The following is a 230,686-nucleotide window of genomic DNA, read 5'->3' as shown; positions in this document are numbered from 1 at the left end:
CATCCTTGACCTGGAGGATATCGAGGATCAGCGATGCCGTCAGATAGGTGCCGCTATCCTTGACGCCGACCGCGACTTTTTTGCCGGCCAGATCCCTGATATCGGCAATCCCGGTTTTCGCCAGAATGTGCACCTCCTCGTTATAGAGGGGAAACATGATCCGCACGCCGCGAACTGCATCCTGGACCTCTGCATCGTTGGCCTCAAAGGTTTTCAGATATTCCAGCACATCGCTTTGTACGATCCCGAACTGGGTATTGCGTCGGTTGCGCACGCCGACGAAATTTTCCAGCGAACCTGCGGTTTCCACGACGTTGAGTGTCAGCCCGCATTCGGCACCAAGCGATGCGATATCGCGGCCAATGCGGATATAGGTCCCGGTCGGACCGCCCGTCATGATATTGCGCTCGAATTCGGCAGCCTGACTTTGGGCGGCCAACGGCATCACAGCGCAAAGCCCAACGGCAAGGCCACAGAGTATTTTGGCGATCGGTTTCACGGGGCTATCTCCTCTCGTCAGCAACCGCTCTTCAGCGTGCTGATCAGATCTCGCAAGGCAACGACGGGAACCCGGTCGAAAACGGCTCCAAGCGATGTTGTCACACATTCTCCGGCAACGAGCCGGTCGGTTAATTCTCGGCGCTCCGGACCGGAGAGCGTTCGTAAACTGGAGGATGCGCCAATGGCCACTTCCACAGCACTGCGGCTTCGCGGGGTGAGCGCATCCGGTTGTGGTGGCGGCGGCGTTTCCGACAATTCGATTAAAGCATCCGGCTGAACGTCTTCGACCGCACCGTCCTTCGCCGCCAGAGCATCCTTCGCCTTTGTCAGGGATTGCTGGGCCTCATCAAGCTGGCTCTCAAGACGCATGACCTGATCGGAGGTCTCGGCATTCTCGCTCGTCAACGCCTCTACCTTGCGGCCCATGTCGTCGCGTTCGGTCTCCAACACCTTGATGCGCTGCTCGAGGCTTTCGCGGGCCTGCATCAATTCCGGCACGACCGTGTCGTTCAGGTGAGCAAGCTCACCGGTCAGCCGCTCGACTTCGGCATTGGCTTCAGAAATGCTGCTTTGTTGCCGGTCGGTATCGGCAGTTCTATCGGCTTTCAGTGCCTCGATCTGTTGTTCCAGCGCGCTGCGCTCTTCGCTAAGCGCCGCAAGATTATCCGTCATGCGGTCCAGATCTTCTGCTTGCCGCGTCAATTGCGCATTAAGCCTGTCGACGGCGGGACTGGTGCTATCGGCGGGCACTGTCGCGCCCGGCTGCGGCTTGCCGGCATCATCCAGCTGGCTTTGCAGCACGTCTCGCTGCTGCTTGATCCCTTCGAGTTCCGTTCGGGCAGCCGCAAGCTCGGCCGCGCGATCAGGCTGCGTCAGGCGAAATGTGGCATAACCGCCGAGGAAACCGAGAATAGCAAAAATCAGGCAGGCCAGGATCACAACAGGCGCGCGCGCACCGCCTCTCGATGGTCCGATAGTCTCCCTGCCCCACTGGCTAGCCAATACCCTGCGTCTCCATGTTCTCGTCAGTCACTTGCGAAGAAATCGCGACCCGCGCTGAATCTCGTTTTCGGACAAAGGGATAACGTGAAAAGACAGCCCTTACAAGAAATCCCGGGACGAGTGATAATTGTGACATAGGCGGCATGCGCACTGTTCAGAGCGGTCAACGGCGTCTACCATAATGCTTTCGATTCCGCTCTGCCATCCGGTACGCTGCGTCTTTAATCTGGTCGTTTTATCATGGGTCCGCAAGGCAACGAAAAGCCGAGGCTGTTCGATTGGGTGCTGTTTATTCTGGCGCCGGTATTCTTCTCCACCAATCTCATATTTGGCCGTGGCATCACGGGTGACATTGCGCCCTTTACCACGGCCTTTATCCGTTGGTTCGGTTCGGCGCTGATCATGTGTCCTTTCGTCTATGCCGACCGTCGCGCCTGCATAGCTTTCGTCAAATCCCATACCGGCCTCTGGCTCTGGCTTGGATTTCTGGGAATGGGCATTTGCGGTGGCTTCGTCTACTGGGCGCTCACCATGACCACCGCCTCCAACGGCACACTGATCTACACCACCTCCTCGCTCTATATCATCCTGTTGCAGTGGCTGCTGCAGGGCCGCCGGATCAGCCTGCGCGAACTGTCCGGCATGGCGATTGCCTTTGCAGGCGTCGGGGCGATTGTTTTCAAGGGCTCATGGGAAACGCTGATCGCGATACGGTTCAATATCGGCGATCTGGGCATTCTGGTGGCAGCCGTCTCCTTTGCGCTTTATTCGCTGACCCTCAGACGACCGGCCATTGCCGCGATGAAATCGCTGCCATTGTTCGGTATGCTTGCCCTTGCCGGAGCCGTCGTCCTGTTTCCTGCAGCCCTCTATGAGCTCCTGTCGGGCGGGCTCATGCCCGACAGCGTTTCCGACTGGACCAAACTGGCCGGAATCATTCTGTTTGCCTCGCTGGCAGCCTTTTTATGTTTCCAGCATTCGGTGCGCATATTCGGCCCCGCCATGGCCGGAACCACCCTCTATCTGATGCCGCCGATCTCGATACTGATGGCGGTCCTGTTCCTGGGCGAACAATTCCATCGCTATCACGCGGTCGGTATCGTGCTTGTCACAGGCGGCCTCGTCCTTGCATCCTGGCCAGCGCGGCGCACTGCAACGGTGTAGTTGCCAACGCATAACCGTTTTCGCATGCCCCCTTGATGTCTGTGCCCTGCTACCCCAAATTATTGTGGGAAAAGGAGTTCAATCATGAAAATGCGCAAAGCAAAATTTGGTATCGGGGACATCGTCCGGCACAAGATCTTGCCGTTCCGCGGTGTCGTTTTCGATGTTGATCCGGAATTCGCCAATAGCGAGGAGTGGTGGAACGCGATCCCTCTGGAGATCCGTCCAAGCAAGGACCAGCCTTTCTACCACCTTCTGGCAGAGAACGAAGAAACCGAATATGTCGCCTATGTTTCGGAGCAAAATCTGGAAGAAGACGACAGCGACACGCCGCTTCGCAACCCGCAGATCAACCAGATCTTCGTGGTCGAGAGTGGTGGTCATTATAAACCCAGGATGAACTTCGCCCATTAAGGGCGACTGACAAAAGACGCTCCCAAAAAGAAAGGCCCGGTTTCCCGGGCCTTTTTTCTGTCTTCAATCGACGATGGCTTACTGGCCTTCTTTGGCCGCCTTCTGAGCGTCTTCCAATGCCTTGCGGCTTTCTTCGGTCTTCTTCTGCATGGCTTCCTGCAGCAGGCGCTGGCGATCTTCAGCCTGCGACTGGGTCATGGCCGGACCTTCCAAGGCGCCGGTAAAGCCGCTCAACGAGATCTTGATCGGGTTCGGAGCATGGCGGAAGTTGATCGAGGTGAACACCACTTCGCCGCCCTTCTTCAGGCTGTCCACCATCGCATCCGTCAGCGGAAACTCGGCGGTGCAGCGATCGGGCAGGCACACCGCGTAATCGAGCTTCTGGCCTTTGCCGCCATCGATCTGCATCTGCACGCCCGGAGGGATCAGACGTGCGGACGGAACGGTGACCTGAAGGATCTTGCGGTTGACCTTGCCTTCAACCGTGATGACGCCCACAGCCGTGATCAGCTGACCATTCTGCGCGACGATCTGGTTCTGCACGATGCAGATGTCGGAATCTTCCTGCTTGGTGCAGGTCTTGAACCAACCCTGCGGCGGCTGACCGGCTGCGGCCTGTTGCGCGGAGGAAATGGCTGGGGCCGAAACCGCGCCGATTGTGAGGGCGACGGCGGAAAGCGCCAGACGCGTCGATTTTGTTGCTTTGAACATCATAACGAAATCCGTCTCCTGAAATCCGGGGCTGGATCGACATCGTGCGAACTGCACTGATTTGTCGTTGGCCAGTCCCTCCATCTCAAATAAGGCAAATACATGACCTGCCTCTTCCGGGAACACCTGTTACATTGCACGCAGGCGAATATCCAGTCCTACTTTTCGGATATGTCCGCCAAACCGGGCGATTGGCACGCGATTGCCTTGGTATTGACCGCTTTCGTGGTAGTTTGGCGAGAATTGATTCAAACATGAAACTTTGGAAAGGTCTTCGTTTGCACCGCCTTGCCACCAGTCTATTCTTCATCCTCATTTCAAGCGCTGCTGTCGCACAACCGCTGCATGGGATCGCCATGCATGGCGAACCGGCCCTGCCCCCGGACTACACGCACTTCAGCTATGTGAACCCCGACGTGAAGAAGGGCGGCAAGATCGCCTATGGTGTAGTCGGCACCTATGACAGCTTCAATCCCTTCGTGTTGAAGGGAATGCGCACCACTGCGCGCGGTGTCTGGGATCCGCAATTTGGCAATCTGATTTACGAACCGCTGATGACGCGGTCTTATGACGAGGCCTTTTCCGTTTATCCGCTCATCGCCGAAAGCGTGGAATGGGATGACGACAGGACCTTCGTTCAGTTCAACCTCAATCCAAAGGCCCATTGGAGCGACGGTGAGCCGATCACACCGGATGATGTGATTTTCACATTCAACCTGCTCGCAGAAAAGGGCCGTCCGCCCTATAGCTCACGTCTGGCAACTGTGGAGAAGATGGAAAAGGTTGGGGAGCACAGCGTTCGCTTCACTTTCAACGACAGGGCCAATCGCGAGACGCCCCTGATCCTGGCCTATGCAACGCCTATCCTGCCGAAACACGCGATCGATCCGGATACATTCGATCAGAGCTCGCTGCAGATCCCTGTCGGCTCCGGTCCTTACAAGGTCAAGTCGATCCAGCCGGGCGAGAAGATCGTCTATGAGCGCGACCCGGATTATTGGGGCAAGGACATCCCATCCAAGGTGGGCTTTGACAATTACGACGAGATTTCTGTCACCTATTTCCTGCAGCAGTCGACGCTGTTCGAAGCCTTCAAGAAGGGCAATGTCGACGTCTATCCCGAGGGCGACGCAATCAGCGGCAGTGCCGATGCCGGCCATTGGGGCAAGGCCTATGACTTTCCAGCCGCCGAACGCGGCGACATCGTCAAGGAAGTATTCGAGCCGCAGCTTCCCTCCGGCATGTTCGGTTTCGTCTTCAATACGCGTCGGCCAATTTTTGCCGATGAAAAAGTCCGAGAAGCACTGTCCATCGCTTTCGATTTCAACTGGGTGAACAAGAACCTGTTCGGCGATGCCTTCACCCGCACGGAAAGCTTCTGGCAGAACTCCGCGCTCGGAGCCTATGGCAACGCCGCCGATGCGCGTGAACTGGCGCTTCTCGGACCGGCCAAGGACAAGATCCCGGCCGACCTGCTGGCGGGCACCTACACGATGCCGATCACGGATGGAACGGGCACGGATCGCAAGGTTTTGCGCCAGGCCGTCACACTGCTGGCTAAGGCAGGTTACAAGATATCTGGCGGCAAGATGGTCGATGCGTCCGGCAATCAGCTGGCCTTCGAGGTGATGACCCAGAACCCGGCGCAGGAGAGAATGGCCATTGCCTATCAGCGCACGCTGGCTCTGATCGGTATCGCCATGCAGGTTCGCACCGTGGACGATGCGCAATACCAGTCGCGCACCTCCTCTTTCGACTACGATATGATCGTCAAGGCCTATCCTTCGTCCCTGTCGCCGGGCACCGAGCAGCGCTTCCGCTGGGAATCGACATCGCGCGATGCACCGGGCAGCTATAATTATGCCGGCGTGGCAGATCCCGACATCGACCGGATGATTGAAGCTGTCACCCAGGCGCGGAGCATGGAAGATTTTCAGGCCGCTGTCCGTGCGCTGGACCGCCTGCTGGTGGCCGGTCATTATGTCGTGCCGCTCTATCACATCGGCTCGCAATGGATTGCCCGCTGGAAGCATATTGAACATCCGGAGGGATCGCCCCTTTATGGCTATCAACTTCCGGTCTGGTACGATGCGCGTGCCCAATAGGCGCGCGCATCTTTGACGCAAATGGTTGAAGGCGCCTGACCGGGCCCCTATCTGCCCCTCATCCGAACTCCAATTCCAAGGTCAGGTTATACCCCGTGAACCGCATTACCGTTGATATCGTCTCCGACATCGTTTGCCCCTGGTGCTACCTCGGCAAGACCCGTTTCGAACTTGCCATTGCCGAAGTGCAGGACGAACTCGGCGTCGACATCAACTGGCGTCCGTATCAACTCGACCCGGATGCGACTGCTGAAGGTGCAGACTACCGCGAACATCTGGTGGCCAAATTTGGGAGCGCAGAACGACTGGATGAGATGCAGGGTCAGCTTGTGGAGCTCGGCCGCGAAATCGGCCTCGACTACCACTTCGACAAGATCAAGGTTCGCTCCAATACCATGGATGCCCACCGCGTGATCCACTGGGCGCAAGCCGAAGGTCGCGAGAAGCAGAACGCCGTGGTTGACCGGCTGTTTGTGGCGCATTTCGTCGAGGGGCAAAACATTGCCGACAAACAGGTACTGACCACGATTGCCGGCGAGGCAGGCCTTGACCCACAGGTAATCGAACGTCTTCTCGACGGTGATGTCGACTGCGACACCATACGCTCGGAAATCGGTGCTGCGCAGAATATGGGTGTCTCGGGCGTCCCCTTCTTCATCTTCGATCAGCAATATGCCGTAAGTGGCGCGCAATCCGTCGAGGTCTTCGCCGGTGCGCTGCGTGACATTGTGCGTGCCAAGGCAGAGGCCCAGCAAAAACTGAATTGACGGGGTGCAGTATCGATCCTAAGCAGTCGAAAACCTCCTCCTCTCACGGATTGCCGCTTTGCGCACTGACCCGCTTTTTCGAGGCATCGCTCTCGCCTTTATCGCCTTTGCCTCCTATGCGGTGAGCGATGCCTGCGTGAAATTGATCGAAGGGCGCATCAGCCCCTTTGAATCCGGTTTCTTTGGTGCCGTGTTCGGTATTGCCGCCATTCCTTTTCTGATGAAGAAAGGCGACCGCTGGGCGGACCTGTTCCAGACCACCAACCGTCCGCTGTGGTTGCTGCGCTTTGTCTCTGCCGGCGCCGGCATCATAGGATCGGTCACGGCCTTTACCCATCTGTCGATGGCCGAGGCCTTCTGTCTGATCTTCCTTCTTCCCTCTTTCGTCACCATCATGTCGGTTGTTTTCCTGAAGGAACAGGTCGGCGTGAAGCGCTGGAGCGCAGTGCTGATCGGCTTTATCGGCGTGCTGATCGTACTGAGACCCGGATTCCGCGAGCTTTCCATTGGCCATGTCGGTGCAATCTTCGCCGGTCTCGGCGGGGCAGTCTCGATTGTCATTTTCCGCGCCATCGGCCCCTCGGAGAAGAACATCTCGCTTTACGGGGCCGGAATGCTCGGTGGCTTCATCATCTGCGGCATTGCCATGTCGAGCAATTTCGTCATGCCAAGCGGAACCGACTGGCTGCTTTTGGCCGGCTACGGTATTCTCGGGGCGCTGGGCAACATCCTGTTGATGTTTGCCGCGCGCTACGTACCGGCAACGGTCGTTGGCCCGATCCAATACAGTCAGATGATCTGGGCCATCATCTTTGGCTATCTGATTTTTGGCGACAAGATCGACCTGCCCATCATCGTCGGAATCGCCCTCATCATCGGGTCAGGCCTGCTGACCCTGTCGCGCGAGCGCACCCGTGGCGTTCAACTGCCGCCAGCGGTGGCCGCCGACGATGGAAGCGCGGCGCTGGCCGTGAAGCCGGAAGAGGTGGACGAGCCGAAGGCATAAGAAGCGTTCCGACGTGCCGCTGATTGGCAACAAGTGGAGATTGGCATGGAGATCCGACAGTGTCAGCCGGGTGACGTCGACAAGCTTTTGACGCTGTACCGCGAACTTCAGCCCGATGATCCCGAACTGCCGGTTTCAGACGCGGTAGCGCGTCTCGAGCAACTCCACCGATTGCCAGCAAGCGGCATTTTCCTCGGCTGGATCGGAGCGGAACCCGTAACCACCTGCATGCTCGTTGTAATCCCGAACCTGACACGAGGTGGCGCCCCTTATGCCCTCATCGAAAATGTGGTCACCGACAATGCCTATCGCAGACGCGGCTATGGCAAGTTGATCCTCCAGTCTGCAATCGAAGCGGCCTGGCAGGCTGGTTGCTACAAGGTCATGCTGCTGACGGGGTCAACACGACCGGAAACCGTGGCCTTCTATGAGGCGGCGGGTTTTGAGCAGAGCAAGACAGGTTTCCAGATCCGACGTGTCGCCAGACGCGCGCAATAAAGGGTGCTGTGTCAGCATCCCTTATTCTGCCCACAAGAATGGAAGGTTCAGCCCTTCGCCAGCTCCGCAAATTGCGTCATCACCACAGCCGCCCCCTGCAGTCGCTTCTCCGGTGTCGGCAGGTCGCGGGTGAGGAAGACGCTCTGGTCCGGCCGGATCTTGGCCATGGTGCCCTGTTTGGCGATATAGCCGACCAGCGCTGCCGGGTTGGGGAATTCCTTGTTGCGGAATTGCACAACGACGCCCTTCGGTCCCGCTTCCAGCTTCTCGACATTGGCCTTGCGGCAAAGCGCCTTGATATAGACGATCTTCAACAGATGCTGGACCTCGATCGGCAGCGGCCCGAAACGGTCGATCATCTCGGCACCGAAGCCGTCGATATCGTTGAGTTCGGTCAGTTCGCCGAGACGGCGATAAAGACCAAGGCGCAGATGCAGATCCGGTACATAATCGTCCGGGATCATCACCGGCGTGCCGACCGAAATCTGCGGTGACCAGCCCGTATCGGCGATCTCGTCCACGCCCTTCACTTCGGCCACAGCCTCTTCCAGCATCTGCTGGTAAAGCTCGAAACCGACTTCCTTGATATGGCCGGACTGTTCTTCGCCCAGAAGATTGCCCGCACCGCGGATATCGAGGTCGTGGCTGGCGAGCTGGAAGCCGGCACCCAGCGTGTCGAGCGATTGCAGCACCTTCAGGCGGCGCTCGGCGGTACCCGTCAGCTTCTTGTTGACCGGAAGGGTCAAAAGCGCAAAGGCACGAACCTTGGAGCGACCGACACGTCCGCGCAGCTGATAGAGCTGCGCCAGCCCAAACATATCCGCACGGTGAACGATCATGGTGTTGGCGGTTGGTACATCGAGGCCCGATTCGACAATCGTCGTGGACAACAGCACGTCGTAGCGTCCGTCATAGAAGGCATTCATGATGTCTTCCAGCTCGCTTGCCGCCATCTGCCCATGGGCAACCGCAACCTTCAGTTCCGGCACATCGGAGGCCAGGAACGACTGGATTTCCGGCAGGTCTGCCAGGCGCGGGCAGACATAGAAGCTCTGCCCGCCGCGATAATGCTCGCGCATCAGCGTCTCGCGGATCACCAGCGGATCGAACGGCGAGACGAAAGTGCGCACCGCCATACGGTCGACCGGCGGCGTGGTGATCAGCGACAATTCGCGCACGCCCGTCATCGACAGCTGCAGCGTGCGCGGGATTGGCGTGGCCGACAAGGTCAGCACATGGATATCGGATTTGAGATCCTTCAGTCGTTCCTTGTGCTTCACCCCGAAATGCTGTTCTTCGTCGATGATCAGCAGGCCGAGATTGGCAAAATTGATACCGGTGCCGAGCAGTGCATGGGTGCCCACCACGATATCGGTCTTGCCCTCGGCAAGTTCCTTCTTCACCAGGTTGAGTTCCTTGGTGCCGACCAGGCGCGACGCCTGCTGGAGGCGAATGGGAAGGCCCCGGAAACGCTCGGTGAAGGTCTTGAAATGCTGGCGGGCCAGCAGCGTAGTCGGCACGACCACGGCCACCTGGACGCCGTTCATGGCAGCAATAAAGGCCGCGCGCAGCGCCACTTCCGTCTTGCCGAAGCCGACATCGCCGCAGATGAGGCGGTCTGCCGGACGACCGGCGGCGAGATCTCCGCGCACCGACTCAATCGCGCTCATCTGGTCTTCGGTCTCGTCATAGGGGAAGCGCGCGGCAAATTCGTCGTAGAGCCCTTCTTGAGTGGTGAGCACCGGTGCTGTGCGTGTCAGGCGCTCGGCCGCGACCTTGATCAGGCCCCCGGCCATATCGAGAAGGCGCTTCTTGAGCTTCGCCTTGCGCATCTGCCAGGCGCCACCGCCCAGCTTGTCCAGTTGCACTTCGGTGCCCTCGCCGCCATAGCGCGACAAAAGGTCGATGTTTTCGACCGGCAAGAAGAGCTTGGCATCGTCCGCATAGCGCAGCTCGAGGCATGCATGGGGCGCGCCTACGGCCTCAATGGTGCGAAGACCGACGAACCGGCCGATCCCGTGCTCGGCATGGACAACGATCGAACCTTCATCGAGGCCGGAGACTTCCGAAATGAAATCGGCACCGCGCTTGCGGCGCTTGGAGCGGCGCACCATGCGGTCGCCCAGAATATCCTGCTCACCGACAACGACGAAATCGCCGGATTCGAAGCCGGCTTCCAGCGAGAGTACGGCCGCTGCCGCCTCGCCCTGTTTCAGCGTGTCGAGATCTTTCAGCGCCGTAATCGGCTTTAGCCGTTCCAGCCCGTGCTCGTTCATCACCTGCAACAACCGGTCGAGCGAACCCTCAGACCAGCCGGAGATCACGACCTTGGAACCACCTGCCCGTTTGTCGGCGATATATTTGACGGCCTGGTCGAACACATTGACACGCTGGTCGCCACCCGCCTCAACGGCGGCCTTGGCCCAGCGTGGATTGGGCCGCGCCGTCAGTTCGACCACAGCGCGGGCGCTGCTGTCCACCTCGGCAAAGGGGGTGAGCCGCACAGGTTCCAGCGCATCGAGCGTCCTGGAGAATTCCGGTGCTTCGAGATAGAGCTGTCCCGGAGGCACCGGCTTGTACGGCGTGCCTTGCGACAGATGTCCCTTGCCGCTCGAACGCTGTTCGTGGCGCGCTTCATAATAATCGCGAATGAGCTTGGCGCGCTCTTCAGCCGCTTCCTTCACCGTGTGATCGGTGACGATCCGGAAACCGTGCAGATAGTCGAAAACCGTCTCGGTGTTTTCGTAGAACAGTGGCAGCCAATGTTCCATACCCGCATAGCGCCGACCTTCCGAGACAGCGGTATAAAGCGCGTCATCGCGGGTCGCTGCGCCAAACAGCGAAAGATAATTCTTGCGAAACCGGCTGATCGTCTCCGGTGTCAGCGTCACCTCGCTCATGGGGTTCAGATCGAGCGACCGGATCTGGCCGATCGTGCGCTGGCTTGCCGGATCGAAGGAGCGAATGCTTTCCAGCGTATCACCGAAGAAATCGAGCCGCACCGGCTCTTCGGTGCCGGGCACGAACACATCGAGAATGCCGCCGCGCACCGCATACTCGCCGACCTCGCGCACCGTGGCTACGCGTTCGAAACCGTTACGCTCCAGGCGCGCAACGACATCGTTCATGTTGACCTGATTGCCCGGCTTTGCCGAAAAGCCGAGACTTCCGATGACATCTGCGGGCGCCAGCCGCTGCAACAGGGCATTGACGGTGACCAGCACGATGGCCGCATGCGGTTTGCGTTGATGGGCAATGAGACCGGAGAGTGCCGCCAGACGACGGGCCGACACGTCGGCACTCGGCGACACACGGTCATAGGGAAGGCAGTCCCAGGCCGGCAGGGTCAAGACAGGGATGTCTGGTGCCGCAAAGCCGAGCATCTGCTCAAGGTCCTGCAGCCTTTGACCATCGGACAGCACATAGGCAACGGGCTGGCCCTCACGGGCGAGTTCCGCCAGCAAGAACGCATCCATGCCGTCAGGCACATGGGCAATCGTCAGCGGGCCCTTGGCGCGCGCCGTGGTCTTGGTATCGAGAAAGCGGATCATTTCAGTTTGCCGGAAAGCTCCATGGTGACCGGATCGAAGTCCGGACGAAGGGCAGCGATGCGTCGAAACATGGGCGTATCCATGCGCTCGGGCCAGACCTCTGCACCGGTGATCCACTTCACCAGATCATTGTCTTCTTCCTTCATCACCAGTTCCAGCGCGTCGAGATCGGCATCGCTCATATCGGCGATTTCCTGCTCGGCGAACTGGCCGAGCATCAAATCCATCTCGCGGATGCCGCGATGCCAGCAGCGAAACAAAATCCGCCGGCGCCGGGGGTCCAGATCGGCGCTGGAGCGCTTGAGCCCTGTCATGTCGAGATCACCTTCCTGTTGATGCGCCTCTATAGCGCTGTCAGTCGCACTTGTCAGCCTTGCCAACCGCTTAATCACATCGCATCTTCCGCCGATGAGACCTGCATTGCTTGATCCCCTGTTCGCACCTGTATCCTCGCTTGTCGGCGTGGGGCCAAAAATTGCCAAGCTGATGGCAAACCTGCTCGACCGCGAGGACGAGGAGGATACCCGCGTTATCGACCTCCTGTTTCTGGCTCCGCACAGATTGATCGACCGCCGCTTTCAGCCGCAGATCGCCTTTGCACCTGAAGGTCAGGTGGTCACGATCACCGCGAGGGTCGACCGCCATCAGGCCCCGCCCAAGGGGAGAAGCAACCTGCCCTACCGGGTCTTTCTGCAAGACGGCAGCGGCGAACTGGCGCTGACTTTCTTTCATGCCAAGGGCAACTGGCTGGAAAAGTCGCTGCCTCTCGACGAAGATGTCATGGTGTCGGGCAAGGTCGAGTGGTTCAATGGCCGGCCCTCCATGGTCCATCCCGACTATATGGCGCGGGTGTCTGAAGGGGAAACTCTGCCGCTCACCGAGCCTGTGTACCCCCTGACGGCCGGTCTTTCGCCCAAGACGCTGCGCAAGGCCATTGAAAGCGCGCTTGAGCGGCTTCCGGACATGCCTGAATGGATCGATCCGCCCTTGGTTCTGCGCGAGAGCTTTCTATCGGCGAAACAGGCCTTCGACGCGCTTCACGCTCCGCGCGACGAAAGCGATATCGATCCGCAGGCGCCGGCAAGACGCAGACTGGCCTATGACGAATTCCTGGCCGGCCAGGTATCACTGGCGCTGGTGCGGCAGAAACTGCGCCGCGTTGCAGGCATTCCGGTGCGGGCAACTGGGGAGATATCCGAGAAGATCCTCGCCGCCTTGCCCTTCAAACCGACCAACAGCCAGACTGCAGCGATTGCCGACATCCTGAAGGACATGTCCAGCGACCAGCGCATGCTGAGATTGCTGCAGGGCGATGTCGGGGCCGGAAAGACGCTGGTGGCACTGCTGGCCATGGCGGCGGCCGTGGAATCCGGGGGGCAGACAGTGCTGATGGCACCAACCGAAATTCTGGCCCGCCAGCATTTTGCCACCATCGCACCGCTTGCAGCTGCCGCAGGCCTGACTGTCGAGGTTCTGACGGGACGGACCAAGGGCAAGGAACGCGAGGCCATCACCGCGCGCATCGCATCCGGCGAAGCACAGATCGTGATCGGCACGCACGCGCTTTTCCAGGACAGCGTCACTTACAAGAACCTGCTGCTGGCTGTGGTCGACGAACAGCACCGCTTCGGCGTTCACCAACGCCTGCGCCTGACCGCCAAGGGTATATCGCCCCATATGCTGGTCATGACCGCCACCCCCATTCCCCGCACACTGGTCCTCGCGGCATTCGGCGATATGGACGTCTCGCGTCTGACCGAAAAGCCGGCAGGCCGCAAACCGATCCAGACGGTGACCGTGCCCATCGAGCGCGTCGGCGATATTGCCGAAAGGTTGAAGGCCGCCATTGCCGACGGCAAAAAGGCCTATTGGATCTGCCCGCTGGTGGAGGAATCGGAAGTGTCCGACCTCATGTCGGCGGAAGAGCGCCATGCCGTCCTGCAACAGGTGCTCGGCCCCAATATTGGCCTCGTCCATGGTCGCATGAACGGCGCGGAAAAAGACGCAGCCATGTTGGCCTTCAAGAACGGCGAAACACGCTTGCTGGTCGCAACCACCGTGGTCGAGGTCGGGGTCGACGTACCCGATGCGACGATCATGGTGATCGAACATGCAGAACGCTTCGGCCTTGCCCAGCTCCACCAGCTGCGCGGTCGTGTTGGCCGTGGCGCGGAAGCCTCCAGCTGTATCCTGCTCTATAAGGGCCCTTTAAGCGAAACCGGCCATGCCCGCCTGACGATTTTGCGTGACAGCGAAGACGGCTTTCTGATCGCCGAAGAGGATCTGCGCCTGCGCGGCGAAGGCGAATTGCTCGGCACCCGTCAGTCCGGCACGCCAGGCTTCCGGATCGCAAGCCTTGAGGCCCATGCCGATCTGCTCGAGATCGCGCGCAACGACGCCCACTACATTCTCGACAAGGATCCTGATCTGGTGAGTGAGCGCGGCGAGGCCTTGCGCACACTGCTCTATCTGCATCGACGAGACGAGGCGATCCGGTTCTTGCGGGCCGGGTGACCAGACACTCCTGTTTGCAACAGATCTAGGCCGCCGACTTCGGGGCCTCGGGTATGCCGTCTTTCGGGCCGCGCCATTCCGGCGTCACCAGCCCGGCGGAAATCAGCAGTTTCACGCCCTCTTCCGGCGACATGTCGAGTTCCTTGATCTTGGCGCGTGGCACAAACATCAGGAAGCCGGCGGTTGGAACCGGGGTCGGGGGCAGAAAGACAGCGACCATCTCATCGTCGTCTTCGTTGAGGCGGGCTGCGATTTCACCCTTGGCATCGGTGGAGATGAAGACCAGCGCCCACATGCCGGGGCTTGGAAACTCGATCAGACCGCACTTGCGAAAGGAATTGGACTGCTCCTTCAGCACGGTCTCGAAAATCTGCTTGGTGCTTTTGTAGATTGTGCGCACCAGTGGCATGCGGTTGAGCACCGATTCGCCATAGCCGACGATTGATCGGCCGATCAGGTTTCGGCCCATGAAACCGATCATGGTGATCACCACGATGGCGATCAGCAAACCGAGGCCGGGGATGGCGAATTTGACATATTCTTCAGGGTTGTAGGCGTCGGGAATATAGGGTTTTACCCAGCTGTCGGCCCAATGGATGAACGACCAGGTCAGATAGATCGTGATGGCCAGCGGCGCGCAGATAATCAGCCCGGTCAGGAAGGAGTTCCTGAGGCGGGTAGCAAAGGAAATTCGCTCTGGACTGTCCGTCATCGCCAGTGGCCGTCCCTCATGCTGCAGCGCCAAAAAATGCGGGATGAAAGGCCACCATGCCGGAGGGGATTTCATCCCGCAAGGGCAGAACGAGGAAATATTCAGCCGGAGCGGCGTCAGTTGCAAGCATGTCGGTATGGCTGAAATCGAAGCGCCGGTAGTAGTCTGCGCTCCCTGTCAGCACGATCCCGGAGGCCCCGGCAAGCCGCATGCGCTCGATGCCGGCGCGGACGAGCGATGAACCGATCCCTGCCCTCTGCCGCTCAGGCATAACCGCGACCGGCCCAAGCGCGAACCAGCCGCCGTCCCCCCCTGACAGCGTGACGGGCGAAAAGCCCACATGACCGATGATCGCGCCATCCTCCACAGCTACCAGCGATAGCGCCAGAGCACCGGCTGCGCGCAGGCGCTCGATAACCTGCGGTTCGCTCTGGTCGCTATAGGGCTTTCCGGCAAAGGCGTCTGCCGTCACCCTTGCGATCGCGGCTTCGTCGCCAGTACTTTCGTCGCGAACAATCACTCCACCGTCACCGATTTCGCCAGATTGCGCGGCTGATCGACATCGGTGCCCATGAACACGGCTGTATGGTAGGCGAGCAACTGGATCGGCAATGAGAAGACCATCGGCGCAATCAGTTCCGGCACGTTGGGTAGGACGATGGTCGCCATGGTCTCCAGCTTGCTGGCAGATGCACCCTTCTCGTCGGTGATGAAGATGATACGGCCGCCACGGGCCGCCACCTCCTGCATATTGGAGACAGTTTTCTCGAAGAAGCGATCATGCGGCGCAATAACGATCACCGGCATGTTCTCGTCGATCAACGCGATCGGTCCATGCTTCAACTCGCCGGCGGCATAGCCTTCGGCGTGGATATAGGAGATCTCCTTGAGCTTTAGCGCCCCTTCCATGGCCAGCGGGTAGCTGGTGCCACGACCGAGATAGAGCACGTCCTTGAACTTGGAGAGATCGCGCGACAGCGTCTCGAGCTGCGGCTGGATACTGTGCAGCACCTGGCTCATGATGCGCGGCATTTCGATCAGGCTCTGAACCAGTTTCTTTTCTTCCGCGGCATTGATCGTACCGCGCGCTTTGCCAGCGCTGATCGCAAGCGACGCCATGACCGCGAGTTGGCAGGTGAACGCCTTGGTCGAGGCAACGCCGATTTCCGGGCCAGCCAGAATCGGGAATACCGCATCGGCCTCGCGTGCGATGGTCGATTCGCTGACATTGACGATTGCGCCGATCTTCAGTCCCGCGTCCTTGCAGTAGCGCAGCGAGGCCAGAGTATCGGCCGTCTCGCCGGACTGCGAGATGAAGAGAGCCGCCTGATCCTTCGACAGTGGCATTTCTCGGTAGCGGAATTCGGATGCGACATCGATTTCGACCGGCAAACGTGCATAGCGTTCGAACCAGTATTTGCCCACCAGGCCTGCCAGATAGGCCGTTCCGCAGGCAGAGATTGCCAGGCCGCGGAGCGCCTTGAAATCGATAGCGCTATCCACCGGCTTTACGGTGTTGGTGGCAAAATCGACATAATGAGCAAGCGCGTGACTGATCACCTCCGGCTGTTCATAGATTTCCTTTTCCATGAAGTGGCGGTGATTGCCCTTGTCCACCATGAAGGCGGTCGCTTGCGAGATCTGGTGCTTGCGCACAACCGGTATTCCGGAAAAATCGACGATTTCTGCACCGCGGTGATCAACGATCGCGCAATCGCCATCTTCGAGATAGGCGATTTCATTGGTGAAGGGGGACAGCGCGATGGCGTCGGACCCCAGGAACATCTCGCCCTTGCCGAAACCGACGGCGAGCGGCGGTCCGAAGCGGGCGGCCATGATCGTGTCGGGATCATCCTTGAACATCACCACCAGCGCAAACGCGCCGGTCACCCGGTTGAGCATGGCCAGCATGGCAGCGCGATTGTCCAGGCCTTGACGGCGGTATTTGGCAATGAGCTGGGCCACGACTTCCGTGTCGGTCTGCGTCGTGAAGCAGGCCCCCTCGGCGATCAGATCATCCTTGATCTCGGAGAAATTCTCGATGATGCCGTTATGGACAACGGCAATACCATCGACGAAATGCGGATGGGCATTGGTCTCATTGGGAACCCCATGGGTGGCCCAGCGCGTATGGGCAATCCCGATCTGGCCAGGCAGCGGTTCGTCGGAGAGCTTCTTTTCCAGATTGAAGAGCTTGCCTTCGGCACGGCGGCGATCCATCGCGCCGTCATGGATGGTGGCGACGCCGGCGGAATCATAGCCACGATATTCGAGTCGTTTCAACGCATCGACAAGACGTTCCGCAACCGGTGTGTTACCGACGATCCCGACAATGCCACACATACAAATCTCCAAAAGCCGTTATAGCGTTGTGCAAACTCCTAAAGAATTTCACGTGCCGTGCAATGCCATTGCTGGTCACATTCGGTTTCTGCTCGTAACGCAGTGCAGCAAGCCTCAGATTTTCGCTTTCTTTGCCGCCTTGATCGCGAGCGCGCGCTCCCGGATCAGCTTGGCGCGACCGGGTTTCGTATCCTGCCGTGCACGGCCGAGCGCCAGTGCATCAGCCGGCACATCAGCGGTGATCACGCTGCCAGAGGCGATATAGGCACCGTCGCCCACCGAAACCGGCGCGACCAGCGAGGAGTTGGAGCCGATAAATGCGCCCTCGCCGATGATCGTCTTGTGCTTGTTGACACCGTCATAGTTGCAGGTGATCGTGCCGGCACCGATATTGCTCCCCGCGCCAACGGTGGCATCGCCGATATAGGTCAGATGATTGACCTTCGCGCCCTTGCCAACATCGGCATTCTTCACTTCGCAGAAATTGCCGACTTTCGATCCTTCGGCGAGATCCGCACCGGGTCGCAGCCGTGCAAAGGGGCCAACTGTTGCATCAGCCGACACATGCGCCCCTTCGATATGGCTGAAGGCATGAATGACAGCGCCGCTATCGATCCGGGCACCCGGCCCGAAGACGACATTGGGTTCTATGACAGCATCCTGCCCAATTTCGGTATCGAAGGCCAGAAACACGGTTTCCGGAGCAATCATGGTCACGCCGGAAATCATCAGCTCCTCACGGCGACGGTCCTGCCAAAGCCGCTCGATGACGGCCAGTTCCGCGCGGTTGTTGCAACCTGTCAGTTCAGCTTCCGGCGCATCCACCGCAGTCACCGTGTCGCCGGCAGCGCGGGCGATCTCCACCAGATCGGTGAGATAGTATTCGCCCTTGGCATTGGCATTGCCAATTTTTGTCAGGTAGTCGATGGCCTTTGCACCGTTGATCGCCATCAGCCCGCTATTGCACCAGGTAACGGCGCGTTCGGCTTCAGTGGCATCCTTTTCCTCACGGATCGCCACCAGTTCGCCATCCTTGACGATCAGGCGACCGTAGCCGGCGGGCTTGTCAGTGTGAAAGCCAATCACGACCACGTCGCTGCCGGCCGCAAGCGCCTCGCGGGCGGCCTGAAAAGGCGTGGCTGTGATGAGGGGAACATCGGCATAGGCGACGATCACATCGTCATAGCCCCGCTCGATGGCCTCGCGTGCGGCCAACACAGCATGCCCGGTGCCCCGCCGCTCGGTCTGCAAAAATGGCGTCACGCGCAAATCGGCAATGCTGGCAGCCTTCGCCACAGCATCGGCGTCGCGGCCAACCACCAGAGCGATATCGGATATGCCGGTCGACGCGACCGAGTGCGCCACATGCGCAATCATCGGGCGCCCGGCCACCGGATGCAGAACCTTGGACATTGACGATTTCATCCGGGTGCTATCGCCAGCGGCAAGGATTACGGCAAGGCAGCTACGGTTCATCTAAGGCTCCGATACAACGTTCATATGTCGGCGTCTCGGCCGGTTAAGGCAGACATAACAGTGCCTTCGACAAATAAAAAGGGGCGCCGTAAAGCGCCCCCTTTCACAAACCATAACCGTCGAAATTATTGCGGAAGCTTGTCGTCCACGCCTTCGACGTAGAAGTTCATGCCGAGCAGCGTACCGTCATCGGCCTTTTCGCCGTCCTTCAGCCACGGCGTACCGTCCTGCTTGTTGATCGGGCCGGTGAAGGGGTGAATTTCACCCGACTTGATCTTGGCTTCGGTATCCTCGGCCATGGCCTTCACGTCGTCCGGCATGTTGGTGTAGGGCGCCATCGTCAAAATACCGTCCTTCAGGCCATCCCAGCTTTGTTCAGCCTTCCACGTGCCGTCGAGCAGTTCCTGCGTACGCTTGATGTAATAGGCGCCCCAGGTATCGACGATGGCGGTCAGCTGTGCGGTCGGGCCGGCAGCGATCATATCGGATGCCTGACCGAAGGCCTTGATGCCACGCTCTTCGGCCACCTGCATCGGGGCGGTCGTATCGGTGTGCTGGGTCAGGATATCGACGCCCTGATCGATAAAGGCCTTGGCAGCATCGGCTTCCTTGCCCGGGTCGAACCAGGTGTTGACCCAGATCACCTTCATCTTGAAGTCTGGATCGATCGACTTCGCGCCCAGTTCAAACGCGTTGATGCCCATCACCACTTCCGGAATCGGGAAGGATGCGATGTAGCCTGCCGAATGGGTTTTCGACGTCTTGGCGGCGATCTGACCGAGGATATAGCGGCCCTCATAGAAGCGCGAATTGTAGGTCGCAACATTGTCGGCGCTCTTGAAGCCGGTGGCGTGCTCGAACTTCACATCCGGAAACTTCTCGGCAACCTTGATGGTCGGGTCCATGAAACCGAAGGACGTCGTGAAGATCAGCGAGCAACCCGAACGCGCCATGCGCTCAATCGCACGCTCGGCATCCGGGCCTTCCGGAACGTTTTCCAGGAACGGCGTTTCAATCTTATCGCCAAAATGCGTTTGCAGCTCCTGACGGCCAATGTCGTGCGCCTGGGTCCAGCCACCATCGGTCTTGGACCCGACATAGATGAAGCAGACCTTGGTTGGATCCTCGGCGCGGGCCGTCGATGCAACGCTGAGGATGGATGCAGCGGCTGCCGCCAATGCGAGCGTGAGTTTCTTCATTTGGACCTCTCCTTGAGTTGAATCTTAACCCTAGCCTCGTCTTACCGGTCGGGAACGAACGGCTTGCCGAGACATGCGGGCGTATTGATCAGTGTTGTGCGACGATTGTGCGATATCAGGATGAGAACGACAACTGTCGCGACATAAGGCAGGGCCGAGAGCACCTGCGATGGAATATCGATGCCGAGCGCCTGCACGTGGAGCTGCAGGATCGTAACGGCGCCGAACAGATATCCGCCCGCCAGCAGCCGCCATGGCCGCCAGGAGGCGAAGACGACAAGCGCAAGCGCGATCCAGCCGCGACCGGCAGACATGTTTTCCACCCATTGCGGGGTGTAAACCAGTGAAAGCTGAGCGCCGGCCAGACCCGCACATGCGCCACCGAACATGACGGCCAGATAGCGGGAGCGGATAACCCCGATCCCGAGCGCATGGGCAGAACCGTGATTGTCGCCGATGGCCCTGAGTTTCAAACCAAGCCTGCTTTTAAACAGGAACCAGTTCACTCCGGCCACAAGGGCGATCGACAGGTAGAAGATGATGTCCTGCCGGAACAGCAGCGGCCCAATGACGGGAATGTCCGACAGCAGCGGAATGGCAATCGGTTGCAGCTTGATGCCCGGTAGTCCGACATAGTTTTCGCCGATCATCCCGGATACACCAAGCCCCAGAATGGTGAGCGCCAAACCAGTCGCCACCTGGTTCGCAACCAGTGTCAGCGTCAGGAAACCGAACAAGAGAGAATAGAGGGCGCCGGACACAATTCCGGCCAGCACGCCGATATAGGGCGACCCGGTGGCCTGCGTCGCGGCAAAGGCGCAGACAGCGCCGATGATCATCATGCCCTCGACACCGAGATTCAAGACACCGGAACGTTCCGTTACCAGTTCGCCCATGGCGGCGATGACCAATGGCGTCGATGCTGTAATGATGGTGAGAAGAATGGCTTCAGCAATCATTCTGCGGCCTCCCGAACAGGCACGCGCAGCCGCGACGACACGATGCGGATCTTGTAGAGGATAAGCGTATCGCAGGAGAGCACGAAGAACAGCAACAGGCCCTGGAACACCCGCGTGACCTTGTCCGAGACACCGATGGAAAGCTGTGCCGCCTCACCGCCCAGATAAGTGAGCGCCAGCACAAATCCCGATGCAATGATGCCGAGCGGATTGAGGCGACCGAGGAAGGCAACGATGATGGCTGTAAAGCCATAGCCGGGCGAAATCGTCGGCTGCACATGACCGATGGAACCGGAGACTTCGGAAATGCCGGCCAACCCGGCCAGCGCACCTGAAAAAAGCATCGAGAACCACACCATGCCGCGCGGGGAAAAACCGGCAAAGCGCCCTGCCCGTTCGGATTGACCGAGCACCGTGACTTCAAAACCCTTGAGCGTGAACCGGTTCATGAACCAGACGAGAACGGCGGCGACAATCGCAAAGATGATGGCCCAATGTGCCCGCCCGGATGACAGGATTTCCGGAAGCACCGCTTCACTGACAAAGCTCTTGGTCTGCGGAAAATTATAACCCTGCGGATCGCGCCACATACCGCGCACCAGCCAATCGAGAAACAGCTGCGCGATATAGACCAGCATCAGGCTGGTAAGGATTTCGTTGGTATTCAGTCGCGTCTTGAGAAAGGCTGGAATGGCAGCATAGGCAGCGCCTCCCAGCATCCCCATCACTAGCATCAGCGGCAGGATCATGGGCGAGTGCCATTCGGGATAAAGCACCGGCAGGATCGATCCGGTGATGGCACCGATCGTAAATTGTCCCTCTGCCCCGATATTCCAGTTGTTGGAGCGATAGCAGATGGAAAGCCCGACCGCGATCAGGATCAGCGGCGCAGCCTTGATCGCCAGTTCATGCAGCGACCATACCTCGAGCAGCGGTTCGATGAAGAAGCTGTAGAGCGCCTCTATCGGGTTCTTGCCCAACAGCAGGAACATGATCGCACCGATAATCAGCGTTAGCGCCAATGCCAACAGCGGCGACAAGGCAGAATAGAGCCTGGAGGCTTGGGGGCGTTTTTCCAGTTCAATGCGCATGAGCAGCCTCCGTTGTGCGTTTCTGCTCGTGCTGCCCACCCATCAAAAGCCCGATCTTTTCTCGCGTCAGTTCACCCGCTGGATAGCTCTCGGAAAGATGGCCTTCGGAAATGACGGCAATTTCGCTGGCGATCTCGAAGATCTCATCCAGGTCCTGGCTGATAACGACAATGGCTGATCCCTTGCGCGCCAGATCGATAATCGCCTGTCGAATACGGCTAGCTGCACCCGCATCCACGCCCCAGGTTGGCTGATTGACAACCAGCAAGGACGGTTGCCGGTCAAGCTCACGACCGATGATGAATTTCTGCAGATTGCCACCGGACAATGCGCCGGCCTGCGGATCCTCTCCGCTCTTGCGCACATCCATCTCTTCGCAAATACGCTTCGTGCCCTTTTTCACAACGGCCTGACGGATGCCCTGCAATATGCCGCCGAACAGGAACGCCTTTGCATCCGAGCGCCAGCGTGCAAGCAGCAGGTTGTCAGAAAGGTTCAATCCGGTCACCGCCGCGTGGCCATGGCGTTCTTCGGGAACAAACCCCGCGCCCATCAATCGACGCCCGGTAATGCCCGTGCGCCCCACGGGCTTGCCTCTGATCTGGATCGTGTCGGCGCTGTTGGCCAGCATCTCGCCGGAAAGCGCATCGAACAACTCGCCCTGCCCGTTACCGGCCACGCCAGCAATCGCTAAAACTTCGCCGGCCTTCACCTGCAGGGAGACCCTCTTCAACGACATCGCAAATGGTGTGCGGGGATCGAGCGACAGCGACTTGATATCCAGCACCACATCCCCGCGCTCGCACGTCGCATCGCGTTCGATGGCGGCCACGTCGGACCCCACCATCATTCGCGCCAGCGACGCCGTTGTTTCCTGACGGGGATCGCATGCGCCCGTGACTTTGCCATGACGCAGAACCGTGGCGCGGTCGCAGATGCGCTGCACCTCTTCCAGCCGATGGCTGATATAGAGAACGGAGCGTCCTTCTGCCTTCAGCTTGTCCAGAGTTTCAAAAAGACGATCGGCTTCCTGCGGCGTCAGCACCGAGGTTGGCTCGTCGAGAATGATCAGTTTGGGATTTTGTAGAAGCGCGCGGACGATCTCGATGCGCTGACGCTCGCCAACAGACAGATCGGCCACATGGGCATCCGGATCGAGCGGCAAACCATAGGCTTTGGACAGCTCGGCCGCCTTCTGCGAGATGGTCCCGATCGATTCTCCATCATCCATGGAGAGCGCGATATTTTCAGCCACAGTGAGGGATTCAAACAGCGAAAAATGCTGGAACACCATGCCGATGCCGAGTTTTCGCGCTTCGGCCGGTGAACCGATGCTGACGGCATTCCCCTGCCAGACAATCTGCCCCGCTGAAGGCGCAAGCACCCCGAACAACATTTTCACGAGCGTGGATTTGCCCGCGCCGTTCTCGCCCAAAAGAGCGTGAATTTCACCAGGCCTGATCGATAGATCAATGCCGTCATTCGCTGCAAAGCTGCCAAACAGCTTCGTCAGCCCCTGCACGGACAATAGTGCTGCCGGTCCCGGCGGCTCAGAACGCGTCACGTAAGCCCCACCCTGTCATATCCGCCGGCATTTCCCGTGCAGACACGATCTAGTTCCCTTTTATTCTTTTGCCCGACCTTTGAAAGCCACAGCGAAGACTTTGAAAAGATCAGTTTTCTATTGATACCCAGATTGCTGCTCCGCACAACTGCACAGCCTAAAATTATTGGTAACCGTGCGGCAATTCCTTAATCGGCTAAGGATCGGTTCTTGCCACCGAGAGACGGAAAGGCTTGCATGATGCCGCCGATGACGAACAGATAAATGCCGGATGCAATGAAGGGATAGATCGCCCAGTTTGGTGTGTCGAAATGCAACAGAAGCGCGTAGCCGCCCAGAATGCACCAGATGGCGAAGATCGTCAGATTGAGTGGACGCAGCCGTTTGACCCGCACAGGATGCAGAAAATTGATGGGCAGGAATGTCAGCACCACGGCGACGAAGACGACCACCATCGATGCGGTTGCCGAGGCATCGATCACGAAGAGCGAAAACACCACCATGTTCCAGACCACGGGAAAACCGGAGAAGAAATTCTCATCCGTCTTCATGCCCGTGTCGGCATAATAGATTGCGGCCGAAACGACCATCAGCCCGGCAGCAACAAAGGACCAGGGCTCGCCAATCATCCCACTTTGATAAAGCGCGAAGGCCGGCAGCAACACATAGGTCACATAATCGATGATGTTGTCGAGCATCACCCCGGACCAGTTGGGCAGAACTTCCTTGACCTTCAGCTTGCGTGCAATCGGTCCATCGATGCCATCGACGGCAAGCGCCAGTCCAAGCCACCAGAACATATCGACAAACCGCAGTTCTGCGGCGGCAACGACCCCCAGAAAGGCAAGAAACGAACCTGAGGCGGTCAGGATATGAACCGAGAACGCCCGCATCTCTGCATAAGGTACGCGCCTGTAATTGAAGATTTTCATGCCGTGATCGTGTCTCCGCTGTCCCGCCCCCGGATATTCCCCGAATCCCCTCGATTTGCAACCGGCGCTCGGAGTGTTTGACAAAATTCATTGCCGGAAATCGTCAATCTGTCACTTGGCTGCGCCAATTGGGCCCATGGCCTTGGACCGCAAAAACGCGTATTCAGATGCAAACATTTGGGATATTCGCCATGAGCCAGTTTGAAATCGTCGTCATCGGTGCCGGCCTTGCCGGCTCCATCGCAGCCATTGCCCTTGCCCGCGGCGGGCGAAAGGTCGCGATCGTCGCACCGAAGCGCAAGGCCAGCGATCAGCGCACGACAGCATTGATGGACCAGTCGATCCGTTTCCTCGATCGCCTTGGCTTGTGGGACGATATCAAGCCATCGGCGTCGCGGCTTTCGACCATGCAGATCATCGACGGCACGAAGCGCCTGTTTCGCGCTCCCCCGGTGGCTTTCCGCTCAAGCGAAATCGGTCTCGACGCCTTTGGCTACAACATTCCCAATGAGCCCCTGTTGGCTGCGCTGGAAAAAGCGATTGCGGCGGAAGCCAATATCACCGTCATTGGCGATGCCGCTGACGATATCCATATCGACGCCGACAACGTCACCGTGACATTCTCCGGAGGCAAGACACTGGAAGCCAGTTTCGTCATTGGCGCGGACGGCAAAAATTCCGTGACACGAAAGAGCGCCGGTATCGACGTCAAGACCTGGTCCTATCCCCAGACGGCACTGGTCATGAACTTCACCCATTCACGTCCGCACCAAAACACCTCGACCGAATTTCACACCGATTCCGGCCCCTTTACCCAGGTTCCTCTGTCGGGCGATCGTTCCAGCCTCGTCTGGGTCTGCAGACCTCGGGACGCAGAAACAATGACGGCGCTGCCATTGGAAGAATTGAGCAGGCTGGTCGAGCAACGTTCGGAGTCGATCCTCGGCAAGGTCGAGGTGGAAGACAGTGTCCAGGCCTGGCCGCTATCCGGCATGACCGCAACGCGCTATGGTGCGGGGCGCTGTGCGCTGATTGGCGAGGCGGCCCACGCCTTCCCGCCCATCGGTGCCCAGGGTTTGAACCTGTCATTGCGCGATGTCGCGGCGCTGGAAGACCTGCTTTGCCGCAATACCGGGCAGCCGATTGATCCGCGCGCAGGAGACAGTTTCGATCGCCGCCGCAAGGTGGATGTGTTGAGCCGGACCGCAAGTGTCGATCTTCTCAACCGCTCGCTTTTGAGCGGCCTGTTGCCCGTGCAGATGATGCGCGCTGCAGGTCTGCACCTGTTGTCAGGCATTGCACCACTACGCCAGATGATGATGCGCGAAGGTGTCGCCCCCGGCATGGCACTGCGTGAATTTCCGTCAGTTCTGAAGGAAAAGGTCCGCCGGCAATAGACCCGACGTGATCAGATAAAGAAGGCCTGATACCGTCAATACCGACAGGACTGTGGTGATCAGGATCGTTGCCGAGGCACGCTCCTGCCACACACCGTATTGCTGTCCGATCACGAATACATTGGTGGCCGTCGGCAGCGACGCCAACAACACGGCGGTATAGACCCATAGCGGCTCGAAATCGCCGACAAGGCTCAACACCACATAGACCAGCACGGGATGCAGGATCAGCTTGATCGGCACGATATAACCGAGTTCGACCGGAACGCGCTTCAACGGCCTGAGCGCCAGTGTCACGCCCATGGCAAACAGCGCACAAGGCGCTGCTGCCTGCGCCAGATAATCGATCAGGCGCTGGAGCGGCAATGGCGGCTGAAACTGGAATGCGGCAGCGAGGAAGCCGACGGCTGTCGCCACGATGAAGGGATGATAGGCGATCTTCTTCACCACATCGAGCGCCACCTTCGAGCGTGGACGTTCATCGCCGCCGGCTGCCGCCATCATGGCCGGCGCCACCATGAAATGCAGGGCATTCTCGAAACAGAAGATCAGCGCCACCGGAACGGCCGCCGCCTCCCCGAACGCTAAAAGAGCAAGCCCCGGCCCCATATAGCCGATATTGCCATAGGCTCCCGCCAAGGCCTGTACCGTACAGTCTTTCAGGCTGCTTTGCCTGATATAGCGGCCGATCAGGAAGACCAGGAGGAAAATGCCATAGGTCGCCGCCAGATCCGCCGCGATGAAATCGACGCGGGTCAGTTCATGCATCGGTGTGCGTGACACAAGCTTGAAGAACAGCGCCGGTAGCGAAATGTAGACAATGAAGAAATTGAGCCAGCCAAGCGCCTCTGCCGGCTGGTGGGCAAGCTTGCAGGCGACATAGCCGATCAGGATCAAGCCGAAGAACGGCAGAACCAGTCCGATGATATCCGCCATGTTCCCTCCTGCGACCGCTTGCGCGCAGCGAACAGCTATGCCGCGCTTTCGATTACAGCAATGAAGCGGTTTCAAAGGTCAGGCAAGGTCGCCTTGCGCTAAAATGGTTCGCCGAGTTTTCGGCACTCAGCCGATCTGGCTGAGCACAGGAAAGGTCTGCTGAAACCAGATCGCAAGCGAACTCACATAGCCGAAAATGAAGGCAAGACCTGTGAGCACCAGGAAAGCGCCCATGGCCTTTTCCACGAGACCCAGGTGGCGACGGAAGCGACCGAGGAACCGCATGAAGGCGCCAGAGAAGGCAGCGGCGATCCAGAACGGAACGGCAAGGCCCAGCGAATAGATCGCAAGCAGCATGGCGCCGTCGCCGACCGTGTCACGCGATGCGGCGATACCGAGGATTGCGCCGAGCACCGGACCGATACAAGGTGTCCATCCGAAGGCAAAGGCAAGGCCCATGATATAGGCGCCGGAAAGGGTTGCCGGCTTGCCGCCGCCCTGGAAACGCATTTCGCTCGACAGCATTCCGATGCGGAAAACGCCGAGGAAGTTCAGACCCATGACAATGATGATCAACCCGCCGATCTTGGCCAGAAGATCGATATGCTGGCGCAGCATCACGCCGATGGTGGAGGCCCCCGCCCCAAGTCCCACGAAAACCGTGGAAAAACCGAGCGTGAAGGCAAGCGCTGCCAGCATCACCGCACGGCGCGCATCCGGCGATGCCTTGACCTCACCGTCACGGAACTGATCGACGGAAATGCCGGCCATATAACAAAGATAAGGCGGCACCAGAGGCAGCACGCAAGGCGACAGGAATGAGATCGTTCCGGCGAGCAAGGCGCTCAAAAGGGATATTTCTGCAATCGACAAGGCTTTGACCACTTCAGCTTTTCGAAGCTCTCATAACGGCCTGGCGTGTCACTTGCCAATCACCTTTGCGAATGCCGCGGCAATCGGTCCCAATTTCATGCAAATAGCTGAATTTTCTGGGTTGACCCGACGGGGTCGCCTGCATATGTTCCGCCCACTTCCTGACCGGCCCCGCCGGCACCGTGGGAGAGCGTAGCTCAGCCGGTAGAGCAACTGACTTTTAATCAGTAGGTCCAGGGTTCGAACCCCTGCGCTCTCACCACCTTCAAGATAACCGTCCTTCAGCACATTCAGTAAACCGGCCCGCTGGGACAAGCCCAACGACCGCGTTGCAGACACGATTCGTCTCATCCACCCGATGCGAGCGGATTGAGGCGACCATTTGCGATGCTGTAGGGGACGAGCCGGCGCGAGGTGCTGCCGTCTCCGTTGAACTGGAAGCGTCCGGTCAGACCCTTGAAGCCCGACTTCGACAGGAGCGTCTTCATCTCCACCCCCTTTTCGCCCTTGGCTCTGATCAGCCCAGACGCAAGAGCAACAATGTCGTATCCATAGGCTGCCTGATCCGAAACGGGACGCTTGTAGTGCCGGCTATAGCGGTCGGCAATCAGCGCCAGATCTTCCTTGTCATAGGTCACGACGAGAACACCCTTGGCCGCAGGTGCCGAATAGCTCGTCTCCGGCCAGCCGCTGGTACCGACAAAGGCCATGGCCTTGGTGGCGTCCTCCGCCTTCAACGCCGATACCACATTGACGGTTGCCATGGTGTTGCCGGCAATCAGGGCGACGCCTGCCTGGCCGAGCTTGTCCTTCATCGCTTTGACTTGTTCCAGCACGCCTGCGCCATTGGTATTGAAGCGTGTCGTGCCGACGATCTTGCCGCCAACCTTGCCCACCGCTGCCGAGACCTGGCTCTCAAAGTCGGCGGGATAATTTTTTTGTACAAAGAGCAGGAAGTTGGTCGTGCCCCCCGCGATGGCGACGCTTGCGCCCTGGACAATGCTGTCGGTCTCGTCGACCTCAAAATTGAAGATGCCGCCACCGCCGGTGGATACTGCCGGACCAAGATTGATCAACAATGGCCTCTTGGACGGCACTACAGCCGTGATGCCCTTGGTGATGGCAGGAGCAGCGTAACTGACCAACAGGGCAGACTTGCGCTCCGATGCACCGGCCACAGCAGCGCTGAGATTGCTGGCGTCGGCATCGATCGGCACCACTTTGACATGCACCTGATCTCCACCAAGTTCCCCGAGCGCGAGTTCTGCCCCATCGCGAACGTCACGCGCGGCACCCTCGAAATAGCCTTCCCCGCCCTTTTCCAGAAGCAGTGTGATCTCCGTTCCCTTGCTGCCGAACTGTTCCTCAACGGCAGTGGAACTTGGTGGGGCAACGTCATTGGTCACTCCGGAATTCTCGAGTCCGGACTGGCAAGAAGCAAGGAGGAGAGACAAAGCGACGAGACCGAAAGAGGATCGCGCGCGGTAAATATTGGTCGGCATTGGCTGACGCAAGCGTGTCAACAGCTGCCCCCGCACGATGCGAATTGGTTCTTTTGCCAATGTGCCGACCGCAATCTGGTCGATGAAAGAATTGAAAAACTTGGTCTGGCGCATTTTGCAATACATCTCTTCACAACTGGTCGACGTTCGCTCACTGCGTGCAATTGATAAACCATTAAAAATTTCTTTCAATCCCCTTTTCCATTTTAGCAATTGTCTTAAAGAGAATTTACCCAAGTTAAAAAACCTTAAGTTATCGAATTGCCGATAGATTGCTCCCAAGGCTGGAGTAAATATCGCCATGAAGAAAAGTATTAAACAGGTATCGACCGCACTTTTGTGTGTATTTGCTTTAGGATTGCCGACACGGTCGGCGAATGCGATGCAGGTAAACGGATACACTGCATTTTATTCAATTGTTAGTTCGGCAATGTCGCCCGTACTTCTAAGCTCTTTCTCGGCTCAATCGCTGATGACGCGCAGCAGCGAAGCCTTTGACGGCGCTGTCTCCTTCCTGCGCGAGAAAGCCTCCGCCGTTGCGGTATCGGCAATGGCGCCACAGACCGACCTTTCAACCGTCGACCTGGCTTATATCCCGACACCGATTTCGAAGCCGACAGCACCGGCGCTGCGCAAGTCATCCCCGATGCAACGCCGTGAGGCCGTATTCGGCAGCGTCGCCTTTTCGTTGAAACGCCTGGCGGCGTCGCAAAGCCTCGCGCCATCCCTGGCCGAGATCGAGACCGGCGGCTTCCTCGATTGCAAGACGAACTGCACGGCCGCCCAAAAGCGCCTGTCCGCCACCATTGCAGAGACCGCTCAGGCGTCGGTACGCGACAAGCTGAACCGCATCAACCGCGTCATCAACAACAGCATTGGCTATACGCGCGATATCGATCTTTACAATGTGACCGACCGTTGGGCCAAGCCTAGCGAAACGCTCAGCCGCCAGCGTGGCGATTGCGAGGACTATGCGATCCTCAAGATGGCTGCCCTCAATGCTGCAGGCCTGTCCATGAAAGATATGGGCGTGGTCGTGCTCTTTGACCAGCGTCGCCGGGTCTATCATGCCGTCCTGTCTGTCGCTGTTGCTGACAACTACTTCATTCTCGACAATGTTCGCGATGCAGTCCTTGTCGACAAGAAATTGCCCGATTACATGCCGCTGTTTTCCATGGTGGATGGAAAGGCCTTCTTCCACGGCACGCGTGTGGGTGCCAAGAGCAAGCTGACAGCCAAGCTGCTGCCCCTTGAAAAAGTCGCGCCAGGCGAAGGTCCCGAAGGTCTGTGAGATTTCACGGGCTGCAGCCCAATCGCTAGAATTCCGCCACATATCCGATCAGCCGGGACTTCAGCCGATCAGGGGCCGGCGCGACATGGATCTTGCCGCGCATGACCTTCAAATTGATCGCGATCGAAAATCCGGTCTTGATGATCCCGCCCCTGCCCGCGTTCAATTTCTCCAGCACTTCATCGAGATGAGCATCGATCTGGAAGCGCAGATTGCGGCCAAGATCGGCTGGGTGCTCCAACGAAAAACGATTGCGCAGCATCCCGATAAAAGGATCGTTGAACAGCAGGATCTTCTTTTCCCGCGACATGATGACTGTCGGAACCGGGGAGGCATGAACGATGGCACTCAGGCTTTGCAGCGAGGCGCTCTCCTCCAGAGCTTCGCTGCGCTGGAGCAGCCATTTGAGAGACAGAACGCGCAGCAGTGAGGCAAGATTGCCGGCATCCGGATAGCGCGCCGCAGCCGTATCCACGAGATCCACCATGGATAGCCCGGAATCCTTGGACATATGCGCAAGCGCATCCCAATACACCCGTTCGAGCCTTATGCCGCGCCGCTCTCGCGATCCTCCACCGACCGCACGAAAGTGCGGTTCGAAATCATGGCTATCGATGAGGGGAAGCACATCCGTCGCAACATCGCTGTGTCGGGGACTAGAATCCTGCAGAAGAGAAGGCTTTCGCTGTGCCATCTCAACGCTCCGTCAGCGCTTCGGATCGGGCCTTGTTGATGGGCTTGAGCAGGTAACTCATGACCGTTTTCTGGCCGGTCATGATCTCGACAGTGGCGACCATGCCGGGAATGATAGAATAGAGCTTGCCGTTTTTCTCCAGGTCGGAACGATCGGTTTTCACCTGAACCAGGTAGTAGGTCTCGCCCTTTTCCTTCTCGACCAGGCTGTCGGCAGAAATATTGACCACCTCACCCTCAAGACCGCCGAAAATGGAGAAATCATAGGCGGTCACCTTGACCAGCGCGGGCTGGCCAGGACGCACAAAAGCAACATCGCGCGGCGAGATCTTCGCCTCGATCAACAACGTATCGGCGGTCGGCACGACCCCGGCCACGACCGCACCCGGCTCGACATAACCGCCGATCGTATTCACCTCGAGCGTATTGACGATACCATCGACGGGCGAACGGATGTCTGTGCGCTTGACGCGGTCCGATGCGCCACGGATCGTCTCGTCGACCACCGAAAGTTCCGCCAGTGCCTGGGCCTTGTCGGCCAAGGCCTGCTGCTGCAATTGCAGCGCTGCTTCCTTCGACAGCAGCTTGGCTTCGGCGATCGCGCCCTCAAGCCGCGCAATACTTTCGTGATAGACCTTGAGTTCGCCTTCGATATCGGTTTTTTCACGCTGATATCTGAGGATCTCGCTTTCCGCGATCAGCTTCTTTTTGGCAAGCGGCTCGTAGAGCTTGATCTGCTTCTTGGCCCCTTCGAGATTGGCACTGAGCCGCTCGATATTGGCGCGCGCCTCGGCAAGCTCCGTTTCGCGCTGCTTCACGCGTTCCGCAAGAACATTGATCTTGTTGTGATAGGCCGCACGATCGGCTTCCATCAACCGCGATTCATTGGCGCAAACCTGTTCCGCCACCTGCAGAATGTCCGCCGGACAGACGAATTCCGCCTCGTAGTTCCCGGTTTCTTCAAGCGACAGGCGCGCAACCTTGGCGCCGAGCGCCCGCGCCCGCGCCACGGCTTCACCCAGCGACGATTCTGTCGTGGTATTGCCGATCTGGACAAGCAGGTCGCCCTTGCGAACCACCTGGCCGAGCTTGACGGCAATCTGCTGCACCACGCCCGGTTCGGACGTCTGGATGATCTGGGTCTTGGACACCGGGATGACCTTGCCCTCACCGCGCGCAATCTCTTCGATTTCCGTCGCCGAGGCCCAGCCGATAAATGTCAGGATGAACAGTGCCACGATGATCAGAATGGCGCGTGCAAAGAACGGAGGGCTGTCATTGTCGCTTGCCCTCATGGCTGCGCTCCCTTGCCACTGCGCTGCATCGCCTCGATCACGGTCGCCTTGGGGCCATCAGCCACAATGCGTCCCTTGTCGATGACCACAAGCCTGTCGACCAGATCCAGCATGCTGTGGCGGTGCGTCGCAATCACCAGCGTCGTGCCATCGCTGAAGGCTGTTCTGAGCCTTGCGATCAGATGCCGCTCGCTGGCCAGATCCATCGCGCCCGACGGTTCGTCGAGAAAGACGATCTTCGGTTTGGAGAGCAGCAGTCGCGCGATGGTCAAGGACTGCTTCTGCCCGGTCGAAAGATTGCTGCCGCGCTCTCCGACCGGCATATCGAATCCGCGCGGGTGGTTTGCCACGAACTGATCGGCCCCCGTCATCCGGCAAACCTCCAGCAATTCCTCATCGGTTGCGTCGGCGCGCCCGAGAAGAAGATTTTCCTTCACAGTGCCGGAAAACAGATCGGAGGACTGACCTGCAATAGCCACAGCTGCTCGAATTTCCGCCATATGATATTGGCGGATATCGACCCCATCGACCAGCAAGCGGCCCTCATTGGCAATATACAGCCCATCCAGGAGACGACCGAGGGTCGTCTTTCCCGAACCGATCCGGCCGATGATGCCGACCTTTTCGCCGGGCGACACAGACAGAGACAGTTTGTCGAGCACGGCATAGTCGGAACCGGGATAGCAGAAACTCACATTCTCGAAGCTGAAACGCCCCTCTCGGACCTCGCGATTGACGAAACCGACGCTTGAGGGACGGTCCTCTTCCTGCTCCATGATATTATTGAGGATGCGCAGCGACAATGTTGCCTGACGGAATCGTGCCAGGGTCATCGCGATCTGGCCAAGGGGCGCCCCTGCCCGGCTGGACAACATCACGGTCGCAATGATCGCACCCATGGCGATATGGCCCTCGGAGAACGAATAGGCGCCTCCGATCACCACGCAGACGGACACCATCTGCTGGATAAAGGCCGTGATATGCGAGGCATTGGCTGAAATATGCTTGATCTTCTCGCTGGTCCGGCTGGAGTTTTTGGTCAACTCGTGCCAGCGACGCTGCATCGTGGCTTCCGCACGCAGGCCCTTCAGCGTCTCGATCGTGGAAATCGTCTCCACCAGCAGCGATTGACGGCGTGACGCCTCATTGGCCGCAGTCGCCATGCTCTTGCCGATCTTGTGCTGCGCATAAAGCCCAACGCAGACGGTGATCACGAATGCCACAGCGGGGAAAACCACCAGCCATCCGCTGATGATGAAGATGACGAACAGAAAAATGAAGACAAAAGCACTGTCGATCAGAACGCCAATAGTATTGGACGTGAAGAATTCACGCACAAATTCGTATTGGGTAACGCGGCTTGCATATTCGCCAGTCGACATGGGCCGAGATGCAAGATTGGTATTGAGAACTTTGTCGAAGATCAGCTGCGAGATGCGAAGATCCGCTTTGCGCCCAGCATAATCGATCAGTTCGGCGCGGGCGGTTTTCAAAAGAAAATCGAAAACATAGGCAAGGCCAACGCCGATGGCCAGCACCCAAAGCGTCGGGATCGCCTTGTTGGGCAAAACCCGATCGTAAACATTCATGGTGAAAAGCGGCGATGCCAGCGCAATCACATTGATGAACAAGGCCGCCGCAACAACGCGCAGATAGGTCCGCCAATAGGGAATAAGGGCCGTGGTGAGCCAGTGACGCTTTTCGATCTCGCCTGCAGTACCAACCAGCGCTTCTTCGCTGTCATTGGCGTAATACATGGAGAAGGCGAAACCCATAACCGGCTTCAGCCTCTGGAACTGCTCACGGCTGATCTGCCGCTGCTGATTGCTCGGCTCGAAAAGGTCCACCGTATAGTTGCTGCCGTCCCAGCCATAGACGATGATGCATCGTCCGGTCTCCGTGACCAGAACCGCCGGGCAATCGAAGTTTCCGCGCCGGCAATCGCCTTCGCTCTTCTTGTCGACCTGAAGCCCGATGCGTTCGGACATGCGTTCGACGTCATTCTCTTCCATGGAATCGATGACATCGTCAGGAAAGCCTGAAAACAGCACCGTCTCGGATGTCGGACGTCCGAAATAGGCGGCAATCGCTTTGAATGCCGCCCTGAACGATCCCGTCGTGCCAATCCGAGACTTGTCGACTACCTCCCCGTCCATACCCCCTGTCCTGTCTGGTTCTACTGCCTGATCGGTGCCAGGAGATCGAAGGGCATGTCAGCGCTTTGATGCGACTCGACTTCAACATAGTTTGGATTGGCAGGCGTGGCCGGTACCGCAAATTCCTTGCGGGCATAGGCATTTGCCTGGGTAACCGCAGCGCCGCCGAATGTGGAGGTCAACTGCCCGGTGGCGGCAAGGATCTTGTATTCGGCAAACATCGCCACGAACTTGGCCGTCTGCGCCAGTACACTTGTGTTGAAGCGTGTGTTCTGGGCGTCCAGCACATCCAGAAGCGAGCGCTCGCCGACAGTGAATTGCTGGCGATAGGACGACACCAGCTCGGCATTGGTTCCCGACTGACGGCCGAGCGTAGCGGCCAATGCGCTGCGGTTGACCCGTTCATTCCAGGCAGAACGCACCGACTCTTCGACTTCGCGATGCGAGTCGTAAAGGGCCATGCGCATTTCACTGGCGCGACGGATCTGCTCCTGTTCGCGCGCTGTATCGATACCGCCGCGATAAAGGTTCCAGCGCGCCACCACACGGGCCTGGAAATCGTTGGTATTGCCGGAATCGCCGCCATAATCATTTCCGGTCAGGGCGCTGACTTCCAGATTGACCTTTGGCAGATACGCCGCGCGTGCACCACGGACCTGCGCGTCGGCTGCATCGATGTCGGAGGTTGCTGCGGAAATCCGCGGATTGCCGTTCTTGGCGATGAAAATCGCGTCATCGAGCGTGCGCGGCAGATATTTGGCGATGGACTGCGGCGCGGTCGCCTTGCCGATCGGCTCGCCCACAACACGCAGGAAGCGGATCTTGGTCAGCTCCAGTTCTTCCAAAGCCTCCTGTAAACGGGCCTTGGAGGCTTCCAGACGTTCCCGTCCCTGCAACCGGTCGGCATCGGTGAGCGTGCCGCCCTTGATGCTGGTATCGATGTCGCCCAGGATCTGCTGGTGGAACCCGCTATTCTGCTTTGCGGCACCGACAATCTGCGCTTGCAGAAGATATTCGAGATAGGCTTGCGCTGCTTCCAGCGCCAGCGCTTCGGAGCGCTCCTGAACCCGGAAGGACGCACCATCGACACGCGATGCCTGACGCTCGACTTCAGAACGGCGCTCGCCGCCATCAAACAGCGTCTGCGTAATGGTCAAGCTGACATCCGATGGCGAGAGATAGTCGCGATCCGATGTCAGGCTGCCGGAGCTCGGACTGGCCAACCGGCGGCGGCCGATGCCGCTTTCAAGGTCGATCGATGGCATGTAAAGGCCGCGGGCCTGGCGAAGTTCGAATTCGATCGCCTCGCGGTTCTTCGCTGCCTGCTGAATTTGTGGGTTGGTATCCAGTGTTTTCTGGATTGCCTCTTGAAGAGACATACTGTTGGCATCCACCACCATGGACAAACACATGGCCGTCGATGCGGTCAAGGTTGCGAAAATCTTGGCTTTAATACCCACTGTATCCCCCGAGTGAAATCTATCGAATGCGCCAAAAATTATGTTTCATAATATTTTGTCGCACGAAGTCGAATTATTTTATACGCACACCAACTAAATCTTGGATTGTAAATTCCTTGTCTTATGGGTGCGTATCGCCCCACGCACCTATCAACAACGAAGGCAAACAATCAAGAATAAAGTCTGCTCGACGAATGAATAACGTGAGCAAGGTTACCACGTTAGACTTTTTTAGGCCAAAACGACTTGTTCCGGCGATGTCATATTGAAATGTGGCGCGTTTGCCACAGATTCGCCCCGGAATTGTCTCCGGGGCGAACTGGCGTCAAATACTAGCTATGGTTGACGTCGATGCTGTTGTGATCCTCATCGAAGAGCACGCGGACCAGTTCCGTATGATTCTCCAGAACCGCCACATCATGCCAGTTGCCATCGCCGCCGACGCTGACAACGGTATCCGCGCCGTCAACCGTGGTCTTGACGCTGGCAGCCGCTTGCTCCGCGCTGACATCCGGACCGAGGATGTTTTCCAGCAGGCTGGAGACATCCAGGGTATCGCCCTCATCCGCCGAGTAGTCGGTGATGACATCCGCCAGATCGACATTGGACAGGGCATCCAGATCGAGCACGAAGGTATCGGCACCGGCACCGCCGGTCAGGGTGTCGAAGCCCGAACCGCCGAACAGGATGTCGTTGCCAAGACCGCCGCTGAGATAGTCGTCGCCCCCCATCCCGGAAAGGATGTCATCGCCATCGCCAGCGATCAGGATTTCATCCGAAGCCGTACCCGTAATGGTGCTTCCAGCAACTGCATGGATCGAGACACCAGCCGTATCGGAAATATTTCCATCGTTTACAGTATAGTCGAACGAACCATCCGCGATAACGGCAGCACCGGTAATCAAAACATTGTCGAATTCTGCCGTAGCATATTCGTCGCTGTTTCTTGAGCCTGTATCAAATTCATTGATATAGGCACCCAGCACGATCTGATGTGTCCCGGCATCGAGATCCAACGTAATCTCGAAGCGACCATCCGTGCTGAGGGCTCCACCTTGATCAGCCCCATCAAGTTGCGCCAGATAGTTGATTGAGCCGGTTCCGTGCTTTACCCCATCGATCGTGAACAGGGCCTGTGCAAACTCTCCGGTATCGGTCCCTTCGCTGATGAATAACTTGTAATCGAAGGCGATCGTAACAGTGGTGGCCGCTGCCAATGTGAAGCTTCTGGCCCAGCCACCATCGCGGTCTTCGAACATGTTGCTGCCGCTAGAGTTCGAATAGTCCCCGACGTTCACCTGCAGTTTAGTCCCCGAAACGCTACCTGCGGCGAAATCCGTAGGATTGCGTCCACCAAATCGGCCATCCTCATAAGCAAAGCCGTTCGCGTTATTTCCGTTGAAATTGGCATCCAGAATTGTTGTGACCGGATTGGTGGGATCGAACACCACAGTGCCTGATACCGTCCCGTTGACCGCGTTACCGCTGGAGGTAATGTTCAGGTCGTCATTGTCGACATCCCGATCATTCATCAGAAGCGCAGCTTCCGGGATGTAGATCGGCGAACCATCAACAATATTTGTCAATACGATATCGTCTGCCGCAACAGGTGCGTCATTCGCTCCGTTCACTGAGATGTCAACGGTATGGGTCGTCCCATCCACTGAAGTCACAGTGAAGCTGTCCGTTTCCATTTGTCCTGCGGCAAGAGCCTGCGTGGCCGAACGGCCGTTGTCGAGCACATAGGTCCACGTGCCGTCCGCATCGATGCTGAAATGCCCATAAGTACCATCGACATTGTCTTGGACAATGAAGGCAGCCTCTCCTGCATCAGGATCATCGATCGTCAACTGCCCCGTTGCCTGCAGAGCCGGCGGCTCGTTTCCGTGCACGACGATGTTGTCGATGCCGAAATCTTCGTCCGTGTAGCTCTGGTCCAAGTTGTTACCGAAACCAAGCTTTACCTGTTCACCAATACCGGAGGCGGTAATCTGCATGTGGTAAACGCGGTCACCCCAGACGCCACCGCCCAGTTGGCTGTCAGATCCACTGGACGTGACAACATACGTAGCGACTATACCGCCAATCGTAAACGACCCTGCCGCACCATCCAACCCGTCATTCCCGTAATTCTCGGGCGTGAATGCAAACGCGAGTTGATCGTTCAGGTAAACCGTCAAATGCTCACCCTGATCCCAGCTATCGATCTTGAAGAAGTCAAAATCAATGACAGTCTCAGTTGCAGCGGCAGACAGGGTCAAAGTCTTCGATATTGATTGCTGACCATCAAAATCCACGTAATTGTTTTCGGAAACAAATTCGTTGGAACCACCGTTGAAGCCGCCACCATGGAAACCGTTCGTCCATCCGTTGACGCTGGACCCCGTTTCGAAATTCTCCGAATAGGTGACCTGGCTGAAGCCGACAGCATCTTCGGTAACAGAACCAGTGTCAACACCGCTTATGATTGCGGACGTGTTCTCGATGACGTCGCCCACAGCAACCGTGAACGTCTTGTCGAGATAGGCACCATGAGGATCGCTGACACGAATGATGACATCGTGGAACTCGTCAGTCTCGAAGTCAAGAAGCGTCCCGTCCTCTACCGTGATCTCACCCGTAGAAGAATCGATTGCGAAACGTCCATCTTCGGAGACAGAAGATGGGTTGTTGTTGACGACAAACGAATAGGTCAGGTCATCATCGTCGATATCGCTACCGACGACAGTTCCAATGACTGTGCCATTTGCAGAATTTTCGTCGACAGAGAGCCCCGCCGTCGTCAAGGCCTCAGGCGCATCGTTGACCGGATTGACGGTGATGGCGAAGTTGCCCGACTGGCTCAGCGCCCCGCCGCCGGCACCGTCGCTCAGCGTGTAGCTCAGCTGTGCGTCGCCATTCCAGTTGGCATCCGGCGTGAAGGCGATGCCGTTCTTGTTGGTGACGGCATTGAAGTTATCGCCCCGCAACAGCGAGTTGAGGATTTCGATTGCGTCGCGTCCGGTCGTCGCATTGTCGGCTGTGGTGGTGATCGTCAATGTCTTGCCGTCGGCCGAAACATCGACGGTGAAGCCGCCGCTGAGGCCGTCACGGGAAGCCGAGAGTACACCCTCGCCGTCATCGATCTTCACGACGAGAACGGCGGTTGCGATGTTGTTGGTACCGGGCTGGTCGACATCCGAGGCAACCCAGATCTGCGACTGGCGGATATAGAGCGTCGTGTCCTCGTCGACACTCATATTGGACACGGAGCTCAGCACAGGTGCGTCATTGGCGCCGGTCACTGTCACCGTCAATGCGCCATCGTCGGTCAGCCCGGCAAAATCGCGCATCGTGTAGGTGAAGACGTCGGTGGCGGTCTCACCGGCGTCAAGCGCCTGCGTGTCGTCGTCGGCGTCGTTGAGCAGATAGCTGTAGGTGCCATCGGCCTGGATCGTCAGCGTACCGTATGCGCCGACGATCTGCACCGGCGTGTTGCCGACAGGCAGCGGGATGGTCGTGTTGCCGAAGGTGACCGAGACCACGCCCTCGGTGTCGAGGCTGTTGGCGTCGTTGTCATTGGCAAGCACATTGCCCGTCGCAGTCGGGTTTCCGGCAGTCGCGTTCGCCGTGCCGCCTGCTTCAGTCACTGCGGCTGCGTCGTCGCCGGCAACCGGCGCGACATTGACCACTTCACCGACCGGCACCGGACCGCTCGTATCCCCGGCGAAGTCGAACTGCTCGACATTCGTCGTCTGAACGATGACTGCGCCGTCGGAGTTGCGGGTCACTGTATAGGTGTCGCCCATCTGGGTAACGGTGTAGTCGGTCCAGCGCCCGGCGAGCTTAATCGTATCCGTGTCGCCACCTGATACCGGATCGCTGTCATTGATCACCACGCTTGAGCCGGCAAAACCGGTCAGGTCAAAGGTGTCATTGCCGGCACCGCCGTTAATGACGACCGTAGTCGCGGCAATCGCGGAGCCGGTCACGTCGTTCAGGGTCACGGTGTCGCCGCCGGAACCGAGATTGAAGGTTACGCGTTCGATTTCATCGGCGCGAACCGATCCGGCATTGGCACCGTCATAGGTCACCAGAATGTCGGAACTGTCGGTCGCCGGCGTGATCTCGGTTCCACCCGTCGCCAGTCCCAGCGTGAAGTGGCGCGCAACCGCGTCGCCATTGATCGCCAGGACATCATAATCCGGATTGGACGTCCCGGTTTCCGTTCCGCCGTCAACCGTGTCGTTGCCGTCGCCAACAGTGTGGATGATCGTGTCGTTGCCGTCGCCGCCGCTGACAACATCGTCACCGGCATTGCCGTAGAGCGTGTCGTTGTCGGCTCCGCCCTCGATTGTGTCGGAACCGGCACCACCCCAGATCTCGTCATCGCCGGCGCCGCCCTCAAGACGGTCCTCCCCACCGAGACCTGAAATCAAATCATCGTTGTCACCACCGTAAATGGTGTCCGAGCCTGCGCCGCCGCCAAGCACGTCGTTGCCCGCGCCGCCAGAAATGACGATACCGCCACCCACGGCATCGCTGACATAGGCATCGTCGACGAGGATCACGTCCCCGCCCGCCGTGCCGTCGATCGCCTCGACCCCGGTCATATAGCCCGGTGCCGAGTAGGTGTCGTGGACATAGCCGGCAGCCGCGCCCTTTTCGAGCACGATGCGATCAGCACCCGTGCCGCCCATGACGATATCCTGCGTGCCAGCCAGGCCAGCGATGGATACCGCCCGCAATGAGCCGTCACCGAGTTCGATGTTACGTGTCCCGGAAGCCACGACATCACTCGCCAGCCGGAAGGCGTCATCACCGGCCCCACCCTTGAGGAGATCGCCACCGCCCTGGCCAAAAAGCAGGTCGTCGCTGTCATCGCCTGTAAAGGTCTCGTTGCCCGATGTCCCCTGGATTGCGATGTCGTTGTAGGGGGCGAGATAGTTGTTTGCCACGGTCAGCGGTACACTCGACAGGTCCACAGTTCCACCGACATTGTCGATGTTGAGACCGTGCCAATTGGCGGTGACGTTCACGTCGAGACCGCCGTTGACGATCTGAAGACCGTCAACATTGGTATAGTTGTAGATCGCAACGCCAACCTTGGAATAAGTGCCGGTGACGTCGACATTGTCGAATACGACAGTACCCATCGGCCCAAAGGGAGCATCGACACCACGCAGCTGGATACCATTTTCCGCCGCCGCACCTGGATTGCCGACCTGCACGTCCTTGAACGTGACGTCTCCGTTGTAGAGATAGATCGCGACCGGGCCTTCGCCAGAACCGCCGGATTCCACGGTCGCATTGCCGGAGAAGGCGACCTTCTCGACCACGATGGCTTCGACATTCGAGGCGCTGTCAACAAACAGGCCGTGGTAGTCGCCACCCGTCACGTCCGCGTTCTTCAAGCTCACAGTGTCATAATCGGCCGTCTTGTCGACGAACATGACAGATGAAGACGAACCCTGCAGATCGATACCGTCAATCACGAGCGATTGTCCGGTTCCGCCACCGTTGACAGTGATAGCTGGACCGGCTTCGCCGCCGTCTATCTCGACATTGCCCACGCCCTTCAGAGTGATGCCTTCACCGATCACCACCGCCTCGTTGTAGACGCCCTCATGCACCTCGACCGTGAAACCAGCATCGGCGAAGTCGACGCCAGCCTGGATCGTCGAGAACGTCCCCACGAGTTGGTTTGCCGCATTGAACACCAGAACGTTGGCCGTCAGGTCAAGTTCAACGGAGTCACCGCCGTTAAAGTTGATGTGTTCGATACCGTACAGCACATCCGTTTCGCCGGCGCTGGAGATCGTCCAGGAACCATCGCTGTTGCGGGTCACGGCATAATCATTCTGATTTCCATAGACGACGACCTCGTCGCTTTCGCCGAGCGTCGCCAGGCGGTTGCTGTCTAGAGAAAGATCGGTCGCATTGCCGTAAACAGTGTCGCTGCCGCCGCCAATGAAGAACTGATCATTGTCGCCGCCACCGATCAGCGTGTCCGCACCGCCGTCGCCAGTGATGCGATCGGCCCCGGCACCGCCGTCGATGAAGTCATCTCCGGCGCCACCGCGCAGAACGTCTGCGCCGTCGTTGCCGTAAAGCTTGTCGGCACCGTCGCCACCTTCGATGACATCTTGACCGGCGCCGCCCCAGATTTCGTCAGAGCCCTCGCCACCGAACAGTTCGTCATCGCCTCCGAGTCCGGAGATCAGGTCGTCACCGTCACCACCGGTGATCTTGTCACCCTGGATGTCAGAACCCTGCAGGATGTCGTTGCCCTTGCCGCCATCGATTTCGATCAGGACCGTATCAGATGTCGTGTAGGTCTTCGGCAGAAGAATGACGTCGTTCTCGTCAGTTCCGATGAACTTTTCGATACTGTCGAGCTGCAGTCCGGTACCGGTCTTGGCACGGTCGAAAACGAAACCATCGGCATTGGCGCCCAGTTCGAAGCGCAGGGTATCGACACCCTGGCCGCCATAAACGTCGTCGCTTTCACCCGACAGGCCGCCGATATTCACCTGGCGCGTGTTTCCGTCGCCCAAAGTGACGGTGCGCGTGCTGCCATTCCCCACAAGGACGTCTTCGGCGAGATAAAGCGTATCGTCGTCATCGCCGCCATAGAGATCGTCGGCGCCGCGACCGGCATACAGTGTATCGTTACCGCCATTGCCGATCAGGACGTCGTTGCCGTCATTGCCCTTGAGCACATTGGCCTCGGAGCCGCCCACGAGGATGTCGGAAGCCGTGCTGCCATAGGCATCGTTGATGCCAGCCATGCCGTCGATGCCGACGACGTGAGCGCCAGTGCGGTCGGTCGCAGTATCGGCGCCAACCGTCTGGCCGCCCACGGTATGGGCTGCGTCGTCGAGATTGACGAACACACCGGTATTCAGCGCCCCGTAGTTGATCGACCCGATCTCGCCAGCCGCATCGACGCGAACAGAGAAGCTTCCATTTGCCGGATCGCCATCGGCATCCGTTGCGGTGACCACAAAATTCAGGTCGAGATACTGATTGGTACCAGTCGGCGACGTGTGATCCAGTGGCTGCAGAAGGGCGAATGAATACTCGCCCGTATCGGCATTGGTCGATACCGTGAAGACGACGTTGGACGCGTCGGCAGCAGCCGGCAGATCACCGGTATACCCGACCAGAACCGCGCCGATCAGAACAAACTTCACCTGTTCTCCTGCAGAGTGCAGTGAGACAGTTGCGTCGTTCTGATCTTTGACGGTCACCGAGGAGCTGACCGCCAGGGTCTTGTTGGAGCCAGAATCGGCTCCCCATGCAAGGCCTGTTAGCCCCTGTGTCACCGACGTAGACCCGTCTTCAGCCACGTCAGAACGGGCGTTGGCAGTGACCGTCGGCATGTCGTCATCGACATTGATGACGAGCTTACCCTCGACACTGTCGTTGTCGCCGTCTGTAACCTTGTAGGTCAGCGTGAAGATCTGGTTATTCTCGTTGTCGCCATCCTCATGCATCAGCGGGGCAAGCTGGGTCACATGGTATTCACCCGTGTGTGCATCGAGCGTCACCGTCATGATCGTAGTGCCGCCCTGCTTGATCAGCAGTGTGCCGTTCGTATCCTTTTCGTAGCTAAAGCCGCTTGCACCGCCCACTGATGTCGTCGAGCCGACCAACCATTCAATCGAACCGCCATCGGCACCGAAATCGTGCGAAAGGAATCCATTGACGTTTTTCGGCGCGGCATCGTCACCGGTGCCACCTTCAATGCCGTTCGGCAGATCGTCATCTTCGACATGAACGGTCTTATTCCAGCCCGCACTCGGACCATCGTCATCGAACGCGATCTTGCTACCGATCGAGACCGTGTTGACTACCGTATCCTGGTCATAATCGGTGACCGTCAGAACCGCCGAGATCTTGCCAGCGAGATTGACGCTGTCATCATCATCGTTGCCCGTCGCCGAATGCTGCAGCGACAGATACTGCGCAACCGTCACCTGGCCATTGCTGTCGATATGGATCGCAAAGGCCGCCGTACCACCTGCGGTGCGGCCGACCACAAGGTCGCCTTCCTTCGCAAGCGTAATCGCCTGGCCGTCCGTCGTGAACAGGCCGGAATTCGCGTCATCGATCTTCAGAGTCAGCGAGCCGTTGACCGACCCATTCCAGAAGCCCGTTTCGTCCGCACCTCCGTCGACGGAAAAGTCGACGACATCGTCCTTGGCATACCGGGCCGACATGTCCGGATCCGAACCCTTGGAGTCTACGGAGGAGAACAACTGCGACGCCTGATAACGCGAATTACCGGTCAGGTTGTCGTCATCATTGCCGACCGTCTCGTCCACGCGAACCGTTTTGTCGGTCCAGATCGATGTCTCCGGCATATCGTCGACTACCGAGACGATTACCTTGCCGTCAAGACCGATCGTGTCGCCATCGCCATCCGTCGCTTCGATGACGGCACCGAAGTCGATGCCTGTGACCGAGCCGCCAGCAGCCTTCAGTGCCGTGTTCTCGTTGCCGCCGTCGACGTGATCGAGCTGATCGTACTGGCGATAAACGAACTCACCCGTTGCCTTGTCCAGCGTCAGCGTGAACACAACACGGTCGCCCAGGCCAAAGCCTGTATGGCCGTCCGTGTTGGCATAAGCCAACAGCGCACCATTGACAAAGGTGTAGGACAGCCCGACGCCCTTGGACGAGAGGCCGACATTGGTCATCGTCGATAACGTATCAGACGCGAACGAGAATCCGCCGCCAGCCTTGGCGCCATCCGCGCCGAACGAAACCGCCTCGGCAGCCGAACCCCGCGTGACAACTGCACCCAGTGGCCAATCCGTCCCGGAACCGTCGCCGAAACCGTCGTAAGGATGATTACCCTCAGACAGCACGCTATCGATGTCGTCTTCATCGGCGATCGCCGTCACGACCTTCTCGCCCACTTCCGGCGAATCGTCATGAATGGTGATCGTGAACTTTTCAGCCAATGTGATGCTGTCGCCGTCAAAATCCGTCGCCTGGACGATCTGGCCGAGGTTGATCGGCAGATCAACGCTCGTCGACCCGGTGTGGTCGAGCTGGTCGTACTGTCTAAACTCGTAAGTGCCGTCGGCATTGACCTTCAGCGTGAAGACAACACGGTCGCCATTTTCGGGGTTATAGATGCTGCCCGGCTGGCCGGCATTCTCGAAGGCGTAGAGCACGCCGTCCTTGATGTCGTAACTCAGAACCGCACCTTCGGACTTCAGTCCGAGCTGCGTCAGCAGGCCGCGCGCCACGTCTTCGTTGATGAACGAGAACTTGACCGCGTCGTCCGCGCCGCCCTTTACCAGCCCGGCAAGTGTACCCTCAATGTACGCGGGTCCCGTACCATGCTGTCCGGAGCTACCGGTCCAAGAACCATCGCCATCGTAATCAGCCGGGTGGTTGCCCGTTGCCTGATCAGTCAGAATATCGTCTTCATCGACCGTGCGTGCTTCAACCGTGCCGCTCAGTTCCGGCGCGTCGTCGTGGATCGTGATGGTGAACTTGTCACCCAACGTCACGCTGTCGCCGTCAAAGTCCGTCGCTTGGACGACCTGACCAAGCTGGAGCGGCAGATCCACGCTCGTCGAACCGGTATGGTCGAGCTGGTCGTACTGCTTGAACTCGTAAGTGCCGTCGGCATTGACCTTCAGCGTGAAGACAACACGGTCGCCATTTTCAGGATTGTAGATGGTGCCCGGCTGGCCGACATTCTCGAACGCGTAGAGCACGCCATCCTTGATCTGGTAGCTCAATACCGCGCCTTCGGACTTCAGGCCAAGCTGCGTCAGCAGGCCGCGCGCCGTGTCTTCGTTGATGAACGAGAACTTCACAGCGTCGTCCGCGCCGCCCTTCACCAGGCCGGAAAGCGAGCCATTGATATAGGCCGGTCCTGTACCGTTCTGCCCCTGACCGCCTGTATAGGAACCATCGCCATTGCCATCCTTCGGATGGTTGCCGAGCGAACCCGTCGTGTCGATATCGTCTTCGTCAACCGTACGCGATTCAACCGTGCCGCTCAGTTCCGGCGCGTCGTCATGGATGGTGATCGTGAAGTTGTTGCCCAGCGTGATGCTGTCGCCATCAAAATCCGTCGCCTGCACGATCTGGCCGAACTGGATCGGCAGATCAACGCTCGTCGAACCAAGATGGTCCAGCTGGTCGTGCTGCTCGAACTCGTAAGTGCCGTCCGCATTCACCTTCAGCGTGAAGACAACACGGTCGCCATTCTCAGGATCATAGCTGACACCCGGCTGGCCGGCATTCTCGAAGGCGTAGAGCACGCCGTCCTTGATGTCGTAGCTCAGCACCTTGCCTTCGGACGTCAGTCCGAGGCCCTTCAGGTATGTGCGGGCTGCATCCTCATCGATAAACGAGAACTTCACAGCGTCGTCCGCGCCACCCTTCACAAGGTCAGCAAGAGAACCCGTGATCGAGGCCGGACCGCCGTTGTTGACGCCCGGTGTGCCCGTGAACGAGCCATCATCCTCATCGCCATCATTCGGGAAGTTGCCCTGAGAACCCGTCGTATCGATATCGTCTTCGTCGACAGTACGGTCTTCCGTCTCACCGCTCAGTTCCGGCGCATCGTCATGGATGGTGATCGTGAAGTTGTTGCCCAGCGTGATGCTGTCGCCATCAAAATCCGTCGCCTGCACGATCTGGCCGAACTGGATCGGCAGATCAACGCTCGTCGAACCAAGATGGTCCAGCTGGTCGTGCTGCTCGAACTCGTAAGTGCCGTCCGCATTCACCTTCAGCGTGAAGACAACACGGTCGCCATTCTCAGGATCATAGCTGACACCCGGCTGGCCGGCATTCTCGAAGGCGTAGAGCACGCCGTCCTTGATGTCGTAGCTCAGCACCTTGCCTTCGGACGTCAGTCCGAGGCCCTTCAGGTATGTGCGGGCTGCATCCTCATCGATAAACGAGAACTTCACAGCGTCGTCCGCGCCACCCTTCACAAGGTCAGCAAGAGAACCCGTGATCGAGGCCGGACCGCCGTTGTTGACGCCCGGTGTGCCCGTGAACGAGCCATCATCCTCATCGCCATCATTCGGGAAGTTGCCCTGAGAACCCGTCGTATCGATATCGTCTTCGTCGACAGTACGGTCTTCCGTCTCACCGCTCAGTTCCGGCGCATCGTCATGGATGGTGATCGTGAAGTTGTTGCCCAGCGTGATGCTGTCGCCATCAAAATCCGTCGCCTGCACGATCTGGCCGAACTGGATCGGCAGATCAACGCTCGTCGAACCAAGATGGTCCAGCTGGTCGTGCTGCTCGAACTCGTAAGTGCCGTCCGCATTCACCTTCAGCGTGAAGACAACACGGTCGCCATTCTCAGGATCATAGCTGACACCCGGCTGGCCGGCATTCTCGAAGGCGTAGAGCACGCCGTCCTTGATGTCGTAGCTCAGCACCTTGCCTTCGGACGTCAGTCCGAGGCCCTTCAGGTATGTGCGGGCTGCATCCTCATCGATAAACGAGAACTTCACAGCGTCGTCCGCGCCACCCTTCACAAGGTCAGCAAGAGAACCCGTGATCGAGGCCGGACCGCCGTTGTTGACGCCCGGTGTGCCCGTGAACGAGCCATCATCCTCATCGCCATCATTCGGGAAGTTGCCCTGAGAACCCGTCGTATCGATATCGTCTTCGTCGACAGTCCGGTTTTCCGTGTCACCGCTCAGTTCCGGCGCGTCGTCATGGATGGTGATCGTGAACTTGTTGCCCAGCGTGATGCTGTCGCCATCAAAATCCGTCGCCTGCACGATCTGGCCGAACTGGATCGGCAGATCAATGCTCGTCGAACCAAGATGGTCCAGCTGGTCGTGCTGCTCGAACTCGTAAGAGCCGTCCGCATTCACCTTCAGCGTGAAGACAACACGGTCGCCATTCTCAGGATCATAGCTGACACCCGGCGCGCCGGCATTCTCGAAGGCGTAGAGCACGCCGTCCTTGATGTCGTAGCTCAGCACCTTGCCTTCGGACGTCAGTCCGAGGCCCTTCAGGTATGTGCGGGCTGCATCCTCATCGATAAACGAGAACTTCACAGCGTCGTCCGCGCCACCCTTCACGAGGTCAGAAAGAGAACCCGTGATCGAGGCCGGACCACCGTTGTTGACGCCCGGTGTGCCCGTGAACGAGCCATCATCCTCATCGCCATCATTCGGGAAGTTGCCCTGAGAACCCGTCGTATCGATATCGTCTTCGTCGACAGTACGGTCTTCCGTCTCACCGCTCAGTTCCGGCACATCGTCGACAACATTCACGACAAAGCTGCCGGTTGCGGTGTCGCCATCCGAATCGCTCGCGGTAAAATTGAAGGTGAGCGAAAGCGTATTTTCGCCGTCGACTTCCGCATGATCGAGCGGCTTGACCAGCGTAAAGCTGTATTCACCGTCGTTGGCGTCGGACAATTCGGCATGGAACACGACACCAGCGCCATCGATCGCTGCAGGCACCTCCGCGCCGATGTAGCCGACCAATGTACCATCGGCGAGAACGACCGTATGGACTGCATTGCCACCCGAGGTGAGTTCCGCGCCATAGGCGCCTTCAACTGCAACAGCTGCATCGGTGAATGCGACAGAACGGTCATTGCTGCCGCCGGCATTCGCGTTATCGGCACCCCAATCGATATTGAGGGAGACGCCGCTGACCGACTTTGCAAAACCGTCAGCCTCGTCATTTCCGCCAATCAGGCCCTCATCTTCAACCGTCGCGCTTTCGCTCGTTCCGACAACCGGTGCATCGTCACCGATGTCGATGGATGCGGTACCGACGACAGCATCGCCGTCGAGATCGGTGACCGTATAGGTGAAATTCAGGCGCAGGATGTCTTCAGCGCTCGTTTCACCGAGGTCTGGGTGATCGACCGCCGCAAGCTGAGTGAAGGTGAAAGCGCCAGTTGTGACATCCGTGATCTCAAGGGTGAAGACCACAACGCCGCCAGCTGTCCCCGTCAGCGTCAATCCATCCACAGACGATGTGACAATCACGTCGACGCCACCGGAGGTCAGCCCGGTCGCTGTTCCCGTATCGCTCGGCTCGTCCATATCGAACGCGCCGGCGAAGCCGATTGCTGTAATCACACCGCCATCGGCACCGCCGTTAAAGCCGAAGAAACCCTTGATAACCCCAGTTTCAAAGAGATTGCCATCCGCATCTTCTTCAAGGAAGAATGGTCCGCTCGCGATGATGGTCGGCGTATCGTCGAAATCTTCCTCATTGTTCCCATCGGCACCGAAGGCCAGCTCCGTATTGCCCAGAAGATCCAGCAAGGATGGCGGCGCGTTGTCCACATTCGGAAGACCATCGTCGAAATCGCCGCCCGAGCCATCAGCACCGGCTGTGACGACGGCCAGATTGCCTTCAGGACCGGCGGCGACATTGATGCCGCTCTGCTCGAGAACCGCGACCACAACCTGCTGCGGAACTTCGACGTCACCGATCAGGAACGTCGGAATGTTGTCGGCGCCGCCGAGAATGACGATCTCGCGGCCATCGGCCTGGACGAGAATGAGGTCATCGCCCTCAACCCGGATCTCGTCGACCGTCGCATTTTCCGGCAGGACAACGACATTATTCTCGTTTGCTGCAAGTTCGGTCGGGAATGCCTGTCCTTCAGGAACGCGATCGGTGCGCTGCGCTGATTGAGTTTCCGCCTGTGCGATTTGAACTTCGCCAACACGGTCGCTGGTGTCGTTCAAAGAAATGAAATATTCGAGCGCTGAAGCACTTTCGCTCAGGCCCACAACATTTTCTTCACCACTGCCAATGCGATCTTCAATAGACATAACAAACCCCCAGAATTTAAACATTGGGGGCAAAAGAAGACATCGGCTTTCTTCGTGCAACCGTTTATTAAAGCTTCGGCATAGTATGTTATGCAAGTCCAAATAAATAATTCACGATTGGTTAACCGTGATGCTTTTCAGGCACAAAATAAAGCCAAACACTTTATAAAGCATAATATTTAAAATGCTTTAGGTTCACGCAAAAGCTGTCGGGCCGGTCCCGATTTGGCACGCTTTTGCGCCCGTGTCAGGTTCCTCACCCGATGCGGTATTCGTTGAACGTGCCCGCCCACCGATCTCCGGGACGCGCATCGCTTTGCAATCGCAGGTTGGCAAAATGTCGTCGCGACGATAGTCGCTGTGACAGACGCCGACCGGCCGCTCATGGCAGTCACTCGATCCGCAACCAAACCGCTATGACACATAGCGAGCGGATAGCGGCGATTGCAGGGAGAGAATTAAGGTCACGAAATCAGTATTTTAAAGCAAAGAACGATTGTTCTTACGGCCGCCATTTTCCCAATTGACAGCGAAATCACGGAGGTAGTTAATTCCGCCATTGAATGACCATCCAAAATCACCAAGGGGAATATGATGCGTCGCACCAGTTTTATTGACAGCCTTGCCACCGGTCGCATCTCGCGCCGCGACGCACTCAAGGCAGCAGCCGCTTTCGGCGTTGGCATGGCGATCAAGCCTCCGGGAGCGCAGGCCGCAGAGGTACTCACCTGCATGGAATGGGCAGGCTTCGACGATCCCGCCTATTTTTCGCCGTTTGAATCGAAGCATGGCACGCCGAACTTCTCCACCTTTTCCGGCGAGGAAGAAGCGCTTGCCAAGGTCCGTGCCGGCTTCAACGCCGACATGATGCACCCTTGCAACTATTCCGTGGGACGCTTCGTCGAGGCGGGCCTCACCGTCCCGGTCGATACCGCCAAGCTCTCCAACTGGAAGGATGTCTTTCCGGAACTGCAGACGGCCAACGGCGTCGTCGTCGACGGCAACGTCGTCATGGTGCCGGCAGATTGGGGCTCGTCTTCGATCATCTACCGTCCAGATCTGATCGGCGACGCCTTCAAGGATGGCGAGAGCTGGTCGATCTTCTTCGACGATGCCTTCGAGGGTAAAGTCGCCCTGCTCGACGATCCGCTGGTCATTGCACTCGGGGCCATGGTCAAGGGCATGCCCTACAAGCAGGCCAATCTTTTGACCGGCACGGAGCTTCAGGCATCGCTCGATTTTGCCGCAAAGGCCGTGCGCAACAGCCGCTTCCTCGGCGGCGATCAGACTGAAGTGCAGCAGGCGCTTGCCTCAGGCGAGATTGTTGCGGCCTATGCCTGGAACGACGCAGTCAAGAACCTCAAGGGCGAAGGCATCAATATTGCCTATGCCAGGCCAAAGGAAGGCTATTTCACATGGTTCTGCGGTCTGACCATTCTCAATAGCGGCAAGGCCGATCCGGCGCTTGCCTATGACTTCATCGATGCATGGCTGTCGCCGGAGACTGGCAAATTGCTGATTGAAGGCTCCGGCTATGGCCATTCCAACATGAAGTCGTTCGAAGCTGCAGATCCCAAACAGGTGGAAGCCATGGGCATCACCGATCCGGTCGAATTCATGAAAAGCGCGACCCTGTTCGAGCCGCAGCCCAGCGCTGTTGTCAACGAACAGACGGAGGCCTGGGAGCAGATCAAGGCGCTCAAACTTTAAGGGTGTCATGACTTTATATCGCAAGACTGCATCTGCCGGACCGGCGTTAGCGGCACGTTCCGCTATTGCTGCCGGCATATTCCTCCTGCTTGCCGCTCCGCTTATCATTCTTCTGGTGATGAGCTTCTGGCGCCAGCAGGGGTTCGACATCCTGCCGGCATTCACCTTCGACAATTATTGGAAGCTGATTGAGCCGAGCGACCGGGCAACGGTGTGGATGGGCATCCCCTTCCCGCTTCAATATCCGGTTCCGGCTGTCCTTCTGGTCAAATCGCTGATCATGTCGCTTGCGGCCACGACCTCGGTCATTTTGATGGCCTACCCAATGGCCTATTTCCTCGCCTTCAGGGTGACAAAGCACAAGGTCGTATGGCTTATCCTGATCAGCATTCCATTCTGGACCAGCTATCTGCTGCGCATATTCGCCTGGAAGATTGTGCTGGGCTATAACGGGGCCATCAACAGCGGCCTGATGAGCCTCGGTATCATCAGGGAACCACTCTCGTTCCTGCTTTATAACCCGGCGGCCGTGGTGCTCACACTCGCCCATGCCTGGGTCACATTTGCCATTTTGCCAATCTATGTCTCGCTGGAAAAGCTCGATCGCTCGCTACTTGAGGCCGCGACCGATCTTGGCGATAGCAAATGGCGGCGCTTTCGCCGCATCACCCTGCCGCTCTCTCTGCCCGGCGTCGTGTCGGCATCTCTGCTGGTCTTCATTCCAACCGTCGGCGATTACGTGACACCGACCTTGGTGGGCGGTCCCGGCGGCAGCATGATCGGCAACGTCATTCAGGCGCTGTTCTTCAAGCAGGACAATGCGCCGCTCGGTGCTGCCGTCTCTGTCGCGATGCTGGTATTCACCATCGGCGTCAGTGGACTTTTCCTCTGGGCGGTCGGCTACAAGAAAATGCGCGAACGGAGCGCCTGAGAACATGAAGAAATCTTTCGATGGCTTTACCGCCTATGCGCTCGTCTTCACGGTCTTTCTCTATGCACCCGTCGTGCTGTTGCCGCTCTTTTCGTTCAATGACAACACCTTCGCCATCTTCCCGCTAAAGGGCTTTACCCTGAAGCACTATGTGGCGATGGCCGACAACAGGTCCATGCTGGATGCGCTCGGCAACAGCCTGATGGTGGGCGTCATTGCATCGGTAACAGCGACGGCGCTGGGGCTGGTTGCCGCCATCACATTGTCGCGAAAGAAACTGCCGGCCAGCAATTTTCTTCTGGGCACCATCATGCTGCCGCTGATCGTTCCCTCGATCATTTTCGCGGTCGCATTCCTGGTATTGATGGTCAAGGTTCTGGGCATCAACCTGTCGCTCTGGACCATCATGATTGCCCATATCTTCCTCTGCCTGCCCTTCTCCGTGATGGTCCTGATGGCACGGCTAGAAGGGCTCGATCGCAGCCTGGAGGAAGCCTCCTATGATCTGGGCGAAGGAAGCTGGGGCACGTTTCGCAGGGTCACGCTGCCGCTTGTGATGCCAGCCGTCATCTCCAGCCTGCTGATGTGCTTTGTCACCTCCTTTGATGAATTCGTGATGGCATTCTTCCTGTCGGGGACCCAGCCGACACTTCCGGTCTTTCTCTATGGCCAGCTGCGCTTTCCCAATAAACTCCCCTCTGTGCTGGCACTCGGTTCGCTGATTCTGATTGCCTCCACCATTTTGGCGGTTGCCGCCGAACTGTTGCGACGGCGGGGCGGAGCGCAGCTATCTGCTACCGACGTTTAGGATCCGACAACCCGAGCGAAACGACCGGTCTTTAAGGCCGGTCCGCACCCTGCATGCCCACTGAAAGGCAAACGTCCATGACGGCACCTGATCTGATCGTTACCAATGGCGATATCGTCACCATGGATCCGTTGACGCCGCGTGTCGCGGCACTCGCCATATCGGCCGGCCGCATCGCAGCACTGGGATCAGCAGAAGAAATCGCCTCATTGGCCGGACCCGACACCAAAGTGATAGATGCCGGCGGTCAGCTCGTCCTGCCCGGATTTCAGGACACTCACCTTCATCTTCAGGATAGCGGCTTCGAATATGGAAAAAACGCCAATCTCGATGGCTGCGAAACCGTGGAAGCGTTGCAAGCCGTTTTGCGCGAGTGGGCAGCTGGCACCGATGCCGAATGGGTCAATGGCGTCGGCTGGTATTCCGGCATCTTTACCGAACACAACCTGACGCGTCAGGTGCTGGACGAAGCCGTCGCAGACCGACCGTGCTATATCCTGGCCTCAGATGGGCACAATGCCTGCATGAACACAAAGGCCTGCGAGTTGCTCGGCATTGCAAAAGGCATCACCGATCCTCCCGGCGGCCATTTCGTTCTGGATGCCGATGGCGTTCCAACCGGGCTTCTCTATGAAGACGCAATCGACTGGGCCAAGGAGCGGATGCCGGCACCCAGCGACGAGGATTTCGCCGACGGTGTTCGCTTTGCCCAGGCCCACGCCAACAGCCATGGCATTACCGGCGTGCTGGACGCCTCGGTCAATGAGCGCCACGCACGCGTCTACCGGTCATTGGAGGCCGCGGGTGAACTGAGTGTCCGCATCTGCGCTACCGCCAAGGTATTGCCGGAAGAAGATACGGCAAAAGCCCTTGCCCGCGTCGAGGCCTTGCGTCGCGAAAACGATACAGAGATGTATCGGATCCACTCGGCGAAATTCTTCCTCGATGGCGTGTTTGAAAACCGCACGGCCGTGATGATCGATGACTATAGCGATGAGGCCGGAGGAAATTACCCGCTGATGTTCGAGTATGAACAGGTCAAGGAACTCTTCACGGCATTCGATGCCGCCCGTTTCCAGATCCATGTCCACGCGATCGGTGACGGCGCCGTGCGCGCAGCGCTCGACGGCATGGAGACGGCGCGCAAAGCCAATGGCGCCTGGCCAAGCCTGCATCAGATCGCCCACATACAGGCCATCCATCCAGACGATATTCCGCGCTTCCATGAACTGGGCGTCGTTGCCAATATCCAGACCCTTTGGGCGCGCAACGAGCCTTCTGTGACGGATTGTGCTGCGCCGATGATGGGGCCGGAGCGGACGAAATACATGTATGCCTTCCGCTCGTTGATCGATGCCGGTGCGCCCTATGCGCTATCGAGCGACTGGGGCGTTTCCACGCTCAATCCGTTCAAGATCATGGAAACGGCCATTACCCGCCAGCCGCGCAAGCGCAAAAGCAATGTCGAGCCATTCCTGCCCGAACAACGCCTGACACGAGAGCAATGCGTGAAGGGCTACACAACGCATGCTGCCGAAGCAGCCTGGCGTGCCCGCGATACGGGTTCGCTGTCGGTGGGAAAATACGCCGATGTGATCATCCTCGATCGCGATATTTTCCACTGCGATGTCTACGAGATCGGCGATACGCAAGTGCTTCTGACCCTGCTTGGCGGCAAGGAAGTTCACCGGGCGGAGAATTTTTCATAAAACCATACACACGTGATTGGAGACGCGTGCTCCAGCCTCTGATACGCACAAAAAAGAGCCCGGCAATGCCGGGCCCCAAATCCCCTCTCCGGGATAAACTGTCAGTCTGTGACGATGGCTTCAGATCGCCAGATATTCATTGCGAAGCTCTTCATTGTCGAGAACTTCCCTGGCGGAACCGGCAAAGACCACGGTGCCTGTATCCATGATCACAGCCTTGTCGGACAGCCGAAGGGCCGCCACTGCGTTTTGCTCGACGATGATCGTCGTAATGCCGAGATCGCGGATCTGCCGGACGATCTTTTCGATCTCCTGCACGATAACCGGCGCCAGTCCCTCATAGGGCTCGTCCAGGAACAGGATCTTGATATCGCGCGCCAATGCACGGGCAACCGACAGCATCTGCTGCTCGCCGCCGGACATGGTCGTGGCCTCCTGCATGCGCCGCTCGGCAAGGCGCGGGAAGTGATCGTAGATCTTCTCCAGCGTCCATCCAATTTGCCCTGAGACCTGTGCGAGGACAAGATTTTCCTCCACCGTCAACCCACCAATGATACGCCGGTCCTCGGGCACAAGCTGCACGCCCGCCTGGGCTGCCTGAAAGGCCTTCATATTGTGCAAAGGCTCTCCGTCGAGCCAGATCTCGCCACTCTTGAGTGCCGGACTGTCGGCACGCGCCAATGTGCGCAGGGTCGACGTCTTGCCTGCGCCGTTGCGGCCGAGCAATGACAGGATCTCACCTTTGTTGATATCGAAGGAGACGCCCTGAACGATATAGGATTCGCCATACCAGGAATGGATATCTCTAACGCTGAAAAACGGTTTGTCGTCGGCAGCCTGCACGGTTTTCACCTCTCCCGTCGTCATGGTGTTATGAGCCACAACATTCATTCATGCGCCTCCCCCAGATAGGCTTCTTTGACCTTGGGATTGCCGCGCACCTCCTCCGGTAAACCTTCGGCGATAATGCGTCCCTGCGCAAGAACACTGATCTTGTCGGCCAGCGAGAACACCACATGCATGTCGTGCTCGATGATGACCTTGGTCATGCCGCGCGCCTTGATGCGCTTCAAAAGCTCGATGGTCATATTGGTATCGTGCCGCGCCATGCCGGCCGTCGGCTCGTCCAGCAGCAGAAGCTTGGGCTTCTGGATCAGGCACATGGCCAGCTCCAGTCGCCGCTTGTCGCCACGCGAGAGCGAGCCCGCCTCGTCAAAGCGACGCTCGAACAATCCGATATCCTGAAGCGTGAACTCCGCCTCTTCGCGGATATCTTTCTCTCCGGACAAACCTCTCATGGCATTGAACCGAAACGCACCGTCCCGCTTGGCGAAGGCCGGGATCATGACATTGTCGAGCAGGGACAGATCCGGAAAGATCTCCGGCGTCTGAAACACACGGCTCACGCCGAGCTGGTTGATCTCATGCGGCGCATGGCGATCCAGCGTATTGCCATTGAAGACCACATGTCCCCTGTCCGGCTTGATACGCCCGATGCAGACATTGAGCAGTGTCGACTTTCCGGCGCCGTTCGGCCCGATGATGGCATGGACCTTTCCCTCCTCGACCTGAAGGTCGACATCGGAAAGCGCTCTCAGACCGCCGAAGCTCTTGTGGACGTCCGCGACATGCAGGACGATATTCTTGTCGGATGTCGTCATTGTCTCACTCCGCCGGCTGCGCATGGCCGCTTATGGCCTTCTTGTCACCGTCTCCGCCCTTGCCAAACAGGTTGGCGAGACGGCGCACGCCTTCCATGATGCCACCCGGCAGGAAGATGACGATCAGCATGAACACCACACCCAGCGTCAGGCTCCACCCTTCCCCAACGAACAACGACAGGATGCCGACCACCGGTTTTTCGATGAATTCCGGCAGAAAGCTGAACGCCGAATGCAGGGTGGCATCGTTGAACGACGAGAAGATGTTTTCGAAATACTTGATCACAACGCCACCGACCACCGGGCCGATCAACGTCCCAACACCGCCCAGAATGGTCATCAGGACCACTTCACCGGACGCCGTCCACTGCAGACGTTCGGCACCGGCCAGCGGATCGGTTGCCGCCATCAGCGAACCTGCAACCCCTGCATAGATGCCGGAAATGATGAAGGCCGTCAGCAGATAGGGCCGCGTGTTGAAGCCAGTATAGCGCATGCGGGTCTGGTTGGACTTGATCGCTCTGAGCATCATTCCGAAAGGCGAACGGAAAATGCGCATGGCGATGAAGAAGCCGACGATCAGGATAACAGCGGTAAAGTAAAATCCGCCCAGACCGCCGCCTGAAATATCCATGCCAAACAAATTGGTGCGCGGCAGTCCAGCTCCTGGCGTGATGAACATCGCATCGATCACCCGCGGATCGCGAAGGGACAATTGCAGTCCCGTTTCTCCGTTGGTGAGCGGCGTCAGCACCGAATAGGCCAGATTATAGCACATCTGCGCAAAGGCCAGCGTGAGGATCGAGAAGTAGATACCCGACCGCCTGAGGCTGACAAAGCCGATCACGGCTGCAAAGATGGCGGCAAACACCACCGACATCAGGATCGACGGGATCACATTCATCGTAAACAGCTTGAACGACCAGACTGCCGCATAGGACCCGACGCCCAGAAAGGCAGCGTGACCGAACGAAAGGTAGCCGGTGAGGCCGAACAGAATATTGAAGCCGATCGCGAAAATCCCGAAGATACAGAATTTCTGCAACAGCGCCGGATAGGCAGCACCCAGCGGCTTGAAGAGAATGGGAGCGGCCAGAACCACGGCGGAAAACACCAGGAACATGATCCAGTCACGACGCGAGAGATTTGCAAACATTTGGATCAGTCCTCCATCACGCCTTTACGGCCCAAGAGCCCACGCGGCATGGTCAAAAGGATCACCACGGCAACCAGATAGATGATGATCTGGTCGATGCCCGGGAAGATGCTTTTGACTTCATTCATCGATGCGAAAGATTGCAGAATGCCGAGCAGGAAACCGGCGGCAACGGCACCCGGCAGCGAGCCCATGCCCCCGACGACCACCACAACGAAGGACAGAACCAGAAAGTCCATGCCCATGTGATAGTCCGGCGGCAGGATCGGCGTGTACATGACACCCGCAACACCTGCCACCACAGCGGCAATGCCGAAGACGACGGTAAAGCGGCGCTCGATATCGATCCCCAGCAGGCCGACCGTTTCGCGGTCACGCATGCCGGCACGCACGACCATTCCGTAGGTTGTGAACTGCAGGAAGGCAAAGACCGCACCGATGACGCCGAGCGAGAAGAACAGGTAGACCAGACGCCACCACGGATAGGGGATCGCATCGCCCAGCCCCATCAGCATGCCCACCTGGGCGGTGCCGGAAAATGCATCCGGCGCGCCCTGTGGAATGGGATTTGCACCAAAGAAATGCTTGATGATTTCCTGAATGACGATGGCAAGGCCGAATGTCACCAGAATCTGATCCGCATGTGGCCGATTGTAGAAATAGCGGATGAGCCCGCGCTCCATGGCAATGCCGATCAGCAGCATCACCGGGATGGCGACGATAATGGAGACAGGAACCGAGTAGTTCAACAGAAACTGCCCGAAGTCGCCCATATAGGCTTCGATATAGGGCGTGCGGATTTCCATCGGCGTGCCCCAGGCCGTGGTCTGGCTTGGATCGACAACGACCTTTTCCAGCGTCAGCAACTTGTTGAAGGTCACCGCGCAAAAGGCACCGAGCATGAACAGGGCGCCATGCGCAAAATTGACCACGCCCAGCGTGCCGAAAACCAGAGTGAGCCCCAATGCGATCAACGCATAGGCCCCTCCCTTGTCGAGTCCGTTCAGAATTTGAAGAATAATTGCGTCCATGGGGCCGCCACAACCTCAGCAAGGATAAATACACAAGGCCAAACGGCCGCCATACACCGGCGGCCGAAATGGAATGCTCATCAGATCAGCACTGCTTTGCGTCGTAGGGACCGAGGTCACCACCGAAGATCGCTGGATCGTAGGTCACGTCCTTGGCCGACACGATCTTTTCAACCTGCAACAGGTCGTACTTGTCCTTCGGATTGTCCTTGCCCTTCACGACGAGAACATCCTTGAAGCACTGGTGGTCGCTGTCGCGGTAAAGCGTCGGACCATTACCAAGACCGTCGAACTCGAAACCTTCGAGCGCCTTGATGACTTCCGGCGCAAAGAAGGTCCCGGCACGCTCACAGGCATCCGCATAAAGGATGGTCTGCGCGTAGGCGGTCTGTGCGGCCTGCGATGGCGGGGTGCTGTATTCCTTGCCGAACGACTGAACGAAAGCCTTCGTGCCGTCGTTGTCGAGCTTCCAGTCCCAGTTGGCCGTGCCGAGAATGCCCTTGATGGCATCGCCGGCACCCTGTGCCATCAGTTCGGAAAACAGCGGAACAACGATCTCGAAGTTCTTGCCGTTGACCTGCTTCTCACGCATGCCGAACTGTACGGCCTGCGTCAGCGAGTTCACCATGTCCTTGCCGTAGTGGTTCAGGATCAGGACGTCGGCACCCGAGCTGAGAACCGGTGTCAGATACTGCGAGAAGTCGCCTGCACCCAGCGGGGTGCGAACGGCATTGACCGTTTCCCAGCCCAGAGCCTCGGTTGCGTTCTTGATCGACTCTTCCTGCGTCCAGCCCCAGGTATAGTCGGCTGTCAGGTGGTAAGCGCGACGATCCTTGCCGTAATATTCGGCGAGAACCGGCCCAAGCGCCACACCGGACATATAGGCATTGAAGAAGTGACGGAAACCGTAGCGCTTCTTGTCCTTGCCGGTGGTGTCGTTGGAGTGTGTAAGGCACGACATGAACATGACGCCCATATCCTGGCAAAGGCTTTGAACGGCAACCGCCACACCGGACGACGAACCGCCGGTGATCATGATGGCGCCTTCCTTCTCGATCATGCGCTTGGCGCTGTCTCGAGCGGCATCGGATTTTGTCTGCGTGTCACCGGTGACGAAAGCCACCTTCTTGCCCAGAACGCCATTACCCTTCAGCGCCTTGGATGAGAAGGTCGTCAGCGCACCGCCGTCTCCCTCACCATTCAGATGCTTGACGGCCAGCTGATAGGCACGCAATTCGTCCGCGCCTTCGTCAGCGTAAGGTCCCGACTGCGGAACGTTGAAACCAAAGGTAACGGTGTCGCCGGTCGGCATGTTGCAAGACATGTCTTCGGCATAGGCGCCGCGCACGAAATGCAGCGGGGTCGCGAGCGCAACACCGGAGGCGGCGCCCACCTTGATCAGACCGCGCCGATTCATAAGAAATTTCGACATTAGACTCCTCCCAAGTCGTCTATTCATGCGCTCTACTCCTCAGAGGCGCAAATGGGAGGCTAACAACCGCGCGTAATGCCGCAATTGACAAAAAGTTATAAGACTAAAGTCTGGCTTGCTGGGAAATTCTGAAAAGAAGCGCTTCGACGCCGATTTATGCCCGGAAAGCCGCTCTGCGGCACGTCGAACACGTACTTATGTTAGCCACAGTTCTGCTGCACTGCAAAACATTAAATTTATTTCACTGATGTTTTTGTCAATTCTGTGAAATTTTACGCCAACTTCCTACCTGAACAGCGATGATCATGGTCCGCATTATCCCGGAAAACGCGACCAGTTTGACGCCAGCCAGGTCTGACTGGTCGCGACTCGCTTGAAAATGGCGGTCGGAATTGAATTTTGGAAAGCATGTATGAGCACTGAAGACACCCCAACTCCCGCCGGCAAATCGACAAAGACAGATCTTGCAGCCGTACTTGCAGCAGAGGGTAAGAAAAAGGGGCGTTCCCGCTGGCTCTGGCGTTCTATCTTCACGCTCGCAATCCTTGCGGGGGCAGCAGGCTATTTCTATCTGAGCGCCGATGGCCCGGTCTACACATACAAGACAACAGACGCCGCCAAGGGCAATATCACGGTTCTGGTGACGGCGACCGGCACGCTGGAGCCGACTGTACAGATCAATGTCTCGAGCGAACAGTCCGGCACGGTTCGGGAAGTCATGGTCGACTACAACAGCCAGGTGAAGAAGGGCGAGGTCATGGCCAAGCTCGACACGACGTCGCTGGAGGCTGCCCTGAAAAGCGCCGAAGCGAGCCTGCTGGGCTACAAGGCCTCCGTGGCGAAAGCGGAAGCGGACATGAAGTCCGCAAAGGCCTCACTCGACCGCTTGACCTCACTCGTCAGCAGCCGCGTCTCTACCCAGCAGGATCTCGACGCAGCGCGCTATAATTACGAGGCCGCCACGGCCACGCGCGACAGCGCCAAGGCCAATGTCATGCTCGGCGAGGCTGCCGTGGACACCGCCCGCACAAACCTTGCCAAGGCCACCATCGTTGCACCGACAAACGGCATCGTTCTGTCGCGCGATGTCGATCCGGGTGCCACGGTTGCGGCCTCCCTGGAAGCGCCAACACTCTTCACCATCGCCGGAGATCTGAAGAAGATGCAGCTCGAAGTCGCCATCGACGAGGCTGATGTGGGCGAAGTCGAGGTCGGGCAGCAAGCGACATTCACCGTAGACGCCTTCCCCAACCAGCACTTTCCCGCTGAAATCACCTCGGTCCGTTATGCGTCGACGACCACCAATGACGTGGTCACCTATACCGGCATCCTGTCGGTCGACAATGCCGAGATGAAATTGCGCCAGGGCATGACCGCGACGGCAGATATCATCGTCAAGCAGGTGACGGATGCACTCGTCGTGCCGAATTCCGCCTTGCGCTACAGCCCCAGCGCCGTGGCCAGCCAGTCTGCCTCGGACAGCGAACCCGGCATGTTCAGCATGTTCCGTCCGCCCCGCATGGGCCCCATTACCGCGCCTGAACCGACAGGCGACCAGCGCACGGTCTGGCTGCTGAAGGATGGCGTGCCGAAGGCGGTCAACATCACCATTGGCGCCACGGACGGCCAGAACACGGTGGTGGTAGAGGGCGACATCGCCATTGGCGACAAGGTCATCACCGACGACAGCGCGAGCCGCGGCTAATGGTGGATCAGATCCCTCCTCCGCTGGTCGAATTTCGCAAGGTCTCCAAGGTCTATGGTCGCGGCGAAGCGACCATTCGCGCGCTCGACAATGTCGACCTGCGCATCGATACCGGTGAGTTCGTCGCCATCATGGGACCGTCGGGCTCCGGTAAGTCGACCTCGATGAATATTCTGGGATGCCTCGATGTGCCCAGTTCCGGCGAATATCTGTTTCAGGGCATGTCCATCAATGGACTGGACCGGGCGCAGCGCACGATCCTCAGACGGCACATGCTGGGCTTTATTTTCCAGGGTTTCAATCTCCTGGCACGGACGTCAGCGATGGAGAATGTCGAACTGCCGCTGATCTATCGGGGCATGGAGACGAGACAGCGACGGGAGATGGCGCGAAAGGCCCTGACGCAGGTCGGCCTTGCCGGTCGCGAGCACCACAAGACACAGGAACTCTCCGGCGGACAACAACAGCGCGTGGCCATTGCCCGCGCCATCGTCTCGACGCCCGAGGTCCTGTTGGCGGATGAACCGACAGGCAATCTCGACAGCAGAACCAGCAATGAAATCATGGATCTGATTGTGGCCCTGAACCGCGACCACGGCATTACCGTCATCATGGTAACCCACGAAGACGATATCGCAGCCTATGCCAAACGGGTGGTCCGTTTCGTCGATGGTCACATACAATCCGACGAACGCAACCTTGAGGGCCAGCATGTTTCTTGAGACGGTCAAGCTCGCGCTACGCGCCATCACCCGGAACCTTTTGCGTTCCTTTCTGACCGTGCTGGGCGTGGTGATCGGCGTCGCCGCTGTTATCGCCATGGTGACCATCGGCAATGGAACGACAGCCCAGGTGACCGAGCAGATCTCCAAACTCGGAACCAACCTTTTGTTTGTGCGTCCCGGTCAGTTCGGGCCTGGTCGTGCCAGTGCCGATGCGAAGAAGTTCACCGAGCGCGATGTTGAGGCGATCCGCGATCAGATCTCCGGATTGCAGGCCGTCGCCGGCGTCAATCAGTCGAGTGCGACGGCCATCTTTTCCGGCCAGAGCCACAGCACCACGGTCACCGGCACTGTCAGCGACTACCTGATCGCCCAAAACTGGACGATCGGTGAAGGTCGCGGTTTCTCCTCGTCTGAGGATAAAAGCGGCCAGGCAGTCTGTATTATCGGCGCGACATTACAACAGGAGCTTTTCGGCTCCACCCCGCCCCTGGGCAAATCGGTCCGCGTGGGCTCTGTCGCCTGCTCCGTGATCGGCCTTCTCGACAAGAAAGGGCAGAGCGGCATGGGCAATGACCAGGACGATGTGATCTTCATGCCGCTCAAGGTGTTCAACCGGCGCATCGGCGGCTCGAACATGATCTCCTCCATCGTCATCTCGGCCCGCGATGGCGTATCGACGCAGAAGGTTCAGGCAGATGTCGAGCGCCTCTTGCGCGAGCGCCGCAAGATCATCGCTGGACGAAAGGATGATTTCTCCGTGAACGACATGACGCAGATGGCCTCGACACTGACCGGAACAACGACACTGATGACCGGTCTCTTGAGCGCCGTGGCCGCCGTCAGTCTGCTGGTTGGAGGGATAGGCATCATGAACATCATGCTGGTCTCTGTGACCGAGCGGACGCGCGAAATCGGAACGCGACTGGCCATCGGCGCGCTGGAGGGCCAGGTGCTGATGCAGTTTCTGGTCGAGGCCGTGACCTTGTCCGTATTTGGTGGCGCTGTCGGTATCCTGTTCGGCCTCGGCCTTGCTTACGGCGCGACCTCCTTTATGGCACTGCCCTTTGTCACCAGCCCCTCCATCATCATGATTGCGTTTCTCTTCTCCGCAGCAATCGGCATGGTCTTCGGCTACTTTCCCGCGCGAAGTGCGGCAAGACTGAACCCGATCGATGCCCTTCGCCATGAATAGGCGCATTCGCAACGCATTGTTTATTATTGACTAACACCCCCAATAGGCGACTGACGCAAAATCATTCCAGCCATAGGAATTTTTTCCGAAAACACGGAATCTCGCCTCGACAGGTGATCTGCGGAGCAATGCGCAGCAAACGGGCGGAAGCCGGGCTTGCGACGACAAAACGGCCGTTAAGCCTTAGGTAAGGATAATTCGAGATCATTTTCATGTACTCGTCTGCGTCGCGCATGTGAGTTGGGCAATCGGGCTCGACCGAACCGAAAACAGGGCGTCAGGCGACCTTTGGAAGTTCACTCGACCCTGAGTGGGCTCACGCAACAGGATAATGCCATGCCCCGCTCGATCCCATTGCTTTGCCTGACCGTCACTTCTGCCCTTTTTACCATCGCCGCAAGCGCGCCCGCTTACGCCTATACAGTGCCGCAGGACTTGTCGGCCCTGCTCGATCCGCCGCGATCCTCCGCCCCCCTCAACTACTCAAGGCGCCTCGTCCCCTGCGTAGACGGGAGGGACACGAAAATCTCGATCAATGGGTATATCGCCTACGGCCGCTGTTATGCGAAGTCCCTGGAATATTACCCCTCTTAAGCGTACAGCAAAAAGGCGCCAACCAAATCGGTCAGCGCCTTAGCAGTAACGATGATGGCTCAGCGAGCCTTAGCCCACGAAAGCCCGTTCGATCACAAATTCAGATGGCTTGTTGTTGGCGCCTTCGTGAAGGCCTGCCTTTTCCAGTAGCGCCTTGGTATCCTTCAGCATGGCCGTAGAGCCGCAGATCATCCCACGGTCCACAGCCGGATCGAGCGGTGGCACGCCAAGATCGGCAAACAGTTTACCGCTTTCCATCAGGTCGGTAATGCGACCCTTGAACGGATAATCTTCGCGCGTCACCGTGGAATAGAGCTTCAGCTTGTCGCCGACGATGTCCGGCAGGAATTCGTGATTCTTGATTTCCTCGATCAGGTCGAAGCCGTATTTCAGTTCCGCGACATCGCGGCACGTATGGGTGAGGATCACTTCCTCGAACTTCTCATAGGTTTCCGGATCGCGGATCAAGCTGGCAAAGGGTGCAATCCCGGTGCCGGTCGAAAACATATAAAGACGTTTCCCCGGTGTGAGCGCATCGAGGACGAGCGTGCCTGTGGGCTTCTTGCGCATCAGCACCTTGTCGCCCGGCTTGATCGCCTGCAGATGCGATGTCAGCGGACCATCGGGCACCTTGATGGAGAAGAACTCCAGTTCCTCATCCCAGGCGGGGCTTGCAATAGAATAGGCGCGATAGATCGGCTTTTCACCGACCATCAACCCGATCATGGCGAATTCGCCCGAACGAAAACGGAAGCCGTCCGGACGCGTCATGCGAAAGCGGAACAGGCGGTCCGTATAGTGGGTCACACTCAATACCGTCTCGGCATAAACGCCGTCGGGAACGGCAACGGCCGGGGTCTCGATCTTTGCAGGAGCGTTCATTCGCTATCTCGTCCTATTCGTCTCGTTCTGTCGGTCGGCGGTGCGTGCTGGCATTGCCAGCGGTGAGGCCTGAAACCAGCACTAAATCTCGCGCCAGCCACGACCTACTTAAAAATCTTGCACCGGTTTATCCAGATTTCCTTGATCCGCGTCAATCCATTTGGATTACTTTGCGGGCCCTGCATGACGCTTATCCCAATCGCCGCCAGCTATAGCGACCAGTCTCGGCCGACGTTCTCGCTGCCGGCTGATAATGCTCGTCGATCCCTGGTAAACGCCCTTCTTCGAGCCGTCTCAGCGCCACCTCATTGGTGACAACAAAGCTGTCGATACCGGTCCGCAACATCAGAGGGATCTGGTCGATGAGAACATCGCCAGTGGCACGAATCTCGTTCTTGTAGTCCAGCCGGTCACGCAAAAGCGACGCCTGGCTGAAGCCGCGACCGTCGCTGAACGCCTTGAAGGTGAGCGCCACCACTTCCAGACGGTACAGATAGGGCTCAAGCGCCATCACGTCATCAGCAGGCCCCAGCAGCACACCCATTCCGACATCGTTGCTCTCATCGGCCGCCTTGATGAAATCCTCAAGCGGCAGAAGCGCGCGCTCCCCCTCGCCGGCCTTTACCTCTTCGGTTTCCACTACCCAGGCGTCATTGTCGATAAAGCCGGTTTCTTTCCAGATGCGGGTCATATTTGTCACGTCCCTCAGGCAGCTTCGGCCACGCCATAAAGCGCGTCCTTGAAGGGTTGCGGTCCAACGCGGCGATAAGCGTCGAGGAAGGTCTCGTCAGGGCTATGACGCAGGCCGATATAGGTGTCGACAATGGTCTCAACTGCATCCGTCACCTTTTCAGGCTCGAACCCGCGACCGACGATCTCACCGATCGAGGTGTTCTCGTCACCCGACCCGCCGAGCGTGATCTGGTAGAGTTCTGCACCCTTCTTTTCCACACCCAGAAGACCGATATGGCCGACATGGTGGTGACCACAGGCATTGATGCAGCCGGAAATCTTGATCTTCAAATCGCCAATCTCGGCCTGACGGGCCGCAGACCCGAACCGAACGGACAATTCCTGCGCAACCGGAATGGAGCGTGCATTGGCAAGCGCGCAATAGTCGAGCCCGGGACAGACGATCATGTCGGTAATCAGGCCGGCATTGGCAGTCGCCAAACCATCCTCCAGCAGCGCATCGTAAAGCGCCTTCAGGTCGGCACGCGCCACATGCGGGAATATCAGGTTCTGTTCATGGGAAACCCTGATCTCGTCAAACGCATAGCGCTCGGCCAGATCGGCGACATGGTCCATCTGGTCGTCCGTCGCATCGCCCGGAATGCCACCGATTGGCTTCAGCGAAATCGTCACCGTTGCGTAGTCAGGATGCTTGTGGGCACCGACATTGCGGCGAACCCAGTCGGAAAAACCGGAATCGGCCTTCTGCGCCTTTGCCATCGCCTCCCAACCCTCGGCACGCTCCGGCAGTTCCGGCGGTGCGAAATAAGTCTCGATCGAGCGAATGTCCTGATCGGGCAGTTTCAGCTCGCCGTCGCGAAGATGTGCGAACTCTGCGTCGATCTGGCTCGTCAGTTCCTCAACGCCGGTCTCATGGACCAGGATCTTGATCCGGGCCTTGTATTTGTTGTCGCGCCGACCGTGCAGATTGTAGACGCGCACGATGGCAGTCACATAGGTGAGCAGATCTTCTTCCGGCAGGAAGTCTCGGATCTTCTTGGCAATCATCGGGGTACGCCCCTGCCCGCCACCGACATAAACCGCAAAGCCGAGCTTGCCGTCTTCATCCTTCTTCAGCTGCAGACCAATGTCATGCACCTGGATGGCAGCCCGGTCGGCCTCCGCACCGGTCACTGCGATCTTGAACTTGCGCGGCAGGTAGGAAAACTCCGGGTGAACCGACGACCACTGCCGCAGAATTTCCGCATAGGGACGTGGATCGGCCACTTCGTCAGCGGCGGCACCGGCAAAGTGATCGGCGGTGACATTGCGAATGCAATTGCCCGAAGTCTGGATCGCGTGCATTTCGACGCTTGCGAGCTTCTCCAGGATTTCCGGAATGTCCGACAGCTTCGGCCAGTTGAACTGGATGTTCTGCCGCGTGGTGAAATGGCCGTAGCCGCGGTCATATTCGCGAGCGATATGCCCGAGCATACGCATCTGTTTGGAATTGAGCGTCCCATAGGGAACGGCCACCCGCAGCATGTAGGCGTGCAGCTGCAGATAGACACCATTCATAAGCCTGAGCGGCTTGAAGGCATCTTCGGTGATCTCCCCGGACAGGCGCCGCTCCACCTGATCGCGAAACTGCGATACACGGGCTGATACGAAGGCGTGGTCGAATTCATCGTAACGATACATAACAGTCCTCAGGCGGCAATGAAATTTGGATCGGCAAAGCCGTGATCCTTGGCATAGGCCATGGTGGGGCCAGCAGCGCGGATACGCTCGCGCAAACGGGTGGGCCAGATCTTGCCGTCGGTTTCCTCGACGTCGATCACGTTGACATCGACCACAAGATTGTCTGCCAGAGCCCGCTTGCCGGTTTCTTCCAGTGCCTGCACAGCTTCCGCATGGCGGGCAATGAAGGCAACCTGCAGGTCTTCGACCCAGTCTCCCGAAGCATCCAGCCAGACAGCGATGCCGTCGGTCAGCCGGTTGGCGGTCAATACCTTGTCAGCCATGTCAGTTCCTCGTCAGTTCGAAAGAAGCCGGCGCCTTGGCAAGCGACAGGGCTTCGGAATGGTCAAAATTGGCACCAGCCACTGCATCGCCGATGATCACCATCACAGGCCCATCCAGTCCCTCCACCTGCTCAAGGCGAGGCAGCTCCGACAATGTGCCATGCAGCAGGCGCCTGGATGTGCGACCGGCATTTTCCACCACCGCGACAGTAGTATCTTCGGCAAGCCCGGCATCGATCAGCCGCTTGGCAACTGACGCCGCATTGCTGCGGCCCATATAGACGGCGACAGAGGCACCGGAGAGTGCCAGCTTGGCCCAGTCCGGCAGGCTCTTGCCGTTGAGATCGTGTCCGGTTGTGAACACCAGCGAAGACGACACACCACGCAGTGTCAACGGCAATTCGAAATCGGCAGCAGCTGCCAGTGCCGAGGTGATGCCAGGCACGATTTCATAGGCAACGCCTGCCGCGCGAAGCGCCGCCATTTCCTCACCGGCACGACCGAATACAAGCGGATCGCCGGCTTTCAACCGGACGACGCGCTTGCCCTCGCGGCCAAGTTGGACAAGCAGATCGTTGATTTCGTTTTGCGACTTGGAGTGACAGCCTTTACGCTTGCCAACCGAAATTCGCTCGGCGTCACGACGGCCCATATCCACCACGGCCTGCGGAACCAAGGCATCGAACAGGATCACATCGGCTTCCATCAGGATGCGATGCGCTCTGAGCGTCAAAAGATCTTCCGCACCCGGACCCGCACCAATCAGGTAGACACGGCCTTCCGGGGCATGCGCGCGAGATTGTTTCAATAGCCGTGTCGCCAGACGACGCGCCTGACTTGTATCGCCCGCTTCAATCGCATCAGCCACATCGCCCTTGAAGAAGGAGCGCCAGAACAGACGGCGCGCGACACCGCGCGACAACAGACTGTCCACCGCCGAGCGATAGCTGCTGGCAAGAGATGCAAGCCTGCCGAGCGACTTTGGCAACATGCGGTCGACGTCGGCGCGGATCATCTGCGCCAGAACAGGCCCTGCCCCCTCCGAGCCAATGGCCACCGCAATCGGAGCGCGGTTCACGAGAGCCGGCGTGAAGAAGTCGCACCAGTCAGGCTGATCGACGGCATTGGCTGGGATTTTTTTCGCCCGCGCGGCAGTGACGATCGCACGGTCGACAGCGCCATCGCCCGTCGCAGCAAACACCAGTTTGGCATCGTCCAGCTGGGACGCGTCGAACGTCGCCACATGATGCTCAATGCCCGAGCGCTGCAGATATGAAGCATAATCCGTTTCAAACGCCTCGGCAAAAGCGATAACGCGCGCCTTGGTATTGGCAATCAGCCGCGCCTTCGCAGACGCCTCATCGCCGCCACCGCAAATGACGACCACTTCATCCGCTACACGGAAGAAGGCGGGAAAGACGCCCAATCTGTTGTCATCTGCTTGCATTGGTCGGTCCTGTTATCATTCCAGCGAATATCCCTGTTTCGGCGCGACAATTGAAGAAACAGAAATCCGGCGCCATCTCTGCGCGAACATTTCTTTGCTAGTCATCGTGCGATACGGAGTAAATATCACCGCCCGCCTGTCGGATAGGACGATCCTCGTAAATTCCATTTTACATTTACCCGATGGGTGGCGAAGGATAGGTGGACATGATCGATACGGGTAGCCTATCCCGTTCCTCTAACGCAGACGGTGTCTCGCAGCGTTGTTGCGGGAAAGCGCTTTCGGCGCGTATTCTCCCCACCTGTGGCGACGTGACCTTAAGCCGAATGGGGGAGTAGGCGCCCGTAACCATAGCTATTGTCAAAGGAACCCGCCCGTGACCAATCCTGCCCTGACCGCCCGCCTGCTCGATGTCATCGAACACGATATCCTGCCGCTCACCACAAAAGGTGTGGCGCTTGGCAACAAGGTGTTCGGCGCGGCACTGCTGAGGAAATCCGATCTCTCGCTGGTGCTCGCAGAAACCAATAACGAACTGGAAAACCCGCTCTGGCACGGCGAAGTCCACACTCTGAAACGTTTTTACGAGATGGCCGACAAGCCGGACACCAAAGACCTGATCTTTCTGTCGACGCACGAACCCTGCACCATGTGCATGTCGGCAATCACCTGGGCAGGCTTTGACAATTTCTATTATTTCTTCTCTCACGAAGACAGCCGGGATGCCTTTTCCATTCCCCATGATCTGAGGATCCTGAAAGAAGTCTTCGGCCTGGAACCCGGTGGCTATCGCCGTTCGAATGCCTTCTGGAATTCCTTCTGGACAGCAGATCTGGTGGAGACCGCGCCGGAGCCGCAACGCCAGACGATGCAGGAACAGACGGTCCGGATCAAGGGAATTTACGCGGAGCTGTCGGACAGCTATCAGTCGACGAAAAGCGACAATTCCATTCCCCTCAACTGATTGATTTCACGACACAGGAATATCTGTCATGGGCATGATCGACCATATATCGTTCGCCGTCACCGACCTCGAGCGCGCCCGGCGTTTCTATACGGCGGCTCTTGGAGCTCTTGGCGCGGTCGAGTGCAATGTGACCGAGGTGTCTGCCGGCTGGTCGGTGGATGGAGCCGATGATTTCTATGTCAACCTTGTGGACGCAGACACGCTGAGAACGCATCCCAAGACCCACTACGCGCTCTCCGCACCCAATCGCGCAGCGGTTGATGCCTTTCATGCGGCAGCTATTGCCAATGGTGGAGCGGACGATGGCGCGCCCGGTCTTCGCCCGAAATATCACCCCCATTATTATGCGGCCTTCGTCATCGACCCGGACGGATACCGCATAGAAGCGGTCTGCCACCGCGCACCGGAATAGACGAAAGAAGAGACATGCAAGCATCCAAGGACATCGGCCGCCTGATCGAGATCATGGCTGCCCTTCGCGACCCAAACACTGGCTGCCCCTGGGATATCGTCCAGACTTTCGAGACCATCGTGCCCTACACGATCGAGGAAGCCTACGAGGTGGCCGATGCCGTCGAACGCAACGATCCCGACGATCTCTGCGACGAACTTGGCGATCTTCTGCTGCAGGTGGTGTTCCATGCCCGTATGGCCGAGGAAAAGGGCCTCTTTTCCTTCGGCGACGTGGTCGAGGCGATCACCAGGAAGATGATCCGCCGCCATCCCCATGTCTTCGCCCGCTCGGACGCCGACACGCCGCAGGCGGTCAAGCTCCAATGGGATGAGATCAAGCAGCAGGAAAAGGCCGAGCGTGCCGCCCGCCGCGCTGCCCGTGCTGAGCTCACGGAAGGCGGCGAGACCGCCGCGCCCGCCGAAGACTTTAAGGCCGGTCATCTCGGCTCCGTCCAGCGCTCCTTCCCGGCCCTCACGGAAGCCCTCAAGCTTCAGCAGCGGGCCGCCAAGGTCGGCTTCGACTGGTCCGAACCCGCCCCCATTCTCGACAAGATCGAAGAAGAGATCGGCGAGTTGCGCGAGGCATTGGCAGAAGGCAGCCCCGATAAGGTCAAGGACGAACTCGGCGACCTGATCTTCGCTGTCGTCAATATCGGCCGGCATGTGGAGGTCGAACCCGAACAGGCGCTGAGAGGTACGAATACGAAATTTCGTCGGCGGTTCCGGTTTATCGAACAAGAACTCGAGGCGGCAGGCGAGACAGTGGACGAAGCGACCCTGGAGCGCATGGAGGGGCTGTGGCAGGCGGCGAAAAAAGGCCCTGCAGCTTGTTCATTGTCTAAAAACTCGAGTGCAAGTTTAGGTGCCGAATAGAGACATCTTCAGCGCACTGGCCATCAAAACAATGGCCACACCTGCAACAACACCTGCGACAATGCCCGGTGCCAGACTGCTTTTCCGCCCCACCAGCCAGGTCGCAACCGGAGGGACAGTGGCGATTGCGGAAAATTCGACAAAATCAACGGCCAGAGGCTGCGCTTTGAGCAGAAACAGGATGCCGGCTACGAGATATGTGAGCCAAAGATATAATCCTCCAGCGACAACAGCGGCGGACAGGATGGCGGGGATGAAGCCGTAGCGGCGCTGTATGCGCTTGAAGTCCCAGACAGCCGGTACCAGACAGACGAACAGGAGTATGATGGGATCAAGTGTCACGGCCTGGGCTTTCTTGCGCGAAGCAATGGTTGCAAAGCTACCGCTTTCCTCACCGCTCCCAGTCTTCCTTCTCGGGCGTCGCGCCATGGCCAAGCTTGCGGTCCAGTTCGTCGGCCTGACGCTCCGCAAGCCTGAGATCAAGCGTCACAGAGCCGTCTTCATTGTCCTGTCGACTATCGACGATGGCATTGTCATAGGCCCAAGATATCAGAGCCTGCTTGTTCGTCGGGATCACCACTGTGGTTTCCGTCAGCACGCCTGACAAGCGCGCCGATATCACATCCATCAGCGGATCAAGCCCTTCGCCGGTCACGGCGGATACCGTCATGATGTCTTCACGACCGTTGGCTCGGGTAATCAGCGCATCATGGGCCACCGGCTCGAGCCGGTCGATCTTGTTCCAGACTTCGATAATGCGCTTGGAGCGCTCATCTTCGTCAATGCCGAGATCGTCGAGGATCTGGATCACATCGGCGGACTGAGCGCCATTGTCCGGATCGGACATGTCGCGCACATGCAAGATCAGATCGGCTTCCAGCACCTCTTCCAGCGTCGCACGGAAGGCGGCAACCAGATGGGTTGGCAGATCGGAGATGAAGCCAACGGTGTCGGACAGGATCACGGTGCGTCCATGCGGCAGTTTCATGCGGCGAAGCGTCGGGTCGAGCGTGGCAAACAGCATATCTTCCGCCAGGACACCAGCCCCGGTGATGCGGTTGAACAGCGTCGACTTGCCGGCATTGGTGTAGCCGACAAGCGCCACGATCGGATGCGGCACCTTGCGGCGTTTGGCACGGTGCAGCTGGCGCGTGCGCACCACCTGTTCCAGCTCTTTCTCGAGCTTCACGATGCGGTCCTGCAGCATGCGCCGGTCGGCCTCGATCTGGGTTTCACCTGGACCGCCCATGAAGCCACCACCGCCACGCTGGCGCTCAAGGTGGGTCCAGCTTCGAACCAGTCGACCCTTCTGATAGTTGAGATGCGCAAGCTCTACCTGCAGCGTCCCTTCCTTGGTGGATGCGCGCCGGCCAAAGATCTCCAGGATCAGACCGGTGCGGTCGATCACCTTGGCATCGAGTTCTTTTTCAAGGTTGCGTTGCTGTACGGGTGTCAACGGATGATCGACGATCACCAGTCCGGCATTTTCACGATCCAGTAATTCAGCAATTTCGGCAATCTTGCCGCTTCCCATCAGGGTCGCCGGTCGCGGCTGGTTGACCGGCACGACCAGTCCTGCGGCAATCGTCAGGTCAATAGCGCGGGCAAGGCCCATTGCCTCTTCCAGTCGCCCCTCGCTTGAGCGCGAATTCAACAGATCGCCCGCGGGCTTTGCGGCCTGCTTTGGCTGTTGCTTCAATACGGGAACCAGCACAACCGCGCGCATGTCGTCGCGGTGCATTTCCTGTTCCGGAATTAGGGAATCGTTTTTCGTGTCGCGAATGGAGATGGCGGTTTTCCTGTCGATCAATGCGCAAATAAGTAAGGCGTCCGGCCCTTGGACTGCCATATAGGCTTGGGGCCGGACTTATGCAATGCGCAGCGCCACCGCCAGATGCGAAGCGCTCAGGAAGCGGCTTCTTCGGTCTCGAACATCTGCACCGGTTGCCCAGGCATAATCGTCGAGATTGCGTGCTTGTAGACAAGCTGCGAATGTCCGTCGCGCCGCAAGAGCACGCAGAAATTGTCAAACGAGGTCACAACGCCCGTCAGCTTGACACCATTGATAAGGAAGATAGTCAGGGAGATCTTTTGCTTGCGAACTGTGTTGAGAAACAGATCCTGCAAATTCTGAGAACGTTCCGCCATAGCGCCGATTCTTTCTTTTTTGCCAGCACGAGTGCCGGTGGGATAGTGCAATGATGCAGAAAGTGGACCGGGATTGCCCCCAATACCCCTTTTCGCCGCTAAGTTGGTATCAAATCATCGTCTTTTCTGCAATGTCGAAAACGCGCCCGCAAAGCTTGCAGACTCGTCCCCGTGCGTCCCTTCGGTCGAATTCACGATCCAAAGCGATTGCAGCGCCAAAACATACACTTGTGTATCCTTGTCGTCTGGCCATTTTTACAAGCGCAAGTCGAGACGAACAGCGCCACCCTCCCCATTCCTGGGGAGTATGAGGCCTGAACGCAGCAGGCTTCCAATCAGAAATACTGGATCGAAACGCGGAACATCTGCTCCACATGACGCACGGATTCCGCCGTGGCAAACAGCACGACACGGTCTCCCGTCTTGATCTTGAGATTGCCGTCCGGACGGATCACGGTACCGCCGCGATAGACCGCGCCGATCCGGATGCCGCTTGGCAGTTCCAGATCGCGAAACGGCACGCCGACCAGCGGAGAGGTTTCCAGCGCTTCCGCCTCGATGACCTCGGCCTCGCCCTTCTGGATAGCGTAGACGGAGCGAATACGGCCCTTGCGGACATGCTGAAGAACGCGCGATATCGTCACCGCCTTGGGATTGATATAGGCATCGATGCCGATGGAAGCCGTGATTTCCTGGAAGGATGAATTATTGATCAGCGCCATGGCCGACCGGCAGCCCAGGCGCTTTGCCATGGCCGCAGACAGGATGTTGGTCTGGTCGCTGTTTGTCAGCGCGACCATGAGGTCGGCATCCTGAATATCGGCCTGCTGAAGAATGTTCTGATCGAGAGCCGAACCGTTGATCACAATCGTATTGTTGAGCTGATCGGACACCATAACGGCGCGCTCGCGCTCGCTTTCAATGATCTTGATCTTTGTTTTCGGTTGCATGTCCTCAATGGTGCGGGCGACATAGTAGCCTATATTGCCACCGCCGGCGATCACCATGCGCCCGGCCTCCTGCTCCTCGTGCCCGAACAGGCCAAGAGTACGGCGGGTATGATCGCGTTGGCAGATCACATAGGCCAGATCCCCTACCAGCAACTGGTCGGTCGAATGGGCCACATAAAGCTTGCCGTTGCGATAGATACCCGTGACCGTCGCCATCAGGTCGGGAAAGAGCTGCGACAACTGGTTGAGCGGCGTGTTGAGGACCGGGCAGTCCTCCATGCATTCGATCGCCACCATGGAAATATGATCGTCGGCAAAGCGCACCACATCCGTCGCACCGGGAAAGGAGATGCGCCGCAGCACCATCTTGCCCACTTCGATTTCCGGCGAGATGATGACGTCAATCGGCAGATGATCGCGCGAAAACAGATCGGAATATTCCGGCTGCATGTAATTCTGCGACCGGATACGGGCGATCTTGGTGGGCACGTTAAACAGGGAATGGGCCACCTGACAGGCGATCATGTTGATCTCGTCATAGAGCGTCACCGCGATCAGCATGTCCGCCTGATCGGCCCCGGCCTTTTTGAGCACCTCGGGATGGGCCCCGTGGCCGACATAGCCGCGAACGTCCAGTGTCTCGGTAATGCGGCTCACAAGAGAGGCTGAGGTATCGATCACCGATACGTCATTGTCTTCCTCGGCCAGTCGCTCGGCGATGCCGTAGCCCACCTGTCCCGCACCGCAAATGATTACTTTCATAGTGTCTGTCTCGCCAGTTCGGGTTTGGACGCGGTCAGCTTAAACGCCAAGCGACTTCAACTTGCGATGAAGTGCCGAGCGTTCCATGCCGACGAACTCCGCCGTCCGCGAGATGTTTCCGCCGAATCGGTTGATCTGCGCCATCAAGTAATCGCGCTCGAACATTTCGCGAGCCTCGCGTAGTGGCAGCGTCATGATGTGTGCGTCGTCCCGCGCCGCGATCTTCGGCAGCATGTCAGACAGATCGGTTGGCAGCATGTCGGCCGAAATCGGCGTATCCGGCCCGTCACCCTGAGCCAGGATCATCAGGCGCTCGATATTATTGCGCAACTGGCGGATATTGCCCGGCCATTCATTGGCCTGCAGTACAGCCATGGCGTCGTCACCGATACGGCGCTGACGAATACCGGCCTGTTCCGACACCTGACGCATGAACATATCGACGAGGAACGGAATATCCTCGCGTCGTTCGGCAAGCGCCGGCACTCTGACCGGCACAACAGCCAATCGGTGGAACAGATCCTCGCGGAACCGCCCCTCGGCAATCAGTGCCTCGATATTATAGGCGCTCGACGAGATGATGCGCACGTCGACCTTCACCCGCTTGGTTCCGCCCACGCGCTCGAACTGCTGATCGACAAGAACACGCAGAATCTTGTTTTGTGTCTCGCGCGGCATTTCGGCGATTTCGTCGAGATAGAGAATACCGCGATGAGCCTCTTCCAGCGCACCGATCTTGCGCGCCTGACCGGGCGCACCTTCGGAACCGAACAGCGCCATTTCCATGCGGTCGGGCGTGATCGCAGCAGCATTCAGTGCAACAAAGGGTCCACCACCCCGCACCGAACGCTTGTGGATCATGCGCGCCACCAGTTCCTTGCCACTGCCGGACGGGCCGACAATCATCACACGGCTGTTGGTCGGCGCAACCTTCTCGATCGTCTGGCGAAGTTGCGAAACGGCGACCGAGGTGCCGATCAATTCCGCGCTGTCGCCAGCGCGCTTCTTCAACTCAGACACTTCACGCTTGAGCTTGGAGTTTTCCAAGGCACGCTCGGCAATCAGGATTAACCGGTCGGCCTTGAAGGGCTTTTCGATAAAATCGAAGGCCCCACGCTTGATCGCCGAAACCGCTGTTTCGACATTGCCGTGACCGGAAATCATGACAACGGGCAAATCGGGATGCCGTGCCCGGATCTCGTCAAGCAGTGCCAGACCATCCAGCCGGCTCCCCTGCATCCAGATGTCCAGGAAGACCAGTCGCGGCACCCGATCAGTGATCGCCGCAAGTGCGCTGTCAGCATCATGCGCGGTGCGCGTTTCATGCCCTTCATCGCTCAGGATACCGGAGACGATTTCGCGGATATCTTCCTCGTCATCAACGACCAGAATGTCAGACGCCATAACTTACTTCCTTGTCATTCTCGTCTGCGGCGGGTGTGACCGCCTCCAGACGTGGCAGCAATACGCGGATCATCGCGCCTCGCCGGCTGTCAAAATCGACCGGTGAATCGTGCAATTCGATCTGTCCGCCATGTTCCTCAATGATTTTCTTGACGATGGCGAGACCAAGGCCGGTGCCCTTGTCGCGCATCGTCATATAAGGTTCCAGAATGCGGTGGCGGTTCTCGGTCGGCAGACCCTTACCGTTGTCGATCACATCCACCACGAAACGGTCCTGGACCGCATCAAATTGTGCCGACACCAGCACTTTGCCCTTCTCCGGCCGTTCATCCGCCGGCACCGCCTCAATCGCCTCGACCGCGTTCTTGATCAGATTGCCAAAGGCCTGTCCCAGCATGCGGGCATCGAAGCTGCCGAGCAGCGGATCGTCGCCAAATTCGCGCAAGAAGGCGATGTCGACATCCGAGATTTCGCGCAGGAAGACAGAATCCTTCAGGATATCGCGCAGATCCGCTCTTTCCTTCGTCGGCTTGGGCATGCGTGCAAAGGCTGAGAATTCGTCCACCATCCGGCCGATATCGCCCACCTGTCGCACAATCGTGTCTGTGCACTGGTCGAAGACGGCACGATCATTTTCGTCAATCTGCTTGCCATAACGCCTCTTCAAACGCTCGGCGGAAAGCTGGATCGGCGTAAGCGGGTTCTTGATTTCATGAGCGATGCGTCGGGCAACATCCGCCCAGGCCGTCGACCGCTGGGCAATCACCAGGTCCGTGATGTCATCGAGAGTCACGACATAGGATTCAGCGCTGCCGCGATTTTCTTCACGCGTCACGCGAATATTCAGCGTGCGCTCCTTGCCGCCGCGCACCAGATTGATCTGCTTACGGAATTCACCGCGATGTCGAGCGGCGGCTTCGAGGACCACCAGATCGATTTCCGGCGCCACATCAGCAAGCTTGCGGCCAATCAGCTTGTCGGCATCCATCGACAGGAAATACTCCGACGACGGGTTGACGATGGTGATCGACCTGTCTTCCTCAACGCCGATCACGGCAGCCGTCACACCCGAAAGCACGGCCTCGATGAAGCGACGGCGGTCATCCACCTCATCCTTGGCTTCCAGAATTTCATCGTGTTGCGTGCGGATCTGCGAGATCATCTTGTTGAAGGTGCGTGACAGGCTTCCGACATCGCCGTCGGCTACGCGCACCGGAACAACCACATTCATATTGCCGGAGGCAACATTGTCGGCTGCCGTGATCAAAAGACGGATCGGCCGCACGATGCGGTCAGCCACCGCGATTGCCGTCCAGATGGCCGCCAACAGAACGATCAGTGCAAAGCCCAGGTAAAGGATCGCAAAGGCAATCTGCAGCGAGGCACGGCCCTGCTCCATCGATTTGTATTCGGCGGTATTCTCCTCCATCTGCCGCATGGCGGCCATGACCTTCGGGTCGACAGCCCGGATCGTGTAGAGGAACGCACCTGAAATCTGCTCAAGCTTGATGATGGCGCCCACCAGATTGGTGACACCTGGCGGAATAAGCGTTGGCTGTCCGGCTGAGGCACTTTTCAGCGCATCCGTCGGAATGGCCGGCAAAGGTTTTTCGGTATCGATCGTCGCCTGTGTGATGACGGAGCCATCTTGGCGCACCAGAAAGGCGCCAAGCATACCGCGACCTTTCGCCTGACGCGTCAATAGCTCCACAAAGCCATTACGATCAAGAAAGAACAACGCGCGATTTCGCTCCAGGTCATTGGCCATGGAAATGGTCTGGCCCTGCAGATAGCTGGCATTTTCCAGCATATAGGCCTGGGCGACATTCATGGAGGACGAAACGATGGACTGGGTTCGTATGGAAAACCAGCGGTCCAGTCCAACATTGAGCGTGATCGAAGCGAAGATCGCGACGAGGATAGCCGGCGTGATGGCGATAATCGAAAAAAGCGCAACGATACGGACATGGAGACGCGCAGCGGCCCGCCCCTTGGTCCGCGCACTAAAGAGACGAACGACTTCCCTGCCGATCAGATACATCAACGCCAGAACGAACATCGCATTGATGACGGCGGACGCGACCAGCACATTCGATGTGGGGGCAATGGGCGTCAGACCGAGAAGAACGGGGAGCGTCAGGATCGCGCAGAGCAGCGCACCGCCGGCAACCAGAAGGCCCGGCATGGCAAAGGAGGCACGGCGGTCATGAAGCGGTGCTCCCTCCCCATCCGACGTGCTGGCGATGACCCGCCTGACCATTATGTCCCCCACTGCTAAACGCATTTGCCGGTATGATCGGCAAAACATACCGCAACCGCCGACCTTATGATTTTCAGGACCAGCCAGGTCGGCAAATCAAAATTCACTTCGTGACCGCAAACCCGACTGACCTATCGTCCCGGACTCACTAAACACTTCCGTGGCTTTTGAGCAACGATTTGTGGCGAAATTGCAACGGCCGCCGCCGACTTGTCAAGCCGAGCGGGAACTGCGGTAGACCGACACACCCAGTTCGCGGATCTTCTTGCGCAGTGTGTTGCGGTTGAGACCAAGAAGATCTGCAGCCTTGATCTGGTTTCCGCGCGTTGCAGTAAGCGCCGCCAGGATCAGCGGATATTCCATTTCAGTAAGGACACGCTCGTAAAGCCCCGAAGGAGGCAGGCCTTCGCCGAAACTGGCGAAATAACTGCGCATGTTCTCTTCCACCGCCTGGGCGATCGTCAGTGGACCACTGGCCATGCCCGACTTGGTGATCGGGCTGTCAGTCACATCCGAACGCAGTTCAGATTCGACAATCTCGCGCGTGATCACGTCCTGCGGATAAAGCGCCATCAGCCTGCGGATCAGGTTTTCCAGCTCGCGCACATTGCCCGGCCACGGATAGGCCTTCATCACTTCCAGCGCTTCAGTTTCGAAACGCTTGGGATCGAGACCTTCCTTCTCCCCGGTCTGGACGAAGTGCCGCACCAGATCGGGAATATCCTCGGCGCGGTCGCGTAGAGGCGGCAAACGAAGGGGCACCACGTTCAACCGGTAATACAGATCCTCGCGGAACAGGCCCTGATTGATGGTTGTCTTCAGATCCTTATTTGTGGCGGCGACGATGCGCACATCGGTACGGATGGGCGTGCGTCCCCCCACTGTGGTATATTCACCCTGCTGCAGAACACGCAGCAATCTGGTCTGCGCGTCCATCGGCATGTCGCCGATTTCGTCGAGAAAGAGCGTGCCGCCTTCTGCCTGTTCGAACCGACCTGTGGAACGCGTCTGCGCGCCGGTAAACGCGCCCTTTTCATGGCCAAACAGTTCCGACTCGATCAGATCGCGCGGGATGGCGGCCATGTTGATGGCGACAAAAGGACCGTTGCGGCGCTTGCCGTAATCGTGAAGCGCGCGGGCCACCAGTTCCTTGCCGGTTCCGGATTCCCCGGTGATCATCAGCGTCAGATCTGTCTGCATCAGACGAGCCAGCACACGGTAGATTTCCTGCATCGCCGCCGAACGACCAACCAGCGGCATGCCATCCTGCATGTCGTCGTCAAGCTTTGCCGGTCGCCGTTTCGGCTCGGACAGCGCCCGCCCGATAATGGCAATCAACTCGGTCAGGTCGAAGGGCTTCGGCAGGTAATCGTAGGCGCCCTTCTCCGAGGCCTTGATGGCCGTCATGAAGGTATTCTGGGCACTCATCACCAGCACCGGCAGGTCAGGCCTTGCCTTCTTGATGCGTGGCAGAAGGTCAAAGGCGTTTTCATCCGGCATCACCACATCGGTGACGACCAGATCGCCCTCGCCGGCCGAAACCCAGCGCCAGAGTGTGGCTGCATTGGAGGTGATACGGACATCGTAACCGGCGCGACTGAGCGCCTGATTGAGAACGGTTCGGATCGCGGCGTCGTCGTCTGCGACGAGAATCGTGGCGGTCATGAAAGGCTTCCCATGGATTGCTCAGCGGTCAGGTCTTCAGGCGCAAGCGCCTTCGATACGGGCATCAAGACACGGAATGTCGTCCGGTTGGCCTGGCTGTCGCATTCGACAATGCCGCCATGCCCGCCGATGATCTTGGCAACCAGCGCCAGACCGAGACCGGATCCGTTTGTCTTGGTGGTAATGAAAGGGTCGAACAGATGCGGCACCAAATCCTCCGGCACGCCGGGTCCATTGTCATGCACACAAAATTCCAGCGGTAGCGAGATCTTCTCCCGCGATCCGGCAACCGAAAGGCGGATGCCCGGCCGGTAGGCTGTCGTCAGCTGGATTTCGCCGTCGGCACGATCCCCCACCGCTTCAGCGGCATTTTTCACCAGATTGAGAAATACCTGCACCAGCTGATCACGGTTGGCATAGACCGGCGGCAGAGACGGATCGTAGCTCTCGCTGATTTTGATATTGCGCGCAAAACCGGCCTTGGCGATCGCCTTAACATGGTCGAGCACCGAATGGATATTGATGGCGACGCGGTCGACGGGGCGCTCGTCGGAGAACACTTCCATGCGGTCGACAAGGGAAACAATCCGGTCGGTTTCATCGCAGATCAAACGTGTCAGCGCCCGGTCTTCGTCTTCGACGGAGCTTTCCAGAAGCTGGGCCGCACCGCGAATGCCGGATAGAGGATTCTTGATCTCATGTGCCAGCATCGAGGCAAGACCGGTCACCGAACGGGCGGCCGCACGATGGGTCAGCTGCCGGTCGATCTTGTCGGCCATGGAGCGTTCCTGAAAGACAACGACCACGGAACCCGGTTCGCTGACCACCGGTGCGACGTAAAGATCGACCAGCTTGTCCTGCCCAAGTCGCGGCGAGGAAAGATCGACCCGGTATTCGTTGACCGGCCCGCGACGCTCGCGCACCTGATCGATCAGCTCCAGCAGCGGGCTACCGAAGGGTATGAATGTGGAAATGCGATAACGCGCCAAGTGGCTGGCACTGGCACCGAAAAAGGCTTCCGCCTCCCAATTGGCAAAAGAGATGAGACCGGCAGCATCCACAAGAATGACCGGGTTTTGCACGGCATTCAGCACAGCCATGGCCAGTGAATTTTGGGCAGAGGTCGGGTCTGCAGATGTCATGCGGCCTCCTGGCGTCGTGCCCCGACCTGGGCACTGTCTGTCAATATGCGGCGCAAGGCTTCCTTGACGAATTTGACATCCTTGGACGTCATCACCGCCGCTTTCTCTTGGCTGGCAATGTCCGGCACCAGCCGCTCCATGTACCAGCCGAGATGTTTACGGGCATGGCGAACGCCGACGTTCTCGCCGTAGTGTTCCAACATCATCTCGTAGTGTTCGAGTATGACATCTGAGAGATTGTCAGGCGCAGTAGCGCCGGCCAGCACACCGGCATGCCATGGACGCCCCTGGCAGGACCGACCGACCATCACGGCATCTGCACCAGAGCGCCGCAGGATCTCGTCAGCATCCTCGACCGTGTCGACATCGCCATTGGCAATCAGCGGCACCGAGATCACGTCGCGCACCGCCGCAATCGCATCCCAATCGGCGCGCCCCTCGTAAAACTGCATGCGCGTCCGCCCATGTACGGTAATCAGCTGCACACCGGCCTCTTCAGCCCGACGGGCGATCTCGGGCGCATTGATGGAGTTTTCATCCCAGCCGAGGCGCATTTTCAAGGTCACCGGCACCTTTACCGCTTTCACGGTTGCCTCGATCAAAGACAGCGCGTGATCAGGGTCGCGCATCAAGGCAGAGCCCGCATAGCCGCCGATCACCTTCTTGGCCGGGCAGCCCATATTGATATCGATGATATCGGCACCCTCGGCTTCGCACATCCGGGCGGCCTCTGCCAGCCATTGGGCCTCGCGTCCGGCGAGTTGAACCATATGCGGTTTGAAGCCTGCACTCTTCAGGCGCGACCAGGACTCAGCGGTGTTGTGCACAAGCTCGCGGCTAGCGACCATCTCGGTCACGACAAGTCCAGCGCCAAAACGCAGTGCGAGTTTGCGGAACGGAAGGTCGGTCACTCCCGACATGGGAGCCAGTACGATACGGTTGCGAATTGCGATGGGCCCGATATCGAATGGAGTATGAAGCGCTTTGGAAGACAAGTGATTATCTTTCGGGCACGCGGAAAATATGCACTATTTTTAGCCACCCTTTTCGCGCTTGCCAAGGGGTTTCGTCAATCTATGCATAAAATTTACAGCGACTGCTGGAAAAGCCCAACGCCCGGGGATAGAGCAGGGCCATGAAACGCCGATACTTGTCCGGGATTTTTTGTGCAGATGCAACACATGAAGGCAAACACCACGGGGATAGTTGTTGTCGCTGCCGGACGTGGCGAGCGTGCGGGCGCCTCCATTGAGGGCCCAAAACAATATCGCCGGATCGGCGGACGTCCGGTCATCGTGCATACGCTGGAGAGATTTCTCGCCTGGAAGGATGCGGGGCCAATCATCGTAGTCATTCACGGCGATGATCGCGCCCTTTTCGAAGAAGCGCGCTCAACTCTGACAGCCGATGCGAATATCACAACCGTTATCGGCGGCGCCACCCGGCAGCAAAGTGTGCGAGCCGGCCTTCAAGCGATGAAGGACAAGAATGTCCAGCACGTGATGATCCACGACGCTGTACGCCCCTTCATCGATCATGTGACTCTCGACCGCATCGCGACGATGCTGGCCGACGGCGCACCCGCCGTTCTGCCCGCAGCCCCGGTCACAGATACGTTGAAGCGCGGCAACCTGGATGGCACGGTCGCTGAAACGGTCTCACGCGAACGCCTCTACGGTGCCCAGACCCCGCAGAGCTTCGACTTCCAGACAATCCTGGACGCCCATGAAAGGGCAGCAGCCGAAAACCGCGATGATTTCACAGACGACGCAGCCATTGCAGAATGGGCAGGCGTGCCGGTTCGCATTGCCGAAAGCTCTTCCGAAAACGTCAAACTGACCACCAGACAGGATATCAACATGGCCGACCAGACATTAACCGGACAGCACCGTATGGATGGCGCCCTGCCCGACGTGCGTACCGGAAACGGCTATGATGTCCATCGATTGGAGCCCGGTGATGGTGTCTGGCTTTGCGGCATATTCATCCCGCACCACCTCAAACTGAATGGCCATTCTGACGCAGATGTCGCGCTTCATGCGCTGACCGACGCACTCCTGGCGACCTGCGGTGCCGGCGATATCGGCGACCACTTTCCGCCATCCGATCCACAATGGAAGGGCGCAGCCTCACATATCTTTCTGAAACACGCCGCCGAGATCGTTCGCAAAAACGGTGGCACGATCATGAATGCCGATGTCTCGCTGATCGCCGAGGCTCCAAAGATCGGACCGCATAGACAGGCCATGCGGAAGAAACTGGCAGAAATTCTCTCCATCTCGCTCGAGCGCTGCTCGGTCAAGGCCACCACCAATGAGCAGATCGGCTTCGTCGGTCGCAATGAAGGCATCGCGGCGATTGCCACAGCGACCGTGATTTATCGAAACGACACGCCATGAGCCTGTTCCCCGCCGACATCGAACAACTGGCCACCCGCATCGTGACCGAATTCACGCAGCGTAATCTGACTGTGGCCACTGCCGAATCCTGCACGGGCGGACTGATTGCCGGCGCGCTAACCGAGGTCGCCGGCTCGTCTGCCGTCGTCGACCGCGGTTATATCACCTATTCCAACACCGCAAAAAACGAGATGATTGGCGTCTCGAATGCGGTCCTTATGGAATATGGCGCGGTTTCCCGCCAGACAGCACTGCAGATGGTTGATGGAGCATTGAAGCGATCGGGTGCATCTCTGGCCGTCGCTGTCACAGGCATTGCCGGTCCTGGCGGTGGTTCGGCCGACAAGCCGGTCGGTCTTGTCCATCTGGCCGCCAAATCGCGTACGGGTACCCTGCTCCACCGCGACATGCGCTATGGCGATCTCGGCCGTGACGGCGTGCGATTGGCGACCGTGAAAACAGCGCTGGAAATGCTGGTGAAAGTCGCTCAGGACACTGCGTAGATCTTGTCTGCGCGGGTCTCGAAAGCCTCGGCAAACATGCGGAATGCGCGATCGAACATCGAGCCCATGAGAGCCCCTAGAATGCGATTCTTGAATTCATAGTCGATGTAGAAATGAACATCGCACTCTCCCTCGCCCGCGGCCAGAAAACGCCAGCGGTTGTCGAGATAGCGGAACGGCCCATCGATATATTTGACGTCGATAGTGTGCTCGGCCTCGTTCAGAAGAACCTGGGTCGTAAAGGTTTCGCGGATTGCCTTGTAGCCAACGGTCATATCGGCCACCAGCAGGATCTTGCCGTCACGTTCCTTGCGCGAGCGCACCGAAAGCGAATCGCAAAGCGGCAAAAATTCCGGATAGCGCTCCACGTCAGCCACAAGATCGAACATGCGATCGGGCGAGTGGCGGACATGACGAGTGGTTTCAAATTGAGGCATAAATGCCACTTAGGCGGCAATACGTTGCAGATCAAGGCACAGCGCCGGTTCTGGTCTGTATTTCAACGGTAAATGTCCACAACCACAGCAGCTATTTGCATTTCGCAAGGACAGCATAGCCGCAACAGCCGATCACCCCTTCCCGTTCGCGACAGGCTCACCCGGCTTTGGTCTGCCAACGGAAAACCACTTCTGTTTGCCCAGCCCCAACTTCACGGCGAGATCTTCAAACACCCATGGAATGACCTGCTTGCGGCCTTTCACGAGAGGAAGTGCCGCCGTGTCCAGGCCGACGACCGGCAGGAACGGGTTGGGTCGCTGCGATGCATATATCTCCACGCGCACAGATGCCCGGCTTGAAGCGCCGCGCGCATGAAAGCCGAATGTATCGCCAACCACCAGTGTATTGGCCGGCACAGCAAAGGCGGTCGGTTCAGGCAAATGCAGATATTTGAGTTCGCCTGGAGAAATGCGAAAGGCTCCACCGGCATGATTCTGTGCCGAAAGCACGCTCTTGCGCTTCTGCCAGGCGAGACGCCGCTTTGTTAATTTGTGCGAGCCCCGAACATAGGTGAACGGTCCTTCGTCCATCGGTACATCATAGAGAAAAAACCAGGCCTTAACGGTCGAATGAAAGGTATCCATATGCAGGTTGGTCTGCGGATCCTTGCCTTTGCCCTTGGGTGTCGCCTCGGCGAAGATCGTCTGCACACTGATCACAGGCTCCACATCGAAGCCGCCGATATAACGAATCAGACCGGTCCACTCCTTGCTCTCCAAGAAAGCCTTGATAGCCGGATTGTCCTTGACCACGTCCGGCGTCAGCGGCGTGCGACGGGTCACTGCATTGCCTTCATACATTTCCCGCGCAGGCACCCGCAGATTTTCAATTTCCGTGACAAGAGCTGCAAACAGGTCCGGCGGCAAGAGGTTGCGCTTTTCGATGTAACCGTTCGCGTCATAGGCGTTACGGTCTTCGTCTGAGATCATATATTCGAGATACTGACGCCGCCAGGCGACGATCCTCGCTGCCAGCTTGACGCGCCAGACATGGAGACCGCGTCTGTTAAGCCGGACGGAGCCGAGAATGGGATTGCGGCGAAACGACTTCTCTCCCGTGAAGATGGAAATTGCATACCATGGTAAGAGCACTGCAGTCTTAATCTGCTGGAGCATGTAGCGACATACCTCCGAAAATATAGTCCCCCGCCCAAAGTCTAGCGCCTTCATCCGCCCATGTCGACAGAACTGACGTCCAGCGCTGCACGCGATCTCCTGTCGCCTGAGCCCTTGGGCAGCCCACCTTCAGACGCTGCGTCGGCCAGCCAGCCGAGACCATGCTGAATTTGGCAGTACGATGGCCAGACACCGTAACACGAAAGCCCGAAGCGCCACCGCTCCGGGCTTTCAAACGCTGGAATCAAAAACGCTTACTCAGCAGCAATCGCCGCCGCCAGCTTCTTTTCGCGGTTCTCGCGTAATCTGGCAAAGTCGTCGCCGGCATGGTGCGAAGAGCGCGTCAGCGGGCTGGACGACACCATCAGGAAGCCCTTGGCATAGGCGACAGTCTCATAAGACTTGAACTCGTCGGGCGTGACGAATTCTTCGACCTTGTGATGTTTTCGGGTCGGCTGCAGATACTGACCAATGGTGAGGAAATCGACATCCGCAGTGCGCAGGTCATCCATGAGCTGCAGCACTTCGTTACGCTCTTCTCCAAGTCCCACCATGATACCGGATTTGGTGAACATGGTTGGATCCAGTTCCTTGACCCGCTGCAACAGACGAATCGAGTGGAAATAGCGTGCGCCGGGCCGAACCGTCAGATAATTGCCCGGCACGGTTTCCATATTGTGGTTGAAGACGTCCGGCTTGGCAGCGACAACGCGTTCAAGAGCACCCGGCTTCTTCAGGAAGTCCGGCGTCAGGATCTCGATCGTCGTCCCAGGCGATGCTGCACGAATGGCGAAGATTACCTTTTCGAAATGCTCGGCACCGCCATCATCCAGATCGTCGCGATCGACGGAAGTGATGACCACATGGTTGAGGCCCATCTGCTTGACGGCCTTGGCAACATTTTCAGGTTCCGCCATATCCAGCGCATTCGGCCGGCCGGTGGTCACGTTGCAAAACGCGCAGGCTCGGGTACAGATCTCGCCCATGATCATGAAGGTGGCGTGTTTCTTGTCCCAGCACTCGCCGATATTCGGGCAGCCCGCTTCCTCGCAAACCGTCACCAGATTATGGCTGCGCACCAGATCGCGTGTCTCCTTGTAACCCTTGGAGGTCGGCGCGCGAACGCGGATCCATTCCGGCTTGCGCATCACTTCGGTGTCGGGCTTGTGTGCTTTTTCCGGATGGCGTGCCCGCTCTTTGGGCGCTGTGATATTGTCGAGAATGGTAACCATCAAATATCCTGTAGACTGCTCGCGTCCGCGAACTTCTTTCAATCAATATAGACGGTCAGACGCAAAAAGTCAGGCCGTCTCACGCAAGACGGCCTAACGCTTTTTGCATAAGTGGAGGTTGAACGCTAACGGCGAACCATTCGCGCAATCGCGATCAACAGGCAGGCCCCGATGAAACCGACGATCAGATATACGAGCAAACCAGTGCCGGTATAAATGCCCGCCAGTTTCAGCACGAAGTTGAGTGCCGCTGCTCCCACGATCCCAAGGATGATATTCATGAGCAGCCCCATATTGCTGCGCATGAAGCGTTCCGCCAGCCATCCGGCAAGTCCGCCGATGACGATTGCGCCTAGTAGTCCTACGCCGTTCAGATCCATGTGTGCCCCCTTGATGATTGAATAAATTCATAACGCAAACACCGTTGACGACAAATGGTTCCAGACGCAAATGCATTAAGCGTTCAGCACACGTCCATAGGCATCCAGCACGCTTTCCTTCATCGTCTCCGAAATCGTCGGATGCGGGAAGATCGTGTGCATCAGCTCTTCCTCGGTCGTCTCGAGATTCATGGCAACGACAAAGCCCTGGATCAGTTCGGTCACTTCAGCGCCGACCATATGCGCACCGAGCAATTCGCCGGTCTTCTTGTCGAAGATGGTCTTGACCATGCCCTGGTCTTCGCCCAGCGCCACGGCCTTGCCGTTGGCGGCAAAGGAGAACCGCCCCACACGGATATCGCGACCGGCTTCCTTGGCCTTGGCTTCCGTCATGCCAACGGAGGCGACCTGCGGATTGCAATAGGTGCAGCCTGGAACCTTGGACTTGTCGGTGGCATGAACATTTGGAAGTCCGGCGATCTTTTCAACGCACACGACACCCTCATGCTCGGCCTTGTGGGCCAGCATCGGCGGACCGGCGACATCCCCGATGGCATAGATGCCCGGCACATTTGTCTTGCCGTAACCATCGATGACAATGAATCCGCGATCAGTCTTCACGCCAACGGCCTCAAGTCCGATATTTTCGATATTGGCCTGAACGCCCACGGCGGAAATCATACGGTCAGCGGTAATCTGCTGGGTCTTGCCGTCTTTGGTCTCAATCGTTGCCGTGATGGAATTGGACCCCTTTTCGACCTTGGCAACCTTGGCTTCCAGCAGGATCTTCATGCCCTGTTTATCCAGCTGCTTCTTGGCAAAGGCCGAGATCTCCGCATCTTCGACAGGCATGACCTGTTTCATGATTTCGACCACGGTCACGTCAACGCCCATGGTGCGGTAGAAGGAGGCAAATTCGATGCCGATCGCGCCCGATCCCATGACCAGCAGAGACTTCGGCATTTCTTCCGGTTTCATCGCCTCGAAATACGTCCAGATCAGCTTGCCATCGGGCTCGATCCCCGGAAGTGCACGAGGACGCGCACCGGTGGCAATGATGATGTGTTTGGCGGTATAGGTGCCCTCACCCAGCGTGTTCTTCGGCACAGGGCCCATGGGCAGAACGGGCTCTTTGGTCGTCTTGCCGACCACGATCTCGCCGGGTTTGGTGATCTTGGCCTCACCCCAGATGATGTCGACCTTGTTCTTCTTGAACAGAAAGCCGACGCCATTGTTCATGCGATGCGCGATACCGCGCGAACGGTCAACAATTGCCTTCACATCCGGCTTGATGGAACCCTCGAGAGAAAGTCCGTAATCCTTGGCATGCGTTGCCGTGTGCATCACGTCGGCCGTGCGCAGCAGCGCCTTGGTCGGTATGCAGCCCCAGTTGGAGCAGATGCCGGCCAGATGCTCGCGCTCGACAACGGCAACCTTCATGCCAAGCTGCGCTGCACGGATTGCCGCCACATAGCCGCCGGGACCGGAGCCGATAATGATGATGTCATAAGCATTGGCCATGGGTGCTTCCACTCCTTCGTTGCATATGGGCCAAGCGATTGACCGCTCGTCCCTTTTGGGGATTGGAAGCACCCGTGCCAGCGTTATTTCACATCCGGCATTTCGGCTTCCGGTTCATGACGAACCAGCATCCCGTAGATTTCATCCTTGAGCTGCATCCGTTCTTTCCGCATGACTTCCATGTGGGCGTCGTCTGTCGGCTCAATATTCGTTTCGGCGCGATGGATCTCGCTGTTCACCGTCTGGTAGTTCTCAAACAATCTTGCAAAATGACCATCTGTCTCCTTCAGATGATGCATCAGTGCCGTGAACTGCGGAAACTCATCCGCCAGTTTGTGGGGTGTGTTCGACATGGTGATCTCTCCCGTATTGGAAATTCATGTCACCAGTCTAGACTTCCCCTCGTCTCTCTCCTTGATCCCGATCAAATGCCCAGCATCATGCGCACAACGGGCTCAAGACCGCGACCGACTGCGCGCGTATTCTCGGCATCCAGATGAATACCATCCAGCGGTGTTGTCTCGGCCACCGAACCTGCGTCGTAAAATCCGCAATTCAATTCATCCGCCATGTCGCGATAAAGACTTGCCAACATCGCGCTTTCGTCCAGCGCATCATTGAACATGGCCGCAAAAAACGCATTGGCCGTTTCGCGGATAACAGGCGGAGCGACGATCAGAACATCGGGTCCCTCGAAATTGAAGCCCCAGTCATGGTTGCGCACCAGGCTGACCAGGCGCTTGATACCGCTCGCAGCCCCGATGGCCGTGCCCTCGATCCCGCGCTTCATGTCATTGGTGCCAAGCAAGATAATGACGAGATCGACTGGCTTGTGCGTTTCCAGAACGGTCGGCAAAAGCTTCACGCCATTGCGCTCGCAATCGGCGAGATGATCGTCATAAGCTGTGGTGCGCCCGTTCAATCCTTCGGCAAGAACACGAACGCCGTGCCCAAGCCCCTTTTGCAGAACACTTGTCCAGCGGTCCTCATAGGCATGCCGTCCCATATTGACCGGGTCATAGCCCCAGGTCAGGGAATCACCAAAGCACAGAACGGATTTCATGTTGCTCACGCCATTTCCAACCAAAAGATGAAGACCAAACAGTCCGGCTCAGAGACCCTGACACACCCCGAGAACGGGGTGCGTCAGAAAAATCACACCAGCATGCCCATCGGGTTCTGGATGTGCTTTTGGAAGGCCGCTGCCAGTTCCGCGCCCAGCGCCCCGTCGATCACGCGATGATCGAAGGCGAAGGTTGCTGTCATGACATTGGCAATCTTGATCTCACCGTTCTTCACCACCGGCTTCTCGACGCCTGCACCGATCGACACGATCGAGGCATGCGGCGGGTTGATGATCGAGGTGAAGTTGGAGACACCGAACATACCCAGGTTCGACACGGCAGTCGTGCCGCCCTGATATTCGTCCGGCTTCAGCTTCTTGTCACGCGCGCGACGGGCCAGGTCCTTCATCTCGTTGGAAATCGTCGACAGGGTCTTCGTCTCCGCCTTTTTGATGATCGGCGTGATCAGACCGTCCGGAATGGCAACGGCAACGCCGACATCCGAGTGCTTGTGCTTGACGCGAGCTGTCGAGGTCCAGGAGGCGTTTGCCAATGGAACGTCACGCAGCGCAAGCGCCATGGCCTTGATGATGAAGTCGTTGACGGAGAGCTTGTAGGCCGGAACCTCGCCCTTCTCGGTCTTATTCATCGGCGCCGACTTGTTGATCTCGGCACGCAGTTTCATCAGCGCATCCAGCTCGCAATCCATCGACACGAAATAGGATGGCACAGTCTGGTGCGATTCTGTCAGACGTGCAGCGATGGTCTTGCGCATGCCGTCATGGGGAAGAAGCTCGTAGGAGCCTTCCTCGAACAGCTTGAGAACGGCCTCGTCGGACTGACCCTTAGGCGCCTGCGGTGCTGCTGCACCCGTCTGCGGAGCCGAAGCGGGAGCCTTCGCGCCACCGGAGGACTTGGCCTTTTCGATGTCGCTCTTGACGATACGGCCATGAGGTCCGGTGCCCGAGACGGCGGTGAGATCGAGACCCGCTTCCTTGGCCAGACGGCGTGCCAATGGCGACGCAATAACCCGGTCGCCGGATTTCGTCACCGGAGCAGGTGTAGACGGTGCCGGTGCCTGATCCGTGACAGGTGCAGCCGCTGGCGCGGCTTCCTGCTTGGCCGGCGCGGCATCGGCTTTCGGGGCTGCTGAACCACCACCGGAGGCGGCTGCTTCCTTCACGTCTTCGCCTTCTTCGGCAAGGATCGCGATCAGGGCATTGACCTTCACGCCCTCGGTACCCGCTTCAACAACGAGCTTGGCGATCGTGCCTTCATCAACAGCTTCCACTTCCATGGTCGCCTTGTCGGTCTCGATCTCGGCGATGACATCGCCGGGACCGATCTTGTCGCCTTCCTTCACCAGCCACTTGGAGAGATTGCCCTCTTCCATGGTCGGGGAAAGCGCCGGCATCGTGATATTGATCGGCATGGTGTAGGCCTCCCCTTATTTGTAGCAGACGGTTTTAACGGCCTGTACGACCTCACCGACATTCGGCAGCGCCAGCTTTTCGAGGTTTGCCGCATATGGCATCGGCACGTCCTTGCCAGCAATCGTCAGGATCGGCGCATCGAGATAATCGAAGGCCTGCTGCATCACGCGCGTGGCAATTTCAGTGCCGACGGACGACTGCGGATAACCTTCTTCGACAGTCACCAGACGACCGGTCTTCTTCACCGACTCAATCACGGTCGGAATATCCATCGGACGAATGGTGCGAAGATCGATCAGTTCGACGTCGATGCCGTCCTTCTCCAGTTCCTCGATGGCCTTCAGCGCATAGGTCATGCCAATACCGAAGGAGACGATGGTGGCATCGCTACCCTTCTTGTGGATGCGCGCCTTGCCGATTGGCAGAACGAAATCATCCATCTTCGGCACTTCGAAGGACTGACCGTAGAGGATTTCGTTCTCAAGGAAGACAACCGGGTTCGGATCGCGGATCGCAGCCTTGAGCAGGCCCTTGGCGTCCGCAGCCGTATACGGCATGACGACCTTGAGACCGGGGATCTGGCTATACCATGCCGCGTAATCCTGGCTGTGCTGTGCACCAACGCGGGCAGCAGCACCATTGGGGCCACGGAACACCATCGGCGCACCCATCTGACCGCCCGACATGTAAAGCGTCTTGGCAGCCGAGTTGATGATCTGGTCAATCGCCTGCATGGCAAAGTTGAAGGTCATGAACTCGACGATCGGCTTCAGACCGGCCATCGCCGCACCGACGCCGACACCGGCAAAGCCGTGTTCGGTGATAGGCGTGTCGACGACGCGCTTGGCGCCAAATTCCTGCAGCAAGCCTTGCGTAATCTTATAGGCGCCCTGGTACTCAGCCACTTCCTCGCCCATGACGAAGACGTCTTCGTCGCGGCGCATTTCTTCGGCCATCGCATCGCGAAGTGCTTCGCGAACGGTCGTCATCACCATTTCGGTACCGGCCGGAATGTCCGGATCGGAGGCAACATCGACCTTCGGCGCAGCCGGTGCCTTTTCAGACGGAGCCTCGTCCTTGGCTTCGCGAGCCTTGCCGCCGGACGCATCGGAAGCGGCAGGCGCTTCTTCGGCCTTGGATGCGGAACCGCCAGCCTTGATGTCATCGGCGCTTTCGCCATCTTCAAGAAGAACAGCAATCGGCGTGTTCACCTTGACGTTTTCGGTGCCGGCTTCGATCAGCAGCTTGCCGATCGTGCCTTCATCCACGGCTTCCACTTCCATGGTCGCCTTGTCAGTTTCGATTTCCGCAATGACGTCGCCGGACGTGACCTTGTCACCTTCCTTTTTCAGCCATTTCGACAAGGTGCCCTCTTCCATTGTCGGAGACAGGGCAGGCATGAGAATTTCTACGGTCATAAACTAGGCCTCCCCGCTCAAAGCAAAATATCGGTGTAAAGCTCGGATACATCCGGCTCTGGATCCGACTGTGCGAAATCGGCGCTGTCGGCAACGATGTCGCGCACTTCCTTGTCGAGAGCCTTAAGCTCGTCTTCGCTCGCCCAGCCCTTGTCCATAAGACGGGCTTTCACCTGCTCGATCGGATCGTGCTCGGAACGCATCTTCTGCACTTCATCCTTGGAACGGTATTTCGCAGGGTCGGACATAGAGTGGCCGCGATAACGATAGGTCATCATTTCCAGAATGACGGGACCCTTGCCGCTGCGTGCATGTTCGAGAGCCTGTTCGGCTGCAGCCATCACGGCCCGAACGTCCATGCCATCGACCTGCATGCCGGGAATGCCGAACGATGCGCCGCGCTTGGAGTAATCGGTCTGCGCAGTCGAACGTGCGTTCGACGTACCCATGGCGTAACGGTTGTTCTCGATCACATAGACCACCGGAAGCTTCCACAGCTGTGCCATGTTGAAGCTCTCGTAGACCTGGCCCTGGTTGGCCGCGCCATCGCCGAAATACGCAATCGAGACCGACTTGTTGTCGCGGTAGCGGTTGGCAAAGGCCAGACCGGTTCCGAGCGACACCTGCGCGCCAACGATGCCGTGGCCGCCATAGAAGGCCTTTTCCTTGGAGAACATGTGCATGGAGCCACCCTTCCCCTTGGAATAGCCGCCCCGGCGTCCCGTCAGTTCCGCCATCACGCCGCGCGCTTCCATGCCGGTTGCCAGCATGTGACCGTGGTCGCGATAACCGGTGATGACCTGGTCACCATCCTTCTGCGCCATCTGCATGCCAACAACGACAGCTTCCTGACCTATATAGAGGTGACAGAAACCACCGATGAAGCCCATGCCATAAAGTTGGCCGGCTTTTTCTTCAAAACGGCGAATCAAAAGCATCTGCCGATAGGCGGAAAGCTCCTGATCTTTCTTGAACTCGGCGACTGCGCCGTGCTCAAAATCCGTCTTGGTTGTTTTGGAAGCAGGTTTGCGTCCTGCGGTAGACGCGGGTTTTCGCGGCGCCATTCATCCCTCCCTGGGTTTTATGGGCGATATGTTTGTTGTCGCGTACAATAAGCAAGAAACGGCAGCCCGGCAATGCCATAAATGCATGCCTAGCATTCCGAATAAGTCTATGTTTTTTAACGGAAATTGAATATTAACCGAATTCAGGTTAATTCTTGAAATAGCTATTGAAGATCACAATTTCATCGGGACGCGACATATTCAATTGATATCGCGCCTTCTCATCGATCATGTCTTTCTCAAGCGACCCATCGCTCATCAGCGCCACCTGATTCTCCAGCGTCTTCCGCTGATCCACAAGCGCTGCAAGCTCTCGCTCACGCACGACCCTACGCTTCTCGAAATGCTCTGCGGCAATCAGACCGTAGTCGCCATGAATGCAATGATAGCCGAAATAGCCCAGAAAGGCGATGGTCACCGCTGGAAGAACCAGGCGACCGATTTTACGTTTTTTATGATGGCGGGTCCACATGCGGGGGTATGGCCTTGATACGCGGTACTCAACTAAGCGTTCAAATTAGCTCTGATTGTTTAACCGATCGTTGACCCTGTCAGAAACCGGTAGAATTTGTCTGTCGCACGCCGCACTGTCACGACAAAAAGCCCGCCCCGATTTCCCGGCGCGGGCTTTTCAATTCAACGATCGAGGACCGATCAGCCCTTGAGGATCGACGTACCGGCGTAGAACGCCTGCGGACCGAGACCCTCTTCGATACGGATCAGCTGATTGTACTTTGCCAGACGATCCGAACGCGACAGCGAGCCGGTCTTGATCTGTCCGCAATTGGTCGCAACAGCGAGATCGGCAATCGTCGAGTCTTCCGTTTCGCCCGAGCGATGCGACATGACGGCTGTGTAAGCGGCCTTATGCGCGGTCTCCACGGCATCCAGCGTTTCCGTCAGTGTGCCGATCTGGTTGACCTTGATCAGGATGGAGTTGGCAACGCCCATCTTGATGCCGTCACGCAGACGCGCCGAATTGGTCACGAACAGATCGTCACCCACCAGCTGGCACTTGTCGCCGATCATGTCGGTCAGGGTCTTCCAACCATCCCAGTCGTCTTCGGCCATACCGTCTTCGATGGAGATGATGGGATATTTGGCAACCAGTTCGGCATAATAACCGGCCATTTCGGCGCTATCGAGCACACGGCCCTCGCCCTGCAGATCGTATTTGCCGTCCTTGAAGAATTCGGTCGACGCCGGATCGAGAGCGAGACTGATGTCTTCGCCAGGCTTGTAGCCAGCCTTTTCGATCGCCTTCATGATAATGTCGAGCGCTTCAGGCGCGCTCTTCAGGTCTGGCGCAAAACCGCCTTCATCGCCGACATTGGTGTTGAGGCCCTTGGCGCTCAATTCCTTCTTCAGCACATGAAACACTTCCGAGCCCATGCGAACGGCGTCGCGCAGGGTGTCCGCGCCGACGGGCATGATCATGAATTCCTGGAAGTCGATCGGGTTGTCGGCATGCGCGCCGCCATTGATGATGTTCATCATCGGAACTGGCAGCGTGCGGGCGTTCGGGCCGCCAACATAACGATAAAGCGGCAGACCGGAGGCTTCGGCAGCAGCCTTGGCAACGGCCAGAGACACACCGAGAACAGCATTTGCCCCGAGGCGCGCTTTGTTTGGCGTGCCGTCCAGCTCGATCATGATGTTGTCGATCTGGATCTGGTTTTCCGCATCCAGGCCGCCAATGGCATCGAAGATCTCGGTGTTGACGGCTTCGACGGCCTTTTCAACGCCCTTGCCAAGATAGCGCTTGCCACCATCGCGAAGCTCGACGGCTTCGTGCGCACCGGTCGAGGCACCCGACGGAACGGCTGCGCGACCCATGCTGCCGTCTTCAAGAAAGACATCGACCTCTACAGTCGGATTGCCGCGGCTATCGAGAATTTCGCGGCCGATGATGTCGGTGATTGCAGTCATGGGGACCTCCCGGTTTCTGGGTGGGATTGAGGATGGGCCTGTATTAATCGAAGAAGAGAAAAATACAATGGCAAGAGTATGAAAGCTTGGTGTCGCCTGAAGCGAGACAAGCCGATGCCATCGACAGTGCCTTCGCCTCAGTGTCGAAACTTCGCAGCCTCACCCCTTGGTGATTGCGTCAAACGCCAGAAGGGTTTCCAGAAGCCGCGGCATGTCTTTCAGATGAACCATGTTCGGGCCGTCAGAAGGTGAGTTATCCGGATCCTGATGGGTTTCGATGAACAGCCCGCCAACGCCAACGGCAACGGCGGCACGCGCAAGCGTTTCAACGAATTCGCGCTGTCCACCGGTCGATCCACCCTGCCCGCCCGGTTGCTGCACGGAATGGGTCGCGTCAAACACCACAGGTGCCCCCATGGCCGCCATGATCGGCAAGGCGCGGAAATCAGACACCAGTGTATTGTATCCGAAGGATGCACCGCGCTCGCACAAGAGCACGTTCGGATTGCCGCTTTCGACGATCTTGGCGAGCACGTTCTTCATGTCCCAGGGCGCGAGGAACTGGCCTTTCTTGACGTTGATCGCACGACCAGTCTTGGCAGCAGCGACCAGCAGGTCTGTCTGGCGACTGAGGAAGGCCGGGATTTGCAACACGTCGACCACCGGCGCGACGATGGCACACTGTTCCTCGGTGTGAATGTCGGTCAGCACAGGAAAGCCGAATTCCTTTTTAAGGTCTGCAAACACCTCAAGTGCCTGCTCCAGCCCGATACCGCGCTTCCCAGACAGAGATGTCCGGTTGGCCTTGTCAAAAGAGGACTTGTAGACGAGGCCGATGCCGAGCGTGTCGCAGATTTCCTTGATCTCGCCAGCCATCATAAAGGCGTGGTCGCGGCTCTCCATCTGGCAAGGGCCGGCGATCAACGAAAAGCGTGCGCTATTGGAAAAGGTGACCTTGCTTGCGCCATCGCCAACGACCACGCTTGAATTTGGTGAAATGCTCATGCCTTGTCCTCGAATATGAATGTTACGCCCTGACCCGCCGATGGTGGAACCACAAGGCGACCCTCCCGGGCTTCGTAAGAAATGCCATTAGCGGCAAGAAGCGCACCTGTCACGCCAAGATCGCCCACGGCAACGACTAATCCCGCGCCCTCAAGACCGGCGGTCCTGCTCATTACAGATAGACCATAGCTGCGGGTAAATCCGTCCGGCGTCATCACTTCTATCTGAGTGCCGCCGGCAGCGAATTCCAGTCTGCCGCCTCGGGTTGCTGAAGCATGCGCCTGAAACACAGCATCGATATAACCCTCAAATATTGAGGGGTCTTCCGCCGTCAAGATCACGCCACTCACACGCATTGCGCTATTGTCGTGTTGCGCCAGCGCCTCCTTGTCGATCGCCAGCGGCAACAGTCGCTCACAGGCAAACAGCAGCAGGTCAGGCGCTTGTTCATCCTTGGCGAAAGCCAGCTTGAAACCGGCTTTCGCCTCGCTTCCATCGGCCGCTTGAACAGGTCGCTCGAAAGACAGCATCTTGCCGGCAGACCGTCCCTCTGCCTCGAACCTTGCGTGATCCGCATCCGCGTCGCGGCTCTCGGCAATAATGGCCGACAGCCCCTCGCCACGATCTGCCCGAAACGCTTCATGGCGCGCCACAAACACATTGCCCTGCCGTATCGCGTCGTGGCATTTCTCAGGATCGGCAACACCCAGAGGCTCCAGATATCCGCCTTCGGAAAAATAAACACAGGCATTTTCGGTGCCGAATGGATGGAGCGCATCGGCTGCCACCGTGAAACCGAGCGCCGTCAACCGGTTGCGTGCGACCCCAAGCGCTCCGACAGGCAGGACAATATGATCGAGCGCGCGGGCCGGCGAGGCAGACGATGAATCCATGAACGGTTCCTCAGCATCAAAACGCGTCGGTTGTGCGCCATCGCAGGCTCAAACACAAGACATCGCACTTTATCGAACACTTTAGTTCTGATGTGCGCGCCGACCCATCAATTCCATTGTTGCCAGCCTCACAAAAATTTAGTCACTTGCAGAACACAACTGGAACAGATAGTGTATGTTCTGGATTTGTTTCATCAAAGGGAATCGCAATGCTGACCCGCAAACAACAGGAATTGTTGCTCTTCATTCACGAAAGAATGAAGGAGTCCGGCGTGCCGCCATCCTTTGATGAAATGAAAGATGCACTGGATCTGGCCTCCAAATCCGGCATCCATCGTCTGATCACAGCGCTGGAGGAGCGCGGTTTCATTCGCCGGCTACCCAACAGGGCAAGAGCACTGGAAGTGATCAAGCTTCCCGAAGCCTATTCACCCAGCATGCAGCCACGTCGCGGCGGTTTCTCGCCCAGCGTCATCGAGGGCAGCCGCGGCAAGACGCCACCGCCGATGCTGCGCCAGCCGAGCGAAGACAACAACAATACGGTTTCCGTTCCGGTGATGGGTCGCATTGCCGCCGGTGTGCCAATCTCTGCCATTCAGAACAACACTCATGAAATCAGCATTCCCGCCGAAATGGTCAGCAGCGGCGAGCATTATGCGCTTGAGGTCAAGGGTGACTCGATGATCGAGGCCGGCATCCTTGACGGCGACACCGTGATCATCCGCAATGGCTCGACCGCCAGTCCGGGCGATATCATCGTGGCGCTGGTCGATGACGAGGAAGCAACCCTGAAGCGCTTCCGTCGCAAGGGTGCGTCGATTGCTCTTGAAGCGGCCAATCCGGCTTACGAAACACGGATCTTTGGGCCTGACAGGGTCAAGGTTCAGGGTAAGCTGGTCGGCCTGATCCGCCGCTATCACTGAGGTCGGTGAGCACGGTCTCCACTGGTTTCATATCATAGCGGCCGCTGCGCCAATCATATCTACGATGCAGGCTCCAGGGCCTTGCACGGCCGGAGAAAGCAGAGCGCAAAGCGATTGCCCCGTTGCTGTGCGGGCCTAGCCATATTTCCAAAGAGCCCGTTTTGCGAAGTGTATCGGGCGTGATCAATCTCGCGCCCGAGCGACAATGGTCATAGCCAAGCCGTCGCGCAGAAATAACAATATCACCGAGATCGCAGGCCAGGCCTGAAAGCCGTGGCTCCTCAAGTGTCACCACCCGCCAGCCCCCGCTGATACGGGCAACGCACCAGACCTTGTTCAGGCAACTGAACTGGCCGTCGACCGACATGTCCAACATATGTGCGAGTTTCGTGCTGGCGTAGCGTATCGCATTTTCCGAAAGCACGGGAAAGCGGCGACCACCATCAGGGGTCGCGATGTCCCGCGGCGCAATCGCCTTGGCAAGCAAGGCATCCTCTTCGACAGCAGGTTTTTGATGGCTGTGGCGCTGCAAACCGTTCTGCCATTGGGTAAATATGAAGCCCGGCGGTCGGGCGCTCGTAGTGGCGATCACGTCCGCATTGTTGGCACCATTGCCGATCAACCCAACCAGACGACCGTCCTCATAGATCAGCAGATCGGCAGTCCTGTCTTTAGGAAGCGCCAATCCGGTGATCAGACCAACTGCGAGGATGGCGGTGCCAATATGCCTGATGCGACTTCGAAGCAGTGCCAGTATCAGCATGCCCGTAACCGCTAACGGCAAAACCCAACGGCCAGCCGCGCGCTACCGACATCGCCACCCCATTCGGCGACAGTATGGGCAATTGCGATGACGAGACCGAGTCCATGCCCCATGACGTCAAGCGGAAGTGTGTCGAGACCGATGGGCATCAGCAACATCGACACCAGGCCGGCCGGCATCACCACAAATGTGATGATCGGCATCGCCAACAGATTGGCCGGTAAACTATAGCCGGCGAGGCGGTGGAAATGCTCCAGCGAAAAGATCGCGGTCGACAAACCACCAATCACGGAAGTGAGGATCAGCCCGCCAACCACGCGGATGATCGCACCGGCAATGGGCATATCAGGCAAAAAGTCGAAATAGCCCTCGCGGGATCTGCGGAAACGCCACGCGGAATATCCAGCCACCAGCGCCACGGTCGCTGCAAATGACATCTGAAAGCTTGGCCCCATCACTTCGGAGGGCGAGATTGCCAGTATGATCGTGGCCGCCAGTGCCACATTGCGCATGCTGATCGCTGGCCTGTCCAATAGCACAGCCATGAGCATGATTGCCATCATCACGAAAGCGCGCTGCGCCGACACCTGGGCACCGGAAATCATCAGATAGAAGAATGCTGCGACAAGCGCGCCAGCGGCTGCATACTTCTTGATCGGTCTGGATTGTGCAAAGCCTGTGAACTGGCTCAACACCACCCGTAGACCGACAAAGAACAATCCAGCCGCCAGCGCCATATGCAGGCCGGAAATCGCAATCACATGGGCAAGGCCCGAGCGCCGCAGGTCGTCCAGGACGGGCTCTGAAAGCGCCCGCCGCTCACCTGTCACGATCGCCGCAGCAAAAGCACCTTCGTCTCCGCCGATTGCCGTTCGTATCCGCTCGCCGATAGCGCCACGCACCGACAGTAGATTGGATGCCAATGCCCGTTTCGCAGAGGTCAAAAAATCCGTTTGCGGTTGGTCGGATTGGGTCGATTCGCCGACATCAGGCGCGCCGAGGAAAAAGCCGATCGCGCCAATGCCGTCAAAATAGGCAGAAAAGGCAAAGTCATTCAGTCCGGGTAGCGCAGGCCCCGAGGGAGGAGATAATCTGGCCCTCCCCTCAATCGCGGCACCGATCATAAATGGTCTATGATCCGCGCGCGCCACCAGCGAAACTCTCGAAGGCGGGCGCCGTAACTGTGGTTCTCGGGTCTGTGCAATACGGACGATATAGCGCCATTCGCCGCTCGCCCCCTCCTCTCGCTGCTCGATAATGCCTGTGATATGAGTCGTGACCGGGCTGTCCAGCATGACCGTATCCAGACGCGCCGTTTCCCAAACAGCAAACAAAGACCCGGCGGTCATGAGCATCGAGGCCAGCAAGACGTAGTGCCAACACGGATTGCGATAGCGGCTGACAACTCCGAGACAAGCCAGACCGCAAAAGAGCAAAATCAACACGAAAAGCTTGGGCGGATCATCAGCCGCAAACCATAAAATAGCGCCAGTACCCATGAAAACCGGCAGGAACAGGAAAACATGGCCGTGATCACGCTCGTCTTCCAGGCATGCCGCGCTTCTGCTCGCAAGGCGTGAAAAAAACGCGCTGAACTCGGGGACAGACCGCGGCCGCGTCATTCCTTCGCGCGTATGGCGCAGACGTGAAGACACAGGCGCGACAGCGCGCGGCCTGCCAACAGATCGGATCGTATCCAGGTGCTTTTCCAACGCTTCATGCATGGTACGGCCCCCACGAAGTGTCCGGCTCACTGCAACAACCAAGCCGACACCAAGTCACGGAGGACAGCTTATTCGCGAAGCGGTTGATTGTTAAGCAGAACATGCTCGCGGTATACGCGCGTTCATCAGGCCAGATAGTGCAGCGCATGCAGTGCAGTGCACAATTTGGCGGGTCGATAGCTTGGCATTAACCTTCGGATCATATAGCTAATGCCTGACGCTTAACCTGTGGTGCCCAATTTGAGGGCATCTCCCGCCCATTCGGAGGATTAGCATGACGGACAAAAGCGCTGAAATAAATCTCGGTGGCAAAACTGTCGACCTGACTGTCAAAACTGGCACCCTTGGTCCAGACGTTGTCGACATTGGCGCACTCTACAAAAACACTGGCGCCTTCACCTACGACCCGGGCTTTACGTCCACCGCATCCTGCGAATCCAAGATCACCTTTATCGATGGTGACGAAGGCATTCTGCTGCACCGCGGTTACCCCATCGAACAGTTGGCCGAACAGGGCGATTTCCTCGAGACCTGCTATCTGCTGCTTTATGGCGAACTGCCAACAGCTGTTCAGAAGAAGGATTTCGATCATCGCGTCACGCATCACACCATGGTGCACGAACAGATGAGCCGCTTCTTCACCGGCTTCCGCCGCGACGCCCATCCGATGGCTGTCATGGTTGGTACCGTCGGCGCTCTGTCGGCCTTCTACCACGACTCGACCGATATCACCGATCCGCATCAGCGCATGGTTGCCTCGCTGCGCATGATCGCAAAGATGCCGACAATTGCCGCCATGGCCTACAAGTACCATATCGGCCAGCCCTTCGTTTATCCGAAAAACGACCTGGATTATGCGGCAAACTTCCTGCGCATGTGCTTTGCCGTTCCCTGCGAGGAATATCAGGTGAACCCGGTTCTGGCCCGTGCCATGGACCGTATCTTCATCCTGCATGCCGATCACGAGCAGAACGCCTCCACATCCACGGTTCGTCTCGCTGGTTCTTCCGGTGCCAACCCGTTCGCCTGTATTGCAGCCGGCATTGCCTGCCTCTGGGGCCCTGCTCACGGTGGCGCCAACGAAGCCGCGCTCAACATGCTCATGGAAATCGGCTCGGTTGAACGCATCCCTGAATACATCGCCAAGGCCAAGGACAAGAACGATCCGTTCCGTCTGATGGGCTTTGGTCACCGCGTCTACAAGAACTACGATCCACGCGCCAAGATCATGCAGAAGACGATGTATGAGGTACTTGAAGCAACCGGTCGTGGCGACGATCCATTGATGCAGGTGGCGCTGGAGCTCGAAAAATACGCGCTCAACGACGACTACTTCAAGGAAAAGAAGCTCTATCCGAACGTCGACTTCTATTCGGGTATCACGCTTCGCGCACTCGGCTTCCCCACGACCATGTTCACCGTTCTGTTCGCCCTTGCCCGAACAGTCGGCTGGATCGCCCAGTGGAACGAGATGATCGAAGATCCGCAGCAGCGCATCGGTCGTCCTCGCCAGCTCTATACCGGCGCACCGACTCGCGATTACACACCGATCTCCAAGCGTTAAGCCAAGAGATCAGGCACCTGATGAAGGCCCGGTATTTGCCGGGCCTTTTTCTTTGCGCAATAGCCGCAGCCTTTTCCCCTGCTATCCCTTCATTTCCTTGAAACTTTGCTTTAAGGAACGTCAACCGCTTCGCGCGCAGGCAATAAAAAGACACGAGGTTCGCGTCCCGATGTTAAACATGTTGAGAAAAGCTGCCAAAACCTGGGTAGCCAAGATCCTTCTCCTGCTGCTGGTCGCATCCTTCGGCATCTGGGGCGTCTCGCGCTCGCTGGTCAGCGACACCTCCGACACCGTCATGTCGGTCGGCGACCAGAAGATATCCTCGAGCGAGTTTCGCTTGGCCTATCAGCGCACGCTCTCGGATATGAGCCGCCGCTTTGGCACGCAGCTCACATCGGAACAGGCTCGCGCCCTGGGCGTCGAGAGCCAGGTCTACTCGCAGCTCGCCGCCGGTGCCGCCCTCGATCAGCTCTCGAAAAACATGAATATCGGGCTCTCCGAAGATCGTCTCGCAAGCCTCATTGCCGATGATCCTGCATTCAAGGACGCCAGTGGCAAATTCAGTCGCCAGCTTTTCTCGACACGGCTGAGCAATTCCGGCCTGAACGAGAATGACTACATCAAGGAGCGCTCCAAGGTCGCTGTGCGCACCCAGATTGTCGAGGCAACGGCCGATGGCTTTACAGCACCGGCCGTCCTCATCGATGCTCTGAAGAAATACCGCACGGAAAGCCGCGGGATCAACTACCTGCTGCTCACCAACGCCAATATCGATCCCGTCGCGGCTCCTTCGGAAGACACGCTGAAGACCTGGTTCGAGACCGTCAAGAGCCGTTATCGCGCGCCTGAATATCGCGGCTTGGAATATGTAAAGCTTGAGCCTTCGGATATTGCTGCGCCGGCCTCCATCACGGAAGACGCCGTTCGCGCGGATTACGACCGTCGCAAGGCGACCTACGAAATCCCCGGCACCCGTACAATCGAACAGCTCCCGTTTGAAAACCGCAAGGTCGCTGATGCAGCAGCCGAGGAACTGGCGTCGGGAACCACTTTCGATCAACTGGTCTCCGATCAGGGCAAGACAGCGACCGACGTTCTCCTTGGCGATTTCACCAAGGCACAACTGCCGGATCCGGCAATCGCCGATGCTGCCTTTGCAGTCGAGACGGAAGGAACGATAACGCCCGTGATCGACGGCGCCTTTGGCCCCGTTATCCTGCGGATCACCAATATCAAGAATGGCCGCACGCGCAGCTTCGACGAGGTCAAGGACGAGATCCGCAAGGAGCTTGCCGATGCTGCAGCTGTCGAAGATATTCTCGATGTGCACGACCGTTTCGAGGACCTGCGCGCCTCCGGCTCATCGCTGGATGATGTTGCCAAGGAACTCAATCTGAAGGTTGTGAAGGTGGCCAATGTCGACGCCCAGGGACTTGATCCCGATGGTAAGGATGTTGACCTGACAGCCGGTGCAAAGCTCTTGAGCGAGGCGTTCCAGACCGAAGTCGGTGTAGAGCCACTGCCGATCAATTTCGGCAAGGATGGATATATCTGGTTTGAAGTTACCGGCATCGAGCCAGCGCGCGACCGCACCCTTGAAGAAGTCCACGACAAGGCCGTGGCCGACTGGACTGCGGAACAGCAAAAGACTGCGCTCGGCGCCAAGGCCGAAAACATCAAGACCCGTATCCAGAACGGTGAAACCATGGACGCCGTTGCTGCCGAACTTGCAATCGCTGTAGAGAGCAAAAGCGGCATCCAGCGCGGCACGGATGATCCGGTCCTTGGCAGCGCGGCAGTATCGGCAGCGTTTAGCGGTCCGGTAGGTACCGTCGCCTCTGCGCCCGGCAATGATCCAACGACACAGATTGTGTTGAAGGTGACCGAAGTGAATGACCAGCCGACGACCTCAGTATTGAACAGCGACGACCAGCAGTCCACGACGCTTGCCAACGCTGCCGGCGATGACATTCTCGATCAGATGGTCTCCGGCTTGCAGACGAAATACGGCGTCTCGGTCAACCAGAACCTGGCCCAGCAAGCCATTGTCCGCTAGGTGAAACGGCAAGGAAAGTTGAGGATATGAGCGGTCTCAAGCCCTTTATCGCCAAGCTCGCCGGCGGCGAAGCATTGACCCGCAGCGAGGCAAGCGACGCCTTTGAACTGATCATGTCTGGCGACGCCACCCCGGCCCAGATCGGCGGCATCCTGATGGCCATGCGCGTGCGCGGCGAAACCGTCAACGAGATTGCCGGTGCGGTATCGGTGATGCGCGCAAAGATGCTCCCGGTCAAAGCGCCTGAAGGCGCCATTGATATCGTTGGAACCGGCGGCGATGGAACCGGGACCTACAATATCTCGACACTGGCCTCGCTGATTGTCGCAGGTGCGGGTGTGCCTGTCGCCAAACACGGAAACCGCGCCCTGTCGTCCAAATCAGGTGCCTCCGACAGCCTGTCGGCACTTGGGGTCAAACTTGACCTCGATCCCGCCGGAATTTCCCGATGCGTCGCAGAGGCCGGCATCGGCTTCATGTTCGCGCCCCAGCATCACCCTGCAATGCGCTATGTCGGTCCGGCCCGGGTCGAGCTTGGAACGCGCACGATTTTCAACGTGCTTGGCCCGCTCACCAATCCGGCGAGCGTCAAGCACCAGCTTCTCGGCGTCTTTTCTCCCGACCTCGTGAGGCCTCTTGCCGAAGCACTTCTGGACCTCGGCCTGACTGCCGCATGGGTCGTCCATGGAAGCGGGCTGGATGAAATCACCACCACTGGCACGACGCAGGTTGCAGCCCTCCAGGATGGTCAGATACGCGAGTTCGAGCTGACGCCTGCTGATTTTGGTGTGCCGCAAGTCACGCTCGATCAATTGAAGGGTGGCGATGGCGTTGCCAATGCAGCCGCGCTGAAAGACGTATTGGGCGGAGCGAAAAACGCATACCGCGATATTTCCCTTTGCAATGCAGCGGCAGCCCTTGTCATAGCCGGCAAGGCGTCTTCCGTGACCGAAGGCATGGACATCGCCTCCAGGTCGCTTGACGAAGGCAAGGCGACGCAGGCGCTCGAGCGTCTGATTGCCGTTTCCAACCAGAGCAATTGAGTTTAGGCTGGCACCATGACCGACATCTTGAAGCGTATCGAGGCTTACAAGCGCGAGGAAATCGCAGCGGCGAAAACCGCCGTTCCAGCCGCCGAACTGAAGGCGCGTATTGCCGACCAAGACCCGGTTCGTGGCTTTTATAGCGCGTTGAAGACGAAAGCGGATACCGGCACATTTGGACTGATCGCTGAAATCAAGAAGGCCAGCCCCTCCAAGGGTCTCATTCGCCCGGATTTCGATCCACCTGAACTGGCAAAGGCCTATGAGGCTGGCGGCGCGACATGTCTGTCCATCCTGACAGACGGGCCGAGTTTTCAAGGTGCGCCCGAATACCTGACGCAATCCCGTGCCGCCTGCACGCTCCCTGCCCTGCGCAAGGATTTCATGTTCGACGCCTACCAGATGCTGGAAGCGCGCGCCTGGGGTGCTGACTGTATTCTGCTGATCATGGCGTCGTTGTCTGACGCAGAAGCGACAGACCTTGAAGGCGCTGCCTTCGATCTGGGCATGGATGTTCTGGTGGAAGTCCACGACGAAGACGAAATGGAGCGGGCGCTCAAGCTCACCTCTCCGATGATCGGCGTCAACAATCGCAATCTGCGCACCTTCGAGGTCGATCTTGCCGTGAGTGAGAGACTTGCTGCCATGGTGCCGCCAGGTCGTCTGCTGGTGGGCGAAAGCGGCGTCTTCACCCATGCGGATTGCCAGCGCCTTAAAAATTGCGGCATTTCCACATTCCTGGTGGGAGAAAGCCTTATGCGCAAGGCTGATGTTGCAGCGGCCACGCGCATGCTCCTCACGGGCGTAGAGGGCGCCATGGCTGCCGAATGACAGCGCCCGGCGAGCTCACGCATATCGGCGCTTCCGGCGAAGCCAATATGGTCGATGTTGGCGACAAGGCCGAAACGGTTCGCATCGCCGTCGCTGAAGGTCGGGTAAAAATGGCTGAGGCCACGCTGGCCCTTATCCGCCAGGGAAATGCCAAAAAGGGTGACGTCATCGCAACTGCCCGCATTGCCGGCATTATGGCCGCCAAGCAGACATCGTCGCTCATCCCGTTGTGCCATCCGCTGATGCTGACCAAAGTGTCGGTCGACATTGTCGAGGATATCGCCCTGCCGGGCCTGAAAGTGACGGCTACGGCCAAACTGACCGGTCAGACGGGTGTCGAGATGGAAGCCTTGACGGCCGTGTCAGTCGCCTGCCTCACCATTTATGACATGGCCAAGGCCGCAGACAAGGCGATGGAAATCGGCGGCATTCGGCTGCTGCAGAAATCTGGCGGAAAGTCAGGCGATTTCCGCCATCCGGAGGCGGACTGATCATGTCCCTCCTCTCTGTTGGCGATGCACAAAAGCGCGTCCTGGACCGCGGCAATGCGATCACTGCGACGGAAAGCGTACACCTGGATCGGGCACAAGGCCGGATCCTGGCGCAAGACATTGTCTCCAGGCTGACCCAACCACCCTTCGATGCGTCCGCCATGGATGGCTATGCGCTGCGCGCTGATGATGCAGTCGACATTGGATCGGAACTGACGGTCATTGGCGCGGCAGCTGCCGGCCATGCATTCGACGGCAAGGTGGGACAGGGCGAAACCGTTCGGATCTTCACCGGCGCACCGGTGCCCGAGGGCGCCGATACCATCCTGATCCAGGAGGACGCCGAGAAGCTCGACGGCAACCGGATAAGAACGACATTCGCGGTCACCAGAGGTCGCCATATCCGGCCCCGAGGACAGGACTTCGCCGAAGGTGAAACTGTGCTGAAATCCGGAATTTTTATGGATTACACGCATGTGACGCTGGCTGCGGCAACCAATCACGACGTCATAGATGTCTACAAGAAGCCGCTTGTGGCAATCCTTGCGACCGGTGATGAACTTGTTGCTCCCGGAGGGACACCCGGCCCGTCGCAGATCGTTGCCTCGAATACCCATGGCATCGCAGCCCTTGCCCGTGAATGTGGGGCCGATATTCTGGATCTGGGCATTGCCCGCGATAATCGTGTGGCGATCGCCACCTGCATAGACCGCGCGCGAAAGGCTGGTGCCGATATTCTGGTGACCGTCGGTGGCGCCTCGGTCGGCGATCACGACCTGGTGCAATCTGCGCTGCTGGGAAGCGGCATGACGCTTGATTTCTGGCGCATCGCCATGCGGCCTGGCAAGCCGCTGATGGTCGGCAGTCTCGGAGACATTCAGGTGCTTGGCCTGCCGGGCAATCCGGTCTCCAGCATGGTGTGTGCATTGCTCTTTCTGGAACCGCTGATTCTCAAGATGGCCCGAAAGGCTGAAAAAAGAAGAGAAGCAGTCGCCGTGACGACGAGTGACATCGCTTCGAACGACAAGCGCCAGGATTATATGCGCGCGAGCCTGAAGCGTACGGAGGATGGAAAGCTTTATGCAACCGCCTTCGACAAACAGGATTCATCCATGATGAAGATCTTTGCCCGTTCGGATTGCCTTATCATTCGCGCACCTCACGCTCCTGCGCTTTCGGCAGGTGAAGAGACAGCCATATTGCTGCTGAGACCCTTTGCCGGGGCGTAGGTGGAAACGCTTACAGAATTGCCGCCCTAGTCGTCATTCTCGATTTCATCGCCCAGTTCTTGAGAGAGAAATCGGCTCATATGGGAAAGAACCCTCCTGGCCGTTTCCATGTCATGCTGGTCAATACCGCTGGAAGCCTCGCTCGCCAGAAGAAACGCAATATCGGTTACCTTTGTAACCACCACGAGACCTTCCTCCGTCAAGACCACCTCTTTTGACCGCCGATCTCCCGGATTACCCACCCGTGAGACCAGACCCGCTTTTTCGAGATTGTCGACCACCCGAACGACGGACGAACCATCCAGCATCAATTTATTGGCCAAGTCCTTTTGCCGCATGGCATTCTGGGACGAAAAAATATGCAACAGCGGCAACCAGGTAGCCTCGGTGAGACCGTAGGGTTGAAGTCGACGATTCGCCGCACGCCGCCACAACCGGGCAGTGTTCGCAATCAGTCGTGTGATGCGGGCGGGCGGCAGATCTAACAATTCACTCATGAAATTATCTTTAAGCGCATAATGTCTCTAATGAAATAAAGGAGTTATGTCCTGCAGTGCAAATTATTGTCCAATGTACGAGGCACGGCGACACCACTCTCCTGAAACGCGTATGCCCGACGCGGAGGTCGGGCATACGATGGTTCGTCGGCGAGTACTAAGCCTTGCTTGGGATCAAGGTCGTCCAGCGAGTACGATCCCGCATTTGCGGTCGCACCCAACTGAAATTTCTTTTCTTAGCTCTGCGGCGTCAAGGTCACAGACGTGCCTGTTGCAGCAAGGTTCAGACCAAGCTGACCCGTTACGCTGACAGGCTGCAACTGGATAGAGCCGGCCGTGCCGCCAACCAGAACGTTTGCGCCAATACCGGCACCCACGGTCGCCTCGACTGTGGCACCCTGATAAAGACCGCCCAGCGAGCCCTGGTGATAGCCGGCTGTGGGAGCGAATACGGCCCAGACAAGCTTGCCCTTGGTCGTGAAGCCTAAGTCAACGCCGACCTTGCGAATAGTCGCGCCGTAGGTATCGACAGGCTCGCTGCCAACAGTGGACGAAAACGAGCATTCGGCCGCCTTCGCGGAACCAACCACATAACCAACGCCACCATCGACGTCGCAGGTCAGGTAGCCAATTTTAACGCCACCGTACTTGTCGGCCTCATGATACGCAGGTGCAGGTGCGGCAACGAGTGCATCGGCGGCCATAGCAGCGCCAGCGCTGGCGACGAGCGGCAGAGCGGCGAGCATAGTGACAATCTTCTTATTCATCCCTGTATTCCTTTCGGAAGCATGTGAGTTCGTTCATTTTCCGGTTTTGATCCGGATACGGTTGAGAAACGCATGTGCCGCCATATTGATCCGAAAAAACTTGGGCACGAAATGTCACACCCGGAAACATTCAGTTCAACGCTTCGACGATTGCGCAGCAGAGCCCCTATTGTCATTTGACATAGTGAGGTGCTGACAATCGCTATGGTCGCAGAAAGTGACTTAAGTGCGGAGCGGATATGGCCGAACAGTGGACGCAGAAAGGCACCCAAAGGATCCTGATTGGCGCCAGTGACAACAAAAAACCCGGCCTGAAAGCCGGGTTTCGAAATTGCTGACGAAGGTCACCTGCTGTCAGACAAGCCGGCTCTGCTCGACAGCAGCCTCAATGAAGCTTGCAAAGAGTGGATGCGGATCAAGCGGGCGTGACTTCAGTTCCGGGTGATACTGCACCCCGATGAACCACGGATGATCGGCGTATTCGACCGTCTCAGGCAATACGCCATCCGGTGACATACCGGAGAAGATCAGGCCGCAGGATTCCAGACGATCCTTGTAATCGACATTCACCTCGTAACGGTGACGATGACGTTCGGCAATATCGGTCGATCCGTAGATCTCGGCGATCCTGGTGCCTTTCTTCAGAGCGGCGTTGTAAGCCCCAAGACGCATGGTACCGCCGAGATCGCCGGAGGCCGCACGCTTTTCGAGCTGGTTGCCCTTGATCCATTCGGTCATAAGACCAACCACCGGTTCCTCCGCCTTGCCGAATTCCGTGGAGGAGGCATTTTCGATACCCGCCAGATGACGGGCAGCTTCCACCACAGCCATCTGCATGCCAAAGCAGATGCCAAAATAAGGCACCTTGCGTTCGCGCGCGAAGCGGGCTGCATTAATCTTGCCTTCCGAGCCGCGCTCGCCAAAGCCGCCCGGCACCAGAATGCCATGCACCTTCTCAAGCCAGGGAGCCGGATCTTCCTTTTCGAAGACCTCAGACTCGATCCATTCAAGGTTGACCTTGACGCGGTTGGCAATGCCGCCGTGATAGAGCGCCTCGATCAGCGACTTATAGGCATCCTTGAGACCGGTATATTTGCCGACGATGGCAATGGTAACCTCGCCTTCGGGCGTGCGGATACGGTCGCTGACCTCTTCCCAGGCACCCAGACGTGGCTTGGGCGCCGGCTCGATGCCGAAAGCGGCCAGAACCTCGTTGTCCAGGCCTTCCTTGTGATAGGCCATGGGCACGTCATAGATGTTTGCCACATCCAGCGCCTGAATGACGGCCGTCTCGCGCACGTTGCAAAACAGCGACAACTTGCGGCGTTCGGGCTCAGGGATCTCGCGATCCGCGCGCACCAGAAGGATATCGGGGTGAATGCCGAGTGCCTGCAGTTCCTTGACGGAATGTTGGGTCGGCTTGGTCTTCAATTCACCGGCTGCCGGAATATAGGGCATCAGGGTCAGATGCACATAGACCGCAGTGCCACGCGGCAGATCGTTGCCGAGCTGGCGGATCGCCTCCATGAACGGCATCGCTTCAATGTCACCCACCGTGCCACCGATCTCGCAGATGACGAAGTCGTAATCGTCATTGCCCTCGATCACGAAATCCTTGATCTCGTTGGTGACATGCGGGATCACCTGAACGGTGGCGCCGAGATAATCGCCGCGCCGTTCCTTGTCGATGATGTTCTTGTAGATACGACCCGTGGTGATGTTGTCGGTTTTGGTTGCCGAGCGCCCGGTAAAGCGTTCGTAATGACCAAGATCGAGATCGGTCTCCGCGCCGTCGTCAGTGACGAACACCTCGCCATGCTGGGTCGGGCTCATGGTACCGGGATCGACGTTGAGATAGGGGTCCAGTTTGCGCAGGCGCACACGGTATCCCCGCGCCTGCAACAATGCTCCGAGTGCCGCGGCTGCGATGCCCTTACCAAGTGAGGAGACCACGCCGCCAGTGATGAATACATATCGCGCCATGGGATTCACCGGTTACCTTGTAGAAACTGATTCCGCCAGCCCTAAAAAAGTTGTCCCAACTTTTTTCAAGCGATCCGGAATATGGACAAAAGAAAACCGGCGGACTTTTGAGGTCCGCCGGAGCGTTTATTTTAAAGACCGATCAGTTGCCGGTTGGAACAGCGTTCGGATCGGCTGCAGGAGCTTCTGCGGGCGGCGTGGCTGCGTCACCCGTCGAAGGCGCGGCTGTACCGTCTGTTGATGGCGCGCCGCCAAGCTGGTCCAGAACGCTCGAGCCGGACTGGCTGGCTGGAATGCGGTCGAGAATATCGGTTGGCTTCGATTCGTAGCGTGCGAGAATACCAAGCCCCATCGAGGTGATGAAGAACAAGGTCGCCAGAATGGCCGTGGTACGCGTCAGCGCATTGGCGGCGCCGCGTGCCGACATGAAGCCGGAGCCACCGCCAATACCAAGGCCACCGCCCTCGGAGCGCTGTACAAGTACGACGCCGACAAGCGCCAGCACGATCATGAGATGAATGACGATCAATACGGTCTGCATGGATTATTCCTGCCTGCCCCGATGGGCAAAGTCTTCATGCCCCGAGGGACAAGGTCTAAATCTGTTGGCGGCTCTTTACATGAGGCTTGACGGCTTTGAAAGCCCCTTTCGCCTGAATTTGGGCGTTCAAATCAGTCAAGCAGCGTCTTGTAAGCGCCGAATATGGAGAGGAAGTCCTCAGCCTTCAAGCTTGCACCACCGATCAACGCACCATCAACATTGGTAATCGCCATCAGTTCTGCCGCATTGGAAGGCTTGACCGAACCGCCATAGAGAAGTCGCATTGCGTGACAGGCAGGCCCGAAGCGCTTGGTGATGTCGTCACGCATGAAGGCATGGGCTTCGGCAATATCGGCGACCGTTGGCGTCAGCCCCGTGCCGATCGCCCAGACCGGCTCATAGGCAATGACGGTATTCTGGGAATTTGCACTGTCGGGCACGGAGCCGGCAATCTGCCGCTTGAGGATATCAAGCGTCTGGCCACCCTTGCGCTCGTCAGCGGTCTCGCCAATGCAGATGATCGCGGTCAGACCCGCTTCATAGGCAGCCTCGGCCTTCGCGCGAACCAGATGGTCGGTCTCGGCATTGTCCGTGCGACGCTCCGAATGACCAACAATCACATAGGTACCGAAGCAATCGGCAATCATGTCGGCCGAAATCTCGCCGGTATGCGCGCCAGACTGTGCCTGATGGCAATCTTGCGCACCGATCGCGAGCGGACTGTCATCGCACAGTGCCGTTGCCACATAGAGCAGCGTGGCGGGTGGGCAAATCAGGGTTTCAACCTTTTCCGACAGGTCAGTCTTTACGCCCTCTGCCATCGCCTTGATCTGGTCGAGCGAAGCGCGGGTGCCGTTCATCTTCCAATTTCCCGCAACAAGCGGGCGAATATCCGGCGTCATATAAAATCCATCCCTAAAATCCTCGAGGTGTTGGACTAGCAAAACCCGAGCATAAAGTGAAGCTTACCACCCCGGTCCCTGCCCCATTTCGCCACATATTATGAAGAAGCGGTTCAAATCGAGCTATTCAACCTATGGTCAATAACCAATTGAGCACCTTGCGCCAGTCAGTCATCCGGACCGGCGTCCCGTGGCTTCCGGTGCTAAACAAGGTGAAACGCGTGGGATAGCCGGACTTATGAAGTTGGCTGTAAAGTGCAATCTGGTCGGTGGCGGCATAAACGCTGTCATTGGACCCTTGGGTAAACCAGATCGGCAATTTGGCGGCATAGGCAGCGCTTTTGCTGAACGCCGGATCAGTCGCTCCACCGAGGATCGCCATCCCCGACAGCTGCGAAACAGCTGCGACATCGCGGGTAATTCCCCAACACAGGAAACTGCCCATCGAGGCACAGGACAGAATGATCGGTTTGCCGGGAGAACGAGAAGCGGCATAGCCAATCAGACCGGCAACCGCATCGACACCCGCCTGATCGAATGACGGCACCGACGGTGCATAATAGGTCCCACCGTTTTCGACGGCGAGATTTTTCAGGCGGTTAAAATTGCCGCCGAAGGAATAATCGTTCATGCCAAGCCGGCGATCCCCGCCCCGCCCGTGTATGAAGATCACCGTAAACGCCTGCCCGCCGTCAGCGCCCACGCGAGCAATGGGAAGCGGTCCCGATGGAAGGTCAAGCATCTCGTTTTGCTGCTGTCGACGCACACCAAGCGAAACATAGGCGCGTTTCACCCGACGTTCCGGGATCTGATCGCGACCGTTGATATCCCGCGATTCCTGATAGTCGATGATTTGGAAGTCGCCACCGTCTCGGCTTTCCAGTTGTGTCTGATCGGAAAACAGATTGTCCTTGAACGGTTTTAACGGTTCACCGGCCATGGCTGGCGCGATCACAGCGGCGAAAATAGCTGCAGCGAGCATGGTCCCTCGGTAAAAGGCACCGTTGGGCCATTGTTTTGTGGACATCTGCATGCGTTTTTCAACTCCGGCACTCAAGGGGTCTTGCACTTCTTGTGCCAGATGCGCAAAGCTCGCCCGGAACATTTCATGGACGAAGCGGACCCGGTGCGGCGGCCCGAGGTCGCACATCTGCAGCCTTTCTGGCAATATCGAACCGATTCGCAAAGTCCCGTGACAGAAATGCGGCGACGCCCTTGTGTGCCGGCCCTCCCTTTTGGCCGGGAACAACGTCGCCCAGGAACCAATGACGCCTATGGACGATAGTAACGATCTCTTCTCAGATGCCCCGCTGACGCAAAAGCCGGCAACAGCAAGCGAGCCGAAGGCGGAAACGCCAAGTCCCGTGGCAACACCTGCCCCTGCATCGGCGGCCTCCGTGCCCTTTTCGGCGGCAGCGACGCCCGGTGAAGATTATGGCGCATCCTCCATCCGGGTCCTCGAAGGCCTGGAACCCGTGCGCATGCGTCCCGGTATGTATATCGGCGGCACCGACGAAAAGGCGATGCATCACCTTTTTGCCGAAGTGATCGACAACTCCATGGACGAGGCCGTCGCCGGCCATGCCAACTTTATCGACGTGCACCTCGGCGCCGATGGATTTCTCACCGTCACCGACAATGGCCGTGGTATCCCGGTGGAAAACCATCCGCAAATGCCCGGCAAATCGACGCTCGAAGTGATCCTGACCAAGCTTCATGCCGGCGGCAAGTTCGACGGCAAGGCCTATGAGACTTCCGGTGGTCTGCACGGTGTGGGTGTGTCGGTGGTGAATGCCCTGTCAGACCTCATGGAAGTGGAAGTGGCACGCAACCGTCACCTTTATCGTCAGCGGTTCTCGCGCGGCCTTCCATTGGCAGGGCTCGAAGATCTCGGCGAAGTGCACAACCGTCGAGGCACCCGTGTGCGCTTCCATCCAGACCCCCAGATTTTTGGGGCTAACGCCAAATTCGATGCTGGCCGTATTTTCCGCATGGCGCGCTCCAAAGCCTATCTCTTCGGCGGTGTGGAAATTCGCTGGTCCTGCGATCCCGGCATGGTCGCCGAAGGTGGCGAGATCCCCGAAAAAGCGGTGTTCCACTTCCCGGGCGGTCTCAAGGACTATCTGGCAGCAACGCTCGGCAAGGACTTTACTGTCACCCGCGAAATCTTTGCCGGCAAGACGGAGAAGACCGGCGGCCATGGCGCCATGGAATGGGCCGTCACCTGGTATGGTGGCGATCCGCAGCTGCATTCCTATTGCAACACCATTCCGACCCCCGAAGGCGGCACCCACGAGGCGGGTCTGCGCATTGCACTCACCAAGGGCCTGAAGAACTACGCCGAACTGACGCAGAACAAACGTGCCCAGCAGATTTCAACCGACGACGTAATGATCTCTGCCGTTGGCATGCTGTCGGTCTTCATCCGCGAGCCGGAATTTGTGGGCCAGACGAAGGACAAGCTGGCAACCGGCGAGGCCCAACGCATCGTCGAAAACGCGCTGCGCGATCCGTTCGACCATTATCTGGCCGGCAACCCCAACGAGGCGGCCAAGCTTTTGGACTGGGTGATCGAGCGCGCCGAGGAACGTCTTCGCCGACGCAAGGAAAAGGAAGTCAATCGCAAGAGCGCAGTGCGTAAACTGCGCCTGCCCGGCAAACTGGCCGACTGCTCCCAGAACACGGCCGCAGGCGCCGAACTCTTCATCGTCGAGGGCGATTCGGCTGGTGGTTCCGCCAAGCAGGCACGCAATCGTTCCAATCAGGCGATCCTGCCGCTGCGCGGAAAGATCCTCAATGTGGGCTCTGCCAGCCGCGACAAGTTGATGGCCAACCAGCAGATTGCCGATCTGATCCAGGCGCTCGGCTGCGGCACACGGGCAAAATACCGCGAAGAGGACCTGCGCTATGAACGCGTCATCGTCATGACCGATGCCGACGTCGACGGTGCCCATATCGCGTCCCTGCTGATTACGTTTTTCTATCAGGAAATGCCGGAACTGATCCGTGGCGGTCATCTCTATCTCGCAGTCCCGCCGCTCTATGTTCTGCGTCAGGGCGGCAAAAGCGTTTACGCCCGCGACGACATCCACCGCGCGGAACTGATGGAGACGGTGTTCAAGAACAAGAAGGTCGAAGTTGGACGCTTCAAGGGGCTTGGCGAAATGATGCCGGCGCAGCTCAAGGAAACGACAATGGATCCGGCCAAACGGACACTTTTGAAAGTCGCCATCGACGATATCGACTTCGAAGGTACCCGCGACGCCGTCGACGCACTGATGGGCACCAAGCCGGAAGCCCGTTTCCGTTTCATCACCGACCGTGCGGCCTTTGCCGACAATCTGGATATATGACGGTCATCGTTTGGTGAACGTAGAAGGAATGACACGAGCATTGATAATGTTGATCTAATCGGAGCAATTGGTCCAACCGCACGGACCTGAGGGGGCGTGAGCGGCCTATCGCGCCGTTTATTCCCGCTGCGCTCTTGTAATTTTCTAAAAAAATGAATATGTTGCTCAAATCGCACCTTGTTAGCGACTTTTGCACGAAGCCTAGGCTCTTTCAGATTTCCCTTCAACGTCGATTTATCAGATCGGTCATTTTGACCGGGCACACCAGCGATTGAAAGGAAATCGTTATGAACACCGGCACAGTAAAGTGGTTCAACAGCACCAAGGGCTTCGGCTTCATTCAGCCTGACAACGGCAGCCAGGACGTTTTCGTCCACGTGTCTGCAGTTGAACGCGCTGGCATGAACGGCCTCACAGAAGGCCAGAAGATCAGCTACGACATCGTTCAGGACAAGCGTTCTGGCAAGAGCTCTGCTGACAACCTGCAGGCCGCTTAAAGATTTTTCATTGTCGCGCGTGACCACGGATGTACTGGCACGCTTGAGACAATGATGTGGAAGGTCGGGAGAAGTCCCGGCCTTTTGTTTTTGTCCTCTACGAGGAGAGCTTCGATGGGTGCGCCTGTCTACGCCGCCGGCGACATTGTCGTCTTGAAGCGCGGTATCTTCAACAAGGCAGATGACGACCGGAGCTGCAAAATCAGCGCGGTCATGCCTGTCGTAAACCGTCGCGCCCAGTATCGGGTGCAGTTCGACGACGAACGTTTCGTCCGGCACGTCACTGAAGACGAAGTCGACGCGAGCGAAACACAGCCGACCCTCCAGGAGCGGTCACCAGAGCCGGAACCTGTCAAGGCGGGTTCGAGCTGGGTCAATTCGACCGCGATAAAGATCAGGAAGTAACAGCAGTTTTGCTGAGCAAGGAGAAATTTTGCAGGTACTCGTAAGGGACAACAATGTTGATCAGGCGCTGCGCGTTCTGAAGAAGAAGATGCAGCGCGAAGGTGTATTTCGCGAAATGCGCGCCCGCCGCGCCTATGAGAAGCCTTCGGAGAAACGCGCCCGCGAAAAAGCCGATGCTATCCGCCGCCTGCGAAAACTTGCCCGCAAACAGTTGCAGCGCGAAGGCCTGTTGCCTGCGCCGAAGAAAAAGGTCATGCGCGCCCGCTAGGGCCCGCATGGGATATGGGCGGCCCTGTTTGGGTCGCGTTCTCTCCCTCCTGCTGAAAAGGAGTAAGGCATGACCGACACGACCGATACCAAGGAAACCTTCTTCAAACCGACGAAGATGTCAGCGCAGGCGAAAGCCCAGCAGACCGATACAACCGCACGCGAAATTATGGCTGCGGAAGTCAATGCTCGGGAAAAGAAGACCGAAAAGCTCAGAGCCATGCGCATGGCGCAGCCGGAGCCCGTTGAAGAAGCGCCAAAGCCGAAAGCCAAGGCCAAGGCGAAGAAGGCGGCTCCCAAGCGTGCGAGCGCCAAGGCGCCCGACAGCACAAGCTGATTGCAGGCACAAGCTGCCGCCATATCGAATATCACATCACAGCATTGACGTGCTGTGATAAAGCATTCCCATGTGCCAACCTGTCACCGTGACAAATTCTCTTTGGCACAGGGCCGGCTTTGGGTCTAAGAAGGATACCATCACCTTCCTAGCCCTCCCGACCGGCCAGTCTCCCATGAAACAGATCCTCTCCATCCAGTCCCATGTCGCCTATGGCTATGTCGGAAACCGCGCGGCTGTGTTTCCGCTGCAGCGTATGGGCCACGAAGTGACGGCCATCGATACGGTTCAGTTTTCCAATCATACCGGTTACGGTGCCTGGACTGGTGAGGTCTTTTCGGCAGCCAGCATCGAAGCCATCCTGGAAGGCTTGGAGGCGCGTGGCGTCCTGAGCCAGATCGACGGGCTGCTAACAGGCTATCTTGGCGATCCGGCGGTCGGCGAGGTCATCCTTTCGCTGAAAGACAGATTGCCAAAACATGCATTATGGCTTTGCGACCCGGTGATGGGCGATGTGGGGCGCGGCTTTTTCGTGCGCCCCGGCATCCCTGAATATTTCAAGGAGCGTGCCCTTGGCCGCGCCGGCATCATCACCCCCAACCAGTTTGAGCTGGAATATCTGACCGGTATCACCATCCATACGCTGGAGGACGCAAGACAGGCCGTGCGTGCGGCTCACGAGATGGGGCCGGACATCGTTTTGTTGACCTCGCTCATTCACGACAATACGCCTCTGGACCGCATCCAGATGCTGGCATCTGCGAAATCTGGAGAGCAATTCGTTGTCTCCACGCAAAGATTGCCCCTTGATCCTGCGCCCAATGGCGCGGGCGACTGCACATCGGCATTGTTCCTCGGTCACCGTCTTGCCGGTGAGAGCCTGGAGTCTGCGCTGTCGAAGACGGCCTCCAGCGTGTTCTCACTGTTTGAAAAGACCATGGCTGCGGGTCGGCGCGAATTGGCAATGATTGCAGCCCAGGACGATTTTGCCAATCCGGCTCCGCTTGCCACAACTGCGCTCTGATCGCAGGCAGAGACAGCGGCCCTTCACGGCCAAGCCAGATGTTCATACAACCTTTGCCGGTAGCGCCTTATTTAAGGCTGACTTGTATCATTGACCGGACAAGTGTCTTGCATGATGGTCGCAAGTCACACATATGCATCCGCAGTGACACTCCATCGGGCGACAAGAGCAGTTGAGAAATTCTGAAAATTCCAAGCCCCATGGTGGGCCTCGCTGGCTGGGTCCGACCACGCCCAGCCGAACGGCACTGATCCCGCCGATCTCGGCTGCCCGCTGGTTGCTGGTTCTGATTGTCATCGCCGGCATCTATTTCTTCCACGGTTTCGTCGTGCCGATGCTGGCTGCCCTGGTGATCGCCTTTGCCAGTTGGCCGCTCTACCGCAAGCTTCTGCAACAGGTCGGTGGCAACACCACCATTGGTGCGACCATTTCGCTGATTGCCATTCTCGTTTTCCTGGTGGTCCCGATCGGCATCGCCGGCACCTACACGGTGGAAGAGCTGCGCCAGTGGATAGGCTGGGTGCTGGAGGTCAATCGTGCCGGTGCACCGCCGCCGGACTGGATCGCGAGACTGCCGGGCGTCGGCGCATGGCTTGCAGAGCGCTGGGTCGTCCATGTCGGCCCGCCGGGAGCAATCGGAGAACTGATCCAGATCGTCTCCGGTGCCAATATCGGCAATATCTACCGCGCCTTGCTCGCAGCAGGCGATGGCGTGTTCCATCTGCTTCTCACGCTTCTCTTCATGCTGATCGCGCTGTTCTTCGTATATCGCGATGGCTCGAAATTTGCGCAGCAGCTCGACTTGCTCGGCGAGCGTATTCTGCCGCACCGCTGGGAGCGCATGTCGAGGGTTGTGCCAGCCACAATCAGCTCCACCGTCACCGGCATGACGCTGATCGCGATTGGCGAAGGTATCGTGCTCGGCACGGCCTACTGGCTGGCAGGGGTCCCCTCGCCCGTGACGCTTGGTGTCCTGACAGGTGTGATGGCGCTCATTCCAGGCGGCGCGCCACTCGCCTTCACGCTTGTGTCCTTGTATTTGCTTGCAAGCGGATCCTATGTGGCTGGACTGGCGCTCTTCATCTGGGGCGCAGTGGAGCTCTTTGTGGTCGACAAGACAATCCGACCTCGGCTCGTCGGCGGGCCGATCAAGCTGCCGTTCCTGCCGACCTTCTTCGGGCTGATCGGCGGCGTCAAAACCATGGGTTTCCTTGGTCTCTTCATCGGACCGGTGCTGATGGCATTGATCGTTGCCATCTGGCGCGAATGGATGCGCGAAGTGGAACTGTCGCACGGATTGGCAAACGGAACGATTGCCGAAGACCCAGTCGAAGAAGCAGAAGAGATCAAGCCGATCCGCAAGGCAACGCCGATCTGATCGAGTTTGGACCGGCTGCGGACATTACTCTGCAGCCGCCGCACCAAATTGCGCATGATAGAGCCTTGAGTATTGGCCTCCTGCCGCCAGCAATTCATCATGACCACCCATCTCTGCGATCCCCCCCTCGTCGACAACAACGATTCGAGCAGCATCGCGAATGGTCGCCAGACGGTGGGCGATCACCAATGTCGTGCGACCGTCGGCAAGCTCTCGCAGAGACTGCTGGATTGCCTGTTCGGTTTCGGTATCGAGCGCAGATGTGGCCTCATCGAGGATGAGGATCGGCGGGTTTTTGAGGAACATCCGGGCTATCGCCAGACGCTGCTTCTGCCCGCCGGACAATTTCACGCCGCGTTCGCCAATAACCGTATCGAGCCCCTCCGGCATGGCGCCGATCACGCCATCGAGGCGGGCACGGCGCGCAGCCTCCCAGACCTCGACATCGCTGGCATCGAGGCGTCCATAGGCGATATTGTCGCGAATGGTGCCGCCAAACAGGAACACATCCTGCTGTACGATACCGATCTGGCCACGCAGAGAGGCCAGCTTCAGATCGCGGATATCGTAGCCATCGACCGAGATCGCCCCCCCTGTGACATCATAGAACCGCGGCAGAAGAGAACACAGCGTGGTCTTGCCCGCCCCCGATGGGCCGACAAAGGCAATGGTCTCGCCCGCATTCACAGACAGGTCGACATCTTGAAGGACAGGGCGCCCCTCGACATAGCCGAAACCGACATTGTCGAACCGGATGTCCCCTTTGAGCTGCGGTGCTTCCTTGGCCGCAGGTTTGTCCTCGACATCAGGTTCCGTCTCCATGAGCTCTGTAAAGCGACGGAAGCCGGCAATGCCCTTGGGATAGGTCTCGATGACCGAATTGATCTTCTCAACCGGGCGGAAGAACACGCCGATTAGCAGCAGGAAGCTGACAAAACCGCCATTGGAGAGCTCGCCCCTGATCACCAACCAGGCACCCACAATCATCACGATCATCTGGATCAGCCGCATGCTCATATAGCTGAGCGAAGTACTTGCGGCCATGATTCGATAGGCTTCGAGTTTGGTGCGGCGATAGCTCTGATTGTCTTCCTCAAACAGCGAGCGCTCATGGTTTTCATTGGCAAAGGCCTGCACCACGCGGATACCGCCGACATTTTCTTCGATGCGCACGTTGAAATTACCGATACTGCCGTAAAGCCTGCGGAAATTCTCCGTCATCCGACGACCATAGCGGCTGGTCACCCACGCGGTCAGGGGAACCACAAATGCAGTAATCAGAGCCAGTTTGGAGTTGATGGAAAACATCAAGAGCAGCGCGCCAAGGAAGGTCATGATGGCGATAAAGAGATCTTCCGGCCCATGATGGGCCACCTCGCCGATCTCTTCGAGATCCTTGGTCAATCGTCCGACCAGATGTCCTGTCTTGTTGTTGTCGAAATAGCGGAACGACAATTTCTGCACATGGGCAAACGCCATGCGTCGCATGTCTGTCTCGATATTGATCCCAAGCATATGGCCCCAATAGGTCACAGTCGCCATCAAGCCGGTATTGATCACATAGATCACCAGCAACGCCGCTGATGCTGCCACGATGACACCCCAGTCGCCCGAGGGAAGAAGCTTGTCGACGAACAGCTTGACGGCCATTGGAAAGCCGAGTTCCAGCAATCCTGTGACAATGGCACAGCCAAAATCGAGGAAGAACAGCGGCAGATAGGGACGATAGAATGAGAAGAAGCGCAATAGCATGAAAGACAATCCGTAACACGTCGCAGGACACAGCGAATATGAGCCCTTCTGTCATGTTTGTGCTGCGCGGCCAAGATCAACCTGGCGGGTTTTCCGCGACAAGGTCTCGCAAGGCAGGCGTCATCACAGGAATGGTTTTCCGAATGCCATGCTTCTGCTGCAAAGCGCTGATTGAACATGTCCATCCTATGCAAGAGGTAGAACGCCATGCAGACCGCTCTCATCCTGATGACCATCCTCGGCTGCGATGACAGCATCAGCCAGTGCAAGTATGTCGATACGGTCAAGCAGCAATTCGTCAGCGTCGAACTATGCGATGCTGCCTCGGAAAAAATGCTCGCTGGTTACGGCAATGTTGCCTATCCGACTGTCGTGGCCGTTTGCCGAAAGGCCGACGATCCGGCCATTGCCGCTATCGACGGCGCACCGCAGCCACCCAAGACAGAGAAAGTCACCCCCGCAATCAAACCGTCCGTGACCGCGGACATACAACCAGGTGCCGTCACAGTTCCGGAACCTGCCGAGGACCAACGCAAGTCGCTGGCGACGCGTGCCATCGATACGGTGCGCGAAGCCTTGCCAGGCAAGGCCGATGTGAAGATGGTCTTTGAGACCCCAATCCACGTCGTCGCGGACAGCTATTCCTGGGTTGCCCGAAAGCTCACCCACAAGCCGTAATCACCCGCCGGGAATCAGGCTGCGACGAGTGAAAACCCACTGGCGAAACCACGGGCGAACCGCCGTTGTTCGTTAATGGAAATCTTGTCAATGATGGCCAGCATATTGCGGGCGGCTTCGCCGGCATGGCTGCTCTGTTCAAAATGCAGGCGAAGCCGGCTTGCGATATCTGGCAAAGTACCGCCTTGCGGCGACTGCAAAGATTCGCGCAACGTCAGAATGGCGTCGGCAAAGATCGGGCTTATCTCGCGAACGACACCTGCCGATTCCACCAGCGCCCGCACCGCATGAAAACGACCTGTCGCCAGCACCGAGCGCACACGCCGGTCTTCGAGACCGCACAGGTTGGCGATGGCTGACGAGAACAATTCGGTGCGACCGCAGCAAAGGGCCTCCATCAGAAACGACGGCGTCAGCTTTCCACTGGTGCGAAGATGCTCGACCAGTGCGCCGTGATCGTCGGCAACGGCATGATCGGCAATTTCCAACGTTGCTGAGGTACTGGCCTCACGCGCGACATTGTCCACGCGGCGCGGATTGACCGCGGCACGAACAAGCGCAGAACCGATCAAGGCTTCGCTGACAAATTCAAGAAGCATATGGCGGGCATCGGCGGGCAAGTCTTCACGGTCGAGAAGCAGACCGCGAATCTCCGGACGCTTTCCATGGCGTTCGGCAATGCGCCGCAGCGTCGGGCGCCAGATCCGGGCAGACCTGTTCTCCAGAAGAAGCAATGTGTCGTCGGTATCGCCAACTTCTGCGATGGCGGCAGAAACGCCGACGGAGAGATTGGGACGCGCCGCAACAAGTGCGCGCAGGCAATCGCTGCCACGCCCGACCAGGTCGACCAGGTCCGAATCCCTTAGAACCGGTGAACGCAGCACAACGGTGCACGCAATCTCCAGCTGGTCCTCGGCAAAGGACATGATCATGTTTCGTGGGGTATCGGCTGAATCGGCCAGCACGTCTGCCAGTGCAAGCCGCACCTGGGGCGACGGATCGTCCAGCAAATAGGTCATAGCAAGTTGGGCTGCCTGACGCTCTTCTGCATCCATGGAAGACTGCAAAAACGCTCGCCCGAGCGCGTTCGCCGCGCGTACCCGCTCACCGGTTTTAGCCGTTTCGACCCAACGAAGAAAAGCCTCTACAATCACGATCAAATCCATTCGCCATACAACAGCCCTACATGAGCCTAGGTATAACCCTAGACAGAAAACGTTTAAGATTGGTTCACCATGTCCGTTAACTGTAAGGAGTGCCTGTGACCCGTCCGCTTTTGCTGAAATCCGGCCATACCCCGATCAGTGTGATCATACCCTACGCCCCGGACTTGACGGCTTCCGAGTTGCCGCGCGGAATAGCGCTTTTGCTCGATGCCGCGCGCCTGGAAAAACCCGAAACCGACCCGCAGGAGATCCCCACGGCGTTGGAGGGCATACCGGTCATCATCCGCTGCAGGCCACTTACCCATGATACCGCACTCAGCAAGGATCTGGCTCTTGCCATGCGCATGAAAGCCGACGCGGTGCTTCTGCCGCAGGTGAGACACGGTGCCGATATACAGCAACTTCATGCCTATCTGGATGTGCAGGAGGTGGAGGCCGGTTTGGAGCTCGGCAAAACCACCATCATCGCCATATCCGGCGACAACGGTGCTGGCGTATTGAACGGATCTAGTTTCGCGGGCAAATCCGAGCGACTGAAGGCCCTCGTCTTCGATCCCCTTGCGTTCAAAGCCGATATCGGGCTGAACGGAAAGGAAAGCCTGGTGGAAATAACCGCACGCGCGATGACCGTGATGGCGGCTTCAGCAGCCGGCTTGTCAGCCATCAAGTTCGGTGACACATCCGGCAGCGACGATCACTATTCTGCAAGAGCAATCATGGCACAGCGCGACGGCTTTGACGCCGTCATGGCCGCTACGCTCTCGCAGGCGCGCATAGCACGCGACAGTTTGACGTCAGAAACATGACGATGCCTCAGGGCCTGGCAGGCCGCATCAACTCAAAGACTTCGTCGGTTTCGGCATAATCCATGTACCCCAAACGGGTAACCGGGCGCGCCAAGCCGATGTCGATCCGACCCTTGGTGATGATCGCCTCATCGATATGAATACCGACCACCTGCCCGAAGATGACGTAATTTTCAGAGACTTCGCCATCGACTGAACGCGGCCTGACAACCTCCGTCGTCCGGCACTCAAGCACGGCATGGGCTTCGCCGACATAGGGGGCATCGACAAGACGACCGATGACGGGCGTGAGGCCAGCGATCGCAAATTCGCTTTCCCCGTAAGGCACAGCAATCGACGACCTGTTCATCTGCTCCACCAGACCGCGGGACACGAGGCTACACGTGAAAGCGCCGGTTTCCTCGGCATTCTTCAGGCTATCCTTGGCACCGCTCGACGAAAACATCACCAGTTTGGGACGATCGCTGACGGCCGTGAAGAACGAATAGGGCGAGAGGTTATGGGAGCCATCGCGCCCCTTGGTCCCGATCCAGCCGATCGGCCTGGGTGCCACAATCGCCTTGAAAGGATCGTGGTCCAGTCCGTGCCGGTTTTCCGCTGTCTCGTAGAACATCAATCCTCCTCGCCGCCAACCCATGTAACGACATCAGCAAGCTCTGGCCGCGGTCGCTCGGTAACCGGAAAATCGGTCGAGCCGATATGGATGAAACCGGCAACCTTCTCATCCGCATTGATGCCAAGCAGTGGCCAGGCGCGCTGATCGAAGGCGAACCATTCCGACAGCCAGTTGGACACAAAACCCGTCGCATTGGCTGCCATCAACAGATTGAGGCAAACGGCACCGGCAGACATAACCTGTTCCCATTCCGGAATCTTGCCATGGGGTGCCGCGCGGCTGATCACGGCAATAACAACGGGTGCACGCGTAAAGCGCGCCCGCTCGACGTCGATCATCTCTGCGCTGAGATCGGGCTTGGCCTCAAGCGCCAGCTTTAAGAGCGCTTCACCGATTTCGGCCCTTTTGTCACCGCGATAGACGATGAACCGCCATGGCGCCAATTTCCCATGGTCAGGCACACGCACGGCAAGCTTGAGAATATCGTCAAGCTCCTGCCGCGATGGCCCGGGTTCACGCATCTGGAATGCCGGCACCGAGCGGCGCGTTGCGAGATATTCGGCGAGAGTAAAGGGATTTTTCATGCGGGAATGCTCTCTTGTAGGGAAAGATCGGACGTCGGACTTGAAATTGCCATGTCGTTGGGATTGAAATTGCTGCCTGTAGTTAAGAAGTCAACCGGTTGCATTCCAGTAATGTCATTCATTCGCGCCCTCGTGCTGTCTTTCGCGATCCTGTCGATATCATGTGCGAGCATGACGTCCGCCCGTGCGCAGGAGAATGCATTCGACGCGTTCAAGCAGCTCGACAACAATGCCAAGATGCCGAAACTGAACGCCTTTTCACCTGCCCTTCCCGATGTCAGTGCGCCCGATACCAGTGCCAGGAATGTGGTGATGGAAGCGCGTTTGACGACGGATGGCGAGGCCATGACCGAGGGGTTGAGCTGGCGGGTCTTCAGTCCCATCCCCGGCGAAGATGGTAAGCTTCCGCTTCTGGCAAGCGCCGAGGGTGGATCGGCAGACTTCTTGCTCACGCCCGGCGACTATTTCGTCAATGTCGCCTTCGGTCGCGCTGGAACAACCAAGAAACTGAGCATTCCGGAAGAAGGAAAGCTCGATCCACAAGTCATGGTTCTGGACGCAGGCGGCCTTTTGCTGAACGCAATTTCCGGCTCGGATACGCGCATCCCGGCTCAACAGCTTCGCTTCGATATCTATTCGGAAGAAACCCAATCGGACGGAAAGCGAGGCCTGATCATTGCGGATGTCAGGCCCGACACCATCATCCGCCTCAATGCCGATACCTATCATATCGTGTCCGAATACGGGAACATCAACGCCACCATCCGCGCCGATATCAAGGTGGAGGCCGGCAAACTGACCGAGGCAACGATCCAGCACCGCGCAGCCCAGGTGAACTTCAAGCTGGTCTCCGAACATGGTGGAGAAGCCATTGCCGATACGGCTTGGTCGGTGCTTGCCAACTCGGGCGATATTGTCAGCGAAAGCGTGAGCGCCTTCCCGACCATGGTTCTCGCCGAAGGCGAATATACCGCGATTGCCCGCAACAAGGACAAGATCTACCAGAAGGACTTCACCGTCGTCGCCGGTGTCAATTCGGATGTTGAACTGCTGCTGGAAAACTAGGCGGCAATTTTGACCTTGTCTCGCCCCATGATTTTAATGCGCCGCACTTTCGCCGGCGCTGCCATGGAGAAGACCGAGTCATAGAGCTTGGTCAGCAACAGCTTGCGGTCACCCATGAGCGCGATATCTTCCCACGATAGCACCGGACCAACACGCGCAGAAATCGTCGACCCCGACAGGCGCCGAAACTCGCGGATCAGAAGCGAGATCCGCAACGTCATGGACAGTCGACTGGCCAGGTGGAAAAGCGCACCATTTTGACCTTCGAAGTAGATCGGGATGACGCTTGCCTGTGCGGCCTGGACAAGCTTTGCAGGAAACATTTTCCAGGGCAGATCCTCGGCGCGGCCAAAGCCCTTCTTGGCTGTCGCAACGCCACCGGCCGGAAACACCACCACCGTGACGCCTTCTTTCAAAAGCCTCACAGCTTCATGGCGCGTGCGCATATTCATCGCCAGCGCTTCCTTGGTTTCCTCAAAAGACACCGGCAGCGAATAGGGCTCCATCTCCGGAACCTTCAGCAACTCGTCATTGATCAAAACGCGAAACGGTCGGCCCAATTGTTCTGCCATGGCGAGAATGGCGATGCCGTCGCCGATACCGAAGGGATGGTTGGCAACCACCACCACAGGCCCCGCAGGCAGGTCTGTCGGCGGCCATGCCCCCTTGGCATCCAGCGTCACATCGATAAGGTCGAGCATCTTGCCAAACACGCGGTCTGACTTTCCAACGATATCTCTGCGCCAGATATCATAGAGACGGGCATAGCGATCACGACCCGACAAACCTTCGATGGAGCGAATGAACCAGCGCTTGATCTTGGGATCGCGCGCATTGGCGTAACTGAGTTCTTCGAATCGCAAGGCAAACCTCCTGCCGATGATCGAAGAGCTATGCCTTTGGGCCATGACAGCCGGATGACAAACGGACGATTGACGCGATTGCACCTGCCAGCGTGAAGACACAAACGAAAAACGGCGGGCCTTTACCCGCCGTCTCCGGTTATTGCTTAGCCGGCTTACTTTGCCGCGTCTCTGGCCTCTTGTGCCGCCACCTTGGCCAAAAGCTTGCGCTGGATATCCGGCGGTGAGGCTTCGCCGGAAAGAAGCGCAATGGCTTCAACGAGAGGCATCGACGTCTGGTTTTGCGAGCCGAGACGACGGATGTTGACCGTTTCCTCTTCCGCCTCGCGCTTGCCGCACACAATGATCACCGGCACCTTGGTCACCGAATGCTCGCGGACCTTGTAGTTGATTTTCTCGTTGCGGAAGTCAGTCTCGACCTGAAGGCCGGCATCGCGCAATGCGTCGGCAACGCCCTGACCATATTCATCGGCATCCGAGGTAATTGTTGCCACCACGACCTGAGTGGGCGCAAACCACAACGGCATATGGCCGGCAAAGTTCTCGATCAGAATGCCGAGGAAGCGCTCCATCGAGCCGCAGATTGCCCGGTGGATCATCACCGGCTGCTTCTTCTCCGAATTCTGGTCGATATAGAACGCACCGAAGCGCTCCGGCAGGTTGAAGTCGACCTGCGTCGTGCCACACTGCCATTCACGGCCAATGGCGTCCCGCAGCGTGTATTCGAACTTCGGACCATAGAAGGCACCCTCGCCCGGCAAGATGCCGGTCTTGATGCGGCCACCTGACTGCGCCTCGATGGTCTTCAAGACGTTCATCATGATCGATTCGGCGTGATCCCAGTTTGCATCCGAGCCCACCCGCTTTTCCGGACGGGTCGAAAGCTTGACCACGATTTCCTTGAAGCCGAAATCCTCATAGACAGACAGGATCAGGTCATTGATGCGAAGGCATTCCGCCGCAAGCTGATCTTCCGTGCAGAACACATGCGCATCGTCCTGCGTGAAGCCGCGTACGCGCATCAAACCATGCAATGCGCCTGATGGCTCATAGCGATGCACATTGCCGAATTCGGCCAGACGCACGGGCAGATCGCGATAGGATTTCAAACCGTGCTTGAAGATCTGCACGTGGCCCGGGCAATTCATCGGTTTCAAGGCAAAGATGCGCTGGTCGGCCTCTTCGTCATCCGGATGCGTAAAGGCATGGGCCGATTTCACCGCGAACATGTTTTCCTGGTACCAGCCCCAGTGCCCAGAGGTCTCCCAAAGCGTCTTGTCGAGGATCTGCGGCGCGTTGACTTCCTCATAGGTTCCAGCCAGCCGGCGACGCATATAGGCCGTCAGGGCCTGGAACATGCGCCATCCCTTGCCATGCCAGAACACCACGCCTGGACCCTCTTCCTGGAAATGGAACAGATCCATCTCGCGTCCAAGCTTGCGGTGATCGCGCTTTTCGGCTTCCTCAAGAATGTGCAGATAGTTGTCGAGTTCTTCCTGCGTCGCCCAGGCAGTACCGTAGATGCGCGTCAGCATCGGCTTGGTCGAATCACCGCGCCAATAGGCGCCGGCAACCTTCATCAGCTTGAACGCGGTGCCGATCTGGCCAGTCGAGGCCATATGCGGACCACGGCAAAGATCGAACCAGTCGCCCTGATGATAGATCTTGAGATCCTGGCCTTCCGGAATCATGTCGACGAGCTCTACCTTGTAGGCCTCGCCCTTGTCGGCAAAAACATCCTTTGCCTTTTCACGCGTCCAGATTTCCTTGGTGAAGGCGGCATTCCGCTGAATGATCTCCTTCATCTTCTTTTCGATACGGGGCAGATCTTCCGGCGTGAACGGCCAGTCCTCACGCGTGTCGGGATGGACACGTTTGAAGTCATAATAGAAGCCGTTTTCGATCACGGGACCGATTGTCACCTGTGTGCCGGGCCAAAGCTCCTGTACGGCCTCTGCCATCACATGCGCGGCATCATGGCGAATAAGTTCGAGCGCCCGCGGATCCGTGCGGGTGACGATTTCGATAGTGCCATCGGTGACCGGATCGGAAAGGTCGCGCAGAGTGCCATCAAGCGCAATCGCGACGGCCTTCTTGGACAGCGACTTCGAAATCGATTCGGCCACAGCAAGACCGGTCGTGCCGGCCTCGTATGAACGAATGGAACCATCAGGAAATTTTAGGGAAACGGCATCTGCCATGGTCTGCTCCTTGATCCAGTCCCGCCAACGAATGCGGGTGGTGAAAACCGGTCGTGATAAAGTTGGTATGACCGGCCATTAACGGGCGCGTGATAGTCGCTAAATGCTGTTGAGTAAAGGTGTCCACCGGCCGACAGGGAATTACAGATCTCTGCCAGCGCGAGACTCCCGCCTGTCTCACCTGTCCTCGACCAGAACCTCGGTAATCAGTCCTGCGTCATTGAATGTGATCGTCTCGATTCCCTGTCGCACCAACGGCTCGCCTGTCTCGCCATGGCTTGCCCTCAAGCGCCAGAACGAACGCGCCCGATGCGGCCCCAAAGTCTCGACCTTGTCATTGGATGCAACCTGATCCCCATAGACGTCGAAATAGGTGCGAAACGAAGCCATGATCGCATCGCGCCCCGTCTTGTCTCCCGTGCCGCCGGAGAGGTAGACGGCGTCTCTGGCAAAACAGGCTTCGATGGTGTCGAAGTCGAGGGCATTGATTGCATCGTGAAAGAATTGCAGGCGCGCTGCTGGATCGAATGTCATCTCTACCTCTAGGAATCGAGGGGTTTTCTCTTCCGCCCGGCCTGAAGAAAACGCCAGGGTGTCCACCAGTGCCAGTGCTTATCCAGAACGTCCGGTACCCGATCGATACCGTGAGTCCCGCCGGGACCGCAACGCCCGACCCGAAAGAGTGTGAGCCAGCCGCCATTCCACAGACCGTAACGGGCGATGGCCTCATAGCCATATTCGGAACAGGTCGGCAGATGCCGGCAGGAATTGCCGATAAAGCTGGAGAGCGTCAGCTGGTATAGGCGGATAAGCCCCATGCCCAGCAAGCGATCCGGCGTCTTGCGAAAAGGGCCGTCATAATTGCGGGTTTTTCCGGGTCCGGCACCGCCGTGCCGATGATCAGCGCACATCACCGACACTCCGGGGCAAAAGTCCGCCTGTTCACTCTGCCGCAGCCGTCGTTTTTTGCGCGATCTGGTCGAGACAATCGACAACAGCGTCGAAGGTCAGCATGGTGGACGGATGGCGCGCCTTGTAGTCCTTGACCGGCATCATGTAGCGCATGTCTTCAAACCGGCCGGAAGGACCCGCACCACCGTCTTTCAGCATCGCCAGCATATCGCTACGTGCCTGCCGCAATTCATCGGCGCTTGCCCCGACCACATGACGCGCCATGATCGAGGACGAGGCCTGACCGAGCGCGCAAGCCTTCACCTCATGGGCAAAATCAGCCACCCGGTCGCCATCCATCTTCAGATAGACACGCACCCGTGAACCGCACAATTTCGAGTGTTTTTCCGACGTGGCGTCGGCATCGACAAGCGTTCCGCTTCGCTCGATGTTCCCGGCGAATTCGAGAATCTTGCTATTGTAGATATCGTCCATGATGCCATCTCGTTCAGCTATGCGGTCACGCTCGCCGATATTTGCGGCAAAGCACAGCGCCACTGCACCTTTATTCTCTCCCCCACTGTCCTATATGGAATGTTGTTACCCGGTCCACGGAAAACAAGGTTTCCCAATACCGGCACCGTTCAATTCAACGCGGAAGCTTGCAAATTGCGCGCGAGTTCCGCATTTAGCGCCGATAGAACGGCAGTATAACGGGGTTCGCAACCAGTTGCGGACCGGGAGTTTGAAAGCGATGGACGCAATTGTGAAGAAGTTGATGCCGGAGGTCGCAAAGCCCACCCGCCAGGAAGCAGAAGAAGCAGTACGCGTTCTGCTGCGCTGGGCCGGTGACAATCCCGAACGTGAAGGGCTTCTCGACACCCCCAAACGCGTCGTCAAAGCCTATGAGGAAATGTTCTCCGGCTATCATGCCGATGTCGATCAGGTCCTTGGCACCACCTTCGGCGAAGTTTCGGGCTATGACGATATCGTGCTGGTCAAGGACATTCCCTTCCACTCCCATTGCGAACACCACATGGTGCCGATCACCGGGCGGGCGCATGTGGCCTACCTGCCGCGCGACCGTGTGCTGGGTCTGTCCAAGATCGCCCGCGTGGTCGACGTCTTCGCCCGCCGTCTTCAGACACAGGAATCGATTACCGCCCAGATCGCCGGTGCCATCGACAGCAGCCTGAAGCCACGTGGTGTGGCCGTGATGATCGAGGCCGAACATATGTGCATGGCCATGCGCGGTGTTCGCAAGTCAGGATCGACAACAATGACCACGACCTTTACCGGCGAGTTCAAGAACAATGCCGCCGAACAGGTGCGCTTCATGACCATGCTTCGCATTCAGTAACACCGCGGTGAAGGACACCAGCATGACCGTCGCATTCGACCCGCCCGCAAAAGACAAGACAATGCTCGAGGAAGGTGCGCCTTTCACGCCCAAATTCGATGATGCGGGCCTTGTTACTGCCGTGGTGACAGATATCGCCGACGGCGAGTTGCTGATGGTCGCCCATATGAATGCGGAAGCGCTGGCGCTCACGCTCGAAACCGGTATCGCTCATTATTACAGCCGCTCGCGCGCGAAAATCTGGAAAAAAGGCGAAAGCTCAGGCAACTTTCAGACAGTGCGGGAACTGCGTACTGACTGCGATCAGGATGCCGTCTGGCTGAAAGTAGAGGTTGCTGGCCATGGCGCGACTTGCCATACTGGTCGTCGTTCCTGCTTTTACCGTGTCGGTAAGGCTGAAGATGGCCAGGCGCGCCTTGAAATGGTCGACGACCACAAACACTTTAATCCAGACGACGTTTACGGCTGATCCGTTCAATTTTTATGCTGTTGCCCGTTCCATACTCAGCCGCACACCCGACTTAAATCTTTGGTAACGACACAATGCGCTTAATGGCACATTGGAATGTTCGGCGGCGAGGAATGAATGGTTATGCTGAACTGGAGTTTGACACGTCAGCCCGCTGCGGCGCCATCAGACAGTCCCGGAGGGCCTGCCAACACCGATGGCGGCGGTATCATGACCCTGGAAAAGCCTGCTGCGCCCAAAGCCAAAATTGCCCTTGCCCTCGGCGGCGGCGCGGCGCGCGGCTGGGCCCATATCGGTGTCCTGCGTGCGCTCGACGAAGCGGGCATAGAGGTGAGCATGATAGCCGGCACGTCAATCGGCGCACTGGTCGGTGGTTGCTACTTGGCCGGACGCCTCGATGAGCTGGAATCCTTCGCCCGCTCCCTCACCATGCGCCGCATTGCCGCTCTTCTGGATCTGACCATCGGCGGCGGCGGCCTTCTGGGCGGCATGCGCCTGACCAAACGGATGCAGGAATATCTGCAGGGCCTCAATATTGAAGATTTGCCACTGCCTTTTGTCGCAGTCGCATCCGAACTCAACAGCGGCCATGAAGTCTGGATCGACGGCGGCAATCTGATTACCGCAATCCGCGCATCTTATGCCCTGCCCGGCATTTTCGAACCCATCAAGTGCAACAACCGGACACTGGTGGATGGCGCACTGGTCAATCCCGTCCCGGTTTCCGTCTGCCGTGCCTACGAACAGCCGCTGGTGATGGCCGTCAACCTTCATTACGACCTGTTCGGCCGCTCCGCCGTGGTCAAGCACAAGGCCCAGGAACTGGGCGTGGATGCGGACTTCCGCAAGGGCAAGAATCGCATGGGCGTGACAGCCGTGATGGTGCAGGCCTTCAATATCATTCAGGACCGCATCTCCCGGGCACGTCTGGCCGGCGACCCACCCGATCTGGCCCTTCATCCGCGCGTCAGCGAAATCGGCCTGTCGGAATTTCACCGCGCAGGCGAATCAATCGACCGCGGCTATGAGGAAGCCATGTCGCGCATCAGCGAGATCCGGCGCATGCAGGAAGCTGTTGCCCGGTAAGATGACCACCTCCGGACGAACAGGCCTCTTCCGACTGCCAGACCATCAACCGGCGATATAGGCCTTGATCTGTTCAGCCTCGAGTTCGATTTCACGAATGCGGTTTTTCACCACGTCACCAATCGAAATGATGCCGACGAGCTTGCCACCGGTTTCAACCGGCACGTGGCGGAAGCGTCTTGCACTCATCACTTCCATCAACTCGTCAACGGTTGCCTCTTCGCCGCAGCGATAGACATTGGCTGTCATCACAGTTGCCACAGGCTGGCTGAGACCTTCCGGACCGCTTCTACCGATCGCGGTGACAAAATCACGCTCTGTGAAGATGCCGACGATCCGCTCTTCCATGCCGACCACGACGGTGGCGCCGATCTTGTGTTGCTCAAGAACGCGAGCCGCTTCTGCAAGCGTGACATTAGGGCCGATGGTGACGACATTGCGCCCTTTTTCATCGAGTATGGTTTTGACCGTTACCGACATATGCTCCTCCTTCTTAAAGCACTCATGCTTCCCGGAAGCCTCGCCGAATTACGCCTCCACGAGACGATGCGTTCCGGTAGGGAGCCTGCCTTTAATTAGGAGATAATGCAATACACCAGAATGAGACAGGGATTATCGGTCGAATGCACCAAAGAACAGGAAACCGAACAGGAAACCGCCAATATGCGCATCCCAGGCTATCTGGGCCGACATGTCGCCAAACAATGGCAAACCGAAAGCAATGGCCAGGTTGCCGAAAAGCCAGGCGGCGGTGAAGACCAGCACGGTTCGCTCCTGCAACGCCTGACCAATGGAAAGCCGCGGCACCTTGCCGCCTGGAAACAACCTGGCGTGCCGCTCAGGACCGCCGAAGGCGAAACGGCAGGCCGACCCCATCAGCGCCGACACCACGCCCGATGCGCCGATCATCAATGAGGGTTCACCCCAGTTGAGCGCAGCATGCAGCGCCGCACTCGCGATCGAAGACAATATCCAGAACACAACGAATCGCGTCGCACCAATGCGGCGGTAGACGGGTGTTCCAAAAGCTGCAAGCCATAGACCGTTGAAGACGATATGCTCGATGCTGCCATGCAGAAGAGAATAGGTAACGGGGCTCCAGAGCCATTCCAACCCCTGCTCCGACAACGGATAGACATAACGCGCCGGCGAAAAGCCGAAGTTGACGACAAAGCTCTCTTCCAAAGTCGGCGACATCAGAAGCGATTGAACAGCGTAAATGACCACCAGCAAGCCCAGGGCCACAAGAATGCCAGTCGGCAGATTGAACACCGGCTCGCGCGGCGGACGTTCCCCGCCGGTACCGAAGGTGTTTGGACCGCGGGCGTCAGGCTGTTGTGACGGATGAGGTGTATCGTTCATTATGGAGCAGTCTCCCGATTTCAGGGCACAGCCATACAGGAGCAAATGGCTAAAAAAAAGCCGCCCGGCGAACCGGACGGCCTAGTCGGGCCCCCGCGGGAATACCCGGCCCGGAAAATTGAGTGCCGACACAAACAGTAGGCCGTGTCGCTGAAAAAGGTTTGCCACCTTCAGAGAGCGCCATCAAGCGAAACCAATTATTAACCTTAATTGCGGCGATATGGACTTCCAAGGCGACCTACGCAGAACCTTCTGTTAACCGCTTCCGCGTAAGTATTCCGTATCGGCTATTGAGCATAGACAGAATGTATTCTTTCCAGACCCAACAAGCAGCACGACCGAATGCGCCCATCGAACAGAGGGCGTATCAGCGCGTGAGTGTAAGTCTGCAGGGCCGACTAATGCTTTCCAACTACGATGAGTATGTCTGCGCGGTGATCGACATGTCGCCCGGCGACGTGCGATTCGCCTGCGCCGGCGTTCCGCGAGCCGGCGAACGCGTCATTGCCTATATCGAGCATCTCGGTCGCGTCGAAGGCAACGTGATCAAGCTCAGCGAAGGCGGCTTCGTCATGTCCATCGTTGCAACGGAGCGTAAACGCGAGAAGCTCGCGGCGCAGTTGACCTGGATTGCCAACAAGCACGAATTGTCTTTGCCCGAAGATCGCCGCCATGATCGCCTGACCCCGCGCAGTACTCTGATTGAACTGTTGATCGAAGACGGCCGTCGCTACCCTTGCCGCCTGATGGACCTTTCCCTGTCAGGTGCGGCCATCGACATCGACATTCGTCCACCGATCGGCACGAAGATCACGCTCGGCAGCATGAGCGGGCGCGTTGTGCGTCACTTCCTCGAAGGTGTCGCGATCGAATTCACCGTGCTCCAGACACGTGAATCTCTGGCTGAATTCCTGTAATCAGCCAATTCGGCGTCCAACAAACGCCGCCAGACACGCCTGCTAAAACTTTTTTTCAAAATTATGCAGAAATAATTTTCGCATTGTCGAGCTCGATTGTCGTTTCGAAATGGCACACATCGCTCGACAACACTGTGCGCGCGCTGTCTTAGAGCAACGCAAAAGTACAATCGGGCGACAATCCGCAGTTGGAAAACCGGCCGCGCCCTCACGTCACAAGCCAAAATAAGCATTTAAATACAATATATTAAACCTCGGGATCGGTGATTTGGCGAGCCGAGATAACTCAAATTTTCAACAAATTTAGCGAAAAATTGCGTCGAATATAAAATAAATTCTATTCTTGTTTTAATACAAATCAATACTTGTTTTAATACGATAAGAACTTAATTGTACTTCGCAACTTTGCGATGGATCAAAATCTTCATGTCAGTGTCTCCTCACAACGGGGACACAACAAATGACAAAAAAGAAAATCCTGAGGATCAACCTCCTGACCGCAGCGGCACTCGCCGCAACTGCAATCCAGACCATGGCATTCTCGCCAAATATGCAGATTGTCGGCAGAGCCAATCCGCCAATCGGCCACTACGAATTCTGCAAGACTTATGCGAATGAATGCCAGGCCAATACGGGCGGTAGCGCCCCGATGACCCTCACCGAGAGCAAGTGGAAAACGCTGCTCGACGTGAATTATACGGTCAACACGAAGATCCAGCCCATGACGGACATGGAGATTTACGGCGTCGAAGAACGGTGGGCATACCCGCGCACCGTCGGCGACTGCGAAGACTATGTCCTGCTTAAGCGCAAGATGCTGATCGATGCCGGCTTTTCTCCATCCGACGTCCTGATCACGGTGGTATTGCAACCGAATCGCGAAGGACATGCCGTCTTGACCGTCCGCACCGACCGCGGTGATTTCATTCTCGACAATATGCGCAACAAGGTGCTGCTATGGTCTGAGACGGAATACACCTATCTCAAGCGCCAGTCCTCCGACCATTCGGGTCGCTGGGTAAAGCTCCACGACGGTCGCGCCCCTGCTGTCGCATCCGTGTCGTCGAACTGAGCTGACGCCGAAGCGAAAAGCCAACACGACTTAGGCCCGGTCTGTCCCCCGCATACCCGTCCCCGGCCGGTGCCTGGAGCCGGTTCCGCACAATCGGAACCGGCTCTTTTTATTGACAAAGCCGCAATGCACCGCCCGTCGTTCCTTAACGACTTATTAACCACGATACGCGACCCTGCCGCAGACCGCACATTTGCTTTGCCTGCGCCGGCCCATTCTTTTGTGCCGCTGCGCCATCAGGAACGCGTACACGATGGATAAGAGCGCCGCTCAGACTGATTCTTCCAACGAGCTGCCATTGCTCTCCAATGCTTTCCTTCTGAAAGTTGCCATTGCGGTTGGCATTCTGGCGCTGTTGTCGGTGGTCATCAATATTGCCGGTCGCGAACTGGGCGAGCGCCTTTCCCGCGCGGGACACAGTGCAAGCACACAACAATTTACAGTCACGATAGGACAGGACCACCTGACGCTCGCCGCGAACACGCTTCGCTTCGAGGAGCAGCGACGAAACGGCAAGACAGATCGCGCAGATCTCTATTTCCTTTGGCCCGATATGTCAGGTTACAGCGCCGCCAACAGCCGCAGTTTCAACGATGTGAGCCAATCGGACAAACTGATCTTCGTTCAAGTCTCGCAAAGCACCATGTCGCGCGACATGTCCGGACGCCTTGAGCCGATCTACGCACACCTTTTCGAAGGCCAGCCTGAACCTGCCAATTACGGCCTGACACTGCATCGCCTGCGTGCTGAAACCGGCTATGGCCGTGAAATCATGTACACCGCCTCATCTGCTGGAGCAGATGACTATGCCGTCCGTTGCCTGCCACCTGCAGCAAATACCGGACCAAGCAGCGGCGATTGCCAGCGCGACATCCACGTCGGACGCGACCTGACGGTGCTCTACCGCTTTTCAAGTGCGCGACTGCCTGAATGGCACAAACTGGACAACGCAATACGATCCTATTTTGAAGCGCGCCTGCAAAATGGCACGGCCAAAGCATCGCGTTTGAATTAAATCCGCTCTGCATCGCAAACTATTCGTTCATCATAAACGAGTTGGTAAGGCTGTTTCGCTATCGTCTGCTTCAAGGGTCGCTGGGGGGCACCCGATTGAAATGAAGTGATTAAGCGAGTTTGCTGTGCACCGAGTTGTTGTCGCCAAGAAAAACAAACGAACATCCCTGACCCCGCTGAATCTTATCGCCGCCATGCTGGCAGGTCTGATGATGTTGAGTGCTGCCCCCGCATTGGCTGCGAAATATGCCGGCGTGGTTGTCGATGCCCGGACAGGCAAGATCCTCTATGAGAGTGACGCCAGAAGTTTGCGCTATCCCGCATCGCTGACCAAGATGATGACCCTTTACCTCACCTTCGAGGCCTTGGAGAGCGGTCGTATCAGCCTCGACAGCGCCGTTCCGGTATCGGCCAATGCGGCCAAGGAGCCCCCGTCCAAACTGGGTGTGCGCGCCGGCGGTTCGATCACGGTCGAACAAGCCATCAAGTCTCTGGTCACCCGTTCAGCCAATGATATGGCGACAGCACTGGGTGAATATGTCGGCGGTTCGGAAAAGCGCTTTGCCCAATTGATGACGGCAAAGGCGCGCAGCCTTGGCATGAAAAACACCACCTATCGCAACGCCAATGGCTTGCCGAATACGGCGCAAATGACGACCGCCTACGATCAGGCCCTTCTCGGCATCGCGCTTCGTCAGCATTTCCCGCAATATTACGGCTATTTCTCCACCCGCAGCTTCCATTTCGGCAAGCAAACCATCGGCAATCACAATAGGTTGCTGGGCGCTGTGCGCGGTGTGGATGGCATCAAGACCGGTTATACCCGCGCTTCCGGCTTCAATCTGGCGACATCCGCTCAGGCTGACGGTCGCTCCATTGTCGCCGTTGTTCTGGGCGGCACCACCGGCGCACGTCGCGACGCCACCATGCGTGACCTCGTCGCGAAATACATGCCGCGCGCCTCGCGTTCCGGGGCGACCACTTTCCACATTGCCAAGAACCGTCTGGCCATGCCGTCTGCCGGCGGTGCCATCGCCCTGAGCGCTCTCGACCTGCCGAAGACAGGGCCTCTTCCCGTGACACGCTATGATATCGCATCAGAGGCGGTTGAAGATGCCGTCACCGAGACTGCCTTTGCCGCAGCCGGTGCCGCAAGCCCCGCTCAGCAGGCGCTCAATCGTGTCGCTTCGGCCCACGCCCCCATGCCACTCGTGGCCTCTGTTCCTGTGCCCGCCCCCGCACCTGCCTTCATGCCCGATGCACCCCAGGCGGCCAGCGAAGTCACAGCATCGACACCTGCGGTTGCCGAAGAGAGTAGTGCTGCGCGCGTAGCCGTGGACGACACCGTGACCGGCTCGACCGAGAAACAGCTTTCGGGCTGGGTCATTCAGGTCGGCACGTCGCCAAACAAGGATCAGGCAAACGAACTCCTGCGCAATGCGCAGGGTAAAGGCGGAAAGGTATTGCGTTCCGCCACCCCATTCACCGTCGCATACGATACCGGGTCCAAACAGATTTACCGCGCCCGGTTTGGCGGTTTCGACAACCAGAAGACAGCAGTCAATGCCTGCAGGACTTTGAAGAAAGTGGGATTCGGCTGCTGGGCTGCAATGCAGTAAGCCCGGCAGACGACCTCGATTTGTAACGTGTACGAGGAACCGTCATGGCAATGAACGAAAATCGTTTTGATGCGCAGCCCGATGAGGAAGCGAAGCTCGACAAGCCACGCTTTGCGCTTCATCCGCTCCACGAGGCCGCATTGAAGATCGCGGATCTGGGCATCAACCGGCCCAGGGAAAAGTCCCGCGATCTCATCAGCCTTCTTCTGTCCCACGGTGCGCGGGCCTGGCGCTATTCACAGCCAGAAACTGCGATCCATCTTCATGTCTCATCCCATAACGGTCGCTTTCCCGTCATCATGCGGATGAAATAATCGGGTTCAGGGTCTCCGGCCCTCAACTGAAGGCGCGGCTTCGTCATCGACGGACCGCGCCTTTTTTGCCGTCATCACCCCAGCTCTGCGTCATCCCGCCAAATAAATCCGGCTTCGGCCTTGCGCCGTAACGCCATCTCCGTTTTTGTTCGCCAACAAACGGTCGCTCCATTGAATGGGCAACCCGAGAATGAAGAACGAGGACGGACTATGAACATCATCTCCCAAAACATGGCCTTCGGCGGCATGCAGGGCGTCTATTCACACCAGTCGGAAGCCTGCAATTGCGACATGACCTTCGCGGTCTTCGTTCCTCCGGCCGCCATTGCTGAAAAAAGGCCCGTCCTCTGGTTCCTGTCGGGCCTCACCTGCAGCCACGCCAATGTCATGGAAAAGGGCGAATATCGCCGGCTTGCCGCAGAACTCGGTCTCATTATTGTTTGCCCCGACACAAGCCCGCGCGGCGATGATGTGGCCGATGAACTGACTGACTGGAAGCTCGGCAAGGGCGCCGGCATGTATCTCGACGCCACCGAAATGCCGTGGGCCGCGCACTACAAAATGTATACCTACATCACCGAGGAACTGCCGGCCCTGATTGCCGAACACTTCCGGGCCGACATGTCGCGCCAGGGTGTCTTTGGTCATTCCATGGGCGGCCATGGCGCGATGACGGTGGCGCTGAAAAATCCGGGCCGATTCAAGAGTTGTTCGGCCTTTGCCCCGATCGTCGAGCCGACGACGGCCGACTGGACAGCCAACGCCTTTGGTCAATATCTCGGCGCCGACAAGGCCAAATGGGCCGAGCACGACGCCTGTGCGCTGGTCAAGTCCGGTGCACGCTTCCCCGAATTCCTAATCGACCAGGGCACCGCCGATCCGTTTCTCGACGAAGGCCTGCGACCCTGGCTGTTTGAAGAGGCCATCGAGGGCACTGATATCGGCCTGACTTTGCGCATGCAGGAGAAATACGACCACTCCTACTACTTCGTCTCCACCTTCATGGAAGACCATCTGCGCTGGCATGCCGAACGGCTGGCGTGAGTCTGGCTGAGAAGCTTTTCCCAGTTGGTGAGGTCTAGCGCCGACGAAGATCATTTGGCTTGGTGGACGTAAGCGAACGAGGTGATCGCGCGTTAATTGCCCCCTCTGACTTCTGGGCTCCACGATCCGCGTTAGGTGGCGAAAACTGCCACCTAACGCTCAGGGCTCAAGTGCGAAGCTTAAATTGGCTGATACACAAACCAATCGAAATCCGCCGTCTTGCAGCGTCCGCTGGTGTCAAAACAGAATATCCCGGCAAAGGCGCCGGTGAAGGAACCGTGCTCGCCGCGCCCGCCTTCGTCGGACACCACACCGGCGTCGAGCGACGGACCAAGCGCTTGCCATTCATTGGCGCCGGCCGAACGCCAACAGAATTGAAGGTCATTGTCGGTAATCTCCATGGAGAGTTCGACCGGCCCATCCGGCACCGCAACGCCCGCCCCCGCAGGAAACTCCATCCGCGCATGGGGAAAGTCGCCTGGGCAGGAAAACACCGTGACGACACGACCGAGTTCCTCGTGCAGCGTGACGGCCAGCGCATGAAACTTGTGGCGGTTGTAATAGTGGATCAGCCCCGCAGCCTGCTGGTAGGTATCGGGATCGAAATCCACGACGGTTTCCGAACGGAATCGGTGATGCTCCTGACGCCGCGCCACAAGCGATTGCTCGAACCAGGAGCCCAGGCTTTCTCGGCCAATGAGGCGCAGGTGGCCGGCCCGCGCCGTGGTGGAAAAGATCCGCTCTGGCTCAGGCGTGCGCAGCCACTGAAATTCCGGTGGCAACGTCCCATCGTCAAAATCGCGCACCGGCACGTCTTGCGCCACCGGTTCGCCTGCTCCAGCTGGCGCCTCGACCTCCATCGCCGGAACCGAGCCGCCATGGGCCAGATAGAGCCAGCCGTCATCCTTCCAGACACATTTCTGCAAACCCGTTTCGCGCCCCAGCGTGCAACGCCGTTTGGGCGGCAGCGGACGGCCGCACAGATGTGTATGGTAGGCTTCGCCATCGGGTGTTTCGACATACTGGCCATGACCGGCGCGCTGAAGCAAGGCGTCGGGATCGTCCTTCGCGGTGATCAGATAGGTGTCTGGATGCATCTCATAGGGTCCGACGATGCTTCGCGACCGAGCCATGGTAACGGCATGACTATAGCCCGTCCCTCCCTCTGCCGTGGTCAGGTAATACCAGCCATTGCGCTTGAACAGATGCGGACCTTCGACGAGCCCGAGACTGGAGCCGGCAAAGATATTGCGGATCGGCCCCGTGAGCTTCTGCTCCTTGGCATCCCATTCCTGGCACAAAATGCCGTCAAAGGCCGGGCTTTTGGGCGATCCGCCGAAGCTTTCGGTCCGATGGTTCCACTGCATGTTGATGAACCACTTCCGCCCGTCATCGTCGTGGAACAGCGAAGGGTCAAAGCCCGAAGAGTTGATGTAAATCGGATCGGACCATTCACCCGCGATCGTCGGCGATGTGACGATGTAGTTATGGCTATCCTTGAAATTCCCGTCCAGCCGTTTGACATCGGTATAGACCAGCCAGAACAGTCCATCGGCATAAGACAGGCACGGCGCCCAGATGCCACAACTGTCGGGGTTGCCGCGCATATCGAGCTGGCTTTTCCGCTCCAGCGGTCGACGGACCAAAGTCCAGTTCACCAGATCCCGTGAATGGTGGATCTGCACCCCCGGAAACCACTCAAAGGTGGAGGTCGCAATATAATAGTCCTTGCCAACACGGCAAATGGACGGATCCGGATTGAAGCCCGGCAAAATGGGATTGCGGATCACGAAATTTCCTCCTCGAAACCAATGTCTGTCTGCTCCAGTACACGCGCAATGTGCAGCAACCAGATCCGGACCGACGCAGAAGCTCTCCCATCGCATCTCCGTCAGGCCGTGACCCTCGGCGACATGCGCCGAGGATCCGCTCTGTTTGACCCGGAGCCCGCCCCTGGTGCCTCGGGACGGACACGCCCATCCAGACGTGTGCTATCGGTTACTTCCGCTGCGGCCCCTTGCGTTCGGCTGAGGCTGCCCAAAGGTTGATATCGGCATCCCGCGCATGGACATCGATTTCGGCCAGTTCCTCAGCGGTGAAATCCGGTTTTTCCAGCGCCTTGACACAGTCTTCAACCTGCTCTGGCCGGCTGGCACCGATCAACGCAGTGGTAATATGGCCGCCGCGCAATACCCAGGCGATCGCCATCTGGGCGAGCGTCTGACCGCGCCGTTCCGCAATGGCATTGAGCTTGCGAATATTCTCTATGTTGCGCTCCGTCAGAAACTCGTTGCGAAGCGACTTGCCCTGCGCTGCACGACTGTCGTCGGGAATGCCGTTCAGGTATTTCGATGTCAGCATGCCCTGGGCCAGCGGTGAAAAGACAATGGACCCGATCCCCAGCTCTTCCAGGGTATCGATCAGTCCGTCATCCTCAATCCAGCGATTGATCATCGAATAACTGGGCTGATGAATGATGCAGGGCGTGCCGAGTTCCTTGAGGATAGCGACAGCCTCACGGGTCCGTTGCGAGTTGTAGGACGAGATGCCGACATAGAGCGCCCTGCCCGACCGGACGATGTGATCGAGCGCACCGCAGGTTTCTTCCAGCGGCGTATCGGGATCGAAGCGGTGCGAATAGAAGATGTCGACATAATCCAGCCCCATGCGCTTGAGACTTTGATCGCAAGAGGCGATCAGATATTTTCGGCTGCCCCATTCGCCATAAGGGCCGGGCCACATCAGGTAACCTGCCTTGGACGAAATGATCATCTCATCGCGATAGCCGGCGAAATCGGTCTTCAGGATCTCACCAAAGGCCGCCTCGGCTGCACCGGGTTTCGGTCCATAATTATTGGCCAGATCGAAATGGGTAATACCCAGATCGAATGCCTTGCGGCAGATCGCCTGCTTGACCTGATGCGGCGCATCGTCCCCGAAATTATGCCACAGTCCCAGCGAAAGCGCCGGAAGCTTGAGCCCGCTCTTGCCGCAGCGATTATAGGTCATCCGCTCATAGCGGTTTTCGGCCGGGTGCCATGTCATAACGCAGTCTCCAGATTATCAATTGTCGAGAAAGTCCCCACCAGCCGCCTCCCGCTTGCAAAACCAAGGAGCGGCGGCCACATGAAGGTCAACTCTATACGCGTCGATTATTTACCGCAAAAGCGCCTCGGCTTCGGCAATGCCAAGAGCAGCCGGCTGTGTGCAGGTGGTGGACAATGTGACAAACTCACCTGTTTCGCCAGACGTCAGGATTGCCGTCATCACATCGACACCGTGAAGGGCGCGATCGAGCGAGCAGCGAGCGTCGCGGCCATCGATCAGTGATACCGCCATATCGGCAAGACCCGCCGTCCGATAATTGGCGCGTGGCCCCTGCGGACTGTCCTGGTTGTTCTTCGAGAAGGGATGATCCCATTCTTCCAGGACAGCGATATCCTTGTTGCGACCCGAAGCTTCCACCTTGCCGCCGAAGAAGTTCGGGTCAGGCACGTAGAGCGAGCCGTCGGTGCCGTAGAGCTCCATATTGGCATGGCGATGGCTCCACACGTCCCAGCTTGCCGACAGCGTTATGGTGGCACCACTGACGAATTCCAGCAGCGCATGAATATTGGTCGGCGTCTTCACCGGGATCACCTCGCCGCTGCGCGGCTGGCTGGTGATGGTGCGCGTCTCACTGGCCATGGATGTCAGTGCTGCCACCCGCTTTACCGGTCCAATCAGATTGACGAGATTGGCAATGTAATATGGTCCGAGATCGAGAACAGGTCCGCCACCCGGCAGGAAGAAGAAATCGGGATTGGGATGCCACATCTCCATCCCCGGACTCATCACATGGCAAGTTCCGGATGTAATCCGTCCAATGCCACCCTCATCGATATAGTGACGGGCAAGCTGGTGGGCCCCGCCCAGGAAGGTATCGGGCGCGCAGCCGACTGCCAGCCCCTTTTCTTTTGCCAAAGCGCGCAGTACTTCGCCCTGAGCGAGTGACAATACGAGCGGCTTTTCCGAATAGACATGTTTGCCAGCCTCGAGAATACGCTTCGAGACCGGAAAGTGGGCATCCGGAATGGTGAGGTTGACGATCAGATCGATCTCGTCGTTCTTCAAGAGATCGTCGACCGGTTGTGCCGTAACGCCATATTCATCCGCCCTGATTTCGGCGGCATTCATATTGACGTCACTACAGGCCAGAACCTTCAGCCCCTTGAAGAGTGGTGAAAGCGAAAAATACGTCGTCGAGATATTGCCGCATCCGATGATGCCAATGCCAAGTTCGCGTGCCATTTTATGCCTCTGAATGGAGATCCGTGAGTGAATCAGTAGCGATTGAATGACTCGATCGACCGCGTGATGAGACGATCGATATCGCTCGGATTGTCGTGCTCGACGATGTAGTGGCGGACGTCATGCACCGTAAGCGCCTCCATGATCGCCTTCCAGTCCACAACCCCGTGACCGACATCGGCCCAACCATCCTCGTCGAGGTTCTGGCCCTCGGAGGCGATGTCCTTCACATGCACCGATGTGATCCTGTCACCGTATTTCTCGATCCAGCCGAGCGGATCCGCACCGCCCCGGATGACCCAGGCAATATCGGCTTCCCATGACAGATCCGGGCCGCCTGTGAAAATGTAATCCTGCGGTGTGAAGCCGTCGTCCAGTTCCTTGAATTCGAAATCATGATTGTGCCAGCCGAAGTCGAAGCCGGCGTCCCGGTAGGGCTTTCCTGCCTCCGACAGACGTCTGCCAAAGGCTTCCCAGCCATCACCGCCATCCGGGCGCTGATCCGGTAAAAGGAACGGGCAATAGATGGAGGAAATGCCGACCGTTTTTGCGATCTTCATCACCTTGTCCTGTTCGTTCTCCAGCATGTCCAAGCCGAAATGTCCGGTCGGCATGGAAAGCCCATTGGCGTCGAGTTCGTCGCGCAATGCCGCGATCTCGCCGTCGCTCGCGCTGGCATAGAGCGCACCATAGCCTTCAACCTCTGAATACCCGGCTTTGGCAAGCTTCGGGAATATCGCTGAAAAAGGTTGAAAATTGCGGGCGCTGTAAAGCTGAAAACCGAGCTTGGTCATGTCGTCTCCTCCGTGGGCTTTGGCCCTTTTCCAGAACTGAAAGTTCAATCCTCGTTCAAAATATCGTCGTCAACCAAGGGCCTGGGAGCCGTAAAGGTCCAGCGCACGAAACTGTGGCACAGACCCGCCCTCCAGCGGCGTGTTCGGTCTGAATATGATCCGTCGACTTTCACCCGCCGCGAGATCGATTGCATTGTCGCTGTAGCGGCCCGGGCACTCGCTCTCGACCATGACATAGAGCGCCAGTCCAGACGCGGACACATCCAATTCAATGGAACCGTCGCCCCGCAAGGCAGCCGACAGCGACACCCCCGAGTCCTCGAGATCGAGCGCCTTATAGCTCGACATCACTTGATGGCCCTCGCCGCTCATGCCGTTGGACGCAATGAAACTCCAGCCGATCACACAATCAGGTGGAATGTCGTCGAGCGAGACCGACAGCAGCGCTTCGGCACGATCAGGTGAACACTGCCCATTGGCGCTTTTAAGCGGCACGCGCTCGCCGCTCAGCGTCAAAGCCGACAGGTTCATGTCGAACACCAGCGTCTCGGCTGTATCGTTGATCATCTTGAAATCGATGGTGTCCCCGTCCTTGGACGGGATTGCCACGACGGTAGCCGGCTGGAAAAAGCGCCGTGCCATATAGTGCATCGCTTTCCAGCCACCGCCATGATCAAGGCTCGACCACGACGCGACCGGCCAGGTATCGTTCAGCTGCCAGTAGACGGTGCCCATGCAATGGGGCTTGAGCGACCGCCAGTAATCAACCGCAGTGCGGATCGCCAGACCTTGCTGGATCTGGCTTAGATAAACGAACTTTCCAAAATCCGTGGGAAAGCGGAAATAGCGGAACATGGTCGCCGCTATGCGCTCGTTGCCGCCCGCATTCTTCTGATGCAGTTCCACCACGGGCGAAGCGATGTTGAGATCGCGTTCATCGGCAAAACCCTTGATAACCTGCAGTGACGTATAGGACTGGAAGCCGAACTCCGAGCAGAAGCGCGGATGCACCTCGCGATAGTTTTCAAATGGCTTGTTCTCGTGCCAGACCGACCAGTAATGCATGTCGCCAGCACCATCGGCATGCCATGCGTCACCAAAGTCGAGGTAGCCCGACGAAGGGCTGGAAGGCCACCAGATGGCTTGTGGCGCGGCCTGTTTCAAACCTTGTTCGATCACCCTGTTGAGCCGGTCATAGGCCACAAGATATCGATCGCGGTTCTCAAGAGATTCGGGGAACCAGGTGAGCGCGCCCACCAATTCATTGTCACCGCACCACAACACGATTGAGGGATGAGATGACAGACGGCGAACCTGATAATCCACTTCTGCGGCCACATTGGCGAGGAAGTCATCGGTGCAGGGGTAAAGATTGCAGGCAAACATGAAGTCCTGCCAGACCATCAGCCCCATGTCGTCGCACAGATCATAGAACCAGTCGGCCTCATAGAAACCACCGCCCCAGATGCGGATCATATTCATATTGGCGTCGACTGCCGATTGCAGCAGGTCACGGGTCTTCTCGCGTGATGTCCGCGAAAACAGCGCATCCGCCGGTATCCAGTTGGCGCCCCGCGCAAAAATCTCGCGTCCATTGATGCTGAGCGCAAAGCGGCTGCCGGCATCATCCTTGTCGGTCAGCAATTCAACGGTGCGAAAACCGATCTTGCGTTCCACGATCTCACCGGGAATTTCGACCTTGAGAATCGAGACTGCCTGTTCGCCGCTTCCGGCCGGCCACCATAACCGTGGCTTTTCGACCGTGAAGACATGGGTAATCATCGTTTCTCCGGAACGCGTGCCGCAATCGAGGCGGATACGTTCGCCGTCCAGTTGGAAATGCACCGGCACGATGGCCGGATCGTCGGAAAACAGTGTCAGGGTAACAGCCAGATCGACACTGCCATCCGCATGATGGGTCTGCTCGGAGGTCAGATGCTCCACACGCGCCGGATCGAGCTTCTTCAGGGCAATAGTGCCATAGAGCCCAAGAGGCGCGATCGCGATGTTCCAGTCCCAACCGAAATGGCATTGCGGCTTGCGCAACATATTGCCATTGGGAATTGGCGAATTGGCCTTTTGGTATGGCACATAAAAGGGCTGTTTTGCCTGACGCTCGGCGCCGGCTGCAATGCTGGAATGAAACAGGATGCGGATACGATTTTCGCCGGGCTGCAAGGCATCTGTCACCGATGGGCGATATCGCCGAAAGCAGTTGTCGGCAGACAAGACCGGAACATCATTGACGAAAACGATGGCGACCGTATCGAGGAAGTCGATGTCGAGATACCAGTCGCCATCCACCTGTTCGACCACAAATTCTCGCTCGATCTCCCAATCGCGCTCGGCTACCCATTGCACAAGCTCCTCATTCCGGCCCTCATAGGGATCCGGAATGACACCGGCGTCGCATAGCGCCGAATGCACGTCGCCGGGCACCGCCATGACAGTCTGATGCGCGCCAGCCGACGACAGGCGCCATGTGCCGGCAAGATCTCTATGGTTGGCGTTGTCGCTGCGTATACTCATCAAGCCTGTCCCAAATGCCAACTCCGAAACGAATAATCCGGAGCTGAAGTTTCCCTAGATACGAATCTCGCTTTCCGCATCAAACAGGGACGCGACGGACATGTCGAAGGTAAGGCGTACTGCGCTGCCGGGAGAATATCGACGCGTACCGGCGGTGCGCACCGACATCGTGTGGCCGCCATGTTTGACCCACAGCAGGTTGTCGGCACCCATCGGCTCTTCGATATCCACGACGGCATCATGGCTGACAATTCCGGCAGCAACCTCCTCATCGACTTTGATATGTTCGGGACGCAAGCCGAGAATGACCTTGCGCCCGGCCGTCAAGGGCTCGGACGCATCATAGCCATCGAGCGGAATTTCCGCGTCGCTCGTGACGAAGCAGAGACGCCCACCCCGCTCCTCGGTATGGCCGGACATGAAATTCATGGACGGCGAACCGATGAAGCCGGCCACGAACAGATTGACCGGGCGGTTGTAGATCGTCATCGGATCGTCAAGTTGCTGGATCACGCCGCTCTTCATGATGGCAATCCGATCGGCAAGCGTCAGGGCCTCGATCTGGTCGTGCGTCACGTAGATCATCGTGTTCTTCAACGAATGGTGCAGACGCTTGATCTCGACGCGCAACTCCGAGCGCAACTTGGCATCGAGATTGGACAGCGGCTCATCGAACAGGAATACGTCAACGTCGCGCACAAGCGCACGACCGATCGCCACCCGCTGCCGTTGCCCACCGGAAAGCTCGGCGGGCTTGCGCTGTAGCAGGGGTTCGATCTGCAGGATCTCGGAGGCACGCGCCACCTTCGCCTTGATCGTATCTGCAGGCACCTTGGCCACCTGCAGCCCGAAGGACAGGTTCTTCTCCACCGTCATCTGCGGATAAAGCGCATAGGACTGAAACACCATACCGATGCCACGGTCCTTCGGCTCTTCCCAGGTGACATTGCGATCCTTGATATAGATCTGCCCGTCGGTCGGCTCCAGAAGGCCGGCAATGCAATTGAGCAAAGTCGATTTTCCGCAACCGGATGAGCCGAGCAGAACGAGAAATTCGCCGTCATTGATGTCGAGATTTAGGTTTTTGAGCACGGTGACCGCGCCGAAACTCAATGAAAGATCCTTGATCGAAACGCTGATAGACATACGAATTACCCTTTGACGGCGCCGGCGGCGATGCCACGGACGAACAGACGGCCGGAGACGAAATAGACGAACAGCGGAACGAGACCGGTCAGAATGGTCGCCGCCATGTTGACGTTGTATTCCTTCACCCCCTGCACGGAGTTGACGATATTGTTGAGTTGCACGGTCATCGGATAATATTCCGGGCGCGTGAACACGACACCGAACAGGAAGTCGTTCCAGATGCCTGTGATCTGAATGATCATCGCGACCACAAAGATCGGCATGGACATCGGAAACATGATGCGGAAATAGATCTGCCAGAACCCCGCCCCGTCGATACGTGCGGCCTTGAACAGTTCCTGCGGCAACGATGTAAAGTAGTTGCGGAAGAGCAGCGTCAGGATCGGCATGCCGAAAATGGTATGGACAACAATCAGGCCCGTCAGCGTACCGTAAATGCCCAGTTCGCGCAGCACGATCACGATCGGATAAATCATCACCTGATAGGGAATGAAGGCACCGATCACGAGGATCGTGAAGAACATCTCCCCGCCCTTGAACTTCCAGTTGGCAAGCGCATATCCGTTCAGCGACGCGATCAGGATCGAGATGATCATCGATGGAATCGTGATCCTGACCGAGTTCCAGAAACCACGCGAAAGCCCGTCACAATTGAGGCCCGTGCAGGCCTCGGACCATGCCTTGACCCAGGGCTCGAAGGTGATCTCGACCGGCGGCGAGAAGATATTGCCAAGCCGGATTTCCGGCATTGTCTTGAACGAGGTGACGATCATCACGTAGAGCGGCAACAGGTAGTAGATGGCGGCCAGTGTCAGCGTGCCATAGATCACCAGATTGCGCGCCGAAAAGAGCCGTTTTGGACGCCGCCCGCGCGGGCCTTCCATCTGCGATGCAGATGGATCGGATGCTGCCGCCGCGACGTTGAGAGCTGCAGGATTAGCCACGCTTCTTCCCTCCGAATTCGAGATAGGCCCAGGGAATGATGATGATCGAAACGGTGATCAGCATCATGGTCGAAGCCGCGAAGCCCTGCCCGAGATTTTGCGCCTGGAACATGTAGTCGTAGACGTATTTGGCTGGTACTTCGGAGGAGATACCGGGACCGCCGCTCGTCTGTGCGACCACGAGGTCGTAGACGCGAACGATACCGCTGGCGATGATAACCAGCGTGGTGATGAACACGGGCCGCATCATTGGAATGACGATAAAGATATATGTGCGCCAGGTCGGAATGCCGTCGACCCGCGACGCCTTCCAGATGTCTTCGTCGATGCCGCGCAGTCCCGCCAGCATAAGGCACATGACCAGTCCCGTACCCTGCCACAGCGCTGCAATCAGGATGCCGTAGATGACAATGGACTGGGTATAGAGCGGATCGAATGTAAAGCTGGTCCAGCCCAGTGAACGCACCACCGATTGAACGCCGAAATCGGGGTTGAGAATCCACTGCCACACCAGACCCGTGACAATGAAGGACAGCGCAAAGGGATAAAGGAAAATTGAACGGAAGGTATTTTCGAAGCGGATCTTCTGATCCATCATCGCCGCCAGAATGAACCCGATCAGCAGGCTGAAAATCAGCGACAACACGCCGAAGATGGCCAGGTTCTCGATGGAAATGAGCCAGCGGGGTGCCGCCCAAAGCCGTTCATACTGATCCAGCCCGACGAATTTCAAGCGTGGCAGCAGTTTGGAATTTGTAAAGGAGTAAACAATTGTCCAGACCGTTCCGCCGAGGAAGATCACCAAGGCGGTGAGGATCATCGGGATTGAGGCAATCTTGGAATTGAGATTGCGAAACAATTGGTTCGGTCGGCGAGCGATCGCCCTGTCCGTCATGGGTAAAATCTCCTCCGTCGCAAACCCCGTAACCTCCGCTCGATCGAGGCAAGTTCACGGCAATCCACAACCGGTCGGCTTCAATATGTCCGGTGAGAACCGCAGCTGAACCCGACACCGGAAAAGGCATCGAGCAGCGCACGCCGGACTCCCCCTTGTCCGGCGTGCGCTTCGGCTGCTGTCAGTCAGCCGACGCGATGAGGTCGGCGAAACGCTTCTGCGCGTCTTCCGGCGTCATCGACTCATTTGCGAAGAATTCCGAGAAGAGATCTTCGATCTGTTTCTGGCTATCTGCAGACATCATCTGGTTGGTGCTCTTGACCACATTGCCCTGGGCGAGAATATCGAGCCCCTTCTTCATGCAGTCATTGGCAGCTTCCAGATCCACGTCGCCGCGGATTGGCAGTGAACCCTTTTTCAGGTTGAAAGCGACCTGAGTTTCCGGGCTGACAATGGTGGACGCAAGAACAGCCTGTGCGGCAGATTTTTCGTCGTCCTTGAGCAGAGGGAAGTAGAAGGCGTCGCCATCGGTCGAGATGACCTCGTTGACACCGAGACCCGGCAGGCAGCTGTAATCCTTGCCCGCCACCTGGTTGGCCACCTGGAATTCACCCTGTGCCCAGTCACCCATGATCTGTCCACCGGCCTTGCCTGTGATCACCAGATTGGTCGCCTGGTTCCAGTCCTGAACATTGGAGCCCTTCGACATGCGACGGGCATCATCGGCGGCCTTGAAGATCTTGGCAATCTCGGGACCACCGGCAAATTCGGCATCCTTGTCTTCATAGACCCGGTAGTAATTGTCCTTACCGGCCAGTGACACCATCAGCACGCTGAACGCACCAGATGTCTGCCATGGCTGGCTGCCGACGGCCAGCGGAAGAATTCCCGCTTTCTCCAAGGCTGGAGCTGCCGCGACATATTCATCCCAGTTTGTCGGAACGGCGACACCCGCTTTTTCAAAGGCACCATTGGAAAGCCACAGCCACTGCCAGGAATGGATATTGACCGGCGCGCAGTAGATCTTGCCATCGATCGTGCAGCCTTCCAGCAGGCTTGCCGGACGAATGACTTCGGTCCATTTTTCCTTCTCAGCGACATCGCTGAGATCACGCATCAACCCGGCCTCGACGAGCTCCTCGGCCTGACGACCATGATTGAACTGGGTCGCACCCATCGGATCACCGCCGGTAATACGGCTGATCATGATCGGACGTGCAGTTCCTCCCGAACCGGCAATCGCCCCATCAACCCAGTGATTTCCAGTTTTGTCGAAGGCCTTCGCAAGCTCGGCCACCGCGGCTGCTTCGCCACCGGAGGTCCACCAATGCGTGACTTCGAGATCGGTGGCATGCGCCATACCAAACGGCATAGCGACACCTGCAGCCAAAAAGGCTGCAACTTTAGAAAATTTCATGAGTCTCCTCCCTCACTGAAACGTTGCCGTAAAAACCTATTCGAAACCTATCGACGACGCAACGGCGCGCTGCATAATTTCTCTAATAGAGCGTATTTTCAATCTGCGCGCGTATTCAGGAGTGAGATAGAAATGTTGCCGATCGCCGATTATTGCGTCGCAGCGTCAACAAATATCTCAAACAATGCAGTATTTTGGCTTCTTTTCTCGCAAAATCCGCAAAAATAAGCACCTGTGGTATTTCGCAGGTGCGAAATTTTGAAACACAGGAGAACACAACCTTGAAGGACGGAAATGACCGTACACACCCTAATTTAAGCCTAGACTTTCGTACTGTATCGTTACAGTTAATAGCGGTGCGCATGTTGGAGGATGATGCGCCCAACAATGGCAAATGCTAAATAATAAGTATAAGAAGCGAAAATTGACGATCGTGGGGGAAGCGCATGGCTGACGCAGAAGACCGGACGGCCAGACGTCCAGGAGCGGGCAAGGAACGCCCGACCCTGAAAACGATTGCCTATATGACGGGCCTCGGTATCACCACCGTCTCACGGGCACTGAAAGACGCCCCCGATATCGGCGCCGATACCAAGGAACGTGTTCGTCTTGTCGCCCGCCAGCTTGGATATCAGCCAAACCGTGCAGGCGTTCGCCTCCGCACGGGCAAGACCAATGTCATCGCACTGGTGCTTTCCATCGACGAAGAGATCATGGGCTTTTCCAGCCAGATGGTGTTCGGCATCAGCGAAGCCCTGTCGGGAACACCCTATCATCTGATTTTGACGCCCCATTCCCACAGCCGGGATCCGCTGGCCCCAGTCCGATATATTCTCGATACGGGCTCGGCTGACGGTGTCATCATTTCGCGCATTGAACCCAATGATCCACGCGTTACGCTGTTGATCGACCAGAACATGCCATTTGCAGCGCATGGTCGAAGCGACAATGGCCTTGCTCATCCCTATCATGACTTCGACAATGAAGCCTATGCGCGAGAAGCTGTGCGCAGATTGGTCAAGGACAAGGGACGTCGGCGTATCGCCCTGTTACAGCCACCGACCAAGCTTGCCTATCACCAGCACACGCGATTGGGTTTCCAGCGCGCCCTCGCCGAGTTCGGCGCAGGCGAAGTACCGCTCAATGTGACAATCGACACACCGCTCCCCGATATCCGCGACGCCATCGAGACGCTGATGCGCTCACCCGAGGCACCGGATGGCATCATATCATCGTCAGGAAGCGGAACGATCGCCGTCAATGGTGGCGTCGAGGCAGCCGGAAAGCGGATCGGCAAAGATGTCGACGTGGTCTCGAAACAATCTGCCCCTGTCCTCAACTGGATCCGCCCGGAAATCATCACCGCGTTCGAGGATGTGCGCGAGGCCGGCACGCAACTGGCCAGGGCCGTGATCGCCCAGATCGACGGAGCACCGCCGGAAACCTTGCAAAGCATCAGCCAGGCAAAATGGCCCGAAAGCGTCTAAAGGAATGTGCGCCCATGGTGGCGGAGCCAAAACAGAAAATCCCGCGCATTTGTGATGCACGGGACTTTTTCGAGTATGTCGCCTGATGAAGGCAGGCAATAGTCTTGATCAGAACGTTGCCAGCCCACTGCCCCATGGGCCGTGGTGGAAGTCCTTGCCGTCCATACGATCGAAACCGTGGGCGCCGAAGAAGTCGCGCTGGGCCTGGATCAGGTTGGCCGTACCGCGGCTTTGTGTATAGGCGTCGAAATAGTTGAGCGCCGAGGCAAGGGCCGGAACCGGAAGACCGGCATTCACGGCAGTGGACACGACCCGGCGCAGCGATGGCAGCGATTCCTTCAGCATTTCGCTAAAGGCTGGCGTGACCACCAGATTGGCGGCATCCGGCATCGCGGTAAAGGCCTGGGTGATCTCGTCGAGAAACTGCGAACGGATGATGCAGCCTGCGCGCCAGATCTTGGCAATGGTCGGCATCGGCAGGTTCCAGCCAAATTCCTTGCTGGCCGCGGACATCACGGCAAAGCCCTGCGCGTAGGCGCCTATCTTGGCAGCAAACAGCGCGAGTTCGAGATCCTTTTCGAGGTCACCGGAATGATCGAATTTCAACGTGCTCTTGCCGAACAGCTTTTCGGCAGCTTCGCGCTCCGTCTTCATCGACGACAGGCTGCGAGCAGCGACAGCGGCCTCGATGGCCGTCGCCGGAATACCCATCTGCTGGGCCTCGATCACAGACCATTTGCCCGTGCCCTTCTGACCGGCCTTGTCGAGGATCATATCGACCATAGGCTCGCCAGAAATCGGATCCTTGGCGTTCAGAACCTTTTCACTGATCTCGATCAGATAGGAGTTGAGACGACCCTTGTTCCACTCACCAAATGTGGCGCCAACGTCGTGGGCCGACTTGCCCATTCCGTCACGCAGCACACCGTAGACCTCGGCGATCATCTGCATGTCGGCATATTCAATACCGTTGTGGATGGTCTTGACGAAGTGACCGGCACCATTCTCACCGAGCCAGGCGCAGCATGGATCGCCGTCGAACTTGGCAGCGATAGAAGTCAGCACCTTCTCGACGCGCGCATAGGATTGTTCGGTACCGCCAACCATGATCGACGGACCATGACGCGCACCCTCTTCGCCACCCGAGACGCCCATGCCGATGAAGGTCACGCCTGTGTCCTTCAATCGGTCGAAGCGCGCCATGGTGTCGCGGAAATTGGCATTGCCGGCATCGATGATGATGTCGTTATCCGACAACAGCGGCAAAAGCGCATCGATCTGCTGATCGACCGGATCGCCGGCCTTGATCATGATGATGATCGGACGCGGCGGGCGTATGGCCGCGATGAATTCTTCAAGTGTCTGGCAGTTGACGATATTGCCGGCGAGGTCACCCGCTTCCCCGAGGAATTCGTCGGTACGCGCTCCGGTCCGATTGAAGACCGCGATCTTGTTACCCTTTTCGGCAATATTGAGGGAGAGGTTGGACCCCATGACCCCAAGGCCGATCAATCCGATTTCCGCTTGCATAGGTGACCCTTTCTAGACTCTTTGGAGGCACTATTTGGCACTCCAGACAGGCTAGGACAAGAGCTGAAACGGCTCTTGTCTCTGTTTGCGCAAACGTGAATTAAACCTCAGGCTTGTCATCACCGTCATCGAGCGCCCGCCAGGCGGCCCCTTCCAGATCGTCATACTGACCGCTCTTCAGCGACCACAGGAAGGCGCCCAACCCCAGGCCGCCCAGAAACAAGGCGATCGGGATCAGATAGATCAGCATGTTCATGATGCAAGCCTTGCTGTGCGGCGCGCTACATTTGGCGTCGGCGCACTCTTTGGCACCGGCATATGGCTGCCAAGGGAATTGAGCCTCAGGGCATTGAGCACCACAATGATCGACGATGTCGACATGGCGATGGCAGCAATCAGCGGCGTTGCTATGCCTGAAAGCGCCAACGGCACCGCCAGACCGTTATAGATGATGGCGATGGCGAAATTCTCACGGATAAGCCGCCCTGCCTTGCGCGACGCACGGATCGCAAGGGGCACGGCTTCCAGGCTGTCATGCATGAAGACGAAGTCAGCGGCCTGTCGCCCGATATCGGCAGCCGTGGCAGGTGCCATCGAAACATGGGCCGCCGAAAGTGCCGGCGCATCGTTGATGCCGTCTCCCACCATCAACAGCCTGTGGCCCGATCGTTGAGCCTCTACACAGCACCCCGCCTTGTCTGCTGGCTTCAAATTGGCTTTCCAGTCCCGGACACAAAGTCTTGTCGCAAGCTTAGCAACAACCTCGGGCCGGTCTCCGGACAGGATCGTCACCGGGAATTTCTTCAGTGCAAAATCGGCCAATGCCTGTTCAGCGCCTGGCCGAAGCGCATCTTCGAACTGAAAGGTTTCGAGCACGGCATAATCCAGCGACAACACAACCTCCGAACGCGACGACATACGGCCCTCTGACGCTGTCGTCCCGTTGCCTGCAAACGAACGACTGCCGAGACGATAAATTCCCGCAGAAGTCTTAGCCTCGATACCCGAACCCGGTATTTCACGGACGTCGTCGAATGTGACGGCGACACTGCCGACGGAGCGATAAAGCGCCTCCGACAGCGGATGACGGGAATGGGAGCCGAGGCTTGCGGCAATCTGCATATGGCCGGGATCGACGCCCGACCGATTGATGAACCGGGGGCGCCCAAGCGTCAGCGTACCCGTCTTGTCGAAGGCGGCACAGTCGATCTCTGCCAGCCGCTCCATCGCCGAGCCGTCCTTGACCATGATGCCCGCCTTGAACAGCCGACCGGCCGCCACGACCTGGACCACAGGAACGGCCAGGCCGAGCGCGCATGGACAGGTGATGATCAAGACGGCAACCGCCACCAGCAGCGCGTGCTTCCAGTCGCCGCCATAGAGACCCCAGAACAGGAAAGCGCCAAAGGCCAGCAGATGAACCGCCGGTGCATAGATTTCCGCCGCCCGGTCAGCGATGCGGCGATAGCCGGCTTTGCCGCCTTCAGCGGCTTCCATAAGCCGCATGATTTCCGCCAGGAAGGAATCGCGGGCAAGCGCACTCGCCTCAAGCGTCAATCCACCGGTGAGATTGAGGATACCTGCCTGAAGCGCATCCCCTTTCTGCACGCGCACTGCAGCGCTCTCCCCGTTGACGATGGAAAAATCAGCATCGCTGACGCCTGAGACAACAATGCTGTCGACGGGCACCCGCTCGCCGGCACCGACCGAAAGACGATCACCAATGGCGATATCGGCCAGCGGCCGGTATTCGCGTCCCCCATCCGCCATCGCCACCATGGCGCCGCGCGGCGATAGCCGCGCAAGACCGGTGATGGCAGAGCGCGCCCTGTCGCGCATCACATGATCGAGCGTGCGGCCGATCAGGAGCAGAAACAGCAAAGTCACCGAGGCATCGAACCAAGCCTGCTCACCGTGATGAACGGTCTCCCAAAGAGACATCGAATAGGCCAGGATCACAGCCAGCGAGATCGGCACATCCATGTTCACGCGCCCGTGGCGCAGGCCATTCCAGGCAGAGACGAAGAAAAAACGACCGGCATAGATAATGGCCGGTGCTGCGATTGCCGCCGACAGCCAGTGGAACATGTCTCGTGTGGCAGCATCCGCGCCTGACCAGACCGATACCGACAAAAGCATGATATTGCTGGCAGCAAATCCTGCCACTGCAACGGCCAGCATCAGCTTGTTGCGCAAGGCTTCATCACCGTCTGTTGCGGCTGCGAACAAATGCGCTTCGTAACCGGAGGCGAACACAGTGCGCACGATGTCGACCGGATCGGTAACAATCTGGCCGACCTTGGCCTTCCAGACGATAGACACCCGTTTTGTGGAAAGGTTGACCCGCGCCCGTTCCACATCGGGCCGGCTTTTCAGGCTTTTCTCGATCGTGGCGATACAGGTCCCGCAATGCACGCCCGGAACAGACAGCTCTGTCTGGTAAAGTCCATCACCAAGATCACGGCTGGAAAGGTGCAATTCCTCTGACGATGGCAGGGCATGGGCGGCCCGCTCCATCTCCAGGGTCCCTTCGGTGCCGGCAGCACAGCAGCTCATTTTCCATCCTCGGTCACGGCAATCCGGTTGGCTTCGTGGATCAGCAACGTGCCATCTTTCTCTGCCTTGACTTCCACAATCCAATGGCCAGGAAGCACATCATGTTCGGCAACGAAATCGCCATTGCCGACAGGTAACAGGACCGCTGTAAAATCCTGGTGCTCGCCAACGGGACGCTTGAAATGAGCCGTCACGTGATCGGCATCCACCGCACCCTTGCCAGCAATCGTCAGATTGTAGCGGATCTCGCCATTGGCCACCGTCATTTTCCCGGTAATGCCGGTTGCCAGCATGTCGCGGATCGCATGCGCCTTTCCGTTGAATTCCTGGCTGGCGACATAGGTGTTTTGCACCACCAGCCCGCTCCATGTGGACGTGGCATAGTAGGCCATCAAAAAGTTCACTGAAATAATCGTTCCGAAAAAGGCGAACATCACAGCCAGCATGTGCCAGCCGGTAAAAACGAAGGGGCGTTTTTGCGGTATCGAGGTCACTTTTTCACTCCCGGCCCGTTGAAGACGGCCTTGTAGCTTGCGGTTTCATCTCCATTGGCATCTTTGGCGACGAAGTCGAATTCCTCAGATGTCCAGCTAACCTGATTGCCCGGCAGCGTGACGAAGACCTTCAGCGCGGTTGCCTCATCCGGCTCGACTGACAGCGTGATAGACTGCCCAATCGGCTGGTCGATACCGTTGATCTTCATGGTCGCCTCAGGTAGCCCCTGGATCGACAATTCAACATTGCGTGGTTTAGGAATCATGTTCAACAGCCGAACCGTATAGCCGTTGCGGATCGATCCGTCCGATTCCAGCACATATTGAGGATTGCGGTCATGCAGCACGTTGACTTCCAGCCGCTCACGGTTGAGCAGCGCAACCGCTAGACCGATACCGACAGCGCACCACACAGCCATGTATAGCAGCGTGCGCGCACGGAAAATGACGTGCCAGTTGAAGTGCCTCACCTTGTCGTGGAAACGGCCGTCGCTGTCGCGCACCAGATCAGGATTGACACCATGCGTTCCATTGCCGGTCGCAAGGGCCATGTTCTGGTCGTAGTCCGAGAGAGTGGCATAGGAAATCAGCCCGCGGTCGCGGCCGAGTTTGTCCATCACACCGTCGCAAGCATCGATGCACAAGGCACAGGTGATGCATTCAAGCTGCTGGCCATCGCGAATGTCGATTCCCATGGGACAGACAGCGACACAGGCATTGCAATCGACACAATCGCCCACCAGCTCGCCGGAAGCAGCCGCTTTCTTGGCATGACGCGTCCTCGGTTCACCACGCCAGTCGTTATAGGTGACCACCAGAGAATTTTCATCCAGCATTGCCGCCTGAATGCGCGGCCAGGGGCACATATAGGTGCAGACCTGTTCGCGCATCAGGCCGCCGAAGACATAGGTCGTGGCGGTCAAAATAGCGACTGTGATGTAGGCAGCAGACGGAGCCCGCCCCGTTGCAAAGTCAATCAGAAGGCCCGGCGCATCGGCGAAGTAAAAAATCCATGCACCGCCAGTCAGGACGGCAATCGCGATCCAGATGGCATGCTTGGAAACCCGTCTTGCGACCTTATCGAAGGACCAGGGCGCCTTGTCGAGCTTCATGCGGGCATTGCGGTCGCCTTCGACGGCCCTCTCGACCACCAGGAACAGATCCACCCACACCGTCTGCGGACAGGTATAGCCGCACCACGCCCGACCGACGGCAGACGTAATCAGAAACAGTCCGAAACCGGCCATCACCAACAGTCCCGCCACGAAGAAGAACTCCTGTGGCCAGATTTCAATGAAGAAGAAATAGAATCGGCGATGTGCAAGGTCGATGAGCACGGCCTGATCCGGTGCATAAGGGCCCCTGTCCCATCGCAGCCACGGCGTGAGATAGTAGATCCCGAGCGTGACGATCATGACCAGCCATTTGAACCGGCGAAACTGCCCTTCGGCGCGCTTGGGAAAGATCTTCTTGCGCGCCTCGTAAAGCGGTTTGCGAACGCCAGCAGCATTGACGGCCTGAGCGTCAAGACGCTCGATGTCTCCACTCTCTGCCGGGCGTTTGTCGTCAGCCTGAAAATTCATGTGATGCACCTCTCAAGTCAGTGCATCTCTGTCACCTCCAAGCAGGCTCTACCTTGACATACATCAAGTCGCGGCGAAGCGCCGCAACGCGCCGGATGCCAACGCCTTCTTCCAGGGTCGATGACTAAATCATTCAATTCGAATGGACAAAATGTCGCACATCGCGCAGTCTGGCCTTCCTGTTGTTCAAAGTGAGGGGAAGCACCATGACGGCATTGATCGGATTTCTGAATACGGTCTTCTGGGGCTATGTACTGATTTACGGGCTCTTGGCCGTTGGCGTGTTCTTCACCATCAAGCTTGGCTTTCCGCAATTCTTGCATTTTGGCGAAATGTTCCGGGTCCTGCGCCGCAGTGACAATACCGACAAGTCCGGAATCAGCCCCTTTCAGGCCCTGACTGTCAGCCTCGCCTCGCGCGTCGGCACCGGCAATCTCGCAGGCGTCGCCGTCGCCCTTTATCTGGGTGGCCCCGGTGCGATTTTCTGGATGTGGATGGTTGCCCTTGTCGGGATGGCGACCGCCTATTCCGAAAGCACGCTGGCGCAGCTTTACAAGGTCAGAAACGAGAACGGCGACTATCGAGGCGGCCCCGCCTTCTACATCGCCCGTGGCCTTGGCGCCCCTTGGGCTGGCTGGGTTTTCTCCGTCTGCCTGATCATCTCCTTCGGCCTTGTCTTCAACGCCGTTCAGGCCAATTCCATCGCAGACGCCATGGAAGGTGCCTTCGGTGTGCCGAAGATCGGCGTCGGCGTGGTGCTTGCTGCCATCACCGGCGTGGTGATCTTCGGCGGTATTCGCCAGATTGCCCGCGTCGCGGAAATCGTGGTGCCCTTTATGGCAGTGGTCTATCTGCTGCTGGCGATTTACGTCCTGATCGTCCACATCACCGAAGTACCTGCCGCCATCGGCATGATCCTGTCTCACGCCTTCGGCCTGCAGGAAGCGGCAGGCGGCGTCACCGGCGGTGTCATGGCGGCCATGATGAATGGTGTAAAGCGCGGCCTCTTCTCCAACGAGGCAGGCATGGGCTCTGCACCCAATATCGCAGCCGTTGCCACCCCCGATCCGCATCACCCCTCATCGCAGGGCTTCGTCCAGGCACTCGGCGTCTTCATCGATACACTGCTGATCTGCTCGGCGACGGCCATCATGATCCTGCTGTCCGGCACGCTTGAGCCCGGCTCCGGCTTGACGGGAACCCAGCTCACGCAGGCTGCGATCTCCGCGCATATCGGTTGGTTCGGCAGCTACTTCATCGCCATCGCCATCTTCTTCTTCGCCTTCACCTCGATCATCGGCAACTACTCCTATGCCGAAAACGCCCTCACCTTCATGAAGCTAGACCAGAAGGTGCCGATGATGATCATGCGCCTTGCCGTGCTGCTGATGGTCATCTGGGGCGCCTATGAAAGTGTGTCGACAGTCTTCGACGCTGCCGACGCCTCCATGGGCCTGATGGCAACCATCAACCTGATCGCGATCCTGTTACTGTCTGGAACGGTGGCCAAACTCACCAAGGACTATTTCGCGCAGAAAAAGGCGGGTGAAGTCCCCCGCTTTCACGCAGCCGACTATCCCGAGCTGCAGGGGCGGATCAACGAAGAGATCTGGTCCCGCCGCGACTGAGATCCAAAGACACCAAACCCCGCGACTCGCGTCGCGGGGTTTTTCGAACGTGACTGAAGTTCGGAAGCGTTTTACTCGCCACCGCCCAGCGAGTGGACGTAGATCGACAACTCCTTGACGGTGGTCTCCCCCAGGCGCGCTTGCCATGCAGGCATCACACCGTGTTTCGGACGAGCCACCTGGGCTGCAAGCTGCGCTTCGCTATTGACCTTCAGCCAGATGGCATCCGCCAGGTTCGGTGCGCCTAAATCGCGATCCCCCTTGGCATCGTCGCCATGGCAAGCCGCACAGTTTTCTGCGAAAACGACCTTGCCGGGCTCGACCAGAGCCGGATCCGACGGTGTATTCGTCAGGCTCCAGACATAGGCCGCCACTTCGCGGATCTGCTCAGGCTCAAGTATGTCGGCAAAGGCCGGCATTTCGGAGAAGCGTGTTTCGTCGTCCGCCTCATAGCGAATGCCGTGGGCAATCGTCTGATTGATCGCCTCGACATCACCACCCCACAACCAGTCGTCGTCGTTAAGATTGGGATAGCCTGGACCACCGGCCGCACCCGAACCATGGCATGGCGAGCAGTTGACCTTGAAGGCTGCAGCGCCCCCGGCAGTGGCAAACTGGGTGAGTTCCGGGTCTGCCAGGATATCGCCAAGCGGCATGGCGGCAATCTTCTGAACGAAGACAGCCTGTGCGGCTGTGGCGGCCGTCATCTCCTCAGTCAGTGCCGCACGGTTGGTGTAGCCGAGAACGCCCTTGGTGTTTTCGCTCAGCAACGGCCAGGCCGGGTAGAGTACCGTATAGCCGATGGCCCAGACGATCGTTGCGTAGAAGGTCCAGACCCACCAGCGCGGCAGAGGGTTGTTCAGTTCCTGAATGCCATCCCATTCATGGCCGGTGGTTTCGACGCCGGTGATGTCGTCAATTTTCTTATCAGCCATTTCCTAGTCCTCCTTGAGAGGGATGCTGGCGGCCTCGTCGGCGGCGCGTTTGCCGCCCGGCCGGAGTGTGAAGGCGATGACACCGACGAAGAACAGGGCCATGGCCAGAAGGCCCCAGCTGTCTGCGAAGTGCCGCATTGCCGTATAAGTTTCCATTTTTCACGCTCCCCTACCGGTAGCCGGTTGCATCGTCATAGGTGGTAAAGTCCACCAGCGTGCCGAGCATCTGCAGATAGGCGATCAAGGCGTCCATCTCCGTCAGTTCGGCCGGATTGCCATCGAAGTCGCCAACCCGGGCCTTCGGATAGCGCGCCAGAAGCGCTTCCGTATCCGCCTCCGGATCGGCCTGTGCTCTCAGATCCGACACGGCATTTTCGATCATCTCGTCCGTATAGGGGACACCAACCGCATGGTTGGCCTGAAGATGCGCCGTGATATTGGCGACCTTCAGCGGCGTTTCCTTCAGATAGGAATAGCTGGGCATGATCGATTCCGGGACCACGTCGCGCGGCTCGGTCAGATGCTGGACGTGCCACTCGTTCGAATAGCGGTCGCCCACGCGCGCAAGGTCAGGCCCTGTTCGCTTGGACCCCCACTGGAACGGATGGTCGTACATCGATTCAGCCGCCAGGCTGTAATGGCCGTAGCGCTCCACTTCGTCGCGGAACGGACGGATCATCTGACTGTGACAGACATAGCAGCCCTCGCGGACATAGATGTCGCGCCCGGCCAGTTCGAGCGGCGAATAGGGACGCATCCCCTCCACCTTCTCGATCGTATTTTCCAGATAGAACAGCGGCGCGATTTCCACCAGGCCGCCAATCGATACCACCAGCAGAGAACCGACCAATAGAAGGCTGGCGTTCTTCTCGAAGATGGCGTGTTTGTCGAGAATTGACATATGAACCTTCCTTCTCATTCAGCCGGTTGAAGGGCTGCAGGCGCCACCGAACCACCGATGGGTGCCTCTTGCCGCTCATAACCGAGAATGGTCATGAGCACGTTGTAGGCCATGACAATGCCGCCCAGCAGATACAGGCTGCCACCGAGGGCACGCAGGACGAAGTAGGGATGCATGGCAGCGACAGACTCTGCGAATGAATAGACCAGGAAGCCTTGGCTATCGTATTCGCGCCACATCAGACCCTGCTGGATACCCGCAACCCAAAGCACGGCCGCATAGATGACGATACCAAGTGTCGCGAGCCAGAAGTGCCAGTTGACCAGACGCAGCGAGTAGAGGCGGTTGCGGTTCCACAGCTTGGGCGTCAGGTAGTAGATCGCGCCGAAGGAGATCATGCCGACCCAGCCGAGCGCGCCCGAGTGAACGTGACCGATGGTCCATTCGGTATAGTGGCTGAGCGAGTTGACGGCCTTGATCGACATCATTGGACCTTCGAAGGTCGACATGCCGTAGAAGGCAATGGCAATCACCATCATGCGGATGATCGGGTCGGTGCGGATTTTGTCCCAGGCGCCAGACAACGTCATCAGGCCGTTGATCATGCCGCCCCAAGAGGGCATCCACAGCATGATCGAGAAGACCATGCCCAATGTCTGCGCCCAATCCGGCAACGCCGTGTAGTGGAGATGGTGCGGGCCGGCCCAGATATACATGAAGATCAGCGCCCAGAAGTGGATGATCGACAGACGATAGGAATAGACCGGTCGACCGGCCTGCTTGGGCACGAAATAGTACATCATGCCCAGGAAGCCCGCAGTCAGGAAGAAGCCCACGGCGTTGTGACCATACCACCATTGGGTCAGGGCATCCTGCACACCGGAAAAGGCCGAATAGCTCTTCACGCCCAGAAACGAGACCGGAACCGCCAGATTATTGACGATATGCAGCATTGCGATCGTGACGATGAAGGCCAGATAGAACCAGTTCGCCACGTAGATGTGGCTCTCCTTGCGCGTCATGATCGTGCCAAGGAAGGTAATCAGATAAGCGACCCAAACGACAGTCAGCCACAGATCGACATACCATTCGGGCTCGGCATATTCGCGCCCCTGGGTAATGCCCAGCAAATAGCCGGTAGCCGCCATGACGATGAAGAACTGGTAGCCCCAGAAAACGAACCAACCGAGATTGCCGCCAAACAGGCGCGCGCGGGACGTTCGCTGCACGACATAAAACGACGTCGCGATCAGGGCGTTACCGCCAAAGGCGAAAATCACCGCAGACGTGTGCAGCGGACGCAACCGACCGAAATTGAAATATGGCTCGATATTGAGGTCAGGAAACGCCATCTGCAAAGCGACGAAAACACCGACCAGAAATCCGACCACACCCCAGAAAACCGTTGCGATGACGCCATATTTGACGACTTCGTCGAAATATTCGGATTTCCGTGTGGCAGTGGCTGCGCCATTGGCCGTCGCTGGCGCAAACGACATGCGGCGCAGCATGATGACGGTGCCGATTGCCAGCACCACGAACGCGATGCTCATATGAGCCGCAAACAAGCTGTCCTGGGTGAACGCCACCCCTAGCAGTGCGGCGAAGGCGAGAAGTGCCATCACCAAAGTTTCAAACGTGTAATTCATTGTTGGTATCCCCCAACGTCTTGCTTCGTATCGCAACGGCAATTGGTGAGACTCACCTGCCGCCGCGTCCACCGCACATCTGCCATTCGGGCAATGGGATAACCTTGATCCAGATCAAGGCGCACAGCCGCAAAGTCTAAGAAAAACAAAAACCGAGGAGAGGTGCGAGTAAAGCACCCGATAACGCGGCATTCCGCATCGCGCCGCCTGCTTTGGGCGGCACCATGCGCACGCACACCGGAGGGAGAACATTGCCATGGCGTCCAACGATCCGGCACTGCCGCGCAAACCGGAAAGCGACATTGAACGCGTGATGGCGATGCACATTGAAGACGGCGACAATCTCAATTGGCTGCGCCGTGCGCATCAAGAGCAGCTCGCACTATGCCAGGCCCTGGAAGAGATAGCAGACTCCCTCCCCGCAGACATCAACCGCCAGAAATGCATCTATGCAGCCAAAGCTCTTGGACCCCTTATCGGCGGATTCCACCACTATGAAGAGCAGGTGCTATTTCCATGGATAGCGACAACATCGCCGCCCCATGTCGACGTGCGAAAGACACTGGAACGACTGAAAATCGAACACTGTGAAGATGAATGTTTCGCAGAGGAACTGACAGACGCATTGCTCAGGCTTGGATCGGGAGAACCGTCCAATATGGAAGCAGTCGGCTATATGTTGCGGGGATTTTTCGAGGGCGTTCGCCGCCACATTGCCTATGAAGCCGACTATCTTCTTGGTCTGGTCCGGCCAAACCATCAATAAGGATCGGCAGATGAGCCGGACGTCTCTCTATATGGTCACCAGCGTCTCGCTGAGACTGCCAACAACGTCCTCGTTCACGACGACCGCTCCGACAATATTGCCGCGCTGCCCCCGAAGCGGCTTCATCCGGCAATAAATCCGCTTGTTTCCCTTGCTTCGATCGCATTGATAGTGAAAATCGAAGACATCGCCGTCAAAGCACCGGTCAAGCAACAAACGGGCTTTGTTTTCGAATACGTCGTGCCCGATAAATTCGGCCACATGACGCCCGATCAGCTCAAAACCTCTGATACCGTAGAACTCTGCTTCTGCTGCATTGCCGAGCAGAAACCGGTAATCGCGCGTAATGACCGCCACGCGAACTGGAATATTGTCGAGGATACTCTCGTTCAGCAAACTATCGTCGCCAGCTTGCCGTGTCATGGGAAGACCGCAGGCAATGCCCTCGAGCGACGCTGATTGCTCGCCACCGAAATAACGTTCGATCAGGACATTGAGGATCGCCGAAGTGCGCACCACACACGCGCGATCATCCGCATATTCGCGGATCAAACTGCTGACGAAACGGAGTTGCTGCTGAATTTCGCTTGGATTCCGCGCCCTGTATTCGACAACGGCCGAAATCAATGGATCGATCTCCCGATCAATCAAGCGCACCAGTTCATCATTGCCGCTACGGATAGCCTGCTCCAATTGCTGACTTTTCATTGTGACGGCTTCAAACATCGGCAACAGCATGTCGCCCGTGAACATTTGCGGCATCAAAACTCCAATAACTTACTGAATCACTGAAAATCTCACACTTGGAACGCAGGCTAAACAAAAAGTGAAAACACTATCTTTGTTAGCCAGTTAACATGAATAGGCCTCACATTCAACTAACTAACTTTGGGGGGAAATGGAATAAATTCGCTATACGTCCGCATAATAAATACAGGCGACACCAGACTGGAGAGCAGCGGGAAAATATCAATATAAGTAAACACTATATCGTCATAAGGCGATACGCAGTCGACTTGTCGCTATATGTATAGATTTGATTATACAGAGACCTAGAGCGATTTTTTGATCGCCCAGCGATCATGATACCAGAGCCATTGCTCCGGATACTCTCTTACCCATCCCTCGACCTTGTCGTTGAGAAGCTGCGCGGTCGCCCGAACGTCCACCTGGCCGGCCTCGGTACGCGGCAGTGCAACCTTGTCTTCGATTTCAAGGCGGAAGCGGTTTCCAGGCAGGCGGATGCAGCGCGCCGGATAGATATCGCATTCGAACTGGCGGGCCAGCTTGGCAAGGAGCGGATTTGTTCGAACGTCCTGACCAAAGAAGGTCGTGGGCTGCCCCTTGTTGAACTTCTGATCAACCAGGACGCCGACACCGCCACCGCGTTCCAGTTGACGAGCGAGGGCAAAGGAAGACCCAGCATGCGAAGGGACGAGTTCGCCCATCCGTTTGCGCCGGAACGAAAACACCTTGTCCGCAACATAGGGATTATTCGGTGGACGGAACAGAACGGTGACATAAAGGCCGAACGTCGCGCCGGCGACAGGTAAGATCTCGAAATTGGCCGTATGCGCGGTAAAGACGATAAAGGGCCGAGGGTTATCTCTCAAGTCGAGAAACGTCGACGAGCCGGACACTTCGATCCGTCCCTCACCTTGTCGTTCCGGATCGAAATCGAACAGGCGGTCGAGAAACACATATTCGGCAGCAAGCCGGCCCATATGCCCCCAGCTGGCCAGCGCAATGCGCTCGCGCTCGGCATCGTCCTTCTCCGGAAATGCATTGCGCAAATTCGTCAACATTAGCCTGTGCCGACTGGTCTTTGGACCGATGAATCGCATCAGTCGGTCTGCGAAATTGATCGCAGGATCAGCCGGCAACACCTTCAACATGCTGAGGAAGCCAAAGGCAAGCTGGGCCACCAGCCATTGCCGGAAACGCATAAGCGCCAGAACGATGCGGGTAACGAACAGCTTCAATGAATCAGTCCATACGAAGAATGATTTTACCGAAGACCTGACGGCCTTCCATGCGCTCCAGCGCCCTGTCGATATCCTCGAAGGTAACTTCCGTATCGATGACCGGGTGAACCAGTCCGCGTGCCATTTTTTGCATGGCATTGGCCATGTTTTCCATGCGGCAGCCAAAAGAGCCGAACAACTTCAACTGCTGCTGGAACAGCATCATCAGGTTCATCTCGGTCGACACGCCGGATGTCGAGCCACAGGTAACCAGACGACCGCCACGCTTCATGCACAGCATGGAACCGGCCCAGGTATCCTTGCCGACATGTTCGAAGACGACATCGACGCCCTTTTTCTTGGTCAGCTTTCTGACCACGCCTTCGAAACGATCGGTGCGGTAGTTGATCACATGATCGGCACCGAGCGCCTTTGCCGGTTCGATCTTCTCGTCGGATCCCACCGTAGTGATCACCGTGCAGCCCATTTTCTTGGCGAGCTGAATGGCAGCCGTGCCAATGCCGGAACCGCCCGCATGAACGAGGATGGTCTCACCGGGCTGCAGCTTGGCATTGTCGAACAGCATGTGCTCGACGGTCCCAAAGGTTACGGGCGCAAGAGCCGCCGCAACCGCATCGACACCGGGTGGTGCCGGAACCAGCAGCCGCGCCGGCAAATTGATCTTTTCTTGTGCGAAGCCATCAAGATGGAAGCCATGCACGCCACCGACGTTTTCACACAGGTTGTCACGTCCATCGCGGCACGCCGAACACAAGCCACAGGTCCGCGCGCCATAGATCGATGCAAGCTGACCCGGAAGAATATTGCCGACACCCGGACCGATCGCCTCGACAACGCCGGATGCTTCTGCACCGATCGTGAGCGGAAGCTTGCGCTTGGCAAAGGCCATGCCGCGCCAACCCCAGACATCGATGTGATTGAGAGCGACTGCCTTTACACGAAGCGTCACTTCACCGGGACCCGGGGCTTCGGGCTCAGGCACATCTGTGATTTCGAGCCGGCGATCTTCGATGAGTTGCAAAGCGCGCATAAAGGTCCGTCCTTCGCCCGGCGGGCGTCTGTCTTATGTCAAAAAATGATGTTGCGCCGTCGATTAAGCCGGATCGCGCGTCATGACAAGGCTTGCGTTCTGACCGCCGAAGCCAAAGGAGTTCGACAACACCGCCGAGACCTCTGCATCCCGCTTCACATTCGGCACCACGTCAAGTTCGATTGTCGGATCAGGATTGGTGTAATTGATCGTCGGCGGCAAGGTGCCCGTCTGCATGGTCTGCAGAGAGAACACGGCCTCAACTGCGCCAGCCGCTGTCAGCGTATGTCCGATCATCGACTTGTTCGACGAACAGGCAATGGACTTCATCCGCTCACCAAACACGGCCAGCATTGCGCCATATTCCATCTTGTCGTTTTCCGGTGTCGACGTACCATGCGCATTGATATAGCCAATGTGGTCGGCAGACAGGCCGGCATCTTCCAGCGCCGCGTGGATCGTGGCAATGGCGGGACCGCCATCTGGCGACGACCGGGTACGGTGGAAATGGTCTGCTTTTTCGCCGCAGCCGCGGATGATGCCAAGAACCTTGGCACCACGACCGATGGCCGATTCGAGGCTTTCCAGCACCAGCGTGGCAGCACCCTCTGCCATCACGAAACCGTCACGGTCCTTGCTGAATGGCTTGGATGCCTTTTCCGGCTGATCATTCTGGGTGGACAGCGCCGACAAAAGCGAAAAGCGTATCAAGGCTTCAGCACTCACCGAACCGTCTGTCGCAACTGTGAGCGCGCGCTCAGATCGCCCCTGCCTGATGGATTCAACGCCGAGCTGGATCGCGGTCGCGCCCGAGGCACATGCCGTAGACAGTGTGACGGGCAGTCCGCGCGTACCAAATCTATCTGCCAGGCGCTCGGAGATCGATCCGAACTGCACAGCTTCGAGAAGGACCGGATCGGGCCGGGCTCGAAGTGCGGCCAGGAAACGCACATAGGCATCGCCCTCTTCCTCAGACGGCGGAGCGCGGTCGGCAAGGGCAAAGCGATCCGACCATTCCGGCTCCACCGGAGGCGCAGCCAAAAACAGTGGTCCATCGAAATCACCGGAGATACCGGCCATGCCAAGGGCCTCAAGCGTCGTATCGCGCGCCATCGCATAGGAACGCTCGACGGCATTTTTCGCTGGCAGTTCGAGAAAATCGACTGTTCCGGAAATACGCGTCGACAAGCCTTCGGTCGGAAAGCGCTTGATCTCGTGGATGCCGGATGTGCCAGACGTCAACGCAGCCCAGTTATCGTCCAGTCCCTGTCCAAGCGAGGTGATCACACCCATGCCGGTGACGGCGACGAGTGGACGGCCCAGATGATCTGTAAAGCGGGAGGTCGTCATGATCTGTCTCCTCAGGCGTCGGCGGCGAGAAGCGCAATGCCCTCACCCCGGATATAACCGACTGTCGTCACGAGTGCCTGGCTGGCTGCACCCTTTGCGTCATCTTCGTTGGCGGGATCGAATGCAGGCACTGCGACCTTTCCGTCAATGGCAAGAGCGGCCAGTGCCAGGCCAAGCGGGAATTGCGCTTCCATGGCGTGGCCGGTGACACCGCCAAAGCCGCGAATAGGCGTGCCGGGGAATTTTGCTTCCAGCTGCGCCTTCTCGCGCGCTGCAAGATCGTGCAGACCGCTAGTACCGCTGAAGATGACAGTGTCGGTCCCAGCGGCGGCACCCACGGTGTCTTCCATACGCTGGAGGCGCGTTTCCAGACCGCCATCGGCGCGCTGACCGCGGTCGCCTTCAATACCCTTCACCACCGCATAGATATGCGCACCACGAGCCTCTGCATGCTCCCGTGATTCCATGACCAGGAATGCACCGACAGAACCCAGCATCATACCGCCACCGGTGCCGTCTTCACGCGACCACATAGGCGCCCAGTCACCCGTCGCATGAGCGCTGATGCCTTCGACCAGAAGCAGGATGTCGGCACGTTCCGCAATGAATGCTCCGCCAACCAGCGTGTGGCTGGACTGACCGGCGACGATCCGCGCATAGGCCGTGGCCACCGCCGATATACCGGCCGCCTCCTCACCCATGAAGGTGCGCGATGAACCGGTCACCTTGTGCACGATGGAAATATTGCCGGCCAGAAGATTGGAGAGCTGTGCGAGGAACAAGGTCGGGCGCAATTCGGTGGTAAGCTTCTCGTTGAGAAGTTTCTCACGATCGTTCCGCTTCAAGGCTTCATCGACGATCATCGAATCCACCTTGATGTCGCGCTCGCCGCCGCCAGCTGCCACGATCATATCCATCGTGCCACACGCGTCGAGATCATCCTTGAAGCCGGCATCATCGAGCGCCAGACCTGCGGCATAGACACCAAGGCGCTGCCAGTTTTCCATCTGCCGCTGGTCGCCCCGCTTGGGGATCTGTGTTGACCAGTCGATCTCCGGCAAAGGATGCACTGGATACGGCTTGAAACGCTCGCCTTCGACTGGCGGTCTTGCCGTCTCCTTGGCCGTCAAGAGAGCGATATGCGGCTCCTTGCCGGTTCCGTGACAGGTCACGATCCCAACTCCGGTTATCACCACATCATTCGGCTTCTTGGTCATCTTGTCGTCCTTTCGGCGCATTGCGCACCGTATCGCCTGCCTTGGCGCTTGCATATCTCGGCGCTTAAAAGCGCAAGCCGCCCGATCCGTCAACAATAATGAAGAATGTCACGGGCGACAAAAGGAGGCCTTGCGCCTCAGATCTATCCCGCAGCGAGAGCCGTCAGAAGGCCGACATCTTCAGCCCTCTTCTTGACGAGATCTCCGATCGGCAGTTCGGAAAACGGTAGCGTGCGAAGCTTGAGCTGCGCATCGCAAACCTTGGCACCGGCGCACGTGATCTTCGCCTTGGTGACGGCATAGCCCGACCCATCATGCTCAAGCCTCGCCTCGATTTCCAACTCGTCTTCCGGCTTGACGAAACTGCGCATCTTGGCGCCGTCCACCGTCATGAGGAAAGGCATGGAGGCAAAGTCGTTGAGTGCGAGAAGCAGAAAGCCGGAGGCCTGAGCCATGGTCTCGATCAAAAGCACGCCCGGAACGAGAGGCATTCCGGGAAAATGGCCTTCGAATACCGGGCTTGCGGCGGGCACGCGCGAACGGGCGCGCAGCACCTTGTCGTCGAGGCTGACGGCCTCGACCCGGTCGATCATCTGGAAATATTCGAGCAACATGCCTTTATGATCGTTCCGTTGCTCAGGCCTTGGCCGCGCGCAACTCGTCGATCTTGGCGCACAGGTTCTTCAACACGAAGTATTCCTCGGTCGAAACCTTGCCTTCGTTGACTTCCTGGGTCCACTTTTCGAGTGGAATCTTGATGCCGAATTCCTTGTCGATCGCAAAAACGATGTCGAGGAAATCGAGGCTGTCGATGCCCAGATCGTCAATTGTGTGGCTTTCAGGTGTGATCGTCTCGCGATCGATTTCGCTGGTTTCCGCGATGAGGTCGGCAACTTTGTCAAATGTAGCAGTCACGCCAATGGCCCTTCTGATATGTCTTATGATGGCCCCACATAGGGAAAACTCTTCGAAATGCCAATGGGTAGATGGCGCATCTAACGCATTTGCGAAGCATGTGTTGCTCAAACAGCGATGGAATGGCGGCCTTTTCCGTTACCGCGATAGCTGTCGAAGGCAGCAGCGACCGTGCGCACAAAGGGTTTTCCGGCATCCGTCAGACGAAAGCCATCCCGATCCACGAGGCAGATGCCATCGTCATTGCCAGCAGCAAAGATCCGCGCTTCCTTTATGACTGTATCCGCCAACTGCGGAAAGGCTTCACGCAATCGCGCAAAAGCAAAGCCAAAATCGCACATGACGCGCTCGATCACATAGGCACGCAAGCGGTCATCCTCACTCAGTTCGATCCCCCTGACAATGGTGAGACCATCGCGCATTGCCATGCGTTGATATTCCCCTGTTGCCGGCATGTTTTGCACATATCCCTGCGGCAAGAAACCGATCGACGATGCGCCAAGACCGATCAGGGCCGAGGCCGCGTCATCCGTATAACCCTGGAAGTTACGGCGCAGGCGCCCTTCCCGCTCGGCCACGGCCAGCGTGTCATCCGGTTTGGCAAAGTGATCGATACCAATCGCCTGATATCCCGCCTGCACGAGCATCTCGGCAGCGTTGCTCATCTGCTGGTACCGGGCATCGACACCGGGAAGTGCCTCCTCGGGAATCATCTGCTGGTGTTTCTTCATCCAGGGCACATGGGCATAACCGAACAAGGCAATACGATCCGGATCGAGTGAGACGATGTCCCGCACCGTCTTTTCGAGCGTCTCCACCGTCTGATACGGCAAGCCATAGAGAATATCGCAATTGACCGAGTGGACACCGCGTTTTCTCACAGCCTCCACGACCCCCGCCGTTTGTCTAAATGTCTGAATGCGATTGATGGTTTCCTGCACCTTGGGATCGAAATCCTGAACGCCGAGGCTCGCGCGCGTCATACCGATGGCGGCAAGCGCATCATAGCGTGGTTCATCCAGATCGTTGGGATCCATTTCAACGCTGATTTCGATATCATCGCCGAAATCGAAGGCGGAGCGCAGCCGCGCCATCACTTCGACCAAATCGTCGGGGTTCAACAGTGTTGGCGAACCACCGCCAAAATGCACCGCACTGACCTTGGCCCCTTTTCCCACCAGCGCACCGACGGTCTCGATCTCGCGATAAAGAGAAACGAGATAGGCCGCAATCGGCTCATATTTCAACGTATGCTTGGTATGACAGGCGCAGAACCAGCACAGGCGATCACAATAGGGAATGTGGAGATAGAGCGATATATCCTGCCCCTCTCCGAGTTCGCCCAGCCATTGCGCATATTTGCCGCAGTCGACGCCATCATGGAAATGCGGTGCTGTCGGATAGCTTGTATAGCGGGGAACCGCACCAGAATACTTGGCGAGCAAAGCGTTTGTCATATCCGGAGGTACCTTTCCATACAGTTCGCGACCGGCATACTGATAGAGGACCGACAGGATAGCGACTTTGACATTAGTCAAACTGCTGATAGATTTCCGACAAGGAATTGTGGCAGGGCTACAGGCGCAAAGGGTGCCATGCCGACAACCGTCGCAGACCCGCCGCTACAGTGGCTGTATCACCGAAAAAGCAGCCCGCACACCGCATTGGATCGATTATGGACGCCCACGGGAAACGACAGCTCGACAGTGAGACCCCGGCAATTTGCCGTGCCTGCGAAGCGCGTCACGGGGGAGTCTGCGGCACGCTGACGACCCCTCAGCTCGTTGAACTCAACAAATTTTCCAGCCGTCGTCGCGTCGAATCCGGCAGCGAAGTGATCGGTCAGGGCGAATCGATCGACAACTACAGCAATATTCTGCGTGGTGTGGTGAAGCTGTCGAAGATGATGTCTGACGGTCGACAACAGATTGTCGGTCTGCAATTTGCACCGGATTTTCTCGGAAGACCCTTCCTCAGGGAAAGCAATGTCACCGCAGAAGCCGCAACCGAAACCGAACTCTGCAGCTTTCCGCGCAAGGTCATCGACCGTTTCGTTGAAGAAGCGCCGGATTTCGAGCGCAAGCTACACGACCAGTCGCTGAAAGAGCTGGACGAAGCGCGCGACTGGATGCTGACCCTCGGCCGCAAGAGCGCTCAGGAAAAAGTCGCCAGTTTCCTCTATCTGATCGCCACCCACATCAATCCGGGCGACGGCGACCAGAGCACCTTCGATCTGCCCTTGTCCCGGGCAGATATCGCGGATTTCCTCGGCCTCACCATTGAAACAGTGAGCCGGCAGATGACGAAACTGCGCAAGGAAGGCATTATCGTCATCGAGAACAACCGGCACCTGACGGTACCCAAGCTCGAGCGACTGCGCATTTTCGCTGAAATCGACTGATTTTCCGAATTTGCAGGCAAAGATCCGGCTGACCTGACAACAGCCGAATCCTCTTTATGTCGACTTGCCGTCCAGCTTACGATGCCAGATGCCTGCGCAATCGCGTATAGGCGAAGTCCAGCACCAACATGATCAACAGCGAAAGCCCCACAAGCGGGAAGATCGCGCCCCCGATTAAGAGAATTGCGATCAGTCCGCGGAAAACGCGGGCGTCAGACGGCATCGGTGGAATCCCCAACGAACCTGACGGGCGGCGTTTCCACCACATCACGCCGGCAGAGACTGCCAGCAGGACGATGGCGAGGCACACCACCACCAGAATGATCTGGTTGGCCGGACCGAACTCTTGCCCCATATGCACATTAATGCCGAATTCCAGCCACTTGCCGAGCGGCCCATAGTCAGCATAACTCATGTCAATCAGCGGTTCGCCACTATACTGGTCGAGATGCACCACACGCTGCTGTGACAGATCATTCGGGTAAACCGAACCGGAATAGACACCCGTCTGATCGCCGGGCAAAGCAACTGAATATCCGCGATGCAGTCCAAGCTGCTCGAACTTGGCCACAGCCTTATCCAGTCCGATCGGCTGAACGCCGCCCGCCTTGACTTCCGACCGAGGTATTTGTGCCTGCTCCAGCGACCATGTTGTCTTGGCCACATGGTCCAGATGTTCACCCGACATCGGCACGTTCACTCGCACACCGGCCGGATAACCGAAATTGTTACCATTGGCCCATTCATTGACCTTGGCGCCCCAGACGCCTGACCATGGCATGCCCGTGATTGCGAGAAAGACGATAAAACCACCGACAAATATTCCGGTCACCGCATGGGTATCGCGCCAGAACACCCGGCGGGACGGTGTTCCACGCACACTGATGACGCCTCCAGTCTGCCGCCGCGGCCACCAGAGAAAAATGCCCGTTGCGACAAGAAGAATTGACCAACCTCCCGCGATTTCTATGAAAGAGCGCACGAATGGACCGAAATAGCGCAGGCTGTGCAGATAGCGCACCGTCCACATCACCGTGCCACGATCAGGCAAAGCCCCCAGAACTTGCCCCGTATACGGATCGACATAGACCGCCAAACGTCCCTCGCTCTCTGAGTTAACAGTAACCTCCGCGGACAGATCGTCCGCTGCCGGATCCGTAAACTTGACGGCGACACCTGGATGCGCAGCGAGCGCTGCCGCGACCATTGTCGAGGGTGAGGCTTGGACGACAGCCTGCTGTACAGCCACTCTTTTGAGGTCAGCGTGAATGACTGCATCGAGCTCATCGCGAAACAGGTAAAGGCCACCGGTTATAGCGAGCGTGATCATGAAAGGCAGAACCAGCAGGCCTGCGTAGAAATGCCAGCGCCAGACGGCGCGATAAAGGTCGGCAGCTGAGCGCACGGATTTTTCCGAGCGGCTCACGCCGATAGACGTATCGGTCATTGTAAAATTCCTGATGAGTTTGAGAAGCGAAGACACAATGGTCGTCGCACAATACTTCCGTCAGGCGTAACGTGGTGGACCGCGGACTTCAGGCCTCAGACGGCGTGCGCCAAAGTTTGGCACGTCGGGCACAGCAACATAGGTGGTTGCAACGGCCGAAAATGAGACCCGCAGAGACAGTTCTGATACTGGGATAATCGCATTCGGTGGCGCGGCAGCGAGACGGCACAGACTGCCGCATGGGCAATCCGGCACTTTCGGGACAGGAGACTCTTTGCCTGTTTGTGCGCTATCGGCCGATGAGCAGATTTCATGAAGTGGATCGAAGGCTGACGGCGCAGCCATTGCCGCATTGGCCCACCCGCTGACAAAGCCCTGCACAAGCAGAAAGACGGCAAAAAGCACCGCGATTGCAGTGGCCGAGATTCTGTCTTTCCATATGTCGCGAAAGGCTTGCATGAATTTCGCATCGCACAATCGAAAGCGACTGTCACCTGCGCCCGTTTGCCGCGCAGGCGCCGTCCACTATCGACTTCAAAACCGGACTTTTAATCCAGCTGAAAACAAGGATTGGCGCTGCAAAATGCCGCCATCAGCGCGTAATGACGATCCGCGTATTTGAAAGACCATTGCTTTTGGCCATGGCAAAGAGCCGCGCGGCATTCTTCGGGTCGAGGCGTACGCATCCGTGGGAAGCCGGGCGGCCGAGACGCTTGAGATCCGTGGTCCCGTGCACCGCATAGCCGCCCTTGAAGAAGATCGAAAACGGCATCGGCGCATTGTTATACTTGCGCGACCGATGATTCTTGGACAACCATTTGGCACTGTAGCTTCCGGTCGGCGTCACATAACCCTTGCGCGCCGTCGACACCTTCCAGCGATACTGAACGATACCGTTCTTGCTCACAGTCATTGTCTGACTGGACAGGCTGATGCGCGCCACCACATTACCGGCCTCGGCGAACAATGGTTGAAATTGCAAGCAAACAAAGGCCAGAATGGCCAGCAGAACTTTGCGCATGATTTTCCCCTCTTCACAGGCAAACGCCCCAGCGGAACGCTTTGTGCACCCCATCTAAACCGCAACTCTGATATGTAACGTCAAACAGCATGAGCACGAAAGTCTTAAAAGAATAGCTTGAAAAGCCGCAATTCTATTCTTCAACGGGCCAGAACTCGCGGGAATAAAGACAGTGTTATGAGAAGGGGGCGGCCAATTTCAAAGGTAGGGAAGAAAAACAATCAACGGCCTATAGCATCGCCAGCAACACAATTCCGATGGCGGTAACGGCGCACAACACCCAGCCACAGATATCGAAAAGTCCAACAGCCCGACTGATATCCGACTCGCCCATGACAGACTGCCCTGCCCCGTTGATCATCGGTTCGCTGACCAGCACGCCGCCGTAAATCCGGGGGCCGGCCAGTCGTATATCGAGCGCACCGGCAAAGGCCGCCTCCGGCCACCCGGAATTGGGAGACCTGTGCAGCCCGCTATCGCGCGCCGCAACCGTTAGCGCACGCGCACCTGTCGCCAAACCCCAACGCAGCGTTGCAGCCGCAGCAATCGCGCCCGCTGACAAGCGTGCAGCGGGCCAATTGGCCACATCATCGAGCCTCGCCGATGCCCAGCCGAAATGCAGATAGGTCTCATTCTTGTGACCGATCATCGAATCGGCCGTGTTGAGCATTTTGTAGGCGACGAGGCCGGGCAAACCGAGTAGCGCATACCAGAGGGCCGGCGCCACCACGCCATCGGCAAAATTTTCTGCCAGACTTTCGATGGCCGCACGGCTGACACCTGCTTCATCGAGCCTATTGGGGTCGCGCCCAACGATCATCGACACAGCCTGTCGTCCACCCTCAAGCCCACCTTGGCGAAGGCCTTTGGCGACCGCATCGACATGATCGCGAAGGCTTTTATGGGCCAGCAAGACAGAAACGAGTACAGCCTCCAACGCAAATCCCGCTATGCCAAGCTGCCAGAACACGGCGTGCAGAAGCCAGCCGATGGTCAAGGCCAGCACAAGCAATGCGGCGATGGCAATCACGCCATTGCGTTTGCGCAAGGATGGCGCGCTGAGTGGCTTGTTGAGCCGGTGATCGAGAAACGCGATAGCCGCTCCGAACAGGACCACCGGATGCGGAATACGCGACCACAATTTCGGCGGGTCGCCAATGTTGCGGTCCAGCACGAGCGCAATGAACAGGATGGCAAGCCGTATCATGGCCGCATCGCTTTCCAGTCGGCGAGGGCTGAGGCCAAGCGATGATCCCCGTCCGCATCAGGGGCAAGGCCGAGGCGCATCCATTTGGGCGCGTAGTCGAAAACCCGCGTCAGGATATGACACTGGCATAAATGGTCGTGAAGGCCTGCAGCATCGTCGAGCTCGACAAGAGAAAACAGCGCAGTCCCGCCCCGCACTCTCAGTCCCGCTGCGTTTAAAACCGCATCCAGTCCCCGATGCCGCTCCAACAGGCTCTTCCGTATGACGTCCGCTTCCCCCTGCATTAGCGAGGATGCGACAGAAAGTGCCGGTCCGGATACCGCCCATGGGCCAAGCCACGTTGAAAACTGCTCACGCAACGATGCCTCAGCGATGACAAAGCCAAGCCGCATCCCTGCCATGCCGAAGAATTTTCCAAATGATCGAAAGACAATGAGATTGGGAGAACGCTCCACACGGGCTGCGACAGACACCTCGGGCGAACAATCGCAGAAAGCCTCATCGACCACCAGATAACTGCCCTGCGCGGCCAGGCGCTGCGCCAGCGCTTCGACTTCAACCGATGAAAACACACGCCCATCCGGATTGTTCGGATTGACCAGCACCACCAATTGATGCTGTGGCCCAATGTCGTCCAACGAAGCGACGCCATCAACCTCGAAACCCGCCAGAGCAAAGGTACGCGCATATTCCCCATAGGTCGGAGAAAATATCGCAATATGCCGGGTTGGATCGGCCAGACGCGGCAGCACCTGGATCACCGATTGCGTGCCGGGAACGGCCAGCGGCAGGATAGTCCCACTATGATAAAATACCCGCGCAGCCTCGCAAGCGGCCACGTCCAGCGAGCGATCCGGGAGCCGGTGCCACGTCCGTTCCTCAATTTCGGGGAGAACTGGCGGACAAGGATTGATACCCGTCGACAAATCCAGCCAGGCGGTCTCACAGCCTCCATAGCGTGCTGCAGCGTCTGCGACGCCGCCGCCATGGCGAATAGGCGCGCTCACTGTTCCTCACTGCGAATATCGACCAGATGCATGAACGAGCCGGCCACATTGCCGCGTTGCCGCCCCGCCTGTCCCAGATCCGCTCCAAGCGCATCCTCCACCTGGAACAAGGCATCGCCCTCTCCCTCACTCACCACAGTGGCGTAGTGGAACTCGTGACCGTTCATGGGATCGGTGAAGAAGGATGAGCCGAGTGGCCTCATGTGGCGATAGCCGAGATGACGCTTGCGCGTTTCAAAACTGGTGACGACCGGCAGCATGCCGAGCATCTCATGCCGTACGCCGTCTGCATCGATCAGCCCCTCGCCCAGAACCATATAGCCGCCGCACTCTCCAAAGATACGCGCACCACGATCGCGCGCAGCAATCAGACCTGCACGGAAGTTTGAAGCCGCCGCGATCTCGCCAGCGTGCAATTCCGGATATCCCCCCGGAAGATAAACCGCATCGGCATCATCCGCCGGAGCTTCGTCGGCCAAGGGCGAGAAGAAGCTGATCTCCGCGCCGCGCCGTTTCCAGCCGAACAGCATGTGTTCATAACAGAAGGCAAAGGCCACATCGCGCGCGACCGCGATCTTGTGCCCAAGCGGTGGAAGGCGCAGGATATTGGCGTCCGAAGGCTTGTCCGGAATATAGCGCGCCGCCCGCATCAACGCCTCAAGATCGCATTCGGCGGCAACCGCTGTCGCTGCATGCTCGATGAACGCATCGAGCTCGCCGTGCTCGCCAGCCTGCACGAGTCCCAGATGACGCTCTGGAATGGTCAGGGTATTGTCCGAACGCATCACAGCAAAGACGGGCATACGGATCTTGTCCATCGCCGCCCGCAGCATGGCCTCATGGCGGGCGCTGCCGACACGGTTGAGGATCACGCCGACGATTCGTGTATCGACCCGGAAATTGGCAAAACCACTCACCAGTGCGGCAATCGAATGCGATGCCTTGGCGCAATCGACCACAAGCACCACGGAAAGGCCGAGGATGGAAGCCAGTTCGGCCGCAGAACCGGACCCATCGGCAGCGCCATCAAACAGGCCCATCATGGCCTCGATCACCAGCGTCTTGCCGCCCGATGCATGAAGTGCCGCATTGGCAAGCAACAACTCCTTGCGCATGCCCCAGGGATCGAAATTGAAACAGGCTTCGCCGCTTGCGGCGGCATGGAAAGCCGTATCGATATAATCAGGACCGGCCTTGCCCGGCGCAATGGCATAACCCGCATTCCTCAGAGCGCGCAAAAGTCCAAGCGTCACAGTGGTCTTGCCCGATCCGGTGGATGGGGCAGAAATCATCAATCCGCTCATGCTCTGTCTCTTCTGGCAGCGTCTGTTAGAAAGGGATCGGGCGCCAATGTCTTGCCTGACAATGCGCCGAGCCAGTCGAGTGAAGGTCTGAGGCGCACGACCTCTCCCACCACGACAATGGCCGGCGGTGAAATTCCGGCTTCCGTCATCGCTTGCTCGGCCTCGCCGAGTGTGGTGACGAGCACGCGTTGCGCAGCCGTTGCCGCATCGCAGACAAAAGCCAGCGGCTCGTCTTTCGAGCGGCCGGCCGCCATCAACTGGCCGGTAATCGATCCGATATGCTTCATGGCCATGTACATGACGATCACCGGTGAGCCGCGTGCGATGGCGTCCCAATCGATGCGGTCCGGCACAAAACCGGACGAATCATGCCCGGTCAGAAAGGTGACCGCGTGATTGACTTCACGGTGGGTCACCGGAATGCCTGCATAACCAAGACCACCGATGCCAGCGGTAATGCCAGGCACGATGCGAAAGGCAATTCCGTGTTCGGCAAGGGTCAGGGCCTCTTCGCCGCCACGCCCGAAAACAAACGGATCGCCGCCCTTCAACCGCAGTACACGCTGACCGGATCGCGCAAGCTCCACAAGGCGAAGAGAGATATCCCGCTGCTTGGCGGACGGTTTGCCGCCTCGTTTTCCAGCATATTCGATTGTCGCGCCGGAGCGGGCGAGCCGAAGACACTCGTCATTGACCAGCGCGTCATGCACGATGACATCCGCTTCACCGAGCGCCTTTGCGGCAAGCAGGGTGAGCAGCCCCGGGTCGCCGGGGCCAGCGCCAGCGAGCCAGACATGCCCCGGCTCGAGCGATGGCAGGTTCCGGAAAGGAGTGTCGTTCATGGTCTTGCTCTATGCTGCGGCAGGCAAAATTGCAATCTCGCAAATCTCATCAGGCCCCGTCGGTTGGCGCCATGGTTTCCAAGGTGCTTCCGCCCGTCACAAGGCTGGCCTATAAGACCAGCATGAGCAAGGCCGCAGCGCAACCATCCGATGCCGATTCCGGCAAAAACCGTGACAAGCCCGAAGGGACCTTGCGCACCGGCTGGACGACGGGCGCCTGCGCGACCGCGGCCACCAAGGCGGCACTGTCTGCGCTGATCACCGGCACCTTTCCAGATCCCGTCTCGATCCGGCTCCCGCGCGGCGAGGAGCCCGCCTTTGCGCTGACACAGGAAAGCCTCGAACACGGCGTTGCTACGGCGGGCATCGTCAAGGATGCGGGCGATGATCCGGATGTGACCCATGGGCTCACCGTAATGGCGTCTGTCCGGTTTTCAGCCCCCGGAAGCGGTATCCGCTTTGTCGCCGGCGACGGCGTGGGAACTGTCACAAAGGCCGGCCTGCCTTTGCCCGTCGGTGAACCTGCCATAAACCCCGTACCCCGTGCCATGATCACGGCAGAAGTCGAGGCGTTGTGTACGGCACATGACAGGAACGCCGATGTCGAGGTGACCATCTCTATTCCGGGCGGAACGACCGTTGCGCAACAGACATGGAACCCGCGGCTTGGCATCGTCGGCGGCCTCTCTGTGCTCGGCACAACCGGCGTCGTTCATCCCTTCTCGTGCGCAGCCTGGATCCACTCCATCCATCGTGGTGTAGACGTCGCCCGTGCCGAAGGTTTGACACATCTGCTCGGCGCGACAGGTTCGACCTCTGAGAAGGCTGGACAAGAACTTTACGGTCTTCCGGAAGGCGCGCTGATTGACATGGGCGATTTCGCCGGCGGGCTTTTGAAATATGTGCGCGCCCATCCCGTTGCGCGCCTCACCATTGCCGGCGGCTTCGCCAAGCTGACAAAGCTGGCACAAGGCGCCATGGATCTGCACTCGGCAAGAAGCCAGGTCGACATGGGGTTTCTGGAATCCCTGATTGTACCCGAGAGCCTCACTCACCCTTTGAAGGAGCAGATTCAAAATGCGAATACTGCCCTGGAAGTCCTTGAGCTGACTCGCGAAAACGGCATCGACCTCCCCCCGATCGTCGCCGCCCGGGCGCGGGATGCAGCCCTTGCTATTTTGCGCGGTGCCCCCGTCGAAATCGATATCGTCGTCACTGACCGGAAAGGCAAAATCATTGGCCGCGCGGGGTGAGACCATTCTGATATTGGGCGGCACAGCAGAAGCCCATGCACTGGCAAATACGTTGATGGCGTCTGGAGAGGCCCGCGTCATCACCTCACTTGCCGGGCGCACCGCAGAGCCGGCGCTACCCTCTGGCGAGGTTCGCATCGGCGGCTTTGGCGGCGTGGATGGGCTGATCGCCTATTTGCGAGATCAGCGCATCACACGCGTCATTGACGCCACACATCCATTCGCGCGCCGCATATCAGAAAACGCACGACTTGCCAGCAAGGCGGCCGGAGTGCCGCTCGAGCACGTGCAGCGTCCGGAATGGCAACCCGAGAATGGCGATCTCTGGACACAGGTTGCATCTCTGGAGGAGGCTGCAAGCGCCCTGCCCGCCGATGCCCGCGTCTTTCTCGCACTGGGACGGCAATATCTCAAAGCCTTCGAAAGCCGTCCGGATTGCCACTTCGTTATTCGAATGGTCGATCCGCCATTGGCACCGCTTGACCTGCCCTCACACGAGCTGGTGATCGGCAAGCCGTCAGCCGACAAAGACACGGAAGGAGCGCTCTTTAAAGAGCATGGCATCACCCATCTGGTAGCCCGCAATTCAGGAGGTCGCGCCAGCTACGGCAAGTTCGAAGCGGCACGCCGGCTCGCCATCCCGGTCATCCTTCTGTCTCGCCTGGACAACCCGCACACTCCGTAGTCTCATCTCCACCCGTCATTGCCATCGAAGACCGGTGTTCTGCACCAATGCGGGACACGCCTGGCGTGTGCATTTACCGGAAATTTATATACATTAGAGAATTTGGATAGACGATATTCTCAATCCAGGCGGCTTGGCACATATTATCTCGGAAGCGAAATCTCTGGGGTAAGGGAGAAATGTCGCCATGAATGCTGGTTCAGGCGCAACCAAACGACGGGCCGTGAAATTTTGGCGTGTTAAGTGCTCACCAGAGCTCCACCAGAAATGGAGCAGCGTCAAACTGGAGCGTGCTTGCAAAGACATTAACGACCAGGCCGCATATGTGCCGAATGGGAACAGTCCATCCAGCGCATCAAAGAACGCGCACGCCTCGCCCCCGCACAAGCGGCGTTTGCGGAGTGTCTCCTAATGGAAGAGTTGGCGATGGCACTGCTACCGGCCGTCATTGCCGGTTGGCTCACCGGCATTCTGGTGCTGGAGGCCAATTTTGGCGCGCTTGGTGACATGATGATCGGCGTCATCGGCGGGCTGATTGCGATCTACATGCCTCCGCTGGCCGGAGTCCATCTGGTCGGCTATGTCGGCACGGTGATCACACCTGCCCTATGCGCCGTCATCCTCTCACTCGTCTGCGGAACGCTGAGGAAACTTTAGTCTCCCCAGCCTCCATAGTCCGCATTTAAAACGATCAGTCTTCCTTCACCGACACGATCGCATCATGAATGAGCTTCAGCACCGCAGGCGCGTCGATGCCGGTGCAGATTGTCTGGCTCGGCAGATTGTCCCATTCAGAAGGACCGAAACCGCGGCCGTCCGGTTTCTGAATCGTTTGACCGTCGGCAATACCGCCGCAGACCACGCGAATGGTCCCTTTGCGGGTCTCAAACAATTCCGGCGCCACGACATAGACGCAGGCGCAGCTGTCATGCACCACCATGCCATCGGGAACCCGGCTCTGGTAAAACTGGATATAGAACTGCGAGAGATCAAACAGCAGGCGCGCGCGGCTTGAGCCCGCCGCGTCGCGTATATCAGCCAGCTGTCCATTGGTCATGACCGTCTGCATGGTCACGTCGAGACCGACAACGACAACCGGCCAGTCTGCGGTGAAGACCACGTCGGCAGCTTCAGGATCGCCATGAATATTGGCCTCGGCAGCGGGCGTGACATTGCCGTTGACCTCAAAGGCACCGCCCATGATGACGACCTGCTTGACCAGCTTGGCAATCTCCGGCGCTTCCCTCAGCGCCAGCGCCAGATTGGTCATCCGACCGACAGCCACGAGCGTCACTTCACCGGGGTCGGCCTTGATCGCCTCTATGATGAAACGGTGGGCGAGCCTTGGATCGGCGTGAATGCCAACGTCATCCGGAACACCGATATTGCCCAGCCCATCATCGCCGTGAATATATTTTGGCGGTTCATGACTGACGCGATTGGGCAAAAAGGTTTCGCCGGCACCACGGACAACCGGCGCATCGATCTTCCATTCGCGCTTCAGATAGAGCGCGTTGCGGGTCGTGGTTTCGATCGTGGCATTGCCGAACACGGTGGTGATACCCAGAAGATCGATCTGAGGGTGATGATGCAGAAAGAGCAAGGCCATCGCGTCGTCGACGCCGGGATCCGTATCGAAAATGACTTTATGCATGAGTGTCACCGATTAAATTGCCTGTGTCCGGCCAGTGCCGTCAGATCGACTTACAGAAGCGCCACGGACCGTTCAAGCGACAAAAGCGCAGTGTGGCCTGTGCATCAATCGGCGAAACCGGATGCCGCAAACTCCGTGATCAACGCAGGATAGGAATCCGGCGGCGGGAAACGCTCGAAGCTGTGGACTGCCGGCGTCGTTGCCCAAGACAACTTTTCCGCCGTCTGGGACTCGATGAAGGGTATGAAGCTTCGGGCATTTTCGAACATTGTCGGACGGACATTGACGAACGGCCCCATTCGCTCCGCGCGGGTAAAAAGCCAGCTCAGGCAATGGGGGCAGCAATAATGATCGAGGTCGCCATGTAGGCCTCCGATAACGGGCTCGAGACCTGAGACCTCGAAATTCTCAAAGGGATAAAAGGCACTGAGCGAAAAGGCGCTTGCCGTCATCTTCTGACATCCCGTGCAGTGGCACGCCATCGTGAGCGCGGGCTTGCCTTTCAGCTTCATGCGCACCTGCCCACAACGACAAGAACCTTCGATAACGCGCCCGTCTTCCTTCATTCCTCTCTCCCCCACGATAATGAACCTCTCGCAGCACTATCACAAACCCGGAAGAGCCCTCAACCTGTCGAGAGCCGCCATGCTTTGCAGCTAGAAATATGCCGTTCTTTGATGCGGCACCAACACATGCCCCGACGGCGCTCAGGCGACGGTGATCCAGCGACGGGTCGCGGCAAAACCGAAGGTCAACAGGACGACGACACCGCAAGCCACCAGAAGACGGCGATCGAGATCGGTCTCGTAGGCCAGCACACCGCAAAAATAGAGTAACACGCCAAGAGCTCCAAAACCTGCAAACATGCGGCCCCAGGGAGGCCGATGTCCGGCGATGAAGCCGAGCAACCACCGGCAGAGCGGCAGCGCCGGCAGGCCCCACAACAGCAGATTGAAAGTCCATTGCCACGGCGTACCGTCATCGATCACGTTGTAGCCCAAGGCCTGCTTGAGGACCGGCGGCAGACCGCTTGCCATGCGAAGCGCGATATAGCCAACGAACATCAGGCCAGTCGTAATGAGGCCGGCCGCCAAGGCTGCACAATAGATCAGAAAACTGCCAAATACCGTCAGGACAATCCTGCCACGCTGAGCGGCAGAGCCGCTTTCAGCCGTCACTGGCGACTTTCTTTTTCTTGCCGACATTCCTCAGCACATGAGAGAAGCCGGAATTGTAGAGATCGCTGTCACGGAACTCGACCTCCCCGAACACCTTGCCCACCATGACCAAAGCGGTGCGGGTGATCTTCGCCTCGCGCACCGCGGCCTGCATGTCCTTCAACGAGGTGCGGATGAACAACTCGTCCGGCCAGGTCGCACGGTAGGCAATAACGACAGGGCAGTCCTCGCCGTAATAGGGTGTCAGCGTTTCGCGTATATGTGGCAGATTGCGGATCGACAGATGGATGGCAAGCGTTGCCCTGGACTTGCCCAGGATCTCCAGCGTCTCGAATTCCGGCATCGACGATGCCTTCATGCCGGTCCGCGTGACGATCACCGTCTGGGCAATTTCGGGCAGGGTCAATTCTGTCTTCAGTCGCGCGGCGGTAGCGGCAAAGGCCGGCACTCCGGGCACCACGTCATAGGGAATATCCAGCGCATCGAGCCTGCGCATCTGTTCGGCTGTCGCCCCGTAGATCGAGGGGTCTCCGGAGTGCACCCGAGCGACATCCTCACCGCGATCATGGGCCGCGACAATATCGGCGATGATCTCGTCGAGATGCATGGGTGCCGTGTCCTTGACCAGCGCATCCTGGGGCGCTGCCTTGACGATCTCTTCAGGCACCAGAGAACCGGCATAAAGGCAGACCGGGCAGCGCTCGATCAGCCGCAAACCGCGCACCGTAATAAGATCCGGCGCGCCGGGACCGGCACCGATGAAATAGACAGTCATGGAGAACTCCTCAGACAACAAAGCGACAGACGACGCCGAAAGCACTGCCCCACCCGATGAGGGGGTCGAATACTGTGCGACACAATCACTCTGTCGCCCCCGTCATGCCCGTATCGGACTTTCCGGAATAACCGCGCGGGGTATAGACCCAGGTCTTGCCGTCACCGGTGGTTACAGTGCGGCTTTCCGACGAGCCGACCACAACCACGGTCAGCATGTCGACATCGTCAACGTCGAGTGCACCCAGCGGAACGGTGCGGACGAATTCGCCGGGCCGACCGAGATTGGTGGCCAGCACGACGGGCGTATCGAATGGCCTATAGTCGAGAAGCGTGTCGCGCGCCCAGGCAAGCTGGGTGCGGCGCTTCATCGACACAGGATTGTAAAAGGCGATGACGAAGTCACCCTCGCCCGCGGCTGTGACGCGGCGTTTGATATGTTCCCAGGGTGTCAGAAGGTCCGACAGCGATATCGTGCAGAAATCGTGTCCAAGTGGCGCACCGATCCGCGCTGCAGCACCCTGAAGGGCCGAAATACCCGGTGAATTCTGCACCTCGATCCGCCGGGCAGCCTCGGAAATGCCGCCCTTTTCGAAGAGTTCGAAAACCAGCGTCGCCATGGCATAAATGCCGGCATCGCCAGAACAAACGAGCGAAACGGTCTTGCCCTGCCCCGCCAGTTCCATGGCATGGACAACCCGGGCCTCTTCCTTGCCCAGATCGAAATCATGGCGGGTCTTGTCGCGGCCAAGCTCACCGAGCAGATCGAGATAAAGCGAGTAGCCGACGAGATCCGTGGACCGCGCCACCATCTGCGACACTTCCGGCGAACGCCAGCCATCTGAACCCGGACCGATGCCGACGACGTACAGCGTGCCACGGGCGCGGCCTGTGCTATGAGGATCGACGGGCTCGGTCGCGCGTGCAATCGCAGCGGTGGCGCCTCTGGACTTGATCTTCTCCACCACCAGCGCACCCTTTGCACCGGCAGCCGCGAGCGCCGCGCCCTCAGCCACACCGTGGCACCCGACCTCGGCGAATACGATGGCCGACGGGTTCTTCAACCGGGGCGCCTCCGCTTCCAGCGTTGTCGCATCGAAAAAGCGCGCCGGCACGCCGAAATGGCTGGCAACAGCATGGACCGCGGTCTCATCTGCCTTCAGATCGATCGAGCAGATGGCTGCAAGGCTCGCCCGTGCAAATCCGCCATCGGCAAGCGCCTTTTCAGCCAGCGCGATTGCTTCCTCGGCTGAAGCATGACGTTCGCAGCCAATGCCAAGCACCAGAGTTTTCGGGTGGTAGATGAGTTCGAGCGGATCCCCGTTCCGGGCCTGGTCTGTGACTGTCAGCGTCACCGCAGCATCGTCCGAAAACGGGATACGCGAGGACCTCAGCCAATTGGCACCTATTCCATCGGGATCGGACAGGCTCGCCGATGCACCGGCGACGAGCTCCGCCATCACGGCCTTGGCATTGTCCGGATTGGCCAGCACATAGCCTGCAGGCGGCGCATCCAGTGCAATGCCGAATCTCAGATCGCCAGCCGTCGTCACGGCAGCATGGCCGTCCAGCCCGTCGGCAATCAAGCGCGCCAGATCATTGGCACCATGATGACCGCCCAGAAGCGGCACGATCGATTTGCCATCCTCGGAGAGCGCAATCACCGGTGGCTCGCTGCTCTTGTCTGCGAGCGCCGGTGCGAGAAGGCGGATCAGCGCACCGGACGCCATGATGGCGATGACGGGACGGCCTGCGTGAAAGAGTTCACGCACATGCGCCTTGGTATCTGTGAATGCCAGGTCAGCGCCGCTGACCCGTGCCTCGGCGCCATGCACCTCACCGTCAATCAGCGCCGCAACCTGCGAGGCCAACGGCAAGGCTCGCTGGGTCAGAATGAGAACGGCAGGTTTGTTCAAGTCGATCATGCGGTTTCCGTTTTGTCGGCGCCAAAGGCATAGGCCTCGGCACCCTTGTAAATCAGGATCATCGAGAAATAGGGGGCGGTATCCTCTGGCACGTCACCGAGCGGTATGACCCGCTCTTCTGCCAGAGACACACGCTCGACATAGGCGGCGCGATCCGTGAGCCCCAATCGATCAATCAAGGCACGAATACGGGCGAAATGGCGGCCAACCTTGATGATGGCCACCGCATCAGCAGCCTCGATCCGTGCCATCAGCATTGCATCTTCCAGCGGACCCGGCACCACCGAAAGCACATCGTTTCGCGCCGCAAGCGGTCGGCCAAAGGCGGATGCTCCGGCCATGATCGATGAGACGCCAGGCACAACCTCGGTCTCATATCGACCCGAAAGCCGCGAAAACAGATACATGAACGAGCCGTAGAAAAACGGGTCTCCCTCGCACAAGACGGCGACATTGGAGCCGGCATCCAGGTGCCGCGACAACTCGCTGGCGGCAGCATCATAGATCTCCTGTGCCGGAAACCGCTCCACCCGCATCGGCACGACGATTGGCACCTCAAGCTGCGAGGCATCCAGATAAGAGGCGACGATCTGGCGCGCGAAACTCGGTCCCGTATCCGGGGCGGGATAAGCAATCACCGGCGTCGACGTGAGGATGCGATGGGCCTTCAGCGTGATCAATTCCGGATCGCCCGGCCCAAGGCCAAGCCCGTAGAGTTTGCCGCTCATGGACGCGCTCCAATCGCCGGACGGCACAGAACAAGGCTGCCGATTGCAGCTCCTGCATTCTCGACCGACAACGCCACTGCCAAAGTCATCACCCGTTCCCCTTCATCGTCCACCAGATGGTCACAGGCATCAGGCCCTTCCAGCCGAGATATCGACCGACAGGTTCCGCGCGCGACACGGTCAAACGCGTCAACTCCCCGCCAAATTCGCTTTGCAGCTGGGCAAGCCTGGCCTCGCCCTCAACCGTCACGGCATTGGCGACGATGCGACCGCCCGGCGGGAGCGCGCGCCAGCAGGCGTCGAAGACCCCGTCGCCGGTTATGCCGCCACCGATAAAGATGACATCCGGCGTTTCCAACCGCTCCAGCGCGTGAGGCGCGCGACCTTCGACAATATCGAGATCGGGAAAACCGAGCTTTTCCGCATTCTCACGGATCATCGAAACGCGTTCCGGCTTGTCCTCGATCGCAATGGCCCGCGCGCCGTGACCGATCCGCATGAATTCCAGCGCCACGGTGCCGCAGCCAGCCCCCACATCCCAAAGCAGCGCTTCCGGAAATGGTTGCAAGAAAGATAAAGTGACGGCCCGTACTTCCCGCTTGGTGATCTGGCCATCATGAACGAAATCATCATCGGGCAGACCGGCGATTGGAGACACGAGCGGCGAGTCCGAAACGCAATCGATAGCCAGCGTATTGAACGCGGAAAATTCCGGCTGCTCGGCCAGCAGGTCACTCGCCGTCATGGTGGTAACCCGCTCGTCATCGCCCCCCATATGTTCAAGCACGGTCAGCAATGAATTGCCGAAATCACGCTTCACCATCAAGGCCGCAGCGCCAATCACGGTTTCCGTTCCGGATGTCAGAGCCATAATGCGATGGCGCGGCATCAGATGCCGGTTGAGCTTGGCCAGCGGCCTGCCATGCAAAGAAATGCAGGTAACAGACTGCAACGGCCAACCCAGCCGCGAAGCCGCCAGAGAAAAGGCAGAGGGTGACGGCAATACCCGGATTTCTTCCGCCGGAACATAGCGCAGCAATGTCGCCCCGATGCCGTAATGCATGGGATCGCCGGTGGCCAACACCGTCACCGGCGTACCCCGCAGCTTCAACACTTCGGCCAGCGTATCGCGAAAACCACCGCTCCAGTTGAGGATGCGCTTCAAATCCGGCAACCGGCTGCCGTCGATCACGGCATCGAGCCGCTCTCCCAGCACCAGCGTCTCGGCCTGCCAGACAAGCGATTGCGCCTCCGGCGTCAGGCTTTTCAACCCATTGTCGCCGATGCCGATGATGGTAAGCCATGGTTCGAGGATGACGTCAGACATTGGTTCCGAGACCTCCCCCAAGCGCATTGACGGCAGCAGAAGCCATGGCCGATCCGCCACGGCGCCCACGAACGGCAATGTATGGAATGCCACGACTGTCAGCGATCAACGCATCCTTGGATTCTGCGGCGCCGACAAAACCGACCGGAAAGCCGAGAATCAACGCCGGCTTCGGTGCGCCCGCGTCTATCCGCTCCAGAAGCCGAAACAGAGCGGTCGGCGCATTGCCAATGGCGACAACGGCACCGTCAAGATGCGCATCCCAAAGATCCACTTGGGCCGCAGAGCGGGTGTTTTCAATCTCGGCGGCCTTGGGGCGCGTGCGCGCGTCGTTCAAGAGGCAGAGCACCTGGTTTCCGGCCGGTAGAAGTCGCGTGATAATACCATGCCGCACCATCTCCGCATCGACGATCACGGCAGCACCGGTTGCGAGAGCCGCCGCCCCTGCTTCGAACGCCCCCTGCGAAAATGCGATGTCAGCGGCAAGATCCGTCATACCGCAGGCGTGGATCAAACGGATGACCAGCGGCTGCATGACAACCGGAAAATCATCCAGAGCCACTTCACTACGGATCGTCGCGAAAGACTGTCGGTAGATCTCAGCCGGATCGCGAATGTAATCGAGGGATGTCACCGCCGCCGCCATTTCTATTTCTTCATCGATTTCGGCCCGAGCGGATGGTCCGCATGAGGGTATGGTGCATGATGATGGTCGTGACCATGAGAGTGCTCGTGGGAATGGTCGTGCTCATGTCCGTGAGCGTGGCTGTGACCGTGATCATGTCCATGGTGATGGCCGCAGCCGCAATCGGGGCCATGTTCATGGACCGCAGCCTTGCCGCTCGACGGTGCATCCATCACCGCCTGCAGGTCTGGATCGACGTCCCTATTGGCCAGACCGGCATATTTGCCACCGAGCGTGAACGACGCGGAATAGTCGAATGCAGGTTCAAGATCGTTCGGCGCGTCGTGGCTATGCACCGGCGTCCAGGGCAGACCATGCGCCTTGCAGAATTCCGGATCGCGGCAAGAGGCATCGCAATCGCCCTTGCACGGACAGTCTTCCAGCCCGCCGCCAATGCCCTCGACATGGTGGTGATGGCTTTCCTGCGGCTGGCCGATATCGGCTTCGAAGCCGAGCACCTGCTCGCGATATTTGCACATTTGACAGTTCATCACGGCCGCACCCTCGAGGATCTCGCCGACGCGGTCCTGAAACGTGTCGAGCACCAGCGGATGATCGTTGAGATAGCTTGCCTTGACGAACTGGATATCGGGAAATCTGGCCGCAACCTCATCGGTATAGGAATAGATCCGCTTCACCAGAACGCCAGTAAACAGGAAATACGGAAAGACGATGATGCGCTTGTAGCCAAGTTTTGCGGCATGGGTCAGGCCCGGCTCCACCAGCGGAAAGGTCACGCCCGAATAGCAGGTTTCGCCCCAACCGAAGCCAAGGCCTTCCCACAGCATGCGCATGACCTTGGTGGCATTGGAATTCGCATCCGGATCGGACGAACCGCGACCGACCACCATTAAAAGTGTGTCGTGCTTGTCAACGAAGCCGAACTCGGCATTGGCGCTCTCGACAGCCTCCTGAATGCGGTCGCCGGCGGCTCGGATCATTTTCAGGTCGATGCCAAGCTCGCGACCGTAATTGATGACCATGCCCGGATTTTGCGCTTGATAGGTATTGAGCACCGAGGGAATGTCGTTCTTGGCATGGCCCGCGGCAAACAACATGCCCGGAATGGCCAGCACGCGCGTCACACCCTCGGACCGCAATTTGTCCAGACCCTCGGCGATCACCGGATTGCAGAATTCGAGATAGCCATATTCCACGGGCATATCGGGATTTCGGGCCTTCAGAGCCTCAGCGATCACCGCGAATTCGCGCGCTGCATTCTGATTGCGGCTGCCGTGTCCGCACACCATGATTCCGAGTTTTTCCGCCATGTCGTGGCCTCCTGCTTCGTATGCCGTTTCATGTACGAAGCGCCGGAACCACGCTCACACGCGGTTCTTTGGCCATTGGGACAGCTCCGGAATTGGCCCCCTGATTGGGTCAGCCGCACCGGACTATTTCCAGCCTGTCGAACAGGCGCCGTCGCACATGTCCGAGCTTTAGCGAAGCCGCGCGAATGGGTCAAACCCGTTTGCGCCATTCATGCCCATAATTGCGCGAACTGATGCATTGCAACTCGCATTGACCTGCCCGGCAATAGTCCTATGGTGCTTTGATATTCACCGGAGAGAACACCATGAATCTCAGCCGCCCAACACAAATCGTATTTCTGATCTCGCTCGTCCTGGCAATCGTCGCCCTGCTGATGGTTTTCAACGTTCTGCATTTCGTTGGCATTCCCGCTTTCTGGCTGATGACCGCGGCATTCGGCCTGCTGTGCCTGGGCAACGTCGTCAAAGGTCTTTAGCGGCAAGCAGCATTCATCCTCGGCGCGTTTGCAAACGCTCGCCGGGGATGATCAATATCGCGCTTTATCCAGCAAACCTCCTGTGGCATAGGGCAGCTTAAAACGTGGCGGACGTTCCGCCTCTTAACGTCATAGATGCAGGCTTTTCCGTGCTGGAATTCTTCGATCTCACCGTGCTTTTGTTATTTGCGGCAGCACTTGCTGCGGGTTTTGTCGATTCCATTGCCGGCGGCGGCGGGCTGATTACCATTCCCGCCATGCTGATCGCCGGCATCCCGCCTTTGGAGACACTTGGCACCAACAAGCTTCAGGGACAGTTCGGAGCAGCCTCGGCCACCATCGCCTATGCCCGCAAGGGCCATGTGGACCTCAAGGCGCAGCTGCCGATGGCGTTGGCCGCCACGATTGGCGGTGGGGTGGGCGCAGGGCTTGCCACAATCATGCCGGGCGACGTGCTGAAATTGCTGATGCCCTTCCTGCTGATCGCAGTGGCCGTCTATTTCGCCCTGAAACCGAACCTCTCCGACGTCGACAGCCACCGCCGCATGGCAGCCTTCGCCTTCGGCGTCACCGTCGTTCCGCTGATCGGGCTTTACGATGGCTTGTTCGGGCCGGGCACCGGGTCCTTCTTCATGTTGAGCTTTGTGTCGCTGACGGGCTTCGGCATGCTGAAAGCAACGGCCCACACCAAGCTCTTGAACCTCGGCTCCAATGTCGGTGCATTCATCGTCTTCATCTTCTCGGGCGCGATCCTTTGGAAAATCGGCCTGATCATGGGTGTCGGCCAGATCATCGGAGCCCAGATCGGCTCGCGCCTGGCCATGCGCAATGGCGCGCGGATCATCAAACCGCTTTTGATCCTGTCCTGTCTTGCCATGGCAATCAAACTTCTGTCTGATCCGGCCAACCCCGTTCGCGTCTGGCTCGGCGTTTAAAACAACGCACCGCCCCCGCCCAGGCGCCGAGCGACGGCCAGCAGAATTGCCAACTGCCAGCCGGGGCCATGTCTCCGTTAGAATTCGACGCCTATCTGGGCCTTGATGCCGGAGCGGAACGGATGCTTGATCAGTTCCATCTCGGTCACAAGATCGGCAATCTCGATCAACTCATCCTTGGCGTTACGGCCTGTCAGAACCACGTGAGTCATATGCGGCTTTTCGGTCGCCAGAAACTCGATCACCTCGGCCAGATCGATATAGTCATAGCGTATCGCGATATTGATCTCGTCCAGCAATACCATCAAATTTGAGGGGTCACGGATCAGGTCCTTGGCCTTTTCCCACGCAGCCCTCGCCATCTCGATATCACGGGCCTTGTCCTGCGTTTCCCAGGTAAAGCCCTCACCCATGGTGTGGAATTCGCAAAGGTCGGAAAAGCGGCTGAGGATGAGATCCCGCTCGCCCGTCGACATGGCACCCTTGATGAACTGCACCACGGCGCATTTCTTTCCATGGGCAATATGTCGGAAGATCATGCCGAAGGCAGCGGACGACTTGCCCTTGCCCTTTCCGGTATGAACGATGATCAGACCCTTCTCATCGGTTTTGGTCGCCATGATCTTGTCGCGGGCAGCCTTCTTCTTCGCCATCTTTTCGGAATGGCGCCGAAGGTCGGCCTCGCCGGTGGTTGCATCGCTCATGTCTCGCTCCCCGTTTCATCAAATGTCTTGGCAAACCAGATGCGCTGAGGCGCATCACCGGCTGCCGGCAATCTGCCAATTTCGCGATAACCTTCACGAAGGTAAAACCGTGGCGCCTGAAAATCGAACGTGTCGAGATAGACGCCGGCAAGTCCCTTTTCAGCGGCAATCCGCTCGGCCTCAGCCAGCAACCGGGCACCGATTCCCTGCCCGCGCCCTTCAGGCGCAACAGCCAGCAGTTTCACGAAGAACCAGCCTTGGAGCACGCTTGCGGTCAGCCCGCCCACCATCCGTCCATTGGCATCCTCAGCACGCAGATTGACCGGGCCCGCGCGGAAAGGCCGCCCAAGCTCCAATGCCGTCTCGTCCAGTATCGCATCCACGGCCGTCTGGTTCGCCGCGCCCGCCTCGTCCTCAAGGCGTATAATCTCAATCATCACGCATTCCAGTATCACTCACAACAGCAAGGTCGTACATCGCCGAATTCGACCGCGGCGTCCACAACCCGCGCTCGATTGCCTCCAAAAGGCGGCCGCGCATTTCCTCAAAGGCGGCGGGATTTTTCTCGCGCATGAAGTCCGAGACCGTCTGATCGGCGATAAAGGCCTGATAGACCGCTTCGAAATGGTGATCTCGCACGGCGCCCGTCGTTGCCGAGAATGCGAACATATAATCCACAGTCGCAGCAATCTCGAAGGCGCCCTTGTAGCCGTGTCGCATCACACCGGCGATCCATTTCGGATTGACGACGCGGGCGCGCACCACGCGACCGATCTCTTCCTCAAGGCTCCGGATCACCGGTTTTTCCGGACGGGAATGGTCGTTGTGATAGACCTTGGGCCGAGCACCGGAAACATGCTCGACCGCCGCCGTCATGCCGCCCTCGAACTGGTAGTAATCATCGCTGTCGAGCAGGTCGTGCTCGCGATTGTCCTGATTTTGCACCACAGCCTGCACCGAACGCAGTCGCTCTTCGAACAAGCCTCGTTCAGCCTTGCCGTCTTCGCCTGCCCCGTAAGCATAACCACCCCAGACGAGATAGGCCTCGGCCAGATCCGCACGATTGTCCCAGCCCTTCTCATCGATCAAGGCCTGAAGACCTGCGCCATAGGCACCGGGTTTCGAACCGAAGACACGGTAGCCCGCCCGGCGCGCAGCTGCGGTCGCATCCAGCCCCTCGCTGAGCAGTCGCGCAGTCTCTGCCCTGACCCTGCCAGCGATCGGGTTGTCGGCCTCATCCTCGTCCAGAGCCGCCACCGCTCGCACGGCCTTGTCAACGAGCGCGATCTGCTCCGGAAATGCATCGCGGAAAAACCCTGAAATTCGAAGGGTCACATCCACACGTGGGCGCCCAAGCAGAGCCTGCGGAATGATCTCGTAGCCGGTCACGCGGCGAGAGGCCATGTCCCACAACGGCTTCACCCCGATCAGCGCCAGAGCCTGGGCGATGTCATCGCCGCCGGTGCGCATATTGGAAGTCCCCCAGGCCGTCAGGCCGAAGGAAACCGGCCACTCTCCATGGTCCTGGACAAAGCGCTGGATCAGAAGCTCTGCGGATTTCTTGCCCAGTTCATAGGCCGCTGGCGTCGGCACGGCACGGCTGTCGACGGAATAGAAGTTTCGCCCCGTCGGCAATACGTCGGGCCGTCCGCGCGTCGGCGCGCCAGAGGGACCGGGTGGCACGAATGTGCCAGCAAGGCCTTTCAGCAGGCCCTGGATTTCGGCGGGGCCGGAGGAGACGACGGCGGGCTTGAGACGGGTTTCGATCTCGGCAAGCACGGCTTGGGTTAGCGGCCAGCTTTCGGGGCAGATCAAATCACCGGAGACGAGCTTGGCGGCGAGCAATTCGATGCGCTCGACGGTGTCGCCATGGGTGCGCCAGGGAGCGTCAGTAATGTCTGAGAGAATCGCCGGTTTCGCTCCGGTCCACGGATCGGACATGACGCAGTCGAGGGGGTCGAAAGTCGAAACCAAGTCCCCCTGTGGCCTGCCGGCCATCTCCCCCACAAGGGGGGCGACGACAAGCGGCACCGGCTCGACCGCCAAGGCAGACGCCGAATGCAGGGGCAGCTCCTCCCCCTTGTGGGGAGGGGGTGGGGAGGGTTTTTTCTGCAGCTTGAGATCCCCCGCAATGGCCCGCTGCAGGCTCGCATCGCCGCCCTCGCCCTGGCCGCGCGGCACACGGGCAAGCGCCACCACCAAATCCGTCAGCAGCCGCCCCTCCGGCGCCAGACCGAAGATGTGCAACCCGTCGCGGATCTGCATCTCCTTCAAGTCGCACAGATAGGCATCCAGCTTTTCAAGTGCCGTATCCTCCGCCTCACCCTTGGCGATACCGGCATCCTGATCGAGACCGATATCGGCGATCAGGTCGAGGATCTGCTTTTTCAACAACTTCAGCCGGCGCGGATCGCCGCCGGATGCCTCGTAATATTCATCAACCAGTGCCTCCAGGTCCTTCAGCGGACCATAGCTTTCTGCGCGTGTGAGCGGCGGCGTCAGGTGATCGATGATGACGGCACTTGTGCGGCGCTTGGCCTGGGTTCCTTCGCCGGGATCGTTGACGATGAAGGGATAGAGATGCGGCAAGGGGCCGAACACGGCTTCAGGATAACACGCTTGCGACAGCGCCAGTGCCTTGCCCGGCAGCCATTCGAGATTGCCATGCTTGCCCATATGCACGATCGCATGCGCGCCATAGGCCTCCCGCAGATAGGCGTAAAACGCCAGATAACCGTGCGGCGGAACAAGATCCGGGGAATGATAGGTTTCCTTGGGATCGATATTGTAACCGCGTGCCGGCTGTATACCCACCAACACCTCGCCGAAGCGCGTCAACGGCAGCGCAAAGCGACCGTCGAGGAAGAACGGATCGCGCTCAGGCGCCCCCCAGCGCAAAGTGACCGCGTCTTGAATCGATATGGGAAGACTCTCGAAGAACGTCTTGTATCGACTCAACGAAAGCGTCTCGCGGATCTCACGACCATCATTGGCGGCATTGGTCGGCCCCGCCATCAGATGCTGCATCAGCGCATCGCCATCCGCGGGCAAATCGTCGACGGAATAGTCCTGTTCCTGCATCGCGCGCAGCACTTCCATCGTGCCAGCAGGCGTATCGAGACCCACACCATTGCCAAGCCGGCCATCGCGGTTTGGATAATTGGCCATGACGATCACCACACGACGGTCCCTGGCGCAAGTTCGCCTCAACCGCGCCCAGTTGGCAGCAAGGCGCGCCACGAAGGCCGCGCGGTTGGTATCCGGCTGATGACTGACGATATTGGCTTCGACGGCTGCATCGAAGCGGGCTGCAGACTTGAACGAGATAGCCCGGGACAGCACTCGGCCATCGACCTCCGGCAGCGCCACATTCATCGCCAGATCTCGCGCCGACAGTCCCTGGCTGCTGTTCTCCCACGCCTCGCGCGACGAGGAGGAAAAGACCGCCTGCAGGACCACGGCACCCTGCTCGTCCAAAACGGTTGCCTTGCGCTCGGCGCCCGGCGCAGACACGGCAAACCCCGTGGCATTGATCACCACATCGGGTGTCACGGCGCCAAAGACCGAGCGGATGGTATCGGCGCAAACGGCATCCTTGAGGCTGGAGACGAACACCGGAAGCGCCCTGATACCCTCAACATCCAGCGCCTCCACCAAGGCAGCAACAGGCGCGGTGTCACCCGATTGGACAAGCGCGCGATAAAAGCAGATGGCAACGACGGGTGATGGAGCCAGATCGACATTATGGGTGGCAAGATCTGTCTCTCCACCGGCAGACATGGCGCGCTGCAAAGTGCACCATTCCTCAACACCGATCACGCCCCTGCGCGGATACCAGATACCAGCTTTCAACAAGGGGATGGCCGGTTCCGGCTTGTCGCCCTTGCCGATCAGCGCTGCGCAAAAGCGGATCAGGCTTTCGCTGTTATCCGCCCCGCCCTCGATCAGATAGGCCCACAGAGTTTGGAGTGCGTCAGCGTCTACCGTCGAGAAACTGTCCAGTCCCTGATCCGGCTTGTCATCGCCCGGAAGCACCGCGATTGCAGCACCTGTGCGGCGTGCGACAGCATGGAGCGCCTCCAGCGCATAATGAAAGTAACCGGCACCTCCCAACGCCCTGACGACGATCAGTTTTGCGTGGCGCGCAGTGCGCTCGATATAGGCGTCGACCGACATCGGATGCTTGAGGCTCGAAAGGCTTGCGACCCTCAGCGAAAACGCAGGGGCCACCATGCGGTAGGCAGCCGCGATGGCGGCAAGCTCGGTATCGGCGGCAGACAGGAACAACACATCGCCCGGCGTCTGTCCCAGATCGATGGCCTCGTCACTGTCGGCAATCGTGCCTTTCTGGGCGAGCAGAAGGTGCATTGCCTAACGACGGCTAAGCCGCCGCCCCTTCCACCGCTTCGACAACTGCGCCGAAATCCCAGTCATGCAGGCCGATGACCACGATCCGGGTTTCGCGCTTTTCGCCGGCTGCCCAGGGCCGGTCGAAATAGGTGTCGATGCGGGTGCCCACGGCCTGAATGACAAGCCGCATCGGCTTGCCCGGCACGTCGACGAACCCTTTGAGACGCAGAATGTCATGGTCGGAAATGATGTTCTTCAGCGTCTCCGCAAAGGCTGCCGGATCGGTAATCGATGGCAGTGTCAGCGCGAAGCTCTCGAATTCATCGTGGTCATGGTGATGAAGATGATCATGGTCGTCGCCACTCTCATGGGCCGCAGCATGCTCCAGCTCATGGTGAGACTTACGATTGTCGATGTCGCCTTCTGTAGCGGCACCAAGCCCCAGAAGCACCAGTGCCGGAACTTCGCCATGGCGGGCCTCGATCAATGACGGTTTGCGGGCAATGCGGCCGGCAACCTTTGACTTGACGTCGGCAAGCGCCTCGGCCTCCAGAAGATCGGCCTTGTTGAGTATGATCAGGTCAGCGCAAGTGAGCTGATCCTCGAACAGTTCCTCAATCGGGCTTTCGTGGTCAAGATTGTCATCGAGTGCACGAAGCGCGTCCACCTTGTCATGATCATCGGCAAAGCGCCCGGCAGCGACCGCTGCACTATCGACGACCGTGACCACCCCATCCACCGTCACCCGCGTCTTGATACCCGGCCAGTTAAACGCCGCGACCAGCGGCTGCGGCAAGGCAAGCCCCGATGTCTCGATCACGATGTGATCGGGGCGGTCTGGCCGGTCCAGGAGCTTTTCCATGGTCGGAATGAAGTCATCGGCGACCGTGCAGCATATGCAGCCATTGGTGAGCTCGATGATGTCGTCTTCGGTGCAATTATCGGCACCGCAGCCCTTCAGCACATCGCCATCGACACCCAGATCGCCGAATTCGTTGATAATGAGGGCGATCTTCTTGCCGCCGGCATTCATCAGCATGTTGCGGATAATCGTGGTTTTTCCCGATCCGAGAAAGCCGGTGATGACGGTTGCCGGAATTTTGGCCTGCAGCATGATTTAACCCTTCATTTTCAGCGGCAAACCGGCCGCTACGAAATACACTGTGTCCGCTTGTGCGGCGATCATCTGGTTGAGCCGCCCCGCATGGTCGCGAAATTCCCGCGCCATGCGATTATCCGGCACGATCCCAAGCCCAACTTCATTGGCAACGATCACGATCTCACCTGAGAGATGGCGAAGGCAGTCAGCCAGCCCGGCGCTCTGCCCCTCCACATCCTTGTCCGCCAGCATCAGATTGGACACCCAGAGCGTCAGACAATCGACCAGAACGGCATTCTGTGACGCGCTGGTCGAGGTCAGCGTCTCAACCAGCTCGAGTGGCGCCTCGTGGGTGATCCACCCCTCGCCCCGATCCGAACGATGGGCCGCGATGCGCGCCCGCATCTCGTCATCGAAGGCCTGTCCGGTTGCGATGTAATGTCGGTCCAGACCCGTATCTGTGGCAATGTTTTCGGCAAAACGCGACTTTCCGGAGCGCGCACCACCCAGAACAAATGTCACGTTTCTGGTTTTATCCGCTGCCACGTCAATTCACCTTGTCGGACAAGCCGAACAGGCCGCCGGGCTTGCCGATGATCACGGTACGATCCTTAGCGGTCGCCTTGCCGGAAATGGCAAAATCGGGATTGCTCTTGTCTTCCTCGGGCAGGAGCTTGTCCACATTGGGTAGCTCCACCTCCGTGTCGGCGGCAGAATTCAGGTCTTCGGCGTTGCGACCGATAAAGCGCGGCAGAATGGCAAAGAACAGCGCGGCCACGACCAGCAAGAGGACCGTCCAGCGTTTGAACAATGCAGAAGGCTTCATCGGGTTTGCATGTCGCATGCAATGCACGCGACCTCCCGGCAGCAACAACAGCGTAGACGCGACCGCAAGGGCGCTTCACCAAATGTCGCCACGACAACCTCCGTGCTGGCAACGGGGAGATACCCCAGTTTCGGGCGTCAGGCCCTGAAGGACGGCAGGTCTCCTGGCTCGCGGCTTCGGGCGCTGCGCAGTCACGCGCATTTGCCCACGGCTTTCCCTCACCTTCCCGAAAACTACCGTGATGCGAAAGGCGGACGATTCGTAGATAAGGAGGCGTCCAACCCCGGTTATTCGCACCACATTTTCAGTGGCTTTTCCGCCTGCAGGAAGACCACCTGCCGCCGCACCATGCGGTCGATCTCGACAGTCTTCAGCACAAACGGATGAGAACGCCTCGCCGCTCTACAGTCGCGGGGTCGGCTGCGATTGGGACGCCCTGTTTGGGTCCATCCGTCGCATTCCCTTTTGCTCTCCGCGTCATCCCAGGATGAAGCGGAAACCATCCAATTCTCCCGCATGATTATGCGTTCCGTCGAATGAAGTCAATCAAACCGGCGACCTCAGAAGACAGGGGACGACTTCGCTCACAGAGGAATGTTGTCGTGTTTCTTCCAGGGATTGGACAGGTCCTTGTTACGCAGCATCTTCAACCCGCGCGCAAGCCGTCGGCGGGTCGATTGCGGACGGATGATCTCGTCGATATAGCCACGCTCGGCGGCCGCGAACGGCGACAGGAAGCGGTCTTCATACATCTTGGTGTGCTGGGCAATCTTGTCTGGATCAGCGATATCCTTGCGGAAAATGATCTCGACCGCACCCTTGGCCCCCATTACCGCGATCTGCGCCGTTGGCCAGGCATAGTTGATGTCACCACGCAGATGCTTTGACGCCATCACATCGTAAGCGCCACCGAAGGCCTTGCGGGTAATCACAGTCAGCTTCGGCACGGTCGCCTCGGCATAGGCAAACAGCAGCTTGGCGCCATGCTTGATCAATCCGCCATATTCCTGCGCTGTGCCCGGCAGAAAGCCCGGCACATCGACAAAGGTGACAATCGGAATGTTGAAGCAATCGCAAAAGCGGACGAAGCGTGCAGCCTTGCGGCTGGCATCGGAATCAAGGACGCCGGCCAGCACCATTGGCTGGTTGGCGACAAAACCGACGGTCGACCCCTCGATGCGACCGAAACCACAGACGATATTCTTGGCGAAGCTTGCCTGGATCTCGAAGAAATCGCCTTCATCCGCGGTCTTCAGAATCAGTTCCTTGATGTCGTAGGGTTTGTTGGCATTGGCAGGCACCAGCGTGTCGAGAGACATATCGGTCTGGTCAACGGGCTGAAAGCACTCGATCTCGGGAACTGGCGCCGTATTCGACTGCGGCAGAAGCTCGATCAACCGGCGCACCTGCAGCAGCGCTTCCACGTCGTTTTCATAGGCGCCATCGGCGATCGATGATTTGGTCGTGTGGATAGAGGCCCCACCCAATTCTTCCGCAGTCACCGTCTCGTTGGTCACGGTCTTCACCACATCGGGGCCTGTCACGAACATGTAGGAGGTATCGCGCACCATGAAAATGAAATCGGTCATGGCCGGCGAATAGACGTCACCGCCGGCGCAGGGCCCCATGATCACCGAAATCTGCGGAATGACGCCCGAGGCCAGCACATTGCGCTGGAACACCTCTGCATAACCGCCAAGCGCTGCCACACCCTCCTGGATGCGCGCACCGCCGGCGTCATAGATCCCGATGATCGGCGCACGGTTTCTAAGCGCCATATCCTGGATCTTGCAGATCTTCTCGGCATGCGCTTCCGACAGCGAACCGCCGAACACGGTAAAGTCCTTGGCAAAGACAAAGACCGTTCTGCCGTTGACCGTGCCCCATCCGGTGACGACACCATCCCCCGAAATGCGCGTATTCTCCATGCCGAAATCCGAGCAACGGTGCTCGACGAACATGTCGAATTCCTCGAAGGAGCCCTCATCCAGAAAGATGTCGATGCGTTCGCGCGCAGTCAGCTTGCCGCGCTTGTGCTGGGCATCGATGCGCGTCTGTCCGCCGCCAAGCCGCGCTTTTTCGCGACGCTCTTCAAGTTCCCGGAGAATTTCCTTCATGGCAGCCCCTCATCCTCAACGAATGTGCGGGCTTACCATGACAACGCTGCGGATTGAAGCGCAACAGCCTTCGCTATTGGTATTAGGACCCGAAAGAGACAGCCTATGGTTTGCAGGCAGGGTCATTGGACGCGCATTTCGGTGCAGCTGTCTCCACCTTTGGAGCCGGCGACAAGCTGATGCTGGCATTGGCCCCGTCTTCCAGATTCGTCCCCGACCGCACAGTCGGCTTCACGACTTCGACGGAGACGTCAGGCTTTTGCACGAAGGCATCGAATGTGGCGTCAGGCGCGATGGTTTCTTCGGTCACATAATCTGTTTTCAGCCTGGTCGAGGTCCGAGGCTTCGGCTTGACCACACGCACAAGGCTCGGGGTCTGCAGGGCGAAAGAAAAACGTATGCGCGCGGCGATCTCGTCGGCGAGCGCCTGAATGGCGATGTCCGGATTATCGGTATTGCTGCGAACAAGGAAGCTTCCGGCGGCAACCGGATTGCCGGTCACGACATCCGCAGCGGTCACCTTGAAGCGTGCAAGCGCACGCCTGTCGCCGAGATAGCGGACCGCGCGGTAGCTTTCGATCTTCACCGTCAGCACAACCCGTTCGGTTGCCACCCGCCGCTCGGTAGCCTTGATCGCTGCCGAGACGCGCTGGTCCACTCCCGTAGTGAGCGCAAGCGGGACCTGCTCATTGGCGATCACGCTAACATCGCGCACATCATAAAAGAAAGGCCGACGGATCGGATCCGTCGGAAAAGCGACACAGCCCGCAAGCGTCAATGCAGCAAGAAGAGTGGCGACAATCGGCAGCAGTCGACGAAGCATAGCGGGTTCCCGGCGAAATGAAGTAACGCCGAAAGCATGCGCATTTATAGTTAGCAAACGGTTAAGTAGCAGCTCTTAACGTTTCGAACACAGCCGATGCTGCCCGCAATTCCTCAAAACGCTTTGCACGGCGCATTTCCGCCTCGGCATCAGAACCCCAATGCTCGATTGTCCAATCTTCTTCCAGATGGGCAAGACGCCAGACCTCGTCACGCTCCAGCGCACCTTCGGCGAACGCCAGCGCCAGAACGGCGGAACCGGTGAGCGTTGTGATCACGTGGATCGCAGACAGGGGCAGCGGTTGGTGATATTTTTTCAAGGCCTTCGAAAAGGCTGAAAGCGCTTCTGCCGGCTGTTGCTGATGAATGATGCCCTGCGCCAGAATAAAGCGCGCCCCAAGATTGGAGGACGCCCAGGCGAGGACCGGATCCCATTCCCGCGTCTGGCGCTCGACCAGAGCATCCGGTGAGTCGGCCCGATAGAACAGCATATCGGTGCCGGCAAACCGCTCGATTTCCTCGGCAACGGCCCCGATCTGGACGGCCACACCATCGAGCGCTGTGTTGACCAGACGCGTCACTGGCATCGAGGTGGGATTGATCACCTCGACCTGTGCGCGCCACTCATCTGCCACCATCTCTGCCAGTTCAGCATTCGGCATGGCCAGATCCGACTTGGCCGGTGTCTTCACCGTGCGGCCATCGAGCTGGATGAGAAAGCCGGAATCGCATGGTGCGACGGCCACCTCCTTGTAGAACCGCTTGGGCAGCGCCTTCTTCATCTGGATCTGCGCACGCCGCACCGGATCCTCATGACTGAGTTCAGGAATGAAGGGACCGAAGATATCGGAGAGTTCATCGCGCATGGGTTACCCCTTGTGAATATAGCTTAAGAGCATCGCCGGCTGGTCTACCACGGCGTCAGCACCCGCCTGCCAGAGCGCGTCCGTCGAGGCATAGCCCCAGGAAACGCCGATGGCAGTGGCATCGGCGGCCTTGGCCATCTGCATGTCATAGATGGCGTCGCCGATGACAATCGTGTCGGCTGGCGAAATACCCGCCTCATCGCAGCACTCGCTCACCATCGCCGGGTGCGGCTTCGATGGACAATCGTCCGCAGTGCGGCTGACGAAAAAATGGCGGCGCCAGTCATGCGTATCGAGAATGAGATCGAGACCGCGGCGGGACTTCCCCGTGACAGCACCGATAATGACGTCGTCGCGCTCACCGAGTTCGGCGATGACGTCCCGGATACCGTCGAACAATCGATCAATGGCACCGCTTTCGCTTCGGACATCCGCGTAAATCGACTTGTAGTGAGCCATCATCTCCACGCATTCGCCGTCAGCATGCGGACGACCGAGAAGCCGCGCAATGGCAATATCGAGCGTCAGACCGATGATCGACTTGGTGTCGTCGAGCGACGGCGCTTTGTGGCCGAACTGAATGAAGGTGCGGCGCATGACCTCATGGATCAGACCGGCGCTGTCGACCAGCGTTCCGTCGCAGTCAAACAGAACCAGCTTCACGACTGGTCCTCGTCGGCAGAACTCTCATCGAAGCCCAAGAGGTTCCAGCTCTGCACCATATGCGGCGGCAGGGGAGCAGTAACCTTCAAGCGACCACCCGCCGGATGGGGAATATCGATATGGCGCGCGTGCAGATGAAGGCGTTTCTGGATGCCACCTGGAAATTCCCAGTTGTGATCGTCGATGAAATATTTCGGATCGCCAATGATGGGGTGACCCAGCGACAGGGCATGAACGCGCAACTGATGGGTGCGGCCGGTATAGGGCTGCATTTCCAGCCAGGCCATGGTCTGCGCCGCTGTTTCCAGCACGCGGTAATAGGAAATCGCGTGATCGGCACCCTCTTCGCCGTGCCGGGCGATCCGCATGCGGTCGCCATCCTCGGTCTCTTCCTTCAGCAACCAGCTCGAAATCTTGTCTTCGTGCTTGCGCGGAACGCCTCTGACCAGTGCCCAATAGGTCTTTTTCGTGTCGCGCTCGCGGAACGCTGCCGTCAGCTTCTGCGCAGCGCCTCTGGTGCGGGCAACGACGAGAACCCCTGATGTATCGCGGTCCAGCCGGTGAACAAGCCGTGGCTTTTCACCCTTCTTGCTGGTCCATGCCTCAAGCATCTTGTCGATATGCCGTGTCAGGCCCGAACCACCCTGAACCGCGAGGCCAGCAGGCTTGTTGAGGATGAAGACCTTGTCGTCTTCATGCAACAGCATGCGCGACAGAAGCTCTCCATCGCCGGCATGCTTGAGATCCTTGCTGGCAATCGGACCGGTCTTGGTATCCTTCGCGTCGACATTCATCGGCGGAATGCGAACGACCTGCCCCGGTTGCACACGCGCATCGGGTTTGACGCGGCCACCATCGACACGCACCTGACCGGACCGCAAAAGCTTCTGCAGTGCTCCGAAACCGAGGCCGGGATAATGGATCTTGAACCAGCGGTCGAGGCGCATACCCGCCTCTTCCCCGTCCACTGTGATATGTTCGATGCCGGCCATGTCGTCACTTTCGCTCAGGCGCGCGCGCCCACTAATGTCTCTTCAAGCGCCGGCTTTACTGCATTTCACCGCCATCGGACAACCTTAATGGCGAAAAGGATTTCAGAAGATGATACGCCCGATCGTCAGGCCAGCGAAAACAGCGGCCACGGACAAGACGATACTGAAGATCATATAGGCAGCTGCCGAGGCAAAGGCGCCCCGCTCGACAAGCGAAATGAAGTCCAGTGAAAACGCAGAAAAGGTTGTAAAACCGCCCAGAAAACCGGTCACGATCAGGACCCGCATATCTGCCGACGCGTTGAACTTGCGCAATACCAACTCGGCAAACAAACCGATCATAAGCGAGCCCAGAATATTCACGGTGATGGTGCCCCAGGGAAAATTGGGGCCGAGCCATCGTATCGTGAAGAGCCCGACAAGATATCGCAGAACTGAGCCGCAGGCGCCGCCCAGCGCCACCAGAAGAATATGCATGATCAATCGCCTTCGTTTCCGTTAAGGCCGCGACGGACCCTTTTATCCCCCCATAGCGATCATGATCGCCGCAGGCAACAAAAGAGACCTGTTCGGCATATTGCATTTGAATAAAATACAGATGCCGAAGTTTAAAATGCATATTCATTTCACGTGCATAGTAATCGCGAAACACTTTTGCGGTGAAACACATGACACAGGTTCTGACCATATCGGCCCAAACCGCGCACTACGCCGCGGATACGCATCAAAAGACTCAAAAGGTCACGCGAAGCTCTCTCGCGGAAGAACAAACCCGCGCATTGGCGGAACTGGCCCAAAAGAGCGAAGATTTCTCTCTTCGCGCCATGATGACCGTCATCAAGCCCCCGGCCCTGTCGCTATACTGGCTGACAGCGTCTACGCCGCGCTTTGAACAGGCAACGCTGACCCAGGCCGTCGAAGCGTACAAGGCCGGTCAATAAGACGCGGGCGCAACCGCCCGCGTCGTCACCAGTAAACTCAGTTCTTCTTTCCCGAAGCCGAAATCACCGGCAATGACACGTCAACCGTCCCGGCCTTCTCAAAGGTGAGTGTGACGTTGACAGTCTTCCCTTCAACGAAGGGTTCCTTCACCGCCATAAACATCATGTGCAGGCCTCCGGGCTGAAGGGATACCGTCTCACCGGCAGGGATCGCAATACCGTCATCGAGCGCGCGCATTTTCATGACCTCGCCCTGCATGGCCATCTCGTGCAACTGGACCTCTCCAGCGCTCGGTGATGACACCGAAACGAGGCGATCATCATGGTGGCCACTGTTGTGGATGGTGATGAAACCGCCACCGACAGGCTGGCCTGGAAGCATCGCCTTGGTGAAACCGCCAGTGAGCTCGAGATCGCCAATTGTCACAGAAGCGCCGTCCGCTGGAGCCATCGCGCCCATATCCATCGAACCGTGGTCCATGGCATCATGATTCATCGCACCATGATCGTGACCGGCAGCCTCACCGGAGGCGATCTTCAGCACGGGTGCAGGATGAGCAAGCGAATGCGGATCGACGCCCTCTGCTGCAATCTCGGTCCATGCCACCTCGCCGTCCGTGCCGCAAAGCTGGACAGTCGGGAAGGCAAGGCCTGCCGGACCAGCCTCTGCAACTTTGCCGTAGATAACGAAGGTATCGTAGTTGTCATCCGGCAAATCGCCGTTCTTCCAGCGGATCTCTACCGGACCCGACGTGATCTGCTTGCCGTGATTGTCATAGGCCTTTTGGTAGTCACCCTGGATGATCTCCAGGTCCCAGCCAGCCTTGGGCTGAGGCTTGGCAGAGATAAAGCCTTCCGGCAGCTTGACCTCGACATCCGTGGTCGCCTTGCCATCGCAGCCATGCGGAACTTGCAGTGTGGCGGCAACATAAGACCCGACCTTGACCGGATCGTTGGCGAAGGTGGCATGCGCAAGCGCCGAGTGGGCAAAGCCGAGGCCCAAAAGGCCGGCAAGGGTGAAATTGATATGCTTGTTCATAAGTGTCTCCTGAACAGCCGGACGTCACAGCGCCGACCGAAATCCCGATCTGGGATGATGAAATATCGTGGGTAAACGATAGTGTCAGGAGAACGCAGGCGGTCCGCGAGAGCGCGGCTGGGCAACGGGGCTTGCAACCGGAACGGCCTTGTCGCTGACAGGGCGATTTTCAAGCGAAGCAAAACTGGCAATAAGCCACGAGCAATCAGAAGGCGGAGGCAACACGGTCTGGCCGCCCAAAAGGCAGGCCTCGCATTTGCCGGCGGGAACTCCAGGTATCGAGGTCCCTCTCTCGCCAATGCAGAGATCGGCATAGCTGCCGTCCGGCAATTGCAGAGCCGTCGTCTCGATAATGGCTGCCAGAACCTGGGGCGGTTTGTGGGCGAATGCCAAAGACACAAGTGCAACGGCGCAGAGGATGCGCAGATACAATGTCGCCCTTGTCAGATTAGCCGTCATAACCGTCCCCGAATATGTCAGCGACTGCTTAGCCGGAAACAGAGTGGAAGGCAAAGGCCATCAGCCTGCGGCAACACGTAGCAGCCCGCTCGTGCGACCGGTGAAAACAGTGACGATCGGGACAAACTTGCATCCGTCATTGTCCCTGCCGGGAACCAACCCGCCCTTCATGCTTTGAGCGTCCATCACGTTCAGAACTGAGGAGGCTTTCATGCCAGCACAATCCAAAGCCCAGCAGAAGGCAGCAGGCGCCGCGCTTGCTGCAAAACGCGGCGACATGCCCAAATCCAAACTTCAGGGCGCATCGAAACAGATGGTTGAATCGATGACGGAAAAGGAATTGGAAGATCTGGCTGAGACCAAGCGCAAAGGTCTGCCGGACAAGAAGTCCGACTGAACCCAATGCGTCTTCCAGCCTCAGGTGTCGCACCGACGCGACAAAAAATTGGCTGAGAACGACGTTTGGCTATTGCCAACATGCCGCAGCCATCGATAATGGCAACCTGACCTTGTTGGGAGAACCGGTTTGATCCGGTGCCGAAGGAGCAACCGCCCCGGAAACTCTCAGGCAACAGGACCACAAGGTGCCGATAGGAACTCTGGAGAATAGAGCCGCCCGCCATAAGGGAAGGCACTTGCCGAAGGGATAACAATCTCAGGCAAAGGGACAGAGGGGGCTCGATGAACCGGCGCAGCAAGCGCCAGACATGAGCCAGTGCGCCGGGCGTTTTGATCCTGCCGCACAAGACCTGGAGGCCCCTGTGGACGAAAAGCCCACACTGAAAACCACCCCGCTGCACGATCTGCATGTGAAACTTGGTGCCCGCATGGTGCCCTTCGCAGGCTATGACATGCCCGTGCAATATCCGCTGGGCGTGATGAAGGAGCATCTCCAGACCCGTGAAAAGGCTGGATTGTTCGACGTATCGCACATGGGACAAGTGCTCGTGCGTGCCAAGTCCGGACGGTACGAGGATGCCGCTCTGGCATTGGAAAAACTGGTGCCTGTCGATCTGCTCGGGCTCAAAGACGGCCGCCAGCGCTATGGCTTTTTCACCGATGACAATGGCGGCATTCTCGATGACCTGATGATCACCCATCGCGGCGATCATCTGTTCGTCGTCGTCAACGCGGCCTGCAAGGATGCAGATATCGCCCATATGAAGGCACATCTGTCCGAGGCTTGCGACATTGAGGTTCTGGAAAATCGCGCTCTTCTGGCAATCCAGGGACCCCGTGCCGGTCAGGTCGTACCGGAACTGTGGGCTGGCCTTGCCGCCATGAAATTCATGGATATGCGGGAAGGACCGCTGCACGATATCGAGTGCATGGTGTCACGCTCCGGCTATTCCGGCGAAGATGGCTATGAACTTTCCGTGCCGGCTGAGCGCGCCACCGAGCTGACCGAAATATTCCTCGGTCATCCAGACTGCGAGGCCATTGGCCTTGGTGCCCGCGATTCGTTGCGGCTGGAGGCTGGTCTGTGTCTCTATGGCAATGACATCGACACCACCACCAGCCCCATCGAAGCCGGCCTGGAATGGGCAATCCAGAAGGTCCGTCGCAGGGGCGGCGAACGCGAAGGGGGATTCCCGGGGGCCGAGCGCATTCTGGGCGAACTGGAAAACGGCACCAGCCGTCGTCGGGTCGGCCTGAAGCCTGAAGGCAAGGCACCCGTTCGAGCACCGGCCAGGCTCTTTGCCGATGCCGACGGCCAAACCGAAATCGGACATGTCACATCCGGCGGTTTTGGTCCTTCGGTCGAAAGCCCCGTTGCCATGGGTTATCTGCCAACGGACAAGACCGAGCCCGGCACGACGGTATTCGCTGAAGTGCGCGGAAAATATCTGCCGCTCATCGTCTCGGCTCTCCCCTTCATCACGCCCGGCTACAAGCGATAGGCGCGCGATGTGGCGGTGAACATCCGACATAATTCCATTTTTCTATCCATTCCCCATTCCCTTTGAGAGGATCCTCCAATGCTGAAATTCACTGCTGAACATGAATGGCTGCAGATCGACGGCGACGTTGCGACCGTTGGCATTACCGCACACGCTGCCGAGCAGCTCGGCGATCTCGTTTTCGTTGAACTTCCAGACGAAGGTGCCGAATTCGACAAGGGCGCGGACGCAGCAACAGTTGAGAGCGTCAAGGCAGCCTCCGAAGTCTATTGCCCGCTCGATGGCGAGATCGTCGAAGTTAACCAGGCAATCGTCGACGATCCGTCGCTGGTCAACTCCGATCCACAGGGCAAGGGCTGGTTCTTCAAGCTGAAGCTGAAGAATGCCGCCGATGCCGACGCCCTTCTCGATGAATCCGCCTACCAAGAGCTGATCGCATGACCACGCCAACAGAATTCCAGTTTACCGATTACGATCCATACGATTTCGCCAATCGCCGACATATCGGACCCTCGCCGGCCGAAATGGACGAGATGCTCAAGGTGATCGGCTACAAGACCCTCGATAACCTCATTGATGCCACGGTTCCGGCCTCCATTCGTCAGGACGTGCCGCTGACCTGGGGTGCGCCGATGACGGAACGCGAAGCGCTCGACAAGCTGCGCGAGACGGCCAACAAGAACAAGGCGCTGACCTCGCTCATCGGTCAGGGCTATTACGGCACCATCACGCCGCCGGTAATCCAGCGCAATATCCTGGAAAATCCCGCCTGGTATACGGCCTATACGCCCTACCAGCCGGAGATCAGCCAGGGACGCCTGGAAGCGCTGTTGAACTTTCAGACCATGATCACCGATCTGACCGGCCTCGACGTCGCCAATGCCTCGTTGCTGGACGAAGCGACCGCGGCAGCCGAAGCCATGGCCATGGCGCAGCGCGTCTCGAAATCCAAGGCCAACGCCTTCTTCGTCGACAAGGATTGCCACCCGCAGACCATCGACGTGATCCAGACCCGCGCGGCACCGCTTGGCTGGCAGGTAATCGTCGGCAATCCCTTCTCCGACCTCGACCCGACAGAGGTGTTCGGTGCGATCTTCCAGTATCCGGGCACCCATGGTCATTGCCATGATTTCTCCGGCCTGATCGCCCGCCTCCACCAGACCGGCGCGATTGCCACCGTCGCAACCGATCTTCTGGCGCTGGCGCTCTTGAAATCGCCGGGAGACATGGAAGCCGATATCGCTATCGGCTCCTCGCAGCGCTTCGGCGTTCCGGTCGGTTATGGCGGCCCGCATGCGGCATTCATGGCAGTCAAGGACGCCATCAAGCGCTCGATGCCCGGTCGTCTCGTCGGCGTTTCCGTCGATGCCCGCGGCAACCGCGCCTATCGCCTGTCGTTGCAGACCCGCGAACAGCATATCCGCCGCGAAAAGGCGACATCGAACATCTGCACCGCGCAGGTTCTGCTCGCTGTTATGGCCTCCATGTATGCCGTCTTCCACGGTCCACAGGGTATCAAGGCCATCGCCCAGCAGGTACACCGCAAGGCTGTGCTGATGGCAAAGGGTCTTGAAAAGCTCGGCTATGCTGTCGAACCGGAGACCTTTTTCGACACGATCACTGTCGAGGTCGGTCATATGCAGGGCCTCATCCTGCGGGCGGCCGTCGCCGAAGGTGTGAACCTGCGCAAGGTCGGCGCAACGAAGATCGGCATCGCGCTTGATGAGCGCACCCGCCCAGCCGTGCTGGAAGCCGTCTGGCGCGCCTTCGGCGGCGCGTTCGCCGTTGCCGAATTCACCGCAGACTACCGGCTGCCGAAGGATCTTCTGCGTCGAAGCGACTATCTGAGCCACCCGATCTTCCACATGAACCGCGCGGAAAGCGAGATGACCCGCTATATCCGCCGACTGTCGGACCGGGATCTGGCACTCGACCGGGCCATGATCCCGCTCGGATCCTGCACCATGAAGCTGAACGCCACGGCCGAAATGCTGCCGATCACCTGGCCGGAATTTGCCGACATCCACCCCTTCGCTCCCGCCGATCAGGCATTGGGTTACAAGGAGATGATCGACGATCTGAGTGAAAAGCTCTGCGCCGTCACCGGATATGATGCGATCTCGATGCAGCCGAACTCGGGTGCGCAAGGGGAATATGCGGGCCTTTTGACCATCCGCAATTATCACATTGCCAATGGCGATACCCACCGCACCATCTGCCTCATCCCGACCTCCGCGCACGGCACCAACCCGGCTTCGGCGCAAATGGCCGGAATGACGGTGGTGCCGGTCAAGGCGCGCGAAAACGGCGACGTCGATATCGACGATTTCCGCGAAAAGGCAGAAAAATATGCAGAGAATCTCTCCTGCTGCATGATCACCTATCCTTCGACCCATGGTGTGTTTGAGGAAACGGTGCGCGAGATCTGCGAAATCACCCACAAGCATGGCGGACAGGTCTATCTCGACGGTGCCAACATGAACGCCATGGTCGGCATTGCCCGTCCCGGCGATATCGGCTCCGACGTGTCTCATCTCAACCTGCACAAGACCTTCTGCATTCCCCATGGCGGCGGCGGACCGGGCATGGGACCGATCGGTGTGAAGGCGCATCTGGCAGACCATCTGCCGGGACACACGGCAACCGATGGTCGACCCGGCGCGGTATCGGCCGCCCCTTACGGCTCGCCTTCGATCCTGCCGATCTCCTGGTCCTATTGCCTGATGATGGGTGGAGAAGGCCTGACCCAGGCAACCAAGGTGGCGATCCTCAACGCCAACTATATCGCCTGCCGCCTGAAGGGTGCGTATGACGTGCTCTACAAGTCTGAGGCCGGACGCGTGGCTCATGAATGCATCGTCGACACCCGCCCGCTCAACGACAGCTGCGGCATTACTGTCGACGATGTGGCCAAGCGCCTGATCGACTGCGGCTTCCACGCTCCGACCATGAGCTGGCCGGTCGCCGGCACGCTGATGATCGAGCCGACGGAATCGGAAACCAAGGCCGAGATCGATCGCTTCTGCGAGGCCATGCTGGCCATTCGCGAAGAGGCACGCATGGTGGAAGACGGTCGGATGGACAAGACCGACAATCCGCTCAAGAACGCACCGCATACGGTGGAAGACCTGGTCGGAGAATGGACAAGACCCTATTCGCGCGAACAGGCCTGCTTCCCGCCGGGCGCCTTCCGGGTGGACAAATACTGGTCCTCCGTCAACCGCGTCGACAATGTCTATGGCGACCGCAACCTCATCTGCACCTGCCCGCCAATGAGCGAATATGCAGAGGCGGCTGAGTGAATAGTCCAGCGCTTGTCTGACAGGAGAAAATCGCCTTCTCCCCCGATGAGGGGAGAGGGCCAAGGGTCACAGGTTACGTCAGCACTCACTTGGAAGACTGCGATATCAACGACTTGCCCCTTAGGGAAAAGAGTAAGAGCCACCAGTTTGTGGTAAATCCGGCGCAATTCCCGCGATCAAACTCTTGCATTTTTTTGTCCGAATCCGTAATTAATCCAAATCGAACTTTGCTAGCGACTGTTGCCGGCCCTCAAAGCCCATTCAGATTTCCTCTCATAGTCGATCTACTGTCGGTCATTCTCGACCGGGCCCACAAGCGATTTGAAAGGAAATCGTTATGTCTACAGGTATCGTAAAGTGGTTTAACAGCACCAAGGGTTATGGCTTCATCCAGCCGGATGATGGCACGCCGGACGTGTTCGTTCACATCTCCGCAGTTCAGCGCGCAGGCCTTGCCGGTCTCGACGAAGGCCAGAAGGTCTCGTACGACATCGTTCAGGACAAGCGTTCGGGCAAGAGCTCCGCTGACAACCTGCAGGCCGCCTGAGGCGCCGCAGGGAGATCGTCCTTCAAAGGGCGGTCACCACAATCAATCAGCATGAATTGGCCGGGCCTCGCGTCCGGCCTTTTCGCGTGAGCGAGCCAAAGCGCCGCACGACATTGCTCCAATTCGGCACAAAGCGGGAGATCAGCGCAACAATCCCGTTACCTTGATCGTTCAGACTTTCCTAAAAAACCCTGACTAAACTCCCATCCGTCAACACAGCACGGGTGAGCAATGAGCATTTCTGCAATCATGAACACCGCCTTGTCGGGCATGCAGGCCAATACGCGCAAGCTATCGACCACTGCCAACAATGTCGCCAATGTCATGACGCCCGGCTATGACCGCCAGGTCACCGTATTCTCATCCTCGCCCGCTGGCGTGGAAACAACCGTCCGATCCTCCCAAGACATGACCTTCCCCGACACCTCCAATGTCGACCTCGGCCGGGAAATGCTCTCCACCATCGAATCCGAAATCGGGTTCAAAGCCAATGCGGCCGTCTGGGAAACCGGTGCCGACATGTGGGATGTGCTGATGAGCATCAAGCGGGACTGAGGGGGCGGCGCTCGACGTAATTGAAGTCGAACCGGAAGCGATTACACCAATAATCCTTGCAGCCCCAACACCACCGCAACGGCTCCAAACGCGATCAACACCAGTCCGGAGACGCGCGATACCCAGTTCGCAAACGCCTTCGGCAGACGATAACGCAACTGCGTGACAAGCCCGCACAAAAACAACCACCACAGCATCGATCCGGCAAATACACCTGCGACCAGCGATACGGCCCCAAACCAGTCTCCCTCTCCTGCCAGACCGAGACCCGCAAAGATCGCGGCGAAGGAAAGGATCGTCGTGGGATTGGCCATGGTCAGAAGATAGGTGCTAACCGTCGTCGACAGTACGTCTCGGGTACCGACCCTTGCGGGCCTGACGTCGCGTCGCGGTCGAAGGTTTGTTACACCGAGCCACAACAGGAAAGCGCCACCAGCCAATTGCAGCGGTAACGAGATCGCATCGAGAAACCGGGCGAAAGCCGCAAAGCCGGCGGCCGCCAATGCCGCATAAGTCGCATCGGCAAGCGCAGTGCCCACCCCACCGGCAAGTCCGACTAAGAATCCACGCTCAAGTGTCCGCGAAATGCAGAGCGTTCCAATGGGCCCCAACGGGGCCGCAATGGCAAGGCCGAGCACAAACCCCTTGGCAAGAATAAACAGCATGTCAGCGGCACGCCTCTATGGAATGACAAAGTCATCATGCCTTATTTTATGATCGCGGAGCCGAATTTTTTACCGCGCCGCCAAAGATGACGGTTTCACGCCAGCGAAGTTCCAGTACCCCTCACCCCGGACATGTTCCGGGGTCCGGCGACACGATGTTGATCGCGCAAGCGAAGCCTGCTCGGACATAGAGCAAACGGCAAGCTCGTCATCTCGGCGCGCAGACGCGGGGCTGGATTCCTGTGACACGCACAGGAATGACGACGAGTCCTCCGTTATTGCCCCGCCAGGCAACATCACGGCCTGTCAGATGTCTTCCAGCCAGCAAAAAGCCCGGCACAATGGCCGGGCGCACAAACACGTAGTGACGTAGACCGAAGGCCTATGCTTCCGCAGCCAGCTTCTGTCGGGCCAGTTCTGCCAGATCGGCTGCCTGGAGTTCGACCGATTCGCCGCAGCCGCAAGCAGACGTCTGATTGGGGTTGCTGAAGACAAAGCCGGAGCGGAACTTGGTCACTTCGAAATCCATCTGGGTGCCGAGCAGATACAGCGTGGCGGCCGGATCGATCCACACGCTGGCGCCGCCATGGGTTACCATGTCGTCGCGGGCATCGGGTTCCTTGACGAGATCGACGGTATATTCCATCCCCGCGCAACCACCCTTCTTGATGCCGACCCGCACGCCCTTGGCGTCCGGTCCGGAATTCTCGACAATGGCCTTGACGCGGTCTGCTGCCGCGTCAGTCATCGTCATGATCTGGAATGCCATATGAATTCTCCTAACCTCACCGGGTTCAAGGCCCGGAAGACCTGGTTCTGAATCTAGTCTCGCGACCTTAACGGATCAATACCAGCCGACGGCAACCTGTGCCTCCTCCGACATGCGATCGGGCGTCCATGGCGGATCGAAGGTCATTTCGACCTCCACGCCGGATACACCTTCGACGGCACCAACGGCGTTTTCCACCCAGCCCGGCATTTCGCCGGCGACCGGGCAACCCGGGGCGGTAAGCGTCATCATGATCTTGACCATACGGTCGTCCTCGATGTCGATCTTGTAGATCAGACCGAGCTCGAAGATATCCGCCGGAATTTCCGGGTCATAAACCGACTTCAACGCAGAGACGACGTCATCGGACAGACGCGACAGTTCCTGCGTCGGAATGCTGGACGTTACAATGCCCTCGCGAACATCGATCTTGGCTTCACTGTCGTCGACACTCATGGTCTTCAGTCCTCAAGCAAAAAATGTACGGGCATAATCGAGCGCATCGGCAAGCGCGTCGACATCGGCTCTGGTATTATACATGGCGAATGAGGCACGACATGTCGAGGTCACACCAAAACGCTGAAGCAGTGGCTGGGCGCAATGGGTACCGGCACGGACGGCCACCCCCTTGCGGTCAATCAACATCGACACATCATGGGCGTGAATGCCGGCAAGTTCAAACGAGAAGATTGCCCCCTTGCCCGGCGCATTGCCATAGATCTTCAGGGAATTGATCGCCGACAAGCGCTCATGGGCATAATCGCGCAGATCTGCTTCATGGGCGGCGATGGCCTCTCGACCGATGCCATCCATGTAATCCAGCGCATACCCAAGTCCGATGGCCTGCACGATCGGCGGTGTACCGGCCTCGAAACGGTGCGGTGGATCGTTGTAGGTCACCGTCTCCTCGGTCACATCGACGATCATCTCACCGCCACCCATGAAGGGCTGCATCTCTCGCAAGCGCTCGGCCTTGCCATAGAGAACGCCGATGCCGGAGGGACCATAAAGCTTGTGGCCTGTCACCGCATACCAGTCGCAATCCAGGTCCTGCACGTCGACCGGCATATGAACAGCGCCTTGCGAGCCGTCGACCAGAACCGGAATGCCGCGTGCATGGGCGATCCGGCAGACCTCCTTGATCGGCACCACCGTGCCGAGCGCATTCGACATATGGGTCAGGGCCACCAGCTTGGTACGCTCGGTCAGGCAATTTTCGAAGGCTTCCAGATCGAATGCACCCTCATCCGTCACCGGCGCCCAGACGAGCTTGGCCCCCTGACGTTCCCGAATGAAATGCCATGGCACGATGTTGGAGTGGTGCTCCATGATCGAGATGACGATCTCGTCACCCTCGCCGATATTCTGCATGCCCCAGCCATAGGCGACCGTATTGATCGACTCGGTGGAGGATTTGGTGAAGACGAGATCATCCACCGACGGCGCATTCAGAAAACGCCGCACTTTCTCGCGGGCCGCCTCATAGGCATCGGTGGCCGCATTGGATAGAAAATGCAGGCCTCGATGCACATTGGCATATTCGTTCGAATAGGCATTCGAAATCGCATCGATCACCACCTGGGGCTTCTGTGCCGAGGCCGCACTGTCGAGATAGACCAGCGGCTTGCCATCGTGAACCGTGCGCGACAGGATCGGAAAATCCTTGCGGATGGCGTCGATGTCGTAGCCTTTCGATGTCGGTAGCGTATCAGCCATAATTTTCCAGCCAATCGGAAATCGTGCCTTCCAGCGCCTCAACCAGCGCCTCGTCGTCCAGCTCCTCGACAACTTCCGCCACATAGGCATTGATCAGAAGGGCACGCGCCTTCTTCTCGGGGATGCCGCGCGCCATCATGTAATAGAGATGGTTATGATCGATATCGGCAACCGTTGCCCCGTGTGCGCATTGAACGTCATCGGCAAAGATCTCAAGCTCGGGCTTGACGGAAAACTCTCCGTCATCCGACAACAGCAATGTGTTGCAGGCCATGCGGGCGTCGGTCTTCTGCGCATCCGGCGCAACCCGGATCTGGCCCTGGAAAACGCCATGGGCGCGATCGAACACCACGCTGCGGATCACTTCCGTCGAGGTCGTATTGGGCAGATCGTGGCCAAGCGTCATGGTGATGTCGGTATGGGTTTCACCGCCGAGCAGGTTGACCGCACGAAGCTTGAAATCCGAACCTTCGCCCTTGGTGGCAGCGTGAATTTCCTGACGCACCAGTTTTCCGCCGGCATTGACGATGACGAGGCGCACATTGGCGTCGGCACCGATGGCAAGCTTGAACTGGCCAAGATGCGTGTCGTCCGCACCCTGTGTCTGAACGATGACCCAGGTGAGCTCCGCGCCATCACCGACAGTCACGTCACTGACGGCCGATACGAGAGCAGCGCCCTCGCCCGTCGATAGATGACGTTCGATGATGAGAGCCTTCGAGCCTGCCCCGATCTCGACCGGGAAACGGCTGTGAACCTGTCCGCCGCCATGCACGCATTGCAGCTCCACCGGAGCCTCAAGGGCAGTATCGGCGTCAAGCGACAGCATGAAGCCATCGGTCACGAAACTGCCATTCAGGCGACCGATCGCATCGCTCGCGTCGAACGCAACCAGACCGTCGGCGGCAACGCCGTCGGACAATCCTTCGCTGAGGCGCGATACGGTCAGGCCTTCCGGCAGGCTGTCGATCACATTGGCCCGTCCATGCTCGATGGCAAGCCGCGTCGACCGCGCCACATAGGCGGCAACGGCTCGAGCGCTCGACGCAGGATCAACGGTCGGGACCGTGCGCAAAAGCGTTTTCAGATCCGTGTAGTGCCAGGCTTCGATGCGCCGTGTCGGCAACCCGCCGCGCTTCAATTCGTCGAAGAGCTTGTCGCGCGCGGCCATGACACGGCCGTCGCCCGGCATATAGCCGATCTGGTTGGAATAGGCCTCATTCAGCGCGTCTTCCGCGGCTGTCGGCCTGTTAGCTGCTTGCAATGCCATAGGCTTGCTCCTTTTCGAACGCTCAGGCGGCCTGACCGATGATGTCGTTATAGCCGTTGGCTTCGAGTTCGAGCGCCAGATCCTTGGTGCCGGACTTGATGATCTGCCCCTTGTAGAGGACATGAACCGTATCCGGCACAATGTAATCGAGAAGGCGCTGGTAATGGGTGATGACGATGGTCGCGCGATCGGGTGACTTCAGCGCATTGACGCCATCTGCCACGATCTTGAGCGCATCGATATCGAGGCCGGAATCGGTCTCGTCGAGAATGCAAAGCTGCGGTGCAAGCAGTGCCATTTGCAGGATTTCCGCACGTTTCTTCTCTCCGCCGGAGAAGCCGACATTGAGGGGACGCTTGAGCATATCCATGTCGATCTGCAACTTGGCGGCCGATTCTTTGACCAGCTTGATGAAGTCAGGGGTCTTGAGCTCTTCTTCTCCACGCGCCTTGCGCTGCTCGTTCATGGCCACTTTCAGGAACTGCATGGTGGCAACGCCTGGAATTTCGACCGGATACTGGAAAGCCAGGAAAATGCCCTTGGCAGCACGTTCGGCAGGATCGAGATCGAGAATGCTCTCACCGTTGTAAAGAATCTCACCTTCGGTGATTTCGTAGTCTTCGCGCCCCGACAGGATGTAGGAGAGCGTCGATTTGCCAGAGCCGTTCGGGCCCATGATGGCAGCTACTTCGCCAGCTTTAACGGTCAGGTTCAGACCCTTGATGATCTCGGTGCCGTCTTCGGCGATGCGGGCGTGCAGGTTCTTGATTTCAAGCATGTTGTTTTCCGTTGTCATGCGCGAGCAAGCTCAGCGCGTTCTTCAGTTCAATCTCAAATAAGGCTTTTAATAAAGGACAGGATGAGAGCCGATACGGCTCCGGTCACCAGCCCGATCCCGATACGCAGAGGCTTGCTGCTTATGCCCGGCACAAGAAATGCCAGACCGCCGCAAACCAGCGCATAGTAGATCAGGCTGAGCGCATCCATTATCCCACGCTTCCCTCAAGGCTGATGCCAATCAGCTTTTGTGCCTCGACTGCGAATTCCATCGGCAATTCCTGGATTACCTCACGAACGAAGCCATTGACGATCAGTGCGATCGCCGCTTCTTCCGGAATGCCGCGCTGCAGGCAGTAGAACAGCTGGTCCTCGGAGATCTTCGACGTTGTCGCTTCATGCTCGAACTGGGCCGTCGAATTCTTCGCCTCGATATAAGGAACCGTATGCGCGCCGCACTTGTCGCCAATCAAAAGCGAGTCGCACTGGGTGAAGTTACGGGCATTGGACGCCTTGCGGTGGGCAGACACCTGACCGCGATAGGTGTTTTGCGACACGCCGGCGGAAATGCCCTTGGAGATGATGCGGCTCGACGTGTTCTTGCCGAGATGGATCATCTTGGTACCGCTGTCGATCTGCTGGTGACCATTGGACACCGCAATCGAATAGAACTCGCCGCGCGAACCATCGCCACGCAGGATGCAGGACGGATATTTCCACGTGATCGCAGACCCTGTTTCCACCTGAGTCCAGGAGATCTTGGAATTCTTGCCTCGGCAATCGCCACGCTTGGTAACGAAGTTGTAGATGCCGCCCTTACCGTCCTTGTCGCCGGGATACCAGTTCTGGACGGTCGAATACTTGATCTCGGCATCATCGAGCGCAACCAGTTCGACCACGGCTGCATGCAGCTGGTTTTCGTCGCGCTGGGGTGCCGTGCAACCCTCGAGATAGGACACATAGGCACCGTCTTCGGCGATGATCAGCGTGCGCTCGAACTGGCCCGTGTTCTTCTCGTTGATGCGGAAGTAGGTGGACAACTCCATCGGGCAACGAACGCCCTTCGGCACGAACACGAATGATCCGTCGGTAAAGACCGCAGAATTGAGCGTGGCGTAATAATTGTCAGTGGCTGGAACGACTGTGCCCAGATACTTCTTCACCAGATCCGGATGCTCGCGGACGGCCTCCGAGATCGACATGAAGATAACGCCGGCCTTCTTCAGCTCTTCCTTGAAGGTTGTAACAACCGAGACGCTGTCGAACACGGCATCGACGGCAATCTTGGAGGTCTGGACACCGGCGAGCATTTCCTGCTCACGCAGTGGAATACCAAGCTTTTCGTAGACCGCCAGCAGCTCCGGATCGACCTCGTCGAGCGTCTTCGGGCCGGACGTCGTCTTCGGCGCGGCATAATAATAGTAGTCGTTGAAATCGATCTTCGGATAATCGACGCGCGCCCATGTCGGCTCTTCCATCGTCAGCCAGCGCTGATAGGCCTGAAGACGCCATTCGAGCATCCATTCAGGCTCTTCTTTCTTTGCTGAAATGAAACGGATGATATCCTCCGACAGACCCTTTGGGGCCTTGTCGACTTCGATCATGGTTTCAAAGCCATATTTGTACTGGTCGACATCGATCTGGCGGACCTGATCGATCGTTTCCTGCACAGCAGCCATATTCGTTCTCCAATCTCGCCGGTTCAAAGTCCGGCGGCTTGTCAACGTCAGAAGCGGTGATGCGCTTCTATGTAGTTGTCCAAGGGCTCATTTTAAGCCCGTGTTGCAAGTTTAAAATTGCGTTTGAGCAATTTTTCCAAAGCTCAGGCCGCCTGCCCCCCAACGCGCCGTCGTTCGGCAATACGTTGAAAAGCAGAAACAGCCAGATCAATCTCCTCAGGCGTAGTGGATGGCCCAAGCGAAATACGCAACCCACCGGCCTTGTCGTCAAATCCCATGGCGGTGAGCACATGGCTCTGCCCAACCTTGCCCGACGAACAGGCAGAACCGGCCGAAAGCGCTATACCTTCCAGATCGAAAGCGATCTGTCCGGTCTCTGCCTTCATGTCCGGCAGGCCAAAAAACGTGGTATTGGCCACCCGCGGACTGTCGGCACCGTAGATCACCACGTCCGGGGCCGCTTGTCGCATGCGTGTTTCCAGCTCATCCCGCAAGGCGCGAATGCCGGAATTGCGATCCTCAAGCTCGACCAGCATCGCCTCTGCGGCGGCACCAAATCCGGCGATAGCAGACACATTCTCCGTTCCGCAGCGATGTCCTTTTTCCTGGCCACCACCGCGAATCAGAGGCGTCGGCATCAAGGTCTCGCCGCGAGCAACAAGCGCGCCAGCACCCTTAGGGCCGCCAATCTTGTGGCTGGAAACGATCAGGAAATCGGCGTCAAGTGCAGCGATATCCACTGGCATGCGCCCCACAGCCTGGACCGCGTCGACCACCAGCAACCCACCATGGGCATGCACCAGAGCCGCAACCTCCGCGACCGGCTGAACGACACCCGTCTCGTTATTGACCAGCATCACCGCCACCAGCGGCAGTCCAAGTTCAGACGAATGCGACACGAGCTGTGCCTTCAAGGCGGCCAGATCCACCTGACCGGAGCTTAGAACGGCGATCTCGGACTTGCGATCGGCTGCAAAACGTCCGCCCTCGCGAACCGCCGGATGCTCGATGGCCGAGACATATAGGTGACCCACATTCAGCGGCGACTTGCCCATCCTGAAATCGGGCGTCAGCACCATATTGGCGGCTTCCGTCGCACCGCTGGTCAATATGACATTGGCTGCCGTTCCACCGACCAGGGTTGCAATCTGACGTCTGGCCTTTTCGACCAGCATACGCGCCGCGCGCCCTTCGCCGTGAACGGAAGACGGGTTCCCGCCAAGGTCGAGCGCCTCAACGACAGCCGCACGCGCCGCCGGATGAAGCGGCGCCGTTGCGTTCCAATCGAGATAGATGCGCGTCTTGGCCATCGAAAACCTGACTATCCCACTCCCTCGCAGCACGCATTTTCCTTGATATTCGCGCCGCGCATGTCCTATGACACCAACCACCGAAAGATGGACAGCCATCACAGTTTCGAATTGTTCTAAACTGCGTTCTAGAAAAGCTGAGTGAATACGTCAAGTCAGCTTTCTGAAATGAGCTGTTGGAACATAAAAAACAACGAGTCCGGAGTTTAGATGCCCGAAGTCATTTTCAATGGCCCGGCTGGCCGCCTGGAAGGCCGCTACCAGCCTTCCAAGGAAAAAAGCGCACCGATCGCCATTATCCTGCACCCGCACCCGCAATTCGGCGGGACCATGAACAACCAGATCGTCTACCAGCTCTTCTACATGTTCCAGAAGCGCGGGTTCACGACATTGCGTTTCAATTTCCGCAGCATTGGCCGCAGCCAGGGCGAGTTCGACCACGGCGCTGGCGAATTGTCGGACGCTGCATCGGCGCTCGACTGGGTGCAGAGCCTGCATCCCGATTCGAAGAGCTGTTGGGTCGCCGGCTATTCCTTCGGCTCCTGGATCGGCATGCAGCTTTTGATGCGCCGTCCGGAAATCGAAGGTTTCATGTCGATTTCGCCTCAGCCCAACACCTATGACTTCTCCTTCCTGGCACCCTGCCCCTCGTCCGGCCTCATCATCAACGGTGATGCCGACAAGGTCGCGCCGGAAAAGGACGTTCAGGTTCTGGTGGAGAAGCTGAAGACCCAGAAGGGCATCCTGATCACGCACAAGGTCATGCCCGGCGCCAACCACTTCTATAACGGCCAGGTCGACGCACTGATGGCCGAATGCGAGGATTACCTCGACCGTCGCCTCGATGGCGAACTGGTGCCGGAACCTCCGGCCAAGCGCATCCGCTAACCGATGCTCAAAGTCGTGGTCGATACAAACGTTCTCGTCAGCGCTTGTATCGACCGCGGTGCCGCCTCAACAGTAATCGAGGCGTGCCTCTCAGACCTCTGCAAACCCTGTCTTTCTTTCTGCATCTCTCCTGTTTGACTATCGCGACGTCCTTGCGCTTGAAGCGATTTTCCAGTCAGCGCGACTGAATGTGGCTGAATGCCCGAAAGAATATTGTTGCTCGAGGCATTCGTGTCGAAATGCCTGATGCAGACCATTCATTTCAAATGGCGGCCAAATCTGCGCGACGAAGGCGACAATCACCTGATGGAGTTGGCAATCGCGGCTAACGCGCCTAATATCGTCACATCCAATATCAGAGACTTTCAAAGACACGACCTGAAATTCCCCGGCATTTCAGCAGAGACGCCAGAAGATTTTGTCATAAGGCTCATGGGATGAACGCGATCACACGTAATCGTCCGAAAGATATCGGCGACAAAATTGAAGCGATTGCCCTGCAATGCGGTGTGTCGCGCAAAGCATTGCTGGAGAACTTGGCTAAAGAACTGGTTGAGCATCAGGATGCCGTCAAACTCGATGAAGAGATGGCCGAACGCAGTCGTGGTCGGATCGACGAGGCACTTGAACTTCTGCAGCGATGAAGCAAACGACGACCGAACATTTGAGACAAGAGACGCGTGACCCAAAGCCCTCCGGCGGCGGCAAGCCCTCCGGATTCTCTTTCGATACCATCGGTTTTGCAGGCGGCGGCAATCGCTGTTACTGGCAAAGCGGCTTCTTCGAGGGCTTGAACGCGCGTTACCCGCAAACGCCTGACCACTATGTTGCCGTGTCTGCGGGCGCCTATCACTGCGCCATGAACGCGATCGGGATTGGTGAACGCGTGCGCACCGCAGCCTTTGGCTATGCTGGAGAAAAACGAGCTGAGCGAGACTGGTCGCGCCTGAGAACCGGCCACTCCCCCTTCGTCGTCGGCACGCTTTTCCGCGAATTTCTCACTCAGCAGTTCGGACGTCTCGAGCTTGCAGCCCTGAAAGCCGCTCCGCCTATCCTGATCCAGGTTTCCCATCCGCCACCATTCATGCCGGCTTCGCTCGCCGCGCTCGGCTCCATCACGGCCTATCAACTCGAAAAGCTCCTCACCGGCGGCGCCTATTCCCGAGCCGGGCGCTATCTCGGCCTCACAACATCGTGGATTTCGACCCACGACCTTGACGCGCCGGAACAGTTGGTCGATGCGATCATGGCATCCTCATCCGTCCCGCCCTTCATGCCCGTTGGAACCGTGAATGGCCGACCGGCACTGGACGGTGGACTGACTGACAACCCGCCGATCGGGAAACTGAAGGAAACCGAGGGCAAGGGCGGGAGAACGCTTTTGCTGACAACCCGTCATGGCCGCTCACCGCCGAAGGCAGACCGTCGGATCATCGTCTCGCCGAGCCAAGACATCACGGTAAAGAAATTCGCCATCGGTGACGAGGCGGGCTTACGAAAAGCCTTCGAGATCGGCCTGCGTGACGGCGAGGCCTTTGCAACACAACTGCCGCAACTGCTGCTGAAATAGCACTATCGCTGCAAAGGCCGTGCAAGCAATCCGCCGGTGACCGGCTCCATCACGCCGGTTGTGCCCGGAAAAGTAAGCGGCAGCCCCATCAGCGAGCGCACGGCCAGATACCCCCAGGCCTCCGCTTCCATCGCATCGCCGTCAAAACCGGCATCCTCACCTGTCATGACACGGGCACCCGTCGCGCCTGCCAGGGCGATCAAATCGGCCATTATGATCTTGTTCAACCGGCCGCCACCACAAATGACGTAGCACTTTGGCGGCTCGGGCATATGGGAGGCCGACGTGAGCACAGCCGCAGCAGTCACATAAGCCAGCGTGCGGGCGCCATCGTGCAGGCCAGCCTCTTGCGGTTCGGGCGGCAGAAAGTCGTTGCGATCCAATGAGCGGCGCTTGGGATTGGTGAAAAACGAATGCGACAGATAACGCTCGGCGAGCGCATTTACCACGCCGCCTTCGGACGCAATCATACCGCCCTGATCAAACGGAATGCCCGCATGGGCCTCGACCCACTGGTCGATCAGCGTATTTCCCGGCCCGCTGTCAAAGGCCATGATTGTGCCATCCCGTCCGACAAAGGTCAGGTTGGAAATCCCGCCAATATTGACGAAACAGACAGGCATATCGTCTTTTGGCAGACCAGCTGCCAGAGCGGCATGATAGGCTGGCACCAGCGGTGCGCCCTGCCCGCCATGCACCATATCATTGGCGCGCATGTCGTAGACCACAGGAACGCCGGTTTCCCTCGCCAACAGAGGACCGTCGCCAATCTGGACAGTCAACGCCTCGTCCGGCCGATGCAGCACTGTCTGGCCGTGAAAACCAATGACATCAATATCTGCGGCCAACAGGCGATTTGCAGTCAGGAACTGCTGAACGGCTGCGGCATGCCGTAAGGTAAGATCACGCTCCAGAGCATTCAGCATGCCGGGACGTTGGCTGCGTTCGGTAATGGCCTTCGCCTCATCCAGCGCGAGCTTCAATTGTGCGCGAAAGGTCGGCTCATAGGCGACAGACAGAGATGGACCGCGCTCCACAAAACCTTCGCCATCGCTCGCCACCATCGCCAAATCGATCCCGTCCATGGACGTTCCGCTCATCAACCCAATGGCTCGCTTGATTTCTGCCAAATGACAACTCCACCGACTCGAATGAATGACTTGAGCAACATTCATGGCCGAAACGGGTGCACATTTCAAAAAACAATGCTAAAGCGCCGGCGATTTCACCGTTTTAGCGAGCGTGCCGACTACGTGGCACTCAAAGCGTCGTTCAGAGAGTCAGAGGCCATGACCAAGTACAAATCCGATTTCCTGCGCACCATGCACGAGCGCGGCTTCATCCATCAGATGTCCGATGAAGCCGGCCTCGACGACCTGCTCGCCAAGGAAACAGTCACGGCTTATATCGGCTTCGATCCGACTGCTCCCTCGCTGCATGCCGGCTCGCTGATCCAGATCATGTTGCTGCACTGGTTCCAGGCAACGGGCCACCAGCCGATCTCCTTGATGGGTGGAGGCACCGGCATGGTCGGCGACCCCTCCTTCAAGGAAGAAGCGCGTCAGCTGATGACCGTCGACAAGATCGAGGACAATATTGCCTCCATCAAGCGCGTCTTTGCCAGTTACATTGACTATGAGAAGGGTCCCAAGGACGGCGGCCTGATGATTAACAATGGCGAATGGCTGCGCGGCCTGAACTATCTCGAATTCTTGCGCGATGTCGGTCGCCATTTCTCGGTCAACCGCATGTTGTCCTTCGACAGCGTGAAGACCCGTCTGGACCGCGAGCAGTCGCTGTCTTTCCTCGAGTTCAATTACATGATCCTCCAGGCCTATGACTATGTGGAGCTGAACAAGCGCTACGACTGCCGATTGCAGATGGGCGGCTCCGACCAGTGGGGCAATATCATCAACGGCATCGACCTTGGCCATCGCATGGGTTGCCCGCAGCTCTACGCGCTGACATCGCCTTTGCTCACCACCTCTTCCGGCGCAAAGATGGGCAAGTCGGCCAATGGAGCCGTCTGGCTCAATACCGACATGCTCTCGGCCTATGACTTCTGGCAATACTGGCGCAACACGGAAGATGCCGACGTTTCCCGCTTCCTGAAGCTTTACACCACGCTTCCCATGGATGAGATCGCACGGCTGTCCGCATTGGGCGGTTCGGAAATCAATGAGGTCAAGAAGATCCTCGCGACCGAAATCACTGCAATCCTTCATGGCCGCGATGCAGCCGAACAGGCTGCTGAAACGGCACGCAAAACCTTCGAGGAAGGTGCGGTATCCGACAACCTGCCGACAATCGAAATCGCGTCGGCGGAACTCGAGTCCGGCATCGGCCTGTTGTCGCTGATCGTGAAAGCGGGTCTTGCCTCATCGAACGGTGAAGCCAGACGCCATGTGCAGGGTGGCGCGGTACGGATCAACGACAATCAGGTTTCCGATGAGCGCATGTCGATCGGCAGCGGTGAACTGACCGGCGACGGCGTCATCAAGCTGTCGCTTGGCAAGAAGAAGCATATGCTGATAAAGCCTGCCTGAAACAGCAGCCAAAATATGGGATGAAAAGCCGGCCTCGCGCCG

At 58.2% G+C, this 230,686-nt stretch carries 208 protein-coding genes, 1 tRNA gene and 2 riboswitches (1 of these 211 cut by a window edge); of the genes, 69 read left to right on the top strand and 140 right to left on the bottom strand.

The window, feature by feature from the left end; translation table 11 throughout:
• On the bottom strand, positions 1-499 hold the start of the coding sequence (locus ACWPM9_RS10140) for a TAXI family TRAP transporter solute-binding subunit (protein WP_484755021.1). Its footprint begins 545 nt before the window's first position; 499 of the gene's 1,044 nt are visible here — the first part of the coding sequence; the start codon lies at positions 497-499; the stop codon falls past the left edge of the window.
• A 17-nt stretch (positions 500-516) separates the two neighbouring features.
• Positions 517-1,503 carry a hypothetical protein gene (locus tag ACWPM9_RS10135; protein ID WP_484755020.1) on the bottom strand — a complete coding sequence of 329 codons (987 nt, stop codon included), beginning with the start codon at positions 1,501-1,503 and terminating at the stop codon, positions 517-519.
• Positions 1,504-1,743: 240 nt separating this feature from the next.
• Between ACWPM9_RS10135 and ACWPM9_RS10130 the strand changes: the two genes are divergently transcribed.
• On the top strand, positions 1,744-2,667 hold the full coding sequence (locus tag ACWPM9_RS10130; protein ID WP_484755019.1) for a DMT family transporter: 924 nt from the start codon (positions 1,744-1,746) through the stop codon (positions 2,665-2,667).
• A gap of 84 nt (positions 2,668-2,751) precedes the next feature.
• Complete coding sequence (gene hspQ, locus ACWPM9_RS10125) at positions 2,752-3,081, top strand: heat shock protein HspQ (protein WP_484755018.1); 330 nt, start codon at positions 2,752-2,754, stop codon at positions 3,079-3,081.
• Between the two features lie 78 nt (positions 3,082-3,159).
• Here hspQ and ACWPM9_RS10120 read toward each other — a convergent pair whose 3' ends face one another.
• Entirely contained in the window at positions 3,160-3,795 is a 636-nt protein-coding gene (locus tag ACWPM9_RS10120; protein WP_428186756.1) for an invasion associated locus B family protein, read from the bottom strand.
• Positions 3,796-4,046: 251 nt separating this feature from the next.
• Here ACWPM9_RS10120 and ACWPM9_RS10115 point away from each other — a divergent pair, with 251 nt between their 5' ends.
• The 4 genes from ACWPM9_RS10115 to ACWPM9_RS10100 all read left to right on the top strand — a co-directional run bounded on the left by ACWPM9_RS10115 (position 4,047) and on the right by ACWPM9_RS10100 (position 8,168).
• Positions 4,047-5,897 carry an extracellular solute-binding protein gene (locus ACWPM9_RS10115; protein ID WP_484755017.1) on the top strand — a complete coding sequence of 617 codons (1,851 nt, stop codon included), beginning with the start codon at positions 4,047-4,049 and terminating at the stop codon, positions 5,895-5,897.
• 95 nt (positions 5,898-5,992) lie between these two features.
• On the top strand, positions 5,993-6,664 hold the full coding sequence (locus ACWPM9_RS10110) for a DsbA family oxidoreductase (RefSeq protein ID WP_428186758.1): 672 nt from the start codon (positions 5,993-5,995) through the stop codon (positions 6,662-6,664).
• A 58-nt stretch (positions 6,665-6,722) separates the two neighbouring features.
• Complete coding sequence (locus ACWPM9_RS10105) at positions 6,723-7,670, top strand: DMT family transporter (protein ID WP_484755016.1); 948 nt, start codon at positions 6,723-6,725, stop codon at positions 7,668-7,670.
• Positions 7,671-7,715: 45 nt separating this feature from the next.
• Entirely contained in the window at positions 7,716-8,168 is a 453-nt protein-coding gene (locus ACWPM9_RS10100) for a GNAT family N-acetyltransferase (protein WP_484755015.1), read from the top strand.
• A 47-nt stretch (positions 8,169-8,215) separates the two neighbouring features.
• Here the strand turns inward: ACWPM9_RS10100 and mfd are convergent, their stop codons facing one another.
• Positions 8,216-11,719 (bottom strand): transcription-repair coupling factor, encoded by a 3,504-nt coding sequence (mfd, locus tag ACWPM9_RS10095; protein ID WP_484755014.1) that lies wholly within the window; start codon positions 11,717-11,719, stop codon positions 8,216-8,218.
• Positions 11,716-12,033, bottom strand: a complete 318-nt coding sequence (locus tag ACWPM9_RS10090; RefSeq protein WP_484757641.1) for a succinate dehydrogenase assembly factor 2 — start codon at positions 12,031-12,033, stop codon at positions 11,716-11,718. The genes mfd and ACWPM9_RS10090 overlap by 4 nt, the downstream gene beginning before the upstream one ends.
• 94 nt (positions 12,034-12,127) lie before the next feature.
• Between ACWPM9_RS10090 and recG the strand changes: the two genes are divergently transcribed.
• Positions 12,128-14,233, top strand: coding sequence for an ATP-dependent DNA helicase RecG (recG, locus tag ACWPM9_RS10085; RefSeq protein WP_428186762.1), 2,106 nt, complete (start codon positions 12,128-12,130; stop codon positions 14,231-14,233).
• Positions 14,234-14,258: 25 nt separating this feature from the next.
• On the opposite strand, the gene ACWPM9_RS10080 is transcribed toward recG, so the two are convergent.
• The 9 genes from ACWPM9_RS10080 to pcsA form a co-directional block, all read right to left on the bottom strand.
• Positions 14,259-14,945 carry a DUF502 domain-containing protein gene (locus ACWPM9_RS10080; RefSeq protein ID WP_428186763.1) on the bottom strand — a complete coding sequence of 229 codons (687 nt, stop codon included), beginning with the start codon at positions 14,943-14,945 and terminating at the stop codon, positions 14,259-14,261.
• Positions 14,946-14,961: 16 nt separating this feature from the next.
• Positions 14,962-15,465 carry a GNAT family N-acetyltransferase gene (locus ACWPM9_RS10075; RefSeq protein WP_484755013.1) on the bottom strand — a complete coding sequence of 168 codons (504 nt, stop codon included), beginning with the start codon at positions 15,463-15,465 and terminating at the stop codon, positions 14,962-14,964.
• Complete coding sequence (gene glmS / locus ACWPM9_RS10070) at positions 15,462-17,288, bottom strand: glutamine--fructose-6-phosphate transaminase (isomerizing) (RefSeq protein WP_484755012.1); 1,827 nt, start codon at positions 17,286-17,288, stop codon at positions 15,462-15,464. Before glmS ends, ACWPM9_RS10075 begins: the two co-directional genes overlap by 4 nt.
• A gap of 114 nt (positions 17,289-17,402) precedes the next feature.
• Complete coding sequence (glmU, locus tag ACWPM9_RS10065; protein WP_484755011.1) at positions 17,403-18,764, bottom strand: bifunctional UDP-N-acetylglucosamine diphosphorylase/glucosamine-1-phosphate N-acetyltransferase GlmU; 1,362 nt, start codon at positions 18,762-18,764, stop codon at positions 17,403-17,405.
• A gap of 125 nt (positions 18,765-18,889) precedes the next feature.
• Complete coding sequence (locus tag ACWPM9_RS10060) at positions 18,890-19,963, bottom strand: BMP family ABC transporter substrate-binding protein (protein ID WP_428186767.1); 1,074 nt, start codon at positions 19,961-19,963, stop codon at positions 18,890-18,892.
• A 41-nt stretch (positions 19,964-20,004) separates the two neighbouring features.
• Positions 20,005-20,922 (bottom strand): ABC transporter permease, encoded by a 918-nt coding sequence (locus tag ACWPM9_RS10055; protein WP_484755010.1) that lies wholly within the window; start codon positions 20,920-20,922, stop codon positions 20,005-20,007.
• Positions 20,919-22,013, bottom strand: a complete 1,095-nt coding sequence (locus tag ACWPM9_RS10050) for an ABC transporter permease (RefSeq protein WP_428186769.1) — start codon at positions 22,011-22,013, stop codon at positions 20,919-20,921. Before ACWPM9_RS10050 ends, ACWPM9_RS10055 begins: the two co-directional genes overlap by 4 nt.
• Positions 22,003-23,577 (bottom strand): ABC transporter ATP-binding protein, encoded by a 1,575-nt coding sequence (locus ACWPM9_RS10045; RefSeq protein WP_484755009.1) that lies wholly within the window; start codon positions 23,575-23,577, stop codon positions 22,003-22,005. The genes ACWPM9_RS10050 and ACWPM9_RS10045 overlap by 11 nt, the downstream gene beginning before the upstream one ends.
• Before the next feature lie 188 nt (positions 23,578-23,765).
• Positions 23,766-24,509, bottom strand: a complete 744-nt coding sequence (gene pcsA / locus ACWPM9_RS10040; RefSeq protein ID WP_428186771.1) for a phosphatidylcholine synthase — start codon at positions 24,507-24,509, stop codon at positions 23,766-23,768.
• A 191-nt stretch (positions 24,510-24,700) separates the two neighbouring features.
• On the opposite strand from pcsA, the gene ACWPM9_RS10035 reads away from it, so the two are divergent.
• Positions 24,701-25,906: a UbiH/UbiF family hydroxylase gene (locus ACWPM9_RS10035; protein WP_428186772.1), complete on the top strand. Its 1,206-nt coding sequence runs from the start codon at positions 24,701-24,703 to the stop codon at positions 25,904-25,906.
• Here ACWPM9_RS10035 and ACWPM9_RS10030 read toward each other — a convergent pair.
• Together ACWPM9_RS10030 and ACWPM9_RS10025 are read right to left on the bottom strand one after the other, a co-directional pair.
• On the bottom strand, positions 25,874-26,842 hold the full coding sequence (locus ACWPM9_RS10030) for an AEC family transporter (protein WP_428186773.1): 969 nt from the start codon (positions 26,840-26,842) through the stop codon (positions 25,874-25,876). The two genes, ACWPM9_RS10035 and ACWPM9_RS10030, sit on opposite strands and share 33 nt — an antisense overlap.
• A 126-nt stretch (positions 26,843-26,968) precedes the next feature.
• Positions 26,969-27,715, bottom strand: coding sequence for a cytochrome c biogenesis CcdA family protein (locus tag ACWPM9_RS10025; RefSeq protein ID WP_428186774.1), 747 nt, complete (start codon positions 27,713-27,715; stop codon positions 26,969-26,971).
• Positions 27,716-27,901: 186 nt separating this feature from the next.
• Between ACWPM9_RS10025 and ACWPM9_RS10020 the strand changes: the two genes are divergently transcribed.
• Positions 27,902-27,977, top strand: a tRNA-Lys gene (locus ACWPM9_RS10020).
• An 85-nt stretch (positions 27,978-28,062) separates the two neighbouring features.
• On the opposite strand, the gene ACWPM9_RS10015 is transcribed toward ACWPM9_RS10020, so the two are convergent.
• On the bottom strand, positions 28,063-29,121 hold the full coding sequence (locus ACWPM9_RS10015; RefSeq protein ID WP_484755008.1) for an ABC transporter substrate-binding protein: 1,059 nt from the start codon (positions 29,119-29,121) through the stop codon (positions 28,063-28,065).
• Positions 29,122-29,689: 568 nt separating this feature from the next.
• Between ACWPM9_RS10015 and ACWPM9_RS10010 the strand changes: the two genes are divergently transcribed.
• The gene (locus ACWPM9_RS10010; RefSeq protein ID WP_484755007.1) at positions 29,690-30,508 is read left to right on the top strand and encodes a transglutaminase-like cysteine peptidase; all 819 of its coding nucleotides are present in this window, start codon (positions 29,690-29,692) and stop codon (positions 30,506-30,508) included.
• 25 nt (positions 30,509-30,533) lie between these two features.
• On the opposite strand, the gene ACWPM9_RS10005 is transcribed toward ACWPM9_RS10010, so the two are convergent.
• From ACWPM9_RS10005 to ACWPM9_RS09985, 5 genes are all read right to left on the bottom strand, one after another.
• Positions 30,534-31,202: a ribbon-helix-helix domain-containing protein gene (locus ACWPM9_RS10005; protein WP_484755006.1), complete on the bottom strand. Its 669-nt coding sequence runs from the start codon at positions 31,200-31,202 to the stop codon at positions 30,534-30,536.
• Position 31,203: 1 nt separating this feature from the next.
• Entirely contained in the window at positions 31,204-32,496 is a 1,293-nt protein-coding gene (locus ACWPM9_RS10000) for an HlyD family type I secretion periplasmic adaptor subunit (RefSeq protein WP_484755005.1), read from the bottom strand.
• On the bottom strand, positions 32,493-34,652 hold the full coding sequence (locus ACWPM9_RS09995) for a type I secretion system permease/ATPase (protein WP_484755004.1): 2,160 nt from the start codon (positions 34,650-34,652) through the stop codon (positions 32,493-32,495). The genes ACWPM9_RS10000 and ACWPM9_RS09995 overlap by 4 nt, the downstream gene beginning before the upstream one ends.
• Before the next feature lie 20 nt (positions 34,653-34,672).
• On the bottom strand, positions 34,673-36,064 hold the full coding sequence (locus ACWPM9_RS09990; RefSeq protein ID WP_428186795.1) for a TolC family outer membrane protein: 1,392 nt from the start codon (positions 36,062-36,064) through the stop codon (positions 34,673-34,675).
• Between the two features lie 380 nt (positions 36,065-36,444).
• Positions 36,445-49,896, bottom strand: a complete 13,452-nt coding sequence (locus ACWPM9_RS09985; RefSeq protein ID WP_484755003.1) for a T1SS-143 repeat domain-containing protein — start codon at positions 49,894-49,896, stop codon at positions 36,445-36,447.
• A 591-nt stretch (positions 49,897-50,487) separates the two neighbouring features.
• On the opposite strand from ACWPM9_RS09985, the gene ACWPM9_RS09980 reads away from it, so the two are divergent.
• From ACWPM9_RS09980 to ACWPM9_RS09965, 4 genes are all read left to right on the top strand, one after another.
• Positions 50,488-51,606, top strand: a complete 1,119-nt coding sequence (locus ACWPM9_RS09980) for an ABC transporter substrate-binding protein (protein WP_428186797.1) — start codon at positions 50,488-50,490, stop codon at positions 51,604-51,606.
• 7 nt (positions 51,607-51,613) lie between these two features.
• Positions 51,614-52,537: an ABC transporter permease gene (locus tag ACWPM9_RS09975; protein WP_428186798.1), complete on the top strand. Its 924-nt coding sequence runs from the start codon at positions 51,614-51,616 to the stop codon at positions 52,535-52,537.
• Between the two features lie 4 nt (positions 52,538-52,541).
• Positions 52,542-53,345 carry an ABC transporter permease gene (locus ACWPM9_RS09970; RefSeq protein ID WP_484755002.1) on the top strand — a complete coding sequence of 268 codons (804 nt, stop codon included), beginning with the start codon at positions 52,542-52,544 and terminating at the stop codon, positions 53,343-53,345.
• 77 nt (positions 53,346-53,422) lie between these two features.
• Positions 53,423-55,054 carry an amidohydrolase gene (locus ACWPM9_RS09965; RefSeq protein WP_484755001.1) on the top strand — a complete coding sequence of 544 codons (1,632 nt, stop codon included), beginning with the start codon at positions 53,423-53,425 and terminating at the stop codon, positions 55,052-55,054.
• A gap of 120 nt (positions 55,055-55,174) precedes the next feature.
• On the opposite strand, the gene ACWPM9_RS09960 is transcribed toward ACWPM9_RS09965, so the two are convergent.
• The 5 genes from ACWPM9_RS09960 to ACWPM9_RS09940 all read right to left on the bottom strand — a co-directional run bounded on the left by ACWPM9_RS09960 (position 55,175) and on the right by ACWPM9_RS09940 (position 60,334).
• Positions 55,175-55,921 (bottom strand): ABC transporter ATP-binding protein, encoded by a 747-nt coding sequence (locus tag ACWPM9_RS09960; protein WP_484757640.1) that lies wholly within the window; start codon positions 55,919-55,921, stop codon positions 55,175-55,177.
• A gap of 20 nt (positions 55,922-55,941) precedes the next feature.
• Positions 55,942-56,715, bottom strand: a complete 774-nt coding sequence (locus ACWPM9_RS09955; RefSeq protein ID WP_428186801.1) for an ABC transporter ATP-binding protein — start codon at positions 56,713-56,715, stop codon at positions 55,942-55,944.
• A 4-nt stretch (positions 56,716-56,719) separates the two neighbouring features.
• Positions 56,720-57,871 (bottom strand): branched-chain amino acid ABC transporter permease, encoded by a 1,152-nt coding sequence (locus ACWPM9_RS09950; protein WP_484755000.1) that lies wholly within the window; start codon positions 57,869-57,871, stop codon positions 56,720-56,722.
• 5 nt (positions 57,872-57,876) lie between these two features.
• Complete coding sequence (locus ACWPM9_RS09945) at positions 57,877-58,902, bottom strand: branched-chain amino acid ABC transporter permease (RefSeq protein WP_428186803.1); 1,026 nt, start codon at positions 58,900-58,902, stop codon at positions 57,877-57,879.
• Positions 58,903-58,987: 85 nt separating this feature from the next.
• Positions 58,988-60,334, bottom strand: coding sequence for a substrate-binding protein (locus tag ACWPM9_RS09940; RefSeq protein WP_428186804.1), 1,347 nt, complete (start codon positions 60,332-60,334; stop codon positions 58,988-58,990).
• A 412-nt stretch (positions 60,335-60,746) separates the two neighbouring features.
• On the opposite strand from ACWPM9_RS09940, the gene ACWPM9_RS09935 reads away from it, so the two are divergent.
• The 3 genes from ACWPM9_RS09935 to ACWPM9_RS09925 are packed head-to-tail and all read left to right on the top strand — an operon-like array spanning position 60,747 to position 63,956.
• Positions 60,747-62,039 carry an efflux RND transporter periplasmic adaptor subunit gene (locus ACWPM9_RS09935; RefSeq protein WP_484754999.1) on the top strand — a complete coding sequence of 431 codons (1,293 nt, stop codon included), beginning with the start codon at positions 60,747-60,749 and terminating at the stop codon, positions 62,037-62,039.
• Positions 62,039-62,761: an ABC transporter ATP-binding protein gene (locus ACWPM9_RS09930; RefSeq protein WP_484754998.1), complete on the top strand. Its 723-nt coding sequence runs from the start codon at positions 62,039-62,041 to the stop codon at positions 62,759-62,761. Before ACWPM9_RS09935 ends, ACWPM9_RS09930 begins: the two co-directional genes overlap by 1 nt.
• Positions 62,751-63,956, top strand: coding sequence for an ABC transporter permease (locus tag ACWPM9_RS09925; RefSeq protein ID WP_484754997.1), 1,206 nt, complete (start codon positions 62,751-62,753; stop codon positions 63,954-63,956). The genes ACWPM9_RS09930 and ACWPM9_RS09925 overlap by 11 nt, the downstream gene beginning before the upstream one ends.
• Positions 63,957-64,619: 663 nt before the next feature.
• On the opposite strand, the gene ACWPM9_RS09920 is transcribed toward ACWPM9_RS09925, so the two are convergent.
• The 5 genes from ACWPM9_RS09920 to cysG all read right to left on the bottom strand — a co-directional run bounded on the left by ACWPM9_RS09920 (position 64,620) and on the right by cysG (position 69,575).
• Positions 64,620-65,432: a ferredoxin--NADP reductase gene (locus tag ACWPM9_RS09920; protein ID WP_428186809.1), complete on the bottom strand. Its 813-nt coding sequence runs from the start codon at positions 65,430-65,432 to the stop codon at positions 64,620-64,622.
• Between the two features lie 190 nt (positions 65,433-65,622).
• Entirely contained in the window at positions 65,623-66,123 is a 501-nt protein-coding gene (locus tag ACWPM9_RS09915) for a DUF934 domain-containing protein (RefSeq protein WP_428186810.1), read from the bottom strand.
• A gap of 14 nt (positions 66,124-66,137) precedes the next feature.
• Complete coding sequence (locus tag ACWPM9_RS09910; protein WP_428186811.1) at positions 66,138-67,805, bottom strand: nitrite/sulfite reductase; 1,668 nt, start codon at positions 67,803-67,805, stop codon at positions 66,138-66,140.
• An 8-nt stretch (positions 67,806-67,813) separates the two neighbouring features.
• A complete protein-coding gene (locus ACWPM9_RS09905) occupies positions 67,814-68,128 on the bottom strand; it encodes a DUF2849 domain-containing protein (RefSeq protein WP_428186812.1) in 315 nt (104 codons plus the stop codon).
• Between the two features lies 1 nt (position 68,129).
• On the bottom strand, positions 68,130-69,575 hold the full coding sequence (gene cysG / locus ACWPM9_RS09900) for a siroheme synthase CysG (protein ID WP_484754996.1): 1,446 nt from the start codon (positions 69,573-69,575) through the stop codon (positions 68,130-68,132).
• A 376-nt stretch (positions 69,576-69,951) separates the two neighbouring features.
• On the opposite strand from cysG, the gene ACWPM9_RS09895 reads away from it, so the two are divergent.
• From ACWPM9_RS09895 to mazG, 3 genes are read left to right on the top strand one after another with little or no spacing between them, the layout of a single operon-like run.
• The gene (locus ACWPM9_RS09895; protein ID WP_428186814.1) at positions 69,952-70,539 is read left to right on the top strand and encodes a deaminase; all 588 of its coding nucleotides are present in this window, start codon (positions 69,952-69,954) and stop codon (positions 70,537-70,539) included.
• A gap of 34 nt (positions 70,540-70,573) precedes the next feature.
• Positions 70,574-70,954, top strand: a complete 381-nt coding sequence (locus ACWPM9_RS09890) for a VOC family protein (RefSeq protein WP_484757639.1) — start codon at positions 70,574-70,576, stop codon at positions 70,952-70,954.
• Between the two features lie 14 nt (positions 70,955-70,968).
• Complete coding sequence (gene mazG, locus ACWPM9_RS09885; RefSeq protein ID WP_484754995.1) at positions 70,969-71,868, top strand: nucleoside triphosphate pyrophosphohydrolase; 900 nt, start codon at positions 70,969-70,971, stop codon at positions 71,866-71,868.
• Here mazG and ACWPM9_RS09880 read toward each other — a convergent pair.
• From ACWPM9_RS09880 to dusB, 9 genes are all read right to left on the bottom strand, one after another.
• Positions 71,854-72,210, bottom strand: coding sequence for a hypothetical protein (locus ACWPM9_RS09880; protein WP_484754994.1), 357 nt, complete (start codon positions 72,208-72,210; stop codon positions 71,854-71,856). The genes mazG and ACWPM9_RS09880 overlap by 15 nt on opposite strands.
• A gap of 49 nt (positions 72,211-72,259) precedes the next feature.
• Entirely contained in the window at positions 72,260-73,609 is a 1,350-nt protein-coding gene (gene hflX / locus ACWPM9_RS09875) for a GTPase HflX (RefSeq protein WP_484754993.1), read from the bottom strand.
• A gap of 164 nt (positions 73,610-73,773) precedes the next feature.
• On the bottom strand, positions 73,774-74,016 hold the full coding sequence (gene hfq / locus ACWPM9_RS09870; protein WP_428186818.1) for an RNA chaperone Hfq: 243 nt from the start codon (positions 74,014-74,016) through the stop codon (positions 73,774-73,776).
• 335 nt (positions 74,017-74,351) lie between these two features.
• Positions 74,352-75,728, bottom strand: coding sequence for a Trk system potassium transporter TrkA (trkA, locus tag ACWPM9_RS09865; RefSeq protein ID WP_428186819.1), 1,377 nt, complete (start codon positions 75,726-75,728; stop codon positions 74,352-74,354).
• Between the two features lie 39 nt (positions 75,729-75,767).
• Positions 75,768-77,132 (bottom strand): nitrogen assimilation response regulator NtrX, encoded by a 1,365-nt coding sequence (ntrX, locus tag ACWPM9_RS09860; RefSeq protein WP_428186820.1) that lies wholly within the window; start codon positions 77,130-77,132, stop codon positions 75,768-75,770.
• Positions 77,122-79,392, bottom strand: coding sequence for a sensor histidine kinase NtrY-like (locus ACWPM9_RS09855; RefSeq protein ID WP_484754992.1), 2,271 nt, complete (start codon positions 79,390-79,392; stop codon positions 77,122-77,124). Before ACWPM9_RS09855 ends, ntrX begins: the two co-directional genes overlap by 11 nt.
• A gap of 213 nt (positions 79,393-79,605) precedes the next feature.
• On the bottom strand, positions 79,606-81,057 hold the full coding sequence (gene ntrC / locus ACWPM9_RS09850; protein ID WP_428186822.1) for a nitrogen regulation protein NR(I): 1,452 nt from the start codon (positions 81,055-81,057) through the stop codon (positions 79,606-79,608).
• On the bottom strand, positions 81,054-82,199 hold the full coding sequence (locus ACWPM9_RS09845; protein WP_428186823.1) for a two-component system sensor histidine kinase NtrB: 1,146 nt from the start codon (positions 82,197-82,199) through the stop codon (positions 81,054-81,056). The genes ntrC and ACWPM9_RS09845 overlap by 4 nt, the downstream gene beginning before the upstream one ends.
• The gene (gene dusB / locus ACWPM9_RS09840) at positions 82,196-83,224 is read right to left on the bottom strand and encodes a tRNA dihydrouridine synthase DusB (protein WP_484757638.1); all 1,029 of its coding nucleotides are present in this window, start codon (positions 83,222-83,224) and stop codon (positions 82,196-82,198) included. The genes ACWPM9_RS09845 and dusB overlap by 4 nt, the downstream gene beginning before the upstream one ends.
• A gap of 147 nt (positions 83,225-83,371) precedes the next feature.
• Between dusB and ACWPM9_RS09835 the strand changes: the two genes are divergently transcribed.
• Positions 83,372-84,598 carry a bifunctional 2-C-methyl-D-erythritol 4-phosphate cytidylyltransferase/2-C-methyl-D-erythritol 2,4-cyclodiphosphate synthase gene (locus ACWPM9_RS09835; protein ID WP_484757556.1) on the top strand — a complete coding sequence of 409 codons (1,227 nt, stop codon included), beginning with the start codon at positions 83,372-83,374 and terminating at the stop codon, positions 84,596-84,598.
• Entirely contained in the window at positions 84,595-85,101 is a 507-nt protein-coding gene (locus ACWPM9_RS09830) for a CinA family protein (RefSeq protein ID WP_484757555.1), read from the top strand. The genes ACWPM9_RS09835 and ACWPM9_RS09830 overlap by 4 nt, the downstream gene beginning before the upstream one ends.
• On the opposite strand, the gene ACWPM9_RS09825 is transcribed toward ACWPM9_RS09830, so the two are convergent.
• The 14 genes from ACWPM9_RS09825 to ACWPM9_RS09760 form a co-directional block, all read right to left on the bottom strand.
• Positions 85,086-85,538 (bottom strand): type II toxin-antitoxin system RatA family toxin, encoded by a 453-nt coding sequence (locus ACWPM9_RS09825; protein ID WP_484757554.1) that lies wholly within the window; start codon positions 85,536-85,538, stop codon positions 85,086-85,088. The genes ACWPM9_RS09830 and ACWPM9_RS09825 overlap by 16 nt on opposite strands.
• A gap of 132 nt (positions 85,539-85,670) precedes the next feature.
• A complete protein-coding gene (locus ACWPM9_RS09820; protein ID WP_484757553.1) occupies positions 85,671-86,714 on the bottom strand; it encodes a phytanoyl-CoA dioxygenase family protein in 1,044 nt (347 codons plus the stop codon).
• Positions 86,715-86,968: 254 nt separating this feature from the next.
• A complete protein-coding gene (gene lipA / locus ACWPM9_RS09815) occupies positions 86,969-87,946 on the bottom strand; it encodes a lipoyl synthase (RefSeq protein WP_484757552.1) in 978 nt (325 codons plus the stop codon).
• A gap of 125 nt (positions 87,947-88,071) precedes the next feature.
• Positions 88,072-88,326, bottom strand: coding sequence for a GlsB/YeaQ/YmgE family stress response membrane protein (locus ACWPM9_RS09810; RefSeq protein WP_428186829.1), 255 nt, complete (start codon positions 88,324-88,326; stop codon positions 88,072-88,074).
• Positions 88,327-88,401: 75 nt separating this feature from the next.
• A complete protein-coding gene (gene lpdA / locus ACWPM9_RS09805) occupies positions 88,402-89,847 on the bottom strand; it encodes a dihydrolipoyl dehydrogenase (RefSeq protein ID WP_428186830.1) in 1,446 nt (481 codons plus the stop codon).
• A gap of 83 nt (positions 89,848-89,930) precedes the next feature.
• The gene (locus ACWPM9_RS09800; protein ID WP_428186831.1) at positions 89,931-90,200 is read right to left on the bottom strand and encodes an HP1242/YdcH family protein; all 270 of its coding nucleotides are present in this window, start codon (positions 90,198-90,200) and stop codon (positions 89,931-89,933) included.
• 71 nt (positions 90,201-90,271) lie between these two features.
• On the bottom strand, positions 90,272-90,910 hold the full coding sequence (locus tag ACWPM9_RS09795; RefSeq protein WP_484757637.1) for an SGNH/GDSL hydrolase family protein: 639 nt from the start codon (positions 90,908-90,910) through the stop codon (positions 90,272-90,274).
• A 92-nt stretch (positions 90,911-91,002) separates the two neighbouring features.
• Positions 91,003-92,343: a pyruvate dehydrogenase complex dihydrolipoamide acetyltransferase gene (locus tag ACWPM9_RS09790; RefSeq protein WP_484757551.1), complete on the bottom strand. Its 1,341-nt coding sequence runs from the start codon at positions 92,341-92,343 to the stop codon at positions 91,003-91,005.
• Positions 92,344-92,358: 15 nt separating this feature from the next.
• Positions 92,359-93,762, bottom strand: coding sequence for a pyruvate dehydrogenase complex E1 component subunit beta (locus ACWPM9_RS09785; RefSeq protein WP_428186833.1), 1,404 nt, complete (start codon positions 93,760-93,762; stop codon positions 92,359-92,361).
• A gap of 17 nt (positions 93,763-93,779) precedes the next feature.
• Positions 93,780-94,826, bottom strand: a complete 1,047-nt coding sequence (pdhA, locus tag ACWPM9_RS09780) for a pyruvate dehydrogenase (acetyl-transferring) E1 component subunit alpha (RefSeq protein WP_484757550.1) — start codon at positions 94,824-94,826, stop codon at positions 93,780-93,782.
• Positions 94,827-94,974: 148 nt separating this feature from the next.
• Entirely contained in the window at positions 94,975-95,298 is a 324-nt protein-coding gene (locus ACWPM9_RS09775) for an FtsB family cell division protein (RefSeq protein ID WP_428186835.1), read from the bottom strand.
• Between the two features lie 182 nt (positions 95,299-95,480).
• Positions 95,481-96,755, bottom strand: coding sequence for a phosphopyruvate hydratase (eno, locus tag ACWPM9_RS09770; protein ID WP_428186836.1), 1,275 nt, complete (start codon positions 96,753-96,755; stop codon positions 95,481-95,483).
• Positions 96,756-96,914: 159 nt separating this feature from the next.
• A complete protein-coding gene (gene kdsA / locus ACWPM9_RS09765) occupies positions 96,915-97,760 on the bottom strand; it encodes a 3-deoxy-8-phosphooctulonate synthase (RefSeq protein WP_428186837.1) in 846 nt (281 codons plus the stop codon).
• Positions 97,757-98,653 carry a VOC family protein gene (locus ACWPM9_RS09760; RefSeq protein WP_484757549.1) on the bottom strand — a complete coding sequence of 299 codons (897 nt, stop codon included), beginning with the start codon at positions 98,651-98,653 and terminating at the stop codon, positions 97,757-97,759. The genes kdsA and ACWPM9_RS09760 overlap by 4 nt, the downstream gene beginning before the upstream one ends.
• A gap of 209 nt (positions 98,654-98,862) precedes the next feature.
• Between ACWPM9_RS09760 and lexA the strand changes: the two genes are divergently transcribed.
• Positions 98,863-99,576 carry a transcriptional repressor LexA gene (gene lexA, locus ACWPM9_RS09755; protein WP_428186839.1) on the top strand — a complete coding sequence of 238 codons (714 nt, stop codon included), beginning with the start codon at positions 98,863-98,865 and terminating at the stop codon, positions 99,574-99,576.
• Here the strand turns inward: lexA and ACWPM9_RS09750 are convergent.
• The gene (locus ACWPM9_RS09750; RefSeq protein WP_484757548.1) at positions 99,530-100,339 is read right to left on the bottom strand and encodes a hypothetical protein; all 810 of its coding nucleotides are present in this window, start codon (positions 100,337-100,339) and stop codon (positions 99,530-99,532) included. The genes lexA and ACWPM9_RS09750 overlap by 47 nt on opposite strands.
• A gap of 11 nt (positions 100,340-100,350) precedes the next feature.
• Positions 100,351-102,063 (bottom strand): ComEC/Rec2 family competence protein, encoded by a 1,713-nt coding sequence (locus tag ACWPM9_RS09745; protein WP_484757547.1) that lies wholly within the window; start codon positions 102,061-102,063, stop codon positions 100,351-100,353.
• A gap of 274 nt (positions 102,064-102,337) precedes the next feature.
• On the opposite strand from ACWPM9_RS09745, the gene gltA reads away from it, so the two are divergent.
• The 6 genes from gltA (at position 102,338) to ACWPM9_RS09715 (ending at position 109,277) form a co-directional block, all read left to right on the top strand.
• Positions 102,338-103,627 (top strand): citrate synthase, encoded by a 1,290-nt coding sequence (gltA, locus tag ACWPM9_RS09740; RefSeq protein WP_484757546.1) that lies wholly within the window; start codon positions 102,338-102,340, stop codon positions 103,625-103,627.
• Positions 103,628-103,796: 169 nt separating this feature from the next.
• Complete coding sequence (locus ACWPM9_RS09735; RefSeq protein WP_484757545.1) at positions 103,797-105,683, top strand: peptidylprolyl isomerase; 1,887 nt, start codon at positions 103,797-103,799, stop codon at positions 105,681-105,683.
• A gap of 26 nt (positions 105,684-105,709) precedes the next feature.
• A complete protein-coding gene (gene trpD / locus ACWPM9_RS09730; protein ID WP_484757544.1) occupies positions 105,710-106,726 on the top strand; it encodes an anthranilate phosphoribosyltransferase in 1,017 nt (338 codons plus the stop codon).
• Between the two features lie 15 nt (positions 106,727-106,741).
• On the top strand, positions 106,742-107,557 hold the full coding sequence (gene trpC, locus ACWPM9_RS09725) for an indole-3-glycerol phosphate synthase TrpC (protein ID WP_484757543.1): 816 nt from the start codon (positions 106,742-106,744) through the stop codon (positions 107,555-107,557).
• Positions 107,554-108,048: a cyclic pyranopterin monophosphate synthase MoaC gene (gene moaC, locus ACWPM9_RS09720; RefSeq protein ID WP_428186845.1), complete on the top strand. Its 495-nt coding sequence runs from the start codon at positions 107,554-107,556 to the stop codon at positions 108,046-108,048. Before trpC ends, moaC begins: the two co-directional genes overlap by 4 nt.
• A gap of 2 nt (positions 108,049-108,050) precedes the next feature.
• Entirely contained in the window at positions 108,051-109,277 is a 1,227-nt protein-coding gene (locus tag ACWPM9_RS09715; RefSeq protein ID WP_484757542.1) for a molybdopterin molybdotransferase MoeA, read from the top strand.
• A gap of 26 nt (positions 109,278-109,303) precedes the next feature.
• Here ACWPM9_RS09715 and ACWPM9_RS09710 read toward each other — a convergent pair whose 3' ends face one another.
• The 6 genes from ACWPM9_RS09710 to ACWPM9_RS09685 form a co-directional block, all read right to left on the bottom strand.
• Positions 109,304-109,774, bottom strand: coding sequence for a MarR family winged helix-turn-helix transcriptional regulator (locus tag ACWPM9_RS09710; protein WP_484757541.1), 471 nt, complete (start codon positions 109,772-109,774; stop codon positions 109,304-109,306).
• Between the two features lie 236 nt (positions 109,775-110,010).
• On the bottom strand, positions 110,011-110,541 hold the full coding sequence (locus ACWPM9_RS09705) for a DUF992 domain-containing protein (RefSeq protein ID WP_428186848.1): 531 nt from the start codon (positions 110,539-110,541) through the stop codon (positions 110,011-110,013).
• A 354-nt stretch (positions 110,542-110,895) separates the two neighbouring features.
• Positions 110,896-112,533 carry a CTP synthase gene (gene pyrG / locus ACWPM9_RS09700; RefSeq protein WP_484757540.1) on the bottom strand — a complete coding sequence of 546 codons (1,638 nt, stop codon included), beginning with the start codon at positions 112,531-112,533 and terminating at the stop codon, positions 110,896-110,898.
• Between the two features lie 133 nt (positions 112,534-112,666).
• On the bottom strand, positions 112,667-113,065 hold the full coding sequence (gene secG / locus ACWPM9_RS09695) for a preprotein translocase subunit SecG (RefSeq protein WP_428186850.1): 399 nt from the start codon (positions 113,063-113,065) through the stop codon (positions 112,667-112,669).
• A 131-nt stretch (positions 113,066-113,196) separates the two neighbouring features.
• Positions 113,197-113,967: a triose-phosphate isomerase gene (gene tpiA / locus ACWPM9_RS09690; RefSeq protein WP_484757539.1), complete on the bottom strand. Its 771-nt coding sequence runs from the start codon at positions 113,965-113,967 to the stop codon at positions 113,197-113,199.
• A gap of 127 nt (positions 113,968-114,094) precedes the next feature.
• Positions 114,095-115,000 (bottom strand): alpha/beta hydrolase, encoded by a 906-nt coding sequence (locus ACWPM9_RS09685; protein ID WP_484757538.1) that lies wholly within the window; start codon positions 114,998-115,000, stop codon positions 114,095-114,097.
• 241 nt (positions 115,001-115,241) lie between these two features.
• Here ACWPM9_RS09685 and parE point away from each other — a divergent pair, with 241 nt between their 5' ends.
• The 7 genes from parE (at position 115,242) to ACWPM9_RS09650 (ending at position 121,228) form a co-directional block, all read left to right on the top strand.
• Positions 115,242-117,320 (top strand): DNA topoisomerase IV subunit B, encoded by a 2,079-nt coding sequence (gene parE, locus ACWPM9_RS09680; RefSeq protein WP_428186853.1) that lies wholly within the window; start codon positions 115,242-115,244, stop codon positions 117,318-117,320.
• A gap of 287 nt (positions 117,321-117,607) precedes the next feature.
• A complete protein-coding gene (locus tag ACWPM9_RS09675) occupies positions 117,608-117,817 on the top strand; it encodes a cold-shock protein (protein WP_428186854.1) in 210 nt (69 codons plus the stop codon).
• A 114-nt stretch (positions 117,818-117,931) separates the two neighbouring features.
• Positions 117,932-118,222: a hypothetical protein gene (locus tag ACWPM9_RS09670; protein WP_484757537.1), complete on the top strand. Its 291-nt coding sequence runs from the start codon at positions 117,932-117,934 to the stop codon at positions 118,220-118,222.
• A 28-nt stretch (positions 118,223-118,250) separates the two neighbouring features.
• Positions 118,251-118,490, top strand: coding sequence for a 30S ribosomal protein S21 (gene rpsU, locus ACWPM9_RS09665; RefSeq protein WP_428186856.1), 240 nt, complete (start codon positions 118,251-118,253; stop codon positions 118,488-118,490).
• Positions 118,491-118,559: 69 nt separating this feature from the next.
• On the top strand, positions 118,560-118,826 hold the full coding sequence (locus ACWPM9_RS09660) for a hypothetical protein (protein ID WP_484757536.1): 267 nt from the start codon (positions 118,560-118,562) through the stop codon (positions 118,824-118,826).
• A 175-nt stretch (positions 118,827-119,001) separates the two neighbouring features.
• Positions 119,002-119,850: a pyridoxal kinase PdxY gene (gene pdxY, locus ACWPM9_RS09655; RefSeq protein WP_484757535.1), complete on the top strand. Its 849-nt coding sequence runs from the start codon at positions 119,002-119,004 to the stop codon at positions 119,848-119,850.
• A 172-nt stretch (positions 119,851-120,022) separates the two neighbouring features.
• Positions 120,023-121,228 (top strand): AI-2E family transporter, encoded by a 1,206-nt coding sequence (locus ACWPM9_RS09650; protein ID WP_428186859.1) that lies wholly within the window; start codon positions 120,023-120,025, stop codon positions 121,226-121,228.
• A gap of 24 nt (positions 121,229-121,252) precedes the next feature.
• On the opposite strand, the gene ACWPM9_RS09645 is transcribed toward ACWPM9_RS09650, so the two are convergent.
• Positions 121,253-122,980 carry an ABC transporter ATP-binding protein gene (locus tag ACWPM9_RS09645; protein WP_484757534.1) on the bottom strand — a complete coding sequence of 576 codons (1,728 nt, stop codon included), beginning with the start codon at positions 122,978-122,980 and terminating at the stop codon, positions 121,253-121,255.
• 207 nt (positions 122,981-123,187) lie between these two features.
• Here ACWPM9_RS09645 and ACWPM9_RS09640 point away from each other — a divergent pair, with 207 nt between their 5' ends.
• On the top strand, positions 123,188-123,658 hold the full coding sequence (locus tag ACWPM9_RS09640; RefSeq protein WP_484757533.1) for a hypothetical protein: 471 nt from the start codon (positions 123,188-123,190) through the stop codon (positions 123,656-123,658).
• 14 nt (positions 123,659-123,672) lie between these two features.
• Here ACWPM9_RS09640 and ACWPM9_RS09635 read toward each other — a convergent pair whose 3' ends face one another.
• Positions 123,673-124,824 (bottom strand): DUF2336 domain-containing protein, encoded by a 1,152-nt coding sequence (locus tag ACWPM9_RS09635; protein ID WP_484757532.1) that lies wholly within the window; start codon positions 124,822-124,824, stop codon positions 123,673-123,675.
• Positions 124,825-124,919: 95 nt separating this feature from the next.
• Here ACWPM9_RS09635 and ACWPM9_RS09630 point away from each other — a divergent pair, with 95 nt between their 5' ends.
• A complete protein-coding gene (locus ACWPM9_RS09630; protein WP_484757531.1) occupies positions 124,920-125,630 on the top strand; it encodes an aldolase/citrate lyase family protein in 711 nt (236 codons plus the stop codon).
• A gap of 7 nt (positions 125,631-125,637) precedes the next feature.
• Here ACWPM9_RS09630 and ACWPM9_RS09625 read toward each other — a convergent pair whose 3' ends face one another.
• Together ACWPM9_RS09625 and ACWPM9_RS09620 are read right to left on the bottom strand one after the other, a co-directional pair.
• Positions 125,638-126,243 carry a flavin reductase family protein gene (locus ACWPM9_RS09625; RefSeq protein ID WP_428186864.1) on the bottom strand — a complete coding sequence of 202 codons (606 nt, stop codon included), beginning with the start codon at positions 126,241-126,243 and terminating at the stop codon, positions 125,638-125,640.
• On the bottom strand, positions 126,243-126,830 hold the full coding sequence (locus ACWPM9_RS09620; RefSeq protein WP_484757530.1) for a nitroreductase family protein: 588 nt from the start codon (positions 126,828-126,830) through the stop codon (positions 126,243-126,245). The genes ACWPM9_RS09625 and ACWPM9_RS09620 overlap by 1 nt, the downstream gene beginning before the upstream one ends.
• Positions 126,831-126,941: 111 nt before the next feature.
• On the opposite strand from ACWPM9_RS09620, the gene ACWPM9_RS09615 reads away from it, so the two are divergent.
• Complete coding sequence (locus ACWPM9_RS09615) at positions 126,942-127,895, top strand: hypothetical protein (RefSeq protein ID WP_428186866.1); 954 nt, start codon at positions 126,942-126,944, stop codon at positions 127,893-127,895.
• Here ACWPM9_RS09615 and ACWPM9_RS09610 read toward each other — a convergent pair.
• The 5 genes from ACWPM9_RS09610 to ACWPM9_RS09590 all read right to left on the bottom strand — a co-directional run bounded on the left by ACWPM9_RS09610 (position 127,892) and on the right by ACWPM9_RS09590 (position 132,345).
• Complete coding sequence (locus ACWPM9_RS09610) at positions 127,892-128,758, bottom strand: lysophospholipid acyltransferase family protein (protein ID WP_484757529.1); 867 nt, start codon at positions 128,756-128,758, stop codon at positions 127,892-127,894. The genes ACWPM9_RS09615 and ACWPM9_RS09610 overlap by 4 nt on opposite strands.
• 155 nt (positions 128,759-128,913) lie before the next feature.
• Positions 128,914-130,959, bottom strand: a complete 2,046-nt coding sequence (gene thrS, locus ACWPM9_RS09605; protein ID WP_428186868.1) for a threonine--tRNA ligase — start codon at positions 130,957-130,959, stop codon at positions 128,914-128,916.
• 177 nt (positions 130,960-131,136) lie between these two features.
• A complete protein-coding gene (locus tag ACWPM9_RS09600) occupies positions 131,137-131,493 on the bottom strand; it encodes a nuclear transport factor 2 family protein (RefSeq protein WP_484757528.1) in 357 nt (118 codons plus the stop codon).
• Between the two features lie 8 nt (positions 131,494-131,501).
• Entirely contained in the window at positions 131,502-131,870 is a 369-nt protein-coding gene (yidD, locus tag ACWPM9_RS09595) for a membrane protein insertion efficiency factor YidD (RefSeq protein WP_484757527.1), read from the bottom strand.
• 31 nt (positions 131,871-131,901) lie between these two features.
• On the bottom strand, positions 131,902-132,345 hold the full coding sequence (locus ACWPM9_RS09590; RefSeq protein ID WP_484757526.1) for an iron-sulfur cluster assembly scaffold protein: 444 nt from the start codon (positions 132,343-132,345) through the stop codon (positions 131,902-131,904).
• Between the two features lie 259 nt (positions 132,346-132,604).
• Between ACWPM9_RS09590 and folE the strand changes: the two genes are divergently transcribed.
• The 3 genes from folE (at position 132,605) to ACWPM9_RS09575 (ending at position 134,765) form a co-directional block, all read left to right on the top strand.
• Entirely contained in the window at positions 132,605-133,210 is a 606-nt protein-coding gene (gene folE, locus ACWPM9_RS09585) for a GTP cyclohydrolase I FolE (RefSeq protein WP_484757525.1), read from the top strand.
• A gap of 22 nt (positions 133,211-133,232) precedes the next feature.
• The gene (hisI, locus tag ACWPM9_RS09580) at positions 133,233-133,679 is read left to right on the top strand and encodes a phosphoribosyl-AMP cyclohydrolase (protein WP_484757524.1); all 447 of its coding nucleotides are present in this window, start codon (positions 133,233-133,235) and stop codon (positions 133,677-133,679) included.
• 123 nt (positions 133,680-133,802) lie between these two features.
• Positions 133,803-134,765 (top strand): patatin-like phospholipase family protein, encoded by a 963-nt coding sequence (locus ACWPM9_RS09575; RefSeq protein ID WP_428186874.1) that lies wholly within the window; start codon positions 133,803-133,805, stop codon positions 134,763-134,765.
• 45 nt (positions 134,766-134,810) lie between these two features.
• On the opposite strand, the gene ACWPM9_RS09570 is transcribed toward ACWPM9_RS09575, so the two are convergent.
• Positions 134,811-135,245 carry a CBS domain-containing protein gene (locus ACWPM9_RS09570; protein WP_428186875.1) on the bottom strand — a complete coding sequence of 145 codons (435 nt, stop codon included), beginning with the start codon at positions 135,243-135,245 and terminating at the stop codon, positions 134,811-134,813.
• A 132-nt stretch (positions 135,246-135,377) separates the two neighbouring features.
• Entirely contained in the window at positions 135,378-136,127 is a 750-nt protein-coding gene (locus ACWPM9_RS09565; protein ID WP_484757523.1) for a rhomboid family intramembrane serine protease, read from the bottom strand.
• Positions 136,128-136,432: 305 nt separating this feature from the next.
• Between ACWPM9_RS09565 and ACWPM9_RS09560 the strand changes: the two genes are divergently transcribed.
• From ACWPM9_RS09560 to fghA, 6 genes are all read left to right on the top strand, one after another.
• Positions 136,433-137,044, top strand: a complete 612-nt coding sequence (locus tag ACWPM9_RS09560) for a PilZ domain-containing protein (protein WP_484757636.1) — start codon at positions 136,433-136,435, stop codon at positions 137,042-137,044.
• Between the two features lie 460 nt (positions 137,045-137,504).
• A complete protein-coding gene (locus ACWPM9_RS09555) occupies positions 137,505-138,116 on the top strand; it encodes a transglutaminase-like cysteine peptidase (RefSeq protein WP_484757522.1) in 612 nt (203 codons plus the stop codon).
• Between the two features lie 253 nt (positions 138,117-138,369).
• Positions 138,370-139,131, top strand: a complete 762-nt coding sequence (locus ACWPM9_RS09550; RefSeq protein ID WP_484757521.1) for a hypothetical protein — start codon at positions 138,370-138,372, stop codon at positions 139,129-139,131.
• 193 nt (positions 139,132-139,324) lie between these two features.
• Complete coding sequence (locus ACWPM9_RS09545; protein ID WP_484757520.1) at positions 139,325-140,749, top strand: SPOR domain-containing protein; 1,425 nt, start codon at positions 139,325-139,327, stop codon at positions 140,747-140,749.
• A gap of 44 nt (positions 140,750-140,793) precedes the next feature.
• Positions 140,794-141,063, top strand: coding sequence for a hypothetical protein (locus tag ACWPM9_RS09540; RefSeq protein WP_428186879.1), 270 nt, complete (start codon positions 140,794-140,796; stop codon positions 141,061-141,063).
• 210 nt (positions 141,064-141,273) lie between these two features.
• Positions 141,274-142,107 (top strand): S-formylglutathione hydrolase, encoded by an 834-nt coding sequence (fghA, locus tag ACWPM9_RS09535; protein WP_484757519.1) that lies wholly within the window; start codon positions 141,274-141,276, stop codon positions 142,105-142,107.
• Between the two features lie 179 nt (positions 142,108-142,286).
• Here fghA and ACWPM9_RS09530 read toward each other — a convergent pair whose 3' ends face one another.
• The 9 genes from ACWPM9_RS09530 to ACWPM9_RS09490 all read right to left on the bottom strand — a co-directional run bounded on the left by ACWPM9_RS09530 (position 142,287) and on the right by ACWPM9_RS09490 (position 154,125).
• On the bottom strand, positions 142,287-143,897 hold the full coding sequence (locus tag ACWPM9_RS09530; protein WP_484757518.1) for a glycoside hydrolase family 43 protein: 1,611 nt from the start codon (positions 143,895-143,897) through the stop codon (positions 142,287-142,289).
• 208 nt (positions 143,898-144,105) lie between these two features.
• On the bottom strand, positions 144,106-145,152 hold the full coding sequence (mgrA, locus tag ACWPM9_RS09525; RefSeq protein WP_484757517.1) for an L-glyceraldehyde 3-phosphate reductase: 1,047 nt from the start codon (positions 145,150-145,152) through the stop codon (positions 144,106-144,108).
• A 111-nt stretch (positions 145,153-145,263) separates the two neighbouring features.
• Positions 145,264-146,397, bottom strand: coding sequence for a Gfo/Idh/MocA family protein (locus tag ACWPM9_RS09520; RefSeq protein WP_484757516.1), 1,134 nt, complete (start codon positions 146,395-146,397; stop codon positions 145,264-145,266).
• A gap of 32 nt (positions 146,398-146,429) precedes the next feature.
• On the bottom strand, positions 146,430-147,191 hold the full coding sequence (locus ACWPM9_RS09515; RefSeq protein ID WP_484757515.1) for a sugar phosphate isomerase/epimerase family protein: 762 nt from the start codon (positions 147,189-147,191) through the stop codon (positions 146,430-146,432).
• Positions 147,192-147,260: 69 nt separating this feature from the next.
• Positions 147,261-149,720 carry a beta-mannosidase gene (locus ACWPM9_RS09510; RefSeq protein ID WP_484757514.1) on the bottom strand — a complete coding sequence of 820 codons (2,460 nt, stop codon included), beginning with the start codon at positions 149,718-149,720 and terminating at the stop codon, positions 147,261-147,263.
• Positions 149,721-149,774: 54 nt separating this feature from the next.
• The gene (locus ACWPM9_RS09505; RefSeq protein WP_484757513.1) at positions 149,775-150,866 is read right to left on the bottom strand and encodes an ABC transporter ATP-binding protein; all 1,092 of its coding nucleotides are present in this window, start codon (positions 150,864-150,866) and stop codon (positions 149,775-149,777) included.
• Positions 150,867-150,871: 5 nt separating this feature from the next.
• Positions 150,872-151,753: a carbohydrate ABC transporter permease gene (locus ACWPM9_RS09500; RefSeq protein ID WP_428187477.1), complete on the bottom strand. Its 882-nt coding sequence runs from the start codon at positions 151,751-151,753 to the stop codon at positions 150,872-150,874.
• A gap of 52 nt (positions 151,754-151,805) precedes the next feature.
• A complete protein-coding gene (locus tag ACWPM9_RS09495; RefSeq protein ID WP_484757512.1) occupies positions 151,806-152,708 on the bottom strand; it encodes a carbohydrate ABC transporter permease in 903 nt (300 codons plus the stop codon).
• A 181-nt stretch (positions 152,709-152,889) separates the two neighbouring features.
• The gene (locus tag ACWPM9_RS09490; RefSeq protein WP_428186888.1) at positions 152,890-154,125 is read right to left on the bottom strand and encodes an ABC transporter substrate-binding protein; all 1,236 of its coding nucleotides are present in this window, start codon (positions 154,123-154,125) and stop codon (positions 152,890-152,892) included.
• A gap of 446 nt (positions 154,126-154,571) precedes the next feature.
• On the opposite strand from ACWPM9_RS09490, the gene ACWPM9_RS09485 reads away from it, so the two are divergent.
• Positions 154,572-155,612: a LacI family transcriptional regulator gene (locus ACWPM9_RS09485; protein ID WP_428186889.1), complete on the top strand. Its 1,041-nt coding sequence runs from the start codon at positions 154,572-154,574 to the stop codon at positions 155,610-155,612.
• A gap of 108 nt (positions 155,613-155,720) precedes the next feature.
• On the opposite strand, the gene gndA is transcribed toward ACWPM9_RS09485, so the two are convergent.
• The 5 genes from gndA to ccoG form a co-directional block, all read right to left on the bottom strand.
• Positions 155,721-157,142, bottom strand: a complete 1,422-nt coding sequence (gndA, locus tag ACWPM9_RS09480; RefSeq protein ID WP_428186890.1) for an NADP-dependent phosphogluconate dehydrogenase — start codon at positions 157,140-157,142, stop codon at positions 155,721-155,723.
• 100 nt (positions 157,143-157,242) lie between these two features.
• Positions 157,243-157,398 (bottom strand): cbb3-type cytochrome oxidase assembly protein CcoS, encoded by a 156-nt coding sequence (gene ccoS / locus ACWPM9_RS09475; protein WP_428186891.1) that lies wholly within the window; start codon positions 157,396-157,398, stop codon positions 157,243-157,245.
• Entirely contained in the window at positions 157,395-159,698 is a 2,304-nt protein-coding gene (locus ACWPM9_RS09470; RefSeq protein WP_484757511.1) for a heavy metal translocating P-type ATPase, read from the bottom strand. The genes ccoS and ACWPM9_RS09470 overlap by 4 nt, the downstream gene beginning before the upstream one ends.
• Complete coding sequence (locus ACWPM9_RS09465; protein WP_484757635.1) at positions 159,695-160,144, bottom strand: FixH family protein; 450 nt, start codon at positions 160,142-160,144, stop codon at positions 159,695-159,697. Before ACWPM9_RS09465 ends, ACWPM9_RS09470 begins: the two co-directional genes overlap by 4 nt.
• A 44-nt stretch (positions 160,145-160,188) precedes the next feature.
• A complete protein-coding gene (ccoG, locus tag ACWPM9_RS09460) occupies positions 160,189-161,775 on the bottom strand; it encodes a cytochrome c oxidase accessory protein CcoG (protein ID WP_484757510.1) in 1,587 nt (528 codons plus the stop codon).
• A gap of 206 nt (positions 161,776-161,981) precedes the next feature.
• Here ccoG and ACWPM9_RS09455 point away from each other — a divergent pair, with 206 nt between their 5' ends.
• Entirely contained in the window at positions 161,982-163,403 is a 1,422-nt protein-coding gene (locus tag ACWPM9_RS09455; RefSeq protein WP_428186894.1) for an alanine/glycine:cation symporter family protein, read from the top strand.
• Positions 163,404-163,474: 71 nt separating this feature from the next.
• On the opposite strand, the gene ccoP is transcribed toward ACWPM9_RS09455, so the two are convergent.
• From ccoP to ccoN, 4 genes are read right to left on the bottom strand one after another with little or no spacing between them, the layout of a single operon-like run.
• On the bottom strand, positions 163,475-164,338 hold the full coding sequence (gene ccoP / locus ACWPM9_RS09450; protein WP_484757509.1) for a cytochrome-c oxidase, cbb3-type subunit III: 864 nt from the start codon (positions 164,336-164,338) through the stop codon (positions 163,475-163,477).
• 3 nt (positions 164,339-164,341) lie between these two features.
• Positions 164,342-164,494, bottom strand: a complete 153-nt coding sequence (locus ACWPM9_RS09445; RefSeq protein WP_428186896.1) for a cbb3-type cytochrome c oxidase subunit 3 — start codon at positions 164,492-164,494, stop codon at positions 164,342-164,344.
• A 13-nt stretch (positions 164,495-164,507) separates the two neighbouring features.
• Entirely contained in the window at positions 164,508-165,239 is a 732-nt protein-coding gene (gene ccoO / locus ACWPM9_RS09440) for a cytochrome-c oxidase, cbb3-type subunit II (protein ID WP_484757508.1), read from the bottom strand.
• Positions 165,240-165,253: 14 nt separating this feature from the next.
• Positions 165,254-166,888 carry a cytochrome-c oxidase, cbb3-type subunit I gene (gene ccoN, locus ACWPM9_RS09435; RefSeq protein WP_484757507.1) on the bottom strand — a complete coding sequence of 545 codons (1,635 nt, stop codon included), beginning with the start codon at positions 166,886-166,888 and terminating at the stop codon, positions 165,254-165,256.
• Positions 166,889-167,144: 256 nt separating this feature from the next.
• Here ccoN and ACWPM9_RS09430 point away from each other — a divergent pair, with 256 nt between their 5' ends.
• A complete protein-coding gene (locus tag ACWPM9_RS09430; RefSeq protein ID WP_484757506.1) occupies positions 167,145-167,654 on the top strand; it encodes a hemerythrin domain-containing protein in 510 nt (169 codons plus the stop codon).
• 27 nt (positions 167,655-167,681) lie between these two features.
• Here the strand turns inward: ACWPM9_RS09430 and ACWPM9_RS09425 are convergent, their stop codons facing one another.
• The 8 genes from ACWPM9_RS09425 to hemN form a co-directional block, all read right to left on the bottom strand.
• Positions 167,682-168,416, bottom strand: a complete 735-nt coding sequence (locus ACWPM9_RS09425; protein WP_484757505.1) for a PAS domain-containing protein — start codon at positions 168,414-168,416, stop codon at positions 167,682-167,684.
• A gap of 290 nt (positions 168,417-168,706) precedes the next feature.
• Complete coding sequence (locus ACWPM9_RS09420; RefSeq protein WP_484757504.1) at positions 168,707-169,636, bottom strand: lipid A biosynthesis lauroyl acyltransferase; 930 nt, start codon at positions 169,634-169,636, stop codon at positions 168,707-168,709.
• A 4-nt stretch (positions 169,637-169,640) separates the two neighbouring features.
• A complete protein-coding gene (locus tag ACWPM9_RS09415; RefSeq protein WP_428186902.1) occupies positions 169,641-170,669 on the bottom strand; it encodes a zinc-binding dehydrogenase in 1,029 nt (342 codons plus the stop codon).
• Positions 170,670-170,732: 63 nt separating this feature from the next.
• Positions 170,733-172,019 (bottom strand): beta-ketoacyl-ACP synthase, encoded by a 1,287-nt coding sequence (locus ACWPM9_RS09410; RefSeq protein ID WP_484757503.1) that lies wholly within the window; start codon positions 172,017-172,019, stop codon positions 170,733-170,735.
• A gap of 11 nt (positions 172,020-172,030) precedes the next feature.
• Positions 172,031-173,236 (bottom strand): beta-ketoacyl-ACP synthase, encoded by a 1,206-nt coding sequence (locus tag ACWPM9_RS09405; protein ID WP_484757502.1) that lies wholly within the window; start codon positions 173,234-173,236, stop codon positions 172,031-172,033.
• 143 nt (positions 173,237-173,379) lie between these two features.
• Positions 173,380-173,850, bottom strand: a complete 471-nt coding sequence (locus ACWPM9_RS09400; RefSeq protein ID WP_428186905.1) for a 3-hydroxyacyl-ACP dehydratase FabZ family protein — start codon at positions 173,848-173,850, stop codon at positions 173,380-173,382.
• Positions 173,851-173,872: 22 nt separating this feature from the next.
• Complete coding sequence (locus tag ACWPM9_RS09395; protein WP_428187479.1) at positions 173,873-174,157, bottom strand: acyl carrier protein; 285 nt, start codon at positions 174,155-174,157, stop codon at positions 173,873-173,875.
• Positions 174,158-174,258: 101 nt separating this feature from the next.
• Positions 174,259-175,608: an oxygen-independent coproporphyrinogen III oxidase gene (gene hemN / locus ACWPM9_RS09390; RefSeq protein WP_484757634.1), complete on the bottom strand. Its 1,350-nt coding sequence runs from the start codon at positions 175,606-175,608 to the stop codon at positions 174,259-174,261.
• A gap of 218 nt (positions 175,609-175,826) precedes the next feature.
• Here hemN and ACWPM9_RS09385 point away from each other — a divergent pair, with 218 nt between their 5' ends.
• Positions 175,827-176,552: a Crp/Fnr family transcriptional regulator gene (locus tag ACWPM9_RS09385; RefSeq protein WP_428186906.1), complete on the top strand. Its 726-nt coding sequence runs from the start codon at positions 175,827-175,829 to the stop codon at positions 176,550-176,552.
• A 76-nt stretch (positions 176,553-176,628) separates the two neighbouring features.
• On the opposite strand, the gene ACWPM9_RS09380 is transcribed toward ACWPM9_RS09385, so the two are convergent.
• From ACWPM9_RS09380 to cobA, 7 genes are all read right to left on the bottom strand, one after another.
• Entirely contained in the window at positions 176,629-177,999 is a 1,371-nt protein-coding gene (locus tag ACWPM9_RS09380) for a PepSY-associated TM helix domain-containing protein (protein ID WP_484757501.1), read from the bottom strand.
• A 60-nt stretch (positions 178,000-178,059) separates the two neighbouring features.
• The gene (locus ACWPM9_RS09375) at positions 178,060-178,458 is read right to left on the bottom strand and encodes a DUF2946 family protein (RefSeq protein ID WP_484757500.1); all 399 of its coding nucleotides are present in this window, start codon (positions 178,456-178,458) and stop codon (positions 178,060-178,062) included.
• Between the two features lie 133 nt (positions 178,459-178,591).
• Positions 178,592-179,020 carry a L,D-transpeptidase gene (locus tag ACWPM9_RS09370; protein ID WP_484757499.1) on the bottom strand — a complete coding sequence of 143 codons (429 nt, stop codon included), beginning with the start codon at positions 179,018-179,020 and terminating at the stop codon, positions 178,592-178,594.
• 229 nt (positions 179,021-179,249) lie between these two features.
• Complete coding sequence (cbiB, locus tag ACWPM9_RS09365; protein WP_484757498.1) at positions 179,250-180,227, bottom strand: adenosylcobinamide-phosphate synthase CbiB; 978 nt, start codon at positions 180,225-180,227, stop codon at positions 179,250-179,252.
• The gene (gene cobD, locus ACWPM9_RS09360; RefSeq protein WP_484757497.1) at positions 180,224-181,234 is read right to left on the bottom strand and encodes a threonine-phosphate decarboxylase CobD; all 1,011 of its coding nucleotides are present in this window, start codon (positions 181,232-181,234) and stop codon (positions 180,224-180,226) included. Before cobD ends, cbiB begins: the two co-directional genes overlap by 4 nt.
• Positions 181,231-182,538 carry a cobyrinic acid a,c-diamide synthase CobB gene (locus ACWPM9_RS09355; protein WP_484757496.1) on the bottom strand — a complete coding sequence of 436 codons (1,308 nt, stop codon included), beginning with the start codon at positions 182,536-182,538 and terminating at the stop codon, positions 181,231-181,233. The genes cobD and ACWPM9_RS09355 overlap by 4 nt, the downstream gene beginning before the upstream one ends.
• Positions 182,535-183,380, bottom strand: a complete 846-nt coding sequence (gene cobA / locus ACWPM9_RS09350) for a uroporphyrinogen-III C-methyltransferase (RefSeq protein WP_428186913.1) — start codon at positions 183,378-183,380, stop codon at positions 182,535-182,537. The genes ACWPM9_RS09355 and cobA overlap by 4 nt, the downstream gene beginning before the upstream one ends.
• A gap of 122 nt (positions 183,381-183,502) precedes the next feature.
• On the opposite strand from cobA, the gene ACWPM9_RS09345 reads away from it, so the two are divergent.
• The 3 genes from ACWPM9_RS09345 (at position 183,503) to ACWPM9_RS09335 (ending at position 185,975) form a co-directional block, all read left to right on the top strand.
• Positions 183,503-184,633 carry a cobalt-precorrin-5B (C(1))-methyltransferase gene (locus ACWPM9_RS09345; protein WP_484757633.1) on the top strand — a complete coding sequence of 377 codons (1,131 nt, stop codon included), beginning with the start codon at positions 183,503-183,505 and terminating at the stop codon, positions 184,631-184,633.
• Positions 184,617-185,318, top strand: coding sequence for a cobalt-precorrin-6A reductase (locus ACWPM9_RS09340; protein WP_484757495.1), 702 nt, complete (start codon positions 184,617-184,619; stop codon positions 185,316-185,318). Before ACWPM9_RS09345 ends, ACWPM9_RS09340 begins: the two co-directional genes overlap by 17 nt.
• A gap of 426 nt (positions 185,319-185,744) precedes the next feature.
• Positions 185,745-185,975 (top strand): GlsB/YeaQ/YmgE family stress response membrane protein, encoded by a 231-nt coding sequence (locus ACWPM9_RS09335; protein ID WP_428186915.1) that lies wholly within the window; start codon positions 185,745-185,747, stop codon positions 185,973-185,975.
• Positions 185,976-186,009: 34 nt separating this feature from the next.
• On the opposite strand, the gene ACWPM9_RS09330 is transcribed toward ACWPM9_RS09335, so the two are convergent.
• The 9 genes from ACWPM9_RS09330 to ACWPM9_RS09290 all read right to left on the bottom strand — a co-directional run bounded on the left by ACWPM9_RS09330 (position 186,010) and on the right by ACWPM9_RS09290 (position 194,860).
• Positions 186,010-186,972, bottom strand: a complete 963-nt coding sequence (locus ACWPM9_RS09330; protein ID WP_428186916.1) for a nucleoside hydrolase — start codon at positions 186,970-186,972, stop codon at positions 186,010-186,012.
• A gap of 104 nt (positions 186,973-187,076) precedes the next feature.
• Positions 187,077-187,538 carry a GFA family protein gene (locus tag ACWPM9_RS09325; RefSeq protein WP_484757494.1) on the bottom strand — a complete coding sequence of 154 codons (462 nt, stop codon included), beginning with the start codon at positions 187,536-187,538 and terminating at the stop codon, positions 187,077-187,079.
• Positions 187,539-187,679: 141 nt separating this feature from the next.
• Positions 187,680-188,150 (bottom strand): hypothetical protein, encoded by a 471-nt coding sequence (locus tag ACWPM9_RS09320; RefSeq protein ID WP_484757493.1) that lies wholly within the window; start codon positions 188,148-188,150, stop codon positions 187,680-187,682.
• Positions 188,140-188,925 (bottom strand): precorrin-4 C(11)-methyltransferase, encoded by a 786-nt coding sequence (cobM, locus tag ACWPM9_RS09315; RefSeq protein WP_484757492.1) that lies wholly within the window; start codon positions 188,923-188,925, stop codon positions 188,140-188,142. Before cobM ends, ACWPM9_RS09320 begins: the two co-directional genes overlap by 11 nt.
• Before the next feature lie 85 nt (positions 188,926-189,010).
• A complete protein-coding gene (gene cobJ, locus ACWPM9_RS09310; protein ID WP_484757491.1) occupies positions 189,011-190,849 on the bottom strand; it encodes a precorrin-3B C(17)-methyltransferase in 1,839 nt (612 codons plus the stop codon).
• A complete protein-coding gene (gene cobI / locus ACWPM9_RS09305; protein ID WP_484757490.1) occupies positions 190,846-191,577 on the bottom strand; it encodes a precorrin-2 C(20)-methyltransferase in 732 nt (243 codons plus the stop codon). Before cobI ends, cobJ begins: the two co-directional genes overlap by 4 nt.
• 88 nt (positions 191,578-191,665) lie before the next feature.
• Positions 191,666-192,904, bottom strand: a complete 1,239-nt coding sequence (gene cbiE / locus ACWPM9_RS09300) for a precorrin-6y C5,15-methyltransferase (decarboxylating) subunit CbiE (protein ID WP_428186922.1) — start codon at positions 192,902-192,904, stop codon at positions 191,666-191,668.
• Positions 192,897-193,538, bottom strand: a complete 642-nt coding sequence (locus tag ACWPM9_RS09295; protein ID WP_484757489.1) for a precorrin-8X methylmutase — start codon at positions 193,536-193,538, stop codon at positions 192,897-192,899. Before ACWPM9_RS09295 ends, cbiE begins: the two co-directional genes overlap by 8 nt.
• Positions 193,539-193,552: 14 nt before the next feature.
• Entirely contained in the window at positions 193,553-194,860 is a 1,308-nt protein-coding gene (locus ACWPM9_RS09290) for a sirohydrochlorin chelatase (RefSeq protein ID WP_484757488.1), read from the bottom strand.
• A 305-nt stretch (positions 194,861-195,165) separates the two neighbouring features.
• Between ACWPM9_RS09290 and ACWPM9_RS09285 the strand changes: the two genes are divergently transcribed.
• Entirely contained in the window at positions 195,166-195,336 is a 171-nt protein-coding gene (locus tag ACWPM9_RS09285; protein WP_428186925.1) for a hypothetical protein, read from the top strand.
• Positions 195,337-195,485: 149 nt separating this feature from the next.
• Complete coding sequence (locus ACWPM9_RS09280) at positions 195,486-196,271, top strand: TSUP family transporter (RefSeq protein ID WP_484757632.1); 786 nt, start codon at positions 195,486-195,488, stop codon at positions 196,269-196,271.
• Between the two features lie 77 nt (positions 196,272-196,348).
• On the opposite strand, the gene cobO is transcribed toward ACWPM9_RS09280, so the two are convergent.
• The 12 genes from cobO to crcB all read right to left on the bottom strand — a co-directional run bounded on the left by cobO (position 196,349) and on the right by crcB (position 209,190).
• Positions 196,349-196,975, bottom strand: coding sequence for a cob(I)yrinic acid a,c-diamide adenosyltransferase (gene cobO, locus ACWPM9_RS09275; protein ID WP_484757487.1), 627 nt, complete (start codon positions 196,973-196,975; stop codon positions 196,349-196,351).
• Complete coding sequence (locus ACWPM9_RS09270) at positions 196,972-197,412, bottom strand: GNAT family N-acetyltransferase (RefSeq protein WP_484757486.1); 441 nt, start codon at positions 197,410-197,412, stop codon at positions 196,972-196,974. The genes cobO and ACWPM9_RS09270 overlap by 4 nt, the downstream gene beginning before the upstream one ends.
• The gene (cobN, locus tag ACWPM9_RS09265; protein ID WP_484757485.1) at positions 197,405-201,343 is read right to left on the bottom strand and encodes a cobaltochelatase subunit CobN; all 3,939 of its coding nucleotides are present in this window, start codon (positions 201,341-201,343) and stop codon (positions 197,405-197,407) included. Before cobN ends, ACWPM9_RS09270 begins: the two co-directional genes overlap by 8 nt.
• A 13-nt stretch (positions 201,344-201,356) precedes the next feature.
• Entirely contained in the window at positions 201,357-202,439 is a 1,083-nt protein-coding gene (gene cobW, locus ACWPM9_RS09260) for a cobalamin biosynthesis protein CobW (RefSeq protein ID WP_484757484.1), read from the bottom strand.
• Positions 202,440-202,442: 3 nt separating this feature from the next.
• Positions 202,443-202,946, bottom strand: a complete 504-nt coding sequence (gene cobU / locus ACWPM9_RS09255; RefSeq protein ID WP_484757483.1) for a bifunctional adenosylcobinamide kinase/adenosylcobinamide-phosphate guanylyltransferase — start codon at positions 202,944-202,946, stop codon at positions 202,443-202,445.
• A 25-nt stretch (positions 202,947-202,971) separates the two neighbouring features.
• Complete coding sequence (locus tag ACWPM9_RS09250) at positions 202,972-203,250, bottom strand: hypothetical protein (protein ID WP_484757482.1); 279 nt, start codon at positions 203,248-203,250, stop codon at positions 202,972-202,974.
• Between the two features lie 149 nt (positions 203,251-203,399).
• Positions 203,400-203,755, bottom strand: a riboswitch (cobalamin riboswitch).
• A 79-nt stretch (positions 203,756-203,834) separates the two neighbouring features.
• On the bottom strand, positions 203,835-205,367 hold the full coding sequence (locus ACWPM9_RS09245; RefSeq protein ID WP_484757481.1) for an acyl-CoA carboxylase subunit beta: 1,533 nt from the start codon (positions 205,365-205,367) through the stop codon (positions 203,835-203,837).
• Between the two features lie 103 nt (positions 205,368-205,470).
• Positions 205,471-206,190, bottom strand: a complete 720-nt coding sequence (locus ACWPM9_RS09240; protein ID WP_484757480.1) for a hypothetical protein — start codon at positions 206,188-206,190, stop codon at positions 205,471-205,473.
• Between the two features lie 61 nt (positions 206,191-206,251).
• Positions 206,252-207,055 carry an ATP12 family chaperone protein gene (locus ACWPM9_RS09235; RefSeq protein WP_428186935.1) on the bottom strand — a complete coding sequence of 268 codons (804 nt, stop codon included), beginning with the start codon at positions 207,053-207,055 and terminating at the stop codon, positions 206,252-206,254.
• 3 nt (positions 207,056-207,058) lie between these two features.
• On the bottom strand, positions 207,059-207,718 hold the full coding sequence (locus ACWPM9_RS09230) for an HAD-IA family hydrolase (RefSeq protein WP_484757479.1): 660 nt from the start codon (positions 207,716-207,718) through the stop codon (positions 207,059-207,061).
• Positions 207,715-208,710, bottom strand: coding sequence for an RluA family pseudouridine synthase (locus ACWPM9_RS09225; protein WP_484757478.1), 996 nt, complete (start codon positions 208,708-208,710; stop codon positions 207,715-207,717). The genes ACWPM9_RS09230 and ACWPM9_RS09225 overlap by 4 nt, the downstream gene beginning before the upstream one ends.
• A 102-nt stretch (positions 208,711-208,812) precedes the next feature.
• The gene (gene crcB / locus ACWPM9_RS09220) at positions 208,813-209,190 is read right to left on the bottom strand and encodes a fluoride efflux transporter CrcB (RefSeq protein WP_428187483.1); all 378 of its coding nucleotides are present in this window, start codon (positions 209,188-209,190) and stop codon (positions 208,813-208,815) included.
• A 188-nt stretch (positions 209,191-209,378) separates the two neighbouring features.
• Here crcB and ACWPM9_RS09215 point away from each other — a divergent pair, with 188 nt between their 5' ends.
• Complete coding sequence (locus ACWPM9_RS09215) at positions 209,379-209,651, top strand: hypothetical protein (RefSeq protein ID WP_428186938.1); 273 nt, start codon at positions 209,379-209,381, stop codon at positions 209,649-209,651.
• Positions 209,652-209,688: 37 nt separating this feature from the next.
• Here ACWPM9_RS09215 and ACWPM9_RS09210 read toward each other — a convergent pair whose 3' ends face one another.
• On the bottom strand, positions 209,689-210,690 hold the full coding sequence (locus tag ACWPM9_RS09210) for a DUF1775 domain-containing protein (RefSeq protein ID WP_484757477.1): 1,002 nt from the start codon (positions 210,688-210,690) through the stop codon (positions 209,689-209,691).
• A gap of 84 nt (positions 210,691-210,774) precedes the next feature.
• Positions 210,775-211,149, bottom strand: a complete 375-nt coding sequence (locus tag ACWPM9_RS09205; protein WP_484757476.1) for a hypothetical protein — start codon at positions 211,147-211,149, stop codon at positions 210,775-210,777.
• Between the two features lie 211 nt (positions 211,150-211,360).
• Between ACWPM9_RS09205 and ACWPM9_RS09200 the strand changes: the two genes are divergently transcribed.
• The 6 genes from ACWPM9_RS09200 to ACWPM9_RS09175 all read left to right on the top strand — a co-directional run bounded on the left by ACWPM9_RS09200 (position 211,361) and on the right by ACWPM9_RS09175 (position 217,454).
• A complete protein-coding gene (locus ACWPM9_RS09200) occupies positions 211,361-211,546 on the top strand; it encodes a DUF3008 family protein (protein ID WP_484757475.1) in 186 nt (61 codons plus the stop codon).
• A gap of 106 nt (positions 211,547-211,652) precedes the next feature.
• Positions 211,653-211,739: riboswitch (glycine riboswitch) on the top strand.
• A gap of 171 nt (positions 211,740-211,910) precedes the next feature.
• Positions 211,911-213,050, top strand: coding sequence for a glycine cleavage system aminomethyltransferase GcvT (gene gcvT, locus ACWPM9_RS09195; RefSeq protein WP_484757474.1), 1,140 nt, complete (start codon positions 211,911-211,913; stop codon positions 213,048-213,050).
• A 78-nt stretch (positions 213,051-213,128) separates the two neighbouring features.
• Complete coding sequence (gene gcvH, locus ACWPM9_RS09190; protein ID WP_484757473.1) at positions 213,129-213,491, top strand: glycine cleavage system protein GcvH; 363 nt, start codon at positions 213,129-213,131, stop codon at positions 213,489-213,491.
• Positions 213,488-216,352: an aminomethyl-transferring glycine dehydrogenase gene (gcvP, locus tag ACWPM9_RS09185; RefSeq protein WP_484757472.1), complete on the top strand. Its 2,865-nt coding sequence runs from the start codon at positions 213,488-213,490 to the stop codon at positions 216,350-216,352. Before gcvH ends, gcvP begins: the two co-directional genes overlap by 4 nt.
• A 337-nt stretch (positions 216,353-216,689) precedes the next feature.
• Positions 216,690-216,899, top strand: coding sequence for a cold-shock protein (locus ACWPM9_RS09180; protein ID WP_428186945.1), 210 nt, complete (start codon positions 216,690-216,692; stop codon positions 216,897-216,899).
• Positions 216,900-217,130: 231 nt separating this feature from the next.
• Positions 217,131-217,454: a flagellar basal body protein gene (locus ACWPM9_RS09175; protein WP_484757471.1), complete on the top strand. Its 324-nt coding sequence runs from the start codon at positions 217,131-217,133 to the stop codon at positions 217,452-217,454.
• Positions 217,455-217,495: 41 nt separating this feature from the next.
• On the opposite strand, the gene ACWPM9_RS09170 is transcribed toward ACWPM9_RS09175, so the two are convergent.
• From ACWPM9_RS09170 to ACWPM9_RS09130, 9 genes are all read right to left on the bottom strand, one after another.
• On the bottom strand, positions 217,496-218,119 hold the full coding sequence (locus ACWPM9_RS09170) for a LysE family translocator (RefSeq protein WP_484757470.1): 624 nt from the start codon (positions 218,117-218,119) through the stop codon (positions 217,496-217,498).
• A 382-nt stretch (positions 218,120-218,501) separates the two neighbouring features.
• Positions 218,502-218,888, bottom strand: a complete 387-nt coding sequence (gene sufA, locus ACWPM9_RS09165; protein ID WP_484757469.1) for a Fe-S cluster assembly scaffold SufA — start codon at positions 218,886-218,888, stop codon at positions 218,502-218,504.
• Positions 218,889-218,963: 75 nt separating this feature from the next.
• The gene (locus ACWPM9_RS09160) at positions 218,964-219,344 is read right to left on the bottom strand and encodes an SUF system Fe-S cluster assembly protein (protein ID WP_484757468.1); all 381 of its coding nucleotides are present in this window, start codon (positions 219,342-219,344) and stop codon (positions 218,964-218,966) included.
• Positions 219,345-219,356: 12 nt separating this feature from the next.
• Entirely contained in the window at positions 219,357-220,604 is a 1,248-nt protein-coding gene (locus tag ACWPM9_RS09155; protein ID WP_484757467.1) for a cysteine desulfurase, read from the bottom strand.
• Complete coding sequence (gene sufD, locus ACWPM9_RS09150; protein WP_484757466.1) at positions 220,597-221,874, bottom strand: Fe-S cluster assembly protein SufD; 1,278 nt, start codon at positions 221,872-221,874, stop codon at positions 220,597-220,599. The genes ACWPM9_RS09155 and sufD overlap by 8 nt, the downstream gene beginning before the upstream one ends.
• Before the next feature lie 22 nt (positions 221,875-221,896).
• A complete protein-coding gene (gene sufC, locus ACWPM9_RS09145; RefSeq protein WP_484757465.1) occupies positions 221,897-222,652 on the bottom strand; it encodes a Fe-S cluster assembly ATPase SufC in 756 nt (251 codons plus the stop codon).
• A gap of 53 nt (positions 222,653-222,705) precedes the next feature.
• Complete coding sequence (locus ACWPM9_RS09140; protein WP_484757464.1) at positions 222,706-222,861, bottom strand: hypothetical protein; 156 nt, start codon at positions 222,859-222,861, stop codon at positions 222,706-222,708.
• Positions 222,861-224,330 carry a Fe-S cluster assembly protein SufB gene (sufB, locus tag ACWPM9_RS09135; RefSeq protein ID WP_428186954.1) on the bottom strand — a complete coding sequence of 490 codons (1,470 nt, stop codon included), beginning with the start codon at positions 224,328-224,330 and terminating at the stop codon, positions 222,861-222,863. Before sufB ends, ACWPM9_RS09140 begins: the two co-directional genes overlap by 1 nt.
• Before the next feature lie 143 nt (positions 224,331-224,473).
• Positions 224,474-225,640: a cysteine desulfurase family protein gene (locus ACWPM9_RS09130; protein WP_484757463.1), complete on the bottom strand. Its 1,167-nt coding sequence runs from the start codon at positions 225,638-225,640 to the stop codon at positions 224,474-224,476.
• Between the two features lie 210 nt (positions 225,641-225,850).
• Between ACWPM9_RS09130 and ACWPM9_RS09125 the strand changes: the two genes are divergently transcribed.
• The 4 genes from ACWPM9_RS09125 to ACWPM9_RS09110 all read left to right on the top strand — a co-directional run bounded on the left by ACWPM9_RS09125 (position 225,851) and on the right by ACWPM9_RS09110 (position 228,098).
• Positions 225,851-226,528, top strand: coding sequence for an alpha/beta hydrolase (locus tag ACWPM9_RS09125; protein WP_428186956.1), 678 nt, complete (start codon positions 225,851-225,853; stop codon positions 226,526-226,528).
• Positions 226,529-226,774: 246 nt separating this feature from the next.
• On the top strand, positions 226,775-226,969 hold the full coding sequence (locus ACWPM9_RS09120) for a PIN domain-containing protein (RefSeq protein WP_484757462.1): 195 nt from the start codon (positions 226,775-226,777) through the stop codon (positions 226,967-226,969).
• Positions 226,966-227,172, top strand: a complete 207-nt coding sequence (locus ACWPM9_RS09115) for a hypothetical protein (RefSeq protein WP_484757461.1) — start codon at positions 226,966-226,968, stop codon at positions 227,170-227,172. Before ACWPM9_RS09120 ends, ACWPM9_RS09115 begins: the two co-directional genes overlap by 4 nt.
• Complete coding sequence (locus ACWPM9_RS09110) at positions 227,169-228,098, top strand: patatin-like phospholipase family protein (RefSeq protein WP_484757460.1); 930 nt, start codon at positions 227,169-227,171, stop codon at positions 228,096-228,098. The genes ACWPM9_RS09115 and ACWPM9_RS09110 overlap by 4 nt, the downstream gene beginning before the upstream one ends.
• A gap of 2 nt (positions 228,099-228,100) precedes the next feature.
• Here ACWPM9_RS09110 and ACWPM9_RS09105 read toward each other — a convergent pair whose 3' ends face one another.
• Complete coding sequence (locus ACWPM9_RS09105; protein ID WP_484757459.1) at positions 228,101-229,228, bottom strand: anhydro-N-acetylmuramic acid kinase; 1,128 nt, start codon at positions 229,226-229,228, stop codon at positions 228,101-228,103.
• 159 nt (positions 229,229-229,387) lie between these two features.
• On the opposite strand from ACWPM9_RS09105, the gene tyrS reads away from it, so the two are divergent.
• On the top strand, positions 229,388-230,644 hold the full coding sequence (gene tyrS / locus ACWPM9_RS09100; RefSeq protein WP_428186960.1) for a tyrosine--tRNA ligase: 1,257 nt from the start codon (positions 229,388-229,390) through the stop codon (positions 230,642-230,644).
• Positions 230,645-230,686 lie beyond the last annotated feature (42 nt).

Source organism: Agrobacterium sp. H141, assembly GCF_057158725.1.
Note: the sequence above shows the minus strand (reverse complement) of the source record. Positions and strands in the feature narration are given on the sequence as shown.

What these genes read in the sequence shown, in the direction of transcription:
- ACWPM9_RS10120 (WP_428186756.1), bottom strand. Translation starts at nt 3,795, where the DNA reads ATGATGTTCAAAGCAACAAAATCGACGCGTCTGGCGCTTTCCGCCGTC.
- ACWPM9_RS09430 (WP_484757506.1), top strand. Translation starts at nt 167,145, where the DNA reads ATGGCGTCCAACGATCCGGCACTGCCGCGCAAACCGGAAAGCGACATT.
- ACWPM9_RS09930 (WP_484754998.1), top strand. Translation starts at nt 62,039, where the DNA reads ATGGTGGATCAGATCCCTCCTCCGCTGGTCGAATTTCGCAAGGTCTCC.
- cobW (WP_484757484.1), bottom strand. Translation starts at nt 202,439, where the DNA reads ATGCTGCAGGCCAAAATTCCGGCAACCGTCATCACCGGCTTTCTCGGA.
- ACWPM9_RS09510 (WP_484757514.1), bottom strand. Translation starts at nt 149,720, where the DNA reads ATGAGTATACGCAGCGACAACGCCAACCATAGAGATCTTGCCGGCACA.
- pcsA (WP_428186771.1), bottom strand. Translation starts at nt 24,509, where the DNA reads ATGAAAATCTTCAATTACAGGCGCGTACCTTATGCAGAGATGCGGGCG.
- ACWPM9_RS10080 (WP_428186763.1), bottom strand. Translation starts at nt 14,945, where the DNA reads ATGACGGACAGTCCAGAGCGAATTTCCTTTGCTACCCGCCTCAGGAAC.
- ACWPM9_RS09515 (WP_484757515.1), bottom strand. Translation starts at nt 147,191, where the DNA reads ATGACCAAGCTCGGTTTTCAGCTTTACAGCGCCCGCAATTTTCAACCT.
- parE (WP_428186853.1), top strand. Translation starts at nt 115,242, where the DNA reads ATGGACGATAGTAACGATCTCTTCTCAGATGCCCCGCTGACGCAAAAG.
- ACWPM9_RS10100 (WP_484755015.1), top strand. Translation starts at nt 7,716, where the DNA reads ATGGAGATCCGACAGTGTCAGCCGGGTGACGTCGACAAGCTTTTGACG.
- ACWPM9_RS09675 (WP_428186854.1), top strand. Translation starts at nt 117,608, where the DNA reads ATGAACACCGGCACAGTAAAGTGGTTCAACAGCACCAAGGGCTTCGGC.
- ccoS (WP_428186891.1), bottom strand. Translation starts at nt 157,398, where the DNA reads ATGAACATGCTGATCTATCTGATCCCGATCGCCTTGTTTCTGGGCGGC.
- ACWPM9_RS09645 (WP_484757534.1), bottom strand. Translation starts at nt 122,980, where the DNA reads ATGCTATTGCGCTTCTTCTCATTCTATCGTCCCTATCTGCCGCTGTTC.
- ACWPM9_RS09235 (WP_428186935.1), bottom strand. Translation starts at nt 207,055, where the DNA reads ATGCGCGATGAACTCTCCGATATCTTCGGTCCCTTCATTCCTGAACTC.
- hfq (WP_428186818.1), bottom strand. Translation starts at nt 74,016, where the DNA reads ATGGCGGAACGTTCTCAGAATTTGCAGGATCTGTTTCTCAACACAGTT.
- ACWPM9_RS09205 (WP_484757476.1), bottom strand. Translation starts at nt 211,149, where the DNA reads ATGACGGCTAATCTGACAAGGGCGACATTGTATCTGCGCATCCTCTGC.
- cbiB (WP_484757498.1), bottom strand. Translation starts at nt 180,227, where the DNA reads ATGATACGGCTTGCCATCCTGTTCATTGCGCTCGTGCTGGACCGCAAC.
- ACWPM9_RS10115 (WP_484755017.1), top strand. Translation starts at nt 4,047, where the DNA reads ATGAAACTTTGGAAAGGTCTTCGTTTGCACCGCCTTGCCACCAGTCTA.
- ACWPM9_RS09160 (WP_484757468.1), bottom strand. Translation starts at nt 219,344, where the DNA reads ATGAGTGTCGACGACAGTGAAGCCAAGATCGATGTTCGCGAGGGCATT.
- ACWPM9_RS10055 (WP_484755010.1), bottom strand. Translation starts at nt 20,922, where the DNA reads ATGATTGCTGAAGCCATTCTTCTCACCATCATTACAGCATCGACGCCA.
- ACWPM9_RS09455 (WP_428186894.1), top strand. Translation starts at nt 161,982, where the DNA reads ATGACGGCATTGATCGGATTTCTGAATACGGTCTTCTGGGGCTATGTA.
- ACWPM9_RS09790 (WP_484757551.1), bottom strand. Translation starts at nt 92,343, where the DNA reads ATGCCGATCAATATCACGATGCCGGCGCTTTCCCCGACCATGGAAGAG.
- ccoG (WP_484757510.1), bottom strand. Translation starts at nt 161,775, where the DNA reads ATGAATTTTCAGGCTGACGACAAACGCCCGGCAGAGAGTGGAGACATC.
- ACWPM9_RS09180 (WP_428186945.1), top strand. Translation starts at nt 216,690, where the DNA reads ATGTCTACAGGTATCGTAAAGTGGTTTAACAGCACCAAGGGTTATGGC.
- ACWPM9_RS09545 (WP_484757520.1), top strand. Translation starts at nt 139,325, where the DNA reads ATGCTGGCAGGTCTGATGATGTTGAGTGCTGCCCCCGCATTGGCTGCG.
- ACWPM9_RS09945 (WP_428186803.1), bottom strand. Translation starts at nt 58,902, where the DNA reads ATGGACGCAATTATTCTTCAAATTCTGAACGGACTCGACAAGGGAGGG.
- lipA (WP_484757552.1), bottom strand. Translation starts at nt 87,946, where the DNA reads ATGGTTACCATTCTCGACAATATCACAGCGCCCAAAGAGCGGGCACGC.
- ACWPM9_RS09995 (WP_484755004.1), bottom strand. Translation starts at nt 34,652, where the DNA reads ATGGACGGGGAGGTAGTCGACAAGTCTCGGATTGGCACGACGGGATCG.
- tpiA (WP_484757539.1), bottom strand. Translation starts at nt 113,967, where the DNA reads ATGACGCCGGATATTCGCCCGCTTGTTGCGGGAAATTGGAAGATGAAC.
- ACWPM9_RS09750 (WP_484757548.1), bottom strand. Translation starts at nt 100,339, where the DNA reads ATGCTGATACTGGCACTGCTTCGAAGTCGCATCAGGCATATTGGCACC.
- ACWPM9_RS09565 (WP_484757523.1), bottom strand. Translation starts at nt 136,127, where the DNA reads ATGAACGATACACCTCATCCGTCACAACAGCCTGACGCCCGCGGTCCA.
- ACWPM9_RS09130 (WP_484757463.1), bottom strand. Translation starts at nt 225,640, where the DNA reads ATGGCCAAGACGCGCATCTATCTCGATTGGAACGCAACGGCGCCGCTT.
- ACWPM9_RS09495 (WP_484757512.1), bottom strand. Translation starts at nt 152,708, where the DNA reads ATGACGGACAGGGCGATCGCTCGCCGACCGAACCAATTGTTTCGCAAT.
- ACWPM9_RS09400 (WP_428186905.1), bottom strand. Translation starts at nt 173,850, where the DNA reads ATGTTGCTCGAATATTTCCAGATGATCGACCGGGTCGAGGCCGTCAGC.
- ACWPM9_RS10090 (WP_484757641.1), bottom strand. Translation starts at nt 12,033, where the DNA reads ATGACAGGGCTCAAGCGCTCCAGCGCCGATCTGGACCCCCGGCGCCGG.
- trpC (WP_484757543.1), top strand. Translation starts at nt 106,742, where the DNA reads ATGACCGACATCTTGAAGCGTATCGAGGCTTACAAGCGCGAGGAAATC.
- ACWPM9_RS09785 (WP_428186833.1), bottom strand. Translation starts at nt 93,762, where the DNA reads ATGACCGTAGAAATTCTCATGCCTGCCCTGTCTCCGACAATGGAAGAG.
- ACWPM9_RS09335 (WP_428186915.1), top strand. Translation starts at nt 185,745, where the DNA reads ATGGCACTGCTACCGGCCGTCATTGCCGGTTGGCTCACCGGCATTCTG.
- ACWPM9_RS09405 (WP_484757502.1), bottom strand. Translation starts at nt 173,236, where the DNA reads ATGACCAAGAAGCCGAATGATGTGGTGATAACCGGAGTTGGGATCGTG.
- ACWPM9_RS09240 (WP_484757480.1), bottom strand. Translation starts at nt 206,190, where the DNA reads ATGCTTCGTCGACTGCTGCCGATTGTCGCCACTCTTCTTGCTGCATTG.
- ACWPM9_RS09375 (WP_484757500.1), bottom strand. Translation starts at nt 178,458, where the DNA reads ATGCAAGCCTTTCGCGACATATGGAAAGACAGAATCTCGGCCACTGCA.
- gltA (WP_484757546.1), top strand. Translation starts at nt 102,338, where the DNA reads ATGACGGACAAAAGCGCTGAAATAAATCTCGGTGGCAAAACTGTCGAC.
- trkA (WP_428186819.1), bottom strand. Translation starts at nt 75,728, where the DNA reads ATGAAAGTAATCATTTGCGGTGCGGGACAGGTGGGCTACGGCATCGCC.
- ACWPM9_RS09615 (WP_428186866.1), top strand. Translation starts at nt 126,942, where the DNA reads ATGTCATTCATTCGCGCCCTCGTGCTGTCTTTCGCGATCCTGTCGATA.
- ACWPM9_RS09470 (WP_484757511.1), bottom strand. Translation starts at nt 159,698, where the DNA reads ATGAGCTGCTGTGCTGCCGGCACCGAAGGGACCCTGGAGATGGAGCGG.
- ACWPM9_RS09620 (WP_484757530.1), bottom strand. Translation starts at nt 126,830, where the DNA reads ATGAAAAATCCCTTTACTCTCGCCGAATATCTCGCAACGCGCCGCTCG.
- sufB (WP_428186954.1), bottom strand. Translation starts at nt 224,330, where the DNA reads ATGGCTGCTGTGCAGGAAACGATCGATCAGGTCCGCCAGATCGATGTC.
- thrS (WP_428186868.1), bottom strand. Translation starts at nt 130,959, where the DNA reads ATGGCAGATGCCGTTTCCCTAAAATTTCCTGATGGTTCCATTCGTTCA.
- eno (WP_428186836.1), bottom strand. Translation starts at nt 96,755, where the DNA reads ATGACTGCAATCACCGACATCATCGGCCGCGAAATTCTCGATAGCCGC.
- cobI (WP_484757490.1), bottom strand. Translation starts at nt 191,577, where the DNA reads ATGAGCGGCAAACTCTACGGGCTTGGCCTTGGGCCGGGCGATCCGGAA.
- lexA (WP_428186839.1), top strand. Translation starts at nt 98,863, where the DNA reads ATGCTGACCCGCAAACAACAGGAATTGTTGCTCTTCATTCACGAAAGA.
- ACWPM9_RS09845 (WP_428186823.1), bottom strand. Translation starts at nt 82,199, where the DNA reads ATGACATCTGCAGACCCGACCTCTGCCCAAAATTCACTGGCCATGGCT.
- ACWPM9_RS09935 (WP_484754999.1), top strand. Translation starts at nt 60,747, where the DNA reads ATGAGCACTGAAGACACCCCAACTCCCGCCGGCAAATCGACAAAGACA.
- ccoN (WP_484757507.1), bottom strand. Translation starts at nt 166,888, where the DNA reads ATGAATTACACGTTTGAAACTTTGGTGATGGCACTTCTCGCCTTCGCC.
- glmU (WP_484755011.1), bottom strand. Translation starts at nt 18,764, where the DNA reads ATGAACCGTAGCTGCCTTGCCGTAATCCTTGCCGCTGGCGATAGCACC.
- ACWPM9_RS09670 (WP_484757537.1), top strand. Translation starts at nt 117,932, where the DNA reads ATGGGTGCGCCTGTCTACGCCGCCGGCGACATTGTCGTCTTGAAGCGC.
- ACWPM9_RS09170 (WP_484757470.1), bottom strand. Translation starts at nt 218,119, where the DNA reads ATGCTGTTTATTCTTGCCAAGGGGTTTGTGCTCGGCCTTGCCATTGCG.
- ACWPM9_RS09855 (WP_484754992.1), bottom strand. Translation starts at nt 79,392, where the DNA reads ATGGTCAGGCGGGTCATCGCCAGCACGTCGGATGGGGAGGGAGCACCG.
- gndA (WP_428186890.1), bottom strand. Translation starts at nt 157,142, where the DNA reads ATGCAAGCGGAAATCGGATTGATCGGCCTTGGGGTCATGGGGTCCAAC.
- ACWPM9_RS09705 (WP_428186848.1), bottom strand. Translation starts at nt 110,541, where the DNA reads ATGAATAAGAAGATTGTCACTATGCTCGCCGCTCTGCCGCTCGTCGCC.
- ACWPM9_RS09330 (WP_428186916.1), bottom strand. Translation starts at nt 186,972, where the DNA reads ATGCATAAAGTCATTTTCGATACGGATCCCGGCGTCGACGACGCGATG.
- ACWPM9_RS09540 (WP_428186879.1), top strand. Translation starts at nt 140,794, where the DNA reads ATGGCAATGAACGAAAATCGTTTTGATGCGCAGCCCGATGAGGAAGCG.
- ACWPM9_RS09775 (WP_428186835.1), bottom strand. Translation starts at nt 95,298, where the DNA reads ATGTGGACCCGCCATCATAAAAAACGTAAAATCGGTCGCCTGGTTCTT.
- ACWPM9_RS09245 (WP_484757481.1), bottom strand. Translation starts at nt 205,367, where the DNA reads ATGAAGGAAATTCTCCGGGAACTTGAAGAGCGTCGCGAAAAAGCGCGG.
- cobM (WP_484757492.1), bottom strand. Translation starts at nt 188,925, where the DNA reads ATGACTGTCTATTTCATCGGTGCCGGTCCCGGCGCGCCGGATCTTATT.
- folE (WP_484757525.1), top strand. Translation starts at nt 132,605, where the DNA reads ATGGACGCAATTGTGAAGAAGTTGATGCCGGAGGTCGCAAAGCCCACC.
- ACWPM9_RS09685 (WP_484757538.1), bottom strand. Translation starts at nt 115,000, where the DNA reads ATGCAGATGTCCACAAAACAATGGCCCAACGGTGCCTTTTACCGAGGG.
- ACWPM9_RS09745 (WP_484757547.1), bottom strand. Translation starts at nt 102,063, where the DNA reads ATGCATGAAGCGTTGGAAAAGCACCTGGATACGATCCGATCTGTTGGC.
- ACWPM9_RS09625 (WP_428186864.1), bottom strand. Translation starts at nt 126,243, where the DNA reads ATGTTCTACGAGACAGCGGAAAACCGGCACGGACTGGACCACGATCCT.
- ACWPM9_RS09125 (WP_428186956.1), top strand. Translation starts at nt 225,851, where the DNA reads ATGCCCGAAGTCATTTTCAATGGCCCGGCTGGCCGCCTGGAAGGCCGC.
- ACWPM9_RS09985 (WP_484755003.1), bottom strand. Translation starts at nt 49,896, where the DNA reads ATGTCTATTGAAGATCGCATTGGCAGTGGTGAAGAAAATGTTGTGGGC.
- ACWPM9_RS09110 (WP_484757460.1), top strand. Translation starts at nt 227,169, where the DNA reads ATGAAGCAAACGACGACCGAACATTTGAGACAAGAGACGCGTGACCCA.
- ACWPM9_RS09380 (WP_484757501.1), bottom strand. Translation starts at nt 177,999, where the DNA reads ATGACCGATACGTCTATCGGCGTGAGCCGCTCGGAAAAATCCGTGCGC.
- fghA (WP_484757519.1), top strand. Translation starts at nt 141,274, where the DNA reads ATGAACATCATCTCCCAAAACATGGCCTTCGGCGGCATGCAGGGCGTC.
- cobA (WP_428186913.1), bottom strand. Translation starts at nt 183,380, where the DNA reads ATGAACGACACTCCTTTCCGGAACCTGCCATCGCTCGAGCCGGGGCAT.
- ACWPM9_RS10050 (WP_428186769.1), bottom strand. Translation starts at nt 22,013, where the DNA reads ATGCGCATTGAACTGGAAAAACGCCCCCAAGCCTCCAGGCTCTATTCT.
- cobJ (WP_484757491.1), bottom strand. Translation starts at nt 190,849, where the DNA reads ATGATCGACTTGAACAAACCTGCCGTTCTCATTCTGACCCAGCGAGCC.
- ACWPM9_RS09810 (WP_428186829.1), bottom strand. Translation starts at nt 88,326, where the DNA reads ATGGATCTGAACGGCGTAGGACTACTAGGCGCAATCGTCATCGGCGGA.
- ACWPM9_RS09465 (WP_484757635.1), bottom strand. Translation starts at nt 160,144, where the DNA reads ATGCTGGCTGTGATGTTCGCCTTTTTCGGAACGATTATTTCAGTGAAC.
- pdxY (WP_484757535.1), top strand. Translation starts at nt 119,002, where the DNA reads ATGAAACAGATCCTCTCCATCCAGTCCCATGTCGCCTATGGCTATGTC.
- recG (WP_428186762.1), top strand. Translation starts at nt 12,128, where the DNA reads ATGAGACCTGCATTGCTTGATCCCCTGTTCGCACCTGTATCCTCGCTT.
- ACWPM9_RS09175 (WP_484757471.1), top strand. Translation starts at nt 217,131, where the DNA reads ATGAGCATTTCTGCAATCATGAACACCGCCTTGTCGGGCATGCAGGCC.
- ACWPM9_RS09960 (WP_484757640.1), bottom strand. Translation starts at nt 55,921, where the DNA reads ATGACGACGGGAGAGGTGAAAACCGTGCAGGCTGCCGACGACAAACCG.
- sufC (WP_484757465.1), bottom strand. Translation starts at nt 222,652, where the DNA reads ATGCTTGAAATCAAGAACCTGCACGCCCGCATCGCCGAAGACGGCACC.
- ACWPM9_RS09445 (WP_428186896.1), bottom strand. Translation starts at nt 164,494, where the DNA reads ATGGAAACTTATACGGCAATGCGGCACTTCGCAGACAGCTGGGGCCTT.
- glmS (WP_484755012.1), bottom strand. Translation starts at nt 17,288, where the DNA reads ATGTGTGGCATTGTCGGGATCGTCGGTAACACACCGGTTGCGGAACGT.
- ACWPM9_RS09560 (WP_484757636.1), top strand. Translation starts at nt 136,433, where the DNA reads ATGTATTCTTTCCAGACCCAACAAGCAGCACGACCGAATGCGCCCATC.
- pdhA (WP_484757550.1), bottom strand. Translation starts at nt 94,826, where the DNA reads ATGGCGCCGCGAAAACCCGCGTCTACCGCAGGACGCAAACCTGCTTCC.
- hspQ (WP_484755018.1), top strand. Translation starts at nt 2,752, where the DNA reads ATGAAAATGCGCAAAGCAAAATTTGGTATCGGGGACATCGTCCGGCAC.
- sufA (WP_484757469.1), bottom strand. Translation starts at nt 218,888, where the DNA reads ATGGCATTCCAGATCATGACGATGACTGACGCGGCAGCAGACCGCGTC.
- ACWPM9_RS09140 (WP_484757464.1), bottom strand. Translation starts at nt 222,861, where the DNA reads ATGGATGCGCTCAGCCTGATCTACTATGCGCTGGTTTGCGGCGGTCTG.
- hemN (WP_484757634.1), bottom strand. Translation starts at nt 175,608, where the DNA reads ATGACAAACGCTTTGCTCGCCAAGTATTCTGGTGCGGTTCCCCGCTAT.
- ACWPM9_RS09425 (WP_484757505.1), bottom strand. Translation starts at nt 168,416, where the DNA reads ATGCCGCAAATGTTCACGGGCGACATGCTGTTGCCGATGTTTGAAGCC.
- ACWPM9_RS09950 (WP_484755000.1), bottom strand. Translation starts at nt 57,871, where the DNA reads ATGTTTGCAAATCTCTCGCGTCGTGACTGGATCATGTTCCTGGTGTTT.
- cobO (WP_484757487.1), bottom strand. Translation starts at nt 196,975, where the DNA reads ATGAGCGATGCAACCACCGGCGAGGCCGACCTTCGGCGCCATTCCGAA.
- ACWPM9_RS09410 (WP_484757503.1), bottom strand. Translation starts at nt 172,019, where the DNA reads ATGACGACCTCCCGCTTTACAGATCATCTGGGCCGTCCACTCGTCGCC.
- ACWPM9_RS09920 (WP_428186809.1), bottom strand. Translation starts at nt 65,432, where the DNA reads ATGAACGCTCCTGCAAAGATCGAGACCCCGGCCGTTGCCGTTCCCGAC.
- ACWPM9_RS09910 (WP_428186811.1), bottom strand. Translation starts at nt 67,805, where the DNA reads ATGTATCGTTACGATGAATTCGACCACGCCTTCGTATCAGCCCGTGTA.
- ACWPM9_RS10000 (WP_484755005.1), bottom strand. Translation starts at nt 32,496, where the DNA reads ATGAGGGCAAGCGACAATGACAGCCCTCCGTTCTTTGCACGCGCCATT.
- ntrC (WP_428186822.1), bottom strand. Translation starts at nt 81,057, where the DNA reads ATGACCGCCACGATTCTCGTCGCAGACGACGACGCCGCGATCCGAACC.
- ACWPM9_RS09925 (WP_484754997.1), top strand. Translation starts at nt 62,751, where the DNA reads ATGTTTCTTGAGACGGTCAAGCTCGCGCTACGCGCCATCACCCGGAAC.
- trpD (WP_484757544.1), top strand. Translation starts at nt 105,710, where the DNA reads ATGAGCGGTCTCAAGCCCTTTATCGCCAAGCTCGCCGGCGGCGAAGCA.
- ACWPM9_RS10030 (WP_428186773.1), bottom strand. Translation starts at nt 26,842, where the DNA reads ATGGCGGATATCATCGGACTGGTTCTGCCGTTCTTCGGCTTGATCCTG.
- ACWPM9_RS09120 (WP_484757462.1), top strand. Translation starts at nt 226,775, where the DNA reads ATGCAGACCATTCATTTCAAATGGCGGCCAAATCTGCGCGACGAAGGC.
- ACWPM9_RS09590 (WP_484757526.1), bottom strand. Translation starts at nt 132,345, where the DNA reads ATGGACGATATCTACAATAGCAAGATTCTCGAATTCGCCGGGAACATC.
- ACWPM9_RS09715 (WP_484757542.1), top strand. Translation starts at nt 108,051, where the DNA reads ATGTCCCTCCTCTCTGTTGGCGATGCACAAAAGCGCGTCCTGGACCGC.
- mfd (WP_484755014.1), bottom strand. Translation starts at nt 11,719, where the DNA reads ATGATCCGCTTTCTCGATACCAAGACCACGGCGCGCGCCAAGGGCCCG.
- ACWPM9_RS09415 (WP_428186902.1), bottom strand. Translation starts at nt 170,669, where the DNA reads ATGCGCGCTTTGCAACTCATCGAAGATCGCCGGCTCGAAATCACAGAT.
- ACWPM9_RS09490 (WP_428186888.1), bottom strand. Translation starts at nt 154,125, where the DNA reads ATGAAATTTTCTAAAGTTGCAGCCTTTTTGGCTGCAGGTGTCGCTATG.
- ACWPM9_RS09550 (WP_484757521.1), top strand. Translation starts at nt 138,370, where the DNA reads ATGGATAAGAGCGCCGCTCAGACTGATTCTTCCAACGAGCTGCCATTG.
- ACWPM9_RS09640 (WP_484757533.1), top strand. Translation starts at nt 123,188, where the DNA reads ATGCAGACCGCTCTCATCCTGATGACCATCCTCGGCTGCGATGACAGC.
- ACWPM9_RS09210 (WP_484757477.1), bottom strand. Translation starts at nt 210,690, where the DNA reads ATGAACAAGCATATCAATTTCACCCTTGCCGGCCTTTTGGGCCTCGGC.
- kdsA (WP_428186837.1), bottom strand. Translation starts at nt 97,760, where the DNA reads ATGAGCATTTCACCAAATTCAAGCGTGGTCGTTGGCGATGGCGCAAGC.
- mgrA (WP_484757517.1), bottom strand. Translation starts at nt 145,152, where the DNA reads ATGACATGGCACCCGGCCGAAAACCGCTATGAGCGGATGACCTATAAT.
- ACWPM9_RS09345 (WP_484757633.1), top strand. Translation starts at nt 183,503, where the DNA reads ATGAGCAAGGCCGCAGCGCAACCATCCGATGCCGATTCCGGCAAAAAC.
- cbiE (WP_428186922.1), bottom strand. Translation starts at nt 192,904, where the DNA reads ATGTCTGACGTCATCCTCGAACCATGGCTTACCATCATCGGCATCGGC.
- hflX (WP_484754993.1), bottom strand. Translation starts at nt 73,609, where the DNA reads ATGCACCGCGACGACATGCGCGCGGTTGTGCTGGTTCCCGTATTGAAG.
- cobN (WP_484757485.1), bottom strand. Translation starts at nt 201,343, where the DNA reads ATGCACCTTCTGCTCGCCCAGAAAGGCACGATTGCCGACAGTGACGAG.
- tyrS (WP_428186960.1), top strand. Translation starts at nt 229,388, where the DNA reads ATGACCAAGTACAAATCCGATTTCCTGCGCACCATGCACGAGCGCGGC.
- lpdA (WP_428186830.1), bottom strand. Translation starts at nt 89,847, where the DNA reads ATGGCCAATGCTTATGACATCATCATTATCGGCTCCGGTCCCGGCGGC.
- ACWPM9_RS10010 (WP_484755007.1), top strand. Translation starts at nt 29,690, where the DNA reads ATGACGCGCAGCAGCGAAGCCTTTGACGGCGCTGTCTCCTTCCTGCGC.
- ACWPM9_RS10035 (WP_428186772.1), top strand. Translation starts at nt 24,701, where the DNA reads ATGAGCCAGTTTGAAATCGTCGTCATCGGTGCCGGCCTTGCCGGCTCC.
- ACWPM9_RS09155 (WP_484757467.1), bottom strand. Translation starts at nt 220,604, where the DNA reads ATGGCTGATACGCTACCGACATCGAAAGGCTACGACATCGACGCCATC.
- yidD (WP_484757527.1), bottom strand. Translation starts at nt 131,870, where the DNA reads ATGTGCGCTGATCATCGGCACGGCGGTGCCGGACCCGGAAAAACCCGC.
- ACWPM9_RS09385 (WP_428186906.1), top strand. Translation starts at nt 175,827, where the DNA reads ATGGACGCCCACGGGAAACGACAGCTCGACAGTGAGACCCCGGCAATT.
- hisI (WP_484757524.1), top strand. Translation starts at nt 133,233, where the DNA reads ATGACCGTCGCATTCGACCCGCCCGCAAAAGACAAGACAATGCTCGAG.
- ACWPM9_RS09485 (WP_428186889.1), top strand. Translation starts at nt 154,572, where the DNA reads ATGGCTGACGCAGAAGACCGGACGGCCAGACGTCCAGGAGCGGGCAAG.
- ACWPM9_RS09355 (WP_484757496.1), bottom strand. Translation starts at nt 182,538, where the DNA reads ATGAGCGGATTGATGATTTCTGCCCCATCCACCGGATCGGGCAAGACC.
- ACWPM9_RS09830 (WP_484757555.1), top strand. Translation starts at nt 84,595, where the DNA reads ATGAGCCTGTTCCCCGCCGACATCGAACAACTGGCCACCCGCATCGTG.
- ACWPM9_RS09270 (WP_484757486.1), bottom strand. Translation starts at nt 197,412, where the DNA reads ATGATTGAGATTATACGCCTTGAGGACGAGGCGGGCGCGGCGAACCAG.
- secG (WP_428186850.1), bottom strand. Translation starts at nt 113,065, where the DNA reads ATGCAGACCGTATTGATCGTCATTCATCTCATGATCGTGCTGGCGCTT.
- ACWPM9_RS10130 (WP_484755019.1), top strand. Translation starts at nt 1,744, where the DNA reads ATGGGTCCGCAAGGCAACGAAAAGCCGAGGCTGTTCGATTGGGTGCTG.
- ACWPM9_RS09990 (WP_428186795.1), bottom strand. Translation starts at nt 36,064, where the DNA reads ATGTGTTTGTCCATGGTGGTGGATGCCAACAGTATGTCTCTTCAAGAG.
- ACWPM9_RS09250 (WP_484757482.1), bottom strand. Translation starts at nt 203,250, where the DNA reads ATGAAGCCTTCTGCATTGTTCAAACGCTGGACGGTCCTCTTGCTGGTC.
- ACWPM9_RS09760 (WP_484757549.1), bottom strand. Translation starts at nt 98,653, where the DNA reads ATGGATTCATCGTCTGCCTCGCCGGCCCGCGCGCTCGATCATATTGTC.
- cysG (WP_484754996.1), bottom strand. Translation starts at nt 69,575, where the DNA reads ATGCAAGCAGATGACAACAGATTGGGCGTCTTTCCCGCCTTCTTCCGT.
- ACWPM9_RS09635 (WP_484757532.1), bottom strand. Translation starts at nt 124,824, where the DNA reads ATGGATTTGATCGTGATTGTAGAGGCTTTTCTTCGTTGGGTCGAAACG.
- gcvH (WP_484757473.1), top strand. Translation starts at nt 213,129, where the DNA reads ATGCTGAAATTCACTGCTGAACATGAATGGCTGCAGATCGACGGCGAC.
- ACWPM9_RS09940 (WP_428186804.1), bottom strand. Translation starts at nt 60,334, where the DNA reads ATGTCGAAATTTCTTATGAATCGGCGCGGTCTGATCAAGGTGGGCGCC.
- ACWPM9_RS09115 (WP_484757461.1), top strand. Translation starts at nt 226,966, where the DNA reads ATGAACGCGATCACACGTAATCGTCCGAAAGATATCGGCGACAAAATT.
- ccoO (WP_484757508.1), bottom strand. Translation starts at nt 165,239, where the DNA reads ATGTCAATTCTCGACAAACACGCCATCTTCGAGAAGAACGCCAGCCTT.
- ACWPM9_RS09500 (WP_428187477.1), bottom strand. Translation starts at nt 151,753, where the DNA reads ATGGAAGGCCCGCGCGGGCGGCGTCCAAAACGGCTCTTTTCGGCGCGC.
- ACWPM9_RS09575 (WP_428186874.1), top strand. Translation starts at nt 133,803, where the DNA reads ATGCTGAACTGGAGTTTGACACGTCAGCCCGCTGCGGCGCCATCAGAC.
- ACWPM9_RS09660 (WP_484757536.1), top strand. Translation starts at nt 118,560, where the DNA reads ATGACCGACACGACCGATACCAAGGAAACCTTCTTCAAACCGACGAAG.
- ACWPM9_RS09825 (WP_484757554.1), bottom strand. Translation starts at nt 85,538, where the DNA reads ATGCCTCAATTTGAAACCACTCGTCATGTCCGCCACTCGCCCGATCGC.
- ACWPM9_RS09735 (WP_484757545.1), top strand. Translation starts at nt 103,797, where the DNA reads ATGTTAAACATGTTGAGAAAAGCTGCCAAAACCTGGGTAGCCAAGATC.
- ACWPM9_RS09980 (WP_428186797.1), top strand. Translation starts at nt 50,488, where the DNA reads ATGATGCGTCGCACCAGTTTTATTGACAGCCTTGCCACCGGTCGCATC.
- gcvP (WP_484757472.1), top strand. Translation starts at nt 213,488, where the DNA reads ATGACCACGCCAACAGAATTCCAGTTTACCGATTACGATCCATACGAT.
- ACWPM9_RS09970 (WP_484755002.1), top strand. Translation starts at nt 52,542, where the DNA reads ATGAAGAAATCTTTCGATGGCTTTACCGCCTATGCGCTCGTCTTCACG.
- ACWPM9_RS09570 (WP_428186875.1), bottom strand. Translation starts at nt 135,245, where the DNA reads ATGTCGGTAACGGTCAAAACCATACTCGATGAAAAAGGGCGCAATGTC.
- sufD (WP_484757466.1), bottom strand. Translation starts at nt 221,874, where the DNA reads ATGGCATTGCAAGCAGCTAACAGGCCGACAGCCGCGGAAGACGCGCTG.
- ACWPM9_RS09555 (WP_484757522.1), top strand. Translation starts at nt 137,505, where the DNA reads ATGACAAAAAAGAAAATCCTGAGGATCAACCTCCTGACCGCAGCGGCA.
- ACWPM9_RS09965 (WP_484755001.1), top strand. Translation starts at nt 53,423, where the DNA reads ATGACGGCACCTGATCTGATCGTTACCAATGGCGATATCGTCACCATG.
- ACWPM9_RS09795 (WP_484757637.1), bottom strand. Translation starts at nt 90,910, where the DNA reads ATGAAATCCGTTCTGTGCTTTGGTGATTCCCTGACCTGGGGCTATGAC.
- ACWPM9_RS09975 (WP_428186798.1), top strand. Translation starts at nt 51,614, where the DNA reads ATGACTTTATATCGCAAGACTGCATCTGCCGGACCGGCGTTAGCGGCA.
- ACWPM9_RS10060 (WP_428186767.1), bottom strand. Translation starts at nt 19,963, where the DNA reads ATGAAGAAACTCACGCTCGCATTGGCGGCAGCCGCTGCATCCATCCTC.
- ACWPM9_RS09505 (WP_484757513.1), bottom strand. Translation starts at nt 150,866, where the DNA reads ATGTCTATCAGCGTTTCGATCAAGGATCTTTCATTGAGTTTCGGCGCG.
- ACWPM9_RS09820 (WP_484757553.1), bottom strand. Translation starts at nt 86,714, where the DNA reads ATGCTCCAGCAGATTAAGACTGCAGTGCTCTTACCATGGTATGCAATT.
- ACWPM9_RS09215 (WP_428186938.1), top strand. Translation starts at nt 209,379, where the DNA reads ATGACACAGGTTCTGACCATATCGGCCCAAACCGCGCACTACGCCGCG.
- ACWPM9_RS09835 (WP_484757556.1), top strand. Translation starts at nt 83,372, where the DNA reads ATGCAACACATGAAGGCAAACACCACGGGGATAGTTGTTGTCGCTGCC.
- moaC (WP_428186845.1), top strand. Translation starts at nt 107,554, where the DNA reads ATGACAGCGCCCGGCGAGCTCACGCATATCGGCGCTTCCGGCGAAGCC.
- ACWPM9_RS09325 (WP_484757494.1), bottom strand. Translation starts at nt 187,538, where the DNA reads ATGAAGGAAGACGGGCGCGTTATCGAAGGTTCTTGTCGTTGTGGGCAG.
- ACWPM9_RS09915 (WP_428186810.1), bottom strand. Translation starts at nt 66,123, where the DNA reads ATGACCCGCATCTGGAAAGAAACCGGCTTTATCGACAATGACGCCTGG.
- ACWPM9_RS10005 (WP_484755006.1), bottom strand. Translation starts at nt 31,202, where the DNA reads ATGGCACAGCGAAAGCCTTCTCTTCTGCAGGATTCTAGTCCCCGACAC.
- ACWPM9_RS09710 (WP_484757541.1), bottom strand. Translation starts at nt 109,774, where the DNA reads ATGAGTGAATTGTTAGATCTGCCGCCCGCCCGCATCACACGACTGATT.
- ccoP (WP_484757509.1), bottom strand. Translation starts at nt 164,338, where the DNA reads ATGGCTGATAAGAAAATTGACGACATCACCGGCGTCGAAACCACCGGC.
- ACWPM9_RS09370 (WP_484757499.1), bottom strand. Translation starts at nt 179,020, where the DNA reads ATGCGCAAAGTTCTGCTGGCCATTCTGGCCTTTGTTTGCTTGCAATTT.
- mazG (WP_484754995.1), top strand. Translation starts at nt 70,969, where the DNA reads ATGCAAGCATCCAAGGACATCGGCCGCCTGATCGAGATCATGGCTGCC.
- ACWPM9_RS09520 (WP_484757516.1), bottom strand. Translation starts at nt 146,397, where the DNA reads ATGGCACGCGAACTTGGCATTGGCATCATCGGATGCGGCAATATCTCG.
- ACWPM9_RS09955 (WP_428186801.1), bottom strand. Translation starts at nt 56,715, where the DNA reads ATGACGACATCCGACAAGAATATCGTCCTGCATGTCGCGGACGTCCAC.
- ACWPM9_RS09290 (WP_484757488.1), bottom strand. Translation starts at nt 194,860, where the DNA reads ATGGCGGAAAAACTCGGAATCATGGTGTGCGGACACGGCAGCCGCAAT.
- ACWPM9_RS09285 (WP_428186925.1), top strand. Translation starts at nt 195,166, where the DNA reads ATGAATCTCAGCCGCCCAACACAAATCGTATTTCTGATCTCGCTCGTC.
- ACWPM9_RS09200 (WP_484757475.1), top strand. Translation starts at nt 211,361, where the DNA reads ATGCCAGCACAATCCAAAGCCCAGCAGAAGGCAGCAGGCGCCGCGCTT.
- ACWPM9_RS09800 (WP_428186831.1), bottom strand. Translation starts at nt 90,200, where the DNA reads ATGTCGAACACACCCCACAAACTGGCGGATGAGTTTCCGCAGTTCACG.
- ACWPM9_RS09225 (WP_484757478.1), bottom strand. Translation starts at nt 208,710, where the DNA reads ATGGCCGGCATCGAACATATCACAGTGGACGGGGAAGAGGCGGGTATG.
- ACWPM9_RS09600 (WP_484757528.1), bottom strand. Translation starts at nt 131,493, where the DNA reads ATGACATTCGATCCAGCAGCGCGCCTGCAATTCTTTCACGATGCAATC.
- ntrX (WP_428186820.1), bottom strand. Translation starts at nt 77,132, where the DNA reads ATGGCGTCTGACATTCTGGTCGTTGATGACGAGGAAGATATCCGCGAA.
- ACWPM9_RS09890 (WP_484757639.1), top strand. Translation starts at nt 70,574, where the DNA reads ATGATCGACCATATATCGTTCGCCGTCACCGACCTCGAGCGCGCCCGG.
- ACWPM9_RS09905 (WP_428186812.1), bottom strand. Translation starts at nt 68,128, where the DNA reads ATGGCTGACAAGGTATTGACCGCCAACCGGCTGACCGACGGCATCGCT.